194 protein-coding genes, 3 tRNA genes and 3 pseudogenes (1 of these 200 cut by a window edge) are annotated in these 230,686 nt (G+C 60.8%); 106 read left to right on the plus strand and 94 right to left on the minus strand.

Annotated elements, in window-relative coordinates; translation table 11 throughout:
* From dnaA to GH665_RS00055, 11 genes are all read left to right on the plus strand, one after another.
* Nucleotides 1–1,635 (plus strand): chromosomal replication initiator protein DnaA (gene dnaA, locus GH665_RS00005; RefSeq protein WP_153134153.1); only part of this gene is annotated, 1,635 nt, incomplete at its 5' end.
* 219 nt (nt 1,636–1,854) lie between these two features.
* Nucleotides 1,855–2,958, plus strand: a complete 1,104-nt coding sequence (gene dnaN, locus GH665_RS00010) for a DNA polymerase III subunit beta (RefSeq protein ID WP_028197661.1) — start codon at nt 1,855–1,857, stop codon at nt 2,956–2,958.
* A gap of 114 nt (nt 2,959–3,072) precedes the next feature.
* Nucleotides 3,073–5,544 carry a DNA topoisomerase (ATP-hydrolyzing) subunit B gene (gyrB, locus tag GH665_RS00015; protein WP_153134154.1) on the plus strand — a complete coding sequence of 824 codons (2,472 nt, stop codon included), beginning with the start codon at nt 3,073–3,075 and terminating at the stop codon, nt 5,542–5,544.
* 414 nt (nt 5,545–5,958) lie between these two features.
* Entirely contained in the window at nt 5,959–8,382 is a 2,424-nt protein-coding gene (locus GH665_RS00020) for a type I restriction-modification system subunit M (protein ID WP_153134155.1), read from the plus strand.
* Nucleotides 8,373–9,617 (plus strand): restriction endonuclease subunit S, encoded by a 1,245-nt coding sequence (locus tag GH665_RS00025; RefSeq protein ID WP_153134156.1) that lies wholly within the window; start codon nt 8,373–8,375, stop codon nt 9,615–9,617. The genes GH665_RS00020 and GH665_RS00025 overlap by 10 nt, the downstream gene beginning before the upstream one ends.
* 9 nt (nt 9,618–9,626) lie before the next feature.
* Nucleotides 9,627–12,713: a type I restriction endonuclease subunit R gene (locus GH665_RS00030; RefSeq protein WP_153134157.1), complete on the plus strand. Its 3,087-nt coding sequence runs from the start codon at nt 9,627–9,629 to the stop codon at nt 12,711–12,713.
* A gap of 35 nt (nt 12,714–12,748) precedes the next feature.
* Nucleotides 12,749–13,438 carry a M48 family metallopeptidase gene (locus GH665_RS00035; protein WP_167530886.1) on the plus strand — a complete coding sequence of 230 codons (690 nt, stop codon included), beginning with the start codon at nt 12,749–12,751 and terminating at the stop codon, nt 13,436–13,438.
* 353 nt (nt 13,439–13,791) lie between these two features.
* On the plus strand, nt 13,792–15,129 hold the full coding sequence (locus tag GH665_RS00040) for a hypothetical protein (RefSeq protein WP_153134159.1): 1,338 nt from the start codon (nt 13,792–13,794) through the stop codon (nt 15,127–15,129).
* A 611-nt stretch (nt 15,130–15,740) separates the two neighbouring features.
* Complete coding sequence (locus GH665_RS00045) at nt 15,741–16,208, plus strand: hypothetical protein (RefSeq protein ID WP_153134160.1); 468 nt, start codon at nt 15,741–15,743, stop codon at nt 16,206–16,208.
* Entirely contained in the window at nt 16,209–16,862 is a 654-nt protein-coding gene (locus tag GH665_RS00050; protein WP_153134161.1) for a hypothetical protein, read from the plus strand. It begins immediately after the preceding gene.
* Nucleotides 16,863–17,571: 709 nt separating this feature from the next.
* Nucleotides 17,572–18,543 carry a restriction endonuclease gene (locus GH665_RS00055; RefSeq protein WP_246216116.1) on the plus strand — a complete coding sequence of 324 codons (972 nt, stop codon included), beginning with the start codon at nt 17,572–17,574 and terminating at the stop codon, nt 18,541–18,543.
* A 111-nt stretch (nt 18,544–18,654) separates the two neighbouring features.
* On the opposite strand, the gene GH665_RS00060 is transcribed toward GH665_RS00055, so the two are convergent.
* A complete protein-coding gene (locus tag GH665_RS00060) occupies nt 18,655–18,897 on the minus strand; it encodes a SymE family type I addiction module toxin (protein WP_153134162.1) in 243 nt (80 codons plus the stop codon).
* 770 nt (nt 18,898–19,667) lie between these two features.
* Between GH665_RS00060 and GH665_RS00065 the strand changes: the two genes are divergently transcribed.
* The 12 genes and pseudogenes from GH665_RS00065 (at nt 19,668) to GH665_RS00120 (ending at nt 33,120) form a co-directional block, all read left to right on the plus strand.
* Complete coding sequence (locus GH665_RS00065; RefSeq protein WP_153134163.1) at nt 19,668–22,475, plus strand: type VI secretion system Vgr family protein; 2,808 nt, start codon at nt 19,668–19,670, stop codon at nt 22,473–22,475.
* 25 nt (nt 22,476–22,500) lie between these two features.
* Nucleotides 22,501–24,690, plus strand: coding sequence for a T6SS effector phospholipase Tle3 domain-containing protein (locus tag GH665_RS00070; protein ID WP_153134164.1), 2,190 nt, complete (start codon nt 22,501–22,503; stop codon nt 24,688–24,690).
* Nucleotides 24,687–26,168 (plus strand): virulence factor, encoded by a 1,482-nt coding sequence (locus GH665_RS00075; RefSeq protein ID WP_174771694.1) that lies wholly within the window; start codon nt 24,687–24,689, stop codon nt 26,166–26,168. The genes GH665_RS00070 and GH665_RS00075 overlap by 4 nt, the downstream gene beginning before the upstream one ends.
* Before the next feature lie 11 nt (nt 26,169–26,179).
* Complete coding sequence (locus tag GH665_RS00080) at nt 26,180–26,443, plus strand: PAAR domain-containing protein (protein ID WP_153134165.1); 264 nt, start codon at nt 26,180–26,182, stop codon at nt 26,441–26,443.
* A 17-nt stretch (nt 26,444–26,460) separates the two neighbouring features.
* A pseudogene (locus GH665_RS39600) lies at nt 26,461–26,718 on the plus strand (hypothetical protein); the annotation flags it as partial.
* A 279-nt stretch (nt 26,719–26,997) separates the two neighbouring features.
* Nucleotides 26,998–28,644, plus strand: coding sequence for a tetratricopeptide repeat protein (locus tag GH665_RS00090; RefSeq protein WP_246216117.1), 1,647 nt, complete (start codon nt 26,998–27,000; stop codon nt 28,642–28,644).
* 9 nt (nt 28,645–28,653) lie between these two features.
* Entirely contained in the window at nt 28,654–28,932 is a 279-nt protein-coding gene (locus tag GH665_RS00095; RefSeq protein ID WP_030102494.1) for a hypothetical protein, read from the plus strand.
* A gap of 10 nt (nt 28,933–28,942) precedes the next feature.
* A complete protein-coding gene (locus GH665_RS00100; protein WP_153134167.1) occupies nt 28,943–29,446 on the plus strand; it encodes a pentapeptide repeat-containing protein in 504 nt (167 codons plus the stop codon).
* 130 nt (nt 29,447–29,576) lie between these two features.
* The gene (locus tag GH665_RS00105; protein ID WP_153134168.1) at nt 29,577–31,049 is read left to right on the plus strand and encodes a type VI lipase adapter Tla3 domain-containing protein; all 1,473 of its coding nucleotides are present in this window, start codon (nt 29,577–29,579) and stop codon (nt 31,047–31,049) included.
* A 14-nt stretch (nt 31,050–31,063) separates the two neighbouring features.
* On the plus strand, nt 31,064–31,324 hold the full coding sequence (locus tag GH665_RS00110; RefSeq protein ID WP_153134169.1) for a PAAR domain-containing protein: 261 nt from the start codon (nt 31,064–31,066) through the stop codon (nt 31,322–31,324).
* Between the two features lie 159 nt (nt 31,325–31,483).
* A complete protein-coding gene (locus tag GH665_RS00115; RefSeq protein ID WP_246216118.1) occupies nt 31,484–32,827 on the plus strand; it encodes a virulence factor in 1,344 nt (447 codons plus the stop codon).
* An 11-nt stretch (nt 32,828–32,838) separates the two neighbouring features.
* Entirely contained in the window at nt 32,839–33,120 is a 282-nt protein-coding gene (locus GH665_RS00120; protein ID WP_153134170.1) for a PAAR domain-containing protein, read from the plus strand.
* Nucleotides 33,121–33,296: 176 nt separating this feature from the next.
* Here GH665_RS00120 and GH665_RS00125 read toward each other — a convergent pair whose 3' ends face one another.
* The 8 genes from GH665_RS00125 to GH665_RS38615 form a co-directional block, all read right to left on the minus strand.
* Complete coding sequence (locus tag GH665_RS00125) at nt 33,297–33,653, minus strand: nucleotide pyrophosphohydrolase (protein ID WP_042275620.1); 357 nt, start codon at nt 33,651–33,653, stop codon at nt 33,297–33,299.
* A 33-nt stretch (nt 33,654–33,686) separates the two neighbouring features.
* Nucleotides 33,687–34,286: a hypothetical protein gene (locus GH665_RS00130; protein WP_153134172.1), complete on the minus strand. Its 600-nt coding sequence runs from the start codon at nt 34,284–34,286 to the stop codon at nt 33,687–33,689.
* A gap of 529 nt (nt 34,287–34,815) precedes the next feature.
* Complete coding sequence (locus GH665_RS00135) at nt 34,816–35,535, minus strand: Imm52 family immunity protein (RefSeq protein ID WP_153134173.1); 720 nt, start codon at nt 35,533–35,535, stop codon at nt 34,816–34,818.
* 28 nt (nt 35,536–35,563) lie between these two features.
* Nucleotides 35,564–35,725 carry a hypothetical protein gene (locus GH665_RS00140; protein ID WP_153134174.1) on the minus strand — a complete coding sequence of 54 codons (162 nt, stop codon included), beginning with the start codon at nt 35,723–35,725 and terminating at the stop codon, nt 35,564–35,566.
* Nucleotides 35,722–35,943, minus strand: coding sequence for a hypothetical protein (locus GH665_RS00145; RefSeq protein WP_153134175.1), 222 nt, complete (start codon nt 35,941–35,943; stop codon nt 35,722–35,724). The genes GH665_RS00140 and GH665_RS00145 overlap by 4 nt, the downstream gene beginning before the upstream one ends.
* Before the next feature lie 43 nt (nt 35,944–35,986).
* On the minus strand, nt 35,987–36,919 hold the full coding sequence (locus GH665_RS00150) for a DUF3592 domain-containing protein (RefSeq protein WP_153134176.1): 933 nt from the start codon (nt 36,917–36,919) through the stop codon (nt 35,987–35,989).
* 30 nt (nt 36,920–36,949) lie between these two features.
* Entirely contained in the window at nt 36,950–37,930 is a 981-nt protein-coding gene (locus GH665_RS00155) for a formylglycine-generating enzyme family protein (protein ID WP_167530887.1), read from the minus strand.
* Nucleotides 37,927–38,616 (minus strand): hypothetical protein, encoded by a 690-nt coding sequence (locus GH665_RS38615; RefSeq protein WP_167530880.1) that lies wholly within the window; start codon nt 38,614–38,616, stop codon nt 37,927–37,929. The genes GH665_RS00155 and GH665_RS38615 overlap by 4 nt, the downstream gene beginning before the upstream one ends.
* Before the next feature lie 43 nt (nt 38,617–38,659).
* Between GH665_RS38615 and GH665_RS00160 the strand changes: the two genes are divergently transcribed.
* From GH665_RS00160 to GH665_RS00170, 3 genes are all read left to right on the plus strand, one after another.
* Nucleotides 38,660–39,016, plus strand: coding sequence for a DUF3304 domain-containing protein (locus GH665_RS00160; protein ID WP_246216119.1), 357 nt, complete (start codon nt 38,660–38,662; stop codon nt 39,014–39,016).
* Nucleotides 39,017–39,248: 232 nt separating this feature from the next.
* Nucleotides 39,249–39,698 carry a hypothetical protein gene (locus tag GH665_RS00165; RefSeq protein ID WP_153134179.1) on the plus strand — a complete coding sequence of 150 codons (450 nt, stop codon included), beginning with the start codon at nt 39,249–39,251 and terminating at the stop codon, nt 39,696–39,698.
* Between the two features lie 169 nt (nt 39,699–39,867).
* Nucleotides 39,868–40,662: a hypothetical protein gene (locus GH665_RS00170; protein WP_246216120.1), complete on the plus strand. Its 795-nt coding sequence runs from the start codon at nt 39,868–39,870 to the stop codon at nt 40,660–40,662.
* A 138-nt stretch (nt 40,663–40,800) separates the two neighbouring features.
* On the opposite strand, the gene GH665_RS00175 is transcribed toward GH665_RS00170, so the two are convergent.
* From GH665_RS00175 to GH665_RS00210, 8 genes are all read right to left on the minus strand, one after another.
* Complete coding sequence (locus GH665_RS00175) at nt 40,801–41,517, minus strand: hypothetical protein (protein ID WP_153134180.1); 717 nt, start codon at nt 41,515–41,517, stop codon at nt 40,801–40,803.
* 110 nt (nt 41,518–41,627) lie between these two features.
* Nucleotides 41,628–42,578, minus strand: a complete 951-nt coding sequence (locus tag GH665_RS00180) for a DUF6708 domain-containing protein (protein ID WP_153134181.1) — start codon at nt 42,576–42,578, stop codon at nt 41,628–41,630.
* The gene (locus tag GH665_RS00185; protein ID WP_153134182.1) at nt 42,578–45,349 is read right to left on the minus strand and encodes a T6SS effector BTH_I2691 family protein; all 2,772 of its coding nucleotides are present in this window, start codon (nt 45,347–45,349) and stop codon (nt 42,578–42,580) included. Before GH665_RS00185 ends, GH665_RS00180 begins: the two co-directional genes overlap by 1 nt.
* Nucleotides 45,346–46,218 (minus strand): DUF4123 domain-containing protein, encoded by an 873-nt coding sequence (locus GH665_RS00190; protein WP_153134183.1) that lies wholly within the window; start codon nt 46,216–46,218, stop codon nt 45,346–45,348. The genes GH665_RS00185 and GH665_RS00190 overlap by 4 nt, the downstream gene beginning before the upstream one ends.
* Nucleotide 46,219: 1 nt before the next feature.
* A complete protein-coding gene (locus GH665_RS00195; RefSeq protein WP_153134184.1) occupies nt 46,220–49,060 on the minus strand; it encodes a type VI secretion system Vgr family protein in 2,841 nt (946 codons plus the stop codon).
* A gap of 48 nt (nt 49,061–49,108) precedes the next feature.
* Nucleotides 49,109–50,038: a hypothetical protein gene (locus GH665_RS00200; RefSeq protein ID WP_153134185.1), complete on the minus strand. Its 930-nt coding sequence runs from the start codon at nt 50,036–50,038 to the stop codon at nt 49,109–49,111.
* Complete coding sequence (locus GH665_RS00205) at nt 50,035–53,754, minus strand: type VI secretion system Vgr family protein (protein WP_153134186.1); 3,720 nt, start codon at nt 53,752–53,754, stop codon at nt 50,035–50,037. The genes GH665_RS00200 and GH665_RS00205 overlap by 4 nt, the downstream gene beginning before the upstream one ends.
* Before the next feature lie 81 nt (nt 53,755–53,835).
* Complete coding sequence (locus GH665_RS00210) at nt 53,836–56,631, minus strand: type VI secretion system Vgr family protein (RefSeq protein WP_153134187.1); 2,796 nt, start codon at nt 56,629–56,631, stop codon at nt 53,836–53,838.
* A gap of 448 nt (nt 56,632–57,079) precedes the next feature.
* Here GH665_RS00210 and GH665_RS00215 point away from each other — a divergent pair, with 448 nt between their 5' ends.
* Nucleotides 57,080–57,340, plus strand: coding sequence for a PAAR domain-containing protein (locus GH665_RS00215; RefSeq protein ID WP_074281713.1), 261 nt, complete (start codon nt 57,080–57,082; stop codon nt 57,338–57,340).
* Entirely contained in the window at nt 57,337–58,770 is a 1,434-nt protein-coding gene (locus GH665_RS00220; protein WP_246216121.1) for a hypothetical protein, read from the plus strand. The genes GH665_RS00215 and GH665_RS00220 overlap by 4 nt, the downstream gene beginning before the upstream one ends.
* Before the next feature lie 33 nt (nt 58,771–58,803).
* Here GH665_RS00220 and tssF read toward each other — a convergent pair whose 3' ends face one another.
* From tssF to GH665_RS38905, 3 genes are all read right to left on the minus strand, one after another.
* Nucleotides 58,804–60,648 carry a type VI secretion system baseplate subunit TssF gene (gene tssF, locus GH665_RS00225; RefSeq protein WP_153134188.1) on the minus strand — a complete coding sequence of 615 codons (1,845 nt, stop codon included), beginning with the start codon at nt 60,646–60,648 and terminating at the stop codon, nt 58,804–58,806.
* Nucleotides 60,649–60,749: 101 nt separating this feature from the next.
* On the minus strand, nt 60,750–62,165 hold the full coding sequence (locus GH665_RS00230; protein WP_153134189.1) for a hypothetical protein: 1,416 nt from the start codon (nt 62,163–62,165) through the stop codon (nt 60,750–60,752).
* Nucleotides 62,166–62,195: 30 nt separating this feature from the next.
* Nucleotides 62,196–62,471, minus strand: coding sequence for a hypothetical protein (locus tag GH665_RS38905; RefSeq protein WP_217361854.1), 276 nt, complete (start codon nt 62,469–62,471; stop codon nt 62,196–62,198).
* A 326-nt stretch (nt 62,472–62,797) separates the two neighbouring features.
* On the opposite strand from GH665_RS38905, the gene GH665_RS00235 reads away from it, so the two are divergent.
* The 9 genes from GH665_RS00235 (at nt 62,798) to GH665_RS00275 (ending at nt 71,290) form a co-directional block, all read left to right on the plus strand.
* A complete protein-coding gene (locus GH665_RS00235) occupies nt 62,798–63,637 on the plus strand; it encodes a DUF4123 domain-containing protein (protein WP_153134190.1) in 840 nt (279 codons plus the stop codon).
* A 38-nt stretch (nt 63,638–63,675) separates the two neighbouring features.
* On the plus strand, nt 63,676–64,245 hold the full coding sequence (locus GH665_RS00240) for a DUF3304 domain-containing protein (protein ID WP_425496041.1): 570 nt from the start codon (nt 63,676–63,678) through the stop codon (nt 64,243–64,245).
* Nucleotides 64,242–64,811: a DUF3304 domain-containing protein gene (locus GH665_RS00245; protein ID WP_153134191.1), complete on the plus strand. Its 570-nt coding sequence runs from the start codon at nt 64,242–64,244 to the stop codon at nt 64,809–64,811. Before GH665_RS00240 ends, GH665_RS00245 begins: the two co-directional genes overlap by 4 nt.
* Nucleotides 64,808–65,377 (plus strand): DUF3304 domain-containing protein, encoded by a 570-nt coding sequence (locus GH665_RS00250; RefSeq protein WP_246216123.1) that lies wholly within the window; start codon nt 64,808–64,810, stop codon nt 65,375–65,377. The genes GH665_RS00245 and GH665_RS00250 overlap by 4 nt, the downstream gene beginning before the upstream one ends.
* Nucleotides 65,374–65,961: a DUF3304 domain-containing protein gene (locus GH665_RS00255; protein ID WP_153134192.1), complete on the plus strand. Its 588-nt coding sequence runs from the start codon at nt 65,374–65,376 to the stop codon at nt 65,959–65,961. The genes GH665_RS00250 and GH665_RS00255 overlap by 4 nt, the downstream gene beginning before the upstream one ends.
* Nucleotides 65,958–68,309 carry a T6SS phospholipase effector Tle1-like catalytic domain-containing protein gene (locus GH665_RS00260; RefSeq protein WP_153134193.1) on the plus strand — a complete coding sequence of 784 codons (2,352 nt, stop codon included), beginning with the start codon at nt 65,958–65,960 and terminating at the stop codon, nt 68,307–68,309. The genes GH665_RS00255 and GH665_RS00260 overlap by 4 nt, the downstream gene beginning before the upstream one ends.
* Nucleotides 68,310–68,992: 683 nt before the next feature.
* Complete coding sequence (locus tag GH665_RS00265; protein WP_246216124.1) at nt 68,993–69,787, plus strand: hypothetical protein; 795 nt, start codon at nt 68,993–68,995, stop codon at nt 69,785–69,787.
* Between the two features lie 228 nt (nt 69,788–70,015).
* Nucleotides 70,016–70,543 carry a hypothetical protein gene (locus GH665_RS00270; RefSeq protein ID WP_153134194.1) on the plus strand — a complete coding sequence of 176 codons (528 nt, stop codon included), beginning with the start codon at nt 70,016–70,018 and terminating at the stop codon, nt 70,541–70,543.
* 78 nt (nt 70,544–70,621) lie between these two features.
* Nucleotides 70,622–71,290, plus strand: a complete 669-nt coding sequence (locus tag GH665_RS00275; protein WP_153134195.1) for a hypothetical protein — start codon at nt 70,622–70,624, stop codon at nt 71,288–71,290.
* A 73-nt stretch (nt 71,291–71,363) separates the two neighbouring features.
* Here GH665_RS00275 and GH665_RS00280 read toward each other — a convergent pair whose 3' ends face one another.
* From GH665_RS00280 to GH665_RS00300, 5 genes are all read right to left on the minus strand, one after another.
* A complete protein-coding gene (locus GH665_RS00280; protein ID WP_153134196.1) occupies nt 71,364–72,707 on the minus strand; it encodes a reverse transcriptase family protein in 1,344 nt (447 codons plus the stop codon).
* A 678-nt stretch (nt 72,708–73,385) separates the two neighbouring features.
* A complete protein-coding gene (locus tag GH665_RS00285; protein WP_153134197.1) occupies nt 73,386–74,252 on the minus strand; it encodes an AraC family transcriptional regulator in 867 nt (288 codons plus the stop codon).
* A gap of 188 nt (nt 74,253–74,440) precedes the next feature.
* Entirely contained in the window at nt 74,441–74,836 is a 396-nt protein-coding gene (locus GH665_RS00290) for a DUF779 domain-containing protein (RefSeq protein WP_153134198.1), read from the minus strand.
* A gap of 66 nt (nt 74,837–74,902) precedes the next feature.
* A complete protein-coding gene (gene adh, locus GH665_RS00295; protein ID WP_153134199.1) occupies nt 74,903–76,423 on the minus strand; it encodes an aldehyde dehydrogenase in 1,521 nt (506 codons plus the stop codon).
* Between the two features lie 277 nt (nt 76,424–76,700).
* A complete protein-coding gene (locus GH665_RS00300; RefSeq protein WP_425496025.1) occupies nt 76,701–79,199 on the minus strand; it encodes a heavy metal translocating P-type ATPase in 2,499 nt (832 codons plus the stop codon).
* Between the two features lie 81 nt (nt 79,200–79,280).
* On the opposite strand from GH665_RS00300, the gene cadR reads away from it, so the two are divergent.
* The 5 genes from cadR (at nt 79,281) to GH665_RS00325 (ending at nt 83,726) form a co-directional block, all read left to right on the plus strand.
* Complete coding sequence (cadR, locus tag GH665_RS00305) at nt 79,281–79,712, plus strand: Cd(II)/Pb(II)-responsive transcriptional regulator (protein WP_028197689.1); 432 nt, start codon at nt 79,281–79,283, stop codon at nt 79,710–79,712.
* Nucleotides 79,713–79,823: 111 nt separating this feature from the next.
* Nucleotides 79,824–80,024 carry a hypothetical protein gene (locus GH665_RS00310; protein WP_028197690.1) on the plus strand — a complete coding sequence of 67 codons (201 nt, stop codon included), beginning with the start codon at nt 79,824–79,826 and terminating at the stop codon, nt 80,022–80,024.
* A gap of 53 nt (nt 80,025–80,077) precedes the next feature.
* The gene (dbpA, locus tag GH665_RS00315; protein WP_028197691.1) at nt 80,078–81,481 is read left to right on the plus strand and encodes an ATP-dependent RNA helicase DbpA; all 1,404 of its coding nucleotides are present in this window, start codon (nt 80,078–80,080) and stop codon (nt 81,479–81,481) included.
* 270 nt (nt 81,482–81,751) lie between these two features.
* Nucleotides 81,752–82,906: a pyridoxal phosphate-dependent aminotransferase gene (locus GH665_RS00320; RefSeq protein ID WP_153134201.1), complete on the plus strand. Its 1,155-nt coding sequence runs from the start codon at nt 81,752–81,754 to the stop codon at nt 82,904–82,906.
* A gap of 25 nt (nt 82,907–82,931) precedes the next feature.
* The gene (locus GH665_RS00325) at nt 82,932–83,726 is read left to right on the plus strand and encodes an ABC transporter substrate-binding protein (protein ID WP_153134202.1); all 795 of its coding nucleotides are present in this window, start codon (nt 82,932–82,934) and stop codon (nt 83,724–83,726) included.
* Nucleotides 83,727–83,739: 13 nt separating this feature from the next.
* On the opposite strand, the gene GH665_RS00330 is transcribed toward GH665_RS00325, so the two are convergent.
* Together GH665_RS00330 and GH665_RS00335 are read right to left on the minus strand one after the other, a co-directional pair.
* Nucleotides 83,740–85,116, minus strand: coding sequence for an FAD-dependent oxidoreductase (locus tag GH665_RS00330; protein WP_153134203.1), 1,377 nt, complete (start codon nt 85,114–85,116; stop codon nt 83,740–83,742).
* The gene (locus tag GH665_RS00335; protein ID WP_153138146.1) at nt 85,113–85,772 is read right to left on the minus strand and encodes a PadR family transcriptional regulator; all 660 of its coding nucleotides are present in this window, start codon (nt 85,770–85,772) and stop codon (nt 85,113–85,115) included. Before GH665_RS00335 ends, GH665_RS00330 begins: the two co-directional genes overlap by 4 nt.
* 193 nt (nt 85,773–85,965) lie before the next feature.
* Between GH665_RS00335 and GH665_RS00340 the strand changes: the two genes are divergently transcribed.
* A complete protein-coding gene (locus GH665_RS00340) occupies nt 85,966–86,811 on the plus strand; it encodes a helix-turn-helix transcriptional regulator (protein ID WP_425496042.1) in 846 nt (281 codons plus the stop codon).
* A 21-nt stretch (nt 86,812–86,832) separates the two neighbouring features.
* Here the strand turns inward: GH665_RS00340 and GH665_RS00345 are convergent, their stop codons facing one another.
* Both GH665_RS00345 and GH665_RS00350 read right to left on the minus strand, forming a co-directional pair.
* Nucleotides 86,833–87,420 carry a LysE family translocator gene (locus tag GH665_RS00345; RefSeq protein ID WP_153134205.1) on the minus strand — a complete coding sequence of 196 codons (588 nt, stop codon included), beginning with the start codon at nt 87,418–87,420 and terminating at the stop codon, nt 86,833–86,835.
* A 256-nt stretch (nt 87,421–87,676) separates the two neighbouring features.
* A pseudogene (locus GH665_RS00350) lies at nt 87,677–88,219 on the minus strand (UPF0149 family protein); the annotation flags it as partial.
* A gap of 203 nt (nt 88,220–88,422) precedes the next feature.
* Between GH665_RS00350 and GH665_RS00355 the strand changes: the two are divergent.
* Nucleotides 88,423–89,505 (plus strand): hypothetical protein, encoded by a 1,083-nt coding sequence (locus GH665_RS00355; RefSeq protein ID WP_153134206.1) that lies wholly within the window; start codon nt 88,423–88,425, stop codon nt 89,503–89,505.
* 179 nt (nt 89,506–89,684) lie between these two features.
* Complete coding sequence (locus tag GH665_RS00360) at nt 89,685–90,635, plus strand: DUF6708 domain-containing protein (RefSeq protein WP_153134207.1); 951 nt, start codon at nt 89,685–89,687, stop codon at nt 90,633–90,635.
* Between the two features lie 360 nt (nt 90,636–90,995).
* Here GH665_RS00360 and GH665_RS39605 read toward each other — a convergent pair.
* The 3 genes and pseudogenes from GH665_RS39605 to GH665_RS00370 form a co-directional block, all read right to left on the minus strand.
* Nucleotides 90,996–91,097, minus strand: a pseudogene (locus GH665_RS39605) (hypothetical protein); the annotation flags it as partial.
* Nucleotides 91,098–91,118: 21 nt separating this feature from the next.
* Nucleotides 91,119–91,376, minus strand: a complete 258-nt coding sequence (locus GH665_RS00365) for a hypothetical protein (RefSeq protein ID WP_153134208.1) — start codon at nt 91,374–91,376, stop codon at nt 91,119–91,121.
* A 97-nt stretch (nt 91,377–91,473) separates the two neighbouring features.
* Nucleotides 91,474–91,549 (minus strand) — tRNA-Lys (locus tag GH665_RS00370).
* A gap of 201 nt (nt 91,550–91,750) precedes the next feature.
* Between GH665_RS00370 and GH665_RS00375 the strand changes: the two genes are divergently transcribed.
* Together GH665_RS00375 and GH665_RS00380 are read left to right on the plus strand one after the other, a co-directional pair.
* The gene (locus tag GH665_RS00375) at nt 91,751–92,155 is read left to right on the plus strand and encodes a PaaI family thioesterase (protein WP_028197697.1); all 405 of its coding nucleotides are present in this window, start codon (nt 91,751–91,753) and stop codon (nt 92,153–92,155) included.
* Nucleotides 92,156–92,199: 44 nt separating this feature from the next.
* A complete protein-coding gene (locus GH665_RS00380; protein ID WP_153134209.1) occupies nt 92,200–93,075 on the plus strand; it encodes a patatin-like phospholipase family protein in 876 nt (291 codons plus the stop codon).
* 54 nt (nt 93,076–93,129) lie between these two features.
* On the opposite strand, the gene GH665_RS00385 is transcribed toward GH665_RS00380, so the two are convergent.
* Nucleotides 93,130–94,143: a D-2-hydroxyacid dehydrogenase family protein gene (locus GH665_RS00385; protein WP_153134210.1), complete on the minus strand. Its 1,014-nt coding sequence runs from the start codon at nt 94,141–94,143 to the stop codon at nt 93,130–93,132.
* A gap of 389 nt (nt 94,144–94,532) precedes the next feature.
* Here GH665_RS00385 and GH665_RS00390 point away from each other — a divergent pair, with 389 nt between their 5' ends.
* Both GH665_RS00390 and GH665_RS00395 read left to right on the plus strand, forming a co-directional pair.
* On the plus strand, nt 94,533–96,401 hold the full coding sequence (locus GH665_RS00390) for a phosphoenolpyruvate carboxykinase (GTP) (RefSeq protein ID WP_153134211.1): 1,869 nt from the start codon (nt 94,533–94,535) through the stop codon (nt 96,399–96,401).
* Between the two features lie 342 nt (nt 96,402–96,743).
* Complete coding sequence (locus GH665_RS00395) at nt 96,744–97,844, plus strand: LysR family transcriptional regulator (protein ID WP_153134212.1); 1,101 nt, start codon at nt 96,744–96,746, stop codon at nt 97,842–97,844.
* A gap of 114 nt (nt 97,845–97,958) precedes the next feature.
* On the opposite strand, the gene GH665_RS00400 is transcribed toward GH665_RS00395, so the two are convergent.
* From GH665_RS00400 to dprA, 3 genes are all read right to left on the minus strand, one after another.
* Nucleotides 97,959–100,637, minus strand: coding sequence for a DNA topoisomerase III (locus tag GH665_RS00400; protein ID WP_153134213.1), 2,679 nt, complete (start codon nt 100,635–100,637; stop codon nt 97,959–97,961).
* 250 nt (nt 100,638–100,887) lie between these two features.
* A complete protein-coding gene (locus GH665_RS00405) occupies nt 100,888–101,265 on the minus strand; it encodes a thioredoxin family protein (RefSeq protein WP_028197703.1) in 378 nt (125 codons plus the stop codon).
* An 89-nt stretch (nt 101,266–101,354) separates the two neighbouring features.
* Nucleotides 101,355–102,614, minus strand: a complete 1,260-nt coding sequence (gene dprA, locus GH665_RS00410; protein WP_153134214.1) for a DNA-processing protein DprA — start codon at nt 102,612–102,614, stop codon at nt 101,355–101,357.
* A 244-nt stretch (nt 102,615–102,858) separates the two neighbouring features.
* Between dprA and def the strand changes: the two genes are divergently transcribed.
* The 14 genes from def (at nt 102,859) to GH665_RS00480 (ending at nt 115,598) form a co-directional block, all read left to right on the plus strand.
* Complete coding sequence (gene def / locus GH665_RS00415; RefSeq protein WP_153134215.1) at nt 102,859–103,362, plus strand: peptide deformylase; 504 nt, start codon at nt 102,859–102,861, stop codon at nt 103,360–103,362.
* 31 nt (nt 103,363–103,393) lie between these two features.
* On the plus strand, nt 103,394–104,380 hold the full coding sequence (fmt, locus tag GH665_RS00420; RefSeq protein WP_153134216.1) for a methionyl-tRNA formyltransferase: 987 nt from the start codon (nt 103,394–103,396) through the stop codon (nt 104,378–104,380).
* A gap of 124 nt (nt 104,381–104,504) precedes the next feature.
* Nucleotides 104,505–105,146: a LysE family translocator gene (locus GH665_RS00425; RefSeq protein WP_153134217.1), complete on the plus strand. Its 642-nt coding sequence runs from the start codon at nt 104,505–104,507 to the stop codon at nt 105,144–105,146.
* A gap of 103 nt (nt 105,147–105,249) precedes the next feature.
* Nucleotides 105,250–106,107, plus strand: coding sequence for a zinc metalloprotease HtpX (gene htpX / locus GH665_RS00430; RefSeq protein WP_074285754.1), 858 nt, complete (start codon nt 105,250–105,252; stop codon nt 106,105–106,107).
* Between the two features lie 162 nt (nt 106,108–106,269).
* Nucleotides 106,270–107,709, plus strand: a complete 1,440-nt coding sequence (rsmB, locus tag GH665_RS00435) for a 16S rRNA (cytosine(967)-C(5))-methyltransferase RsmB (protein ID WP_153134218.1) — start codon at nt 106,270–106,272, stop codon at nt 107,707–107,709.
* Complete coding sequence (locus GH665_RS00440; protein ID WP_153134219.1) at nt 107,706–108,305, plus strand: DUF4390 domain-containing protein; 600 nt, start codon at nt 107,706–107,708, stop codon at nt 108,303–108,305. Before rsmB ends, GH665_RS00440 begins: the two co-directional genes overlap by 4 nt.
* Nucleotides 108,295–110,709: a sensor histidine kinase gene (locus GH665_RS00445; protein WP_153134220.1), complete on the plus strand. Its 2,415-nt coding sequence runs from the start codon at nt 108,295–108,297 to the stop codon at nt 110,707–110,709. Before GH665_RS00440 ends, GH665_RS00445 begins: the two co-directional genes overlap by 11 nt.
* On the plus strand, nt 110,710–111,399 hold the full coding sequence (esaR, locus tag GH665_RS00450) for a response regulator transcription factor EsaR (RefSeq protein WP_153134221.1): 690 nt from the start codon (nt 110,710–110,712) through the stop codon (nt 111,397–111,399). It begins immediately after the preceding gene.
* A gap of 93 nt (nt 111,400–111,492) precedes the next feature.
* Nucleotides 111,493–111,568 (plus strand) — tRNA-Phe (locus GH665_RS00455).
* 428 nt (nt 111,569–111,996) lie between these two features.
* Nucleotides 111,997–112,728: a 7-cyano-7-deazaguanine synthase QueC gene (gene queC / locus GH665_RS00460; RefSeq protein ID WP_028197713.1), complete on the plus strand. Its 732-nt coding sequence runs from the start codon at nt 111,997–111,999 to the stop codon at nt 112,726–112,728.
* Between the two features lie 85 nt (nt 112,729–112,813).
* Nucleotides 112,814–113,446, plus strand: coding sequence for a 7-carboxy-7-deazaguanine synthase (gene queE / locus GH665_RS00465; protein ID WP_153134223.1), 633 nt, complete (start codon nt 112,814–112,816; stop codon nt 113,444–113,446).
* A gap of 9 nt (nt 113,447–113,455) precedes the next feature.
* The gene (gene queD, locus GH665_RS00470) at nt 113,456–113,899 is read left to right on the plus strand and encodes a 6-carboxytetrahydropterin synthase QueD (protein ID WP_153138148.1); all 444 of its coding nucleotides are present in this window, start codon (nt 113,456–113,458) and stop codon (nt 113,897–113,899) included.
* A gap of 215 nt (nt 113,900–114,114) precedes the next feature.
* The gene (locus tag GH665_RS00475) at nt 114,115–114,897 is read left to right on the plus strand and encodes an HpcH/HpaI aldolase family protein (protein WP_153134225.1); all 783 of its coding nucleotides are present in this window, start codon (nt 114,115–114,117) and stop codon (nt 114,895–114,897) included.
* On the plus strand, nt 114,894–115,598 hold the full coding sequence (locus GH665_RS00480; RefSeq protein WP_153134227.1) for a tetratricopeptide repeat protein: 705 nt from the start codon (nt 114,894–114,896) through the stop codon (nt 115,596–115,598). Before GH665_RS00475 ends, GH665_RS00480 begins: the two co-directional genes overlap by 4 nt.
* Before the next feature lie 141 nt (nt 115,599–115,739).
* Here GH665_RS00480 and rodA read toward each other — a convergent pair whose 3' ends face one another.
* From rodA to GH665_RS00505, 5 genes are all read right to left on the minus strand, one after another.
* On the minus strand, nt 115,740–116,888 hold the full coding sequence (rodA, locus tag GH665_RS00485) for a rod shape-determining protein RodA (protein WP_046567141.1): 1,149 nt from the start codon (nt 116,886–116,888) through the stop codon (nt 115,740–115,742).
* Nucleotides 116,889–116,898: 10 nt separating this feature from the next.
* Nucleotides 116,899–119,220, minus strand: a complete 2,322-nt coding sequence (gene mrdA, locus GH665_RS00490) for a penicillin-binding protein 2 (protein WP_153134229.1) — start codon at nt 119,218–119,220, stop codon at nt 116,899–116,901.
* Nucleotides 119,221–119,354: 134 nt separating this feature from the next.
* Entirely contained in the window at nt 119,355–119,867 is a 513-nt protein-coding gene (gene mreD, locus GH665_RS00495; protein WP_028197720.1) for a rod shape-determining protein MreD, read from the minus strand.
* Nucleotides 119,864–120,970 (minus strand): rod shape-determining protein MreC, encoded by a 1,107-nt coding sequence (gene mreC / locus GH665_RS00500; protein WP_153134231.1) that lies wholly within the window; start codon nt 120,968–120,970, stop codon nt 119,864–119,866. The genes mreD and mreC overlap by 4 nt, the downstream gene beginning before the upstream one ends.
* Nucleotides 120,971–121,120: 150 nt before the next feature.
* The gene (locus tag GH665_RS00505; protein ID WP_004189550.1) at nt 121,121–122,164 is read right to left on the minus strand and encodes a rod shape-determining protein; all 1,044 of its coding nucleotides are present in this window, start codon (nt 122,162–122,164) and stop codon (nt 121,121–121,123) included.
* Nucleotides 122,165–122,544: 380 nt separating this feature from the next.
* Here GH665_RS00505 and gatC point away from each other — a divergent pair, with 380 nt between their 5' ends.
* The 5 genes from gatC (at nt 122,545) to GH665_RS00530 (ending at nt 127,652) form a co-directional block, all read left to right on the plus strand.
* Nucleotides 122,545–122,844, plus strand: coding sequence for an Asp-tRNA(Asn)/Glu-tRNA(Gln) amidotransferase subunit GatC (gatC, locus tag GH665_RS00510; RefSeq protein WP_153134233.1), 300 nt, complete (start codon nt 122,545–122,547; stop codon nt 122,842–122,844).
* A gap of 43 nt (nt 122,845–122,887) precedes the next feature.
* Nucleotides 122,888–124,375 carry an Asp-tRNA(Asn)/Glu-tRNA(Gln) amidotransferase subunit GatA gene (gene gatA / locus GH665_RS00515; protein ID WP_153134234.1) on the plus strand — a complete coding sequence of 496 codons (1,488 nt, stop codon included), beginning with the start codon at nt 122,888–122,890 and terminating at the stop codon, nt 124,373–124,375.
* A 5-nt stretch (nt 124,376–124,380) separates the two neighbouring features.
* Nucleotides 124,381–125,856, plus strand: coding sequence for an Asp-tRNA(Asn)/Glu-tRNA(Gln) amidotransferase subunit GatB (gatB, locus tag GH665_RS00520; protein WP_153134235.1), 1,476 nt, complete (start codon nt 124,381–124,383; stop codon nt 125,854–125,856).
* Nucleotides 125,857–125,978: 122 nt separating this feature from the next.
* Nucleotides 125,979–126,818 (plus strand): PPK2 family polyphosphate kinase, encoded by an 840-nt coding sequence (locus tag GH665_RS00525; protein ID WP_153134237.1) that lies wholly within the window; start codon nt 125,979–125,981, stop codon nt 126,816–126,818.
* Between the two features lie 54 nt (nt 126,819–126,872).
* Nucleotides 126,873–127,652 carry an exodeoxyribonuclease III gene (locus GH665_RS00530; RefSeq protein WP_153134238.1) on the plus strand — a complete coding sequence of 260 codons (780 nt, stop codon included), beginning with the start codon at nt 126,873–126,875 and terminating at the stop codon, nt 127,650–127,652.
* A 59-nt stretch (nt 127,653–127,711) separates the two neighbouring features.
* On the opposite strand, the gene GH665_RS00535 is transcribed toward GH665_RS00530, so the two are convergent.
* From GH665_RS00535 to argB, 7 genes are all read right to left on the minus strand, one after another.
* Complete coding sequence (locus GH665_RS00535) at nt 127,712–128,983, minus strand: M48 family metallopeptidase (RefSeq protein ID WP_425496043.1); 1,272 nt, start codon at nt 128,981–128,983, stop codon at nt 127,712–127,714.
* A 23-nt stretch (nt 128,984–129,006) separates the two neighbouring features.
* Entirely contained in the window at nt 129,007–130,401 is a 1,395-nt protein-coding gene (locus tag GH665_RS00540; protein WP_153134239.1) for an AmpG family muropeptide MFS transporter, read from the minus strand.
* A gap of 14 nt (nt 130,402–130,415) precedes the next feature.
* Entirely contained in the window at nt 130,416–131,024 is a 609-nt protein-coding gene (gene metW, locus GH665_RS00545; protein WP_028197728.1) for a methionine biosynthesis protein MetW, read from the minus strand.
* Nucleotides 131,021–132,166, minus strand: a complete 1,146-nt coding sequence (gene metX, locus GH665_RS00550; RefSeq protein WP_153134241.1) for a homoserine O-succinyltransferase MetX — start codon at nt 132,164–132,166, stop codon at nt 131,021–131,023. Before metX ends, metW begins: the two co-directional genes overlap by 4 nt.
* A 309-nt stretch (nt 132,167–132,475) precedes the next feature.
* Nucleotides 132,476–133,174, minus strand: a complete 699-nt coding sequence (gene slmA / locus GH665_RS00555; protein ID WP_153134242.1) for a nucleoid occlusion factor SlmA — start codon at nt 133,172–133,174, stop codon at nt 132,476–132,478.
* The gene (locus tag GH665_RS00560; protein ID WP_153134244.1) at nt 133,141–133,944 is read right to left on the minus strand and encodes a pyrimidine 5'-nucleotidase; all 804 of its coding nucleotides are present in this window, start codon (nt 133,942–133,944) and stop codon (nt 133,141–133,143) included. Before GH665_RS00560 ends, slmA begins: the two co-directional genes overlap by 34 nt.
* Before the next feature lie 212 nt (nt 133,945–134,156).
* Nucleotides 134,157–135,056, minus strand: coding sequence for an acetylglutamate kinase (gene argB / locus GH665_RS00565; protein WP_028197732.1), 900 nt, complete (start codon nt 135,054–135,056; stop codon nt 134,157–134,159).
* 273 nt (nt 135,057–135,329) lie between these two features.
* Here argB and GH665_RS00570 point away from each other — a divergent pair, with 273 nt between their 5' ends.
* Nucleotides 135,330–135,554: a cysteine-rich CWC family protein gene (locus tag GH665_RS00570; RefSeq protein ID WP_153134246.1), complete on the plus strand. Its 225-nt coding sequence runs from the start codon at nt 135,330–135,332 to the stop codon at nt 135,552–135,554.
* A 35-nt stretch (nt 135,555–135,589) separates the two neighbouring features.
* Here GH665_RS00570 and GH665_RS00575 read toward each other — a convergent pair whose 3' ends face one another.
* Nucleotides 135,590–137,227 (minus strand): tetratricopeptide repeat protein, encoded by a 1,638-nt coding sequence (locus GH665_RS00575; RefSeq protein WP_153134247.1) that lies wholly within the window; start codon nt 137,225–137,227, stop codon nt 135,590–135,592.
* 131 nt (nt 137,228–137,358) lie between these two features.
* On the opposite strand from GH665_RS00575, the gene GH665_RS00580 reads away from it, so the two are divergent.
* Together GH665_RS00580 and GH665_RS00585 are read left to right on the plus strand one after the other, a co-directional pair.
* On the plus strand, nt 137,359–138,669 hold the full coding sequence (locus GH665_RS00580) for an ATP-binding protein (RefSeq protein WP_153134249.1): 1,311 nt from the start codon (nt 137,359–137,361) through the stop codon (nt 138,667–138,669).
* Entirely contained in the window at nt 138,666–139,208 is a 543-nt protein-coding gene (locus tag GH665_RS00585; RefSeq protein ID WP_028197735.1) for a response regulator transcription factor, read from the plus strand. Before GH665_RS00580 ends, GH665_RS00585 begins: the two co-directional genes overlap by 4 nt.
* A gap of 156 nt (nt 139,209–139,364) precedes the next feature.
* Here the strand turns inward: GH665_RS00585 and hslU are convergent, their stop codons facing one another.
* From hslU to GH665_RS00630, 9 genes are all read right to left on the minus strand, one after another.
* Nucleotides 139,365–140,711 carry an ATP-dependent protease ATPase subunit HslU gene (hslU, locus tag GH665_RS00590; RefSeq protein WP_153134250.1) on the minus strand — a complete coding sequence of 449 codons (1,347 nt, stop codon included), beginning with the start codon at nt 140,709–140,711 and terminating at the stop codon, nt 139,365–139,367.
* Nucleotides 140,712–140,720: 9 nt separating this feature from the next.
* On the minus strand, nt 140,721–141,257 hold the full coding sequence (hslV, locus tag GH665_RS00595; protein ID WP_028197737.1) for an ATP-dependent protease subunit HslV: 537 nt from the start codon (nt 141,255–141,257) through the stop codon (nt 140,721–140,723).
* A gap of 318 nt (nt 141,258–141,575) precedes the next feature.
* Entirely contained in the window at nt 141,576–141,995 is a 420-nt protein-coding gene (gene dksA / locus GH665_RS00600) for an RNA polymerase-binding protein DksA (RefSeq protein ID WP_012431412.1), read from the minus strand.
* Nucleotides 141,996–142,666: 671 nt separating this feature from the next.
* The gene (locus GH665_RS00605; RefSeq protein WP_153134252.1) at nt 142,667–143,770 is read right to left on the minus strand and encodes a CobW family GTP-binding protein; all 1,104 of its coding nucleotides are present in this window, start codon (nt 143,768–143,770) and stop codon (nt 142,667–142,669) included.
* A gap of 293 nt (nt 143,771–144,063) precedes the next feature.
* Nucleotides 144,064–145,266: a class I SAM-dependent rRNA methyltransferase gene (locus GH665_RS00610; RefSeq protein ID WP_153134253.1), complete on the minus strand. Its 1,203-nt coding sequence runs from the start codon at nt 145,264–145,266 to the stop codon at nt 144,064–144,066.
* Nucleotides 145,267–145,375: 109 nt separating this feature from the next.
* Nucleotides 145,376–146,299, minus strand: coding sequence for a tyrosine recombinase XerC (gene xerC / locus GH665_RS00615; protein WP_153134254.1), 924 nt, complete (start codon nt 146,297–146,299; stop codon nt 145,376–145,378).
* Nucleotides 146,300–146,323: 24 nt separating this feature from the next.
* Nucleotides 146,324–147,049 (minus strand): DUF484 family protein, encoded by a 726-nt coding sequence (locus GH665_RS00620; RefSeq protein ID WP_153134255.1) that lies wholly within the window; start codon nt 147,047–147,049, stop codon nt 146,324–146,326.
* 199 nt (nt 147,050–147,248) lie between these two features.
* A complete protein-coding gene (gene dapF / locus GH665_RS00625; RefSeq protein ID WP_153134256.1) occupies nt 147,249–148,112 on the minus strand; it encodes a diaminopimelate epimerase in 864 nt (287 codons plus the stop codon).
* A gap of 103 nt (nt 148,113–148,215) precedes the next feature.
* Nucleotides 148,216–149,100, minus strand: coding sequence for a lipid A biosynthesis lauroyl acyltransferase (locus GH665_RS00630; protein WP_153134257.1), 885 nt, complete (start codon nt 149,098–149,100; stop codon nt 148,216–148,218).
* 277 nt (nt 149,101–149,377) lie between these two features.
* Between GH665_RS00630 and metK the strand changes: the two genes are divergently transcribed.
* Nucleotides 149,378–150,565 carry a methionine adenosyltransferase gene (gene metK, locus GH665_RS00635; RefSeq protein ID WP_115781589.1) on the plus strand — a complete coding sequence of 396 codons (1,188 nt, stop codon included), beginning with the start codon at nt 149,378–149,380 and terminating at the stop codon, nt 150,563–150,565.
* Between the two features lie 108 nt (nt 150,566–150,673).
* On the opposite strand, the gene GH665_RS00640 is transcribed toward metK, so the two are convergent.
* Nucleotides 150,674–151,042, minus strand: a complete 369-nt coding sequence (locus tag GH665_RS00640; protein ID WP_153134258.1) for a hypothetical protein — start codon at nt 151,040–151,042, stop codon at nt 150,674–150,676.
* Between the two features lie 473 nt (nt 151,043–151,515).
* Here GH665_RS00640 and GH665_RS00645 point away from each other — a divergent pair, with 473 nt between their 5' ends.
* On the plus strand, nt 151,516–152,277 hold the full coding sequence (locus tag GH665_RS00645) for a phytanoyl-CoA dioxygenase family protein (protein WP_153134259.1): 762 nt from the start codon (nt 151,516–151,518) through the stop codon (nt 152,275–152,277).
* 61 nt (nt 152,278–152,338) lie between these two features.
* Here GH665_RS00645 and GH665_RS00650 read toward each other — a convergent pair whose 3' ends face one another.
* Nucleotides 152,339–152,545, minus strand: a complete 207-nt coding sequence (locus GH665_RS00650; protein ID WP_028197747.1) for a DUF3185 family protein — start codon at nt 152,543–152,545, stop codon at nt 152,339–152,341.
* Between the two features lie 223 nt (nt 152,546–152,768).
* Here GH665_RS00650 and mgrA point away from each other — a divergent pair, with 223 nt between their 5' ends.
* The gene (gene mgrA, locus GH665_RS00655) at nt 152,769–153,812 is read left to right on the plus strand and encodes an L-glyceraldehyde 3-phosphate reductase (protein ID WP_153134260.1); all 1,044 of its coding nucleotides are present in this window, start codon (nt 152,769–152,771) and stop codon (nt 153,810–153,812) included.
* 163 nt (nt 153,813–153,975) lie between these two features.
* Here mgrA and GH665_RS00660 read toward each other — a convergent pair whose 3' ends face one another.
* Complete coding sequence (locus GH665_RS00660) at nt 153,976–154,161, minus strand: hypothetical protein (RefSeq protein WP_006050504.1); 186 nt, start codon at nt 154,159–154,161, stop codon at nt 153,976–153,978.
* 361 nt (nt 154,162–154,522) lie between these two features.
* Nucleotides 154,523–155,812: an MFS transporter gene (locus GH665_RS00665; protein WP_153134261.1), complete on the minus strand. Its 1,290-nt coding sequence runs from the start codon at nt 155,810–155,812 to the stop codon at nt 154,523–154,525.
* A 428-nt stretch (nt 155,813–156,240) separates the two neighbouring features.
* On the opposite strand from GH665_RS00665, the gene GH665_RS00670 reads away from it, so the two are divergent.
* Together GH665_RS00670 and GH665_RS00675 are read left to right on the plus strand one after the other, a co-directional pair.
* Nucleotides 156,241–156,453: a hypothetical protein gene (locus tag GH665_RS00670; protein ID WP_028197750.1), complete on the plus strand. Its 213-nt coding sequence runs from the start codon at nt 156,241–156,243 to the stop codon at nt 156,451–156,453.
* 125 nt (nt 156,454–156,578) lie between these two features.
* Entirely contained in the window at nt 156,579–157,607 is a 1,029-nt protein-coding gene (locus GH665_RS00675) for a serine/threonine protein kinase (protein ID WP_028197751.1), read from the plus strand.
* Nucleotides 157,608–157,619: 12 nt separating this feature from the next.
* On the opposite strand, the gene GH665_RS00680 is transcribed toward GH665_RS00675, so the two are convergent.
* Nucleotides 157,620–159,521, minus strand: coding sequence for a DUF3857 domain-containing transglutaminase family protein (locus GH665_RS00680; protein WP_153134262.1), 1,902 nt, complete (start codon nt 159,519–159,521; stop codon nt 157,620–157,622).
* Between the two features lie 330 nt (nt 159,522–159,851).
* Between GH665_RS00680 and GH665_RS00685 the strand changes: the two genes are divergently transcribed.
* The gene (locus GH665_RS00685) at nt 159,852–160,592 is read left to right on the plus strand and encodes a PepSY-associated TM helix domain-containing protein (protein WP_153134263.1); all 741 of its coding nucleotides are present in this window, start codon (nt 159,852–159,854) and stop codon (nt 160,590–160,592) included.
* A 550-nt stretch (nt 160,593–161,142) separates the two neighbouring features.
* Here GH665_RS00685 and GH665_RS00690 read toward each other — a convergent pair.
* The 8 genes from GH665_RS00690 to GH665_RS00725 all read right to left on the minus strand — a co-directional run bounded on the left by GH665_RS00690 (nt 161,143) and on the right by GH665_RS00725 (nt 170,438).
* Nucleotides 161,143–162,689, minus strand: a protein-coding gene (locus tag GH665_RS00690; RefSeq protein WP_408279059.1) for an IS3 family transposase whose coding sequence is annotated in 2 segments (ribosomal slippage) — nt 161,143–162,224 and nt 162,224–162,689 — 1,548 coding nt in all. Because the reading frame shifts where the segments join, the coding sequence is not laid out codon by codon here.
* 189 nt (nt 162,690–162,878) lie between these two features.
* Nucleotides 162,879–163,901: an XdhC family protein gene (locus GH665_RS00695; protein ID WP_153134264.1), complete on the minus strand. Its 1,023-nt coding sequence runs from the start codon at nt 163,899–163,901 to the stop codon at nt 162,879–162,881.
* Nucleotides 163,874–164,470: an SRPBCC family protein gene (locus tag GH665_RS00700; RefSeq protein WP_153134265.1), complete on the minus strand. Its 597-nt coding sequence runs from the start codon at nt 164,468–164,470 to the stop codon at nt 163,874–163,876. The genes GH665_RS00695 and GH665_RS00700 overlap by 28 nt, the downstream gene beginning before the upstream one ends.
* The gene (locus GH665_RS00705; RefSeq protein WP_153134266.1) at nt 164,461–165,732 is read right to left on the minus strand and encodes a vWA domain-containing protein; all 1,272 of its coding nucleotides are present in this window, start codon (nt 165,730–165,732) and stop codon (nt 164,461–164,463) included. Before GH665_RS00705 ends, GH665_RS00700 begins: the two co-directional genes overlap by 10 nt.
* Nucleotides 165,733–165,737: 5 nt before the next feature.
* Entirely contained in the window at nt 165,738–166,625 is an 888-nt protein-coding gene (locus tag GH665_RS00710) for an AAA family ATPase (protein WP_153134267.1), read from the minus strand.
* 82 nt (nt 166,626–166,707) lie between these two features.
* Nucleotides 166,708–167,505: an FAD binding domain-containing protein gene (locus tag GH665_RS00715; RefSeq protein ID WP_153134268.1), complete on the minus strand. Its 798-nt coding sequence runs from the start codon at nt 167,503–167,505 to the stop codon at nt 166,708–166,710.
* Between the two features lie 22 nt (nt 167,506–167,527).
* Entirely contained in the window at nt 167,528–169,909 is a 2,382-nt protein-coding gene (locus GH665_RS00720) for a xanthine dehydrogenase family protein molybdopterin-binding subunit (RefSeq protein WP_153134269.1), read from the minus strand.
* Between the two features lie 10 nt (nt 169,910–169,919).
* Nucleotides 169,920–170,438, minus strand: coding sequence for a (2Fe-2S)-binding protein (locus GH665_RS00725; protein ID WP_153134270.1), 519 nt, complete (start codon nt 170,436–170,438; stop codon nt 169,920–169,922).
* 409 nt (nt 170,439–170,847) lie between these two features.
* On the opposite strand from GH665_RS00725, the gene GH665_RS00730 reads away from it, so the two are divergent.
* Nucleotides 170,848–172,394, plus strand: a protein-coding gene (locus tag GH665_RS00730; RefSeq protein WP_425496026.1) for an IS3 family transposase whose coding sequence is annotated in 2 segments (ribosomal slippage) — nt 170,848–171,313 and nt 171,313–172,394 — 1,548 coding nt in all. Because the reading frame shifts where the segments join, the coding sequence is not laid out codon by codon here.
* A gap of 239 nt (nt 172,395–172,633) precedes the next feature.
* Here the strand turns inward: GH665_RS00730 and bcaP are convergent.
* The 9 genes from bcaP to GH665_RS00775 form a co-directional block, all read right to left on the minus strand.
* Nucleotides 172,634–174,025, minus strand: a complete 1,392-nt coding sequence (gene bcaP, locus GH665_RS00735) for a branched-chain amino acid transporter BcaP (protein ID WP_028197763.1) — start codon at nt 174,023–174,025, stop codon at nt 172,634–172,636.
* Between the two features lie 285 nt (nt 174,026–174,310).
* Entirely contained in the window at nt 174,311–174,967 is a 657-nt protein-coding gene (gene rqpR / locus GH665_RS00740) for a response regulator transcription factor RqpR (protein ID WP_153134271.1), read from the minus strand.
* A 10-nt stretch (nt 174,968–174,977) separates the two neighbouring features.
* Nucleotides 174,978–175,826: a sensor histidine kinase gene (locus tag GH665_RS00745; RefSeq protein ID WP_153134272.1), complete on the minus strand. Its 849-nt coding sequence runs from the start codon at nt 175,824–175,826 to the stop codon at nt 174,978–174,980.
* Between the two features lie 429 nt (nt 175,827–176,255).
* Entirely contained in the window at nt 176,256–177,026 is a 771-nt protein-coding gene (locus tag GH665_RS00750; protein WP_153134273.1) for a ferredoxin--NADP reductase, read from the minus strand.
* 424 nt (nt 177,027–177,450) lie between these two features.
* Nucleotides 177,451–178,410: an ABC transporter permease gene (locus GH665_RS00755; RefSeq protein ID WP_153134274.1), complete on the minus strand. Its 960-nt coding sequence runs from the start codon at nt 178,408–178,410 to the stop codon at nt 177,451–177,453.
* 21 nt (nt 178,411–178,431) lie between these two features.
* On the minus strand, nt 178,432–179,415 hold the full coding sequence (locus GH665_RS00760) for an ABC transporter permease (RefSeq protein WP_153138152.1): 984 nt from the start codon (nt 179,413–179,415) through the stop codon (nt 178,432–178,434).
* A 49-nt stretch (nt 179,416–179,464) separates the two neighbouring features.
* Complete coding sequence (locus GH665_RS00765) at nt 179,465–181,039, minus strand: sugar ABC transporter ATP-binding protein (RefSeq protein WP_167530970.1); 1,575 nt, start codon at nt 181,037–181,039, stop codon at nt 179,465–179,467.
* Between the two features lie 418 nt (nt 181,040–181,457).
* The gene (locus GH665_RS00770; protein WP_153134276.1) at nt 181,458–182,477 is read right to left on the minus strand and encodes an ABC transporter substrate-binding protein; all 1,020 of its coding nucleotides are present in this window, start codon (nt 182,475–182,477) and stop codon (nt 181,458–181,460) included.
* A gap of 112 nt (nt 182,478–182,589) precedes the next feature.
* Nucleotides 182,590–183,642: a LacI family DNA-binding transcriptional regulator gene (locus tag GH665_RS00775; protein WP_153138154.1), complete on the minus strand. Its 1,053-nt coding sequence runs from the start codon at nt 183,640–183,642 to the stop codon at nt 182,590–182,592.
* Nucleotides 183,643–183,980: 338 nt separating this feature from the next.
* Here GH665_RS00775 and GH665_RS00780 point away from each other — a divergent pair, with 338 nt between their 5' ends.
* Nucleotides 183,981–184,970, plus strand: coding sequence for an aldose 1-epimerase (locus GH665_RS00780; protein WP_153134277.1), 990 nt, complete (start codon nt 183,981–183,983; stop codon nt 184,968–184,970).
* 37 nt (nt 184,971–185,007) lie between these two features.
* On the opposite strand, the gene GH665_RS00785 is transcribed toward GH665_RS00780, so the two are convergent.
* A complete protein-coding gene (locus GH665_RS00785; protein ID WP_153134278.1) occupies nt 185,008–185,805 on the minus strand; it encodes an endonuclease/exonuclease/phosphatase family protein in 798 nt (265 codons plus the stop codon).
* A 124-nt stretch (nt 185,806–185,929) separates the two neighbouring features.
* The gene (locus GH665_RS00790; RefSeq protein ID WP_153134279.1) at nt 185,930–186,433 is read right to left on the minus strand and encodes a hypothetical protein; all 504 of its coding nucleotides are present in this window, start codon (nt 186,431–186,433) and stop codon (nt 185,930–185,932) included.
* 268 nt (nt 186,434–186,701) lie between these two features.
* On the opposite strand from GH665_RS00790, the gene GH665_RS00795 reads away from it, so the two are divergent.
* The 3 genes from GH665_RS00795 to GH665_RS00805 all read left to right on the plus strand — a co-directional run bounded on the left by GH665_RS00795 (nt 186,702) and on the right by GH665_RS00805 (nt 189,735).
* Nucleotides 186,702–187,679, plus strand: coding sequence for an AAA family ATPase (locus GH665_RS00795; RefSeq protein WP_153134280.1), 978 nt, complete (start codon nt 186,702–186,704; stop codon nt 187,677–187,679).
* Nucleotides 187,680–188,115: 436 nt separating this feature from the next.
* Nucleotides 188,116–189,222: an NAD(P)/FAD-dependent oxidoreductase gene (locus GH665_RS00800; protein WP_153134281.1), complete on the plus strand. Its 1,107-nt coding sequence runs from the start codon at nt 188,116–188,118 to the stop codon at nt 189,220–189,222.
* Nucleotides 189,223–189,423: 201 nt separating this feature from the next.
* Nucleotides 189,424–189,735, plus strand: coding sequence for a high-potential iron-sulfur protein (locus GH665_RS00805; protein ID WP_153134282.1), 312 nt, complete (start codon nt 189,424–189,426; stop codon nt 189,733–189,735).
* Between the two features lie 199 nt (nt 189,736–189,934).
* Here GH665_RS00805 and GH665_RS00810 read toward each other — a convergent pair whose 3' ends face one another.
* Nucleotides 189,935–191,455: an amidase gene (locus GH665_RS00810; protein ID WP_153134283.1), complete on the minus strand. Its 1,521-nt coding sequence runs from the start codon at nt 191,453–191,455 to the stop codon at nt 189,935–189,937.
* An 85-nt stretch (nt 191,456–191,540) separates the two neighbouring features.
* The gene (locus tag GH665_RS00815) at nt 191,541–192,239 is read right to left on the minus strand and encodes a dienelactone hydrolase family protein (protein WP_153134284.1); all 699 of its coding nucleotides are present in this window, start codon (nt 192,237–192,239) and stop codon (nt 191,541–191,543) included.
* Between the two features lie 284 nt (nt 192,240–192,523).
* On the opposite strand from GH665_RS00815, the gene GH665_RS00820 reads away from it, so the two are divergent.
* From GH665_RS00820 to GH665_RS00830, 3 genes are all read left to right on the plus strand, one after another.
* Nucleotides 192,524–193,627, plus strand: coding sequence for an NAD(P)H-dependent flavin oxidoreductase (locus GH665_RS00820; protein WP_153134285.1), 1,104 nt, complete (start codon nt 192,524–192,526; stop codon nt 193,625–193,627).
* A 433-nt stretch (nt 193,628–194,060) separates the two neighbouring features.
* Nucleotides 194,061–195,206: a branched-chain amino acid ABC transporter substrate-binding protein gene (locus tag GH665_RS00825; protein ID WP_028197779.1), complete on the plus strand. Its 1,146-nt coding sequence runs from the start codon at nt 194,061–194,063 to the stop codon at nt 195,204–195,206.
* Between the two features lie 141 nt (nt 195,207–195,347).
* Entirely contained in the window at nt 195,348–196,364 is a 1,017-nt protein-coding gene (locus tag GH665_RS00830; protein WP_153134286.1) for a cupin-like domain-containing protein, read from the plus strand.
* A 92-nt stretch (nt 196,365–196,456) separates the two neighbouring features.
* On the opposite strand, the gene GH665_RS00835 is transcribed toward GH665_RS00830, so the two are convergent.
* Together GH665_RS00835 and GH665_RS00840 are read right to left on the minus strand one after the other, a co-directional pair.
* Nucleotides 196,457–198,097 carry a collagen-like triple helix repeat-containing protein gene (locus tag GH665_RS00835; RefSeq protein ID WP_153134287.1) on the minus strand — a complete coding sequence of 547 codons (1,641 nt, stop codon included), beginning with the start codon at nt 198,095–198,097 and terminating at the stop codon, nt 196,457–196,459.
* 257 nt (nt 198,098–198,354) lie between these two features.
* On the minus strand, nt 198,355–199,566 hold the full coding sequence (locus tag GH665_RS00840) for an MFS transporter (RefSeq protein WP_153134288.1): 1,212 nt from the start codon (nt 199,564–199,566) through the stop codon (nt 198,355–198,357).
* Nucleotides 199,567–199,689: 123 nt separating this feature from the next.
* On the opposite strand from GH665_RS00840, the gene GH665_RS00845 reads away from it, so the two are divergent.
* The 3 genes from GH665_RS00845 (at nt 199,690) to GH665_RS00855 (ending at nt 202,553) form a co-directional block, all read left to right on the plus strand.
* Nucleotides 199,690–200,352, plus strand: a complete 663-nt coding sequence (locus GH665_RS00845; protein WP_153134289.1) for a HugZ family pyridoxamine 5'-phosphate oxidase — start codon at nt 199,690–199,692, stop codon at nt 200,350–200,352.
* A gap of 397 nt (nt 200,353–200,749) precedes the next feature.
* Entirely contained in the window at nt 200,750–201,052 is a 303-nt protein-coding gene (locus tag GH665_RS00850) for an H-NS histone family protein (RefSeq protein ID WP_028197784.1), read from the plus strand.
* Between the two features lie 256 nt (nt 201,053–201,308).
* Complete coding sequence (locus tag GH665_RS00855; protein WP_153134290.1) at nt 201,309–202,553, plus strand: cation diffusion facilitator family transporter; 1,245 nt, start codon at nt 201,309–201,311, stop codon at nt 202,551–202,553.
* 57 nt (nt 202,554–202,610) lie between these two features.
* On the opposite strand, the gene GH665_RS00860 is transcribed toward GH665_RS00855, so the two are convergent.
* The 3 genes from GH665_RS00860 to GH665_RS00870 all read right to left on the minus strand — a co-directional run bounded on the left by GH665_RS00860 (nt 202,611) and on the right by GH665_RS00870 (nt 204,430).
* Nucleotides 202,611–203,069 carry an Lrp/AsnC family transcriptional regulator gene (locus GH665_RS00860; protein WP_012431468.1) on the minus strand — a complete coding sequence of 153 codons (459 nt, stop codon included), beginning with the start codon at nt 203,067–203,069 and terminating at the stop codon, nt 202,611–202,613.
* A gap of 90 nt (nt 203,070–203,159) precedes the next feature.
* Nucleotides 203,160–203,789 carry a 3'-5' exonuclease family protein gene (locus GH665_RS00865; RefSeq protein ID WP_153134291.1) on the minus strand — a complete coding sequence of 210 codons (630 nt, stop codon included), beginning with the start codon at nt 203,787–203,789 and terminating at the stop codon, nt 203,160–203,162.
* On the minus strand, nt 203,786–204,430 hold the full coding sequence (locus GH665_RS00870; protein ID WP_153134292.1) for an MBL fold metallo-hydrolase: 645 nt from the start codon (nt 204,428–204,430) through the stop codon (nt 203,786–203,788). The genes GH665_RS00865 and GH665_RS00870 overlap by 4 nt, the downstream gene beginning before the upstream one ends.
* Before the next feature lie 641 nt (nt 204,431–205,071).
* Between GH665_RS00870 and GH665_RS00875 the strand changes: the two genes are divergently transcribed.
* Complete coding sequence (locus tag GH665_RS00875) at nt 205,072–205,674, plus strand: septal ring lytic transglycosylase RlpA family protein (protein WP_408277508.1); 603 nt, start codon at nt 205,072–205,074, stop codon at nt 205,672–205,674.
* A gap of 215 nt (nt 205,675–205,889) precedes the next feature.
* On the opposite strand, the gene rsmI is transcribed toward GH665_RS00875, so the two are convergent.
* A complete protein-coding gene (gene rsmI / locus GH665_RS00880; protein WP_153134294.1) occupies nt 205,890–206,768 on the minus strand; it encodes a 16S rRNA (cytidine(1402)-2'-O)-methyltransferase in 879 nt (292 codons plus the stop codon).
* On the opposite strand from rsmI, the gene GH665_RS00885 reads away from it, so the two are divergent.
* From GH665_RS00885 to GH665_RS00905, 5 genes are all read left to right on the plus strand, one after another.
* Nucleotides 206,767–207,210 (plus strand): YraN family protein, encoded by a 444-nt coding sequence (locus GH665_RS00885; protein WP_153134295.1) that lies wholly within the window; start codon nt 206,767–206,769, stop codon nt 207,208–207,210. The genes rsmI and GH665_RS00885 overlap by 2 nt on opposite strands.
* 146 nt (nt 207,211–207,356) lie before the next feature.
* Entirely contained in the window at nt 207,357–207,944 is a 588-nt protein-coding gene (locus tag GH665_RS00890; protein WP_153134296.1) for a phosphoheptose isomerase, read from the plus strand.
* A 26-nt stretch (nt 207,945–207,970) separates the two neighbouring features.
* Nucleotides 207,971–208,762, plus strand: a complete 792-nt coding sequence (locus GH665_RS00895) for a BON domain-containing protein (protein ID WP_153134297.1) — start codon at nt 207,971–207,973, stop codon at nt 208,760–208,762.
* Nucleotides 208,763–208,788: 26 nt separating this feature from the next.
* Entirely contained in the window at nt 208,789–209,109 is a 321-nt protein-coding gene (locus GH665_RS00900) for a c-type cytochrome (RefSeq protein ID WP_425496044.1), read from the plus strand.
* 88 nt (nt 209,110–209,197) lie between these two features.
* Nucleotides 209,198–209,273 (plus strand) — tRNA-Ala (locus GH665_RS00905).
* A 145-nt stretch (nt 209,274–209,418) separates the two neighbouring features.
* Here GH665_RS00905 and GH665_RS00910 read toward each other — a convergent pair.
* The gene (locus tag GH665_RS00910) at nt 209,419–210,363 is read right to left on the minus strand and encodes an AraC family transcriptional regulator (protein ID WP_425496027.1); all 945 of its coding nucleotides are present in this window, start codon (nt 210,361–210,363) and stop codon (nt 209,419–209,421) included.
* A gap of 186 nt (nt 210,364–210,549) precedes the next feature.
* Here GH665_RS00910 and GH665_RS00915 point away from each other — a divergent pair, with 186 nt between their 5' ends.
* The gene (locus tag GH665_RS00915) at nt 210,550–211,011 is read left to right on the plus strand and encodes a (2Fe-2S)-binding protein (protein WP_028197795.1); all 462 of its coding nucleotides are present in this window, start codon (nt 210,550–210,552) and stop codon (nt 211,009–211,011) included.
* Between the two features lie 2 nt (nt 211,012–211,013).
* Nucleotides 211,014–213,224, plus strand: a complete 2,211-nt coding sequence (locus GH665_RS00920; RefSeq protein ID WP_153134300.1) for a xanthine dehydrogenase family protein molybdopterin-binding subunit — start codon at nt 211,014–211,016, stop codon at nt 213,222–213,224.
* 87 nt (nt 213,225–213,311) lie between these two features.
* Here the strand turns inward: GH665_RS00920 and GH665_RS00925 are convergent, their stop codons facing one another.
* On the minus strand, nt 213,312–215,042 hold the full coding sequence (locus GH665_RS00925; RefSeq protein WP_153134301.1) for a methyl-accepting chemotaxis protein: 1,731 nt from the start codon (nt 215,040–215,042) through the stop codon (nt 213,312–213,314).
* A gap of 463 nt (nt 215,043–215,505) precedes the next feature.
* Between GH665_RS00925 and GH665_RS00930 the strand changes: the two genes are divergently transcribed.
* The 8 genes from GH665_RS00930 (at nt 215,506) to GH665_RS00965 (ending at nt 223,950) form a co-directional block, all read left to right on the plus strand.
* On the plus strand, nt 215,506–216,078 hold the full coding sequence (locus GH665_RS00930) for a TetR/AcrR family transcriptional regulator (RefSeq protein ID WP_153134302.1): 573 nt from the start codon (nt 215,506–215,508) through the stop codon (nt 216,076–216,078).
* Nucleotides 216,079–216,144: 66 nt separating this feature from the next.
* Nucleotides 216,145–217,020: an SDR family NAD(P)-dependent oxidoreductase gene (locus GH665_RS00935; protein ID WP_153138156.1), complete on the plus strand. Its 876-nt coding sequence runs from the start codon at nt 216,145–216,147 to the stop codon at nt 217,018–217,020.
* A 46-nt stretch (nt 217,021–217,066) separates the two neighbouring features.
* On the plus strand, nt 217,067–217,237 hold the full coding sequence (locus GH665_RS00940; RefSeq protein WP_153134303.1) for a hypothetical protein: 171 nt from the start codon (nt 217,067–217,069) through the stop codon (nt 217,235–217,237).
* On the plus strand, nt 217,234–217,935 hold the full coding sequence (locus GH665_RS00945) for an NAD(P)H-binding protein (RefSeq protein WP_153134304.1): 702 nt from the start codon (nt 217,234–217,236) through the stop codon (nt 217,933–217,935). The genes GH665_RS00940 and GH665_RS00945 overlap by 4 nt, the downstream gene beginning before the upstream one ends.
* A 206-nt stretch (nt 217,936–218,141) precedes the next feature.
* Complete coding sequence (locus GH665_RS00950; RefSeq protein WP_153134305.1) at nt 218,142–219,653, plus strand: sensor domain-containing diguanylate cyclase; 1,512 nt, start codon at nt 218,142–218,144, stop codon at nt 219,651–219,653.
* Between the two features lie 181 nt (nt 219,654–219,834).
* Nucleotides 219,835–220,449, plus strand: a complete 615-nt coding sequence (locus GH665_RS00955; protein WP_153134306.1) for a DUF2239 family protein — start codon at nt 219,835–219,837, stop codon at nt 220,447–220,449.
* 420 nt (nt 220,450–220,869) lie between these two features.
* On the plus strand, nt 220,870–222,435 hold the full coding sequence (locus tag GH665_RS00960; RefSeq protein WP_153134307.1) for a methyl-accepting chemotaxis protein: 1,566 nt from the start codon (nt 220,870–220,872) through the stop codon (nt 222,433–222,435).
* A 207-nt stretch (nt 222,436–222,642) separates the two neighbouring features.
* Complete coding sequence (locus GH665_RS00965; protein ID WP_153134308.1) at nt 222,643–223,950, plus strand: solute carrier family 23 protein; 1,308 nt, start codon at nt 222,643–222,645, stop codon at nt 223,948–223,950.
* Nucleotides 223,951–224,637: 687 nt separating this feature from the next.
* Here the strand turns inward: GH665_RS00965 and GH665_RS00970 are convergent.
* Nucleotides 224,638–226,293 (minus strand): Na+/H+ antiporter, encoded by a 1,656-nt coding sequence (locus tag GH665_RS00970; RefSeq protein WP_153134309.1) that lies wholly within the window; start codon nt 226,291–226,293, stop codon nt 224,638–224,640.
* A 430-nt stretch (nt 226,294–226,723) separates the two neighbouring features.
* Between GH665_RS00970 and GH665_RS00975 the strand changes: the two genes are divergently transcribed.
* Both GH665_RS00975 and GH665_RS00980 read left to right on the plus strand, forming a co-directional pair.
* Nucleotides 226,724–227,992, plus strand: coding sequence for a sensor domain-containing phosphodiesterase (locus GH665_RS00975; protein WP_153134310.1), 1,269 nt, complete (start codon nt 226,724–226,726; stop codon nt 227,990–227,992).
* Nucleotides 227,993–228,139: 147 nt separating this feature from the next.
* Entirely contained in the window at nt 228,140–228,844 is a 705-nt protein-coding gene (locus tag GH665_RS00980) for a copper homeostasis protein CutC (RefSeq protein WP_153134311.1), read from the plus strand.
* A gap of 164 nt (nt 228,845–229,008) precedes the next feature.
* On the opposite strand, the gene GH665_RS00985 is transcribed toward GH665_RS00980, so the two are convergent.
* Nucleotides 229,009–230,686, minus strand: partial view of an indolepyruvate ferredoxin oxidoreductase family protein gene (locus tag GH665_RS00985; RefSeq protein WP_153134312.1) — the 3' end only. Its footprint extends 1,910 nt past the window's final position; 1,678 of the gene's 3,588 nt are visible here — the last part of the coding sequence; its start codon lies off the right edge, out of view; it ends in the stop codon at nt 229,009–229,011.

Raw genomic sequence — 230,686 nt, forward strand, 5'->3', positions numbered from 1 at the left:
ATGAACGATTTCTGGCAACACTGTTCCGCATTGCTGGAGCGTGAGCTTACGCCCCAGCAGTACGTGACGTGGATCAAACCGTTGGCCCCGGTCGCCTTCGACGCCGCTGCGAACACGCTTAGCATCGCCGCGCCGAATCGCTTCAAGCTCGACTGGGTCAAGAGCCAGTTCTCCGGCCGCATCGCGGATATGGCCCGCGATTTCTGGCATACCCCGGTCGACGTGCAATTTGTGCTGGACCCGAAAGCCGGCATGCGCGCCCCCGCGGCAGCGTCGTCGGCGCCGTCGCGTCCGGCTTCCGCGCCTGCTTCGATGGGCGCTGGGCATTCGTCTGGTTCGAACGGCGGCGGGGCCGCCGTGGACGCAGCCGTCGGCGCCGTGCAGGCGTCGCAGGCCGCGCGCGCCAACAGCGCGAACAGCGCCATGGCGAATCTCAACGCGAATGCTCGCGCTGCGGCTGACCACAACGCAAACGCCCGCGCGGCCGCTGACGATGCCGCCGACCTCGATCTGCCCAGCCTCGACGCGAACGAAGCCGCGGCCGCACGCCGCACATGGCGTCCGGGCCAGAGCGCCAGCTCGAACGGCAACGGCGAGAACGACTCGATGTACGAGCGCTCGAAGCTCAACCCCGTGCTGACCTTCGACAACTTCGTGACCGGTAAGGCCAACCAGTTGGCGCGCGCCGCGGCGATTCAGGTCGCGGACAACCCGGGCATCTCGTACAACCCGCTGTTTCTCTACGGCGGCGTGGGCCTGGGCAAGACCCACCTGATCCACGCGATCGGCAACCAGCTTCTGATGGACAAGGCCGGCGCGCGGATTCGCTACATCCACGCGGAACAGTATGTGTCCGACGTGGTGAAGGCCTACCAGCGCAAGGCGTTCGACGACTTCAAGCGCTACTACCACTCGCTCGACCTGCTGCTGATCGACGATATTCAATTTTTCTCAGGCAAGTCGCGCACACAAGAGGAATTCTTCTACGCGTTCGAGGCGCTGGTCGCGAACAAGGCGCAGGTGATCATCACCAGCGACACGTATCCGAAGGAAATCTCCGGCATCGACGATCGCCTGATCTCGCGCTTCGACTCTGGCCTCACGGTGGCGATCGAGCCGCCCGAGTTGGAAATGCGCGTCGCGATTCTGATGCGCAAGGCGCAATCCGAGTTCGTGAGCCTGAATGAAGACGTCGCGTTCTTCGTCGCCAAGCATCTGCGCTCGAACGTGCGTGAACTGGAAGGCGCGCTGCGCAAGATCCTCGCGTATTCGAAGTTCCACGGCCGCGAAATCACGATTGAAGTGACGAAAGAAGCGCTGAAAGACCTGCTGACGGTGCAAAACCGGCAGATTTCGGTGGAAAACATCCAGAAGACCACGGCTGACTTCTACAGCATCAAGGTCGCGGATATGTATTCGAAGAAGCGTCCGGCGAACATTGCGCGGCCGCGGCAGATCGCGATGTATCTGGCGAAGGAGCTGACCCAGAAGAGTTTGCCGGAAATCGGCGAGCTGTTTGGCGGGCGCGACCACACCACCGTGCTGCACGCGGTGCGCAAGATTGCCGCCGAGCGCGGCACGGACGCGCAGCTGAACCACGAACTGCACGTGCTGGAGCAAACGCTGAAAGGTTAAGCAGGTTGTATGGGAAATTCGACCTGTTTATTTCGGAACTCGCCCCCATTTTAGTGGAGCGGTTCCGTTTTCAGGCACAATACAGGTTTAACCGCCCGGCGGCCGCGGGCGGAATTCACGCCGTGACAGGCGCTGCGTGGCGCCGGCGGGGAGCCGCGGCTGCGCGCTGTAAGGCTGGCAAGTCAGGCGCGCAGGCCGTCATATCAACGAAGGAACTCTATGCAACTGGTCAAGACCGAACGCGATAACCTCCTCAGGCCGCTGCAAACCGTGAGCGGCATCGTCGAACGCCGCCATACGTTGCCGATCCTCGCCAATTTGCTGATTACCAAGAACGGCCCTGACGTGTCGTTCCTGTCGACCGACCTCGAGTTGCAGATCACCACGCGTGCCGATTTTGGCGTGGGCGGCGATTCGGTCGCGACCACGGTGGCAGCAAGAAAGCTCCTCGACATTTTGCGCGCGATGCCCGACGGGCAAGTTACGCTGACCTTGAACGACAAGCGTTTGACCGTGCAATCCGGCAAGAGCCGCTTTGCGCTGCAAACTCTCGCGGCCGACGAGTTCCCGACCGTCGCTCAGGCTAAAGACTACGGCGCGAACCTGGTGGTTCCCCAGAAAACGTTCCGCCAGTTGCTCGGCATGGTCCATTTTTCGATGGCCCAGCAGGACATTCGCTACTACCTGAACGGCATGCTGCTGGTGGTAGATGGCGACCAACTGATGGCAGTCGCAACCGACGGCCACCGCCTCGCGTTCTCGTCGATGAAGATCGAAGGCTCGTTCGCGCGTCAGGAAGTGATCATTCCGCGCAAGACGATTCTGGAACTGCAGCGTCTCCTGGAAGACATCGACGACACGCTGAAGATCGACATCGCGCCGACGCAGGTGAAGTTCACCTTCGGCCAGGTCGAACTGGTGTCGAAGCTGGTGGAAGGCAAATTCCCCGACTTCCAGCGCGTGATTCCGAAGTCGCACAAGAATCAGTTCGTGATCGGCCGTGAAGAACTGCAGCGTTCGCTGCAACGCGCCGCGATTCTGACGTCGGACAAATTCAAGGGCGTGCGCTGCATTATCGAGCCGGGCCAGTTGAAGATCATGTCGACCAACGCCGATCAGGAAGAGGCGCAGGAAGAACTGGAAATCGCGTACGACGGCGACAGCGTCGATATCGGGTTCAACGTCACGTATCTGCTCGACGTGCTCGCGAACCTGAAGGTCGACATGTTGCAAGTGAGCCTTGGCGACGCCAGCTCCAGCGCGTTGATCACGATTCCCGAGAACGACGAATTCAAATACGTCGTGATGCCGATGCGCATCTAACGCGTCCAAAAACCAAGAACACACCAAGGGGCGCAGCGCCCCTTTGGCGTTTTTATGGTGTTTTGAAAAGTCCCGAGCAGCAACCAAGCAGCAACGCAGAACCGGAAAAAATCCATGACTGAAACGAACAATTCGCAACCCGATAACAGCTACGGCGCCTCCTCGATTCAGATCCTCGAAGGTCTGGAGGCGGTACGCAAGCGGCCGGGGATGTACATCGGGGATACGTCAGACGGGACCGGTTTGCATCACCTCGTATTCGAAGTGCTGGACAACTCCATCGACGAAGCGTTGGCGGGGCATTGCAACGATATCCAGGTGATCATTCACGCGGACAACTCGATCTCGATCACCGACAACGGCCGCGGTGTGCCGACCGGCCTGAAGATGGACGACAAGCACGATCCGAAGCGCAGCGCCGCTGAAATCGTGATGACCGAACTGCACGCCGGCGGCAAGTTCGACCAGAACAGCTACAAGGTGTCCGGCGGCCTGCACGGCGTGGGCGTCTCGTGCGTGAACGCGCTCTCGGCGTGGCTGCGCCTGACCATTCGCCGCGACGGCAAGAAGCACTTCATGGAATTCCACCGTGGCGTGCCGCAGAACCGCGTGATCGAAGAGATCGACGGCGTGGCTGTCTCGCCGATTCAGCTGATTGGCGACACCGAAAACCGCGGCACCGAAGTGCACTTCCTGGCTGACGAGACGATCTTCGGCAATGTCGAATATCACTACGACATTCTGGCCAAGCGGATTCGCGAACTGTCGTTCCTGAATAACGGCGTGCGCATCAAGCTGACCGACCAGCGCACGGGCAAGGAAGAAGATTTCGCGTTCGTGGGCGGCGTGAAGGGTTTTGTTGAGTACATCAACAAGAACAAGGCCGTGCTGCACCCGAACATTTTCCACATCAGCGGCGAGAAAGACGGCGTGGGCGTGGAAGTGGCGATGCAGTGGAACGACAGCTACAACGAAAACGTGCTGTGCTTCACGAACAACATTCCGCAGCGCGACGGCGGCACCCACCTGACCGGGTTGCGTGCGGCGATGACGCGCGTGTTGAACAAGTACATCAACGATCACGAAGTCGCGAAGAAAGCGAAGGTCGAGACGTCCGGCGACGACATGCGCGAAGGGCTCTCGTGCGTGCTGTCGGTGAAGGTGCCGGAGCCGAAGTTCAGCGCGCAGACCAAGGACAAGCTGGTGTCGTCGGAAGTGCGCGCGCCGGTGGAGGATGTGGTCGCGAAGGCGCTCGAAGAATTCCTGCTGGAAACGCCGAACGACGCGAAGATCATTTGCGGCAAGATCGTCGACGCAGCGCGGGCGCGGGATGCGGCTCGCAAGGCGCGTGAAATGACGCGTCGTAAGGGCGTTCTGGATGGCGTGGGTCTGCCGGGCAAGCTGGCGGATTGCCAGGAGAAGGACCCGGCGAAGTCGGAAATTTATATCGTCGAGGGCGACTCGGCAGGCGGCTCGGCGAAGCAGGGGCGTGACCGGAAGTTTCAGGCGATCTTGCCGCTACGGGGCAAGGTGCTCAACGTGGAGAAGGCGCGCTATGACAAGCTGCTTTCTTCGGAGCAGATTGTGACTTTGATTACTGCCTTGGGTTGTGGGATTGGTAAGGAAGACTACAACCTGGACAAGCTGCGTTATCACCGCATCATCATCATGACCGATGCTGACGTGGACGGCGCGCACATCCGTACGCTGCTGCTGACGTTCTTCTATCGTCAGATGCCCGACATGATCGAGCGTGGGTATATCTATATCGCGCAGCCGCCGCTGTTCAAGATCAAGGCGGGTAAGGATGAGCGGTATTTGAAGGATGAGGCTGAGGTTAATGCTCACATCCTGAAGTTGGCGTTGCAGGGGTCGGAGTTGTTGGCTTCTGAGGGCGCTACGCCGATTACCGGGGATGCGTTGGGTGAGTTGGCTCGGGCTTATTTGTTGGCTCAAGCTGTGGTGAACCGACTGAGCCGGTTGTATGACGCTGGGGCGCTTGAGGCTGTGATGGATGGGGTTGTTATCGACCTCTCCAGCGAGGAAGCGGCTGCGGCGTCGGCGGCGGCGCTTGAGGCGAAGCTGCGGGATGATGCGTTGAAGCCTGAGGTTACCGTTACGACGATGTATGACCCGGTGCGTGAGCTGCGCTCGCTGCGCGTTGCGCGGACCCATCACGGTAATCAGAAGATTTCTGTGCTGGATCAGGATTTCCAACTCACTGCTGATTACCAGCAGCTGATCAATACCGCTAATACGTTTAAGGGGTTGATTGGGACTGGGGCTGTCATTAAACGTGGCGAGCGCAGTATGGCTGTTACCGACTTCAAGAGCGCTATGAAGTGGTTGCTGGCTGATGCTGAACGCAATATTTCGAAGCAGCGCTATAAGGGTCTCGGTGAGATGAACCCTGGGCAGCTTTGGGAGACGACGATGGATCCGACCGTGCGTCGCTTGCTTCGTGTGCAGATTGAGGATGCTATTGCGGCGGATGGCATCTTTACGACGCTCATGGGGGATGATGTGGAGCCGCGTCGGGCGTTTATTGAGTCGAATGCGTTGAGGGCGGGGAATATTGATGTTTGACAATGTTGTTGTCGCAAAGGGCGCCAGAGTAAATGTGACTGGCGCCAAAGGTTTGCGACGGGTACGACCGCTTAATGCGTTTGACTTCGTGTCTGCCCTTGAAACTTCCGCAGAATTCGAGGCACTTCCGAAGAAGTCCGAAAACCCCGTGTCCCGAAAGGCTCACGGGGTTTTTTGTTTCCATTTCGGGAGGATAGATCCCGTGGACAGCTGAGGACCTTTCGGAGCAGATTGGGGCATCGGGCTAATTTTCGGCTCGGCCAGAAATGTATGCCCCCATGCCCGGAGCGGTGTCCGTTGGATCTTCCGCGATGAATCTTTTTAATCGTCGTTGTGTTCATGTGTCTTAGAATTCGAAACCGTACATTGCCCGACTGATTAGGCAGAGACCGACTCCCGTTCCCATACGAGCCAATGGCAATCAAGAAATCCGAGCTTTACTCTTCCCTCTGGGAATCCTGCGACCTGTTGCGCGGAGGGATGGACGCGAGCCAGTACAAGGACTACGTGCTGGTCCTGCTGTTCATCAAGTACGTCAGCGATAAATACGCCGGGCAGCGCTATGCGCCAATCACGATTCCCGACGGTGCCAACTTCGCGGACATGGTTGCCCTGAAAGGCAAGCCGGACATTGGTGACCAGATCAACAAGAAAATCGTCGGACCGCTGGCCGCAGCTAATAAGCTGTCGGACATGCCGGACTTCAACGATACCGGCAAACTCGGCACGGACAAGGATATGGTCGCGCGCCTTACGGAACTGATTGCCGTGTTCGAGAACCCCGATCTGGATTTCTCGAAGAACCGTGCCGACGGTGACGACATTCTCGGTGACGCGTACGAATACCTGATGCGTCACTTCGCAACGGAAAGTGGCAAGAGCAAGGGGCAGTTCTATACGCCAGCCGAAGTCAGCCGTATTCTGGCCGCTGTCATCGGTATCGGCAGTGCGCAGACCAGCACAGACACCACCGTGTACGACCCGACATGCGGCTCCGGCTCCTTGCTGCTGAAAGTGGGCGATGCGGCGCACACCGCAGTCACCCTGTACGGTCAGGAAAAGGATTCGGCGACCAGTGGTCTTGCGCGCATGAACATGATCCTACACGACAACCCCACGGCGTTGATCGGCCAGGGCAACACGCTGACCGACCCAAAGTTCCGGGATGGTGCCGCCCTGAAGACCTTTGACTTCGTGGTCGCAAATCCGCCGTTCTCCGACAAGCGCTGGAGCACGGGGCTTGATCCGCTCCACGACCCGTATGGGCGTTTCGATACGTTCGGCGTGCCTCCGGCCAAGCAGGGCGACTACGCCTATTTGCTGCATATCGTGCGCAGCCTGAAATCCAACGGCAAGGGCGCGTGCATCTTGCCGCACGGCGTGCTGTTCCGTAGCAATGCGGAAAGCGAAATCCGCAAAAACCTGATTCGCCACGGCTACATCAAGGGCATCATCGGCCTGCCGGCCAACCTCTTCTACGGCACGGGCATTCCGGCCTGCATCATTGTCATCGACAAGGAAAACGCCCAGGCACGCAAGGGTATCTTCATGATCGATGCCAGCAGCGGCTTCATCAAGGATGGTCCCAAGAACCGCCTGCGCGAGCAGGATATTCATCGCATTGTGGACGTGTTCAACCGCCAGGACGAGAGCGATCCGCGCTACGCCCGCATGGTGGGTCTGGCCGAGATCGAGAAGAATGACTTCAACCTCAACCTGCCACGCTACATCGACAGCAGCGTGGTCGAGGATATTCAGGACATTCACGGCCACCTGCAGGGCGGCATCCCTCTGGCAGACGTGGAAGCCTTGAGCGACTACTGGGCGGTCTGCCCGCAGCTTAGACGCGCACTGTTCAATCCGCTGCGGGAAGGCTATGCCACGCTGGCCGTGGACAAGGCCGCCATCAAGCTCACCATCTTCCAGCACCCGCAGTTCGCTGCTTATCTCGAGAAGATGGGACAACACTTCGGTGCTTGGCGGGCGCAGGCCGTTCTCGAGCTGAAGGCGCTGGACAAGGGCTTTCACCCGAAGCAGCTCATTGTTGAGCTGGCCGATGGCCTGCTCAACCACTACGAAGGAAAGCCGCTGATCGATGCCTACGACGTGTACCAGCACCTGATGGATTACTGGGCGGAAACCATGCAGGACGATGCTTACCTGCTGGCAGCCGATGGTTGGGTGGCACAGACCTATCGTGTCATCGAGAAGACGAAGAAAGGCAAGGGCGACAACGCCAAGGTAGTCGAAAAGGACAAGGGGTGGGCGTGCGACTTGGTACCCAAGCAGTACGTCGTGGCGCGTTATTTCGCTGCGGAGCAGAAGGCGATTGATGAGGCGAGCGCCACGCTGGAAGCCGCCAGCAGCGCCCTGGCCGAGCTGGAGGAAGAACAAAGCGGCGATGAAAGCGCGTTCAGCGGCTTCGACAAAATCAACGCGGCGGCAGTGAAGGAGCGTATCAAAGAAATTGGCAAAGACGAAGATGCTTCCGAGGAACTTGCTGTGTTGAAGCAATGGCAGTCGCTGTCCGATAAGGAATCGGGGCTGAAGAAGACGCTCAAGACACTGGAAGCCGAGCTGGATGCCAAGGCTTACGCGCAATACCCCAAGCTCACTATCGAGGAAATTAAGGCGCTCGTTGTCGAGGATAAGTGGCTCGCGGCTTTGTCTGCGACCGTGTCCGGTGAACTTGAGCGTGTATCGCAAAAGCTCACCAGCCGTGTTCGCGACTTGGCCTTGCGCTATGAATCCCCATTGCCAGTGTTGGTCGATGACGTCGCCGCACTGTCTGCTCGCGTTGAGGAGCATCTACGCAAGATGGGGGCGGTGTGGAACTGAGGCCGGGATACAAGCAAACGGAAGTTGGTGTTATCCCAGAGGATTGGGATGTGACACCGCTTGGTCGATTGGTCACGTCCGTCGAATATGGTTCGTCAGCAAAGTCCAGCACGAAAGGTTTGGTGCCAGTGCTACGCATGGGCAACCTGCAAGGCGGCAAGATCGATTGGAACGACCTTGTTTACACCGCTGACGAGAGAGAAATTGCGAAGTACGCGCTTCGCTCCGGTGACGTTTTGTTCAATCGCACGAACACGATTGACCTAGTGGGCAAGACATCCATCTATCGTGGGGAGCAGCCTGCAATCTTTGCTGGCTATCTGATTCGCATAAACGCCAAGAAGGATCTCTTGGATTCGCACTTTCTCAACTACACCCTGAACACGGAACTAGCCAAGAAATACAGCTTCAAGGTTTTGAGCGTTGCTGTCGGCCAAGCGAACATCAACGGCCAAAAACTCAAGACCTATCCAATTCCGCTTCCGCCTACCACCGCCGAACAATCCGCCATCGCCACCGCCCTGAGCGACGTGGACGCCCTGCTGTCGGGCGTGGACAAACTCATCGCCAAGAAGCGCGACCTAAAGCAGGCTGCCATGCAGCAGTTGCTTACGGGTAAAACGCGGTTGCCGGGGTTTGATGGGGAGTGGGAAGTGAAGCGGCTCGATCAGCTTGCGAACATTCGCAGCGGTGGAACGCCAAGCACCAGCATTGCCCGATTCTGGGATGGCGGAATTCCGTGGTGTACGCCAACGGACATCACGCAGCTGAATGGCTCCAAGTACCTTGCGCAGACGAGCCGCACGATTACGCAGGACGGCCTGTTGAACAGTTCTGCGGAATTGATTCCGGCCAACTCCGTGGTGATGACGTCACGTGCCACCATCGGTGAGTGCGCCATCAACTCAGTTCCCGTCACAACAAATCAAGGCTTCAAGAACTTCGTGCCGTTCGAGGCTACGGACGTGGAATTTCTCTATTACTTGCTGCAAACGCAGAAGCAAGGATTCGTTCGCTTGTGCGCAGGCAGCACATTTCTTGAAATAGGCAAAACGCAGTTGGCGGCTTATGAAGTCCAGCTGCCAACAACGAAGGAAGAACAAGCCGCGATTGCAGAAGTGTTGAGCGACATGGACGCCGAACTCGCAGCGCTGGAGGCGCGGCGCGACAAGTCCCATCTGCTGAAACAGGGCATGATGCGGGAACTGCTGACCGGCAAGACACGGCTGGTGTAAGGGACTCCAATGACGGATGAGATCGGAAAATCAGAAAAAGCCACGCAGAACCGGGTCATCAAGCTGTTCACCGAGCAGCTAGGCTACGCCCCGCTCGGCGATTGGACTGATCGCGCCGGTAACAGCAACATCGAAGAAGCGTTGCTGGCGGCGTACCTGCTTGAGGCCGGTTATCGTCCTGCGCAAATCAGCCAGGCAATTTACCGGCTGAAGACCGAAGCCAACCATCCGCAGCGCAAGCTGGACGCAAACAACGAGGCGGTCTATCAGCTTCTTCGCTACGGCATCCCGGTGAAGGTCGAAGGCGACAAGGTGGCCGACACGGTCTGGCTCATCGATTGGGAACACCCGTCCCGAAACCACTTCGCGATCGCCGAGGAAGTCACCCTGGAAGGCGGGCACGAGCGCCGTCCTGACATCGTGCTCTACGTCAACGGCATCGCCATTGGCGTGCTGGAACTGAAAAACAGCCGGGTCAGTATCGGCAATGGCATCCGGCAGAACCTGTCTAACCAGCTGCCCGAGTTCAACGAATGGTTTTTCAGCACCGTGCAGTTCGTCTTTGCCGGGAACGATTCGGAAGGGTTGCAATACGGCACGACAGGCACGCAGGAAAAGTTCTTCCTCCATTGGAAAGAGGACGAAGCGGATAACAGCGGCTACAAGCTGGACAAGTATCTGCTGAAGATGTGCGAAAAGGCACGCCTCGTCGAGTTGATGCACGACTTTATCCTGTTCGACGGCGGCATCAAAAAGCTGCCGCGTGTGCACCAGTATTTCGGTATCAAAGCAGCGCAGGAGCACGTGCGCAAACGCCAGGGAGGGATCATCTGGCACACCCAGGGGGCGGGCAAGAGCATCCTGATGGTGCTGCTGGCCAAGTGGATTCTGGAAAACAACCCGCACGCTCGTGTCGTCGTGATCACGGACCGCGACGAACTGGACAAACAGATCAAGCGTGTCTTTGAGAGTAGCGGGGAAAAGATCCATCGCACCAGTAGCGGGCGTGACCTGATGACCCGGCTGAGCGACCCGACACCGCGCCTGCTGTGTTCGCTAGTGCATAAGTTCGGCGCCGGCAAGGGGCTTGGGGACGGAGATTTCGATACCTTCATCAAGGAGCTGCAATCTCAGTCGGGCAAGACGGTGGGCGATCTCTTTGTGTTCGTGGATGAATGTCACCGCACCCAGGGTGGTCGCCTCAACCGGGTGATGAAAGCGATGATGCCATCGGCCGTGTTCATCGGCTTTACCGGCACGCCGTTGCTGAAGAGGGATGCGGCAACCAGTCTCGAGGTGTTTGGTAGTTACATCCACACTTATAAATTTAGCGAGGCGGTGGAAGACGGTGTCGTGCTTGATCTGGTCTATGAGGCACGGGACATTGACCAGACGCTCGGCTCCCAGGGCAAGATCGATACTTGGTTCGAAGCCAAAACCAAGGGCTTAAACGACTGGCAGAAAAACGAACTGAAGAAGCAGTGGGGCACGATGCAGCACGTGCTCAGTTCGCGCTCGCGCATGGATCGGGTTGTCGAAGACATTATTTACGACTTCAGCACCAAGCCTCGGATATCCGACGAACGCGGCAATGCGATGCTCGTGGCATCGAGCATCTACGAGGCGTGTAAGTATTTCGCGTTGTTCCAGAAAACCCCGTTCAAGGGCAAGTGTGCGGTTGTCACGTCGTATAACCCACTGGCGAAAGATGTGACGCTCGAAGAGACCGGGGCGAATACGGAAACCGACAAGCAGTTCATCTACAACACCTACACCGAACTGTTGAAGGACGTGCAGCCGAAGGCGGGCATGTCCAAAACGGAGACGTATGAGGATCAGGCCAAGGCCAGGTTCATCAAGGAACCGGCCAACATGAAGCTGCTGATCGTCGTGGACAAGCTGCTGACCGGATTCGACGCCCCACCCTGTACATACCTCTACATCGACAAGTCCATGCAGGATCATGGCCTGTTTCAGGCCATCTGCCGCACCAACCGGCTGGATACAGACGACAAGGATTTCGGCTATATCGTCGATTACAAGGACCTGTTCAAGAAGGTAGAGAACGCCATCGCCGTGTATTCGTCCGAGCTTGACCACAGCGCGGGCGGCGTCGAACCGGAAGTCCTGCTCGAGAGTCGGATCCATAAAGGCCGGGAGCGTCTCGACGCGGCATTGGAAGCCTTGGCGCTGCTGGTAGAAAAGGTAAAACCACCCAAGGGCGAGCTGGAATACATCCACTACTTCTGTGGAAACACCGAGATCGCGGACGACTTGAAAGCCCGCGAACCGCAGCGGGTCGCCTTTTATACCGGCGCGGTCGGCTTGCTCCGCGCCTATGCCTGTATTGCCGATGAGCTCGACGAAGCCGGCTACAGTACCGCGCAACAGGCGTTGATCCGGCAGAAACTGGAGCAGTACGTGAAGCTGCGCGAGACGATCCGCCTCGCGAGCGGCGAGACGCTGGATCTCAAGCCGTATGAGGCGGACATGCGCCACCTGATTGACACGTACATCCAAGCCAGTGAGCCGCGCAAGATTTCCGAATTTGAGAATATCGGCTTGCTTGACCTGATCGTGAAGACTGGCATTGCCGATGCAATCGCGAAGAAGCTCAGTGAGATTAAAGATCGGCAGTCAGTTGCCGAGACCATTGAGAACAACGTCCGCAGCAAGATCGTCAAGGATCACCTGACCGATCCGGCGTACTTTGCAAAGATGTCCGCGCTGCTGGATGAGATCATCAAGAAGCGCAAGGAAAAGGCCGTCGACTACGAGGAATATCTGAAGCAGATGGCCGATCTGGCGACGAAGGTGCACAACGGCAAGGCTGGCGATACTCCGGCGGCATTGGATACTCCCGGCAAGCGGGCACTGTTCAATAATCTGAAAATTGCCAACGGCCGTACACCGGAACAGGCGCTGGCGCTTTCGCTCGAATTGGATGCGGCCGTCAGGCGTGTGCGTCCCGACGGCTGGCGTGGCGTGTTGCCTCGTGAGAACGTCATCAAGCAGGCGCTTTGGGACGTCTTGAAGGAAGATGGCGAGGTCGAGCGCATATTCCTGATCATCGAAACCCAGTGGCAGGAGTATTGAGCGTGGAGCTATGCAGTAGCATTGACTTGGGCGACATGCAAGTCGATGTGGTGAGGAAGGACATCAAGCATGTCCATCTGAGCGTGTATCCGCCAGATGGTCGTGTCCGTATTTCCGCCCCCCTGCACATGGCGCCCGACATCATCCGGGTGTATGCCATTACCCGGCTGGACTGGATCAGGCGACAGCAACGCAAGCTGCTTGCTCAGGAACGGGAGACGCCCCGTGAATATCTGGACCGAGAGAGCCATTACGTCTGGGGCAAGCGTTACCTGTTGCGTATAGTCGAAACCGATGCGGCACCGACGGTGAAGCTGAAGCATTCCACGCTCGAACTCGGTCTGCGTCCTAGCAGTGACGTCAACAAACGCCGTGACGCGCTTGATGCATGGTATCGGGCGCAGCTGAGGGCGGCTGTCCTGCCGCTACTGGGGAAATGGGAGCCGGTGCTGGGAGTCAAGGCCCAGCATATCCTCATCCAGCACATGAAGACGAAGTGGGGCAGCTGCAACCCGGTGTCCGGCAATATCCGCTTGAATACGGACCTGGCGCTTAAGCCGTCAGAGTGCTTGGAATACATCCTCGTGCATGAGCTGCTGCACTTGATCGAGCCAACCCACAATGCGCAGTTTCAGTCGTTGATGGATCGGTTCATGCCGCAGTGGCGGCAAGTGCGGGATCAACTGAATCGCCTGCCGGTGCGGCATGAAAAATGGGGGTATTAGTCGGTGCGTGACCGATCGCCGTGCGGTAGTTTCAGTCGCCCCACTATTCGGCGAAGAGCCGGTATCGACGCGGCTTTTGTTCCGTGGGAGACGGTAACTAGGCGAGCGAGAATAGGCATTAATCATGAGCCGTGACGAGAAAAGGCCGCGCATCTCACTGAACTACCTCTTGCCAGCAGAATTCGCCGAGAACTATCGGGCAAACGGCGGATGCTCCTGCCGCAGTTTAGGAGCGGATGAAGGGACGTTGCTAGAAGCCGGCTGAGTCCAATTGGACGGGGCGCGTCATATGGGTTTGCCAAGGTGTTGAATTCAACAATGCATCATGGCGATGCTGCTCGGGAAATCAAATTATGAAAAAGCGAGAAGAAATCTCTTTTCTGGGCTATGGGGGATTCATTCTTACGTTCGAGCCTGCGCGAACCGAGAGAGTCGCAGAGATTCTCGCGGAGTACGGGGAAGCGTCTGAGTCGTTTTCCGCAGAGGACTGGGCATTCGAGCGATGCGAATTTGTGTTTTTGATCCGTCGAAATCCGAACTTAGCGATATTCGCTGCTGCGCTAATGGCACGAATGAGGGGGAGTGGAGGTACGAGACGAGTCAAGATGCGTCTAAGCGACGCCGTGATTTTTCAAGATCCAATTTCGGTTCACGAGGCAAACAACAGCAATGGATTTGTTGAGAAGATCTCGACCGCAGAACAGCTGCAGCGCATTGACGCTCAAGCGTGGACGGCACTTATAGACTTGGTTAAGAAGCTGCGTCCATTGCGTGCGCAGGACATTGATCGACTCGTCGCAAAGCGCTTGGAAGAACGCCGACTGCTTGGAGACGACAATCGTATGAGCCGGCTTACGGAGCAGCGAGATGCGGTCGGACTTTGCCTCGACATTGCAGGTTTGGATCGTAGGGCGATTTTGCGATCTGGAAACGCGTCGCGTGCGGATAGCGCGCTCTCCGTGTTGGACCTATTGGATGCTCAACCCGTGTCTGAACGCTCCCTGATAGAGCGAGACGCAAGGGTTTTTGAAGCCGCACTGGCGATAGGGAGCGTTACAGGGGAATTTGTCGGAGCAGCTGGCCGGAGCGTTCGAACATATGTTACAGACGCGACACCGATCGAGACCGCTACTGGTGTCGACCTCCTGATTTTCCAGGAGCAATACAACAGCTTCCTGATGCTCCAATATAAAGGTATGCAGAAGGACGATGTCGTGCGAGGTTGGAGCTACCGCGTTGATGGGAGCAATCTCGATCACCAAATTTCGACGATGAAGCGAATCCGTTCAGCTTCGCCTCCACCCGCAGGACTCACCGCACTGAGAGATCTGCGGCTTAACGACGAGCCCTTCTATTTCAAGTTTTGCGAGCGTACGAGACCAGACGCAAGTGACGATAGCTTGATCGCTGGGATCACGATGAGCGCCCCCCACATCGAGCATTTTCTTTCACTTCCGGAAGCAACCCAGCAAGGCCGCGGCCGACGAATTGGTTATGAAAATTGCCCAAGGTATTTCAATAATTCAGAGTTTGTTACCTTGGCACGTTCAGGTTGGATCGGCTGTGGCGCGGCAACCACGAGCCTGATGGCAGAAATCCTTTCTGTTCGCGAAAGAGGGCGCTCGGCTATTCTGGCGGTAATCGGGGGTCCTTCGGAACTCCGGGCGTCGGATCGGGGGCGACGCGTTTGAGCTAGCGAAATTGCACGTCGCCAGCATAATGGAATTTCTGCCATTAGAGTCGACCTTTCCGTTCGGCACTTGTGTGATAGCGGCCAGCGGCTGGGAATTCGCGCGTTAACTGCGGTCCCGAGTGCTGGCGGTTACACCTAGAAACCTCATCCGACCGGCCTGGTTAGTTGCTGGAGAACAGCTATATTGAGTTTCAATGGATACTTCCGGGGCGAATGCCAGCCAGCCTGCGCGTTTGAGCAATTCGTTAAAATGCGAGCGAAACCCAAATTGCACTCCTTAACTCATCCGCGGGCCGTGTACGACTGCTTTGCGAAACTGGGGTACCCACGAATGTGGGAGGGGCGTCGCCTTGCGGCTACCTATATCACGATTTCTTTGTACCAAGTAACCGCTGCGCAGCCAAATTTCATCCGCTCCGATCAGCGTAGATGCATATCAAATTTGTGCTAACCGGAACGAGAGCGACCTGGATAACAGAGAGGGCAATTACCGGCATGGTTCGGCAAGCGTGAATGAGTTGGATGACTCACATGTGCCTGCCGACCGCCGTAGCCAGCGACTTACTCTACAGGCGAAAAGGCAAATCCCACAAATGGAGAAACTGTATCTTGACTGACTACAAGAAACTTTTCGAGGACGTTTCCGAGTTCTTAACTGCGCGTGGCTACTTGGTCGTCGTAGAGCAGGTGCGAGACGAGCTTGCAACAGGTCGACTCTCTGAAGAAAAGATTCAAACGCTCAAGGAGGTTGACGGTCGAACTATTTCGATGTTGGATGACGCGACATTTAAAAGAAGTCCGCCTGCGGAGTTTGTGCGCCGGCAAGACTACTCAGACACTGAAGCGCTAGTACTTCTTGTGGAAGCTGCAAGGCGCGCGATCGTTGATGGCTCGGCAATGGCAGCACATATCAAATCGGATCTAGAAGATTTTGGCCTTCAAGGCCTTACATTCGAATCTGATCGAGTTGATAGGCAAGGCTACGTCGTTCCGTTAGACAGCCTTGATAGCTTGATCGTTGCGAGGGAGCGAGCATTGGCGATTGATGAACTTATCCGTTCGATCCGGGAGTCCTAAATGTTGACGGAAATTTCATCTGTCCTTGGAGCGGCCATTTCCGCTTCTCCGATTGCTTCGTCTGCTTTGTCCGACATTTTCGAAGCCTATATTTTTACGCTTCTTGTCCGAGCAGCTCGCGATGAAGGCGCTACGATCAATTTCAAAAGCCGCAGCGGCGGAGCTGCAACTTCACTCATTCTCCGAACGTCTCCTGGCTGGCTTTATTCTTCAGCGCAGGATTACACGCATGCACTTCTCGAATTCCCTGGGCGACCAGCTCTGGAAGCTCACACAGGAATCAAGGTGGCGGGCAAGTCCGGTGTCCTGCATGAGTTGGATGTAGCGGTACTTGATCGAGCCGAAGCTGAGAACTGCCGCTTTAACCGTGTTTCTCCACGCTCTTCAAGGGTTCTTGTCGGGGTTGAATGTAAGTTCTACACGTCTGCATTGCAGTTGCATTTGGCTCGTGGGTTTATAGGGCTAGTCGCTGACGTGTCCTGCAAGAGTCCATTTTTTGTCACGAACACCTCATCCCCGAGTGTGGACAAGCTGCTCAGCCACAGAGCCAAGAACGGATGGGAGAGAGATATTTCGCCGACATGTAAGAACTCTGAGGTTGAAAGGCTGGTGCATGCGTTTCGAAGCACTTTTAAGAACTACAAGGCACAGTAAGCATTTCATTTTTCACTCGAATCTTGGAGCGTAGACAGTGGCTATAAGCGCTAAAGCTCATGTCGTTGTCCGCGCGCTCCGAAAGAGCTAGCTATGTAATGACCCGTACATTGACGCCCATGGTTTGCCCACGTCGTGAATGTGACTGTCCTTCACCCAGTACGGTGAAATCTGTGGGGCAAAATGTAAGCAGGCGCTGGGGGACGATGATCCACCTCTGATCGACCAGTACGTTATTGCGGAACGGGCATAACGGCCAGCGCTAGGCTGCCGGCCGTATCGCAGGCAGGGGTTTGCAGTAAGCTGGTCATGCCGTTGCGCTCGCGGTGTCTCGTACCGGAAGGGCGCGATGGGCACCAAGTGGCACTAGGTTCGATAGTAGATCAAAGCGCCCTCGCCTAAGCCTCACGTTGGGGGCACTTTCAAAGATCAAAACTCCTCTCGCCTGCCCTGCAGGCCTAAGCGAGATTGTTCGATTCTCTTCCTCGGCCGGCCGTTGCCGAGCGCTCTGTTACGCGGCCCTCATGTGCTAGCTGTAGTGAACACGACAGCAGCTCTTACGTTCATGCTGCTGCCTTAGCTAACTGCAGGACTGGCATTGGATCGCGTGAGGACCGTCATAAGCGCGCAACAGTCTTAATGATTTAAGATTGAAATTGACGAGTATGCCGATTCTGGCTCAAGCTATTTCCCAGAATGCGTGTTCATCATGCTAATGAATTCATTGTCTGCAGCAATTCTCAACTATTCCCGAGAAATTTTTCATCCCATGGCCATCCCTGACTATCAGACTTACATGCTTCCTCTCCTTCGCCACTTGGCGGACGGAAAGGAGCACTCGCTTCGAGAGACTGAAGATGCACTCGCTGAGCATTTCAAGCTCTCCGCAACCGAGCGCGCAGAACTGTTGCCAAGTGGCCAACAGGGGATCTTCAAGAACCGTGTGGGCTGGGCACGAACGTACCTAAAGAAGGCGTCTCTTCTTGACGCTCCGCGACGTGGTGTCTTCAAGATCACCGAAAGGGGAATTCAGACGCTCGCATCTAATCCGGCCCGCATTGACGTGAAATATTTGGAGCGCTGGCCTGAATTTATCGAGTTTCGCGACACGGCAAAACCGCCCGGCGAATCAGCTCCGGCTGCCGACTTACCCGCTACAAAGAATACCCCGGAGGAAGCGATTGAACTTGCCTATCAGGGACTACGGGAACAACTTGGGCTGGAACTGTTGTCTCGGATACTTTCGTGCTCACCTACATTTTTTGAGCAACTTGTCGTTGAGTTGCTCGTGGAGATGGGCTACGGTGGGTCGCGCCGCGATGCCGGGGAAAGAGTGGGCCAGACCGGTGACGGAGGTATTGACGGAATTATCAAGGAAGATCGCTTAGGACTCGACACAATTTTTATCCAAGCGAAGCGTTGGCAAGGAACAGTTGGTCGTCCTGAGATCCAGAAGTTCGTGGGGGCACTTCAGGGGCAGCGTGCCAAGAAAGGTGTTTTCATCACGACCTCGACCTATACCGCGGAGGCGACAGAATACGCTTCACGGATCGATACGAAGGTGGTTTTGATCGATGGAAAGCAGCTCACCGAGCTTATGATTGACTTTGATGTCGGGGTCTCAGGCTCCGCATCGTATATCGTCAAGCGTATCGATTCGGATTACTTTGAGGATGCCTGAGACGCTCATTATTCCCCTCTCGACTTGTGACGCAGCGAAGAGTTTGCGAAGCGGACATTTCATTCACTGATTCGGAGCTGGCAGTCTCCGCGGCTGCCAACGATGGTTTGTTTAAGTGGGCGTAATAACCAACCTGCCGTGCTGTATATCTACCCGAATCCTCCCACTAATCTCAAACCCCGCCTCCTCCAACCACCTCCCCGAAAGCCGAATCCAAGGCGCGGGCGGCAAATCTGGAAAAAATTTGACATGATCCGGCGCGAACGTTTTCATCGGCCGTGGGCGTCTTTGTGACGAAATGGTCAAGATGCGTTGGGTTACGGATGCAACTGCTTTATGATTGGCGTCAGCCATGATCAACTCCTAGTGAAGTTAGGGTTGTTTGCGGTCAGCGGGTCGTGTGGGTGGCAGCCCATGCGTCCCGCGCTTCATCTCCTTCCTCGTTCTCCTTGATGCTCGGGTCGGCGCTTTTGCGTCTCCTTCTACCTTCCAGCGAACCAATCGTTCAGTGATGCTTTATAAACTTAACGCGGCGTGATGATCGGCTATGTTGTTAGGCATCCGATACATTTTCGCGCATTGTCGAGGGTTGTGCAACAGTATCGAACGCTCGATGAACAGCAGAACAGGGCGCACATTTCATCGCCAGCTTTGAGACAGGCTCGCCCTGACAGACGTCGTATGAGGTCAAGCTGGTCGAAGCCCGACCGACGCCCCGCATCGCTCGACTTTCCGCCCTAAGCAGATCCAACCAAGCCTCAATAAAACCCACCGCAATGCCTAATGCATATTAGAGCGTCTATATAAGAGATATTTAACATTTTTCAATAATTCAATTTGCGCCACCCCGTAAATGTTTTGTAAAATCGCGCGATTAGCGAGGCGCGTGAAAAGCAAAGCGAACTAAAAAGAGGCGGCACATGTGAGCACATCACATAAGCAGTAGCGTGAGCGGCGGCGCCAAGCCCAGCGCCTCACAACAAACGCATCAACCAAATAAATCAGCCGTTTAAATCCGAGCAACAAATCCGGCAATAAGAGAAATACTCAAAACAAAAGCCCGCCAGAACCCGAGAGCCAAACAACCCATAACGCCCCCGCGACAGACACCCAAAGAGACCACCGTGAATTCCGCCGACCTGCTCCGCGCCTTTGCCTCCCCGTCCCTGACGCAAGCCAATCGCGCCTTCCGCCTGCACTGGGGCTCAGCCCAGTCGAGCCTTGAGCAAGTGCTGATCGCGCATCGCATCGACATCAGCGAGGGCCTGTGCTCAGGCATTGTGGGTCACGTGACGTGTCTGTCGACGCGCGCGGACTTGCCGCTCAATGCGTTCATCGGCTTGCCGCTGTCGGTGCAGATGGTCACCGACCGTGGCGCCTTGCACCCGATCTGCGCGATCGTCACCGACGCGCGCGCGGGCCAGTCGGACGGGTCGCTGGCGACCTACCAGTTGACCATGCGCGATGCGTTATCGGTGCTGGAGGGGCGAACCAATACGCGCATCTTCCGCACGCTGAGTGTCCCCGATGTGATTGAGAAGCTGCTGGGCGAATGGCAGAAAAAGAGTCCGGCGCTCGCGCGCGCGTTCGATTTCGACCTGTCGTCGCTGGATCGCGCGAAGTATCCGGTGCGCGAGACGCTGTTGCAGTTTCACGAGTCGGACGCGGATTTCATCCGGCGGCTGTGCCGGCGCGATGGCATCGCGTGGTTCACGGCGGCGGGCAAGCGGGGCGCGGCCCCATCGTCCGACGGCGCCGGTGAGTCGCCGGTGCACACGCTGGTGCTGCTGGACGACCCGATGAAACTGCCGAAGTCGTCGGCCGGCACGGTGCGCTATCACCGCGACGCGGCCACCGAAGCGCGCGACTCGATCACGCTGTGGTCGGCCTCGCGTCAGCTCGTACCGGGCAACGTGCAGCGCGCGAGCTGGGACTACAAGAGCGCGACGGTGGCGCAGGCGTCGGAGACGAGCATCGTCGATCAGGGCGAAGCCGGCAACGACCTCGCGCAGCTGCTGCGCGATGCGGTCATCGACGTGCCGCACGCGGGCGATTCGTGGTCGGACTATGAGCGCGTCAGCAAGGCGCGCATGCTCGCCCATGAGTTGCGCTCGGCGAATGTCGATGGCGTGAGCGGCGTGCGGGATCTGGCTGTCGGCAGATGGTTCGAGTTGACCGGGCATCCGGAGGTGGATACCCATCCGCAGGAGGAGCGGCAGTTTATTGTCACCACGCTGCATCATCGTGGAGAGAATAGTCTGCCCAAAACGCTGAATGAGCGCGCGCAGGCGTTGTTTGAGGCGAATCGGTGGAGGGTGGAGGGGCCTTCGAAGGTGGCTGCTTCTGCATCGTCGGCTGGGCAGGGAAGGGCGGCGAGTAGTGCGGATGAGGAAGAGAGCCGCTATGAGAACACCTTCAGTTGCGTGAGGCGTGGTGTGCCGCTGACGCCGGCCTATGATCCGCGGATCGATTTGCCGCGGGTTTATCCGATTACCGCGCTGGTGGTCGGGCCGCAGGGCGAGGAGGTGTATTGCGATTCGCTTGGGCGGATCAAGGTGCAGCTTCAGGGCCTGGATCCGGATGATCATGCGCACGCGCAAGGGGCGGGTACGAGCGGGACGGATAAGGACAGCGCGTTTGTGCGGGTGAGCAGTAGTTGGGCTGGGACGAACTACGGGCACGATACGTTGCCGCGCATCGGGATGGAGGTCGCGCTGGATTTCCTGAATGGGGATCCGGACAAGATGTTTGTCACCGGTGTGCTGCACAACGGGCCGAATAAGCCGGCGACGTTTAGTCATACCGGGGCGTTGCCGGGGAATCGGTTTTTGTCGGGGGTGAAGACGAAGGAGATTAAGGGTGCCCGCTATAACCAGCTCCGCTTTGACGACACGGCAGGGGAGATCAGCAGCCAACTGGCGAGCGAGCATACCTACAGTCAGTTGAACCTCGGGTATTTAACGCAACCCCGCGATAACGGTACCGGCGAAGCGCGAGGCGAAGGCGCGGAATTGCGTAGTGACGCCAACGTCGCAATTCGCAGCGGCAAGGCGATGCTGATTTCGGCGTGGCAGCGGTTGAACGCGAAGGATGGGCAACTGGCGCGCGATGAGTACCTGCAGCTGATGCAGGAATGCGTCGAACTGTTCAAGAGTCTGGGCGACTACGCCGCGCAGCATCAGGGCGTCGCGATGGACACGCAGCCGCAGACCGATCTCGCGACTGCGGTGAAGTCCTGGAGTGACGGGAAGACATCGAGCGGCAGTGGTGATGCGTCGTCACAAGCCGTTGTCGGCGTGACTGCGCCAGCAGGGATCAGCATGGCGACGCCGAAGACCGTAGCGACTTATGCCGGCGGCAACGTGGATACCGTCGCACAGAACCATCTTCAACTGACTGGCGGCCAGCGCGTCAACGTCAACGCGGGCCAAGGCGTCTCGCTGTTCGCACATCAGAACGGCGTGTCGGCGATCGCGAATCTCGGCAAGGTGCGCCTACAGAGTCAGGCCGACGATACGCAGATTGATTCTGCGAAGAACATCCTGCTCACCGCTGCGGGTGGAAAGCTGTCAGGTATGGCAAGCGATCAGGTCGTGCTGGTCACTTCCGGCGGCGCGTATCTGAAGCTGCAAGGGGCAAATATCGAACTCGGCTGCCCAGGCAGTTTCACGGTCAAGGCCGCAGGTCATACGTGGGCGGGTCCGGCCAGTATGAGTGCCGACATGCCGAAGTTCGACAACGCGCCGCTTGGACGAGTACCGAAGCTTGTACGTGCGACCGATGGGCAGGCCGTGACAGGCATTGACGCAGAGGTACAGAAAGCCGCTGGCGACGTCGTCAAAGGTCAAACCGACGCGGCCGGCAAGCTATCGCCGATCAGCAGCGACCAGTTCCAGCAACTGGCCGTGAAATTCTTCAAAAAACCTACCTAATTGAACCTCGGGGCATCACAACAACATGGCGTTCCTGAATCCAGACAATCGAGTGCAAGTAGGATCGTGCCAGGGAACCACGCTCTTCGATACCCAGAACGAACTGATCGGCGTCATGCAAATGCCGCTGCCGGGTATCGTAATCTTCGTACACGGCGTGAACTCAGATGGCGAATGGTTTAAGGCGAGCGAAGAAGGGTTGTGTGCCGGACTGAATCGCCGGATGGGCCGCTATGACGACCAGTTGTTTCACTTCGGCCCCGTTGCGGGACAAATGTCACCGGCTAGCTACATCGAAAGCTTGACCGCCGACGGCTTCATCAATCCCAATATGAAGCCGGACACCTACATCAATCCCGATCCGTCGTTTTCACCGGTGATCCATTTCAGGTGGGGGTACAAGGCGAACAAGGAGGAACTGAAGCGGTACGGCGATAAGGTTATGCTCAATGAGCAGAACTATTGGGGAGGTGGCCCCTTCGCGAACGGCTGTTCGAGCCTTCCGGATCTGTGGCACGAAGGATTGAACGATCGGCTGTTTCTCTGGATCACCGTCCAGCATTTGAACTCAGTCAATGCCCGCAAGGTGTACGCTACGCCGCCCCGCACGTACGGGGTGCTCGCGGCACTGCGGCTGGCCAAACTGATCGAATCCATCCGGAAGAAACAGGCAGACGTGCCGATCACAGTGGTGTGTCACAGCCAGGGGAACATGGTGGGAATTGCCGCCGCTTTTCTGGGCGATCGCCTACCCGAAGTAACCGATCCACTTGGGAAGAGCGGTCGCTGTGTCGCGGATAGCTATGTCCTCGCCAATCCGCCATATAGTCTTGTCGCTGAATTGGGCACAGACAACTGGGCGCAACGCGGTGTTCGCGACTCGTCTGGCAATGTGGGGCGCGAGATATTCGAGGCTCGCAAAGAGACGTTGAAGGAGTATTTCAATATTCTGCGAGCGCGGGCAGATCTGGAGATGGAGGCGGCGGAACTCGACCAGGCTATGGCGAATTCACGTCCTTCGAAAAATGGCGGCAAACCGTACGCTGCAGCGACAGATCGTGCGGCACATGGATTGAACAACAAGACCTACGGGCGGGTGACGCTCTATTGCTGTCCTCACGATCAGGTCATTTCCGCAACGACGGTACAAGGGATCGGTTGGAGAGGATTGAATCAGGACGAGATCGAGAAGACCGGAGGAGATGGTGTGTTCACGCAGCGAGTGTTCGCCTCGGGTTTCGAGGTAGGCGGCGACCAACCCTCTTATGGCTATTGGAAAGATGACTGGCGCAAGGACAAGAACCAGACACAAGGGTTTTGGTTTCCGCCATCGCCGAAAGCGCGCTTTGCGCTGGGGCGCGCGCTGCATTCGAATCAATCGACCGGGGCCAAGGTGATGACAGCTATCACCAGTCCGGTTCTCTATCTCTTCAATTTTACTAGCGTGCCCGTAAATGCTGATCCGCCAAGGGATTGGGTCGTGCCAGTAACAGCACCCAAGCTTGATGAATCGACACGGTTCAAGCCGCAGGCGATTCGGTACGGAAAAGTGTCCGAAGTGAAAGACGGCGATGATACTAGCGATTTTAACGAGGGATACGACCCGTCTGCCGCTGCACGCAACGCGGATAAAACCAACCTTCAGGACAGTGACCCCTACGACAGCTTCAAAGGAACTGGCGCGCTAGCTGCGCAAGGCAACGAGCAAACCGAAGCGGCACAGAGGTATGAGGACCACGCGGTGTTGCGGATGGAAGCTCGACGGACCAAGAACGATGGATGGCTTGACGAACAGGGCAATGTGGCGGGTGAGGATGATCCGACCAAAGCATCCGCGGACTATACAAAATGGCGAGATGAACAGATAACGGAGTTCCTTCGCGAAGGCGAGGAAAACAATCCGACTAATCACTCGACGATCATGACTAACCCGATGCATGCGGAGAAAGCACTGGCATATGATGTGGCAGTTGGTCTGTGTTATCTGTCGGACGCCGATCTACATGATCTGCGCTTAGAAGCTGACTGGCGGTTCGTCAGCGGGTTGAGCAAAGACAATCCGAGCGTGAAATTTGCTGAGTATTTCCAGTATGGGAAATATCAGAAAGTCTTTCTGTCAGACTGGGTCAAGACGGACGCTGACGCGAAGATCCCTGAGAAGATCCATGACCAACGTGATGGTGGCTTCTTCTTGAAGGTGGGAGGCTATCTATGAGCGCATTTATCGCGACTCGACCGCGCCGCTTGGGTTTGGCGATCAGCGTCATGCTGCTTGCAGCCGTGCTGTCGTTAGTATTCATGGTTCGTTCGAACGGGGTAGCCCTACAACTTTCGAGTACCGAGGAATTGATGAAACGTCTGGTCGTGTTGCCTGGCCTACTGGCCATTGCCTTCTTTGTGTTGACCACCGCGCTGGTCAGTCAACGGGCGCAAGCAAGTTCCACGGTGCCAGCTGCCACGCCAGTCGCAGCAACCGGAACTACTCGCTCTTTTACCGCGCAAGTGGTCGGAGTCGAATGGCTGAACCCGCTGCAGCGACGCGACTATCCGACCGAATGGCAATTGCTGTGGACGCTTGGGCTTGTTAAACCCAACAAGAACGACGACATGGTGAAGGCCGACGCAACGAAGTTCACCACGCTTCAAGCGGTTGCTTCTATCGCTGACGCAAGTAGCGGCCGGGAAACACTGAACGGTTACTACCAGAAATACATCGACCAATTGCTGGTACTGTTTGGCGATCCCTATGTGATGAACCCCAAGTACTTTTATACCGTCAAAGCGGAGGATCGCAGGAAGTGGCGTGAACTGGCTGGCATGCGTGTGGAGTTGGCAATACCCAGCGGACGCCTTGATCCCGAAGAGGCAAAAAAGTACTTGCGCGATCAGGTCGTGAACGCATTTGAGATCGGGAACCGTTCGGCTACCGATTTGTGGAGCCACGATACACCTCCCGACGTACACGTCACATCCGGCGGCCCCAACGCAGGTTTCACGTCCTTAAACGCTGCACTCGACTATCTTCAGACTCGTCCTCAACAGAGCGTCTGGGTAATGAACTGGGACGCCCCGAGTTACCCGCCGAAGTTCCGGCAAATCAACGAGAACCTGGTCTTGCTGATTCTGGCCGGACCTGAAATGAAGACCGAGCGCGAACCACTCGCGTGGATCGGCCGGGCGGCAACGGGCAATGTGAAGGACTTTGACGCGAAGGCAGGCACAACGCGCGCTGTACAGGCATGGAAATCGACCATCGAGGCCGCAGCGCAAAACGCCGGCAAGAATCTGCATGATATTCAGTACATCATCCACGATGCAGGGAAAGGCTCGGATGCAGCGTCTGAACGTATCGGTTCACTGTCCCGTACGCTAACGGAAAACTTGCCTGAGTTCGACTATCAGAAACAGACGTTCAATACGGCGGGATTGCTAGGCGATATGGGCGCGGGGAGCGCGCTGACAAACGTGGCGCTGGCAATTGCACGCGCAAACCATCTCGGCGGCAGCGTACTTGTTACAGGGACGGCCGATCAAGACCATCCGGTTGCCGTTGTGGTATCAGCACCGTCAAAACTCACGCCCATCGTTGCGGATCAGGACTGGTTTCGCGCCCGTGGTGAGAACAACGCCTATCTTCCGTGGTGGGGGCGTCGTCATGACACGGACTATAAACAGCAAGGCTACTCGTACTAGGAGCGGGTCAGATGCGCGGCATCATTCGTGTGGGAGACGCAACCAGTCATGGCGGCAGGGTGACGACCGGCAGCGCAGTGAGTGAGGTCATGGGCAGGCCAGTCGCACGAATCGGCGACATGTGTATATGTCCCATCGCGGGTCATCAGACCTGCGTGATTGTGGAAGGGGATCCAAACGTGAACGTCGACGGAAAACCTGCGGCCTTTGACGGACACAAGACATCGTGTGGTGCGACACTCATATCGTCGATGCCGACGTCGGGAATAGCGTAGAAACCGGACAATTCTGGGTGTCATCGTCGGCATCTCCTCCACACATCTTCCGCCTGCGCTGGGGCTCAGCCCAGTCGAGCCTTGAGCAAGTGCTGATCGCGCATCGCATCGACATCAGCGAGGGCCTGTGCTCAGGCATTGTGGGTCACGTGACGTGTCTGTCGACGCGCGCGGACTTGCCGCTCAATGCGTTCATCGGCTTGCCGCTGTCGGTGCAGATGGTCACCGACCGTGGCGCCTTGCACCCGATCTGCGCGATCGTCACCGACGCGCGCGACTCGATCACGCTGTGGTCGGCCTCGCGTCAACTCGCGCCGGGCAACGTCGATCAGGGCGAAACCGGCAACGACCTCGCGCAAGTGCTGCGCGATGCGGTCATCGACGTGCCACACGCGGGCGATTCGTGGTCGGACTATGAGCGCGTCAGCACGGCGATGCAACAGTGGGTTTCCTCATTCCTTTTCATGACACCCGCACCAGCAATATTCGTTTGAGCTGACATGTTATGCATGCCGTACGGCGTGCCAATTATTCGGATCTGCCCGCGAGGCTCCATGAATTTGACATCAATTAAGCGGAAACAGTTACGAGTCTTCGCGTTGTTGCCTCTCATATTCCTTTCTTTTGCTGCTTGCTCTATGGATGACCTGCCCCGCAACATGTCCCTGAAGGCCTTCGATCCGCATCGCGCCGATTTCGTGTGCAAGCACGAGGCAGATGCTGTTCCACCGGTCGATCCAGAGGCTGAGAAATGGTTTGAGGAAGGCCTGTCTTTAACCAGCCCACTGTTGTGGCCGGATAAGCGCGACTACAAGAAGGCTGTCGAACTTTGGACGAAGGCAGCAGATCGCCAGCACTGGAAGGCCATGATCAATTTGGCTAACGCATATGCCGAAGGTGAGGGAGTTGACCGCGACACTGAGCATGCGGTTCAGATTGTCGAAGCAGCTATGAAGTTAGGAATCCCGGCCGCCTTTGATTTGATGGGCACATATCATATGAACGGCGTGGGTGTGAAACAGGACGCGAGCCGTGCTTATGCTTTCTGGGAGTTGGCTGCTGACAAAGGCAGTCCGAGTGCGCAAGCATATATCGGTTCAAAGCTGGTAGGAACGTACGACGATCCTAAGGCCGGGTTCTGGGGGAACCGAAAAATAGCACTGAAGATGCTGGAATGCGGTGTTGCGCAAGGCAACGGTGACGCCGCGTACGCCCTCGGCGTTACCCTAAAAGGGACGCGCCGCGAATTGGACGAGGACAATCAGCGAGCAGTCAGAGTCCTTCAGGAGGGCGTCAAATTCGGTAACGCCGACAGCGCAAATTACCTGTTTTCCGTCTTTAACAACGGCGACGTCATGGTTAATCACGTGATCGACCACGCACGAGCGGAAAGATATAACGTGCTGGGCGACGTCCTTGAGCGCAATCCTGACCTCAGGTTCCCCAACCTCGATAAAGTGCTTCCTCTGCCGCCAGCGCCACTTCCTAAATGGGATGGAAATAAACAGACTCTAATTGATGCGGCTAAGGCAGTTGTGCCGAAGGTATCAGCGCTGACTGAGCCAGCATCACACTCTATCGCCCAACTGAGTGGCCGAGCTCATATTCCGGAGGGCTTCACTCTCCCCGCCAAGCCGTTGATCGCAGTCCCCGCTCAATATGAAACAACGGCCGCACCTGTGACCGGCTATTGGCTGGCGCAACTGACTCACCCTCGCAGCGAACGCCACACTCAATGGAATACCCAACAGGTTGCTTTGCGTTATGAAAAAGACGAGCTTTTCGATCGCACTCGCCCTGGACTTGTACCGGAAGACGGCCGGCTCCTGTTTCACTACGTGGGGGAACCGATACCGCAAGCGATTCCAGCGTCAGCGAACACACATCCTCGTGTGGCACAAGGATTAGCTCGCGAAGCGACATTTGCCGAACCGGCGATTCAATGTCGTGGCACGCGTGCCTGTCCGTCGACGGGTATCTGGCAAGGCACTGTTTCAGCCGATCATCCGCAAGCCGCGACCTTCAACCAATGGTATCGACAGGCTTATGTACTGCAGGGGCAGCCGTTCCCGGATCCACGCGACGTTCATCTCAGCGTTGAACCAAATCAGATCACTTGGGTTTGGTGGAACCAGGCCAACCATCTCGGCTTCGGAAAGATTCCGCAGGTGAGCGTGGGTGATCAGGTACTCGAAGCGTAAGGAGGCACGATGCGAACATCAACATTGGGGAAGCTCGTCACTCTGGCCGGTGTGGCTATAGCGGTTTGGTCAGTATTGGCCACTATGGCGGCGGTGGTCTGGACAGCATCCGGCTCGACAGAAACCAGCCCCACGGCGGATTTTGCGTCACAAAACCTCTTCGTTCCCGGCGTACTCGTGTTTGGTATCGGCGTGGTGATGTGGATTGCGGGGCGACACAACGAAAGCGAGGAACCATCGTCCGAGAACGCCGAGAGGCGAGACAGTTCTGAGTCGGCGGAACAGTGACGGACGCATCATGAGTTCTCAAGAAATAATTCTTAAGCACGATATGTGGCGCAAGGGTGTTGGCGGGGCGCCAGCCGGACTTTCTGGGCAGTCCGATAGCTCGTCCTATAGCGGCCTGGATCTGGGGCTAGCGCAGTTCGTCGGCAGTACGTTTTCGGGTAGCAGTTTCACTGGCATTTCGTTCAAGCAGGCTGTGTGGACGAATTGCCAGTTCACCAACTGCACGTTCAGCACTTGCGATTTCTCAAACATAGCGATTACTGATTGCACTTTCGACCACTGCACGTTGGAAGAAGCGCAGTTTAAGGACAGTACGCTGGGGAAGGTCCGATTCAACCAGTGCAGTTGGAACGGCATCAACTTCGATCATGGACAATGGAGCGACGTCCAAGTGCTCGGCTGCACCGGCACTACCGTAGAAGCCCACGGCTTGAAAGGCGAGCGTGTGGACTTTACAGGTAGCTATTTCGAGCATCTTGAGTTTGAAGACACGTTGCTCAACGTCGGTAACTGACGCTTGAAGAGGCACTACGACTCGAGTTGTGGATACAGGGCATAAGAAACACTCGCGGCCGACGAGGCACTTTCTCAATTCCTCTATGGCTGGACGGTCCGCCTGATGTGTCGGGGACACAGATATCGATATGAGTGAACATGTACGAGGTTGGCTGATTCCGCTGCTGATTTTGGTGGCGGTCGTTATGTTTGGACACGCCGCAATTGCGGGTACTTCAAAACAAACGCAAGGCAATGAGAAGTCACCGACTGATCCACTCGGCGCTGCGTCCGCGCTCGTGGTGACACCAACCGACGCACGCTTCACACTTGAAATTCGCGGCCTTGGCGTGGTGGTGGACAAATATCGACAAGGGGCTCTACTGAACCGCCTGGATGAAACTGGTCCTAAGGGCACGCTGCTATCACAGAATCCAAAGGACTATCCATGGCCAAGAAATGACCGCTCGTTTGCAGCCGATCAACGCGAAGGCAATGCATTGGAATATGCACTGCCGAACGGATGGGTCGAGCGCTGGCCGATCCCAACGATGGTCATCGGTCCCGCACGCAACGAACAAGACAAAGATGCGGACCGAATTGAAGGCCATGTCGTCTCCGCCCGTCAGAAAGCGGGGCTGGGAATCACGCTCTTCGTCCAGCTTGGTGCCATTCAGGCCAATGACAGCGACAGCGGTATTCGCACCTTGTTTCGAACATTTGAGCAGCACCCGGACTTGCCCGCCGTCGTCGTACTGGTAAATGATGGTGTCTGGACCCGCAACTATATGGGCACTCCCGGGACGGAGCGACCTGAGAACGGCAATTCGGTGCCTAAACAGCCAGACAGCATTGTGGCGCTGCTGGTAAGCAGGAAAGATCGCGTCGATCGCGACGTACGTCCCTACGTTATCGATGTTCCGTACAAAATCAATTTAAACGATACCAGGTACGACGTTATCAAACTGTGGAACTACTATTGGACACAGGAAAAAATCTTTGACAAGACTCATCCTGGATTCATGACATCGGACTATTGGCAAAAGCTGGTGCCCGGATTGGAGAACCAGGTGGACAACCGAGGCCCCGGCGACTTCAAACCGAATCCATGGGTACCGATCCGCTGGACCGACTGGCAGCTTAAGCAATATGACGACGCACCGCTGCTTGGCTATCTCCATCGCCCGGTTGAAGTGTCCTTCACCGACGAACAGGGCGCGCCGCTGAAGCGCCTCGCGCGCGTCGCCAAACTGAAAGAAGGCTGGACGCAGGCAATAGGCGCCCTTCCGGAGGGGCAGGCACCCTCACGTGTGTTCTTCGACCCGGGTTCATCGTCCGATTCGTGGATCGCGCTTACGCAGGCTCTGCACGGCAATGAACAACATCTGGATCTTGACGATCCGGAGGAAGGGTTCAACACGGCGCAACGCGTTGGCGATACTGGGACCGCTTCGCCGTGGGTACAGATCGGACTTGCTGTCATGCGTGGATATGCAAAGGGCGGAACGACTGCGACGGTGAATCTGCGGAACCCCAATCACGCCAGCATTGTGATGGTCAGCCCGCCTGATGACGCCTATCGCCAAAAGCATCCGCAACTGTTCGACTACGGCGTCAAGTAAGCGCGCGGATCACCATGTCTAAACCATTTATCCGTGTTGGAGACACACACAGTCATGGCGGACAGGTCGTCGCTGGCGCACCGAATTCCAACGCGAGTGGCAAAGCCATCGCTCGCGTTGGAGATCCTGCGATTTGCCAGATTCACGGGCCGACTACTATCGTGACGGGGGACAGTAACGTCAAATACGACAGCCAGTTCGTCGCCCGTGAAGGGGACAAACTGGCCTGCGGTGCGTCGTTGATTGTGAGTCAGGCTAAGACTGGCAGTCTTTGAAATCATGGGCCTTCAAGAACCCGAGGTCCTACATCGATTCGCGCAGGACTCCAGGCCGTGCCGCAGTCAGTCCGCATGACAGATGCCATACCATAACGGGATGGCACCGCGCGTGTTTTTGACAGCGTGTCCCCGCAACCGGTAAGCATTGAGGATTTAATGAAACGTCTGGACAAGTTGCCACGCCTGCTTCACTTTGTCGTGCTTGCTTTAACCGCCGTATTCTTGAATCACGAGGCGGACGCGGTGCTTCCGATGACAGACCAGACGCTAGCCAATTCAACTGGCACGGGATATCCCTTTGCTGCCCAGGTAGTCGGAGTCGAATGGCTGAATCCGCTGCAGCGACGCGACTATCCGACCGAATGGCAACTGCTATGGACGCTTGGACTTGTTAAGCCCAACAAGAACGACGACATGGTGAAGGTCGACGCAAAGAAGTTCACCACGCTCCAAGCGGTCGCTTCTATCGCTGACGCAAACGGTGGCCGGGAAACGCTGGATGGTTACTACGAGAAATACATCGATCAGTTGCTTGTGCTGTTCGGTGATCCTTACGTCATGAACGCGAAGTACTTCTATTCCGTTAAAGCGCAGGATCGGAGGAAGTGGCGTGAACTGGCCGGTATGCACGTGGAGTTTGCGATTCCGTCTGGCCGGCTCAATCCGACTGAGGCTGGGCAATATTTGCGCAAGGGCATCGTCAGCGAGTTCAATATAGGTAATGACGAATTCACTGACCTTTGGAGCCACGATACGCCTCCCGACGTACACGTCACATCCGGCGGCCCCAACGCAGGTTTCACGTCCTTAAACGCTGCACTCGACTATCTTCAGACTCGTCCTCAACAGAGCGTCTGGGTAATGAACTGGGACGCCCCGAGTTACCCGCCGAAGTTCCGGCAAATCAACGAGAACCTGGTCTTGCTGATTCTGGCCGGACCTGAAATGAAGACCGAGCGCGAACCACTCGCGTGGATCGGCCGGGCGGCAACGGGCAATGTGAAGGACTTTGACGCGAAGGCAGGCACAACGCGCGCTGTACAGGCATGGAAATCGACCATCGAGGCCGCAGCGCAAAACGCCGGCAAGAATCTGCATGATATTCAGTACATCATCCACGATGCAGGGAAAGGCTCGGATGCAGCGTCTGAACGTATCGGTTCACTGTCCCGTACGCTAACGGAAAACTTGCCTGAGTTCGACTATCAGAAACAGACGTTCAATACGGCGGGATTGCTAGGCGATATGGGCGCGGGGAGCGCGCTGACAAACGTGGCGCTGGCAATTGCACGCGCAAACCATCTCGGCGGCAGCGTACTTGTTACAGGGACGGCCGATCAAGACCATCCGGTTGCCGTTGTGGTATCAGCACCGTCAAAACTCACGCCCATCGTTGCGGATCAGGACTGGTTTCGCGCCCGTGGTGAGAACAACGCCTATCTTCCGTGGTGGGGGCGTCGTCATGACACGGACTATAAACAGCAAGGCTACTCGTACTAGGAGCGGGTCAGATGCGCGGCATCATTCGTGTGGGAGACGCAACCAGTCATGGCGGCAGGGTGACGACCGGCAGCGCAGTGAGTGAGGTCATGGGCAGGCCAGTCGCACGAATCGGCGACATGTGTATATGTCCCATCGCGGGTCATCGGACCTGCGTGATTGTGGAAGGGGATCCAAACGTGAACGTCGACGGAAAACCTGCGGCCTTTGACGGACACAAGACATCGTGTGGTGCGACACTCATATCGTCGATGCCGACGTCGGTGCTATCTCCATCAACGTCGAGAATTTAGGCTCTCGGAGCGGATCAGCCGCGTGCGAATGGTCGTTGTGTAAATAGGCGCGAGCAGCGACTTCAATCAGAGGCTCGTCCGCGTAACAAGCAGTCGATACGTTTCGAGTTCGTCGGCAGTTGAAACTCGAGCATGACGCCCTGGTTGCCTCAACCCGGCGCGCGAAAGTTTGATTCTTAGTCTTGGTAATCGGAGTACTTACGCGAATCTCCCCGGACTTTTTCGGCGGGATATTTCACCCCATTGATATCCATTTTTTCCAGGCAGGCTTGATAGAGGTCGACATCGAGCTTGTCTGCAAGTCGGACGAGGTAGAGCAATACGTCCGCCATTTCGTGACGAATGGCGGTTTGTTTGCCGTCGTCCAGTTCGCTCTTGTGTCCGGTGGTCAGCCACTGAAATGGCTCCAGTAGCTCACTCGCCTCGACGCTTAGAGCAGTCGCCAGATTCTTTGGCGTGTGAAATTTGTCCCAGTCGCGTTCATCCGCGAATTGACGAACGAGGTCACGCAAGCTAGCAAGGTCACTTTGCATTTCAAAATCTCTTCGGGGTGGTGGCTTCATCAATCAATCGGCAAACATCCCTTCCGTCAGTTTCACCGGTTCGCCATTGACAGAAAACTTGTACTGCATGATGTTCTTGTTCTCCAACGTGGAAAAGGAGATTGCCGCGCCGCTAGTCGAAAATTTCTTATTGACCTCTTCGCCTGCGATTTTTCCCGAAACAATAGCGGCAGAATACGGCGACAGAGCAGGGGGCATGCTCAAGTCTTTCACCAATTTGCGCATCTTCGGATTCTGCGCGGACTGATCGACAAGGCTCGCTTCGTAGATATATTTCCAGCCGGTGATCTTCTTGAGGTGACCCGCGATGTCGTCATCCCACCGATATTTTTTCAGCAACTCCGCCAGCGTGATAGACGAATTCCTGCTGACTTTCACGCAACAAAGCACGCTGTTCTTTGTACCGGCATCCACCAGCCCGCTGAACACCGTATCGTCGGCAATTTTTTGATCGACGAAAACAATATTGTGGCGCACCGCATTGGATCCCCCATTAGCATCGGCAACAGGAAGTTGCTCCCACACACCAACGATCGGGGCCTGTTGGGCATTCGCAAAATTGCAAATCAAAACGACAAAAACTGATACTGCGATCCTTCGCATAATTTTCCCTGTTAATGACCCGTGTCAGACCAATGCATGTTTCCATGGGAATGATAAGTTACCCCATAGCCGTCGCCAACGTGCTTCGGGTCGGCAAATGATCTGACTTCGACGTCATGACCTGCCGCATCCTTGACTCGCTTGCCCAGGTTCCGAGTGATATTCAGATGGACTGCCGCGCCATAGTTATGGCGAGGCGCTGCATTGGCGGACGAATACGGAGTTGTACTCGATTCACTATTCGCCGCGCGACCGGTGCTGGCCGTCGCCGCAACTTGCTGCGTTGACGCTGGAAGGTTATTTCCGGCAGCGCTGTTCACCGCCGTAGCCATGGCGTGCATGGCAGAGCCAGCAACGGATTTAGCGCCGGTGACTGGGATGTGTGATTGATCGGCTGGTTGAGATTGGGCATTGAGTTAGCGCCGGCGACACTGCGGATGCGCAGACATGAGCCCCTTATGCGCGATCTCGTGAGCAAGGCCTGTATTGAAGGCTAGAGTTCGCCTCGTGCGCTAAATTTCAGTCCGACCTACAGTTCGGCATACAACGGCAATAAATCCTGATCGACCAACCGCAGTTCAATCGCATTCGCGGCCGCCACATGCTCCTCCTTCGCCGCCGAAAACGGTTCATCGACGACACTGACCACAATTGTCCCTTTCTGCAACTCGCCATCCATCACAGGAATGAGGGAAGCGGCTTCCGGCACTTGCCGTGACGTGAGAACTCTCGGCAAATAAAGCATCCAACCGGCGCCGGGTCGTTTTTCGAAAGCTTGCTGCTGCGAAAAATACTTGAATGGCCCGACCTGAACGCTCGACGCGGACCAGATGCGCGCCGCTTCCGAAACAACGTCCGCGACCAGTGTTGTCTGCTGAAATCCGACAATGCCTTTCATCTGGAAGGTCACCGAGCACACACTGTCAATGCCCTGCGAGTCGGAAAAAGCAGCTTCACCGTCTCCCTCCAAGCCATTCCACACCCCGAGCGACCTGACTCTAGTGCCATTGGATAAAGCGGAACTCTTGGCCATGGCAATCGCCGCGCTGGTCGGTCCATTGGCATCGAAGGCCGCGTTTTGCAACGACGCTTTTTTCGTATCCGCCGCTGGATACCATTTGTCCACGGGGAAGCCGGCTCGCGTCAGGACGTTCGCAAACTGCCAAAGTCGATCGTACCCCGACTCGATGGTCGGCAATTGCGGGGCAGCTACGCGATAGGTGACATCAATGTTCAAATGAAAGGCCATGTTCGTCAACGTTCAGTGTTCGTACTCGTCAAAGTGGCTTCAATTCTGTGTTGACCAGCGGCGCGGTGGTGCGAAAGCTGCGGCCGAAATGCTGTTCGTACTGCAGGCCATCGACCAGCGCATACGCACGCAGCCCCGACGCATCCGCACGCAAACGCTCCAGCCGTTCAGCGAGAGTCGTTGGGATCATGAGCGCACGACAGTGGAAGCGCCCGTTTCTGCGGCATGAGCGAGGCACTCGCGACACAAGGTCGGCGCGACTGTGGACTCCGCCGCCGCGGCTGTCGTGCCCTGCATCGACGCAGGTACATTGCCGGTGGTCTCGGATTGCGCGGCGATCAACACCGCACCGCACGAAATCTTGTCGCCGTGCAACGTGCTATCGCCTTCACATGCGATCGAAGTCACAAGTCACCTGCCATCAATCTCGAATATCGAATCACGTTCAAAGCTAGGTCCGTTTGCTGTGGCGCCCACCGCTGAAGTCGACGGTGCTGACAAAGAACACACCAACGGCGAAGAACGGCAAGCCGATGACAAAGAGGATGGCAGGCAGTCCCCAGTGCTCCCAGAAGCTGTCGATCATCGCGCGATCGGGCGTATTCGCATCGTAGAGAACACTGACCTCATCACCGCTGCCGAGATCGTTATGCGATGACGACGAACCCTGCGCAAAGGTGACTTCTCTCCCCGTCGCGGTTTTGAACGCGACAATCGCCGAGTACATGTGCGAGCGCGGCTGATAAGGCCGCTCGGCTTCCTGGACTTCGACGACCTTGCCAGTCGTGCGCGTATAGCTTCCAATGATCTGCCGTTCGCGCATCGCCGAAGCGGCAGCGCCCAGCAGAAATCCCGCGCCGATGACAATCGGAATCAGGCAGATCAGTAGATTCTGTCGGCCGCGTTTGCGCCTCGCCTGCGAGTACGACGAAGGCGCGACATCTTTAACCTTGCCGCGCTCGATTACGAACATCACCACGCCAATCGCCGAAAACACCACGCTGAGCAACATCACTACGCCGACAGGAAACCAGCGCTGCCCAAAGTCGTCGATGATCGCCGAGTGTGCGGGGTCCGCAGGGTCGTAGAACACGCGCAACTTTTGGCCGATATCGTAGGCCGGCTGCGTCGACGACGTCTGGCCCGTGATCTGTTCGCGCTCGCCGCGTGCGGTCGTGAAGACAATCACGGGTTGATACGAACGCCAGCTCCGGCCGCCCTGGTCGTAACTCACCACGGTTCCTTCGGCGACCGTCATGCGATGCGTGGCGATCAGCGAAGACACGAGCCAGCACAGCGAAAAAAGCAGCGCGCCGAGACTGAGCGTCAGGATGACGAGCGTGCTTCGGCTGTGCGGCGACGGGGCGGCGGCTGAATTCATCATGAGTGGACGGTTGGAGCGTGCGTGCGCATCTCACTGACCTGTTGGCGAAGACGGGTTGAGCACGCATCGAAACCCGAGATCGGCCTTCGCGGTATCGGGCGCGAAGCCCGTGCGGTCGATGACGAGTCGCGTGCGGCTATCGGTTGCATACCGGACGCTGCGCAGGCTGCCTCGCTCCGGACCTCGCGGATCGTGCGGCGCCGCGTGGCTATAGTAGTTCTTGTCGAACCAGTCATAAGTCCATTCCTTGCCGCGGCCAAACACGTCCGACACGCCCAGCCGATTGTCGCCATACGTGCCTACCGGCCGGCTAGCCAGCGGCTCCGGGCTGGTGCCGTTCTCTTCCATTTTATCGATGATGTTGTCGAGCTGTTCGAGGTTGTATTTGCCGTCGACAACCGGCACCGCGGCGCTGGGAATCACCCACAACTCGCCGCGCGAACGTGCTGCATATTCCCACTGCGCCTCAGTCGGCAAATCGACCGGCAGACTCACGAGCTTACCGACCCATGCGCAGAAATCGCGCGACTGTTGCCACGTGATATGCGCCACGGGGTAGTCGGGGAAACGGAACTCCAGGTCTCCGTGTTTGCTGATCGCGATCGGCGGCAAGCCATTGGCGCGTGTGTAAAGGTCATAGTCGGCGTAAGTCACGCGATGCTTGAAAATCGAGTAACTGTCGAGCGTTACGTTGTGTGCGGGCGCGGCGCCGTCGTTGGCGGAGTAGGGCAGTCTTTCCTGCGACTTTTCCGGACCGAAATCGCCCATCAGGAACTGGCCGCCTTTGACGAAGACCAGTTCGCGATGCACCTTGTCCTTGAATCTGGCGAGTTCGTCATTAGAAGGCGGCGGCAACGACTTGAAGTAATCCTGCAAGATGCGGATGGTGTCGTCGTACGGCTTACCGGTTCCCCAGTTCAGCACAGTGCTGAGATGTTCCCACGTGTCCTTCTTCGGTGATGGTGTCGTAATCTCGCGGATCAATCGATCTTTGTCAGCGGGTGCGTTCACGTCGACTTTCTGTGCAAAAACGCTGCCCGACAACAGCAACGATATTCCAGCAACCAACAGCACCCGTGATTTCTCTTGAGCCAGACGAGACCGATAACCCATACAGCACCACTCCTGTATTCTCTATTGAACCGATGTCGCCGCTCAAGCCATCTGGGAGCCGTCGCCCGCGGTCGTTTTTGGATCCATCCAGGCGGGCGCGGTTCCTTGTTGCATCTGGTACGCGGCCGAATCGTTGACGACAAAGCCGAAACCCGGCGCCGGATCGACACGCATACGGCTTTCCACCATCGCCAGCTGGCCGTGCCGACGACCTGTCCGATCTCATTGCGCGCAACTTGCGCATTGCCCTTAACCGCAATTTCCGACGAGGTGAACGGGTAGACGTTCTCCAGTTCGTTCCTTATCTGGGCGGCTGCAAGAATACGGCTGATCGCATCGGTCGCTTCCAGCCGCCATTCGTCGAATCGGTCGACGATGGACTTTAACGCATAAACGATATAGCCTTTCACCTCCGCAAGACTGTTCAGCAGTGAGTCATGCGCGTTCCTGATTGCGTTGAGAAATGCCCGAGGCTGGGTACGGATAAAGTCGGTCAGCTCGGTTCTCATTTCGTCGAACGACTTGATGGTGCTTTCCGCTTTGGCGCTGGCGCGAGCGCTCGCAATAAGCACACTATGGAGCACGGGTTGCTTCTCGAGTGAACCCGGCGCCTACGGACCGTACAATGTGATTGGCTACAACTACACGGAACGAAGTATCGCCAGTTTTTGGGTCAATGGTTTCTGGGGAGCCAATTCTACGGCTCATCAGCCTGCAGGAGGCGGAAAGATAACCTGCTGCTTGAGTCTGTCAAGACGAGCAAATAATCTGCACGTCAAGATCAGATACGAACTAACGAAGGAACAGTTCGAGAACGATCTGCCGGGAGACGTCTTCAAAACAGACATTCCCATGCCTTCACTGCCAAACAAGCATGACGGATTTATCGAGTTCCACTTTCTGCCGAATCAGCGGATTGAGGCAAAGTGGGTCGACTTTCCGACAAAGCCGGAAATCCCTAATGTCGGTTCAGCAAAGCGCTAGTTGTTCATTCGGCAACATACGGGTCCTTGAGCACGCTACGGTGAAACTCGGGACCTCGTTTTTCGCGTGATCCCCAACTGAAGGCGTTCGTTGTTACGAAGCACATTTGTAAGGGAAGCGGCAGTCGCTCGCCGATCTCAAGCCAGGTAGGGCCGTAGCACTCAGTATTTCGTATCGAGCGTCGACAGGGGCAACCGTGTCGGCCGCACCTTTTGAAGTTTGGGAGTTAACGATGTTGGGCACCTTCAATTTTTTGACCGGTGAACTGGATGTCGGCACCGGGCTCGTACTCGCCCCTGGCCGCACGACCGTGCCGGATTTGATCGCAGCGGGATGGAAGGCACTGGACGCTCGCAACGGCTGGGAGTCGTTCAGCGTCGACGAGATAGTGATTTGGCGGCACTCATTTGCAGTGTCGGCCCGCTTTCGTGAGGGGACGTTCGTCGCAATCGACAGCGTTTGGAAAGACGGAAGCATTCGCAAACAGGACTGGTCGGCAACAGATGACGACCTCGTTCGTGAAAAGAAGACGTTAGCGAAACTGATCATGACAGAGGCACAAACGACGCGCGTCGCCACTTCACAAGGTGTCGATTCGTTTGTATTCAACTGGGGGACGATATCGGTACGCGCCGATCCGCGGTCAATGATGGTCATGCTCACCATCGCCTATACCGGGTAGCCAGCGAAGTCTACGGTGACGATCTTCCAAGAAGCGAGCCTCTCATCGAGAATCTCTATGAGAGACAGGCTTCTTCTCAGCGCTAATGTGTGGATCGACACGCCTGTCACCTACCTACGCCGGTGCAACGAGAAGCGCCCCCGCGGTATCGAAAACCTGACTCCTACCCATGGAAGAAGTAACACCGCTCAATACTCCGAAGCGCCGTATCGACCGGCGCTACTTTGTCCTGGCTGCTCTGGTGGTTCTTGCCGCAATAGGATTCGGATTGGATAGGAGTCGACGCGTACCGCTAATTTACGTGATTCCAGAAAGCTACGTGGGTCCGGTCGTGTCGTTGTTCGATCAACCGGATGGTGTCGAACCGACCCACACCAAGGACGGACTCGAAGTACGTGTTCCCGAGAACGGCGTTGTCAAAATCAGAACCAATCCGACACTGGGATACTCATCGGCCTTCCCGAAGAGCACGGTCGTCTTCGAACTGGAGAAGCGTGACGGTAGCCGCACGATTCTTTCCGAGGCGGTCAATCCGTGGCAGGACTACGACCAGAATGACAATCCGCATTGGAAGGTCGGTATCCGGGATGTACAAGGAAATCTGCGCATCATTCCCGTTGCCGATCAGACAGGCGGATTTGTGTTCGACGATTTCCCTGACGCCGATAAAAACCGGCCCATGATTTTCTGGCACGAGTCCTGCCAGGATCGCGTGTTTCGTCCTGACTGGAAGACATTTACGTCAGGCGAGAAGTCCGCCGAGGAACTGCACGTTCCACCGTGTGGCGAATTTGTCGTGGGCACAGTAAACCATGTACGGCAGTGGCCCGAGTGGATGTTTCTGCGCGGCAAAGGCAAACAGGAAAAACTCGGCATCAGCAATCCTGTTTATACGTCGATTCAGCAACTGGTCGACGAGGCCGACGCTCGTGTGGTCAGAAAAAATTCCGAGAACATCAACTGATTGATCCCGCATTGCTCGGCTCGAGTGCACGAGCCATTCCAGTTCGGGATGCGGTAATCGTAACGAACTGTCGGAACGTATCTGGTGTTGGCATTACCGTTTGCACCTGTCACGATGCCGCGGTCGGATAAAGCCAGGTTAAACATCACTAAACTGACGCGCGGTCAACGTCGTGCCAAAGAAGTTGGCCACGTTCGTCATGACACTAAGCAGTTCGAATGCGACTTCGGCCGTCCACTGCCCGTCGAATATGAAGCTTTCAGCTTCGACGTTTTGAAGCCACGCCTTGGACGTCTGCTCGTCGCGTAGCACGCAAACTGCCCATAACTGGAAATACCCCGAGCAGCGCGCTGGCATGGCCGTTTCGAGGGCGAAACCCAGAAGAGACGCCCTGCGAAAACGAAAGCTTTCGTCGCGCCACCGGAAGCCGATCCACTCGGCGTCACGCGAGCGAAACGCGAAGAAGTGTGCAGGGTCATCGGTTGGCGATATCGATTGCCCGGCGCCGAAAGCGGCAAACTCAGCATCGCTCGTCATCGATGCGGGCGAACCTGAGCGCCCGGCCTCGATATCGGTCATTGAGCCAAACACCTTCTTCAACCCTGCGAACATTTCGCCATTGAGACGACCACCGAAGGCGCGCCATTCATCCCTGGTGGGTACGTTGATGCGCGGACGCAGTCCGATATGCTCGAACAAGGCCTCGTTGCCTAGCAATCCATAAAGGCGGTTGTCGTCGACGGGATCGCCGGCATGGCGCTTGCCGAGCGGATAAGGCAAATCTTCGGCCGGCATGCGTTTATCGGTGATTCGGGTAGCCTGCGGATCTTGCGAGGTGATTGGCTCGGAGTTCATCGGTCAATGTTCTCGGCGATTGATTGGGTTACAGACTATGGTGTTCGCCAACGGAAACGGCACGTGACATCACCTATCCTTCTGGACCGACCTCTATCGTAACGGTCGTGTTACATCGTTTTCCAGAGGTTCGGAGGATTCGAGCGAGCATCCTTTGCACAAGGATCGCCAGGATCGACTGCGCACATTTCCTCTATGTTTTGTGGCCAGACCGGAATTCTGCAACTGCGCATCGCAAACCATCGCGCAAAGGAAAACAGCAGAAGGGCCGGCGACAACAGCAGTTGCGCAAAAGTTTGACCGGGCAAATTCAGGGCGAGTCGCAACAAACCAAACCGCCATGTCTCGCGCCGATCGGAAATGGGCAGATACGCCGGCGTGCACGGTATGATCGCCGCCGCACCGTCCTCCATATATCGCCGGACGTATTCCCAATACCGGTAAAGCTCTTCTTTTACCGGCCACGCCAGCGCAAAACAGAATGTCTCGACCACGGTCACGCCATCATCGGCGAGAACATGTCCGCGTATGTCCCATGTTTGAATGCCAAACGGTCGATTACCCCGGCCCAGGGCGAAAAAAACCTTATCCCATGGAACGGACAGCACGGTCTCATCTAACCGGAACACATGCACTACCCTACGCTCCCGGTCGAGACGAATCGGGTAGTGCGTATACCGGAAACACTCCCTGCAAATAAGCCAGAGCAGAACCGCAACCAGACAGATCCCTAGCAGCAACGGAATCGCGCCGAAGACAAGATTTCCAGACCGTTCGTCTGGATTACCCAGCAATCCATCGACAAAGAAAATGTCCGCGCCGACTCCCGCTATGAACAGGCAGATCACGGTCAGGATTCCCATCACGCATGTCAGCGCGCCTTTCCAGCCGTAATACTTATCCGCAACCTCCAGGTACCGGCTATTCACCCTGATAGTGGAGCTGAAATAATTTGGGGAAACGTCCAGGCGCTTCGCGGGATCGAGACGGTTCTGACGTTCTTCGTCCGTAAGCGGGCGATTGATTTTGTACTTATTGATGAGGCCGGTGTACTCCATCATTAACCTTTCGTTGCCACGTCCAGTTGCTGCATTTCTATCTCCATGGTCTGATACTTGCCCTGCTTTGTTTTCCCCCAATACGTCAACTCCAGCCAATCCTGGATCTTGTTGTTGACGAGCAGTGTCATCACAAACGCCCAAATTACCATCAGCCCGACGACCAGCAGACCCCAGCCAGTCCAGCCGATAAACAACAGCATCGTCGCGGCGGCGCCCAATAGCCCGGACACCCCATACGCTGCGGCAGCGCCGTTGTGACCGGCTTTATGTTCCTGGTATGCACGCCATCCGTCCCATGCGGCCATCAATATCCCGGCCGCGACGCCCACAATGCGGCCCACAACGCCGAAGATCTTGGCGCCCGCCTGCATGGTCGCCTGACCGAGCCGCACACCGGCGACCGACAATCGAGTAAGTCCGCCTTCGACGGCGTCCGCCACGGCGCCAAAAATGGCGAGGCCCTGCGTGTAGACTCGACGCAGCATCTCGTTCTTGTGTACGGTCAGCGCTTCCTCCTCGCCCTGCATGATGGAATGCATGGCCCAACCGTTAGCGAGCAGAGCCAAAACAGCGAAGGTAAAGGGAATATTCACCTTGATGCGTTCGCTCCCCCGCAGGACCGCTTCGCGATAGTTCGCCAGATTCAGTTCGTCAACTTGTTCCGGCGTCCGGATGCTCTTCGCAAGCCACTTCGCCTGATCGTCAACGCTCAGGTTTTTGGGCATGTTGCGCACTTCATCCGGGTCGATCATCAATAGCCAGGTTTTCTTGTCACTGCCTTTGGTGTCGACACCGCATATCTCCTGGCGCCGTAGTTCGTCGGCAACAGCCTTTTCCATCTTATTGTCGGGTATCGATTTCGCCTTGCCGCTCAGCTTCAGCATATTCTTGATGAGCGACGCGCGAAATGCCTTCTTCCCGCCTTCAATCGTCACCAGTACGTAGGGCTTGCGCGCCATTACCCCGAGCGCAACGAGGCCGGAGTAAATCCGCTGACTCTCGCCGACCTTCTTTAAGGTCGCGGTAATAGCGCCTGAAACCACGCTCGCAAGGCGGCCGATTTCGTCCTTTTGAGCTTCGAGCAACTGATCGAAAGTTGCCTTTCCGATGCCCATCAGTTTGTCCCATGGCAGCTCTGCCCATGCTGCAGAGTTTTGAGCGGCGCTCTGGATGGCTTTCGCCTGAGTATCCTGATTTAAGCAAAGAGCCCGCAACAGGATATTGCGCTTGTCGGTCAGATTGCCCTGAAGCCATTCGTTATAAAGATCCGCACTACATCCCTTATCCTGGGTGCCTGCAATACATTGCCCGAACACGATCGTGTAGACGACACCGCTCGCTACAACTGTGCTGTCGAAATTACAGTCGAAATAGTTATGGAATCGATCGCCTTTGATCAAGTCGCGATGGGCCAGCGCAAGCGGACCTATAACGCTCTGGTCGAAGGACTGCAAGGCGGCATTGAAACCATTCTGCCAGTCAGTGCGTTGCTTGTCGGAATACAGATCGTCATACTTCTTCCACGCGTCGTCACCGGCCTGACGCAATTGATCCGGCGTAATGGCGCGGTCCATTGCTGCCAGCGCAGCGTTACCGGGTACCTGCATCCCTCCCATTAGCCCGGCAGACATCGAGTAACCCTGCTCGTCGTGCTGAGCACGCTTTTCCCGATCGTCGACGAAATCTTGCTCAGCCTGAATCCGGATCGCGTCTCGAATCTGCTCGATAACGCCGGACAAAGCGGTCTTGCGAGGCCGGTCCTTATCGTTACGCTCGTCGCGCATAAACGCCTGCATGCGTATACGCATGAGAAGCGCCAGTTCAGCGGCAATGCCGGCGGGATCGGGGACGGCAACCATAACAGCTTCATACGGTTTGGCCACCTGCTTTCCCCATTCCATCAAACCCTTGGACTGATCGCCCAGGAAATTGAGGGGTTGCTGCGAAAAGCCCAACGCACGGTCCGACACGATAGTCACTTCCGGCAGCCACGTCCCTGCCATGTTCTGTTTCAGCTCAGCGAGGCGTGCCCGTGCCTCGGCCTCCTGCTTCTGTTCGACGCGAGCCGCAGAACCCGTCAACGGGTGCGCCGCTCGCGCCTGCTCCATTTGTTTGATCTGCTGCTCAAGCGTGGCGGCTTGTTTGGCAAGCGCATCGCGCGCGTTCGTTGCTCCGGTATCCGGCTTGAGTACCTTCGAGAATTCGGCCACATTCTTGAGCTTACTGAACGTGTCCACGTGCGCAGCCGCCTTTTGTGCACGCACGTCGGCCATGTTGATACAGCGCATGTGCCGCTTTCGATAGGCGGCTTCCGAGTGTGCAGCCAGTACATTTTCCGTCCACATCACGTCGGAAAACGCCAGCCAGATATTCCCCGCCTGGGCCGCATCCTTGACCGTGATGCAGCGCGCCAGATATGGATCGGCCTTGCGGACGCAAGCTTCGTTAAAAGTTTTGTCCGGAACCTGCGGCGGCACCTTCGCATGGATATCGAAATGGTAGAGCAGTCCCTGACCGTTCACGATATAAGCGCCCCACTCGCCTCTGACTTCGTCGAACACGTAGAGATAGCCCGGTCGCAAAATACGCAGCGTGTATTTGGCGCTTTCGCCCGGCAAAGCCACCTTGCCGGCATTGAACGGAGCGACGACGTCCGGGGCCTTCCCGCCGAGGTCGGTACGCGCCACTGCGTAGCGCAGCGGAAGAATCGGCAAGCCGCTTCTGTCGCAGAATGGACAGGTTTGGACCGGCGGGGTGGTGGCGGCAGTCATGTGCGCTCCTTCAATTGTGCTAATTCACTGCTTATGCGTTGCATGGCTGCTTCGTCCAGATGATGGCAAGCGCCAACATAAGTGAGCTCCCCGGTGAGCGCGAGAGCGAGGCAGGCTCGCATTTCCTGATGAGCGTGAATATCGGGATGAAAACGGACAGCCTGTTCCGCATAGAGCTGCCGGTCGCTGGATTCGGTCAAACGATGCACCGTCCATGCCCTGTCGAGTGCGGCGTCGATCCGCCGGGCGAGCGCTGCGTCATTCGGAAGATCAGGCGCGTTGCGCCTCAAGCGCTTGACCGTCTCGTTGATGTCGCCAAGCCTTAGCAACGTGTCCCATTGCGGCGGAGAAAAGAATAGGCGCGACTGCTCATCGCTGGTCTCCGGGGCGTGTTCGCGAGATTGCCAGGAACCGTCGAAGACCGGCCACGCCCAGCGCTGCAGAGGACCCAGCAAGCTTTCCCACTGCGAGGGCTCAAGGAGCCAGTTGAGATGCCACAGGACCCGCGGATCGTACAACCGGACGATGTCGTATGCACGGCGGGCATGATGATATTGCGCCATCTGCCTCGTCAGATGGTCGCGCACCCTGTCGGCATCGGCTTGCGCCTGCAGCAATGAGCAAAAATAGGGGGTACCGCATTCGGCTTCCCATCGTTGCGCGCGGCCTGATAAGTCAGCGCGCGCGCGGTCGTCCATGCGGTGTAACTCGACCAGCCTGGGGAAGAGTTCGGCTTGCCCTTTGAATCGCTGAGGCACAACCGGCTCAGAGGGCAGATCGCTCCACTCGGCCTCATCCACCTGCAGCGGATTGATTAGCGCGTACGGATACGTCAGCAAGGTAGCTTCGTTTAGCAACGGCGCAACCATATCAGGACGCGTTCATGGTACCGGCACCGATCGCGTCGGCACCACGGGCTTTGAATTCGCAAAGCTTGGGTTCGCTTCGCGGTAGTTCGGCTTGGGCTTGCGCGCTTTTCGGCCCGGTGAGCGTGTGGCTTGCGGCATGAAACTCGACGGTGCCAGGCGCCCCCACCTCAATGCCATTACCCTCCATTTTCAGATACGCTTTGGCGGCATTGAGCAGTACGCGCTTCGGCGCTTGCAGGCTGACTCCAGACTGCGCACTGGCCAACGTCACTGCCTTCTGCGCCGACGCACTGAGCGTCCCGCCGTTCTGCGCCTGCACGCTCACCGAACCCGTCGCGGCATGCAGCGCGATGCCTTGCCCGGAGACGGGCCGGCCCTGGCCGGCTATGCCTTGCGTATAAAGCGCGATGCCCTGATTGGCAACCACGCTGGTCTTGCCCTTTGCAGTCAGTTGCAAATCCTGTCCCGCGCTAAGTACAGTCTCCGTGCCCGACACCCACACGTGACTCTTCGCGGACACCGCAGCGACGCCTTGCTCGCCATGCGCAAGCAGATGCGGACGGCTCCATGCAATGGCGCTCCCGCTGCCGCCGCCTTCGCCCGCAGCGCCGTTTTCTCGCACACCGCCGAGAGCATCGTGACTTTGCTGAATACCCTTGGCCGCAGCCAACTGCGGCGCCTGACCGGATGCAGCGCCTTGCGCCGCGGTATCCGTTGCGCCGGGTGCCGCAGCCGAAGAGGGTGCCGCCCCCAACTCGGCTTGATCCGTGTTCGCGGTATCGGCAAGACGCTGCAATACCTGCTGACTCTGCGCGAGCACCTGGCCCGACGCCACTGCGTCCATCTGACTCACGCCTGGTGCGGAGCTGATCAGCATGCCCGATCCGCCGCGCAGCGCGCCGGCGCCGTCGGTCTTCAGTTCGGCGCCGTACCCGCGATCCGTCTGCCGCTGGTTGTCCTGTATCTGTTTGATATGGCCTAGCGTCAAGCCGCTGTTGTGATCGGTCGTGTACAGATGCGCAGCGGACTGACCTGCCGAATCGTCGAGGAGAAACTGACGATAGCCGCCCGTGCCCTGCTGGCTCAAACTCATGTTCTGCGTCTTGAAGCCTGTGAGCGCAGCCGGGTGTCCATTGCCCGCAAACCAGGCCGCGGCATTGCCCGTGCTGCTGCTCGGGCCGCCTGCCTGGGCATTGTGCTGGGCATCGGCATTACCCTGGCCGTTGTAGAGCGCCGCCACCGCCACCGGGCGATCGGGCTGGCCCTCCAGCCATTCAGTCCACACCTCTTGCCCGACGCGCGGGACATTCACCCCGCCCCAGTTGTTGCCGCCGACCGGAGTCAGCATCCGCGTCCAGGTGCCGGCCCCTTGATCGGCAGGGGCATTGGCCGCGTACGGATGATCTTCACGGCTGGCGGCGTTTTGCCCTCGCTGAGCATGGTGCTGAATCCGGATCCTGTGGTCCCGGTCAGTATGGACGGGATTGCCAGCGCCCACCGTGATCGCCGTTTGCGCGCCTTGTGCGACTGCAACGGGATGAGCGCGTGCGCCATGACCGGCATCCGCGAGTGGACGATAACTCTGAGTGGCCGGCAGAGCGAGAAAGCGGTTTCGATAAACCGAATCGCCGTCCGTCAATGGGCTGCTGTCGTGGGTGCCGGCGCCAAGCACCGCTTGCAACGCCGTCGCCATGCCTTGTCCGGTCGTATCCGCGTCGCGCATCGGCGGTATCGTGCCAAGTCGTTGCGAGATCGCGCTATGAACATCCGCGTCGATGTTCGCGCGGGCTTCGTGCTGCACACGCAGGCAGATAAACGCGTCCGATGCACTCAGCGTCGGATGCTGGCTGATTGCAAAGCGCAAGCCGGGCCGCAGGTCTCGGCGCGTGCTCGCCCCTTCGCTGCGCAACGCGGCGACCCGCTGGGCATCCAATTGCTGCTGCGCACGCTGATCGCCGATTGAACCTGTCTGAAACGCGTAGGGGCCTGAGACGTCCCGGTCCACGCCAGGGACTACGGCGCCGTTCGCACGCGCGCCGGTAGGCCGGGTCGACAGGCTCCGATGATCCCAACTTGCTCGTACGACACTGCCGATGCGCCAACGCCGCGCCGGCATGAAATGTTGAATGCTCCCTTGCGGGTCGCCGTCGCTCGTCTGGTGAAAACCAATGATCTCGGGATTGTCCGGGGTGAAGCGCTGGTTCGAATCGGCCAGAACGAGCGTGTGCTTGCCGAAGCTCGAGGAATCGGCGTCTCCCTCATGCTCGAACCAATAGAAGATGCCTTCTTCCGCCCACAGGCGCTCGAGGAAATCGAAATCGGATTCGCCGGCTTGCGCAGTGAGACTGCGCTTGCGGTATTTCGAGCGATCACCCAACGCCCAGCGCCACGCGGGGGTCACCGCGCCGCGTGTGTGGTAGCCAAAAATCTGCTCGCTGATGTCGATGACACTCGCGTCCTGATAGTTATAGCTGTCCACTCGCTGACGCAGCAGTGCGAGCCAAGGCTCCACCACCAGGCGGTAGCGGGCCAGACCACCGTTGTAGCCGACAAGCTCGGCCGCCACGACATGGCCGTGCAACGGGCGACGCGCATCGCTGCCTTCGGCCACCAGCCATTCGGCCAGCACAGGAGCGCCGACCAACTGGGCGAGAGGCAAGCCGGGACGCTCGGACAGCGCCGTCACCTGGAACCGGAAACCGCCGTGGTCGATCGCCTCCCACCCTTGCAGGCTTTCGGCCACTAGCGCCTGGACACCCAATGACGTGGTCAGCCACAAGAAGCGGTTCTGCTGTGACCAGCCGCTGAGCAGTGCCTGCCGAATATCCAGAGTCGTCACCATTTCTCTATGCCTCAAAATCGCTGCGATGGTATGAGCCGCCGCGAGATATCACTGCGCCTGTAGCTCGATCGACTGCACGTCGTTCATCGGCGTGTAGATCCTTCCCTGCATCTCAGCCGGCGCAAGAACGTCGACCGTCATCTCACCGATGAACCGATAGCTTCCTGAAGTAACCCGACGCGAGGAAGAGGTGTCGGTGAAGGTAAGAGCGGAGTAGGGAACGGAGAACGCCAGCGTGACCGGCTCGCCCGGCTTCACGGTGATCTCTTTGGCATAGCGCCGCGATGCTTCGCTCAGATACTTGCTGACAAGCCGAACATAAAAGCCGGTGCCCGCGCTGTTGATCGCGCCGATTCGCACGTTCAGCAGGTCGGGACGGGCGAGGTCAGGCGACCATGTGTCCGGTCCCGCGATGCTGATCTCCTTCTGCCCGTCATTGCGGAACGTCAGTTCGAGAACGAATCCGTCTCTGCCCGAGTGCGCAGCAAAGACCGGATGGAGATTGATCTCCGGGTGGCCGTGCTTCAAGGCCTTGTCGGCAATTTGATAAAGCGGGGAAAGCTTGTTGTTGAACGCTTCGCCCAACTGATAGTTATATTCGCCCTGATAGTGCTGACCGTTCCTCTCGAACGAAAAATCCAGCACGGGGCCGTTTCCCAAACCATGCACTGGCGCAAAGGTACGGCTACTCAAAGCCTCCTTCAACGAGTCGATCTGCTGCCCGGTATGCCTATCCACATCCAGCACATATTTGCCGATCCCCACATAAGCGGTTTCGGGTAGGGCGCTCATGCTGCGCCCGCGCGAATAGAACGCAATCTTGCCTTCCTCGACCGTGACGATCATCGGCGGGGCGGGATTGACCTCGCCTTGCCCGCTATGAATCGCGAAAGAGTCGGAGGGATTTTTACCGCTCGCCATTTCTGTCACTCCGAAAAGAAACACGGAAACCAATGCCATCAATGCAATCCGATTCATTTCAACACATCCCATTCGATGCCGGTCCTGCCTTTGAACCAGTCGCGAAAGCCGTACATGTAGTACTTCGCTATCGCCGGCGCAGCGTTATACATGCCAAGCCCCATTAAATTCGTGTTGGTGGATCGCTGCCAGTTGTCGGTCAGTTCGTTCATCGTGACATCGACAACCTTCTGAGCGTTGATGTAGCCCTTGTAGACGGCGCCTCCGTCAAGGAAGTACTCGTCCGGCCAGCCGAACAGGTGGCCTGTCTCGTGCACCACGGCGTTCTGCGTCGAGATTGGCTTGAACTGTTGCGTCAAGCCGTCCCACGCCACCTGTACTTCCCCCCAGTTTTGGGAGTTGAAGCGGGTGCTGGTCGGAAACAGGTTGATGGTCTTGTGACATCTGCCCTGCTCGACGAACTTCACTTTCAGCGCAATAGCGACCTTACATGTGCAAGCGCCAGCGCGGGGGCAGGCCTTCGGCCGCATGTAGTACTTGCTCGCATTCAACCCGTGCTCGATCCGCTTCTGAAAGCCCGCAACTTTGGCCAGCCCTCCCGGGCGATTGACGGTCTTTAACTGGATGCCTGGAGCGGGGCCACTGCTATCAAAGGGAATCGATCTGGGCTTACCGGCTGCGTCCATGACGACTTGTCCGTTGGCGCCGAGGAGGTACTGATCTTTCAATGCAACCTTGATGATGACGGTGGCAGTCAACGTCGAGGTCGAAGGCGAATATTCGATGTCGAATGTCCCGCTTTGTCCCCCAAAATTCAGGAGCACGGGTTGACCGGCGCTGTTCAGAACCTTGTGGCCCGACCCGTCCGTCTGGTAATAATCGGCACAGCCCATGCTGACGGTGTAGTCGACCTGTTTTGCAGCCTGCAGTTGCTGGGCGCATACGCTCGGCGGCGGCGCGGGCTGCTTCGAAGGCGGTCCGGCCAATTCGCTGGAAATCGGTACGTAGGGCCTCGGCCCCGACGCACCCTTAGCCTGCGTCGCAGGGCCCGGTCCTGGCGGCGCAGCTGGCGCGGACGCCGATGCTGCGGCTAGTGCCGGAGCGGCTGCAGACGCCGACGCGAATGCAGGAGCTGTTGCGGACATCGACGCCGCCGATGCCGAAGCCGATGCTGGCACCGCCGCGGACGCCGACGTCGCAGCAAGCGACGAGACGCCCCCAGCGCCGCTGCTTGTGAAGCCTCCGGCGAGAAAGTCGCAGACGTCCCCGGGTGGCGGCGTCACGGGCAGCGCGGGTAACGACACTGTCGTCGTCGCCGGCCCCGGGAAGGGATGCGAGCCCGCCTTCACGAGGAATTGCCCCGGTGTCTCGACGGTGATGTCCGCGCCCTTGAGCGTGATCCGGTTCGGTCCCTGCTGCAGCACGATGGCATCCTGCGCCAGCACGTCGAGGCGGTCTTCGGTCGACATGATGCGTACCGATTGATCCGCGAGAATCTCCATGGTGGCCGTGTGCGCCTCGATGCTCACCGGCCCCTGATTGGCGATCGCCTTGAGCCCGCCGGCGGCGCTGAACAAGCTCACGGCATCACCCGACGCACCTGCCACCGTCGCGCCGGCGGCCAGATGCGCATCACCCTGCGCAGTTAGATGCACATGCTCGGCGGCATATGAAACGGCACTGGCCGGCGTGGTGAACGCGATGTTTTCCGGCGACTCCAGCACGATGGCCGGCGTCGCGAAGCGCTCGACCGGGTCGCCGCCGTCGCGTTGCGTGCCCACTGGCCGGGTTGCGCTCTGGCCGTTGACGGCGCCCGTGTACTTACCATCCTGCTGCGGATCGATCGCCTTCAGGAAATCGGCTTGTGCGGCGTTACCCGCGAAGCCACCGGCTTTCGCGCCGGTGGCCGAGCCGTCGAGGCGTTTGGCGGTTGCGACAGCCTGTTTCAACTGGCCCACGCTTTCGGCGACATCCATCTGGGTCGAGGTCGCTTGCGCTCGCGCGGTACTCGACACGAGCACGCCCTCGCCGCCTCGCACGACGCTCCAGCCCTGCGTGGCCAGCTCGAATCCTTCACCGCGATACGCGCCACGCACGGCGCCCTGCTGAGCGATCAGATAGCCCTGCGACAGGCTGCTGTTCGCAACCGAGTTGACCAACTCATGCCGCGACTGCCCCGACGCGTCGTCCATCACCCAGCGGCTGCCGGACTGGCCGTCCAGCGTCTGCGTTTGCATGCCCGACAAGGTGCCCGGGTGATTCGCACTGCTGCCTTCACCGGCGGCGAACGGCGGCTGCACACGTCCGCCGTAAACCTGCCCGAGCACCACCGGCATATCGATGTTGCCGGAGTCAAAACCGACCACCACTTCCGCACCGATCCGCGGCGTGAAGCTGTGCCCGAAATTGGGACCGGCCGTTTGCTCGGCGAGGCGTGCCACGACGCCTGACTGATGGTTGCCCGGCGCATGCCCGGCCGGATTCGAGCGGCTCGCCGTGTCGGTGAGACCGCCGGGCAGCGGAGCTACGCCCCGCATCCACGGGAACTGGATGCGCACCTGGTGATCCCGCGTACTGCTGACCCGACTGCCGGGCTCGCCGACCACGATGGCGGTCTGCACGCCGGATACCGTCGGCCGGTCGCGATAAGGCGGCACGATCGACGCGCCCGCGGGCACCGCGATGAAGCGATTGCGATAATGCCCCTGCTCCAATTCACCGTGCTCCAGCAGTTGTGCGATCTCAGCACCGAGGTTGTTGACCGCTTCATGCTCGATCGACAGCGGGACAAACGAAATCGTCTTGTCCAGATAGCCGGTCAGCGTATGAACCTTACCGGCCTCCAAGGTGCGCGACGAACCGGCGCCGTGATGGATCAGCTTCGGCAGACGCAAGGCGTCGAAGCGTTGCTCGGCATAACGCTGAGCGCCGTCGACCGTGTCGAAACGCCCGGCGCGCTGCCCATCGAAAATCTCCCGGACGGGCATGACGGGCGCCCCGGAATCGGGTTGGCCCTGAGCGTGACCGGCGAGCGCCAGCAACTCACTGGCTTTCCAACTCGTCGCGATGACGCGGTCGGGCACGATCTGATGGCGCTCGGTGAACTGCGTCATCACGCCATCCGGATCGCCCACGTCCTGTTGATTGAACGCAATCGTGCTGCCCTTGCCGAGCTCGGCCCGGCGGTCGAACACCACAACCGTGTGGTTGCCTGACGGCGCCGTGCCACCATCCTGCGCGTGTTCGATGCGAAAGGACAAGCCGGTTTCCGATAGCTGGCGCATCACGAAAGCGAAATCGGTCTCGCGATATTGGCCCCGCAGAGCGAACGTGCGCAGCGGCTCCTTGAGCTCGTAACGCCGGCGCGACTCCGGATAATCGCCGAATACCCGTTCACAGATACCTTCCGTATCGAGATCGGCGAAGTACAGGCAATTGCGGCGCAGATGCAGGAAGGCAAGCCACGATTCCAGCGTCAGCCGGTAGCGGGTGATCTCACCATCGCTATCGGCATAGGCGGCATGGGTGATGTAGCCGTTCCAGCAGCGTTCGCCCGCGCCGGTCGCGAGACGCAAACGCGCGGCGCTGCCGAGTAGCGGCGTCAGGTCGAGGAACGGCTCGTTCGACAGCACGTCGATTTCAAAACGAAACGATTCGTTGACGGCTTCTCGACCGTGAAAGCGTTCGACCGCAAACTTGCGCGGCAATGCGGTATCGATCTGGATATGGCGAGTAGCCTGCGAATATCCTGTCAATGCGGCAACAAGATCCATGTCATTTCCCCGTGTTCTTGCGCGAGCACTGCACGCTCAAGTGCATTGCCTGCCTCGGCGATTTTGAATTGGCGATTTGCATCAGGCTGCCTTCGCGGCCAAAGCACTACCCGATTCCATTGCGTGCAACAGACACTCCACGCAAACCTTGTCGGGGAAATTGGGCATTTGCGTATCCAGCTGATCCGGCCCGTCGAACGAGTGGTCGGCTGCATGCACCACCAACGCGCCCGGGCAACCGAAGGTCACATTGCCGCCTTCGATGGTCAGATGCGCGCCACCGCTCACCGCGAGGTGCACGGTTTTCTTTGCGGCCAGCTCGACATCCGCGCCGATGGACGCCACCTTCAGCTCGTCCCGCGAACGCAGCGCCAGCGTGTCGTGCTGGGCCTGCAGGTCGAGATTGTCCTTGCCCGAGATCACGCTCAAGCCCACACCGTTCGCCGCGTTGGCGCCGGCGAGCCAGCCAATGCCCTGGCCGCTGTGCACGCGCAGTGTCTGGTTGACGGCCACGTTGGTGTCGAGGCCGCTGCCGACGGTCAGGGTTTCGCCAGCTACCCACTGCAGTGCCTGGCCGGCGAGGACACCCTGGCCGCCCTGCGCTTCGATGCCCAGCACGGCGTCGCCGGTGTGAGGCAGCGGCTTGTCCGTCGCCCGGTGCGGGGCATCGGCCACTCCTTGCTGGAAGCCGTCCGCACTTACCGTGGTCCCGAAGCTTTGTGCCAGCGCGTCGAGCGGCGCGGCCTGGCCGTTGATCGTCGACTGATTGGCGCTCGTCACGCCGCGCTGTGCTGCCAGCGGCAGGGTCTGGTGCGTGTCGGCCGTCTTGTCGAGCAGGCGGGCCAGGGTGGTTTGCTGCGCGAGCAACGACCGCAGAGGGGCAACGTCGCCCGCGGGCTGCCCCGCGCCCGCCGCGTAACTGCTGACCAGCACGCCCCGCTCGCCGCGCACGGCACCGTAAGCATCCGAGCGCAACTCGAGGCCCTGCCCACGGAAACTGCCGAGGTAGTTATCCGCCTGGTAGCGCAGATGACCCAGATTGAGCTGTGTGGCCGCATGACTCGCGCTCATCTGCAGGCGGCCCATGCCGTCGCTGTCGTCCGCCACCAGTTGATTGCTGCCCTGACCGTCAAAGCCCTGGCTCTTGAAACCCGACAGCGCGCCAGCGTGATTGTGCCGGTTCGCGCCCGCACCCGCGCCATGCCAAGCCGGACCGTGACCGCCGGAAAGATTGCCTTGAGCGCTCGCCATCTGGTCCGCCGCTTGCCGGTAGACAGATTCGTCGAGCGGCTGCCCCGGTTCGCCGCCGGGCGTCGGTGCTTCGCCGCCTTCCCCGCGGCCGTTGAACAGGCCGCCGAGCACGATCGGCCGGTCGATCAAGCCGTGGTGGAACTGCACCAGCACTTCCTGGCCGATCCGCTGGATCTGCTGCAGCCCATGCCCGTCGCTGGCAAGCCGCTGCATGGTGCGGGTCGGATAGGTGCCGTTGTCGCCCTCGGCCTGCCAGTGAAAGCGCAGCCGCAACCGGCCCTGTGCATCCATGTGAACCGGACCGGTCGCACCCGGACTGGACTCTCCCTGCGGACCGACCACGATGGCGGTCTGCGCGCCGAGCGCCGTCGACACCGGGTTCAAGCGCTGCCCCGTGCCGTCCTCCAGCGTGGGGCGCCAGGGCTGTGAGCGCGGTACTGCCTCGAAACGATTCGCGTAGCCTCCGGCCTTCGCCTGCTTGAGCACGCGCGAATCGAGATCTGCCGACGGCAATGCACCGAGACTCCGCTCAACCGTTTCCATGACGGTCTGCGGCAGATTGTTGACGCCGACATGCTGCACTGCTGTCAGCAGAAACGCATCGGGCACCTGTGCCCCGCCACGAACCTGCCCCCACGGCGCCTGCGTTGGCCGCAGCGCCCGGCCGGACGTGGCAGTGCGCAACGTGCTGCAGCCGGTCCAGAAGCGCGCGTCGGAAACGATCGCTTGCGCCTGGCGTCGCGCGGTGTCCTCGGCCTGACGAAGGCTGGCGAAGGCCTCCGGCCCGACGTCGTCGTACAGTTCGCGGGGCCCGCCGGGATTGCCGAGGCTCGCCGCCGCCGTGGTTGACTGGTTGCTGCGATAGTCGCTGCTGATCAACGTGAGACGGTCGGCCGTTAGCGACAGCGACTGCCCCATGCCGAGGATCATGTCGTCCGCCGCCGTTGCCATGTCGCTCAGGCGTTGCGGCACACCGCCGAGGCGAACGGAAGTATCGTCTTCGGGAAGCTGCGTGCTGTCGTCGAAAATCAGCAACGTATGGCCGGACGGCGCATCCGCATCTTCGACGAAGCAAAAGCCCAGGCCCGCCGCGGCAAGCAGATGGCGGACGAAATCGTAGTGGCTGTGAGTGCGGTACTGGACGATGTAATCGCTCGGGCCAAGCGTCTCGATGCGCTGATTCGCATCCGTCGTGAAGCGCCATTGGGCGATATTGGCGTAATCGCCGAAGATCGTGCCGAGTACCTCGGCCACCGTCTGGTTGACGAACGTGCGCTCGTCGCGGCCGTGGGCCAATGCCGCCAGCCAGGGCACCAATTGCAGATAGTAGCGGGCGAGGCCCGCGTCGTAGCCGATACATTCGGCCTCGGCCACGAGGCCGCTACGGGTCGCGACCGTACCGTCGCCCAACGTGGTTCGAATCGTGGCGCGCTGACCGAGCATCGCCTCCAGATCCAGGCCCGGATCGGTGGCCAACGCGTAGACATCCCATTGATAGTTGTTGCCAAGCGACTCGCGGCCAACCCAGCGCTCAATCTGCATGGCCGATAAAGGCCCGCTCCCCTCGAGCGAATAGAGACGATTAAACGTGCTGAACATCGACGTGAATTGCGCGATAACGCTCATGTAGGTCCCGCCCTCAAATTAAGACCGCTTTTTTTGAGTACATATTGCCGCGCAGGAAACTGAAAATTCATTAGTCGGGCAATATGACCGCTTTCTTGAGGCGCAGGCGGCGCCACCCACGTATTCAGATGCGTGTTGATGCGGCCCCGTTTGCGGTCAGATATTTTAAATGACAGTCCACGGCTTATGCCATAAAAACTCTGATATTTAACAAATGGCCCGACATTGGCAGCACTATGCCGAAGCAATTCAAATCCTCGATGACACCATTGCCTTATATGAAAAAGGGGAATCGCGGATACCTCAATTAAAACGCCGGATTGGAGTATCGCTTCCTATCGGCATTAGCAAGTAAAATCGGGAATCCCCGTTTCAGCCAATCGGCCGAGTGCGATCGGTCCATCCAATACACATGGCGCAAACGGATAGAACGAAAGGAAACCAGCGCATGACACGTCCATTCATTGTCCTCGGCGACAAACACAGCCACGGCGGCTCCGTTACGAGCGCGGCAACCAGCGCCAAAATCGGCGGCAAGAACATTGCCCGCCGCAACGATAAGGTAACCTGCCCGATTCACGGCCCCAACCACATCGCCGACGGCGACGACACGGCCATCATCGAAAACGAAGGCGCGGCCCGCGACGGCTACAAAACCGCCTGCGGCGCGACACTGATTGCAAGCCAATCGACCACCGGCGGCGCATGAGCACGGCACAGGGATCGGCAGGGGAAAGCGTGATTCAGCGTTCGAGATTGAGCACGGCCCTGACAGCGGTCGCGATATGCGTTTCTGTATGGATTGTCGCTGCGTTGTACTGGAAGACAACCTATCATCTGCCTACCTGGCGGGACCTGCTGCTATTCGGCGCGGCACTGCCCATGCTGTTGGTCGTGGGGCTCGCACTGGGCCGCAGGAGTATCGAGCGGATACGCCAGCCGGAGCGCGTCGTCCAACCCTCCGGTCAGGCGCCAGACACGGCCTCCAGCGACGATTCCGCACAACAGTGGACGATGGCGCTACTCGACAGCAGCGTGCGCCTGCCGTCGGGCATCACGCCCGAGGAAATCGGCGAGGCTGCGCGCGAAGCGGCCGTGGTCACACTGCACCCGGATCTGGCGCGCCACGACGGCGTGAGAATCTTTGCCAGCGGGGTCGCCGCAATCGCGCCAGATCGTTTCGACGAAAGTCTGCTGCCGCCCAATTCGGCAGAGGCGTTGAACGACGAGCACCGGCGCGCGATGCTGCTGGCTGTCGAGACGCTCGACGAGTTGATGGAGCGCCAGGCAGGCGCCGCGAGCGCTGATGCCAACATCTCGACGGAACAACCGTCGTTCAAACTGCATCTGCTATTTCCCGAACGTTGGCAGCCGGTGGCGGCAACGCTCGCCGCATGGCTCGATGCACACCTCGCCCGAGAGAAATGGATGCCGCGCATGGAGCGCGTCACCCCGGTGTGCGTGGCCGATCCGGTCGAAGCCTTGGCGATGCTGGACCGACTGAACGAGGTCCTCCATGGGCAGCCGCTCACGACACGTCACATCGTGCTGGCTCTCGACTCATCCCTCAGCAGGGCTACGGTCGATTCGCTCGACAATCTCGGCCAACTCTACGCGCAGCAGCGCCCCAACGGGCACGTGCTCGGCGAAGGCGCCTGCGCATTGCTGCTCGCACATCCCGCCGCGGTGGATGTCGTTCCGGCAGCACAGATTCATCGGCTCGCCGCAAGCCGCCTTTCTGCTCCCATCGAGCAACCCGACCAGCAGCGCGGAGACGCGGTGATGCAATTGCTCGATTCGGCACGCAAGCACACCGCGCCTGAACTGGAGATCGCGGCTTGCGCGCTGGTCAGCGATGCCGACCAACGGATCAGCCGGCGTGCGGAAATTACGGCTGTGGCCGAACTGGCGTGGCCAAACTCGGACACTAGCGGGCGCTGCCTGCATCTGGGTCTCGCAAACGGCGAGAGCAGTGCGGTGCTGGCGCTGAGCGCGATCGCGGTGGCCGGCGACCACAGCCTCAGGGAGCAACAGCCAACTTTCGTCGTCTCGACCAGCGATGCGACAGCACGAGGGGTGATGCTTGTGAGTCTCCCGCAGAAGCCGCCCGCGCCGACGAACGCTCCGGTCTCGCTGTGATGTCATGGTCGTGCGTGTGCGCGAAAGTCACGCTCACGTCAGAAACGCACTGCCGGTGCGGCGTGGGCATCTCAGCAATTCCTCACCGTCCTTGCCGGAAAGCAACACCAACTGGGTAAAACTATTGGTGGTCACATACAAGCTCATGAGTTCGTCCATCACTTTTGCGAAGACATGAACCCCCGTGCCGGCAAAGCAGTCCGGGTCGACGGTCAGGTGAATTTCAATGCCACGGACCATGCCCGCGAAGGGCTGGCTGGGCACCCATGCTGTTACAACTTTCTGCGTCAGATCCACCACGCCCTCTATCTGACGGGCGGAGATCGCGGAGCCCTGAAGGTCGTGAAGTTTAAGCAAATCCCGAATCGGTTCAGCGCCCCCAGTCAACAGCACAGGGTTGAGCGACAACTGCGAAATCAACCGCCACAGGGCATTGTGTCCGTGCCTGAAGCGGATCGCCTTGGTAGGCCGGTGTAGCAGGGAAATACGCCGGGCGAGCGTTCCGCCCTCCAGCGTCAAATCTCCGCCCGGCAAGCCATACTCGAGATGTGCGGGCAGGTCGCGATTACTACAGGTGAGCTTGCAATCCAGGGCATTCGGCGGTGGCGCGACTTCGAGATCGCCGTTCACGAAACTCAAGGCTACTTCCAGACCGGGACTATTGCGCGCGGCCAGATCGTCTCTGTGCAACTTCCAGTAGATCGTGTCGCGGGTGGGACGAAGACTGTGCCGCAATGAATAAAGCGGATCGAACACCGTGACTTTATCGCCTTGCGGGGTTTGTTTCGTCTGGACGACGGAGTCGACTGAATACACCTCGTAAGCGTGCGCAGTCTGCTCGTCCACTACCAGCGGATACGCGGCCTCGGTCGATGAGGCGCTGGCCTGATCGCCAAGTTTGCCGGACGTCTCGAACAGGTTGACGACCGGCGTGCAACCCAGCAGAACGTGCTCCGTTGCGAGACCCTGCAGAACGCGCGCCTCGGCAGAATCGGCCAGAATATCCTTCAGCAACACATGCAAGGTGAACTGTCTGCCGCCTAAACGGCCGGCCTGCCGGAGATCACAATCGAAGAAGCCGAACTTTTCCGGGTAAGCAAAATATTCGCTGAGCAGTAGATAGGCAGGATCCGACGTTTCAGGGTACGGTACCAGCGCGTCGGCACGAGCCATTCCGGCAGCGGTGAAGGGAAAGCGGTCGAGGGCAATCCAGCGGCCGCTTTGGCCGGGTTCCACATAGGCGCATAACGCGCGCATCGACAGCGCGTCGCGAAGCGCTGCCGTAAATAGCGGTTCGCCCTGCGTGTAGAGCCGCACCGAATCCAACTGCAATTCCGTTGCCGAAGCATGGCCTGACTGGATAGCGAACGTCAGCGAAATCTGCGCGCTGGCTCCCGCTGGCGCACGAGAGAGGCTTGGCACCTGCGCGATGGCGTGAAAGCGAGCTCCGGTCAATCGCAATGGTGACAACGTCACATCGTAGGCAGTCCGGAAGAATACCTTCGTTCCCCGTACGGGGCGACTGTAGAGCTCTGTACCGCGCGGGATAGTAACCGACGAGGACATTTGCGCGGCCCGGCTGCTGTCCACGTCGAAGCAGGCGATGGAGCAGGAGGGGAACGGGCGCAGGTAGTGCGGGTACAACGTCCCGATCAATGCTTTCGTGAACTCTGGATAGTCATCTTCGATGTTTTTTGCCGCGCGCGCCGCGAGCAACGCGAACGTTTCGAACAGGCGCTCGGCATGAGGATCTTCGCTCCCGCTATCGCCCCGGAGGGCGAGGCGCGTGGCGATCTTGGGGTAACGCTCCGCGAACTCGCGTGCCCGCTCGCGCAAGAGGGCAAGCTCCCGTTCGTAATAGCGTACCAGGTCGTCCATGAGTCATTCTCTCGCAGGGATATCGTTCGCACAGGATACGGGAAGCGCGCAGCCCATACGAACCCGGCTGCCACTCCGCGGCCCGGCTTGTGCGGATGCGCTCATGCGGCAGCGTCCGTTACCGCCTCGGTTTGCGCGTCCGCCGGCGCCGTCCGGGGCGCGCTGACCAGCACCACGGCGCGCGCCAGAGGGTCGGCGAGAGAAACTGCAAAAGTCGGTTGCATTTCGTTGAGGCTATGGACTGCGGCGATCGCGACCGCGCTCAGCGCCAGTACGGCACCGCTCTCCCCATTGGCGAGACCAAGGTGCTGGCACTGGCTTTGCGCATCCGAATCAGGCCAGACCGACTCGGCCACGCCGGTAATCTCGGTGCGCCGGCTGGTGCGTTGACTGGCGTCGCTGACCAGCGCGCAGGCCTTCATCTCCAGACCGGGCGCCGCCGTTTGTGCGCGCGCATTGTCGAGTAGACGCATCGTCGTGTCGTCGCGCGCTTGCGCCGGCTCGTCGGCGGAGGACAAACGCTCGGCCGCCCTCATGCGATGGACCCGCGCCACCGGTAACGCAGCGTTTTCGCCTCGAAGTGCGAGCAGCAGGGCACAAGCGCCTTCGCCAGGAACATGGCCGTCCGGGCGATCGCGGCCGTAAAGCCGGTCGGTGCGTTCGAGAACGCTCAACTCGTCCTCGCCTAGCCACGAGTCGCACGCCAGCACGATATGACGGACCGGCGATGAGTCGCGATTGAGCGACGCATTCAGATCGTCTACTACAGCCAAGGCCTGAACTGGATTGGCGACGATCGTCACGCGCGCGCGCGTCGTACCTGGCGACCATGGTTCGCGAGCCAGGTGCGCATCTAACCAGGCGGCGAGGGTCGGCGCCACGTCCTGCCAGCGCTTGGGCAGCAGCAGATGAAGTTCGAAGGGCGCGGCAGGGGGCGGCGGGTCTGCCTGAGCGGTGAGAGTCACGGCCGCGTGGCGTTGCATCAGATCGTCGAGCACCTCGCCGGCCAGCGTCAGCGCGCGCCTGTGCTGGTCGCCAAGGTCCGCGGCGGTGCCGTTGGGCAGCAGGCTTTCATCGAAATCGTCTAGCGAAACCGAGGCGACGTTGCTTGCAAAAATAGGGGTCTGGTCGGCCCGCTTCAGTTCGGCATGCAATCCGACCACCTGCTGTTGCCTTGCCAGCGCGCCAATTTCGTCGGAGGCGGTGCCAGCAGGCAGGGACAGGCTACTGTCGAGCACGGCCAGCGTCCATGTGGACGAATCGTCGTCGGCAATGGAGGGTGTGCGTGCGGCAGCCATTATCTTGTGGGCGCCGGGTGTTGGCGTCAGGGTAATGCCCTTGCGTACGCCGATAAAACTGGCGATCAACAGCACCGGCAGGGCGATGCCTACCAGCAGCAGATCTTGCCCGTCAGGTACCCGGGAGATCGACCGCCAGTAAAATAGTGCGATCCCCCACACCAGGACGAACACCGTGGCCACAGCAGCCACGTTGCGTAACGTCGAACGCTGGCTCATGCATTTTCCCCGTTCATCGTTCTTTTATTTTCAGCCTGCGCCTTCAATAACAACCGTATCGTTGCCGTCCGCAATTTGATTAGCGCTGTTAATGGGATACGGGACCCTGCCGTGGCGGCGCGCAATACCTTTGCCGGCTGTCGCCGCAATTGTCGAGGCGTTAGTAACCGCGCCGTCGCGACTGTGTTTGCCGCCTAATGCGATAAATGGACGTGTCATTACCGGTCTTCCCCGCGGGCAGCAATAGTAAATGAACCAGGCGAAACTCGACAGGCTGCGCCACCGTATTCCTATGGTAAATTCCATCGCAGATTCTACTGAGGATTAGCGTGGATTTCATCTGAATACGCTCCGATCCGGCTGAAACTGACGGCAATTGGTGAGTAAATATTTCCGCAACCGGATCATCCGTTGCCGCATCGCAGGTAAATAAAACACGCTCGAATAGGTAACGGGACCCGCATGGACGCTATTTCCCAGTTAACAGCCACGCGGCTAACAACATTAATTCAGCAAGCATTCGTCGGCACGGACCAGATGCAAACGCCCCTTCCCCAATTTCCAGAGAAAGTCCGCGTCTCGTGCCTGTTGCTCGCGATGCAGTCGGATAGCCCTCTGGTCACCAAGCTCGCGTGATCGTGGACGCTACCGATTGGATTGATCCGTATCCGGATGACGCGCTGGAGCAGCTGCGCAAAGCGTTCAACGAAGCGCCGTTGGGCAACGGGCGGTACTACGCCTTGTTCGATATGGGCTTCCTGCCGTCGTTGCGTGATGAGTTGCCGTCGCTAGGTTTGGGCAGCACTGTTGTGACGCTTTACGAGGGGACGTACGAAGGCGAAGACCTGATGCAGATATCGCCTTGCCTCATGCAGCTACCTGAGTTGGCGGAGCAACGCGATGCGGTCTGTTCGGCGTTGCTGCAGCGAACCAATGGGCGGCCGATGTTCAGTATGTTGCGCCCGACGACGTATCGGCTCGCGGAGTTGGCGTCGCATTTGCGTCGGCAACTGGAAGCGCGGACTGAAGACGGTGAGGCCTTTCTTGTGCGTTTTGCCGATACACGATGCCTGCCTGTGTGGACCAATGTGTTGACTGCGGCCCAGCGTGCGCGTTTTTTTGCTGGGATCGATGCGTGGTGGTTTTTTGATCGTAAGGGAGCACTGGTGCCGGTTGAGGCGCTGGCTTCTGTTCAAGGTGATGGGCAAGCCCATGAGTCGACTATCGCTGAAGAAAAACCCTACCAGGTGGACGCGTCGCAATTGGAGCCGCTCAAGCTGGCAGCGAAAGTCGACACGCTGATTTTTCATATTCGACAGCGACCGGAGAGTTTCGGGCAGTTCACGGCGTCACCGTCGCGAGTCCATGAGTGTGTCAGCGCGGCAATGGCGGGTGAGCTGCCATCGCCTGCGGCTGCTTCGCGGGTTGCTTTGCAGGCGCTTGAGGCGGCTGGATTGCTGGCTGAGGTTTGAACGTGGAGCACGCGCTGGGTGTGAGGCGGTTGGCGGTGGTGAGAGCGGCTGCGTCGCTGGGGTTGGTTGTGGTTTTGCTACGCGTGGTCGTGGGGTGTTCGCGGGGGACGGGATCGGATTCGGCCGCGAAATCGGATGCGGCTTCTGCGGAACACGAGTCGATGGGGCTCAAGCTTAATGGGCTGAATTACACGGAAGTTCCGATCGGGGATTTTTACGTTGACGGAACTTGGGGCGCGGCGATTCCCAGTCGCATCGGGAGTTGGGGAAGCAAGTTCATCTGTTGCGCCTCATTGCCTCACGAATGGCATCCTGGGCTGACGGTCACAGTGAAGTGGCAAGACGACAACTTGTATAAAAAGGATCCAAATGCAATGGCGAGCCGCGAGGTACCCGTCGAGAAGTATGAGTACTTTTCCGATGGATTTTTGTGGGTGCTGTTTTTTCCGAATGACAGGATCAGGGTTTATGCATCGCTATGGATGCCGGGGTTTCCTGATTTTCCGGAGGGTCTGCAAGAGCCTGGAGAATCCTGCGCCGATCACTTCACGCTGAAGAACAGTGATCCGCATTGTCCGGCACCTGATAAGAGAATGAAGCCATCATGAATCTCCGCGTGATGATGCGTGACATCGCTCGATGGCTGGTTCCGTTGATGGTTGCAACGTTGGCTATCTCGGCATGCTCGAGAACGACCGATTCGTCTGAGACGAAAGCGGAAGACGAGACGATGGACCTGAAGCTGAATGCGTTGAACTACACCGACATTCCTATAGGTGTGTTCTACGTGGATGGCAAGTCAGGTGCCAATGTTTCGAGTCGGATCGGTAGTGGCGGTGGAACCATTATCTGTTGCGTTTCTGTACCTAGAAAATGGTACCCCGGATTGACCGTCACCGTGCAATGGCAGGATGACAATTTGTACCAGAAAGACCCGAAGGCGATGGCGAGCCGCGAGGTACCCGTCGAGCGCTACGAATACTTCTCGGATGGATTTTTATGGGTACTGTTTTTTCCCGACGACAAGATCAGGATTTATGCGTCACCGTGGATGCCAGGGTTTCCTGCATTTCCTGAAGGCTTGCAAGCACCTAATGAAGCGTGTCCTGACCACTTCACCCTATTGAACAGCGATCCTCGTTGTCCGAAGCCCGATCCGAGGATCAAGTCATGAACTCTCGGTTGACGATGGCGAGTATCGCTCGATGGCTAGTGATGCTGCTGGTTGTGCCGCTAGCTGTTTCAGCATGCTCACGAGCGACGGATTCGTCTGAGACGAAAGTGGAAGACCAGACGATGGGTTTGAAGCTGGTTGGCTTGAACTACACGGAGATACCGATTGGAGATTTCTATACGGACGGCACGTGGGGAGCAGCTATTCCCAGCCGTATCGGTAGCTGGAGTGGGACGATCATCTGTTGTGTTTCGTTGCCGAAGAAGTGGCATCCAGGATTGACCGTCACCGTGCAATGGCAGGATGACAATCTGTACAAGAAAGATCCGAACGCGCTGGCAGGGCGGCAGGTGCCAGTTGAGCACTATGAATACTTTTCGGACGGATTTTTATATGTGCTCTTTTTCCCCAATGACAAGATCAAGGTATATGCATCGCCCTGGCTGCCGGGATTTCCTGATTTCCCCGAAGGATTGCAACAACCGGGAGAGTCCTGCCCTGATCACTTCACCCTGAAGAACAGCGATCCGCGCTGCCCGGCACCTGATAAGAGAATGAAGTCATGAATTTACGTTTTCCGATGGCAAAGATCTCGCGATGGCTGGCTCCACTTGTGATCGTATTGCTGGTCCTTCCGGCATGCTCGCGAGCAACAGATTCGCCCTCTTCTGACTCGCAAAATGCAGCGCAAGTAAAAGACGACACAATGGGGCTCAAGCTGGTTGGTTTGAACTACACAGAGATACCGATCGGGGATTTTTACACCAACGGTACTTGGGGGGCAGACATTCCTAGCCGCATCGGTAGCTGGAGTGGGACCATTATCTGTTGCGTTTCGTTACCGAAGAGGTGGCATCCCGGCCTGACTGTTACGGTTCAATGGCGAAACGACGAAATGTATAAGAAAGATCCTGAGTCGCTGGCAAGCCGCGTAGTACCTGTAGAACCCTATCAACCTTTTTTTGATGGTTCTCTCTGGGTAATGTTTTTTCCAGGCGACAAGATCAAGGTATATGCCTCACAGTGGTCACCAGGGTTCCCAGGCTTTCCGGAAGGCCTGCAAGAGCCGGGGGCTGCCTGTCCAAATCATTTTACTTTGAAGAACGACGATCCCCATTGTCCTTTGCCCGATAAGAGGATTAAGCCATGAGTTTCCGTTTTGCATCGGCCGAGCGGCCCGATATTGGTGTGTCGACAAAGGATGAACAGTCAGCAATTCTGCGCCGTCTAGCTGAGGACGATGGTATGAGTTGCTGCAAAACTCTGCATATCGGTTTCTTCTTTGATGGCACGCGGAACAATGCGGACAAAGATAGTGCCGGTCATAAGCATAGTAACGTAGCCCGGCTATTGGCTACCCATCCGCTTGATCAATATAATCGGCGTATCTACGTCGCGGGTGTCGGTACACCGTTCACCAGTGAGATCGGTGACTATGGTGCGGGATTGCAAGCAGCAGCCGGCGCCGCAACTGGCTGGGCCGGGGAAGGTAGAATTAATTGGGCGTTGCTACAACTACATAATACTTTGCATAATTATGTTTATGGTGCTTCGCTAAGTTCTGTCACGCAAAAAACCGACAAAGACATCGTAAAAGCCATGAGCGCCGACATGAATTTCGTCGGCATGGGCCTCGGCAATAACCCACCTACCCCCGGTTCCATTCGTGACATCAATGCTCGCGCCAGTGCCAGCTCGGGCGCTCTGACGTTGATGGTTTCCGAACACACCGGCACCGAGTTGCGCTGGGACAGGGACACGTTGTGGGCGCAACTATGGAAAGACACGGCCAATTCCGAAAATTGGAAACAGGCGCTGCAAGTATGGGATCAAAACCGGCGCAAGATATTGGCCGAGCGTCGTGCGCAACTGAACGCACGTGTCGGAAATAAATTAACCACAGGCAAACCGAAACTGCAGCGCATACGCCTGTCGGTGTTCGGATTTTCGCGCGGCTCCGCAGAGGCGCGCACGTTCTGCAACTGGCTGGTCGATGCGTTGGACGATGGCTTCACGCTGTGCGGTGTGCCCGTCACGGTCGATTTTCTCGGCCTCTTCGACACAGTAGCGTCGGTGGGCATCGCCCAAGGTGCCTCCGCCACCTTGTTCGATGGACATGGCGGCTGGGGGCGTGCCGAGAACATGGCCGTGCCGCTACATGTTCGCCGCTGCGTCCACATGGTCGCGGCGCATGAGCCGCGCGGATCATTTCCGCTGGACCTGATCGATCACGCTACGGGCGACCGCGAGGAAATCGTCTATCCCGGCGTGCACTCCGATGTCGGCGGCGGCTACGGACCTGCTGAGCAAGGGCGCGGTCAAAGTGATTCCGATAAGTTGTCGCAGGTGCCGTTGCTAGATATGTATCGTGAAGCGCGTAAGGCTGGCGTGCCGCTCGCTATCAAAGGGCCGGGTATAACCGCGGAAGCTGTTGACGCCTTCAAAATTTCGACCGGTCTGAAACAGGCTTTCTCCGCCTACGTCAACGCTAGTCCCAGCGATTCCTCCGTGATGGAAAATGGCACGCCGGGCTTGATGCGAGCACATTACGGCCTCTACCTGCGCTGGCGCAAGCAACGGCTCACAGACCTCAAAGCGCAGCCGAGTTTCAAGGCCGCACAAGCTGGCTATCCTCAGGACGCCGTGGACCTCGACAGTGCGAACGAGGAGCTTAGGGCGGAATGGCAAGATCTGCTTGAAAGCGAGAAAGAAGGCGGCCCGAGTTTGGCACGCTACGCGGTGAAAGGTGCTGACGATTTCGCTCGCAGCCACCCGAAGATCGTCGCTACGCTCGCGCCTGTCATCTTGCCCCTAACTGTCGCCGCCGGAGCATTGGCGTCTCCGTTTGAATCTACGGCGATAACAGCCGCCGAAGCCTTGCTAAACGAAAAATGGCAGCAGTGGCTGGAAGTACGTACCGATTGGAACATGGGCGCGCCGGAGAAGCCGATTAGCGCGCTTTATGACAATTACATGCACGATTCACGCGCCTGGTTCAAGCCGTTCGGCGCGGATGACGACGTATGGAATTACGAACAGATCAAGGCGCTGAAAGACAAGCAGGCCGCGTTCGAGCGCCAGCATGCCGCATGGCAGACGCAGTCTAAAGTGGTGATGCCCGCGAATTATTCAGGCTATCCGGCTGTAACGGCTGGCCCGGAACCCAAATCGCCTCTCACCGCTCAGGAAACGGACCAGTTGAAGCGCTACGATTCGGCCATGCAGTCGGCACAAACGGCGCGTCAGGCGAAAGACCCGTCGGCGCCTAATGACAGCGCCGTATTGACCGACCCCAAAGTGAGCAAAGGATTGGCCTACCAGAAAAGCGGCCGCGAGTTCTATTTCATGTGGGGCTACTTGCGTTGGCGCACGGTGTACATCAATGGCGTACGTTGGGATGCACCGCATGTGAAGACGGTAGAGGAAACGCAGGAGGATGGGCGGAGAGCTGCGCAGCAAATAGTTAACATGCAAGGCTTGAGCGCGCTCTCTCATTGAGTGGTTGGCTTTGTTTATCTGGATAGACGGCTCGGCGCCGACGCGTGCGGACGTGCCTTGCTGCCTGTCACCGTAAATGAGGCCAGTGACGGCGGTGTGGCCGAACCGGCTGCATCTACGCCTTCGGCACCGGCACCCGGCACGATCCGGATCCGGCTGCCACGAGGTGAGGTACGCGTTGAAGGGAGCGTCGATCCCGATACGCTGCGCGTGGTGATCCACTTCGCCGCGACCATCGCTCCTGTTTCAATATCAATGTAATGCTCCAGTATCCAACGCTGTGTTTCATTGAAAAGTCCCGCTGGTTCCCGGTGCGCAATGTGGATAGTTATCGACGGCTCATAACCGCTATCTATCGCAGCCTTTTCCAACTGTGGCGCAGCGAAGACCGACGCCGAATTCCTTAAGCGTTCGGACAGTGGCTATTCTGATGCGGTGTGCTCGGAGGCCAGCATGCCAGGCGCATGAGATGTGCAAATCGAACAGTGATTCTGGCTTCATCGCGAATCGATCGCCGGATGAACTCCTCAGGAACAACGGAGCATGCCACTCGAATATGGCCAAAGCGCCAGACACGTGTCGCCGGCTGATATTCTGAGGAGATCATCGCAGAGCACGGCGGCGATAAAATTGCCTCAATCGTAAACGTTAGTTTGAAACGAATGGGGTGTACAGGTGAACCCATGGAAAAAGCAGTACCGCTGAATACCCCGAAGCGCGACATCAAGAGGCGTTACCTTATCTTGCTCGCTCTCGTGCTTCTTGCCGCGATAGGGTTCGGTCTGGATCGGAGTCGGCGCATGCCGCTGATTTATGTGATTCCGGAGAGCTATGTCGGTCCGGTGGCCGCGTTGTTCGATCAACCCGATGGCATTGAACCGGTTCATACGAAGGATGGGCTGGAGGTACGTGTTCCTGAGAACGGCATTATCAAAATCAAAGGCAATCCTAAGCTTGGAAATTCTCGGACCTTTCCAAAAAGTACGGTGGTATTCGAACTGGAGAAACGTGACGGTAGCCGCGACGTTCTCTCGGAAGCGATCAACCCGTGGCAAGACTACGACCAGAATGACAATCCACACTGGAAAGTTGGCATTCGCGACGTACAGGGAAATCTGCGCACCATTGCCGTTTCCGACAAGAAAGAAGGTTTTGTATTTGACGATTTTCCTGAGGTAGACAGAAGCAGGACCATGATTTTCTGGCACGAGTCCTGTCAGGACCGCGTGTTTGGTCCGGAGTCGGAGGCTTATCTTGCAGGCGAAAAGACCGCCGAGGAGTTGCATGTCCCACCCTGCGGCGAGTTCGTCGTCGGAAGCTTCAACCATATCCGGCAATGGCCCGAATGGATGTTCTTGAGAGGAAAAGGCAAGCAGGAAAAGATGCACGTAAGAAATCCGACCTATAGCTCCATCCAGGAATTGGTCGACGAGGCCAACGCTCGCGCGGTCAAAAAGAAGGCTGACGGCATCAATTGATTGATCCTGTATCGATCTGCCCCGAGCACCGAAGAAACACAGAAAGCCGAAAGACAAGTTTCTTTGCGGGTGGCTTTTTTTCGTAACATACCGTGACTGTCTCTCAAAGCAGGTTGCCATATGAGTCGAAATAGTCCTGAAAGAAAAGCATGGCGCAAGAGCGTGATTGAAGCCAAAGCGCTCGAGGCTGCGGCTGCGCCTCCGGTAATTACAGCAAAACTAAGGGGTATGGTACGCAGTACACCCATACGGACTCTCCTTGCGTTGATCGTCACGGCGGTGTGTGCATACCTCCTGCTTAAAGCACTGGTTTGGGGAGCGAATCGCCTCGGCGTGATGACGTGGGTCCACTATGACTACCCTGTTACGCGCACTGTCTATCTGAATCACAGTCCGTACCTGACGTCCATAAGCAGCGAATACACGTTGAGCTGGCAACTGCTTGCGCTGCTGTCCCTCGTGCTGGCTTCTTTTGTGGGACGTTGCGTTTGGTACGGCGACTTTCGTGCGGCGTTCACGCGGCGCGCGCGCTGGCTCATGGTTGGCTGGATACTGGGCCTCGGCTTGCTGATCGCCGAGATGGAACTGGCGTTGAGAGGCGATATACCGCTAGCCACGCGCATCACCGGGTGGAAGATGGATGTATTCGTGGTCGCGTGGATGCTGTCCGGCAGCTATTTCTGTGGATTCTGGAGCTGGCTGATGCGCCGGTTGGGCGTTCCGAAAGAAGACGTGTTCACCAGCGATATGCGGTAAAGGGTAGTGTCATATCTCCGGTGGAAAAAACAACGGTGTTAATAGATGAATGCGTAACTAAGCTCTTTGAGCGGGAAAGTGTCCAACCTGCGATATTCGCTGGAGGAGCGCCAATCGAAGGCGCGGGAGTTCGAGCGGAAAGCCGCGCTGCTATCTCCCATCCTGCTCGCACTGAGTGGCAATGGCGGACTGGCCGTAGGCAATATGGCGGTCAACTACGGCATGTCGAATGCCAGGGGCAAGGCTTACTGGGTCGAGTTCGACGTGGACGGGAGGGCACTAAAGGGGTGGCTCGGCGGCGTCTATTTCAAAGACGGCGATGCGGTTGATGTCGTGGTGGAACGGAACGAAACTTTGTTGGCTGTGAGCAGCGCTGAAGAACGGGTCATCGCCATTTTGCCGCCGTGCGGCAGTAGCCCAAAAATGATCTATAAATACATCCGTTATACGTTCATTGGAATTTTTCTATTCCTTTTCCTGTTTCTCGGCGTAGGCTTTTTCTTTGTTGCCGCCCGAGAAGATCTCGCCGAGCTGATCTCCATTGCCTTCCCCTGCGCGATTGCTGTGGCATTGTTTGTTGCGGTCGGTGCGAACTGGCGCGAGTTGCTTCATGCCGTGCGTACAAGAAAAATTCTGACGGCGCTGGAACTGCCAGAAGCGGACTCTCTCGATTTACCGACAAGGTCCTACGAGCTTCTCGGCAAGGGCAAGGTACAGGGCAGTGTGGGCACGGTGTATCGCTATTGACGGTCCTCTTCCAAATCGAGGAGGTTCCGCTATCGAAAGTCGACCTCGCTACTAGCGACACCTTGGTCGTCGATTAAGAATCAAGATTCCACACGATCCGATCGAAGATCGCTTTTAACTTCTCTCCTCTGGCCGCATTCAGCATTGCAGCATGCGCAACGCGACCTGCCAGGTGCGCCCGAAAATCCGCATGCCTCTCGCGATTCTGCGAGCCCGGTCCGTGCCTCACGCAATTTGTGAGCACCGCTTTCAAAGTATCAAACTCCGGCCGCGCAAGATTCGGATGGCTGTTCACCACAACCCCGGCCAGATGCTGTCTTGCGCCACGCCGCATCACCCGCGTCTTTCTTAGATTGACTGCAAACCCTTCCTCAATAGCGATCGCCGCCACGCGAATCTCAACCCGCTGAGCCATCCGCGCGAGGTCATCGCCACCGGAAAACGCCAGATCATCGGCATACCGCGTATACGTCGCACCGAGAGACCGCGCCAGCCCAGCCAGCCTCAGGTCCAGTCGAAACGCACACAAATTCGCCAGCGCCGGCGAACTGGGCGCCCCTTGCGGCAAATGCCGGTTTCGATACCGCTGCCGCTCCTGCCAATCGACCCCGTCCCGCACATCCGGCGCCAGCAGGCGGCCACTCGGCACCCGATTGGTACACAGCGCAGTTAATGCCCGGGCAACTCCCAGTGGATAACCCAAAGCACGTATCGTGGAGTAAACGCGTCCTTCGTGGACAGACGCAAAGAAATCCGTCAGATCGAAGCGGATCACAACCGCTTTCCCGGCATGTGGCGCCGCGAACGTAACCGCATTCCGTCCACGTCGAAAACCGTGCACTGCATCGTGAGCAGGAACCCGATCGAGTAAGCCATGAAGCACTTTCCGCTGCAAAGCCCGCAAACGCGATTTGGGCACCTCGATAATCCGACACCGACCGTCGCGTTTCTCGATCACTTTGTACGAATAGTGATGAAGCGGCGTCCCCGCATTTCGAGCGGGTACACGCCAGCGATCGGCAAACCAGTCCAGCTCGTCCGGTGCAATTTCCAGCCACACGGCCAGATCACCGAGCGTCGGCAACTGCGGTAGCGCCACGTCATGCAACCAGGGCGGAGGTGGCCGCTGAAAAGGCGGCCGGCGCAAAACACGCAAAACCCTCGGCCGGTTGTCACCCCTCCACGCCGAGACAAACCCCGTGGTCTCAGCAATGACCTTCGACAGCTCTTTGCTTTCAACGCTGTCCCAGCGCGAGCCAAATCGCTTCGCAACCCTTCCCGCCAACCGATTCATCCAATCCGCGGGGCCGCCCAACACAAGCGTCATCCGCGCGACCATCGCCGTTGGCTCGGGCGTCCCGGCCAACATGGCATCGGCGATCGCGTAAGTGACAAACTGCAGAGAAGTTGACGGCATAGAGCAAAGAGAGGGGCGGGGCGGCCAGTCAACGCGTCTTGTGCTGCGTGAGCTCATTTGCGCAACGCGCAAGTCGGCTCATGCGACGAACTGCGGAGGTCTTTCTGATCCACGGGGTAGCCCCGTAGCGCCCGGAACGAATACTGCCTGTACCCTGGCAAGCTTGACCAGCCGTCCCGCGGATCGAAGATAAGCGACGCAGCCAAGCGTTGTCAACGCATTGGCAGTACGAAACAATCTTTCTCGACAAAGTTTCACACAAGTGTCGATCGAACGACACGTGCACAAACATCCCCTCCGTTTGTCGCCGGGTCATAACAGGCGACCCAAGCCACCGGCAAGGAGCCACCCACTTATCCACAACCCCCTCTGGACAACTTTTGTACAAGACACCGGACACGTTGTGGGCGAAACCTTGATAAATCCGCGATCTCGCCAGGTCAGTCAGAAGTTTTCCCTGGCTCCGCCTGCCTGTTCGCACGCGCTCCGCAGGGTTATCGATTTCGCAGCCCCTTGATCCGTAAACGAAGATTCAAGTTATCCACAGCCAGGCGGGGTGCTTGTTAACTATTACTACGTATACATATACAAAGACTATAAAAACCAGAGAGGCATCCGGGAAGCACGCTGCGTAAACATGCACAAAGCAGGCAGAACAAACAGGACCAGGCCAAGCCATCAAACCAGCGGCAAACAAATCTCCGTCAGCAACTCAGCAGGCGCAGTCTCCTTCGGGCTATTCAGATACTCCTCGAACACCGGCGCATCCGCAGCCTCACGCCCCGATTGCACGAGCCAAGTCCCATACAACCACTCATAAGCCGCACGCATATCGCTGTACGGTCCCTTATGCCGCAACACCGCGTACTCCCCACCCTTCACATGCGCCACCGAAACTGGCGGACTCACCGTCACCGAAGCCTGCACCGGATGCGGCAACAACACCCCAGCCTTCGAGCGCAACTCATCCTCCGCAACCACACCCGGATCGTCGTAGTAAATCCCGATCATGCGCATCTGGCCCATTAGCAAATTGTGTTTTGCCAACCAGCCGAACAAGCCGTCGAACGCCTTGCCGATCTGCATATACGACCCCACGTGATCCACCGACAAAATCTCCATCGGCTCAACGTGGCGAATTACCACTTCACGTATCGTCATTTGATCGTCTCCTGAAAGCGCCGGACGAAACCGGCTATGGGTTCCCTGCTTGCGGTACTGCGCCGGCGGAATGCCGAACACGGCGCGAAAAGTGCGGGAGAAAGACTGCAAACTGCTATAGCCCGAACGCTCGGCAATTTCCGCGATCGGCATCGAGCCATTCGCCAGATATCCCGCCGCGCGATGCAGTCGCAAGCGCCGCACGGTTGTCGCGACCGTTTCGCCATACATCGCCTGATAGATGCGATGCCAGTGATACGGCGACATGCAGGCAATCTCCGCCAACCGTTCGATATCCAGCGGTTCGTCGAGATGATCGTAAATATGGTCGAGCACGCGGCTCAACCGGGTTTCGTAGCGCGCCCGATTATCCGATGGGTTCATGAGTGAGTAGAGTGGCGTGGCTAACCACCAGAAGATTGCCGAAGGAATGCGGACAAAAGTACCACGTCCCCGTTTACCAAATCCTGCGAACTTCACATAGCGCAAGCAAATGGAGTTAAACATTCGCTGATACGCGCGCATCCCGAACTTTGCCGAGTTTCGATGACACCTCTAATAATGGCTCACGACTAAGCGTCCACTCGCTCTACCGGATGGGTGTCTAGCCACGCGTTTTCATCGTCTTCGAAGAGTCGCGAGCGCGTGAGAAAACGCAACCCGCTCGGCCGCTCCAGAGAAAACATGCCGCCATTGCCCGGCACCACGTCGATGATCAATTGCGTGTGCTGCCAGTACTCGAACTGCGATTCACTCATGTAGAACGGCACGCCGGCAATCGTGCCGAGTTTCACATCGGACGAGCCGACCATGAACTCGCTCTGCGGGAACATCATCGGCGCGCTACCGTCGCAGCATCCACCGGATTGGTGAAACAGCACGGCACCGTGTTCGGCACATAGCTTATCGATCAATTCGATCGCGGCTGGCGTGGCGATCACGCGGGCCACTTGCTTCTCGTCAGCCATCACATACCCTCGCTGAAAAAAGAGCGAGCCGCACAATGCGGCTCGCCCGGACAGGAGACGTTACGCTCAGAAGAAGCCGAGCGGCTTATCGCTATAGCTGACGAGCAGGTTCTTGGTCTGTTGATAGTGGTTGAGCATCATCTTGTGATTCTCGCGGCCGATGCCCGATTGCTTGTAGCCACCAAACGCAGCATGGGCCGGATACGCGTGATAGCAGTTGGTCCACACGCGGCCAGCCTGGATTTGCCGGCCGAAGCGATAGGCGCGCGTACCGTCGCGCGTCCACACGCCGGCGCCCAGACCATAGAGCGTATCGTTGGCGATCTCGAGCGCTTCGTCTTCGTTCCTGAAGGTGGTCACGGAAACGACCGGCCCGAAGATTTCTTCCTGGAAGATGCGCATCTTGTTGTGGCCACGGAATACGGTCGGCTTCACGTAATAGCCTTTGCTAAGTTCGCCGCCGAGCGTATTGCGCTCACCGCCGATCAGACACTCGGCGCCTTCCTGTTTGCCAAGGTCGACGTACGAGAGGATTTTTTCCAGCTGTTCCTGTGAGGCTTGCGCGCCGATCATCGTCTTCGTGTCGAGCGGATGGCCTTGCGTGATCGCGGCCACGCGTTTCAATGCGCGCTCCATGAAGCGGTCGTAAATCTTTTCGTCGATCAGCACACGCGACGGACACGTGCACACTTCGCCCTGATTCAGCGCGAACATCGTGAAGCCTTCGAGCGCCTTGTCGAAATAGCTGTCGTCTTCGTTCATCACGTCGGCGAAGAAAATGTTCGGGCTTTTGCCGCCGAGTTCGAGCGTGACCGGAATGATGTTCTGGCTTGCGTACTGCATGATCAGGCGACCGGTGGTCGTCTCACCTGTAAACGCGATCTTCGCGATGCGCTTGCTCGACGCGAGCGGCTTGCCGGCGTCGAGGCCAAACCCGTTCACCACGTTTAAGACACCCGGCGGCAGCAGATCGTGGATCAGTTCGAGCAGGACAAGAATCGACGCAGGCGTTTGCTCGGCCGGCTTCAGTACGACGCAGTTGCCGGCAGCCAATGCGGGGGCGAGTTTCCACACCGCCATCAGGATCGGGAAATTCCACGGAATGATCTGACCGACCACGCCGAGCGGTTCGTGAAAGTGATAGGCAACGGTATCGTGGTCGATCTCGGAGATCGAGCCTTCCTGCGCACGCACGGCGCCGGCGAAATAGCGGAAATGATCGATGGCGAGCGGGATATCGGCGGCCATTGTTTCGCGCAACGGCTTGCCGTTGTCGATCGTTTCAGCCACGGCGATGCGTTGCAGATTCGCTTCCATCCGGTCGGCGATGCGGTTCAGTATGTTCGCGCGTTCGGTCGTCGACGTTTTACCCCACGCTGCCTTTGCACGATGCGCGGCGTCGAGGGCGAGTTCGATGTCGGCTTCGCGTGAGCGCGGGATCGATGTAAACGGCTCACCGGTGATCGGCGACACGTTGTCGAAGTACTCGCCCCCCACCGGCTTTACCCATTCGCCGCCGATAAAATTCGCATACTGTTTTTTGTACGGAAATTCGGTAGTCAGAAACTGCATCTCTGCGTGATTCATCTGTGTGCTCCTCACATGATTGAATGGGCTATATTCGGCGCGATATTTCGCTTGGCCGCGAGAGCTTAGAGCCAGAACTGTGCCAACGCACCGCAGCCACGCCCGCGAAGCGCGAGTGCGTGGTCTGGTTCACCTTGCCGGGAATTGAACGTGGCGTTTCTGATCAGTGTGCGCAGCGCTGTTCAGGAATTGAACAATTGAACAGCGCTGGGCACCTGCGGGGAAGATCGAAGCAACGGCGGGCAGCCTGGAATGCCCACGCGCGGGTGCGGGGAGATTACTTGCGCAACAGCCTCAGACCGTTCGCCACTACCAGCAGGCTCGCGCCCACATCCGCGAACACGGCCATCCACATCGTGCCCAGACCCATCATCGTCAGCACGAGAAACACGCTCTTGATACCCAGCGCCAGCGTAATGTTCTGCACCAGCACCGAATGCGTTGCCTTCGACAGACGGATGAACTGCGGAATCTTGCGCAGATCGTCGTCCATCAAGGCGACGTCGGCGGTTTCGATCGCGGTGTCGGTGCCCATTGCGCCCATTGCGAAACCAATATCGGCACGCGCGAGAGCGGGAGCGTCGTTGATGCCGTCGCCAACCATGCCGACCGTCGCGCCGTCTTTCGACCAGCCGTCCACGGCGTTCAGCTTGTCCTCGGGCAACTGATTGCCGCGCGCTTCGTCGATGCCGACTTGCTGCGCGATCGCGGCAGCCGTGTGCGGGTTGTCACCGGTGAGCATGGCGGCATGCACACCGAGGCGCTGCAATTCGGCAATGGCGGCGCGGCTCGTGTCCTTCACCGTGTCCGCGACGGCAAACAGCGCGAGCACGCGTTCAGAGTCCACTAGCATCACGACGGTTTTGCCTTGCCCTTCGAGCGTGTCCAGCCGCGCTTCGAGCGACGCCGAACAGCGCCCGAGTTCTTCGACCAGCCGATGATTGCCGAGCCAGTACGGCAAGCCATCGATTTCGCCTCGCACGCCGCGGCCTGCCAGTGCCTCGAAGGCATCGACCGTGGCACTGGTGACGCTGTCGTTTTTTGCCGCTGCGGCGATTGCCATCGACACCGGGTGATCCGAACGACCCGCCAGGCTGGCGGCGAGTGTCCGGCAACGCACGATCTCGACGTCGGCCAGGATCTCGAACTCGGTTTGCACGGGTTTGCCGTGCGTGAGCGTGCCGGTTTTGTCGAGCGCGAGCCGGCTCAGCTTGCGGCCCTGTTCAAGGTAGGCGCCGCCTTTGATCAGGATGCCCTTACGCGCGGCAGCCGCGAGGCCGCTGACGATCGTGACCGGTGTCGAGATCACCAGCGCGCACGGACAGGCGATCACCAGCATCACGAGTGCCTTGTAGACCCATTCGTGCCACTGTCCGCCGAACAGCAGCGGCGGCAACACTGCTACCGCGAGTGCGGCCGCGAATACGATCGGCGTATAGACGCGGGCGAACTGATCGACGAAACGCTGGGTCGGCGCCTTGGTGCCTTGCGCTTCCTCGACCGCGTGAATGATGCGTGCGAGCGTCGTGTTGCTGGCGGCGGCCGTGACGCGATAGTCGAACGAGCCGGCCTGGTTGATCGTGCCGGCGAACACCGCGTCGCCCACGGTCTTGTCGACCGGCAGGCTTTCGCCGGTGATCGGCGCCTGATCGATGCTCGAACGGCCCGCGACGATTTCACCATCGAGCGCAATCCGCTCACCCGGCTTCACGCGTACCACTGCGCCGAGCGCGATCGACTTGAGGTCCGCGAGCTGCCAGCTGCCGTCGGCCTGTTGCACGCTGGCCTGTTCCGGCGTGAGTTGCATCAGCCCCTGGATGGCGTTGCGGGCGCGGTCGAGCGATTTCGCTTCGATCAGTTCGGCAATCGTGAAGAGCACCATCACCATGGCGGCTTCCGGCCATTGCTGGAGGACCAGCGCGCCGGTCACCGCAATGCTCATCAACGCGTTGATGTTCAGGTTGCCGTTGCGGATCGCAACCCAGCCCTTTCTGTACGTTGTGAGGCCGCAGGCGGCGATTGCGAGGATCGCCAGACCCGCAGCCAGCCAGGTGGAGGCGCCAAGCCAGCTGGCCGCCTCTGAGCCTACCGCGGCGACGCCGGCGAGCGCCAGTGGCCACCACGGCTTGGCCGGCGCTTCAAGGGCGGCGGCTGCCGCGTCCAGGTTCGCGTCCGCCAGTTCAGGCGTGAAGTCGAGCGAACGGATCGCGGCGAGGATCGACTCGAGCGCGTCCGGCGCGTGGACGACGGTCAACACGCGCTGCATCAGGTTGAAGTCCATGCTGCGCACCTGCGGCATGCGGCTGAATTTCTTGCGGATTAGCGCTTCTTCGGTCGGGCAATCCATCTGCATGATGCGGATCGCGGTGCGCAAGTCGTTGCCGACGGCTTCCGATTGCGGCAGCTTGACCGGCGCGGCTGCGACATGCGTCGTTCCGCAACAGCCTGCTTCGGCGTGACGGTGGGCTTGGTGGGTGTGCGCATGGCCATGGTCGTGCGCTTTGTGGTCGTGGCCGTCGCTTCCGCCTTGGGCATGATCGTCATGCTGGTCATGGTCGTGCGTTTCGTGACCGTGGCTGCAGCTTTCGCCGTGCTCATGAGCGTGTACGTGGTCCGGCTCATGTGTCCCCGTTTTGTTGCCGTGAGCGCAGTTTTCACCATGCCCGTGGCTGTGAGCATCGTCATGCGCATGCTCGTGGGCATGCCCTTCGTGCCCGTGGGCACGGGCTTTGGCTTGTTCCGGGCGATCTGCTTCGGCGAGGTCGGCGTGTGGCATGGCTGGCTTCCTGGTTCGATTTGTGGTCTAGTAAACACCTTGAAGCCACTACAAGGTCAAGGCCGCAATCCGGGAGGGTCCATGAAAATCGGCGAACTGGCGAAAATCGCCCATTGCACGACCGAAACCATCCGTTTCTACGAAAAAGAGGGCCTGTTGCCCGAAGCGGAGCGCACCGAGGCCAATTACCGCAGCTATACGGCGAAGCACGTCGAACGCCTGCGCTTCATCCGCAATTGCCGCGCGCTCGACATGACCCACGACGAAATCCGTGCATTGCTGCGTCTGACGGACGCACCGGCGGATGGCTGCGGCAGCATCAATGCCTTGATCGACGAGCACATTGCGCACGTCGACACGCGTATCGAAGAACTGAAGCAACTGAAAGTGCAACTGACCACGCTGCGCGAGCAATGCCACGGCGAACAGGCTGTTGAAGACTGCGGCATCGTCCAGGGTCTCAACGAGATGGACGTGAGCGCAACGCGGGTGCGGCATACGCATCTGGGTTGAAGCGCTCGGCCTGTACTGACGGCGGCGCCGACCATGGCAGTGACGGCATTCACGGTTGGGCCATTGATCCGGCTCGCCCAATAAACAATCGAATCCTGTTGGAGAATCAACGTGTTTACCTGTAGAAACCAGCCCTGCGGCGAGCAGTGGGAAATGTCGGACGTCGTCATCAAGAATGAAGGACAGGGACTTCTGTTCCGTTGCCCGATGTGCGGCGCGCGCAATTACGTCGAACGTTTCGACGGGGAAGATGGCTCGGTGCTGTACGAGCAGATCGAAGGCCGGCCCGCCACCGGCCCGATGGCCGAATAGTCCCTGGCCTTCGGTCCCTTCAGCCTCTTCAGTCGATAGCGAGCCCTCACCCTATGAACACTCCCACTCAAGCCGGCGCGCCGTTTAGCCAGCTACCGCTACCGCCCGCGACGCTCGCCAATCTGACGCAGCTCGGCTACGTCGAGATGACGCCGATTCAGGCCGCAAGCCTGCCGATCGCGCTGGCCGGCAACGATCTGATCGCTCAGGCGAAAACCGGCAGCGGCAAGACCGCGGCGTTTTCGCTGGCGCTGCTCAACCGCCTCGACGTGCGCAATTTCGCCGTGCAAGCGATGGTGCTGTGCCCGACACGCGAACTCGCCGATCAGGTCACGCAGGAAATCCGCCGTTTGGCGCGCGCCGAGGAAAACATCAAGGTGCTGACGCTGTGCGGCGGTACGCCGATGCGTCCGCAAACCGCCAGCCTCGAACACGGTGCGCACATCGTGGTCGGCACGCCGGGCCGGATCATGGATCACCTGGAGCGTGGCAGCCTGCCGTTGCAATCGCTCAATACGCTGGTGCTGGACGAAGCGGACCGCATGCTCGACATGGGTTTCTTCGACGATATCGCGACCGTCGTGAAGCAATGCCCGAAAGAGCGGCAAACGCTGCTGTTTTCCGCCACCTACCCCGACGGCATCGTCAAGCTGAGCCAGCAATTCCTGCGTAATCCGAAGGAAGTGAAACTCGCCGAGCGGCACGACAACACCAAGATTCGTCAGCGCTTTTATGAAGTCACTGAAGATCAGCGTCTGCATGCGGTGGGTTTGTTGCTGAACCACTATCGTCCGGTGAGCACGCTGGCGTTCTGCAATACCAAGCAGCAGTGCCGCGATCTGCTCGACGTGCTGCGTGCGCAGGGTTTTCATGCGCTCGCGCTGCACGGCGAACTCGATCAGCGTGAACGCGATCAGGTGCTGATCCAGTTCGCAAACCGCAGTTGCTCAGTGCTGGTCGCCACCGACGTCGCCTCGCGCGGCCTCGACATTGCGGAGCTCGAAGCGGTGATCAACGTCGACGTGACGCCGGACCCGGAAGTCCATGTGCACCGCATTGGCCGCACGGGGCGCGCCGATCAGGAAGGCTGGGCGCTCAGTCTCGCCAGCATGAATGAGATGGGGCGCGTGGGCAGTCTCGAACAGGCGCAAAAGCGTGAAGTCGAGTGGCACAAGCTGGCCGATCTCAAGCCTGCGAGCAATGAACGCCTGCTGCCGCCGATGGAAACGCTGCAGATTCTCGGCGGCCGCAAGGAAAAGATCCGTCCCGGCGACGTGCTCGGCGCGCTAACCGGCGAAGCCGGCTTCGCCGGTTCGCAGATCGGCAAGATCAACGTGACCGAAATGTCGACCTATGTGGCCGTGGAGCGCAGCATCGCGCGCGACGCGCTGCGCAAGCTCAGCGCCGGCAAGGTGAAGGGCAAGAAGGTCAAAGTCCGCATGATGGACGACGCCTGAGCGTCGGTTAGTCAGCTAGCCGGCTGCGATCGCCCGGTCGCAGCCGTCCCCCTCGCATCACATTACGTCATACCTCGGCTGTTTTGCGCGCTCCCTGCGCGCTGCATTTTCTTCCGCTAAACCCCCGAATTCATTGCCTTAGGCCGCCCCAGCGCGGCATTGCGCGAGCCATGACGTAAACGCATGCCGCGCATGACAAAGTTTCGATTGTGACGGTTCTTTGGCTGATGCCTAATCCATCAAACCGGATTGAGAAAGGGAGAACGCATTATGCAGAGCGCCATGCAAGCCCGCTCGAAATTGCCTGACGTAGGCACAACGATTTTTACCGTGATTGGCCAACTGGCCGCACAGCACGATGCGCTGAACCTGTCGCAAGGCGCACCGAATTTCGCGCCCGACGCAAAATTGATCGAAGGTGTCGCGCAAGCCATGCGCGCCGGTCATAACCAGTACGCGCCGATGGCCGGCATCGCCGCGTTGCGCGAAGCGCTCGCTGACAAAGTCGAGACGCTGTACGGCGTGCGCTACGACCCGTCGAGCGAAGTCACCGTGATCGCCAGCGCCAGCGAGGGCCTGTATTCCACGATCAGCGCATTGGTGCATCCCGGCGACGAAGTGATTTACTTCGAACCCTCATTCGACAGCTACGGCCCGATCGTTCGCCTGCAAGGCGCGACGCCGATTGCGATCAAACTGTCGCTCACCGATTTTCGCGTGAACTGGGACGAGGTGGCCGCCGCGATCACGCCGAAAACGCGCATGATCATCATCAACACGCCGCACAACCCGACCGCGACCGTGTTCAGCGAAGCCGACATCGCGCGCCTGAAGGCGGTGACGCGCAATACCGATATCGTGATTCTTGCCGACGAGGTCTACGAACACGTGGTGTTCGACGGCGCCAAACATCAAAGCATGGCGTGCGATGCCGAACTCGCGGAGCGCAGCGTAATCGTGTCGTCGTTCGGCAAGTCGTATCACGTGACCGGCTGGCGCGTCGGCTATTGTCTTGCCCCGGCGGCACTCATGGATGAAATTCGCAAAGTCCATCAGTTCATGGTGTTTTCTGCCGATACACCGATGCAGTACGCGTTCGTCGATGCGCTGGCCAATCGCGAGAGCTATCTCGGCCTGTCCGCGTTCTATCAGAAGAAGCGCGATCTGCTCGCCCATGCGCTGCGTGAATCGCGCTTCGAGTTGTTGCCGAGTGAAGGCAGCTTCTTCATGCTGGCGCGTTTTCGCGGCTTCTCCGACGAAAGCGATAGCGATTTCGTGCTGCGCCTGATTCGCGACGCGCGGGTCGCGACGATTCCGCTGTCGGCGTTCTATACCGACGGCACGGATTCCGGCCTGATCCGCCTGAGCTTCTCGAAAGATGACGCGACCTTGATCGAAGGCGCGCGGCGCTTGTGTGAAATCTGATCTATCGAAGAAAAAGGGAGCTGTTATGAATGTGCTCAAACCTCTATTGGCGCTGGTCTGCGTATTGACCGCGAGCGCCGCATCGTCGGCTGCTTTCGCCGCGGACACATCGACGCTGCGTTTCGGGCTCGAAGCGCAGTATCCGCCGTTCGAATCGAAAGGGCCGAATGGTGGACTGCAAGGTCTCGACATCGACGTCGGCACTGCCGTGTGCGCCGCGGCGCATATGACGTGCAAATGGGTCGAAACCTCATTCGACGGTCTGATTCCCGCGCTGCAGGGACGCAAGTTCGACGCGATCAATTCGGCGATGAACGCCACCGAGCAGCGCCGCCAGGCGATCGATTTCACCACCGTCGTGTATCGCGTGCCGACGCAACTGATCGCGAAACGCGACAGCGGTTTGCTGCCGACGCCGGCGTCGTTGAAGGGCAAACGCGTCGGCGTGTTGCAGGCGTCGATCCAGGAAACCTTCGCGAAGACACATTGGGAGCCGGCCGGCGTCACCGTCGTGCCGTATCAGGATCAGAACCAGGTGTACACGGATCTCGTGGCGGGCCGGCTCGATGCAACGCTCGTTCTCGCGCCGGCTGGACAGACGGGTTTTCTGTCGAAGCCTAATGGCAAGGACTACGCATTTGTCGGTCAACCGGTGCGCGACGACAAGATCCTCGGCAGCGGTATTGCCTACGGGATTCGCAAGGGCGACACCGCGCTGCGCGAGCAACTGAACGCGGCGATTGCGAAAGTCCAGGCCGACGGTACGGTGAAGACGCTGGCAGCGAAATATCTCGGCAATATCGACGTGAGCGCGAAGTAACAGATTGACCGTGTTACTGACCGGGCGCGGCTGCCGCCGCGTCGCGATCGTGACGATCGACGCCGCGAAATTCATTCTCGGCGTCGATCATGCGGCGCTTGAGCATCGGCACATTGTTCACCACGCGCAAGGTGGTGCGCATCGCACTCAGCGCCATTCGTCCGACCACCGGCCGATGCAGCGCGCCACTCGCGTCGAACTGCTTGCGCGATTCCGCGACCGCGTGGAAGCCGTAGCGGCGCATCTCTTCTTCGTAACCCGCGACCGCGTCGTGCCCCGACAGCTTGCCCTGTTGCGCATCGGCCAGACGTGAGGCGAGCAGCGCGGCATCGCGCAGCGCGGTGTTCGCGCCCACGCCGCGGCCCGGCGTCATCAGATGTACCGCATCGCCCAGCACGGTGACATTGGTGGTCGGCCATGCGTCCACGGGAACCGAGGTGCGCACATCGACACTGAACGCGGTAGACGGATCCGATGCGCGAATCAGCGCGCGCAGATTGGGATGCCAGCCGTCGGTGATCTGCGTCGCGAGCGCGAGTAGCGCGGCTTGTCCGAGCGATTTGGGATCGGCCGGCAAGTTGTGCAATGCGCCCCAGACCCCCCACATCAGATAATCGCGCGTGTTGTCGTAGAGCAGTCCGGGCCAACGCGAAAGCAGTTCGGCGTCGTTGCTGCCGATGCCTTCCTTCATTCCGCTGCCGTCCGCGCGCCACGGAAATTCCATCACGTGCACGATGCCGCCGTAACCCTTCGGCGCGTTGATCAGCGTAATGCCGTCGAGAACCTTGGGCGGCAGCAGCGCGCGTGACGCTTCGTCCATCGGCACCTTGGCGCCAACGCTGACGATGCCGGTGTTCTCCAGCCGCGCGTGCGGCAGTAACTGGCGGCGCACCTTCGAGCGCGCGCCGTCCGCGCCGATCAGCAGGTCTGCCGTGACGTGGGTGCCGTCCGCGAAATGCGCGGTCACGCTGCCGTCGGCATGCTGTTCGTACGACGTGAAAGTCTTGTCGAAATGCACGTGCGCTTCGAGGCCCGTGAGCAGCACTTGCCGGAGTGTCATCCGGCTGACCGATTTGCCGCCGCTCATCGACTCGTCTTCGAGCGGCACCGTGAGCAGTTCGGTCATTCGCTCGGTCAGGATGTTGAAGTGGCCGGGCGTGCGCGCGCAAGTCGCGAGGAAGGTCGCGTAAAGTTCCGGCGGCAGGCAGGCTTCCAGCGACGCCAGTCCGTGCGGATTGATGCCGACCCGATAGCCCTGCAAACCGTCCGCGCGAGTGCGATCGCGTTCGTAGACATTCACATTGATACCAGCGCGCTTCAATCCGTGTGCCAGACAGAGACCGCCCGTGCCGGCCCCGATCACGATCACTTCCATGGGTTCGCGACTCATGACTTCGTCCCCTTCTTTGCGGCAGGTTGGATCGGCCGGTACCTGGTTTCGCCGGCCGGCAGTATGAAACGTTGAGCGATCTCTTCAAGCCATTCCGGACTCCAGGTCAACGTGCCGGCTTTCAGATCGGCCACTACGCTGCGAACCCAGTCCAGTTCGACCACCAGTTGTGCGCGCATCAGTTCGCCTTCGAGCAGAAAAAGCCGCGGTACTTGTATCTCGGTGGACTGGCGCGTGGTCTCGTCGAAGCGGATCAATTCCCGTTCGAGAGCGCCGATGCGGGTAACGAGTTGACGGCACACGTCGTCGGGCGAGAGCAGCGGCAGGAAGGAGAGCGCGGCCGGAAAGGCCGGGAAATCCCGGGCCGGTTGCGCGAGCTGTTCGCGCAGCCACAGACGGCCGGTGTCGCGGCCGGCTTCGGCAATTTCATAGACGGTGCGCTCCGGGAACGCGCCGTCGCGTTCCGTTTCGCGGATGGCGATCAGATCGCCGCGCAACAGGCGATCGATCGTCTGGTACAGGCTGTTGCGCTGACCGACGTTGATGACTTCGTCCTTGCCGCGTGCCTTGATGAGCTGCTGCATCCGGTACGGATGCATCGGCGCTTCAGTCAGCATGGCGAGGACGGCGAGGGCAAGCGGAGAGTGACGGACCATTGGCGGAGTCGGCATAAACTAGTCTTTGTGTGTCTAGTCATAATATAACTATGTTATTGAGATTGGCAAGCGTGGAATGCCGAAATTTCTGTGCCCGCGGCGGATTGCACCGTTACGATGTGGTTCGCGCTAACGTGCTTAGGCACGGGCCGAAGACTGTGATGGAACAAAGCGCATGACCGAGGAGCAGGCGATGAGCGGGACGAACGACTGGAGTGAGTCAGCGGTGGCGGCTGCGGCGCCGAAGTTCTGGCGCGATGAAGCGTTGCCGTTCATCGAGGCGCGTTCCATCGAAGATGGCCGCGAGGTCTGCTATGCCAAACACTCGCACGAGACGTTCTCGATAGGCGCGGTGACCGGCGGCCATAGCGTGTATGTGAATCGCCACGCGAGTGAATGGATCGGCGCCGGCGCGGTGGTGATGATGAATCCGGACGACGTGCACGCGTGTAACCCGGTTGCCGACGAGCGCTGGTCGTATCGGATGCTGCACGTCGAAGTCGATTGGCTCACGGGGCTGCAACACGACCTGGGTTTCAGCGACAACCACGCGTTTCGCGCTTTCTCGCAGACCATGACGACGGACCCGGCGTTGTTCGATGGTTTGAACCGTCTATACGCGATCCTCGTGGACGACGATAGCGAACTCATGCGCAAGGAAAGCGCCGCCGTTACCTTCTTCTCCGAAGTGCAACAGAAGTTGAATCCGGCACCCTTGCCGGATGACGACGCGAGCGGTCAACTCGCGCGAGCTGCGGAATTCATCGCCGAAAACTGTACCCGTCCGCTGAAGCTGGAGGACGTTTGCAAGGCGGCCGGGCTTTCCGCCTCGCATCTGATCCGCGCGTTCAAACAGCGCTATGGCATGACGCCGCATGCGTATCTGATCAACCGGCGCATCCAGTTCAGCCGCGCGCAGTTGCGGCGTGGCTATCCGATAGCGGACGTGGCGCTCGATGCGGGCTTTGCCGATCAGGCGCATCTGCAGCGGACCTTCAAGCGGCTGGTTGCTGCCACGCCGGGGCAGTATCGCAGTTGAATGGCGGAGGTGTGACCCGTGTCACGCGATCAGCAGATACAGCGCGCTAGCCGCGAGCAGCGCTGCCATCGCGCGATTGAATAGCCTCACGCGCTTCGGCTCCTGCAAGTATCGACGCAGGAAGGTGCCGGCATACGCCCAACTGGCAATCGACAGATAGCAAACCACGAAGTACACGACTGTGAATTGCCAGACGAGCCGGCCGTCGCCATCTGCCGCGTAGGCGCCCATGCCGGCTAATGACGCGAGCCAGGCTTTCGGATTGAGCCACTGCATTGCGGCGCCGTAGGCGAAGGATGGTCCTCGAGTGGGCTTGTCTGCGCCGAGCTTGCCATCATCGACGGCGAGTTTGTAGGCCATGTAAAGCAGAAAGCCAATCCCGGCCCATTTGACGACGTCGATCAGATTGGGGAAATACGCGAGCAACTCATGCAGCCCCAGGCCGATGAGCAACAGCAGCAACGTGAACCCGACGGTTGCGCCGGTCACATGCCGCATGCTTGCGTTGAAGCCATGTTGCGCGCCGGCGCTGAGCGCAACGACGTTGACCGGACCGGGAGAAATCGACGAGGCCAGCGCGAACGCGGCCATGGAGAGTAAGACGGTCATCTGATGCCTCGATACGTGAGTGCGCGGGATTTGCGACGCTCAACGGTATCGGGCAGTGGGCAGAGGTGTATTGAAGGAAATTGCTTTCAGTGAAGTTCCGCCGCGGCGCCGCAGCATTTTTTGAATTTCTTGCCGCTGCCGCAAGGACATGGATCGTTGCGGCGAGCTTCCGTTCATGGACAGCCTGGCGGTGGGGGAGCCAGAAGCGATAGATCGCGGCGATGCTAGCGGGAATCTGTTTGGTGAGGGCTTCGCGCTGTTCGGCCGTGGCGATCAACTGCAACTCTTCAGGCGTCAGCCCGTCTGAACCCATCAGGTGTAGCGGATTCAGCCATGTCTGGCCCTGCTCGCTATCGAACAGCGCTTGCCAATCTGCCCGAACCAGCGCGAGGCCCTGCATGAAGCCGAAAGCCCACGCTTCGCCGTCGATGTATTCGCGTTCGCTGTCGTCGACGCGGCTGAAGCCGAACACCGGTTCGAATTCATCGGGGTTATCTTCCAGACTAATGACGATGCCGTTCATGTTCCGCAAGATCAATCCGAGAATGTGCTGCGCCTGATCCATTGTTTCGAATGCAGGAGCGTCATCCTCACTCGGCCCCCAGACTCCCGGCAGCCAGTAGCTGGGCGGTACGGTAGTCGGCCCGATGGCCATCGCGGTCAGGTATCCGTCGAGCCCCTCGATCGTTAGCGTTTCTTCCGACGTCAGATCGGAAACCAGAAATTCATCGAGTTCGTCGAATTCTTTTTCAGAAAGCGGAATGCCCAGATCGCCCGGGCTCAACTTAGACTTGGACATAGCGATGAGGCTCCGCAACTACGAATCGTGGGTCCCGATGGCATGTCGGGGGAATGAGGAGGCGGCATTTTTATACCGCGCCTGCTTTGCAACGAAGCTTATTTTACGGTAGTGAATGCTTGCCGGCTGAGATGTATTCCAGGCGTGTCTGAGAATTGGACTTGCCTTGTGTTCTTTATCCACGCTCTCATGAAAGGAGTGCCATGAGTAGAAGGCCCGCGGGTGAGCTTCGGGATAGTCAAACCGCCGTTCAGATATTCAATGTCAGGACGGAATGGTCCTCTGCGATATCACTGATGTTAGCGACGTATCAAAATCCAATATACGGAAAAGTCAGGGTAGCGGTACACGACGTTCGCCGGGCGTTAGCATTGATGGCGTTGGTTTCCATGTTGCTTTTCGGCTTGACAGAAATGGCGAGCGGTAAAAATCCCTCCGACTCTTTCGTGATTCGTAGTGGACCAGGTACGATCAACCCCGCTCCGCCGATGCTAATCAGCGTCGAGGGCGGCAAGATCTCGTACTACGCGCGCGGACGCGACGTTAGCGTCTTACCCGCAACCACATACACGGGCATCGGCAAATACGTACTGGCTGTCGACAAGGCAACCGGGCAACAGATCGACACGTTGAAGGAGGCTTTGAGCAGCCGCGTCTTTGCTCCCGTGCACGGCATGACTGGCCGTCCCGTGCTGGCCTTTTCGTTCGACAAGGACGGGCGACACTATGAGGGCGAATACGACTATAAGGTCGGCGAAGCGTTCAACACCCGGCTCGATCCGTTCTTTGAGGTTGCCGGCAAGGCCTTGAAAAACGGCCAACCGGAGATCAATCTCCATCCACTCTTCACCGCGCATTCGGGCGGCGACGGCTTCGTTCTCGAACTGACGTTCGGCAATGACGGGCAGAAGGACATCAGCATCGCGGGACCTGACACGTGGTCGCCTGACCTCGCGCGTCCCGACCTGCTGAACGTGCGAATCGGCGCGATCAATAGCGCCGGCACTGACTTCGACGTTCGACTTGTCAGCAAGTATCTGAATGAAGCTTCGCGACGCTATGCCAAAGAGATCACGGTGAAGCCCGGCGCGCCGGTCACCTTGGTATTCCGGGTTCCGTACTCCGCCGTTACTTTCAGCAACGCCTCTGCTTCGCGTCGAGTCACGCCAGGAAAGTACCGGTTCATCGGTGAGATGACAGTCGACGTTCTCGCGCCGGGTGAGATGCAAGGAAAGATCTACACCCCAATGAACGACGTGCAGTCGATTGAGCTACAGGCGCAGTGATATCTCGTGGCGAACCGTCCCATACCAGCGATTCCGATGCGTCGTGATGACGCTGCTGGTCAACAACAAGATTCAGGATTGGCTGGAGTGGACGGACTGAGGAACGCAAAGAATCGAGAACTCAAGCATCAGACTCTGGAGATAGAAATGCAGCAACCGAACGTGGCAACGAAAGGTTAATGATGGAGTACACCGGCCTCATCAATAAGTACAAAATCAATCGCCCGCTTACGGACGAAGAACGTCAGAACCGTCTCGATCCCGCGAAGCGCCTGGACGTTTCCCCAAATTATTTCAGCTCCACTATCAGGGTGAATAGCCGGTACCTGGAGGTTGCGGATAAGTATTACGGCTGGAAAGGCGCGCTGACATGCGTGATGGGAATCCTGACCGTGATCTGCCTGTTCATAGCGGGAGTCGGCGCGGACATTTTCTTTGTCGATGGATTGCTGGGTAATCCAGACGAACGGTCTGGAAATCTTGTCTTCGGCGCGATTCCGTTGCTGCTAGGGATCTGTCTGGTTGCGGTTCTGCTCTGGCTTATTTGCAGGGAGTGTTTCCGGTATACGCACTACCCGATTCGTCTCGACCGGGAGCGTAGGGTAGTGCATGTGTTCCGGTTAGATGGGACCGTGCTGTCCGTTCCATGGGATAAGGTTTTTTTCGCCCTGGGCCGGGGTAATCGACCGTTTGGCATTCAAACATGGGATGTACGCGGACATGTCCTTGCCGATGATGGCGTGACCGTGGTCGAGACATTCTGTTTTGCGCTGGCGTGGCCGGTAAAAGAAGAGCTTTACCGGTATTGGGAATACGTCCGGCGATATATGGAGGACGGTGCGGCGGCGATCATACCGTGCACGCCGGCGTATCTGCCCATTTCCGATCGGCGCGAGACATGGCGGTTTGGTTTGTTGCGACTCGCCCTGAATTTGCCCGGTCAAACTTTTGCGCAACTGCTGTTGTCGCCGGCCCTTCTGCTGTTTTCCTTTGCGCGATGGTTTGCGATGCGCAGTTGCAGAATTCCGGTCTGGCCACAAAACATAGAGGAAATGTGCGCAGTCGATCCTGGCGATCCTTGTGCAAAGGATGCTCGTTCGAATCCTCCGAACCTCTGGAAAACGATGTAACACGACCGTCATCACGCGATGCGCGTGACCAGTTGGATCGGGGAAAAAGTGCGCGTATCAACGGTTTAAAGAAATACCGCATGGCGCGCGCAGCAGCGTTTTCTTTTGTCCTGTGGTTTAGAGCTTGCGGCTGAAAGGCCAGCGGGCGTTGGCGAGGCGGAGGCCGGGAATGGATCTGAGAAACGCATAAAAGCCGCAAAGCTTTCGCTAGCGATCATGAACGGAGCCGGTTTCGTGGACAGTACCTGACGACCCATAACCTCGCTCACGGCGCTATCGCCCCTTCGCTTTGTGAGTCCTTCGCCGTGTACGGGCGATTGTCGTAGATCACTTCGTGCGCATCGATCGACGTCGTTTCGCTCATTCGGTCGACCGTCTTGGTGAGCAAGCCAGATCCATCGAAACGCTCATGTCTTCGGCGAACAAGGAGAAGATCAACCGCGCCATGAAGTGGTTCATATTGTGATGGCAGTCTTCCGAGGCTCAGTCCGGTTTTTCCGCCATCTGTTTCAGGTACAAGTTGGTCAGGCGGCCGGTGGCCTGAATGTCGATCGTACTGTCCTTGATTTCTTTGATGGGGAAATATTGGCTAAGGGCAGGAAGACGACGAAATGACCCGTGAACCTTGGAAGATTTCTCAAGGGACATGCGGGCGGGACTTAAAGTATGAGCCAGCAACCTGAAGGCTGGACGGGCTTCATGTACGCCGGGCCGTGCAGTGTTGGGAGCGTTGATCCGCATGGAAGCATGCGGACCTAAAATACCTACATGGCATCTACACGAAATCCTGAAAGCAAAAAGCCCAGTCACGAGGACTGGGCTAAGTGCCTGAATTTCTTGGTGGGGCGTGAGTGACTCGAACACTCGACCTACGGATTAAGAGTCCGCTGCTCTACCAACTGAGCTAACGCCCCCAACAGAAGCGAAATTATGCCGAAACTTTCCGAGATTGCCAAGCCCCTTTAGCAGATTTCTTAAAAAATCTGGAGTCGGGCTCCCGGTGCCCGCAGCTCGCTGCCGTCAGGCACCGGAAAGGCGCATGGATCACCGTCCCGGTATCATGTCGCGGACACCTGCCGCGCGAAGCCTCGCGCGGCGTTCGACCGGGGACCGCCATGGATGACAAAGAAATTAACGAGCTGCTCGACCGCATCCTCGCGCCCTGGGTCCGTGCGCTCACGCTGACCCCGGTAAAGGTCGACGAAGAAAGCGCGACCTTGCGCCTGCCGTTTTCCGGCGGCTTGCGTCATTCGGGCGGTGTGATCTGCGGGCAAGTCTTCATGGCGGCTGCCGATACGGCAATGATCGTCGCCATCTCGGCCGCGCTCGGCGGCTTCAAGCCGATGAGCACGGTGTCGCTCAACATCAGTTTCATGCGTGCGGTCCGCAACGGCGACGTCCTGATTACCGCGCGCGTGTTGCGCATGGGCCGCAATCTCGTGTTCGGTGAAGTCGAGTTATTCGACGAAGCCGGCAACATGGCCGTCCACGCCACCACCACTTACGCGCTGCTCGACTGAGGCCCAAAACGGGCTCGCAAGCTGTATTAGAGGAAAAAGCCAAGATGTTCGATCAGGTCGTATTCGCTGGCGGCGGCAATCGCTGCTGGTGGCAGGCGGGGTTCTGGGACGTGGTGCAGCCGAAGCTAGCGATCCGCCCGCGCGTCATCGCCGGCATTTCGGCCGGCGCGGCTACCGCGTGCATGCTCTATACGCGCGATTCCGACTGGGTTATGCGCTATTACGAAGAGGCGTTACGCCACAACACCCGCAACGCGTACTGGGGCAATCTGCTGCGCGGCCAATCGGTTTTTCCGCATTACCGGATCTACCGGCAGGCGCTACTCGACATCTACAGCGACAAATTCTCCACGCTTGCCGACGCTCCCGAAATCCGCATCGGCGTGTCGCACCTGCCTCGCTGGCTCGGCGCACGAAGCGCGGTCGCCGCGGGCCTGATTGCGTACAACATCGAGAAATACGTGCGGAAAACGCTGCATCCGACGCTGGGTCAGACGCTCGGCTTTCATCCGGAATTCGTGCGCGCGCAGGATTGCGCGACAGTCGAGGATCTCGCCGATCTGATTCTGCAATCCTCGAGTACGCCACCGTTCACGCCGGTTTTGCGACGCAATGGCCGGCCGGTGCTGGATGGCGGAATGGTCGACAACGTGCCGGTCGGCGCGCTCGACGCGGAAGCGCCCGGCAACGTACTGGTCATGGTCACGCGTCTTTACCCGCGGCCACAGATGTTCGTCGTGTCGCACGGCGTGCAGCAACGGTTGTACGTGCAGCCGTCGCGCAAGGTACCGATTTCGAGTTGGGATTACACGAGCCCGTCGCAGATGGTGCACGCGTACAACCTCGGCCGAACCGATGGCGAGACCTTTCTGGCACGCATGCCCGATCTGCTGGAAGCCGGCGCGCACGAAGCGCGCTGAGCTGAGAGGAGTTGAGTTGAGCTGAGTTGAGCAAGGGCGCCGCGGCGCTGAAAATTACCGCCGACGCCCGCCCTGCAAGGCTTCCGGATTCGCGACGCTGGACGTATCGCCGGCATCGAAAGCCAGAATGTTCTGGAATGCCGCGGTGAAATACAACTCGTAGCTCTCGCGTTCCACGTACCCAATGTGCGGTGTGCAGATCACATTTTCCATGCGCAGCAGGCTGTAGCCCTGCAGAATCGGCTCGCTTTCGTAGACATCGATCGCCACCATCCCCGGACGGTTGTGCGACAGCGCGTTCACCAGCGCGTTTTCGTCGAGTAGTTCGGCCCGGCTGGTGTTCACGAGCAATGCGGTCGGCTTCATCCGCATCAGATCTTCCTGCTTGACGATGCCGCGGGTGTCGTCGTGCAGACGCAGGTGCAGCGACAACACGTCGCTCTGCTCGAACAGCGCCTCGCGGCTCTCGGCCACGTTATATCCGTCCGCGCGCGCCGCTTCGCGCGAATGCTCGCGACCCCAGATCAGCACGTTCATACCGAATGCCTTGCCGTACCCGGCAAGCAGGCGGCCGATCTTGCCGTAACCCCAAATTCCCAGCGTCTGGCCCCGCAACACCTGGCCCAAACCGAAGTTCGGCGGCAGCGCCGACGTCTTCAAACCAGACTGCTGCCAGGCCCCTTGCTTAAGGTTTGCTACGTATTGCGGAATCCGTCGCTGAGCCGCCATGATGAGTGCCCAGGTCAACTCGGCCGGCGCGATCGGCGAGCCGCTGCCTTCCAGCACGGCGATGCCGCGCTCGGTACAGGCCGCCAGATCGATATGGCTGGAGACTTTGCCAGTCTGACTGATCATGCGCAAACGCGGCAACTTGTCGAGTAGTTGCGAGCTGATGCGTGTGCGTTCGCGAATCAGGACAAGGGCGTCGACTTCGGAAAGACGGCTCGCCAGTTGGCCCAGACCGCGGACCGTGTTGTTGAAAACCTTGACCTCATGGTCGGCCAGCAGTTGAAAGCAGTCGAGCTTGCGGACGGCGTCCTGGTAATCGTCGAGGATGGCAATCTTCATGGTATGTGTCTTGCGGCGCACCATAGCGGTGCGGAACGGAGTGTTATGCTGACTGTCCCACCATGTGACCCAGGTCACATGCCGGTCTGGCTGAATGCCTTACTGTAGAAGCTGCCGCAAAGAACGGTAGCGCCACGGCAAGGCCGATTGACATCGTTTTTAACAGTTTGTTGCGTGTTGAGGCAAGCCGCTTTACAGACGGTTGCAGACAAACCGTCGGCAAGACGGTGGATCGGCGCCTCCGCGCAACAGGTTGTGTGGCCCACGATGACCTGCACAATAACGCGTCGGTTTGTAGAAATGTCGGCGCGGTGAATTGAACGCCTCTCGCATGCAGCGTCTCTGGGCTTGTACCGTTTTTCTATTGCTTTCAAAACGGAGACAAGTCGATGAATCATCCCTCATTCGAAGGACAGCCCAACGTCGAGGTGTCCGCAGCGGCGCCCACGTGGGTCAAACACCGAAAACTGATCGAATGGGTCCAGCGCGTTGCCGCCCTGACCAGGCCCGATCGGATCGTCTGGTGCGATGGTTCACAGGAAGAATACGACCGCCTCTGTGCCCAGATGGTCGAAGCCGGCACCCTCAAGAAGCTTAATCCCGCCAAACGTCCCAACTCCTATCTGGCATGGTCCGATCCGTCGGACGTGGCGCGCGTCGAAAACCGCACGTTTATCTGCTCGAAACGCCGGGAAGATGCCGGGCCAACCAATAACTGGATCGAACCCGCGGAGATGCGCTCGACGCTCGACGGCCTCTTCGAGGGCGCCATGCGCGGCCGGACCATGTACGTGGTGCCGTTTTCGATGGGGCCGCTCGGTTCGCCGATTGCGCACATCGGCATCGAGTTGAGCGACAGCCCGTACGTGGCGACCAACATGCGCATCATGACCCGCATGGGGCGCAAAGTGTACGACGTGCTGGGCGAGGACGGCGAATTCGTGCCGTGCGTGCATTCGGTCGGCGCACCGCTCGCGGCGGGCGAAAAAGACGTGTCGTGGCCGTGCAACGACACCAAATACATCGTCCATTTCCCTGAGTCGCGCGAAATCTGGAGCTACGGCTCGGGCTACGGCGGCAATGCGCTGCTCGGCAAGAAGTGCTTCGCGCTGCGCATCGCATCCACCATGGGCCGCGCCGAAGGTTGGCTCGCCGAACACATGCTGATTCTCGGCGTGACGTCGCCGGAAGGGCGCAAACATCACGTCGCGGCGGCGTTTCCGTCGGCTTGCGGCAAGACCAACTTCGCGATGCTGATCCCGCCGGAAGGCCTGAACGGCTGGAAAATCTCCACGATCGGCGACGATATCGCGTGGATCAAGCCAGGTAAGGACGGTCGTTTGTACGCGATCAATCCGGAGGCGGGCTATTTCGGCGTCGCCCCGGGCACGAGCGAGAAAACAAACTTCAACGCGATGGCCACGCTGAAGGAAAACGTCATCTTCACGAACGTCGCGCTGACGGACGACGGCGACGTGTGGTGGGAAGGCATGACCGATGAGCCGCCCGCGCACCTGATCGACTGGCAGGGCAAGGACTGGACGCCGGCCAGCGCGAAGGAAAGCGGGCGCAAGGCCGCCCACCCGAATGCGCGCTTCACGGCGCCGGCCTCGCAGTGTCCGTCGATCGATGCCGACTGGGAGAACCCGGCGGGTGTCGCGATCGACGCGTTCATCTTCGGCGGCCGTCGCTCGACCACCGTGCCGCTCGTCACCGAAGCGCGCAACTGGGTCGAAGGCGTCTACATGGCGGCGACCATGGGCTCGGAAACCACCGCGGCGGCGGCGGGGCAGCAAGGCGTGGTGCGCCGCGACCCGTTCGCGATGCTGCCGTTCTGTGGTTACAACATGAGCGAGTACTTCGGACACTGGCTGAAAACCGGCGAGCGTCTCGAGCAACTGAACGCCAGGCTGCCGAAAATCTTCTGCGTCAACTGGTTCCGCAAGGGTCCTGACGGCAAGTTCGTCTGGCCGGGCTTCGGCGAGAACATGCGGGTGTTGAGCTGGATGGTCGGACGTATCGAAGGCAACGCGCAAGGCGAAGAACACGCGTTCGGCGTGTCGCCGCACTATGAAGACATCGACTGGAGCGGCCTGGATTTCAGCCGCGAGCAATTCCAGCAGGTGATCTCGGTCGACGACGCGGCTTGGCGCGACGAACTCGAACTGCATGCCGAACTGTTTGACACGTTGCAGCAAGGTCTGCCGCCGGCTTTGACCGAGGCAAAACGTGCGCTTGAAGGAAAACTTGCGGCTTGAATATGTGAGTATTCACTTCGCATAAGAACCGCCTTCGGGCGGTTTTTCTTTGCCGTATCGCTCCTGCATCTCGATTTTTTCTGATTTCACGATGCCGGGGTGACCTTTGCATCTGTTCGAACAAAAAAGACAGTGCAAGCTGCGGTGCAGCAGATTGTTTCCATTGTCGGAACAATCGCGACTCATGCCCCACACTGGGGAGCACAGTGGCACAAATATCGACAATATTTCCGCTTTGACGGGCAACTTCTGCACGATTTCGCGAGTCGTAGGAGAATTCCAAGTTCGCTTCACTGGTTTTCACTAATTGTCAGGAAGCTGTAACACGGCAGGAGTTGTCCCATGGATCATTTGCAGTCGATGCGAGTTTTCGTCAAAGTGGCGGATCTCGGCAGTTTTGCCCGCGCTGCGAGCGCGATGGATATTTCCAACGCAGTTGCCACCCGTCACGTTGCGGATCTCGAAGGCCGTCTTGGTACACGGCTGCTCAATCGCACAACCCGCAGCTTGTCCCTGACCGAATCCGGTCAGGTTTATCTTGAGCGTGCCCGCCAGATTCTCGACGAACTGGAAGACGTCGAGCAGATGGTCGTCGCGCGCAATCACGAACCCGTCGGCACGTTGCGAATCGTCGCTCCGGTCGTGTTCGGGTTACATAACCTTGCGCCCGTGCTGCAGACATACGCGGAGCGCTATCCGAAAGTCATTCCCGATGTCACGCTGGTCGACCGTCAGGTCGATCTGGTCGAAGAAGGTTTCGACGTGGGCGTGGTGGTCACGCGGCAGATGCGCAGCGCAAGCATTGTCACGCGGCGTTTGACCACGGGTTGTATGACGGTGTGTGCGACGCCCGCTTATCTGGAGAAGCACGGCACGCCGACGCGTCCCGAGCATCTGCTTGAGCATCCGTGCCTGAGTTTGCCGTCCGAGTATTGGGGCGACGAGCGTGTGTTCACGGGTTCGGAAGGCGAAGTGCGTGTGCGTCCGTCTAACGTGATCGTGGCGAACAACACGGAAATGCTGCGGCAGTTTGCGTTGCTCGGCATGGGGATCGCGATTTTGCCGAGCTATCTGATCGGTCGCGACATGACGCGCGGCAGGCTCGTGCGCTTGCTCGGCGATTTCCGTTTGCCGCAGGTCGAGATCAACATTGCGTATCCGAGCCGCCGTCACTTGCCGGCCAAGGTGCGTACGTTCATCGATCATCTGGTCGAGCATTTCAGCCAGACGCCGAACAGTCTGCTCGGCGAGCAGTGGATCAAGGACGGCCTTGAGAGGCCTGCCACGTCCACCGCGCTCGATGCCGCGGATCACATGCCGCCGGAAGCGTTCGACGGCGCTGAGCCGCTGTCACGGCTGCTGGATAGCGAACTGTCGCCGATGCCGAAGACGTTGGCAAAGACGACGAACCGACCACGGCCTACCGCTATATCGCCGCTGTAACTTATTTGGCCGACAAATAAAAAGGCGCAGTCACGGAAGTGACTGCGCCTTTTTTACTGGCAATTTCGGAACTGACCGGAAGCTCGGCGTGCTTCCGGTCACACACCCTAAGAATTACGACCCGGTCTTGCGGGCTGCCGTTTTCTTCGCGGGTGCTTTTTTGGCCGCTGCGGTCTTTGTAGCGGCGGTCTTGGCCGCGGGCGCTTTCTTCGCTGCTGCCTTCTTGGTGGCAGGCACAGCCTTCACTGCGACCGCTGTATCTTCGTCATCCGACTCCGGCGCCGCCTTTGCTGCTGCCTTGGCCGCTGCGGTCTTCGCAGCTGTTTTGGCCGAAGGTTCTTTCTTCTCGAATTCGAAGCCGATCTTGCCGTCGTTCTGCTTGACGAGGAATGCCTTGAAGTTACGGCCGGTGCGCGACGACTTGAAGTTCGTCAGCAGATCAGTGCGTCCTTCTTCGAGCAATTTCGCCATCTGCTCGCGCGCGATTTCCTGCTGCAGAATCACCTTGCCTGAGCGGAAGTCGCAAGTCTTCGGATTGGCAACCGAGTTCTCGCAGACATAGCTCATGCCGTGTTCGAACACGCGACCCTTGCACTTCGGGCATGCGCCGACCGCTTGCTGATCGGAGAAGTCAGGCGGTTCACCGTCCTCACCGCCCGAATCCTGACCGAAGTCGAATTCGAGCTTGTAGTTCTTGATCTCGTCGTCGAGCGAGAGCTTCAGGATCGCGGAGAACGGACGGCCCATCTTGCTGCGGAAACCCGACAGCGGTCCGATCGTCTTGTTCTGCAAAAGCTCTTCAACTTCCGGGATTTCGAACTGACGTCCGCCCGGAATCTTGGAGATTGAGAACTCGCATTTCGAGCACGCGAAGCGCCGGTAGTTTTCCTTCACCTGGCCGCCGCAATTCGGACACGGCGTCTGCAACGTCGCGTAATCGCCCGGGATCGTGTCGGAATCGTATTCCTTTGCGCGCTTGACGATGGTCTGCGTCATGCGGGCGATTTCCTGCATGAACGCGTCGCGCGGCAGGTTGCCCCGCTCCATTTGCGAGAGCTTGTATTCCCACTCGCCGGTCAATTCCGGCGCGGTCAATTCCTTCACGCCGAGGCCGCGCAACAGCGTCATCAACTGGAATGCCTTGGCGGTCGGGATCAGATCGCGGCCTTCGCGGATCAGATACTTTTCGCCGAGCAGCCCTTCGATAATGGCGGCGCGCGTGGCCGGCGTACCGAGCCCCTTGGCCGCCATGGCTTCGCGCAATTCGTCGTCTTCGACCAGCTTGCCCGCGCCTTCCATGGCCGACAGCAAGGTTGCTTCGTTGTAACGCGCGGGCGGTTTCGTCACCAGTTGCTGCGCGGCGATCTTGTCCGTCTTGACCTTCTCGTTCGCCTGCACCGGCACGAGGTTCGCATCTTCACCGCCGATTTCGCGGCCATAGATCTGCAACCAGCCCGGCTCAACCAGCACCTTGCCTTCGGTCTTGAAGTGATGGCCGACCACTTCCGTGATGCGCGTCGTCACCCGGAATTCGGCAGCAGGGAAGAATACCGACAGGAAGCGCTTCACCACCAGGTCGTAGAGCTTCTGTTCCGGTTCGGACAGATTCTTCGGCGCCTGCAGCGTGGGGATAATTGCAAAGTGGTCGCTGATCTTCGAGTTGTCGAAGATGCGCTTGTTCGGCTTCACCCAGCCCTTGTCCAACACCTGCTTCGCAAACGGCAGATAGTTGTTGCTCTCCTTGAGCATGCCGAGCGTCTGCTTGACCGTATCCATATAGTCTTCCGGCAACGCACGTGCGTCGGTCCGGGGATAGGTCAGCACCTTGTGCTTTTCGTACAGCGCCTGAGCAAGACCGAGCGTGTTCTTGGCCGAGAAGCCGAAGCGGCCGTTGGCTTCCCGCTGCAAGCTGGTCAAGTCAAAGAGAGCCGGCGACAGTTGCGTGGACGGCTTCGATTCTTCCGTCACCGTGCCGATCTGGCCACGGCAGGCCGCGACGATCGTTTCAGCCGCGGGCAGTGCCCACAGGCGCGAATCGCGTTTTTCCGGATCGAACTCGTCGCGCTTGAATTTCGGGTCGAACCAGCGGCCTTCGTAGAAACCGGCCGCGCAGACGAACTCCGCCTTCACTTCCCAGTAATCGCGCGGCACGAAGCGGCGAATCTTTTCTTCGCGCTCGACCACGATCGACAGCGTGGGGGTCTGCACCCGCCCGACCGTGGTCAGGAAGAAGCCGCCGCCCTTGCTGTTGAACGCGGTCATGGCTCGCGTGCCGTTGATGCCGACCAGCCAGTCCGCTTCGGAGCGGCAGCGTGCCGCATCGGCGAGCGGCTGCATTTCTTCGTCGCTACGCAGACGGGCAAAGCCGTCGCGGATCGCGCCCGACGTCATGGATTGCAGCCACAGGCGCTGCACCGGCTGCTTGGCTTTTGCGTGCTGCGCGATCAGACGGAAAATCAGCTCGCCCTCGCGCCCCGCGTCACATGCGTTGATCAGGCGATCGATATCTTTACGCTTGAGCAGCTTGGTCAGCACCTTCAGGCGCGACTCGCTCTTGGCGATCGGATTCAGATCGAAATGCGGCGGAATGACGGGCAGATTGGCGAAGCTCCACTTGCCGCGTTTGACTTCATAGTCTTCGGGCGCGGCGATTTCCAGCAAGTGGCCGACTGCCGAGGAAAGGACGTAGTCGTCGCTTTCGTAGTATTCGTCATGCTTGGTAAAACCGCCCAAAGCGCGCGCGATGTCGTTCGCGACGGAAGGCTTTTCGGCGATGATCAGTGCTTTGGACATGACTCGATGTGAGGTTGGTAGATCCGGGTTGATGGCCTTGAGTGCGCTTTTGCCAGCGCGACCCTCGTTTGCGACCTTTGCGACCCAATAACGACCGCTTTATAGCACACGGCGCGAGAGCGGCGTGTCAAGTGCCATAAAAAGCGCGCCATGATAATTGCGCGCTCAGTAACCGTGCAAGCTGCGGAAAACGCGCCGTGTACCGCTCGCAACGCCCGTGCCGCAAGGTTCAGCGGCCGGCGGGCCACATTCACGCGACAGTCAGCGCGGGCCGCAGTTTGGGCGCGCCGCTGATGCCCGGCACAGCCGTCAGGTCGGACAACATCCGCTCCACAATTGCCGCCTGCGGCAAAACCGTGCCAAAAAAACGTGTCGTTACTGAGTCTTCGATCAGGATGGTCGGGAAATTCTCGACGTCCAGATCGTCGAAGCGGTCCGCATGGGTTTCGATGTCGATCCATGCGAAACAGATATCCGGATGTTTATCCGCCAGGCGGTTGAAGGCTTCCCGATAGTCACGGCAGGTTCCGCACCACTCCGCGCACAGGCAGGCGACGAACAGCGTGTCGGGTTCGTTGACGCGCTCGGCAATCCGGTCTTGGTCGGTGTCGAGATTCAGCGCGGGCATGGTGGTTCCTTGCGTACTTTTATCAGGTGCTTTGGCGCGAATGTAGCATGGCCGATCCCAAATCGCGGTCAACCCTGGTCAATGCGGGGTCAGCCATGGGTTGATCGTGCAAAGCGGCCGCCGGGCAGCGCGGTTACGTGGCCGGCGAGTTCGAGTTGCAGCAGCGTGTTTTGTAATGCTGCGTCTCCCATCTCGGTGCGGGTGGCAAGAATTTCAAGCGTGGCGGGGGCGTGACCGAGTGCGTCGAGGAGTTGCAGCGCTTCGGCGCTCATAGTTGGCTGTGTCTCTACTGACGATGCGGGCGCCGTAGCTGCCCCGTGCTGGATCGCCATTGAGTGCGCCGTTGTCAAATCCTGCTGAACACCTTCCGCCGTAGGCGTTTTGGGCGATTCAGGCGTGCCCGCGCCGTTCCAGAGAGCCGTCAGCCGGCCGACGGCCTTCGCTGCCACATGCTTGCCGAAGCCCAGTTCCTCCAGCACTTCGTCCGGTGTCTCCACCAGCTTCGCGCCCTGCTTGATAATCCGATGACAACCGCGCGACAACGGCGCATGGATCGAGCCCGGCAACGCGAAGATATCGCGCCCCATTTCATTGGCGAGACGAGCTGTGATCAGCGAACCGGAGCGCATTGCGGCCTCGACGATTACAACCCCGCTGACCAGGCCAGCGATCAAGCGGTTACGTTGCGGAAAATTGGCGGCGCGCGCGGGCGTGCCGAGCGGCCACTCCGAAAGGATCGCGCCTTGCGCCGCAATCTGCCGCGCCAGCGCATGATGCGCGGCTGGATACACGAGATCCGCGCCGGTGCCGATCACGGCCACGGTGCTACCGACACCTTCGAGGCCGCCCCGGTGCGCGGCGCCGTCGATACCCAGCGCCAGCCCCGACACGATAGTGACGCCCGCTTGTGAAAGCTCACGCGCGAAGCGTTCGGCGTCTTCGGCGCCCTGTGGGGTCGCGCTGCGGCTCCCCACCAGCGCGACCGCTCTTGTGTGCAGCAGATTCAACCGGCCCTTTATATATAGTAGCGGCGGCGGATCAGGCATGGTGAGTAACGCGGGCGGGTAGGCAGGATCATCGAGGGTCACCACATGGTTGCCGGACAGCTCGCGCCACGCGATTACCGCATCGAGTTGCGCGTCGAAGTCCGGGCTGGACGGTGCCAGTACAGCACGCGCCGCAGCCTCGCCTGCAATCCCGGCAAGGGCCTCGAGCGGCTGATTAAAAATCGCTTCCGGCAGTCCAAAAGCGCTCAGCAGCAGACGCAGCGCGGCGGGTTTCAGCCCTGGCGCGAGCGAAAGCCGCAGCCAGGCGGCGAGTTCAATATGGGTTGCGGGCAAGGTACGCATTGAGAGTCGATCCTCTTACAGGGCCAGCGGGCAGGCGGGCGCCATGCTAAAATTTTCATCATCCGAAATAACTGCAGCGCCGCGCCCACCCGCGCGGGCTCGTCGTTTAGCGCACGTGGCGCGTTGAATCGAACCGGTTCGACACCATCTATCGTCTGCGTAACGCGATGCGTCCACAACCTGGCCGAATGGCCAACGCTAGCCTTCCACCGGGCAGCGGCGCCTATAAAACACACTCAAGATCATGGCTTTACTGAACATCCTCAATTACCCGGACAAGCGGCTGCACAAGATTGCGAAGCCGGTCGAAGTGGTCAACGACCGCATCCGCCGGCTCGTCGCCGACATGGCCGAAACGATGTACGCCGCGCCGGGCGTCGGCCTCGCGGCGACCCAGGTGGACGTGCATGAACGCGTGGTCGTGATCGACGTGTCGGAAACGCACGACGAACTGCTCGCCTTCATCAACCCGGAAATCATCTGGTCGAGTAACGAGAAGAAGCTCTCGGAAGAGGGCTGCCTCTCGGTGCCGGGCATTTATGACAACGTCGAGCGCGCTGAGAAAGTGCGCGTGCGGGCGCAGAACGAGAAGGGCGAAACCTTCGAGATCGATTGCGAAGGCTTGCTGGCTGTGTGTATTCAGCACGAAATGGATCACCTGATGGGCCGCGTGTTCGTCGAGTACCTGTCGTCGCTGAAGCAGACGCGCATCAAGAGCAAGATGAAGAAGCTCGCCCACGCGATGTAATGCGCGTCCACCTCGCCTACCGCACCCGTTCATGAGTCATTCGTTGCGCGTCATCTTTGCCGGCACGCCGGAGTTCGCCGCGGCCGCGCTGGCCGCGATCCACAGCGCCGGCTTTCCGGTGCCGCTCGTGCTGACCCGGCAGGATCAACCTGCGGGACGCGGGATGAAATTACAGGCGAGCCCGGTCAAACGCTACGCGCAGGAGCATGGTATTGCCGTCGCGCAGCCGCCATCGCTGCGCCGCGCCGGCAAATATCCGGCTGAAGCCACCGCTGCGATCGATCAACTGCGCGCCACGCCTCACGACGTGATGGTGGTGGCCGCCTATGGTCTGATCCTGCCGCAGGAAGTGCTCGATATTCCGCCGCTAGGCTGCATCAACATTCACGCATCGTTGTTGCCGCGTTGGCGCGGCGCCGCGCCGATCCATCGGGCGATCGAAGCGGGCGACGCCGAAACCGGCATCACCCTGATGCAGATGGACGCCGGCCTCGATACCGGCGCGATGATCTCCGAAGCGCGCACGCCGATTTCCGACAACGACACCACGGCCCTCCTGCATGACCGTCTCGCGCAAGACGGTGCCAGGCTGATCGTCGAAGCGCTGATCGAACTCGAGCGCAGCGGCAAGCTGACGGCAACGCCGCAACCGGCGGACGGCGTCACCTACGCGGAAAAGATCGGCAAGCACGAGGCTGCGCTCGACTGGCGTAAGCCGGCTGCGGTTCTCGCCCGCCAGGTGCGCGCGTTCGATCCGTTTCCCGGTGGCGTGGGTACGCTGGAAGACGGCACGTCGATCAAGATATGGGCGGCAGTCCCGGTCGAGGCGCAAGGCAGCAGCGCGCCCGGTGTGATCGTGGACGTATCTCCAGAGGGCGTCGTGGTTGCCTGTGGCGAGGGCGCACTGCGTCTCACGCAACTGCAAAAGCCCGGTGGCAAGCGCTTGCCGGTGCGCGAATTCCTGGCCGGTGCAACGCTGGCGGCCGGTCAGCGTTTCCAGCTTCCCGAAGCAAAATAACCGAGTTGAACCTACCTTGAACATCGTCCGTTCGGCCGATGTTCAGGAGTCCCGCCGGGAGCCTGTGGCGCGTTAGAATCCTCTATGCAACGGGCCGTGAACAGGCCGTGTTTAGAGGATCCCCATGTTTGGCATCACCCATTTCGAGTTTTTCGTCGTCGCGGTCTTTCTGCTGAACGTGACGCCCGGTCCCGATACGGCCTACATCGTAGGGCGCAGCGTCGCCCAAGGGCGTGGCGCAGGCTTGATGTCCGCGCTCGGCATCTCCGCCGGTTGCTGCGTTCATTCGCTGGCTTGCGCGTTTGGCTTGACGGCGCTGCTGGCCGCGTCGGCCACCGCGTTCACGGTCATCAAGTTCGTCGGCGCTATTTATCTGATCTATCTCGGCGTGCGGCTGGTTTTCGCCAAGCCGGCGGCTGACCAGGCCGTGGGCGAAGCGCGCGGGGCCGGGGCGCCGAAATCGCTGCGTCAGCTGTTCCTGCAAGGCTTCTGGACCAATGTGCTGAACCCCAAGGTCGTACTGTTCTTCGTATCGTTTTTTCCGCAATTCGTCACAACCGGCAGCGACCATAAGGCGCTGGCGTTCCTCATGCTCGGCGTGGTCTTCGTCGTGATGAGCATGATCTGGAACAGTTTTGTCGCGTGGATTGCCGGCAGCGTGACCCGTCGTTTCTCCGGCAAGCCGTCGGTGAAGAAATGGCTGGACCGCGGCGTCGGCAGCGCATTCGTTGGCTTGGGCCTCAAGCTCGCCACTGCATCAAGATGATTGAATTTTCCTCGCGCACCCATATCTAACAATTAGCTTACAATCAGTCGCCGCGATCATGCGGTGCAGATATGAACCCGTGTTAGGGCAAGGAGTTGCAGACATGTTCAATTGGGTCAAAACCGCGATGTTGATGGCCGCGATCACGGCCCTTTTCATCGTGATCGGCGGGATGATCGGCGGGTCGCGCGGCATGATGATCGCGCTCGTGATCGCCCTTGGGATGAATTTCTTTTCGTACTGGTTCTCGGACAAGATGGTCCTGCGCATGTACAACGCGCAGGAAGTGGACGAAAACAGTGCGCCGCAGTTCTACCGCATGGTGCGCGAACTCGCCACCCGCGCGAATCTGCCGATGCCGCGCGTCTACCTGATCAACGAAGACGCGCCGAACGCGTTCGCCACGGGCCGCAATCCGGAGCATGCGGCTGTTGCCGCCACTACCGGCATCTTGCGCGTGCTGTCCGAGCGCGAAATGCGCGGCGTGATGGCGCACGAACTGGCGCACGTGAAGCACCGCGACATCCTGATCTCCACGGTGTCGGCAACCATGGCGGGTGCCATTTCCGCGCTGGCGAACTTCGCGATGTTCTTTGGCAGCCGGGACGAAAACGGTCGTCCGACCAACCCGATTGCGGGCATCGCTGTTGCGTTGCTCGCGCCGATCGCCGGCGCGCTGATTCAGATGGCGATTTCGCGTGCCCGCGAATTCGAGGCGGACCGTGGCGGCGCGCAGATTTCCGGCGATCCTCAGGCGCTCGCCTCGGCACTCGACAAGATCCATCGCTACGCGAGCGGAATCCCGTTCCCCACGGCCGAGCAGCATCCGGCCACCGCGCAGATGATGATCATGAATCCGCTGGCGGGCGGCGGCATTGCAAATCTGTTCTCCACGCACCCGGCTACCGAGGAACGTATCGCACGGTTGATGGAAATGGCGCGTACGGGGCGCTTCGAGTAACGGGTTCACTGACCCGGCGTGACGAAAGGCGAGTCTGCGGGCTCGCCTTTTTGTTTGAGCCCTCACACCCCCGGTCCGCGCTCGGCGGTCCCCGTCCCGCACCACGCTACAATGTGTGCTGTTTGGGTTGCGCGCACCGCGCGGCCTGCCTTTGCCTCTTTCATGACTCCAAAGCCTTCTTCGCGTTCTGCTACTCCCTCGGCGCGTCCGCGCGAATCCCGTCTGTCGATGCTGCACCTCGCGCCCGAATCGCTCGGTTTTGCGCTCGATTGCGCGGGCCAGTCCATCGGCGCCGTGCGCCTCGGCGCGGCTTTGCCCGCCGCGCTGCAATCCGTATTCGTGTCCGCGCCTGAAGGCAGCGTTGCGGCCGCGCGCGGAGCCGTGCAGGATATCGCGTACCGCACCATGCGGCGTCTGGGGACCGCCGAGTGGCTGATCGCGAAGCTGGTGAAGAAGGCGCCGCCGCCGCACGTCGGCCATGTGCTTGCCTGTGCGCTCGCCTTGCTGATCGATGATGAAGCGAATGCCGCCTACGCGCCGTTCACTGTCGTCGATCAGGCTGTGAGCGCCATCGCCGCGCGCCGTGAGTTCTCGTTTGCGAAGGGTCTTGTCAACGCTGTGCTGCGCAGTTTCCTTCGCGAGCGCGAGACGCTGTTGAGCGCGGCGCAAGCCGACGAAGTTGCGCGCTGGAACTACCCGGTGTGGTGGATCGATGCCGTCAGAGCCGCGTGGCCCGACGCATGGCAAGCCGTGCTCGCTGCCGGCAATACGCAGGGCCCGCTGACGTTGCGCGTGAACGCACGCCGCTCGACAGTCGATGCGTATCTGCAAGTGCTGCACGACCATCATATTCCCGCGAGCCGGGCCGGTGAGTACGCCGTCAAGCTCGCCACGCCAATGCCGGTTGACCGCATTCCCGGCTTTAGCGACGGCGTGGTATCCGTGCAGGACGCCGCCGCGCAGCTCGCCGCACAACTGCTTGGCGTGCGTGACGGCATGCGCGTACTCGACGCGTGCGCGGCGCCTGGCGGCAAGACCGGCCATCTGCTCGAACTCGCCAACGTGCAACTGGTGGCGCTCGAAAGTGACGCATCGCGCGCGCGGCGGATCGGTGAAAACTTGCTGCGGCTCAAGCTCGAAGCGGAAGTGCGTATCGGCGACGCGGGCGCACCGGCAAAATGGCATGACGACATTGACCAGCCGTTCGACCGCATCCTGGCGGACGTCCCGTGTTCGGCCTCGGGCATCGTGCGGCGGCATCCGGATATTCGCTGGCTGCGCCGCGCGTCGGATATTCCCGCGCTGGTCGCCGAGCAGCGCCGCATTCTCGACGCGCTTTGGCCGCTTGTGAAGCCAGGCGGCGAGTTGCTCTATGTTACGTGTTCGATCTTCCCTGAAGAAGGCGAGTTGCAGGCACAGTGGTTTGGAAACAAGTATCAGGATGCGGTACGATTGGACGCGCCGGGGCAACTTTTACCCTCAGTTGCCCGCGCGCCCGCCGACACATCGGCCGGGTCCCATGCCGGAGATGCCGCTGAAGATAGCGCCGGCTCGAACTCAGACCACGACGGATTTTTCTACGCGCGCTTTCAGAAACGGTGACCATCAAACGCTTCTTCCCGCTTCGGCTCGCTGCCGTGCTCTGGATCGCGCTGGCCGTCTGGCTTGCCGTGCCGGGCGCGGCGTATGCCGATTCGATTGCGGTCCAGCGCGCCTCGCTGCAATCGGACAACACTGGCTGGAACCTCGACGCGCGTTTCGACTTCGACCTGAACAGCAATCTCGAAGACGCCGTCAACAAGGGGATTCCGCTGTATTTCACGACCGACTTCGAACTCAGCCGGCCACGCTGGTACTGGTTCGACGAGCAGCCAGTCAGCGTGTCGCAGAGCATTCGCCTGTCGTTCCAGCCGCTCACGCGTGAGTATCGTGTGTCGAGCGTGTCGTCGGGCGGGTTGCAACTCGGCTTCACCACGCTCAAGGATGCGCTCGCCGTGATCAAGCACATCACGTCGTGGCATGTGATCGACCGCAGTCAGGTGCGTGTCGGGGAAACCTACAACGCGTCGGTGCGCATGCAGCTCGACATCGCGCTGATGCCCAAGCCGTTCCAGATCGACGCGGTGAATAACCGCGACTGGAGCCTTTCGTCGGATTGGAAGCGCTTTACCTTCACGGTGACCGAACGTGCTAAATAGAGTGCGCCGCGCCACCAGTGTCAGCAGCATCGTCGTGCGCGTGCTGGTGTCCACGGTCGCCGTGACGGCCGTGCTGCTGCTCGTGCTGCTTGCAGCGGCGAGCGCGAATACCGAATTTTTCGACCGCTATTACCAGTGGCTGTACGCGGCCAACCTCGTGGTCGCGATGATCTTTTTGCTGGTGGTGGCGACGCTCGTCATCATCATCATTGCGCGGCTCAGGAAAGGTAAGTTCGGTACGCGGCTTTTAGCCAAACTCGCGTTTTTCATGGCGCTGGTCGGCGTGGTGCCGGGCGGCATCATTTACGTCGTCTCGTACCAGTTCGTGTCTCGCAGTATCGAGTCGTGGTTCGACGTGAACGTCGAAACCGCGTTGACCTCGGGTCTGAATCTCGGCCGCGGCATGCTCGACGCGTCGCTGTCCGATCTGCAGACCAAGGGCCGCTTGATGTCCGAGCAGTTGGCGAGCGCGGACGCCGCCGGCACGACACTCACGCTGCTGCGCCTGCGCGATCAGTTCGGCGTGCAGGACGCGACGATCGTCGAACCCACGCGCAGCATGTCGGGCGCGACGCCGGAGATGCACGTGGTCGCGCAGGCATCCGGCAATTACGCGACGCTCGTGTCGAACGACTTGCCCACGCCGCTGATGATCGATCAGGCGCGTGGCCGCGGCTATGCGGCGATCGAGGGTGAAGTCGACGGCGATCCGAACGCGCATGGCGGCAAGGGTGCGCTGCGGCTACGCGTCGTGCAGCGCATTCCCGATTCGAACGCGTCGCTGCTGCAGCCCGCCGAGCGCTTCCTGCAACTCACTCAGCCGGTGTCGCCCACGCTCGCGCGCAATGCCGACGCGGTGCAGCGGGCCTATCGCGAGTATCAGGAGAAGGCGCTGGGCCGCACCGGCTTGCGCAAGATGTATATCGGCACGCTGACGCTCGCGCTGTTCCTCGCCACCTTCATCGCGATGATGCTGGCGCTCGCGCTCGGTAATCAGCTGGCCCGGCCGTTGTTTCTGCTCGCGCAGGGCACCAAGGAAGTGACCGAAGGCGACTACACGCCAAAGCGCGAAATCAAATCGCGCGACGAACTGGGTTTTCTCACGCAGTCGTTCAATGCGATGACGCGGCAGTTGTCCGAGGCACGCGCGGCGGTCGAGAACAACCGCATCGCGCTCGAGCATTCCAAGGCCTATCTGGAAAGCATTCTCGCGAATTTGACGGCGGGCGTGTTCGTGTTCGACCGGCAGTTCCGCCTCACCACGGCGAACCGTGGCGCTGAGCGGATTTTCCGCCAGCAGTTCCAGGAAGTGCTGGGCTCGGCACTTGAACAGATCGGCGTGTTGAGCGAATTTGGCGGCATGGTGCGCAAGGCGTTTGCCGATCGTGAAGCCGCAAGCGGTGACGGTCACGACGATCGCGGCCACTGGCAGCAGCAGTTCTCGGTACAGGTGCCGGGCGAAACCGAGCCGCTCACGCTGCTTGTGCGTGGCGCGCGCCTCGTGTCCGCCACGGATCGCGACGCGGAAGACATGCAGACCTCCGGCTACGTCGTCGTGTTCGACGATATTTCGGATGTGATCTCGGCGCAGCGCTCGATCGCCTGGGGCGAAGTGGCGCGGCGTCTCGCGCACGAGATCAAGAATCCGCTCACGCCGATTCAGCTTTCCGCCGAGCGTTTGCAGATGAAGCTTGCCGACAAGCTGTCGCCGTCGGATGCCGACGTGCTGAAGCGCGGCGCCACCACGATCGTCAACCAGGTCGCGGCGATGAAGCAGATGGTCGACAATTTCCGCGACTACGCGCGTACGCCGCCGGCGGTGCTCGCCCACCTGCAGTTAAACGAACTGGTCAGCGAAGTGCTGACGTTGTACGGTATCGAAGAAGGCAAGGGCGCGATTCAGGTGGAACTCGCAGACTTGCCGGCGATTCGCGGCGACGCGACGCAATTGCGCCAGGTGATTCACAACCTGCTGCAGAATGCACAGGACGCCGTGGCCGACGCCGAACAGCCGCATGTGTTGCTCGAGACGAGGACAGTAGAATACGGAGACCCCGACGCGGAAGGCAAGGTACGCGTCGCGGTGCGTCTGACAGTGTCGGATAACGGACCGGGCTTCCCAGCGCGTATCCTCACACGTGCATTCGAACCTTACGTGACGACCAAGGCCAAAGGTACAGGTCTGGGTCTTGCGATGGTCAAGAAGATCGTCGACGAACACGGCGCGCGCATCGACATTCGCAACCGCATGAAAGCGGGCGATGTGATCGAAGGCGCGCAGATATCGATCCTCTTCCTTCAACTGGCAGACGATGCCGCGGCACCTGGAGCAGGGCTGCGGCCGGCGCATGGCAATGCGTCGCAGGGAACGACAAAAGCAACAGTGCAGACAAGGGCAGCGTAAATGGCAACCATCCTGGTGGTAGATGATGAAATGGGCATCCGGGAATTGCTCTCGGAGATCCTGAGCGACGAGGGGCATGTCGTGGAGGCCGCGGAAAACGCGCAGGAAGCGCGCGAGTTCCGCTTGCGTCAGGCGCCGGACCTGGTGCTGCTCGACATCTGGATGCCCGATACCGACGGTGTGACCTTGCTCAAAGAGTGGGCCGCGCAAGGGCAACTGACCATGCCGGTGATCATGATGTCCGGCCATGCAACCATCGATACGGCGGTTGAAGCGACCAAGATCGGCGCACTCAATTTCCTTGAGAAGCCGATTGCGTTGCAGAAGCTGCTGAAGGCGGTCGAGCAGGGCCTCGCCCGCGGCAATGCCGCAACTGCGCCGGGCGGCGCGGTCGCCAAGCAGGCGTTGCCGGTCAGCGCTTCGACCGTGGCATCGGCGGCTGCGTTGCCGATGCTGTCGTCGGATGGCATGGGCAGCGGCGCATTGGCCGCGCAAACGGCGTCGATTTCGTTCGATATCCCGTTGCGCGACGCGCGCGATGCGTTCGAGCGCGCTTACTTCGAATATCACCTCGCGCGCGAGAATGGCAGCATGACGCGCGTCGCGGAGAAGACCGGCCTCGAGCGTACGCACCTGTATCGCAAGCTCAAGCAGCTCGGTGTCGATCTCGGTAAGAACAAAGGGGAGTAACGGCTGCGCAATGCGCTGGGTCGGGCAAGCCAGATTTTTTCGAGAGGGGGCTTGCCGTGCTGCTGACCCTTTGATATCATTTCGTTCTTCGTTGGCCCGGTAGCTCAGTTGGTAGAGCAGCGGATTGAAAATCCGCGTGTCGATGGTTCGATTCCGTCCCAGGCCACCAGGATTCAGCCCCAGGAAATCGCAAGATTCCTGGGGCTTTTCCTTTTGTGGGCGTTCTCGTGGCGGCGTCGCCCGTTTGGTACTGCGATGGGGCGTGCTCGGCGGCATTGTGCGTCGCGTGATAAAATCGCGCCAGTTCAAGGACTTGCGTGCGGTCGCACGATTGGCGCGGCACTGCACCAGACATGTCTTTTCGTATCCCGAAGCTGGGCTTTTTTGTGCGCGCTGCTGCGACACGGCAACGCCGCAACAGGTGCCGAACCCTTCGCCCGACGATTAACGGTATAAGCGCCCAGCGACTCTGCATGCGGAAGGCGCGGCCTATACTGCTTTGGGCCGGCAACAGTGCCGGCACGCGTCGCGCCGCGTTGCTTGCATGGCGCACCTCGCGCAGCGCGACGTGGCACTCATCATTCACGGAGTTTCACGGTGATCCGCAAAGACGCTAAACGTAGCGCTCTGGTGCTGTTTTCCGGCGGCCAGGATTCCGCCACGTGCCTCGCCTGGGCGCTCGAACGTTATGAAACGGTCGAGACGCTGGGCTTCGATTATGGGCAGCGGCACCGAGTCGAACTCGAATGCCGCGAAGGGTTTCGCAACGCTGTGGCACGGGCCTTCCCGGCGTGGGCCGAGCGCCTCGGCGAAGATCACATGATCGACCTGTCGGTGCTCGGTTCGATCAGCGATACCGCGATGACGCGCGAGATCGAGATCCACGCCACCGCCAACGGTTTGCCGAATACGTTCGTGCCGGGCCGCAATCTGATGTTCATGACGATTGCAGGCGCCATCGCGTATCGGCGTGGTTTGCAGGTGCTGGTCGGCGGTATGTGCGAGACGGACTTCTCGGGCTACCCCGATTGCCGCGACGACACGATGAAGGCCTTGCAGGTCGCGCTGAACCTCGGCATGGACACGCGCTTCCTGCTCGAAACGCCGCTAATGTGGCTCGACAAGGCCGACACGTGGCGTCTCGCGCACGAGTTGGGCGGCGAAGAACTGGTCGAGCTGGTACGCGTCGAGACGCATACCTGTTATGTCGGCGAGCGCGCCGAATTGCATGCATGGGGCTTCGGCTGTGGCGAATGCCCGGCGTGCCGCTTGCGCAAGCGCGGTTATGAAGCATACCTGGCCGGCGAGAAGGTGACGGAGCCGGTCTGACGGTCTCACGGCAGTTCTGCGCGCGCGTTGTCGAGGCGTGCGCAGCGCAGGCAATTATTTTCAGGAACACAAGGCAGACAGCAGCATGACTTACGCGGTCAAGGAAATCTTCTACACATTGCAGGGCGAGGGCGCGAATGCCGGGCGTCCGGCCGTGTTCTGCCGGTTCGCCGGCTGCAATCTGTGGTCGGGCCGCGAAGAAGATCGTGCGGAAGCTGTGTGCCGCTTCTGCGATACGGACTTTGTCGGCACCGACGGCGAGAACGGTGGCAAGTACCGTACGCCCGAAGAACTGGTGCAGATGATTGCGTCGCAGTGGCCGGAAGGCGAGGGCGAGCGCTTCGTAGTCTGCACGGGCGGCGAACCGATGCTGCAGATCGATCAGCCGTTTGTCGATGCACTGCATGCCGCCGGCTTCGAAATCGCCATCGAAACCAACGGCTCGCTGCCGGTGCTCGAGACGATCGACTGGATCTGCGTGAGCCCGAAGGCCGACGCGCCGCTCGTCGTCACCAAGGGCAACGAACTGAAGGTCGTGATACCGCAGGACAACCAGCGTTTGTCCGAGTATGCGAAGCTCGACTTCGAGTATTTCCTCGTCCAGCCGATGGACGGCCCGTCGCGCGACCTCAATACGAAGCTCGCGATCGACTGGTGCAAACGCCATCCGCAATGGCGCCTGTCGATGCAGACCCACAAGTATCTGAACATTCCCTGATTTGCCGTGCTGACGATTACACGAAAACTCGAATTCGACGCGGGCCACCGCATCCCCGATCACCGCAGCCAGTGCCGCAATCTGCACGGCCATCGCTACGTGCTCGAAATTACGCTGCAAGGCGACCTGGTCGACACCGAAGGTGCGCCGGATCGCGGCATGGTGATGGACTTCGCCGACGTGAAGTCGCTGGCCGTCGAGCATCTGGTCGACAAATGGGACCATGCGTTCCTCGTCTACGAAGGCGATACGCAGGTGCGCGGCTTTCTGGAAACCATGGCGGGGCACAAGACGGTCGTGCTCGATCGCATCCCCACCGTTGAAAATCTCGCCGCTGTTGCGTTCGATATCCTCGCGAATGTCTACGACGCGCATTACGGCGTGAATCTGCGTCTGCACAAGGTGCGTCTGTTCGAGACGCCGAACTGCTGGGCCGACGTCGCTCGGGATTAAATCCGGGGCCGCGCGATTCAGCTTTGCGGCCCAACCCCCGCGTTATTGTCACGGTATGATCGCTCCGATAACCACACGGAGCGAGACATGCTGGTCACCGCATTGCGTCGCAGCAAGCAGTCAGGCCGTCAAGGCCCAGGCGTTGGCCGGTTCCGGCACGCCAGCATCCTCAACCGCGCTTCAGGCGATGTGTCCCTTCGCCGGGGAGCGAGGCAATGAGTACCTTCACGAATCCTCTCAAGCAACGTCTGAAAGAAGCCGATCCGCTGTTCGGCCTATGGCTTTCGCTCGGCAGCGATTCGGCCGCCGAGGCGCTCGCGCACGCCGGTTTCGACTGGCTGCTGATCGACATGGAGCACGCGCCAAACGATAGCGGCGACGTCACCTCGCAATTGCGCGCCATCGCCGCCGCGCATCTGCCGAGCGAGCCGGTCGTACGTGTGCCCGCCAGCGAGGCATGGCTCGTCAAGCGCGTACTGGACGCGGGTGCGCGCACGCTGATGTTCCCGAATATCGAAACCGCTGAAGAGGCGGCACAGGCTGTGCGTTTGACGCAGTATCCGACGGCCGCTGCGCTCGACGGTCAGCGTGGCGTCGCCGGCGTGGTGCGAGCGGCATCGTACGGCATGCGGCGCGACTACGTGCAGAGCGCCAATGCGCAGATCGCGACCATCGTGCAGATCGAGTCGGCGCGAGGTTTGCAAGAAGTCGAAAAGATCGCGGCGACGCCGGGCGTCGATTGCCTGTTCGTCGGACCGGCGGATCTGGCCGCGAGCCTCGGGCACCTCGGCGATTCGAAGCATGCCGACGTGCAGGCGGCGATGGCGCGCATTGTGAGTGCCGCCGACAAGGCCGGCATCGCCAGTGGAATTTTTGCCATGGACGCTGCGGGCGCAAAGCAGCATCGCGATGCCGGTTTTCGTTTTATCGCTCTGGCCGCCGACGTCATGTGGATGTTGCGCGCGACCCGCCAGGCGCTGCAGGAGGTGAGGACATGAAGGGGATGGTGCAGTGCGTCGCGGTACGTCTGGCGGTCGCGGCGGCGTTGACGGTGAGCGCGACGGCGTATGCGCAGGACAACCGCGTCGCGAAGTCGAACGATCCGGAGACGCAAACCGCAGTCGCCGACTACAACGCCGGCAATCTGGGCGCGGCGCTGACCGAGTTCCGTAAAGCGGCGGAGCACGGCAGCCGGCTTGCCGAGTTCAACTACGCGATGATGCTGCTCAACGGTGAAGGCGCCCCGGCCAACGTCGACGAAGGCAAGAAGTGGCTGCGCAAAGCCGCCGACGCCAACATGTCGCACGCGCAGTACGTGTACGGCAAGATGTACGACGATGGTGAGTTCGTCGAACGCGATCCGGTCGAGGCGCACCGGTGGTTCCTGAAGGCTGCGCAACAGGGGCATGTGCAGGCACAACTCGCGCTGGCCAACCAGTTCCTCGATGGCCGCGGCACGACGCGCGATAACCGGCAGGCGTTCGTCTGGTACAAGAAGGCCGCGCAAGGCGGCGACATGACCGCGCAGTATGTGACCGGTTCGTTCTACGAGCGTGGTGGCGACGGCGTGGACAAGAATCTGAACGTAGCGCGCGCGTACTACGCGGCAGCGGCCGTGCAGGGCGATCCGGCGGCGAAACTCAAGTATCAGGAACTGAGCGCGCAATTGCGGGATCAGAAGGAAGTGAAACCGCAGTAAATGGAACCGCAGTAAATGAAAAAGGGGCGCTCCTGAGTGGAGTGCCCCTTTTGTTTATCCAGGCTTCATTCCGTGGTCTGCGGTGTTTTTTCGCCCTGTGTCTGTCGGCGTTCACCTCGGCAGCCGGAGCGCCACGCCGCTCTAACTCTGCATCAAGCGCTTTTGCCGCGCGATGCTCATGATGAGCCCAATCGCGACCCCCAGCGTGGTCAGCGCGGTACCGCCGTAGCTCATGAATGGCAACGGCACGCCCACCACCGGCAAGATCCCGCTCACCATGCCGATGTTGACGAACGCATAGGTGAAGAACGCCATGGTCAGCGATCCGGCCAGCAGCCGCCCAAACAGCGTCGCCCCATTGGCCGCGATATACAGCCCGCGCGCGATCAGCAGCATATAAAGCGTGAGCAACACGATTCCGCCCGCCAGACCGAACTCTTCGGAAAACACCGCGAAGATGAAGTCAGTGTGCTTCTCAGGAATGAACTCCAGATGCGCCTGGGTACCCTTGAGCCAACCCTTGCCGAGCGGGCCGCCCGAGCCGATTGCAATCACCGCCTGAATGGTGTGAAAGCCCTTGCCGAGCGGATCGGAGGTTGGATCGAGCAGCGTACAGATACGGTGCTTCTGATAATCGTGCATCAGCGGCCATTGCACTTCCGGCTGACAGATCTTGTCCTGGAACGCCGCGATCGACCCGACCGCGATCACGCCCGCAATCAGCACCGGCACGATCAGCTTGAAACTGAGCCCCGCGAAGTAAATCACGAAGAAACCGGCCGCGAACACCAGCACGGCGGTGCCAAGGTCAGGCTGCTTGGCGATCAGACCGACCGGCACGATCAGGATCACGAAGCCGACCAGAAAGTCGTACCAGCGCATCACGCCCTCGCGGCGCTGGTAGTACCAGGCAAGCATCAGCGGTGTGGCGATCTTCAGGATTTCCGACGGCTGTATCACCACACCGACGTTGATCCAGCGCTTGGCGCCCTTGCGTGTGAGGCCGAACAGCGCCACCGCCACCAGTAACGCGATCCCGAACGTATAGAGCGGGACCGCGAAGCGCATCAGCGTGGTGGGTGGGACATTGGCCAGCGCCCACATCAGGACGAACGTCAGCAGGATGTTGCGCAACTGGTCTTCCACTCGGCCAGGCATGTCCAGCGTGGCGCTGTACAGCGTGACGATGCCGACGCACAGCAGCAGAAACACGATCAGGGCGAGCGGCCGGTCGAAACCCACAAACATCCGCTTGATGCGGTCGAGCCAGGCGCGCTTGTCGAATTGCATGCCTTTCTCCTTACTCGTCGATGCCGCCGGAAACCGGCTGGTGTGGCGACGTAGGCTGAATACTGTCGTCCCGCGACGGCGCGGCGGCGGTCGGCGTCGGCTCGCTGCCCGGACGGGGTTTATGTGGGACACCGGATTTACGCGGCGCAGGATTCTTCGCTGCGGCAGACGCGGATGCGGGCACCGGTGCGCCGGAGGTGCCGGACGCAGAAGCCGCCGCCGCTGCTGTTGACGATGCTGTCACAGGAGCCGATGCGGCCGCCGCCGCGGAAGCTGCCGCCGCGGCCGAAGCGGCGCCAGGCATCGGCAGTGCCGTGAAGCCTGCCGCGACCTTGACCGGCTGCGCCGTGTCCTGCGGCGTCGGTGCTCCACCCACTTCAGGCGCGGATGCATCCAGGGTCGCCGAGGCAGCTGCCGCGACCGCCGCCGCTTCAGCGCCGGGCTTGTTCTTGCCGACCAGGTAGTAATCGAGCACACGGCGCGCGATCGGACCGGCCGCTTCCGCACCCCAGCCGCCGTTTTCGACGATCAGCGCGACTGCGATTTTCGGTTGTTCGACCGGCGCAAAGGCGATGAACAGCGCGTGGTCGCGTAGATGTTCGGCGATCGCGTGGCCTTTGTAGTTCGCGCCTTGCAGCGAGTAGACCTGTGCCGTGCCGGTCTTGGCGGCGGCCTGATACTGCGCGCCGATGAACACCTTCGACGCCGTCCCGTTGGTCACGACGCCTTCCATCGCGTGCTTGATGAAGTCGATGTCCGATTGCTTCACGGCGATCCGGTCGCTCGGATCGCGCACGACCGGGCGCGTCTCTTTGGTGATCGGGTTTTCGATGTCGCGCACGAGGTGCGGCTTCATCACGATGCCGTTGTTCGCGAGCGTGGCCGTGGCGTGGGCGAGCTGCAGAATGGTGAACGAGTTATAGCCCTGGCCGATGCCCAGGCTGATCGTTTCGCCTTCGTACCAGCGCTGCTGTTCGGGCTTGCGGTAGGCCTTGCGCTTCCATTCCGTCGACGGCAGGATGCCGCGCGCTTCGCCCGAAATGTCGATGCCGGTGATCTGGCCGAAGCCCCACGGCTTCATGAAGTTCGCGATGTTGTTGACGCCCAGATCGTGCGCGAGCATGTAGAAATACGTGTCGTTCGACACCACGATCGCGCGGTTCATGTCGACCCAGCCCTGGCCCGAGCGCACGTCGTTGCGGAACGTATGGCCACCGAACGTGTACGAGCCCGGATCCTGGAAGCCCCAACCCGGCGTGCGCTTGTGCAGCGTCAGCGCGGCGAGGGCCATGAACGGCTTGTAGGTCGAGCCCGGCGGATAGGTGCCGTGCAGCGGGCGGTTCAGGAGCGGATGGTCGGGCGAGTTGTTGAGCTCGTCCCAGGTCTGTTGATCGATGCCGTCGACGAACGAATTCGGATCGAAGCTCGGCGCCGACACGAACGCCAGCACGTCGCCGGTTGCCGGTTCGATCGCGACCAGCGCGCCGCGGCGGCCGGCGAAGGCCTGCTCGGCAACCTGCTGCAAGCCGATATCGATCGACAGTTCCAGGTTATTGCCCGGCGTTGCCTGGGTGCGCGACAGCGTGCGCACAGGCCGGCCGCCGGCGGTTACTTCGACTTCCTCAAAACCGGTCTGGCCGTGCAGCTCCGTCTCGTAGCTCTGCTCGACGCCGATCTTGCCGATGTAGTCGGTGCCCTTGTAGTTGTTCGCGTCGAGGCGCGGATCGTAATGATCCGGATCGCTATCGTTCTGATCGCTGGCGTCGTCGATACGGTCCTGATCGCGCTGCGAAATCCGGCCGATGTAGCCGATCACGTGCGCCGCGGTGGGCCCGAGCGGGTATTGACGGAACAGGCGCGCGCGCACTTCCACGCCCGGAAAGCGGAAGCGTTGCGCGGTGAAGCGCGCGACTTCGTCGTCGGTGAGGCGGGTGCGGATCGGCAGGCTCTCGAAGTTCTTCGAGTCTTCCTGCAGCTTCTTGAAGCGGCGCCGGTCGCGCGCGTCGATCGAGACCACGGTGGCCAGGTTGTCGATCACGTTTTCGAGCGTGTCGTTCAGCTTCGACGGGGTGATTTCGAGCGTGTACGCCGAGTAGTTCTTGGCCAGCACGACCCCGTTACGGTCGGTGATGATGCCCCGGTTCGGCACGATCGGCGCGACCGAGATGCGGTTTTCGTCGGCTTGCAGCGAGTACTTGCTGTAGTGCCAGACCTGCAGGACCAGGAAACGGAAACCGATCAGCCCGAAGCAGACGAACACGAACACGCCCGCCGCCGCGACGCGCAGGCGGAACTTCGAGAGCTGTTGCTGAGTGTCCTTGAATTCGGTCATGCGATTCTGCAAAAGGCCGTGTGACGGCCATCATGAGTGTGCGCCCAAACCGGCCCGAACCGGGAGGCATGAACAGCGATGCGCGCCGGGCGGGCCGGGGTTCCATCGGAACGGCCGGCGGGCTCGATGCGTGATTAAATCGGCCGCGTATCGTCCGGATCGGCCGGGCGGCGTTGCGGCATCAGCAGCAGGACGCTGGCGATCGGCCACAGCGCCGCTTCGACGAAGCCGTCGATCAGGTAACTCCAGCCCGGAAACGCCGCGCCCGTCAGCAGACGGATCACGAACGGCACCAGTTGCGCGACGACCAGCAGCGGCATCACCGCGAAAGTCTGCACGCCGAGCGACATCCACAGCACCCGGCGATGGATCGTAATCGCGCCATACGACAACAACGTATACGCCAGCGCGTGCTCACCGAGCAGGCTGGCGTTGTGCACGTCCATCAGTAAGCCGAGAAAGAACGCGATGCCCATGCCCACTTTGCGCGGCTGGTGCACGTTCCAGAACAGCAGTACGAGCGCCACGAAGTCAGGCACGCCGGCAAGGCGCCCCCACGGCATCAGGTTCAGCAGGAATGCCGCAGCAAGGCTGAACGCGATGAAATACGGATTGACCGGCTGCAGGATGTATTGCGGACGGTTCATGGTTGTGCCCCCGGCGTGGCTGGCGGCTTCGTGTTCTTTTCAGTCTTTTCAGCGGCTGGTTTCTTTTCGGCGGCGGCTTTCTTCTCCGCGGCAGCGGTTTTGGCCGACGGCTTTTCCGCGGGTTTGGCAGGCGTGGCCGGCTTTTCCGCAGGCTTCACAGCAGATTTATCCGCCGCGGCCTTGCTGTCGGCAGGCTTGCCGCCCTTCTTCGCTTTCGCGTCTTTCGCGGTCGTGGCCGCGTCGGGCTCTTCCGCCGGACGCGGCGGCACGTTGTTCTGGTAGTGCAGCACCAGCAACTGACGCGCACCGCGCACGGGCGCAACCGGCAAGCAGATCACGCGCGCGAACGCCGTATCGGCCTGTTTGTCGACCCGCACGACCTTGGCGACCGGCAGCCCCGGCGGATAAACGCCGTCGAGCCCGCTGGTGACGAGTTCGTCGCCGGTTTGCACGTCGGCGCTGATCGGTACGAAGCGCAGATCGAGCGTATCGCCCTTCGGTGTGCCGTAAATCACGCTGCGCAAGCCGGTGCGCACGATCTGCACGGGCACGGCCTGGTCCTTGTCGGTGAGCAGCGTTACCTCGGCTTGCAGCGGGAATACGCGCGTCACCTGCCCGATCACGCCGTCTTCGTTGACGACCGGCGAACCGTCCTGGACACCTTGCTGGGCGCCGCGGCCGATCACGACTTTCTGCGTGAACGGATCGCGCGTGTCGTACTGGATTTCAGCCGGTAGCGATTGGGTGGTCGAGCGCTGCGAGAGTTGCAGCAGCGCGCGCAAATGGGTGTTCTCGGCGGCCAGTTCGGCGGCCGTATTGGCTTGCTGCGCGAGCTGAAGATCTTTGGCGCGCAGCTTGTCGTTCTCGCTGCGCAACGTGGCGCTGGTCACCGCCAGGTCGGCCGCGCCCATGAAAACGTCGCGCGGCACGAGGGCTGCGCGTTGCAACGGATAAAGACCCGCGCCGAGCACGCCGCGAACGATTTCGAGCGTTTTGAAGCGTGCATCGGAGATCAGCAGGGCCAGCGCGAGCACGACGAAAAACATCAGCCGTGCGAGGGCGGAAGGGCCTTGCTTGAACAGGGGCGGCGGACTGTATTCCATGGTCGCCGGGGGCGTGAGCGGTTGGGTGAGACGGCGGCGCGCTAGGGATGCGCGTTCAGCACGCGGAGGCTGGCAGGCCCAGCCAACGGCAAACCGGCCCACATGGGGCCGTTTGCCTGATCCGCGCTACTGACATGGAGACGGGCTCGCTTACTCGTACGAGAAGATGCTGCCCAGCTTGTCCATGCGTTCGAGCGCCATGCCCGAGCCGCGCACAACGCAGGTCAGCGGGTCTTCGGCGACGAGCACCGGCAGGCCGGTTTCTTCGGCGAGCAGGCGGTCCAGATCGCGCAGCAATGCGCCACCGCCTGTAAGCATCATGCCGCGCTCGGCGATGTCGGCGCCCAGTTCCGGCGGCGTTTGTTCGAGCGCGATCTTCACCGACGACACGATCTGGTTCAGCGGATCGGTGAGGGCTTCGAGAATTTCGTTGCTGGAGATCGTGAAGCTGCGCGGAATGCCTTCCGACAGATTGCGGCCCTTCACTTCCATTTCCTTGACTTCGGAACCCGGGAACGCGGAGCCGATTTCCTTCTTGATCGCCTCGGCGGTTTGTTCGCCGATCAGCATGCCGTAGTTGCGGCGGATATAGTTGACGATAGCTTCGTCGAACTTGTCGCCACCTACGCGCACCGAACCCTTGTACACGATGCCGCCGAGCGAGATCACGCCGACTTCGGTCGTGCCGCCGCCAATGTCGACAACCATCGAGCCGGTTGCTTCCGACACCGGCAGGCCGGCGCCGATTGCCGCAGCCATCGGCTCTTCAATAAGGTAGACCTGCGAAGCGCCCGCACCGTGTGCGGCTTCTTTAATGGCGCGGCGCTCGACCTGGGTCGAACCGCACGGCACGCAGATGATGATGCGCGGCGACGGCGAGAACATGCGCGATTCGTGAGCAGTTTTGATGAACTGCTTGATCATCTGTTCGGTGACGGTGAAGTCGGCGATCACGCCGTCTTTCATCGGGCGGATCGCCTCGATATTGCCTGGCACCTTGCCAAGCATCTGCTTGGCTTCCTTGCCGACGGCCTGAATGGTCTTTTTACCGTTGGGACCGCCTTCCTGGCGGATCGAGACCACCGACGGTTCGTCAAGAACGATACCCTTGCCACGCATGTAGATCAGCGTGTTGGCAGTGCCAAGGTCAATCGCCAGGTCGTTGGAGAAGTAGCTGCGCAAAAAACCGAACATTCAAAATCCTGTCTCGCTTGGGGCCGGCCCTCACAACGTATGCGCAGGGCGGCAGCGGAAAAAATAACAGCTTCAACCGGGCGGAAGCGGCGCCACAGGAACTTGAAGCTGCGAGGGAGTCTACCGGAGGCCGGTGCAAGGCCAAGACAGAAAAATCCGAACGATCTTTGGGAATTGTTCAGAAAGGCCTTGGTAAGTCGGTCCGGGTTTGGGTCGAACGCGTAATGATACCTTATAATTTTGGATGTTTTGAAGGAAACGGACGGCACTTTTTGCCGCCGCTGGCCCCTTTTTTGAGGTCTTCCTCCAGTGTCGTAACCCGCTGTCGCAGCATTGTTTTTCCCGCGCTGCGGCGGTCCACCACATTTTCCGGTGACAGCATGGCTCTGACCCTGACCGATGTTAAACGCATCGCGCATCTCGCGCGGCTCGAACTGGCTGATGCTGAAGCCGAGCACACGCTTGCCCAGCTCAATGATTTCTTCGGCCTCGTCGAGCAAATGCAGGCGGTCGATACCACCGGCATCGCCCCGCTGGCCCATCCGATCGAGCAGATCGAAGACGTCGCGCTGCGTCTGCGTAACGACGCGGTGACCGAAGCCGTCGACCGTGAAGCTTTCCAGCGCCCGGCGCCCGCCGTGCAAGACGGTCTGTACCTCGTGCCGAAGGTGATCGAGTAAGTGATCGACCAAGACTCGCGAATCAAGCCCAGGATAAAACGCAATGCATGAAAAAAGCTTGACCGAACTGCGTGCCGCCCTAGCGGCCAAGGAATGCTCCGCAGTGGAATTGGCGCAGCTCTATCTGAAGCGGATCGACGCGGCCAATAGCCTGAACGCCTTCATCCAGGTCGACGCCGACCTGACGCTCGCGCAGGCGAAAGCGGCCGACGCGCTGCTTCACACCGGCCACGCGGGCCCGCTGGTCGGCCTGCCGATCGCGCACAAAGACGTGTTCGTCACCAAAGGCTGGCGCTCCACGGCCGGCTCGAAGATGCTGTCGAACTACGAGAGCCCGTTCGACGCGACGGTGGTCGCGCGTCTGCAGAACGCCGGCATGGTGTGCGTGGGCAAGACCAACATGGACGAGTTCGCGATGGGCTCGTCCAACGAGAATTCGTACTTTGGCCCCGTGCAGAATCCGTGGGATCGTCAGGCTGTGCCGGGCGGTTCGTCGGGCGGCTCGGCGGCGGCCGTAGCAGCGCGCCTCGCGCCCGCTGCCACCGGCACGGATACCGGCGGCTCGATTCGCCAGCCGGCTTCGTTCTCGGGCATTACCGGCATCAAGCCGACGTATGGCCGTGTGTCGCGCTACGGCATGATCGCGTTTGCCTCGTCGCTGGATCAGGGCGGCCCGATGGCCCAAACCGCCGCGGATTGTGCGACGCTGCTCAACGCCATGGCCGGTTTCGACGAGCGCGATTCGACCAGCCTCACGCGCGAAGATGAAGACTTCACGCGCTACATCGGCAAGACGTGGAAAGAAGACGGCGCGGACAAACCGCTCGCCGGCCTGCGCATCGGCCTGCCGAAAGAGTATTTCGGCGAAGGTTTGGCTGACGACGTGCGCGCTTCGATCGACGCTGCATTGAAGCAATATGAAGCGTTGGGCGCGACGCTGGTGGAAGTCTCGCTGCCGAAAACCGAGTTGTCGATCCCGGTGTACTACGTGATCGCACCGGCGGAAGCTTCGTCGAACCTGTCGCGTTTCGACGGTGTGCGCTTCGGCCATCGTGCCGCGGAGTATCGCGATCTGCTCGATATGTACAAGAAGTCGCGGGCCGAAGGCTTCGGTCCGGAAGTGAAGCGCCGCATTCTGGTGGGCGCCTATGTGCTGTCGCATGGCTATTACGACGCGTACTACCTGCAAGCGCAGAAGATCCGCCGCATCATTGCGCAGGACTTCCAGGAAGCGTTCAAGCAGTGCGACGTGATCATGGGGCCGGTCGCGCCGTCGGTGGCGTGGGACCTCGGCGCGAAGGGCGACGATCCGGTGCAGATGTATCTGGCCGACATCTACACGCTGTCGGTGAGCCTTGCCGGTTTGCCGGGCATGAGCGTGCCGTGCGGCTTTGGCGCGGGCGCGAATGCACAGCGGCCGGTGGGTCTGCAGATCATCGGCAACTATTTCAATGAAGCCCGGATGCTGCAAGTGGCCGACGCGTTCCAGCGCGCGACCGACTGGCACCGCAAAGCACCGGCAGGAGTGTGAGCACCATGGCCAAGCAATGGGAAGTCGTGATCGGTCTGGAGACCCACGCGCAACTGTCGACCCAATCGAAGATTTTCTCGGGCACCGCCACGCAATTCGGCGCCGCGCCGAACACGCAGGCCAGCCCCGTCGATCTGGCATTGCCGGGCACGCTGCCGGTGATGAACCGCGGCGCCGTGGAGCGTGCGATCCAGTTCGGTCTCGCGATCGGCTCGACGATTGCGCCGCGCAGCATTTTCGCGCGCAAGAATTACTTTTACCCTGATCTGCCGAAGGGCTATCAGATCAGCCAGTACGAAATCCCCGTGGTGCAGGGCGGCCAGGTGACGATTCAGGTCCCGGCTAACGAAAAGGCGGGTAAGGAAGCGTACGAAAAGGTCGTCAACCTGACGCGCGCTCACCTTGAAGAAGATGCGGGCAAGTCGTTGCACGAAGACTTCGCGGGCATGACCGGCATCGACCTGAATCGCGCCGGCACGCCGCTGCTCGAAATCGTCACCGAGCCGGAAATGCGCAGCGCGGCTGAGGCGGTCGCGTATGCGAAGACGCTGCACACGCTGGTCACCTGGCTCGGCATCTGCGACGGCAACATGCAGGAAGGCTCGTTCCGTTGCGACGCGAACGTGTCGGTGCGCCCGGTCGGTCAGGCGGAATTCGGCACGCGTGCCGAGATCAAGAACCTGAACTCGTTCCGCTTCCTCGAAGAAGCGATCCAGTACGAAGTGCGCCGTCAGATCGAATTGATCGAAGACGGCGGCACGGTGGTGCAGGAAACGCGTCTGTACGATCCGGACAAGCGCGAAACGCGCTCGATGCGCAGCAAGGAAGACGCGCACGATTACCGCTATTTCCCCGATCCCGACCTGATGCCGCTCGTGATCGATGCAGCGTGGGTCGAACGCGTGAAGGGTGAAATGCCGGAACTGCCGGTCGCGATTCAACAGCGCTTCGTCACGCAATACGGCCTGACGCCGTATGACGCAAACGTGCTGACGTCGAGCAAGGCGATGGCCGCGTACTACGAGGCGGTTGTGCTCAAGGTCGGTCCGGCGAATGCCAAGGTCGCGGCTAACTGGCTGATGGGCGAAGTGTCGTCGCAATTGAATCGCGAGGGCCTGGACATTGCTGACAGCCCGGTTTCGTCGGCGCAACTCGCGTTGTTGTTGCAACGTATCGCCGACGGCACGATCTCGAACAAGATCGCGAAGGAAATTTTTGTCGCGATCTGGGAAGAGAAGGCCACCGACGAAGCCGCTGCCGATCGCATCATCGAAGCGAAGGGTTTGAAGCAGATTTCAGACACCGGCGCGCTCGAAGCGATTATCGACGAAGTGCTCGCCGCGAATGCGAAGTCGGTCGAGGAATTCCGCGCCGGCAAGGAAAAGGCGTTCAACGCACTGATCGGTCAGGCGATGAAAGCCACCAAGGGCAAGGCCAATCCGGCGCAGGTCAACGAACTGCTGAAGAAGAAGCTGTCCTGAGTCGAAGCAATGTGGCCGGTGCGGATGCGCCGGTCATCGCGGGCTGTTGCCGGAAACGAAAGTGGGGCAACGGCCCGTTTCATTTGCGGGCGATGTTTTAACGCAGATCACGGAGTGTGTGAATGGCGAAGCAACCCGAACTCGACGATTTCCGCGTGCCGTATTTCGACGACGGCAAGAAGAACAACAAATTCTCACTCGACGCTTTCGACCCGTCCGCAAAACCTTTTTCGTCCGGTTCGAAAGATGCCGACCGGGCGCGTTTGTCGGAGATCGGCGCGATCCTCGACACGCAGCAGGAGTGCCTGCACGCGCAGCGGACGCGCCGGGTGTTGCTGGTGTTGCAAGGCATGGACACGAGCGGCAAGGACGGCACGATCCGCGCGGTGTTTCATGAAGTCGATCCGCTTGGTTTGCGCATCGTGCCGTTCAAGGCGCCGACGCCTGTGGAACTGGCGCACGATTTTCTATGGCGCGTGCATGCGCAGGCACCCGCTGCCGGCGAGTTGACGATTTTCAACCGTAGCCACTACGAAGATTTGCTGGTGCCGAGCGTGCTTGGCAGTCTGGACGCCGAAGCATTCGAGCAACGCTGTTGCCACATTCGCCAGTTCGAGAAACTGTTGGCCGACAGTGGGACGGCTATCGTCAAGTGCATGCTGCACATTTCGAAAGACGAGCAGCGCGCGCGTTTGCAGGCTCGTATCGACGATCCGAACAAGCACTGGAAATTCGACGTCTCCGATCTCGAAGCACGCAAGCAGTGGGACCAGTATCAGGCGGCGTACTGCGATATGCTGGCCGTGACGTCGACCGAATACGCGCCGTGGTACGTGGTGCCTGCCGATTCGAAGACGCATCGCAATGTGATGGTCGCCGAGTTGTTGCTGCGCACGTTCGAAGCGTTAAAGCTCGAATATCCACCGGCCAAAGAATCGCTGAAGGGCGTCAAGGTCGAATGATCCTGTGCCTTCGGTACTCTGCTCCACAAACGAATTGAACATAAAGGGAACGACATGTTGCGTGTGATTACCGCCAACCTGAACGGCATCCGCTCAGCGGCAAAGAAGGGTTTTTTTGACTGGTTCGGCGAACAGAAAGCCGACGTGCTGTGCGTGCAGGAAATCAAATGTTCGCAAGACGATCTGACACCGGAGTTCATGTCGCCACACGGTTTCACCGGCTATTTCCAGCACGCGGTGAAGAAAGGTTATAGCGGCGCGGGCGTGTACACGCGACATGAGCCGGATGAAGTGGTGATCGGCTTCGGCAGCGAGGAATTCGATCCGGAAGGGCGCTATGTCGAATTGCGTTTCGGCAAACTGTCGGTGATCTCGGTGTACGTGCCGTCGGGATCGAGCGGTGACGAACGTCAGCAGGCCAAGTTCCGTTTCATGGACGAGTTCATGCCGCATCTCGCCGAGTTGGCCCAGGAACGGGAAGTGATCGTGTGCGGCGACGTGAACATCGTCCACAAAGAGATCGACATCAAGAACTGGAAGAGCAACCAGAAGAATTCAGGTTGCCTGCCGGAAGAGCGCGAGTGGCTCACCAAGCTGTTTGATGAAGTGGGTTACGTCGACGTATTTCGCACGCTCGATCAGCGGCCCGAGCAATACACGTGGTGGAGTAACCGCGGTCAGGCGTATGCGAAGAACGTGGGGTGGCGGATCGATTATCAGATCGCCACGGCGGGCATTGCCGGCAAGGCGAAACGCACCGACGTGTTCCGCGATATCAAGTTCAGCGACCATGCGCCGCTGACCGTCGATTACGATCACAAGGTCAAGAAGTAAGGACGGCTAGCCGAGCCGCAAGGAACCGTGCAAGCCGCAAGCGCCGCGGCTTGCACGCCTCACTCGCTACTGATGGGTTTGCGGCGCGGGCGGCCCATGCCGGCATAGTCCGGCAGTGCATCGACGCTCTTGCCGATTGCCTTCGCATAGAGCGGCAGCATATCCGGCAAGCGCTTGATGATGTCCTGGCGCCGCGCCGGTGTGTACGGATGCACGTAGATAAAGCCCTGATCGCGGTTGCTGCGCGTTGCCGTGGCCAGCTTGTCCCATAGCGTGACCGCGGCGCGCGGATCGAAACCGGCGCGCGAGGCAATATCGCTACCGATCACGTCGGCCTCGGTTTCGTCGGTGCTCTCGTACTTCATCTCCAGCAGGCGCGAACCGATGCCGAGCGGCGCCGCGCCCAGATCGGCGAGCCCGAATAGCTGCGGGATCGTACCGGATGAGTCGAGCTGGCTGGCCTGCAGTTCACCGAGCCGCTCGCGCGCATGCTCGCGCAGCGCGTGGGCGATCTCGTGACCGATCAGCATGCCAAGTTCGTTGTCGTTCAGACGCACGCGATCGAGCAGGCCGCTGTACACAACGATCTTGCCGCCCGGCAGGCAGTACATGCGGATATCGGGCGAGCGTACTACCGCCAGATCCCACTTCCAGTTCTTTGCCCGCTCGTTCCATTTCAGCGAGTAGGGAATCATTTTGTCGATGATCGAACGCACCCGTGTGACGTGGGCGTCGGTGTCACCGTACAGACTGTTCGCGTGCTCGGCGCCGTAGACGATCTCGTTGAACTCCTGAGCGGCTTGCGCCTCGAGCATCGGCGACGGGATCAGGTTGCGAAACACGAGGTAGCCGCCATAGCGCAACTGTGTGTTCGGCGCGCTGTATGTCGGCGGCGTGGGAACGCTGGAGGTCGCGGCGGGCGCTGACGTGGGAGCGGGTGCCTTCGCGGCAGTGGCCGGTGTCGAGGTCGCCGCGGGCGTCCTTGCCGTAACCGGTGCGGTAGGCTGCTGCGTGGAAGCTGGCGGCGTGGTGGCTGCGGGCGTGCTGCCGGCGTTTGTAGCGCTGTTCGCGCTGGGTGCCGTCGATGTCGCGTTTTCGGGGCCTGCCGTGCCCACTGCGGCCTTTGCCGCTGGCGTCGCCGCGGGTGCCGGCGTAGGCGACGACGTTGGCGACGGCGCGCTGGTGCCGGCCGCCGTCGTGGCGGTGGCGTAGGCGTTCAACGGTGCACCGACTGTGAGGCTCGTCGCGCAACCCAGCGCCAACGCCGCGCGCAGCAGCGCGTGGCCAGGCTTGGGCGAAGCAATTCCCGAGGCATCCGATTCCGGGCGCACGACGCGCTTTGACTGAAGCACCGTCACGACCGGGTTCTCCACGGAGCGATACGCAGCAGAAGCAGCATGCCGGGCAGCGCCAGCGCGGTACACACGATGAAGTAGTCGAACCAGCCGATCCGCGCGACCACATAGCCGCTTGCCGCCGATGCCAACGTGCGTGGCACCGAAGCCAGGCTCGTAAAGAGCGCGAACTGCGTGGCGGTGTAGCGCGGGTCGGTGGTGCTGGCAATGTAAGCGGTGAAGGCCGCCATCGTCAGACCCGTCGCGAAGGTTTCGAGACCGTAGACCAGCGCCAGCGCGACCGAGCGCGGATCGAGCTGCACTGTCCAGTCGATGCCGACTAGCGCGAGCAGCTTCGACGTACCCTGGCTCAGCCAGACAGCGATGTCATAGATCACGGCAAGACCCGGCGACGCCGGACCAAGATGCGCAAGCCATGCAAAGCCGAGCGTGGACACCATCTGCAGGATGCCGAAGATCCACAGCCCGCGGCCGATGCCGATTTTCATCAGCCAGATTCCGCCGACAATCCCGCCCGCCAGACTCGCGCCGAACGCGGTGGTCTTGGCGATCACGCCGATCTGCGTGCGCGAATAGCCGATGTCGAGAAAGAACGACGTGGACAGCGTGGTCGCCATCGTGTCGCCGAGCTTATAAAGAAAGATGAAGCCGAGCACGAACAGCGCACCGCGCCAGCCGTCGCGTTGAATGAACTCGTGGAATGGCTCGATGATCGCGTCGCGCAGATTCTTCGGCGGCGTGCCGTGCACTTCGGGCTCGCGCACTACCAGCGTCATAACCATGCCCGGCAGCATGAATGCAGCGGTGACAATGAAAACGGTGGTCCACGGCAGATGGTCGGACAAAATCAGCGCCAGCGAACCCGGCACCAGCGCGGCGATCTTGTACGCGTTCACGTGCACCGCATTGCCAAGACCCTGCTGGGTGTCGCTCAGCAATTCGCGCCGGTAGGCGTCGATCGAGATATCCTGGCTCGCGCCGAAGAACGCGACCAGCGCGGTCAAGGCCGCCACCGTCCAGATCGAGTCGCGCGGCGACACGAAACCTAGCGTCGCAATCGCGCCCGCGACCAGAATCTGCGTGACCAGCATCCAGCCGCGCCGTCTGCCCGGACGCCAGCCCGGCAAACGCGGCACGTAGCGGTCCATCAGCGGCGCCCAGACGAATTTCCAGGTGTACGGGAACTGGATCAGCGCAAACAGGCCGATTTCCTTCAGATTGACGCCTTCAGAGCGTAGCCAGGCCTGCACCAGATAGACGAGCGTGAACAGCGGCAGTCCCGACGTAAAGCCGAGAAAGACGCAGATCAGCATGCGCGTATTCAGAAACGCGCGCCAGCCGGGATGTTCTTCGTGAGCGGTAAGTGCAGGCGCCTCGTGCGGCGGGTTCGACATGTGGATAAGTGGTGTTAGCTTTTCTTGACGCGATAGACCGCAAGACTACCACGCCAGTTCACCCCCCATCGCACCACCTGGCCGTCGTGAAGCACCACGCGGTCGAGAATCTCGATGCCGACTTCCGGCGCAAGCGCCTCGAAATCCTTGATTGTCAGCACTCGCACGTTCGGCGTGTTGTGCCACTGGTAAGGCAGCGACTTCGATACCGGCATGCGGCCTTTCAGCACCGACAGCCGGTGCGCCCAGTAACCGAAATTCGGGAACGAGACGATGCACTCCTTGCCCACCCGGACCGTCTCGCGCAGGATCGCAGCCGTTTGATGGATGGTTTGCAGCGTTTGCGACAAAACCGCGAAATCGAAGCTGCGATCTTCGAACAGGCGCAAGCCGTCTTCCAGATTCTGCTGGATCACGTTGACGCCGTTTTGCGTCGACGCCAGCACCCCGGCGTCGTTGATTTCGATGCCGTAGCCCTGCACGTCCAGTTCTTCGGTCAGGAGCGACAGCAAGGAGCCGTCGCCGCAACCCAGATCGAGCACGGTGGCGCGCGGTTCGACCCAGCGGGCGATTGCGCGGAAGTCCGGGCGCAACGCCAGATAATCGAGTGCTCGCTGGTTCATGCGTTCACCTCGTTTGCAATGCGTTCGTAGTAGGCGCGCATCAGGTTGTGATAGCGCGCGTCGTCTAGCAGGAAGGCGTCGTGGCCGTGTGGGGCGTCGATTTCCGCGTAGGTCACGGTGCGCTTGTGGTCGAGCAGTGCCTTCACCAGTTCGCGCGAGCGGGCCGGCGCGAAACGCCAGTCGGTCGAGAAACTGGCGATCAGGTATTTCGCGGTGGTGTGCGCGACGGCGGCGGTTAAGTCGCCGTCGAAGGCTTTGGCCGGATCGAAATAGTCGAGCGCGCGGGTGATCAGCAAGTAGGTGTTCGCATCGAAGTAATCGGCGAATTTGTCGCCCTGATAGCGCAGGTACGACTCCACTTCGAACTCGACGTCGAAGTTGAAGTTGTACGCGTCCACCGCGCCTTCCGCGCGACGCAGCGAACGGCCGAATTTCTCGGCCATGTCGTCGTCCGACAAATACGTGATGTGGCCGATCATGCGCGCGACGCGCAAGCCGCGCTTCGGTTTCACGTTGTGCGCGTAGTAGTTGCCGCCATGGAAGTCGGGGTCCGAGAGGATCGCCGAGCGCGCCACTTCGTTGAACGCGATGTTTTGCGCGGACAGCTTCGGAGTGGACGCCACGACGATGCAATGGCCCACGCGTTCCGGATACATCATGCTCCACGCGAGCGCCTGCATGCCGCCGAGGCTGCCGCCCATCACCGCCGCGAAGCGCGCGATGCCGAATTCATCGGCGACGCGCGCCTGGGCGTTCACCCAATCTTCCACCGTCACGACGGGGAAAGTCGCGCCGTACGGATTGCCGGTGGCCGGATCGATGCTCATCGGCCCGGTCGAGCCGAAGCACGAGCCCAGGTTGTTCACGCCGATCACGAAGAATCTGTTGGTGTCGAGCGGCTTGCCCGGGCCGACCATGTTGTCCCACCAGCCGATGTCCTTCGGATTGTCCGCGTACACGCCCGCCACGTGGTGCGACGCGTTGAGCGCGTGGCACACCAGCACGGCATTGCTGCGCGCGGCGTTGAGCGTGCCGTAGGTCTCGACCATCAGGTCGTAACCGGCCAGCGAGCTGCCGTTCTGCATGAGCAGCGGCTCGGTGAAATGCATTTTTTGGGGAGCGACGATACCGATCGATTCCATTCATCCCGCCATTTAACAGATACAGGGCGGCTAGATTGGCGTCGGCGAGGCACGGAGGAAAAACGATGTGCGCAGCTGACGACCTCTTTAGCCGCATTTATAGTGAACCGCGGGAAAGACGTTCCCGGCAGTTCGCGCGCCCGCAATCGAGTCAGCAAATCGGCGCGTGATACTACGTGTTCAGGTGTTCAAGGTGCTCTGGACAGAGGTCTCGGGTACTTCGGCGAGCCGCGGTCAGGCGCAAAGTATAGCGGAAAATTCCGTGCGGCAGCGTCGCGGGCGCCGCTGTGAGTTCGCGTACCGCGCGGACTACTGAAGAATCAGCAGCAGTTGCGCATCGGCGTGTTCGGCGGGCTGCCGCGCAAAGCCACTGCGCACATAGCGATGCCAGCGGCCGATGATGTAGCTCAGCAGCAGGCTCGCCCGGATCGCCGGATCGTAGCCTGGCGGCAGCGGGGCCGCCTGCGCATTGGCGTTCGGGCTTGCGTTTTCAGCTGCGCTTGCGTTCGCTTCCAGTTGGGCCACGCGCAAACACTGCTTCAACGACGCCTCGACCCGTTCCAGCATCTGATTGACCCGCTCGGTCAGCCGTTCGTGTTCGCCGACCAGCGCTTCGCAGGTCAACACGCGTGTCATGCCGGGATTCTTCGCAGGGAAGTTGAGCAACATCAGCGCAATCGCGCGGGCCTGCAGCACGCCGTTGTTTTCCTTGTCGGCGATCTGGTTGATCAGGCCGAAGATGGTTTGCTCGATGAACTCGATAAGTCCTTCGAACATTTGCGCTTTGCTGGCGAAATGGCGGTACAGCGCGGCCTCCGAGACGCCGAGCCGGGCGGCGAGGGCCGCTGTGGTGATCTTTTCGCTCTTCGGTGCCTCCAGCATCGCGGCAAGCGTCTGCAGGATGTGCACGCGGCGCTCGCCCGGCTTCAGGCGCGGCGCGCGCGGGGCGGCCGGCTGGGTGGGTTCGTCTTCGGCTACGGCTTCGTCAGGCTTGTCGATCGGCTGCATGGCTGTCGTCCCGTCTGCTGTCCCTTCAATCGAACCGAGCGGGTGCCCAGTCTTAGCGATTTTAACGAACGAATGCATCGGTCGACATAGTGCGGCCGGCCGGTGCCCGGCAGACGCGTCGGGATGCCGTCCGCGTGCGGTTTGCGCGGCAGATGACCGGTGATCCACACCGTGCGGATGCCGAGTTGCCGGTAGTTCTTCAGATGCGAACGCGTGTCTTCCACGAGGATCACGTCTTTGAGCGAGACGTGCGCGTCGCGCATCGCCTTACGCAGCATCGCATGGTCAGGTTTGGCGCGCCAGCTGCGGCGATCGCGCATATGTTCGATGGCAATCACCTGTTCGAACAGGCGCTCGATGCGCAGTTTCGCCAGTACCGCACGCGCGTAGGCCTCAGGGGCATTGGTCAGCACGATCTTGCGCCCGGGCAGCGCCGCGACTAGCCGCGCCACACCGCGTTCGTGACGGATCATCGAACCGAGATCGGGGAACGTGTGGACGACTTTCAGAAAATCGTTCGGGTCGAGCGGATGATGACGGGCCAGGCCGAGCAGCGTCGCGCCGTAGCGTTGCGTGTAGCCGGTGCGTAGGCGGTTGGCTTCGTCGATGTCGACCTGCAACGCGTCGATGATGTACTGCGTCATGCCCTGATTGATCGCCGGGAAGATCGCGTGCGAGGCGTGATGCAGCGTGTTGTCGAGATCGAACAGCCAGACCGGACTGCCACCTGCGATGTGCGGACGACGGCGTCGGGAAGTGGGGGTGCGCATGATGGAGGACGCCGTTCAGGCGCAGGCAGCCGCTTCGCGTGGCGAACGCTGACGACGGCTCGCGACGCGCAGGGCGATAGAAAAGGGAGGCGTGTCGTTGCGCCGGAGGGTGGCGCGTTGTGCGTCACAGTTGGGCGCGGCGGCGGTGCAACTGCACGACCCACGCGGCACGCCTGACTGGCGTACCGCGTGGGCCGGGTTTGAGGCAGGAATCAATGCGAGCGGATCATCGTGCCGAACGGCTGTTCGGTGAGAATTTCCAGCAGCACCGAGTGCTCGATGCGCCCGTCGATGATGTGCACCGAACGCACGCCACTCTTCGCCGCATCCAGCGCCGACGAGATTTTCGGCAGCATGCCGCCGGAGATCGTGCCGTCTGCGAACAGGCCGTCGATTTCGCGTGCCGACAGATCGGTCAGCAGATTGCCTTCCTTATCCATCACGCCCGGGATGTTGGTCATGATCACGAGCTTTTCGGCGTTCAGCACGACCGCCAGTTTGCCCGCAACCAGATCCGCATTAATGTTGTATGACAGGCCGTCTTCGCCGAAGCCGATCGGCGAGATCACCGGAATGAACGCGTCGTCCTGCAGCGCTTTCACGACTGCGGGATTGATCGCCTCGACTTCGCCCACTTGGCCGATATCGACGTACTGGCCCGGATTGTCGCGATCCGGCATCTGCATCTTGCGCGCGTGGATCAGGCCGCCGTCTTTGCCGGTCAGACCGACCGCGTGGCCGCCGAAGTGGTTGATCAGCGTGACGATGTCCTGCTGCACTTCGCCGCCGAGCACCCATTCGACGACTTCCATCGTCTCTTCGTCGGTGACGCGCATGCCCTGAATGAACGTACCCTGCTTGCCGATTTTCTTCAGCGCCTGGTCGATTTGCGGACCGCCGCCGTGCACGATGACCGGATTGATACCGACCAGCTTCAGCAGAATCACGTCGCGCGCGAAGCCTTGCTTCAGGCGCTCTTCCGTCATGGCGTTGCCGCCGTATTTAATGACCACGGTCTTACCGTGATACTGGCGAATGTAGGGCAGCGCCTCGGCCAGGATTTCAGCCTTCAGGGTGGGCGCGATCTGCGAAAGGTCAGGAAGCTCGGACATGGCGGCAGGCTCTGGCACGGAACAGTTAAAACAGGGCGAATTGTACAGGACTGGCGCGCTGCAACAGGGTTTTCGATACGGTCCCCGGTGACGGGCGGCGCGGGCTTTGCGCACTGCGCAACGGACGGCCTGAAGCTGCGACCGGCAAGCAAGCTTACCGCCGTTCGGGTGGCCCCGTGAATTGGCCGAATGGCCAACTGACGGGGGGCCGCGAGTCGTGGCATTATTTCCTGTGTTTCCTGATCCAGGCTGAAGCGAGATCATCCGGCCCTTATGAAATCGTCAGCGTCCCGCTCTGAAAGCAGCGCGCTTTGTCCGCGCTGCGGTCATGCTTTCGATTGCGCCATGCACGGGGTGCCGTTCGACTGCTGGTGCCGTGAGATGCCGGCTCTGCCGTTAGACCGGCTCGAGCCGTCCGGCCGCTGCCTGTGCCCTGAATGTCTCGCCGCAGAACTTGCGAGGTCCGTGCACCCGGCGCCGGGTGCCGGTTTGCCTTGAAGGCGGCGCGGCTCTGGTAGTCGCGTTGTACGGATCTATGTCGCGTGATGCCGGGCCGCGAGCACCTCAAGATCGCGTGCAATGGTCTTCAGTGCCGGGTCCCACTGGCCGAACTGTGGTTGCCGGTAGAGCGTTGCGTCGGGATACCAGGGGCTGTCGGAACGGTCGAGCAACCAGACCCAATGTGGATTGACGTCCAGCAGGACCCAGGTGCGCTGGCCGAGCGCGCCGCTCAGATGCGCCACGGACGTGCAAACCGTAATGACCAGATCGAGCGCGCTGACAAACGCCGCCGTGTCGTCGAAGTTGGCGAATTCGGCGCTGTAGTCCGACATCGGCAGACCCGCTGCCCGGGCGGCCGCGACGTCTGCGTCGGCACCCGGTTGCAGCGAATAGAACGCCACGTTTTGCATGTGGCTGAAATATTCCGCATAGCGCTCCCAGCCAACTCGCCGGAATGGATTGCGCTGATGGCCGGCGCTGCCGGTCCACACCAATCCGACCTTGAGTCTCGTTTCTTCACCAAGCCTCTTTTGCCACGATTTGCTGGCTGCGATGTCCGCATGCAAGTACGGAATTTCAGCGGGGATGGTCTCTTCGCTTGTGCCGAATATCAAAGGCAAGCTGAGCAGCGGAATTTCGTAGTCGAACGGCGGCAAAGCGTCGACGCCGCCGCCAGCCGAATAACCGTCCACCTGATTGCCGAGGCTGCGAGCGAGCAGCGCACCCATTTGCGGAAATGAATTCCAGACGAGACGGCCGCCTTCGTGATGAACACGTGCGGCCAGCAGAGGGATATAGCGGCTGAATTGCAAGACGTCGCCCATGCCTTGTTCGCCCCACACCAGCAGTGTTTTGCCGACGAGCGACTCACCCTGCCAGGTCGGCGCGGGCATGACTGGGCGGAGGCCGCCCAATTCAAGCGAGCCATCCCAGCGCGCTTCATGGGACTGCCAGCCGTGCGTGTAATCGCCGCGCACGAGTTGCAGCATGCCGAGATTGGAGCGCATGGCGGCATTGTTGGGTGCTAAGGCACTGGCAGTTTTTGCGGCTTGCTCCGCCTCGTCCCAGCGTTGCGCTTCACGCAGCGCCAGCGCATAGTTGTTGTGCGCCAGCGGGCTATGCGGCGCGCATTGCACGGCTCGTGCGCCGGCTTCGAGTGCGCGCGGCAGATTCAAATTGACGCGATGTGCCTGAGTCAGATTGATCCATGCGTCGCCCTGGTTGGGATCGTCATGAACAGCACTTTCCAGTAGAGCGAGTTGCTCGTTGAGATCGCCGTCCGTGAGTGCGAGGGCGCCAGCGAGATTGTTGCGCAACTGCGGGAATGCTGGATTGATGGCGAGTGCGCGACGATAGGGGGCGATTGCGTCGCCATGCCGGTTTGCCATCTGCAGCGCGTAGCCGACACGGAAGTGTGCAAGAGCGCGATGGGGATCGAGTTGGGCAATAATGGCGGCGAGTTCGATCGCGTCATTTTGACGATGTTGCTCGAGCAGCGTAGCGATGAGCGTTGCGATCGATGCATCGTCGAGCGGATGAAGCTGTGCGGCGCTATCGAGCCACGTGGCCTCTGCTTGTGCGGTGCCGTTTTGTCTGGCTGCGGCAGCATGTCGCAGAAAAGTCAGGAAAGCTGATGAGATGGGCGTCGCGCTGTCAGAGGTAGGTAGCATGGAAGGGTTGAGGCGGTGCACGAACCGGTGATCACTGATCGGCGGCCGTGCAGCGCTATCGCAAAAATTCCATGTTAGCGGCGTGAGTTCGCGAGGTCAGTCGGACGAGTCCGAACAGGTAAACTAAAGTCATGCATCGTATAACCAACACCGGCCGCGTCAACCTCGGCCATCTGTTCTGGCTGCGCAGCCTCGCCATCATCGGCCAACTGGTGACGATCGCGGTCGTGCAGATCTTCTTCGGCGTGCACCTGCCGCTGCCCGCCATGCTGCTCGTGATCGCCCTCGAAGTGATCTTCAACGGACTCACGTGGTGGCGTGTTTCGCAACAGCGGCCCGAGTCAAATCTCGAACTGTTCGGCCAGATCTGGGTCGATCTCGGCGCGCTGTCGGCGCTGCTGTTCCTCTCGGGCGGTACTACCAACCCATTCGTTTCGCTGTACCTGCCATCGCTCGCGATCGCCGCGGCCGTGTTGCCATGGCAACTGATGGCGTGGCTCGCCGCGTTCGCCGTAGCCTGCTACGCAGTGTTGGGCTTCGATTCCGTACCGCTCAATCTCGACAATCCGGCGAATCTGTTCGACTACTATCGCGCCGGCATGTGGGTGAACTTCATGGTCAGCGTTGGCCTGATTGCATGGTTCGTCGCGCGCATGTCACGCGCTCTGCGACTACGTGACGCAGCGCTCGGGGACGCGCAGCAGCGCTTGCTTCACGATGAACGTGCCGTCGCGCTCGGCGTGCAGGCAGCCACGGTCGCGCACGAAATCGGTACGCCGCTGTCTACAATTGCGATGTTGTCCGAAGAATTGCGCGACGCCGCGCGAACCGATCAAGGCCTCGCGCCGTACAGCGCCGATCTGGAGTTGCTTGAACAGCAAATGACGCTCTGTACGTCTGCGCTTGCGCGGCTGCGTAGCCGTGCATCGACAACGACCAACCGGCAAGCGGTCGGCGAATGGCTCGAGTCGTTTGCCGAGCAGTGGCGCTTGCGCCATCCGCATGTGAAGTTCGAGCGGATCGGTGTGCCGCCCGAGGGTGTCAGTCTTGACGATACGGTTGCCGTCAGTCAGATTCTCACAATTCTGCTCGACAACGCCGCGCGTGCGAGCCGCGATCACGTCACGCTGTCGTGCAAGCTCGCAGAGCGCGTGGATCAGATCGTATTCGAGGTATGCGACGCCGGTCCCGGCATTCCAGCCGCTTTGCGCGGATCGCTCGGCACGATGCCGGTCGACAGCACACAGGGTGGACATGGCGTGGGCCTGTATCTGGCGTTTTCAGCGGCGGCACGTCTGAAGGGATCGATCGAACTGGCCGACGTCAGTGAGATCAAGCCGCGTGGCACGCGTGCAGTATTGAGACTGCCGCTTGCCGCGCGCAAGTTATCAGGGGCGGGCCGTCAAGGCACTACGCCATCCAACACGGAGAAACAGGCATGAGCGATATGAATTTTCTGGTGATCGACGACGATGAAGTGTTCTCCGGCATCCTCGCCCGTGGTTTGACGCGGCGCGGTTATACGGTGGCCGAAGCGCACAACGCGGATGAAGCGATCAAGTTGGCGAACCAGCAGAAGTTCAGCCAGATCACAGTAGATCTGCATCTCGGCAACGATTCCGGCCTGACGCTCGTCGCGCCGTTGCGCGATTTGCAGCCGGACGCGCGCATGCTGGTGCTGACCGGTTATGCGAGCATTGCCACGGCGGTACAGGCAGTGAAAGACGGCGCCGATAACTACCTGGCGAAGCCTGCCAATGTCGAGACGATCCTGTCTGCGCTGCAAAGCGAAGCGAGCGCTTTGCAAGCTGAAGAAGCAATCGAGCATCCCACACCGCTGTCGGTCGCTCGTCTGGAGTGGGAGCATATTCAACGTGTGCTCGCGGAACACGGCGGCAATATTTCGGCTACGGCACGTGCGCTCAACATGCATCGTCGAACGCTGCAACGCAAACTGGCAAAGCGGCCGGTCAAGCAGTAAGCGCTGAGACCCGCCCGCGCTTGTGGGCCGTGAAGCATCAAGCAAAACGGGCCGTCTTTTTCAAGACGGCCCGTTTTTTTACGTCTCACACATGATCGGATCACGTGCGAGGCGCGTGGCTGTGACATGGCGTCCACATCGACGCCGGTTTCGGTATTACAGCACGTAGCGCGACAGATCCTCGTCTTCCGCCACTTCGTTCAGCGCGCGATCCACATACGCCGCGTCGATCTGTACTGCCTTGCCCGAATGATTGCCGGCCGCGAACGACACTTCCTCGAGCAGCTTTTCGATCACCGTGTACAGACGGCGTGCGCCGATGTTTTCGGTCTTCTCGTTCACCGAATACGCGATCTCGGCGAGACGGCGAATACCGTCGTCGGCGAATTCCAGGTGCACGTCTTCCGTAGCCAGCAGCGCCTGGTATTGCTTGACGAGGCTCGCGTCGGTCGACACCAGAATCGATTCGAAATCTTTCACTGACAGCGAATCCAGTTCGACCCGAATCGGGAAGCGGCCCTGCAGTTCCGGAATCAGATCGCTCGGCTTGGCCAGATGAAACGCGCCACTCGCGATGAACAGAATGTGGTCGGTCTTCACCATGCCGTACTTGGTATTGATCGTGGTGCCTTCGACCAGTGGCAACAGATCGCGCTGTACGCCCTGACGGGACACTTCACCGCCGCCGGCTTCATTACGCGACGCGATCTTGTCGATTTCGTCGAGAAACACAATGCCGTTCTGCTCGACGTTCTGCACCGCCTTGGTTTTCACCTCTTCGTCGTTGAGCATCTTGCCGGCTTCTTCGTCGGTGAGGACTTTGAGCGCTTCCTTCACTTTCAGCTTGCGGCGCGTTTTCTTGCCGCCGCCGATGTTCGCGAACATTGAACGGATCTGCTCGGTCATGTCTTCCATGCCCGGCGGCCCCATGATGTCCATGCCCACTTGCGGCTGTTCGACGTCGAGTTCGATTTCCTTGTCGTCGAGCAGGCCTTCACGCAGACGCTTGCGGAAGGTCTGGCGCGTGGTGCTGCCTTCGTCGGCAGTATCCGTCGCGCTCGAACTTGCGCCGAAACCTACCGGCCGGGCGCTCGGCAACAGGATGTCGAGGATGCGGTCTTCGGCCTGATCTTCCGCCTTGGTCCGCACTTTGCGCATTTCCGTTTCGCGCGTCTGTTTGACCGAGATTTCGATCAGATCGCGCACGATGCTGTCGACGTCGCGGCCTACATAGCCGACTTCGGTGAATTTGGTGGCTTCGATCTTGATGAACGGTGCGTCGGCCAGTTTCGCCAGACGCCGCGCGATTTCGGTTTTACCGACGCCGGTCGGTCCGATCATCAAGATGTTCTTCGGCGTGATTTCCTGACGCAGCGGGTCGGCAACCTGCTGACGGCGCCAGCGGTTGCGCAGCGCCACGGCAACCGCTTTCTTCGCACGGCCTTGGCCGATGATGTGCTTGTCGAGTTCCGAGACGATCTCGGCAGGGGTCATGGTGCTCATCGTAGGTCCTTACTCGATCGTCTCGATGACGCGGTTATGGTTCGTATAGATGCACATGTCGCCGGCAATCTCCAGCGACTTCTCCACGATCTCGCGCGGCGACAACTCGGTGTTGTCGACGAGCGCCTTCGCGGCGGCTTGCGCGTAAGCGCCGCCCGAACCGATCGCGCAGATGCCGCCTTCCGGATCGAGCACGTCGCCGTTACCGGTAATGACGAGGGTGGTGGTGGCATCCGCTGCGATCAGCATCGCTTCGAGGCGGCGCAGCATGCGGTCGGTGCGCCAGTCTTTGGCGAGTTCGACGGCGGCGCGGGTCAGATTGCCCTGATGTTTTTCCAGCTTCGCTTCGAAGCGGTCGAGCAGCGAGAACGCGTCGGCCGTGCCGCCGGCGAAGCCAACCATCACCTTGCCGTTATAGATGCGCCGGACTTTCTTCGCCCCGCCTTTCATGACGATGTTGCCCAGTGTGACCTGACCGTCGCCGCCAAGCGCGACCTTGTCGCCGCGGCGTACGGAGACGATCGTCGTGCCGTGAAATTGCTCCATATGCGTTCCTCTTTGCAAAACGGGTAGGACGCGGTGGCGCAGCACCACCGCACGAATCCTGTGAATCCTGGAAGCGGACGGCGCGCAACGCTGAACCGATCAACCGGTTGGCGCGCGCTCGTGCAACGCATGTCCGACCTATTTAAGGGCGTGCACGGTCATATCAAGAGCCGGCAAATGTCATAAGACAAAAACACGGGATTCAGGGCGGGGAATTGTGCGGAGGAGCACACAAAAGAAAAAAGGCGCACAGATCACCGTGCGCCTCTCGACGAAGCAGCTTAAAAGGGCGCGGAGCCGAAGCCGCGCCGCAGGCGTTCAGTCGCCGAACAGCTTCTGGCGCAGTTCGCGGCGTTCCTGCGCTTCGAGCGACAGGGTGGCCGTGGGCCGTGCGAGCAGACGCGGAATGCCAATCGGCTCGCCGGTTTCTTCGCACCAGCCGTAATCGCCCGAATCGATGCGCGCGATCGATTGCTGCACCTTCTTCAGCAGCTTGCGCTCGCGGTCGCGCGTGCGCAGTTCGAGCGCATGCTCTTCCTCGATCGTTGCGCGGTCGGCCGGATCCGGCACGATTACTGTTTCGCGCAGGTTCTCGGTCGTCTGGCCGGCATTGCGGAGAATGTCCGCTTGCAGCTGTTCGAGCTTGTTCTTGAAGAAAGCGAGCTGATCCTCATTCATGTAATCCTTGTCGCTCATCTTCAGGATTTCGGCTTCAGTCAAGAGTCGTTTCGTCGTCATCTGGCTTGCTTCTTCAATGTGAGGCAAAACTCATACATAGTGCCCGCACTTTCGTATTGCCCGCAAAGGCGCCACGGGGGACGCTGAGCGCTGGGCGGGCACGGACGGTGGACTGTCGGTGACGCCGAGGCGCCTTGCGCCCACGCGCCGGGCGTCGTTACGCCGGGCGTCGTTACGCCAATGCGGGGCCGAACTCCTCTGGAAACCGTTTCTCAATTGCTCCTGAGGCATTGCTTGCCGGCAGCGCGCCTTATCAGCTGTGCCAGCCGGCATTGTCGGCGTGATATCCGGACAAGGTTTTCCGGCGCCGTTTCAGGCCCGGCGCGGACTACGCGCAGACCGGGCAATTCGTTGTCATTCTCCAGTGGGCACGTATTGTAACTGAATCACAATCCAGCACCGCAACTGGTGAAAATCCCCCGGCGGCGCATTGATATCCCGAAAATATAACGCGCGCACGACCAAAAAGCGATGGTCGTGCACGGTTTAATACAGCAGGGTTTTCACGTGTTTTTCACACAGCCGACATTTCGGCGGGCTTTCGGGCACTTTTTTCTGCGTATTCCGCAGACAATTGTTTGTTGTTCGCAGGGCGTACGCTCGCCATCCGCGTACGCCGACACGCCTGCCATGCCGAGCCACCTCGGCTTGGCACGGTCAAAGCGTGAGGTTTATGCCAGACAGGCGTCCAGGCCGTCGGTGATCAGGTCCTGCGGCAGTTCGATGCCAATGAACACCATTTTGTTGGTCTTCTTTTCGATCGGCTGCCATTTCGCGGCCAGATCGCTGCCCATCATCTGGTGGACGCCCTGGAACACTACCTTGCGGTCAACCCCCTTCATATAGAGCACGCCCTTATAACGCAGCAGGCGCTCGCCATAAATTTGCAGAATGCCGCCGAGGAAGTCTTCGAGTTTGTTCGGATCGAACGGACGGTCGCTGCGGTAGACGAACGATTTGATCTTGTCGTCGTGGTGCGCGTGATGGTGATGCGCGTGGTCGTGGCCTTCGTGGTCGCACTTGCCGTGGTCGTGATCGCAGTTTTCGTGATCGTGATCGTCGTGGTCGGCATGGGTGTGGCCGTGCTCGTCATGCGCGTGAGCGTGGCTGTGCGCATGTTCGTCTTCAGCGAGGAAGTCCGGGTCGATTTCGAGCTTCGAATTCAGATTGAAGCCGCGCAGATCGAAGATTTCCTTGATGTCCGCTTCGCCGAAATTGACGACCTTGATCGCCGCCCGCGGGTTCATGTGCAGCAGGCGATGGCGCAGATCGTCCAGGTGTTTTTCGTCGACCAGATCCGACTTGGTGATGAACAGGCGATCGGCGAAGCCGACCTGGCGCTGCACCACTTCATGCTCGTCCAGTTGGTGGTTCGCGTGCTTCGCGTCGACCAGCGTGATGATCGCGTCGAGCAGGAATTCATTGGCGATCTGGTCGTCCATGAAGAACGTCTGCGCGACCGGGCCCGGATTGGCGAGGCCGGTGGTTTCGATCACGACACGGTCGAAATCCAGTTCGCCGGACTGCTTCTTCGCCGCCAGGTCGCCCAGCACGCGCGACAGGTCGCCGCGAATCGTGCAGCAGATGCAGCCGTTGCTCATCTGGATGATCTGCTCGCTCGTGTCCTGCACGAGGATTTCGTTATCGATGTTCTCTTCGCCGAACTCGTTCTCGATCACGGCGATCTTCATGCCGTGCTTTTCGTTCAGGATGCGCTTGAGCAGGGTGGTTTTGCCGCTGCCGAGAAAGCCGGTCAGGATGGTGACTGGGATCATGGTGGTCGCCTGTATGTACGTGAGTCTGTGCGTAATCGAATTACTGCGCGAATTACCGCGCGAATTTACCGAGCAAATTTACCGAGCAAATTTACCGAGCAAACTTGCCGCGCGAAATCTGCGGCGCGGGATTTGCAGCGAACGCGCCTGCGAATCCGGTTTGCCGGGCGCGGCAGCCTGATGGCGCGCGACCCGATCTAGCCGGATATTGAAACATATCTGTCAAGCCGGCGCTGGCGGCGGGGCGAATCCCTTTCGCCGCGCACGGGAAATAACCGTCAAGCTATGGGCAATCAGGCAATTTGCAACAGCAAACCCTTCAGATATTCGCCTTCAGGGAAGGCGGTGAGCAACGGGTGGTCGACTCCCGCGCCGAGGCGCTTGAGAATCCGCGCATCGACGCGTGCATCGGCCGCCGCGCCGGAGACGATTTTCTGGAACAGTTCCGAGTCGATCGCGCCGGAGCAGGAGTAGGTGAACAGCAGGCCGCCCGGGCGCAGCAGCTTCAGGCCGGTCAGGTTGATGTCCTTGTAGGCGCGCGCGGCGCGGTCCACGTGTTCACGCGAAGGCGCGAATTTCGGCGGATCCAGCACGACCAGGTCGAAGCGCTCGCCTTCGTCGTGGAGGCGGCGCAGGGTTTTGAACGCGTCGGCGTCGAGCCAGGTGGCGCGCCCGGCGTCGAAACCGTTGGCGGCCATGTTCTGTTGCGCGATCGCCAGTGCGTCGCCCGACGAATCGATCGATACCACGCGCTTCGCCCCGCCTTTCAATGCCGCCAGTGAGAAGCCACCGGTGTAGCAGAAGCAGTTCAACACGTCGCGATCTTTCGCCAGTTCCTGCACCAGCAAGCGGTTGTCGCGCTGGTCGACGTAGAAGCCGGTTTTGTGGCCGTTGCGCACGTCGACGTGGTAGCGCACGCCGTTTTCGCTCGCAATCAGCGCTTCCGACGGTGCTTCGCCCGCCAGCACGCCGGTAATCTGCTCGAGCCCTTCCTTCTGGCGGATCGATACGTCCGAACGCTCGTAGACATTCGGGCAACCGGTCGCGTCGACCAGCGCGGCGACGATCGCTTCCTTCCATGCTTCGACGCCTGTCGCCATGAACTGGCATACCAACTGGCTGCGCTGGCCTTCGTCCTCAGCGATGTAATGGTCGACGATCAACCCCGGCAGGCCGTCTGCTTCGCCGAAAATCAGCCGGACCGCGCCGGTGTTATGCACCATCGTTTGACGATGCGCGAGCGCGCGCTGCACACGGCGCTTGAAGAACGCGTGATCGATCGGCTCCATCTCGTCGAAGCTCCACACGCGCGCGCGAATCTGCGAATGCGGGCTGTAGGCCGCGCGCGCGAGGAACCGGCCGTCGTGCGCGCGTACCAGCACGGTCGCGCCAGGAGCGGGATTGCCGTCGACGCGATCGATCACGTTGGCATAAACCCACGGATGGCGGCGCAGCAGCGATTTTTCTTTCGACGGTTTGAGCGTAACGGTATTCATCAGGGTGTCAGCAGGAGCAGTAGGCCGCGTGGACAAAGACGCACACGGCAGGTGAAGCAAAGAGGGAGACCGCAAGCCGCAAGTAGCAAACAACAGGCAAAGAGCGGAATCAGTCGCGTTTTTTGGCGCGCGGATGCGCCTGATCGTAGACGTGCGCGAGATGCTGGAAATCGAGCGCGGTGTAGACCTGCGTGGCGGTGATGCTGGCGTGCCCGAGCAGTTCCTGCACGGCCCGCAGATCGCCGCTCGACTGCAGCACGTGCGTGGCGAACGAATGCCGCAACACGTGCGGATGCACGTTGGCCGGAATGCCGGCGACCAGCGCCGCGCGCTTCACACGATCACGCACGACATTGGGCGACAGCCGATTGCCGCGCGCCGATAGAAACAGCGGATGCGGATCGTGTTTGATCATCTGGTCACGCACCGCGAGCCACGCGTTCAAGGCTCCGAGCGCTTTGCTGCCGACCGGCACGATGCGGCGCCGGTTGCCTTTGCCGAGCACTTCGACTTCGGCGGAGTCGAGCTTGAGCCAGCCCGCGGAGCGGTAGCCGTCGGCATCGGCAAAACGGGCGTCGAGGCCGACCAGTTCGGACAGCCGCAGGCCTGACGAGTAGAACAGTTCGAGCATTGCGTGGTCGCGCAAACCTTCGGGCGTCGCGGCGGGCGGGCTTTCCATCAGGCGCGTGGCGTCGTCGACGGAAAGCGCCTTGGGCAGCGACTTGGCCTGCTTCGGCGCGCGCACGGTGGCGACCGGGTTGGCCGGCAGATCGACGCGGCCCGCGAACCAGCGGTAAAACGCGCGCCAGCACGACAGCCGATGGCTGATCGAACGGGCGGTCAGTCCGCCGGCATGAGCCCGCGAAACCGCGCCGCGAATATCGACGGCGGTGAGGCTTTCGAGCGGCCGGCCTTTGGCCAGCAGCTTGAGCTCCTCGAGTTCGTGGGTGTAGCCGCGCAACGTATGCGCCGACAGCCGCCGCTCATGTTCGAGATTCGACAGATAGGCGGCGATCGGGTCGGCGTCGGTCACGATGGCCTTTGCGGGATTGGCGGCTCAGCGCGGCAGCAGGCGGCTCAGCGCCGCGCTCGCCAACGCACCGATCTGCGTCAGGAAATCGGTGGCCATGCCGTCGTGAAAGCGGCGTGCGTCGGCCGAACCCATGACCAGCAGGCCGAAGGTGGGCGCTTCTTCCTTGCCTTCGGGGTCGCGCAGCGCGAGCAGCGCAATCGACTCGGTAGCGTGCGCGGACTCGCCTGTACCTGTACCGTCTGCGGATGCGTCGTCGTTCACCGCCGAGACCGCCGGCGTCAGCCACTGCGCTGCTTCGAAGCCGGTGTTCGCGCCACAGTACGGCGTGGTGAGACTGTTCGCGAAGATGCGCACTTCTTCACCGACATGGCGTGCGAAATCGGCCTGTGCATACGGCTCGGAGACGTCCCATACGCGCAGCGCCGCTTGCGGCACATCGAAAATATCGCGCAAGCCAGTGGAAATCGTGCGCGGCAGCGCGTACGGATCACGCTCGGCCATCACACGGATGGTCCAGCGATTGAATTTCGAGGCAATGCTGTCGTTTTCGTGACCGTAGCGCAGCAACTCGGCCAAACGCCGTTCGAGATGCTTGTTCTTGTCGCGCAGCATTTCCATCTGCCGTTCCTGCAGCGACACCGCGGCTTTGCCGTGTGGGTTCGCAAGCCGGATCGTCGCGAGCATTTCCGCGTGTTCGGCGAAGAATTCGGGGTTGGCGAGCAGATATTCGGCGACTTCGCGATCGTTCATGGTTTCGGCTAAAGGACTACGGGACGACGCCTTCGGGCGGCGCATCGGTCATGAGTTCAGTCGGCCGGTGAAAGAGCCGCTCGGTCCGGCTCTTCATCGGCCTGTTCAGCGGCCCGTTCCAGGCCGCGTGTCGGGTATTGCCTTGGCCGATCGCTCGGCCGTTCAATCAGGTAATGCGTCGGTACTTTGCCGGCGCGGCTCAATCGGCCAGTTCGATCTCGCCTTCGAAAACGGTTGCCGCAGGGCCGGCCATGAACAGCGGCGCGCCTTCTTGCGTGCTATCCCAGCTGATGGTCAGCTTGCCGCCGTGCGTGTGCACCAGCACAGGCGCGTCCAGCAGCCCGCGGCGAATGCCGGCAGCGACGGCAGCGCACGCGCCCGTGCCGCACGCCAGCGTTTCGCCGGCGCCGCGCTCGTAGACGCGCAGCTTGATCTCGCTGCGGCCGACGATCTGCATGAAGCCCGCGTTCACCCGCTGCGGAAAGCGTGCATGCCGCTCGATCACCGGGCCTTCGACGAGCACCGGAAAATCTTCGACGTCGTCGACCACTTGCACCGCGTGCGGATTGCCCATGGACACCACCGAAATCCAGCGCGTCACGCCGTTCACGTCGAGTGGCCAGAGCGTATCGGCGCCCTCGCTGCGGCCTTCGATGCCCTTGGTGGCGAACGGTACGCGCGCCGGTTCGAACACGGGCGCGCCCATATCGACCAGCACTTCGCCGTTTTCCTGCATGGTCAGCAGGAGTGTGCTGTTCTGCACTTGCACACGCACGCTGCGCTTGTCGGTCAGGCCGTTGTCACGTACGAACTTGACGAAGCAGCGCGCGCCGTTGCCGCAGTGCTCGACCTCGCCGCCGTCGCAATTGAAGATGCGATATCTGAAATCGAAGCCTTCCGCGGTGGGCTTTTCGACCAGCAGCAACTGGTCGGCGCCGACGCCGAAATGCCGGTCCGCGAGCGCGCGCACCTGCGCCGGCGTCAGGTTGACCGGTTGGGTGTAGCCGTCGAGCACGACGAAGTCGTTACCCGCGCCGTGCATCTTGGTGAATTTCAGTTTCATCACGCTATTGTAAGTGACGCGCCTGCAGGTGGGCCGCACAGCGCTTTATTTGCCACCTTATTTGTCATTTTATTTCCGTGTTCTGACGCTTTTTGAGAGCCGCTCAGTACACGCTCGGCTCGCCCGGCGGACGGGTCTTGAAGCGCTTGTGCACCCAGTAGTACTGCTCGGGCATCAGCGGGATCTGCTCTTCGAGGAAGGCATTCATGCGGCGCGCGTCGGCGTCGTCGTCGCCGGTGGGGTAGTTTTCCCACGGCTTGAACACCCTCAGCCGATAACCCTTGTAGTTCGGCAGTACCTCGCCGATGAACGGCACCACCTGCGCATGCCCGACCTTCGCCAGACGGCCGACCGCGGTCAGCGTGCAGGCGGGCACGCCGAAAAACGGCACGAACGTGGAATTACGCGCGCCGTAGTCCATATCCGCGCCGAGCATCACCGGTTTGCGGTCGCGCAGCCAGCGCAGCACGATGCGCGCGCTGTCGGCACGGCTCGCCATATCGGCGCCGAAGCGTGCCCGCGCTGCTTTGGCAACTTCTTCGAGCTCGGGGTTCGACATTGGCTGATACAGCGAGCCGCATTGGCGCTTGAGCGAGTAGTTCAGAAAGATCGAACCCGCTTCGATCCCGACGAAGTGAAAGCCGAGGAACAGCGTGGGCGGCAGATCCGGGTCGGTGAGGTCGATTTCGCTGTCGAGCTGGATCAGCTTTTCGAGCTTTTCCGCCGAGCCGAACCATTGCACGCTGCGCTCGACGTAACTGCGGATCGCATGCCGGAAATGCTTCTGGGCGACCTCTTCGCGGCGCGCGCGATCCCATTCGGGGAAGCACAGTTCCAGATTGATATGGACAATGCGCTTGCGCCGGCTCGGGACCTGGTAAAGCAGCCAGCCGAGTCCGTCGCCCAGGCGGGCGACGAAACCATACGGCAACAATGCAAATAATTTCAGCAGCCCGATTGCGAGCTTCGCGCCATAGCGGCTCAGCATGCGGCACCCCGCAACGGGGCGCCTTGCAGGGCAGTCTTCAGGAAAGCGGAAAGATGGACGTAATACCGCACGCGTGGACACTCTGTGACAATCAAAGGAAGTCGCTATAATAAGGGCTTCGCCGAGTTAATAGACAACTTGCGGGGCGAAGCTGGCGGGTGCGATCCATGGGATATGCGTCTGCCGGTAAGGTAATCCGCTAAAGCGTCGCCGCTTCAAGGCTCCCGAAGCTGGCTACGTGAAACTCAACCGTAACCACACAACAGGAGTCTGCAACGTGGCAAACGACTATCTCTTCACCTCCGAATCCGTTTCCGAAGGCCATCCCGACAAAGTCGCGGATCAGATTTCGGACGCCATTCTCGACGCTATCCTGACGCAGGACAAATATTCGCGTGTTGCAGCCGAAACGCTGTGCAACACGGGTCTCGTCGTGCTGGCCGGCGAAATCACCACGACGGCGAACGTCGACTACATCCAGGTCGCGCGCAACACGATCAAGCGCATCGGCTACGACAACACCGACTACGGTATCGACTACCGCGGCTGTGCCGTGCTGGTGGCGTACGACAAGCAATCGCCGGACATCGCCCAGGGCGTGGACCGCGCGCACGACAACAACCTCGATCAAGGCGCTGGCGACCAGGGCCTGATGTTCGGTTACGCGTGCGAAGAAACGCCGGAACTGATGCCGCTGCCGATCCATCTGTCGCATCGTCTGGTGGAGCGTCAGGCGAATCTGCGCCGCGACGGCCGTCTGCCCTGGCTGCGTCCGGATGCGAAGTCGCAGGTCACCGTGCGCTATGTCGACGGCAAGCCGCATGCGATCGACACCGTGGTGCTGTCCACGCAGCATTCGCCGGATATCGATCTGGCCACGCTGCGCGAAGCCGTGATCGAAGAAGTCATCAAGCCGACGCTGCCGGCTGATCTGATCAAGGGCGACATCAAGTTCCTGGTGAACCCGACTGGCCGGTTCGTGATCGGCGGCCCGCAAGGCGATTGCGGTCTGACGGGCCGCAAGATCATCGTCGATACGTACGGCGGTGCTGCGCCGCACGGCGGCGGCGCGTTCTCGGGCAAGGATCCGTCGAAGGTCGACCGTTCGGCGGCGTATGCAGGCCGTTATGTCGCGAAGAACATCGTGGCGGCCGGTTTGGCGTCGCGCTGCCTGATCCAGGTGTCGTACGCAATCGGCGTGGCTCAGCCGACGTCGGTGATGGTCAATACCTTCGGCACGGGCCGCGTGTCGGATGCAACGATCACGAAGCTTGTGCAGGAGCATTTCGACCTGCGTCCGAAGGGCATCATCCAGATGCTCGACCTGCTGCGCCCGATCTACGAGAAGAGCGCGGCTTATGGTCACTTCGGCCGCGAAGAGCCGGAATTCACGTGGGAAGCCACGGACAAGGCTTTGGCGCTGGCTGAAGCAGCCGGTACCGAACCGGTCGCCGCGCTCGCCTGATAAGCACAAGAGCGATCCGCTTCAGTAAAAAACCCCGCCGGCGCAAGCCGTGCGGGGTTTTTTTTATTGCATCTTCAGCGGCTCATTCGGCCTTGATTCGGCCTTGATTCACCGGCTCGCAAACGCGAACGCAAACCAGCCGGAACTGCCGCTCGTCGACATGCGGCGCGGTCGGCGGCTCGTGTTTTGCGGCGCTGCGACCGGTGCGCGGCGCGGCGCGGCGAGGCGCAGCGGCGTCGGTTTGCGCAGCAGCGTGCGCAGCGAGAAGCGCCGCGAACCGCCTTGCAGGCGCAACGCCGAGAAGAACGTATGGAACCACGTGCGAATGCCGTCGACTGCTTTGGCTTCACGCCATTGTTCGCCTAAAGCGCGAGTCCGGGTGGCATGGTGACGCAGCGCGCGCACCACATGGCGGCGTGCGGGACGCGCCGCTTTCAACGCGGCGCGGGTAAGACGGGTGCTCAGAAGAGTATGCATGGCTTCACAAGTAGGCAACGTGTCGCGCGAAAGAGCGTACGCCAGAAAGAGCACCAAATGTGCCAATGGCGGTGTCGCGATGAACGGCGCGAAAGCCTGGAATTCGGGGGAAAAGGGCACGGATGACGGCGGAGCCGGTCAGAACGGCGCTTGCGCGCCGCGAAAGTGCGGGAGTAGCGATCAACATACGTGCAGGCTACACGTGATTCGTGACGTCAGAAAGTCGGTTTTTACCCTGCGAATGCGGGTTTTTACGGGTAAGAGCAATGTGCGCGCTGACAGGGTCGCGCCCCGTTGCGGTCGGTTTTCGTGCATGCCTGCCCTGACAGGGTGCCGTGCAAACCGCCAGTGCGCGTGAAAGTAGTGCGTAAGGCATGCCCGAAACTCTGGCTTTTCGAAAGGCGAAACAGCGCGCAGTCCGATCGCGCCCGTTTTACAATCGAGCATCAGCCAGTCGAAAGTAACGGAACACCATGTCACTTCATTCGAAGAAAGAGCAGATTCAAACGTTGCGGGAGCAAGGATTTGTCGTTGTGCCTGGATTGGTGTCGCCGGAGCGCTGTGGCGAACTGAAGCAGATTGCGGAGCGACAATTGCAGGAAGCGGCGGTGCCGATCGAATTCGAGGCGGATCTTCGCTATCCGGGCGCACCGGAATCAAAACATGCGCCGGGCGGCCATACGGTTCGCCGGCTGCTGGATGCGTACGGGCGCCATCCGCAATTTGCGCAATGGGCAACCGCGCCGGAAATTCGCGGCTGGATGGAGTTGTACTTCGGTGAGGAGCCGCGCTTATCGCGGGCGCATCACAATTGCATGATGACCAAGCATCCGGCCTATGGCAGCTTGACCGGCTGGCATCGTGACGTGCGGTACTGGTCGTTCGAGCGTGACGATCTAGTGTCGGTGTGGCTCGCGGTCGGGTCGGAGACGGTCGATAACGGCGCATTGTGGCTGGTGCCGAAGTCGCATAGCGTCGCGTTCACGTCCGAGCGCTTCGACGAAGCCAAGTTTTTCCGCTCCGATCTGGAGGAGAATCAGGCGTTGATTCGCACCGCGGTTTCGCCCGAACTCAAGGCCGGAGACGTGGTGTTCTTCCATTGCAACACGCTGCACTCGGCTGGCAAGAACATCAGCGATCAGGTGAAGTTCTCTTTGGTGTTTACCTATCACGGGGCGAGCAATGTGCCGCTTCCGGGGTCCCGTTCGGCGGCCAAGCCTGAAATTGCCTTTTAGGTTTCTTGCCCTGCGCGGCGCGGAGGTTCGCTGATTCCGCACCGCGCAGGCAATTAACGCTTTACCGCTTGCGGCCCGAAACAGCCACGCCGGTCAGGCCGGCGATGGTAGCGATAACGCCCCCCACAATCAGCATGATCGCCTTATTGGTCGGCGACCCGGTAAACACGCGAGACACCTCGCTGCTGACCGAATTGAATGCCTGCCCGCCGAAATACAACAACACGACACCGCCGACTATCAGCGCGATTGAAATCGCCTTCACCATGAACCCGCCCCTATCGATAAACTTTGACCGGCCAAAGTGTAGGGGAGCCGCAAGCCGTCGTCCATCTCGCATAGTGGGTGTGTGCAGGCTGCACGGCGATTGGCTACCATAGCGCTCTGGCTTCACCCATATCAGAACATAAAACCCGCACGCCTCTCGCAGTACGTGATGATTTCCTCACGCCCGTGATCGCCGGGCGACCTCAACATCAAGGACACTAGCAATGGCTTACGAAGCAGCTTCAGAACGCTATTCGGACATGCAATACCGCGTCTGCGGCAAGTCGGGTCTCAAACTGCCGGCGCTGTCGCTGGGCTTGTGGCACAACTTCGGCGATACCACGCCGATCTCCACGCAGCGCGATATCCTGCGCACGGCCTTCGACCTGGGTATCACGCACTTCGATCTTGCCAACAACTATGGCCCCCCGTACGGAAGCGCCGAAACCAATTTCGGCCGGCTCTTCAAAGACGACTTCAAGCCGTATCGCGATGAACTTCTGATCTCGTCGAAAGCGGGCTGGGACATGTGGCCGGGTCCGTACGGCCAGGGCGGCGGCTCGCGCAAATATGTGCTGGCGAGTCTCGATCAAAGCCTGCAGCGCATGGGTCTCGACTACGTCGATATCTTCTATTCGCATCGTTTCGATGCCGATACGCCGCTCGAGGAAACCGCCGGTGCATTGGCGAGCGCGGTGCAGCAGGGCAAGGCGCTGTACATCGGTATTTCGTCATACTCGGCAACCAAGACGCTCGAAATGGCAAAGCTGCTTGCCGAGTACAAGGTGCCGCTGCTGATCCATCAGCCGGCGTACAACATGCTCAACCGCTGGATCGAACGCGAGCTGCTGGACACGCTCGAGAAAGTCGGTGCGGGCGCTATCGCGTTCACGCCGCTCGCGCAGGGCTTGCTCACGGGCAAGTATCTGAACGGCGTGCCCGAAGACGCGCGCGTCAACAAGCCGGGCGGCGGCTCGTTGAAGCAGGAGCATCTGAGCCCGCAAAATATCGAGCACGTGCGCAAGCTCAACGACATCGCGCAGCGTCGCGGACAAAGCCTCGCGCAGATGGCGCTTGCCTGGGCGCTGCGCGATCCGCGCGTGACGTCCGTGCTGATCGGTGCAAGCCGCGCGGAGCAGGTGCGCGAGAACGTCGGTGCGTTGAAGAATCTCGCGTTCTCGAAGGACGAGTTGGCGGAGATCGATCGCTACGCGACTGAGGGCGGCATTAACCTGTGGGAAAAGCCGTCGACGGATCAGGCGATCTGATCGCACAGTGTCCGATGTCGTAGAAACAGAAAAGCCGCCTATCAGGCGGCTTTTTTTTGTCGATACGCTCAAGCACACGCGTTTCCCGCGCAGTGGCCGAAACGACTGCGTTCAGTCGACCGAACCGTCGGCGAAGCGTAGAGGCCGTCTTCGCCGGTCCGCGCTAAACCAGCGCAGGCAAGCCCTCAACCAGCACGACCGCGAACACCACGCCGAGCAGCGCGCCTAGCACCCGCAGCGCGTTGTGACGCAACTCCGTTTTGCAAGGAAGCGCGCCGACAAATAACGCGCCGGCAAGCGCCATCGGAATGACCAGGATGAAATCGCCAATCGTGAAGTAGGTCGTCATACCCGTCTCCTTATTTAGTACTGGCGCGGGCAGTGGCTCTATTTGCTGGAGTCATGGCACTGCCAACGCTCGATTTGAGTATAGGTGACGGTTAGATCAACATAACAACGCTTGCGGCGCTGCAACGCAGTTTTCGCAGGCTGCAGAACCCAGCGCGGCAAGGGGTGGCACGATTGGCGCGGCGCAGCAAAAACGCCGCAAAAAATGAAGTATTTGCTTACACGAACCTTACTTTTTAAGCCGATTCGATGCACACCGGATGGCTTTCGCATGGCTCGGGTCTACTTCACGCAAGCTCTTTAAGCGTGGTTCCATGCTGCGTCCGGGTCGGTTTTTCATAGGGGCGATCAGCAGCGCTTTCTCACGCGGCGGTTCGTTCGCGTTGACGCAAACGCGTGGCGGCAACGATGCCGATAACGAGCAGCGCTCCCACCAATCCAGCGACACCGTTCCAGCCATAACCGGTCCACACATGGCCGCCATAAGAGCCGACGACGCTCGAACCGATGTAGTACGCAAGCAGATATAGCGCCGCTGCTTGCCCCTTCGCTTCCTTCGCGAGACGTCCGACCCAGCCACTCGCCACCGAATGTCCGGCGAAGAAACCGAACGTCACGCAGGCGATCCCGATTGCAATCGCCGTGATCGGATGGAGCATGGTGAGGGCGAGTCCGAACGCCATCAGCAGCAAACTGGCGGTCAGCACGCGCGCCCGGCCGAACATGTCGGCCATGCGTCCCGACCACGGCGAGGCCACCACGCCCGTCAGATACACGACGAAAATCGCGCCGATCTCCGTCTGACTCAACAGATAGGGCGGTGCGAGCAGCCGGTAGCCGATGTAGTTGTACAGCGTGACGAAGCTGCCCATCAGCACAAAGCCGAGCAGAAACAGCAGAGGCAGACCAGGCCGCGTGAATTGCTTGAGCAGGGCGGTGCGATGATGAGCAAAGCCGAGCCCACGACGCGGCACAAAATGGCGCGACGGCGGCAGCAGCGCGCGAAACGCGAGCATGGAGAGAATGCCGAGCACGCCAATCGTGCCGATCGCCACGCGCCACGAAAACAGATCCGCGACAACGCCGGTAATCACGCGCCCGGCCATCCCGCCGATCGCGGTGCCGCCGACGTACAGCCCCATTGCAAGACCGAGTCCGTCGGGGTGCACTTCTTCTGCGAGGTAGGCCATCGCAACGGCGGGCACGCCGCCGAGCGCGAGGCCTTCGAGCGCGCGCAACACGAGCAGTTGATGCCAATGCGGTGCGATCGACACAGCAATCGTCAATAGCGCGGACAGCGTGAGCGACGCGGTCATCAGCTTGTGACGGCTCCAGCCTTCCGAAACGAAACCGGCCACGAATATCGCGAGCGCGAGCGCGGCTGTGGTCAGCGAGAGCGAGAGACTGCTCTGTGCCGGCGTCACGCCGAATGCGCTCGAGAACGCGGGCAGCAAGGGTTGCACGCAATACAGCAGCGAGAAGGTGGCGTAACCGGCGAACAGCAGCGCGATGCTGGCGCGCCAATAGGCACGCGTGCCGCGTTCGAGATAAGGCGTGTTGGAGGGCTCAGGCACGGCGGTGGAGCTGGAAGAAGCAGATGAAACAGGAACAGCCGAAGTAGCAGTCCGGTTGAATTCCGGCGATGCGGTCACGAAACAATCTCCTCGGGGAACGCAAAGTACACAAAGGAGTTAAGGATACGCTGAAAAAGCTGTGCGGGTGTGCGCCGTGCGACGACCCTGCACGTGAATATTCGCGCTTCGCGATGACGACATCAGTGACGGCATGATTTTGAAATATCGCCCCGGCAGGGTTTATGATGGCCTCATTACGACGCGTGACACCCAGAGCATCGGTCCGGCGCGCCGTAATGGGAATAGGGCGAAACGACGGGTAAACAGCCTCGAGTTCGCGCTTTCCATGGCCCCGCAAAACGGGAACAATGACTCAAACCTCTCACGCGTCTTACGCGCAGCAGATTGGGTGCGTACGCAACGTTATTGGCGAAGCGGCGCTTTTATCATCACCTTGACCGGCGAGGAAACCATAAAGCCGGCTATGGGAGAAACGGGGAAACATCATGCAAATCGGTTCCATTGTCCGATCGGTGCATATCGCCGTGCCGCAAGGCGCACGCGGGATCGTCATGCGCATTCTCGGCGACATGGCAATGGTGGCCTGGTATGCCGGCGAGCCCGGCACGTCAGAGCATCTGAATACTGAACCCTTTTTCCTCGAAGACTTGATCGATACGGGCGAGCAGGTGCGTCCGGCGAGCGCGCAGGTGCATTGAGACTGGTTGGTTTGAGTTCGATTCATATCGTTGCCATGCCGTAGTCATGTCGTTGCAGCAGGCAGTCAACCGCAAGGTGCGCCGACACCCTCGTCTTTGACGGCGGCGCGGCGCACAATGCGGAGATGAACGACGACAATCTCGACTCGCAGGACGGCGCCGATAGCGCCGTCCCTTTCGCCCGGCTCAAGCCGGAAATCGTGCTCGACGCGCTCGACAGCGTGCTCAGCAGCGTCGGTGTGTACACCGACGGCCGCATGCTCCCGCTCAACAGCTACGAAAACCGCGTGTACCAGGTGGGCGTGGAAGACGGTCCGCCGGTGGTCGCCAAGTTCTATCGTCCCGAGCGTTGGACTGACGCCGCCATTCTCGAAGAGCACGCTTTTGTCGCCGATCTCGCCGCGCGCGAGATTCCGGCGGTGCCCGCGCGTGTTTTCGAAGGCCGTACGTTGCATACCTTCGACGGTTTCCGGTTCTCGATCTTCGAACGCCGTGGCGGCCGCGCGCCCGATCTGGACCGGCGCGACACGCTCGAGTGGTTAGGGCGTTTTATCGGCCGCATTCATGCGGTCGGGCAGACACAGAACTACACTGAACGTCCCACGCTCGACATCAACACGTTCGGCTACGAGCCGCGCGATTTCCTGCTGTCGCACCGCTTCGTGCCTGACGATGTGCGGCCCGCTTGGGAAACCGTGGTGAATCTCGCGCTTGAAGGCGTTGAACGCGCCTTCGAACGTGCTGGCGATATTCGCATGTTGCGAATGCACGGCGATTGTCATCCGAGCAATGTATTGTGGACCGACGCGGGCCCGCATTTCGTCGACTTCGACGACAGCCGCATGGGTCCGGCGGTGCAGGATTTGTGGCTGCTGCTGCCGGGTGAACGTGTCGAGGCTTCGCGGGCGTTGGCGGATCTGCTCGCCGGCTACGAAGACTTCTGCGATTTTGAGCCGCGCGAACTCTATCTTGTCGAAGCATTGCGCACGCTGCGGCTGATTCATTATCAGGCGTGGCTCGCGCGCCGCTGGGACGACCCGGCCTTTCCGGCGGCGTTTCCGTGGTTCAACACGCAGCGGTATTGGGAAGACCGCATTCTCGAACTGCGCGAGCAGCTCGGCGCGATGCAGGAAGGGCCGCTCTGGCCGGTTTGAGCGTTGGCGTTTCTACGGCGCCTGTGACGCCACGCTCGACGATTCCACTAGCGTCGATTTGACGATCACTTCGGCGCGCACGTCGCGCCCGATTGCTTCGATCGCGGGGCGCATCTTCGCGAAGTCGTCGGGCGTGCAGACGTCGCTGTCGAAATGCGTGGTGCCGTCGCGCGCCATCGTCACCACGTTGCTCAGCGGATCGAACGTGTACTGCGATTGAAAATCGACGTAGCGGTCTTGAGTTCGTTTTGCTTCCGGCATGTCGAGCACGTGGAAATTCGCCGGCAATTCAATGCGCGCGCGTTCATGCAACGCCAGGTTATGACAGACGAACGGCTGGGTGCGCTGCCGTTCGCCAAGCCAGTAGCGCGTATCCGCGTCCAGGCCGCCGGCCAGACTCGTCAGCGCCGGAATCGATGCCGCCGCGCCCGGCACCACGAGACTTTCGAGCGTGCCTTTCATCGTGATCGTCAACGGGCCGTCGGCTACGCTGAGATCGTTGGTGGTCAGCGTAGCCGTGCCGCGCAGGTTCGCGCTGCGCAGTTCCGCCTGGATCGATTCCTCACGTTGCGCGGGCGTCTGCGCGCGCAACATCGCGCGTGCCTGTTCGGCGGTGGCGCCCGATGCCTCCAGCCGGTACGTGAAGCTTGCCGAGCCATCGGGCTCGACCTTGATCGACAGGTCGGTGCTGCGCGTTGTCAATTCGGTGGCCGGCGTTTGCGCAACGACTCCCTGATTGACGAGGACGGTAGGCCGGTTCATATCGGACCACGGCAGAAAACCGAATTCGACATTCGACGCCGTCGAGTCGGCGTATTGCTGCAGATCGGGCAGCCATGTGATGGCGTGATTAATGACGCCGTAGCCCGGCACGCTGGGCAGCGTATAGATCGAACCGCTGCTGATCAGCGCCGGCTCGTTGTGAACGCCGACTGCGTCGAGCAGCGCGCCGTATAACGCCACATGATCCTTGCAGTCGCCATAGCGGTTCGCGAGGATCGCGCTTGCGCTGTGCGGCACCACTGAACCGCGTCCGACATAGATCGCCACGTAGCGGACGTTGCGGCGCACCCAGTCGTACAGTGTCTTGGCTTTGTCGCGCGGGGTGTGGTCGTGCGCGGTGAGGTTTTGCGCGAGACGCGTGACGGTGACGTCGGCCGTGGTTGGGTCGGCGGAGGACGCCTTGTAGCTGGCGGCGAACGTGGCGTAGTCCGGAAAGGTCGAGACCATCAACCGGTCGCCATACGATACGTACGCGATCGAGCCGCGCTCGAGCCGGCTGAAATGCGCCTTGTCGTAACGATATTCGTAGCGTGTACGGCCCTCGCGCGTGACCGGCTGCAGAACCGTGAAGCCACGCGCATCGGCATAAAGCGGCTTGTTGGCGGGCAGGTCGTAGATGAGGCGGAAGTTCCGCGTCGGCACGAGATCGGGCGGCGTGAAGTCGCTGAACTCGCCTGGCACGAGTGGCTGCTTCTGCGTTTTGCGATAGGTGAGGTGCACGCGCGCGCCGGGTTCGACGGCGGGGAACACGATCACCTTTTCCTGGATGTCCTGAAACATCGGCGCATTGAATGAACGCGCTTCCTGCACGTCGCGAATCTGGTCGGGTTGCACGTCGTGACGCACGCCGTCGGCGGTGATCGTGTACGCCTCGAGGATCTGCACGTCGGCCATATTCCGGTTGAACCAGACGTACTGCTGCGCCACCCGCGCGACACCTGCTTCGCTGTTCACGCGCAGCGTCATCGAATCGAGCTTGGAGAAGGAGCCGTCGGCGTTGACCGTGAAGGTCTGCGTTTCGCCCTCGTTGGTGTAGGGATCGTCCAGCCTGGCAGTGATGCTCGCGTTCGCGGCGTGAGCGCACGCAAGCCAGCCGAGAGACGCAAGATAGACCCAGGAGACGAGGCGCATGGCAGGCAGGTATCCGGACGGTGACGGGATCGCTGCCTAGAGTCGGGTTGCGAGGCCCGGATGTCAAGCGGATGCCGCGCATTGCGATTGAGCAAATGCTCCAATTATGTAATGATATCCATTCTCAATTGAAAGGCGTCGCCAGCTTTCTGTCACATTTCTCCTCCTCTGTGACTGCCAGCCAGCCTCTCAGCCGGACGACCTGGACCGCAAGCCGGGTTTGTCCGGCCCCTCCTTTCAAACTTTTCTTTACCGCTGATGTGAGTGAGCGCCTTGTCGTTGCGCGTCGCCGTCGGTGAGGGTTTAACTTGCTGCGCCTGGAGCCTGGATGTGAACGCGCCTGATTCGATCGATATGAAACCTGCTGTTGGCGGGGGCACGCAATACACGGCTCATAAGCCGGAGCGGGGTCATCATCTGATGGACGATGCCGAGCAGGCGGCGCGGCGTCAGCGTTCGCGGCGGGCGAATTTCATCAAGTGGTTGCGCAAGGTGCACGGCTGGGTGGGTTTGTGGGGTGCGGTGTTGGGGTTGTTGTTTGGGGCTACGGGTTTTTTGCTGAACCATCGGGCGGGGCCGTTGAAGGTGTCGTCGGGTGAGCCGCAGGTTGAGGAGATGCAGATTCCTGTGCCGCAGAAAAAGCTGGGTTCGCCGATGGAGATGGCGAAGTGGCTCAAGGGCGAGTTGAAAATCGACGGTAAGCCGGGGCGGATGAAGCGTGAGCCGGCGCATCCGGTGGCGTGGGGCGATCGCAGCACGATGCAGCCCGAGTTCTGGCAGGTCGGGATTTTTGGGCCTACTCAGAATGTGCAGGCCGAGTATTGGGTGGGGAATGGGTTTGTTGCGGTGAAACGTACGCAGAACTCGTTTCTCACTACGATGAATAATTTGCACCGTGGCGTGGGGTTGAGTGTTGGGTGGGTTTTGTTGATCGACACGATCGCGGGTGGGATGATTTTGCTTTCTTTGACTGGCGTTTTGTTGTGGACTGAATTGAATAAGCGGCGTGTTGTGGGGGTGGTGTTGGTGGGTGGGTCGGTGGTTGCTGCTGTGGTTTGCGGATTGCTATAAGGGTTGTTTTTTTGCCTGTTCGGCGGTTTTGTTTGGTTGTGCTTGTGTGGTTTTTGGCCTTTCCTTGAATTGTTAGTGGTCTATTAGCGTTGCCCCTGTGCGGGGCGGCACCTACTTCTCTTTGCCGCCGCAAAGAGAAGTAGGCAAGAGAAAGCGGCTCAAACCGCTAATTCTTAAGCGGGTCCCCCGCACAGTAGCGGTAGTGGTGCATCTGGAATCCGTCGCCTCGCGCATTCGGCGCTCGTGACAAGGCAGTCATACCTCCGGCGGTGCTATGCGCGCCGATACCCGGTTCCAAAAAACCATCAGTTATGCAAAGCGTCGGCCAGGTTTACCAAGCAGACCCGTCCGCGACGCACGTAGTGCGGAGTGGGAGCTGATGAGCGCTTTGTCGCTAACGCGGAGTGTGCGGGAACACAGATTCCAGATGCACCACTACCCCCTCCAAGCCAGGGGACCCGCTTAAGAATTAGCGGTTTGAGCCGCTTTCTTTTGCCTACTTTTCTTTGCGGCAGGCCGGTGTGTGTCAAGGTAGTTGTCGCGTGAACCGTTACGCTGCCTGCCTGTACATTTGGGCCGAGGCCGAGGTTCGTTCCGGATTCAGATAGACCGCGTCTGCCAGATGCCAGTTCCGGATAGCTCCTGACCAGCGCGCCGGGTTTCGCATGCGTGCGCTCCGGTACAGCGCTCGCCGTCGGGCCAGCAGGTCACTGGCTTCGCCCCGGTGACGTTGGCCCGGGCTGACATACTTCAGACCGCTGTGACAGTGCTCTTCGTTGTACCACTGCACGAAGCGCTGCACCCATTGCCGAGCCGCCTCCAGCGTGTCGAACGGCTGCTCTGGCCACAACGGACAGTACTTCGCCGTTCGGAACAGCGATTCGGCAAAAGCGTTGTCGTTGCTCACACGCGGCCGGCTGAACGAAGGCTGCACACCCAGATCGATCATCGCCGCGCGCATGGTGGCGCCTTTCATTGCACTGCCGTTATCAGAGTGCAGCACCAGCGGACGCCCGGCGACGCCTTCACGCAGACACCCCTTGGCCAGCAGCACGCTCGCGTGCTCGGCCGACTCCTGCTCCCAGACCTCGTTCATCACCAGCTTGCGGCTGTAGATGTCCTTCATCATGTACCAGTAGAAGTACCGGCCCCTTACCGTGGTCGGCATCCAGGTGATATCCCAGCACCACACCTGATTCGGACCATCGGCACAATGCGTCGTGAGCGTGCGTCGTTGCGGGGCACGCGCGCGGCCCCGGCGCTGGCCCTGTCCTGCCGCTTTCAGCACCCGGTAGAACGTCGATTCGGAAGCCAGATAAACCCCCTCATCGGCCAGTTTCGGCACGATCTGGTGCGGCGTCAGGCTCGCGTAGCCCGGGCGGTTGGCCGCATCGAGTACGGCCTGCCGCTCGGCTTCACTCAGCCTGTTGGGCGGCGCTGCACGCTTCACCTGAGTGCGCCCGTCATGCGGCAACAGGCGCCAGCGCTGGACACTGCGTATGCTGAGCCCCAACTGCTCGCATGCTCGCGAGCGGCATGCCCCTTGCCGTACGGCTTCATCGATCAACTGCATGGCTTCATCGCGATCCGGGCTGCTGATCAGTCTTCCTCTTCCTTGCCCCAGATCGCGTCGGCTTTTTTTCGCAGGTTCAGCAACGCCGCCGCCTCCGCACGGGCCGCATCGCTGCGCTTGAGCTGGCGCTCCAGTTCACGGATGCGCTTCTGGTGAGCCTTCACTTCCTTGCGCTGGGCAGCCGTGAGTTTCGCCTCCGGCACGTTGGCCTGCTCGCACGCCTGACGCCACTGCCGGATCTGCTCCGGATAAATGCCCTTGCTACGGCAGTATTCTGAGGTCTCCACCTCGTTCAGCGATGCCGTCTCCAGCACCACCCTGAACTTGTCGGCGCTCGACCATTGATCGCTTGTCTTGCCATTGCCCGGCATGAATCCCCCAGCCTGTCTCGCGCTCTGCCGCCAGGCACGCAGTGTCACCGTCGTGATGCCCGTCGCCCCTGCCAGCTCGATGACCGCACGATTGAACGGCGGCATCATCTGTTTGACTACCCATTCCCGCGTCTCTGCTGAATAGCGTCTCATATTCCATTCGCTGTCCGCCCTCCATCTTTACATCAATCGTTCGAGTGAGGCGACAACTAGCCTGACATGGAGGGCGGCAAAGAAAAGTAGGTGCCGCCCCGCACAGGGGCAACGCTAATAGACCACTAACACAACAAGGAAAGGCCAAAGAGCCAGACCAACAACAAAACCGCTTAACAGGCCAAAACCTTAAACACTACAAGCAGCACCCCCCGAAGCCGCTATCTCCCGCGCGGCCTTAGCGCCCTCAACCTGCAATAAAGTCGGCAACGAAACCCCATTCTTGGCCGCTGTGACTTCGGCAAGAATAGAAACCGCAATTTCAGGCGGCGTCCGGCTGCCGATATAAATCCCCACCGGCCCATGCAACCGGGCCAACTCAGCCTCATTCAGATCGAACTCTTTCAGCCGCTCGCGCCGCGCCTGATTGTTCCTTCTCGACCCCAAAGCCCCCACATAAAAAGCCGGCGTCTTCAACGCTTCCATCAAAGCAAGATCATCCAGCTTCGGATCATGCGTCAACGCAATCATCGCACACCGCTCATCGAGCTTCATCTCGATCACCGTATCATCCGGCATCGTCCGCACGATCTTCGTGCCGGGAATATTCCACTCCTCGGTGTACTCCTCGCGTGGATCGCACACGGTGACCTGATAGTCGAGCCCAACCGCGATATTGCACAGATAGCGCGACAACTGCCCCGCGCCGATCACCAGCATCCGGTACCGCGGGCCGTGAATCGTCAACAGACGCTCACCGTCGAAATGCACGCCGTCCGTTGCCTGCGCCGCATCGAGCCGCACCGCGCCCGTCACCATGTCGACTTCGCGTGCCACCAGACGGCCGTCCTCCACCGCATCGCACAGCTCGGCAATCCCGCTTTGCGGCGTCAAAGGCTCCAGCACCAATTGGATCGTTCCTCCGCATGGCAAGCCGAAGCGATGCGCTTCCTCAGCCGTGATGCCGTACTTCACCGCCTCCGGGCGGGTCTGCTCAATACCCCTTTGCCGCACGCGGTCGATCAGGTCGTCTTCGATACAGCCGCCCGATACCGATCCCACCACAAGTCCGTCGTCTCGCACCGCGAGCATCGCGCCCTCAGGACGCGGCGACGAGCCCCACGTTTTCACCACCGTTACCAGTAGCGCGCGATGTCCTTCCTCCAGCCAACGGGCGCTGGACTTCAGAACTTCGAGATCCACGCTTTCCATGATTTCTTCCCTTTTGTTTCGTCGCCGCCAGACTCAGTGTCCGCAGCCTCGTTCGATTCCGTATTCTGCGCCGTCGTGTCAGCAACTGCAGGGTCGCCGTCTTCCGGAGTCGTTGCGCTATCCGTGTCGCCGCCGACCTGCGCGCCGAAGCGCTTGAAAAATTCGCCCGCGATTTTACGCGCCGCGCCGTCGACCAGCCTGGAACCGATCTGCGCGAGCTTGCCGCCGACCTGAGCCGTTGCCGTGTAGGTGAGCTTCGTGGCGTCATCGCCTTCGGATTCGAGCGTGACATGCGCATTGCCTTTGCCGAAGCCCGCCGCGCCACCCTGGCCTTCGAAAACGATGGTGTAAGTGTTCGGCGCCTCGATGTCGGTCAGCAGCATACGCCCTTTGAAGCGAGCCTTCACCGGACCGACCGATGCGCTCATCACCACCGCGTACGCATTGTCGCCATCGGGGTCGATGCTCTCGCAGCCGGGAATGCAAGCGCGCAGGATTTCAGTGTCGTTCAGCGCATCCCAGGCGCGCTGCTGGGAAACCGGCAGCGTATGGGTTTCACTCAATTCCATGGCGTTGCTCCTGCAATTGTCGTGGCGGATACGGCGAAACGAGCCACACGTGGCGCTCGCGTGAGTTGCGAGAGATCGCGGCCGAACGCCGTCAGACTGTCCAGGTTATGGACGGAACGATGTGCGTCGACGTACGGCAGGATCGCCTGCACGCCGCGCGCTTTCGGTGAGAAACCGCTGAACCGCAACAGCGGATTGAGCCACACGATACGGTGTGCGAAGCGGCGCAGGCGGGCCATCTCGGCGTCGAGCACGTCGATCGCTTCGTGGTCGAGGCCATCGGTGACGAGCAGCACGGTGGCTCGGCCAGTCAACACGCGGCGAGCCCAGCGCCGGTTGAATTCGGCGAGCGCGGCGCCGATCCGTGTGCCGCCCGACCAGTCGACCACCTGATCGGTGAGCGTCGCGATTGCCACGTCGGGATCGCGTTCGCGCAGCGCGCGCGTCGCATTGGTCAGGCGCGTGCCGAAGAGGAACACCTGCAGGCGCTCACGCGATTGCAGCAGCGCGTGGCAGAAGTACAGCACCGCGCGCGAGTAGTTGCTCATCGATCCGGAGATATCGAGCAGCAGGACCAGCGGCGGTTTGCGTTCCACCACCGCGCGATATTTCCACACCGTCCAGTCGCCCCCCGCGCGCACCGCGTGCCAGGCGCTCGCGCGCAAGTCCGCGTGAGTGCCGTGCGAGGCGGCTTTCAGACGGCGCGTCGGTTCGGTGGCGAGCGGCAGACGCTGGCCACGGATCAGGTGACGCAAGGTGCGCCATTCGTCTGCGGAAAGCGTGTCGAAATCGCGATGACGCAGCCGCTCTTCGGCACTGAAGGTGACGTGCGCGTGCAGTTCGTGCTGTTCGGTTTCCTGCGGCGGGGGGCGGTGCGGTGAGGGTGGCGTGCGCACGGCCAGTGCATCGGCGAGGCGGTTGTTGCGTTTGGGCGGCGGCAGACCATCGCGGACTTTGGGCAGCAGCAGCGCGCGCAGCTTGCCTTCCCAATCCGGATCGCGCCAGAACAGATCGAAAGCGGCGTTGAAGAGGTCGCGTTCGTCCGGCGCACGGACCAATAGCGTGGCGAGCGCGGCACGGACATCGTCGCGCCGGCCGAGGTCGATCCAGTGCAACGCGGCAAGAGCATCGACGGCCTGGGCCGGTGACATCGGCAAACCCGCACTGCGCAGCACGCGCACAAAGTGCACGACGTTGCGCGCCAAGGTGGGCGTATCGAGCGGCGCGGGTGGCGTGGCCGGCGATCCGGCGGAGGCGGTCATCGCCGCTACCCTGGCGTCGCGAGACATTGCGCGATCTGCGCGGCATCCACGCGCGCCAGATCGTCCTGATACTTGAGTAGCACCCCCAGGGTGTTCTGCACCGATTGCGGGTCGAGTTCCGTCACTGACAGTGCTTCCAATGCACGGCACCAGTCGATCGTTTCGGCGATGCCGGGCGCCTTGAACAGATCCATGCCACGCAGCCGGTGCACGAAATCGACGGCACGCCGTTGCAATTCCGCCGACGTCTGCGGTGCACGCGCGGCGACGATTTCAAGTTCACGGTCGCGCTCGGGATAGCCGATCCATTGATACAGGCAACGGCGCTTCAAGGCGTCGTGCACTTCGCGTGTCCGGTTCGACGTCATTACGACAAGCGGCCGCTGCGCCGCGCGCACCGTGCCGTACTCGGGAATCGATATCTGGAAGTCCGAAAGCAGTTCCAGCAGGAAGGCTTCGAACGGCTCGTCGGCACGGTCGATTTCGTCGATCAGCAGCACGCGCCGCGCGCCCGGGTGATTTTCGTCGGGCATCAGTGCTTGCAGCAGGGGCCGCTTCAGCAGGAATTCGCTGCGATACAGCGTGTCGTTGCCGGGCCGCTCACCGGCGGCTTCGGCGAGACGTAGCGCCATGATCTGGCGCGGATAGTCCCACTCGTACAACGCGCTGGCGGTGTCGAGGCCTTCGTAGCATTGCAGCCGCAGCATCGAGGTGCCGAGCATCCCCGCCGCGGCTTTGGCGAGTTCGGTCTTGCCGACACCCGGCTCACCTTCGACGAACAGCGGCCGTTCCATGCGCAGCGCGAGATACAACGCGGTCGCGAGTTCACGGCTCGCGAAGTAATTCTGGGCGGCGAGCTGCGCGAGGGTGTCGTCGATTGAAGCCGGTTGCATGATGTTCCTGAGTCTGCAGGGTGAAACGCGGCTAACGCGCCATGCCGGGGCACGCCACGTTAGTCGCTGACCAGAAGGATCGCTAACCGTTTGCCTTCGTCACCGCGCGCGCGGCCAGCACCGGAATCAGATGCGCGCGATATTCGGCGCTCGCGTGCATGTCGGTGTTCAGGTCGGCGTCGGAGACGCTCACCGCTCGCGCGGCGTCGGGTGTGAAATTCGCCGATAGCGCGCTTTCCAGTTCCGGCACGCGAAATACCGAAGCCGCTGCGCCCGTTACCGCGACCCGCACACCGCTCGCGAACTTGGCGACGAATACACCGACCAACGCAAAATGCGAAGCTGGATTGCGGAATTTCTCGTAGGCCGCGCGTTCGGGCACGGGAAACTCAACGGCGACGATCAACTCATCGGGCGCCAATGCGGTCTCATACATGCCGACGAAGAAGTCGCTCGATGAAATCCTTCGCCGATCGGTGATGATGGTTGCATCCAGGGCCATCGCCGCCGCCGGATAGCAGGCGGCCGGATCGTTGTTGGCGAGCGAACCACCGATCGTGCCAAGCGCGCGCACCTGACGATCGCCGATGTGTCCAGCGAGGTCTGCTAGCGCCGGCAGTCCGCGCCGAAGCTCGGCGTGATCCGCGACATCCGCGTGGCAGACGGCTGCGCCGACAGTCACCTTGCCGGCATCGACGCTGATCGATTTAAGTGCCGGAATCCGCGTCACGTCGATCAGTTGCGAGGGCTGCGCGAGACGCAGGCGCATGGTCGGCAACAGGCTTTGCCCGCCAGCGAGAAACTTTGCGTCGCTGTCGGCGTTCATGGCTGCAACGGCCGCTTTCGGATCCGTCGCGCGTTGATACTCGAATGAATACATGTCGAATGCTCCGCTCAGGATCTTAGTGGGGTTGCTTGGCAGCGTGAATCGCGGACCACACGCGATGCGGTGTGGCCGGCATTTGCAGGTCGGTCACGCCGAGCGGCGCGAGGGCGTCGAGGATCGCGTTGATCACCGCCGGCGGCGAGCCGATTGCGCCTGCCTCGCCGCAGCCTTTCACACCGAGCGGATTGTGCGTGCATGGCGTGCCCTTCGCGGTTTCGACGGTGAAGTTCGGCAGATCGGACGCGTGCGGCATCGCGTAGTCCATGTAGGAACCGGACAGCAACTGGCCGCTCTCGTTGTCGTACACGCAGCGCTCCAGCATCGCCTGGCCGATGCCTTGGGCGAGGCCGCCGTGCACCTGGCCTTCGACAATCATCGGATTGATCACGTTGCCGAAATCGTCGACCGCGGTGAACTGCTGAATGCGGCATACGCCGGTCTGCGGATCGACCTCGATTTCGCAGACGTAGGAACCCGCCGGATACGTGAAGTTGCTCGGATCGTAGAACGCGCACTCGTCGAGACCCGGTTCGAGTACGTCGAGCGGATAGTTGTGCGGCACGTAGGCGGCGAGCGAAATCTCGGCGAATGCCTTGGTCCGATCGGTGCCCGCGACGCGGAACACGCCGTCCTTGAACTCGATATCTTCCGCTGCGGCTTCCAGCAAATGCGCGGCAATCTTCTTCGCCTTGATTTCGATCTTGTCGAGCGCCTTCATGATCGCCGAGCCGCCGACCGCGATCGAGCGCGAGCCGTAGGTGCCCATGCCGAACGGAATGCGCCCGGTGTCGCCGTGCACGATCTCGACGCTTTCCAGTGCAATGCCGAGCCGGTCCGCGACCACTTGCGCGAAGGTCGTCTCATGCCCCTGGCCGTGACTGTGGGAGCCGGTGAAGACGGTGACCGAACCCGTCGGATGCACGCGAATCTGGCCGACCTCGAATAGCCCGGCGCGTGCGCCGAGTGCCCCGGCGATGTTCGACGGCGCCAGCCCGCAGGCTTCGATGTAGCACGAGTAACCGAGGCCACGCAGCTTGCCGTTCTTTTCGGATTCCTGCTTGCGCGCCGGGAAGCCTTTCACGTCCGCGAGTTCGAGGGCACGGTTCAGCGTGGCGTCGTAGTCGCCGGTATCGTAGGTGAGGCCGACCGGCGTCGCGTACGGAAATGAACGGATGAAGTTGCGGCGGCGGATTTCCGCGGGATCGAGCTTCATCTCGCGTGCTGCGGTTTCGACCAGACGCTCGACCACGTACGTCGCTTCCGGACGGCCTGCGCCGCGGTAGGCGTCGACTGGAACGGTGTTGGTGAAAACCGCTTTCACCTCGGCGTAGATGGCGGGCGTGGTGTACTGCCCGGCGAGCAGCGTGGCGTACAGGATGGTCGGCACGCTCGACGCGAAGGTCGACAGATACGCGCCCATGTTGGCGGTCGTATGAATGCGCATGCCGAGGAACTTGCCGTCGGCGTCCATCGCCAGTTCGGCTTTGGTCACGTGATCGCGGCCGTGCGCGTCGGAGACGAACGCTTCCGAGCGCTCCGCTGTCCATTTGATCGGACGGCGAATCTTCTTCGATGCCCACGTTAGCGCGACATCTTCGGCGTAGAGGAAAATCTTCGATCCGAAGCCGCCGCCGACATCCGGCGCGATGATACGCAGTTTCGATTCCGGCAACGACAGCACGAAAGCGGCCATCAACAGGCGTTCCACGTGCGGATTCTGGTTCGCGACGTAGACCGTGTAGCTGTCGTCCTGCGCCGAGTAGCTGGCGTTGACCGCGCGCGGCTCGATCGCATTCGGGATCAGGCGGTTATTGACGATGTCGAGTGTGGTGACGTGCGCGGCTTTGGCGAAGGCGGCGTCGGTCGCGGCTTTGTCGCCGTGACCCCAGTTGTAGCAGACGTTATCCGGCACTTCGTCGTGAACCGCGGCCTGGCCCGGATCGGCTGCGTGCGCGGTGTCGACTACCGCCGGCAGCACGTCGTAATCGACCTCGATCAGTTCGGCGGCGTCTTTCGCGGCCTTGATCGAATCGGCGACGACGAGCGCGACCTGGTCGCCGACGTGGCGCGCTTTCGTATGCGCAATGATCGGATGCGGCGGCTCGTTCATCGGCTTGCCGTCGGTGCTGTGGATCAGCCAGCCGCACGGCAGTCCGCCGACGTTGTCCGCGGCCATATCCGCGCCCGTGAAGATCGCGACGACGCCGGGTGACTGTTTGGCGGCGGTGAGGTCGATGCTATTGATTTTTGCGTGTGCGTGCGGCGAGCGCAGGAACACCGCGTAGGTTTGCTGCGGCAGGACGATGTCGTCGGTGTACTGACCGTTGCCGGTGAGGAACCGATAGTCTTCCTTACGTTCGACGGAGGTGCCGATGAAATGGGTGTCGGGTGCGTTCATCGTCGTCTCCTCAGGCGGTGACGGGCGCAGTGGCCGCCGCGGTAGCGTTGGCCGTGCCGGCGGACTTCATGCCGTTGGCGCCTTCGAGCACTGCTTTGACGATGTTGTGATATCCCGTACAGCGGCAGAGATTGCCGTCGAGTTGGGCCCGGACGTCGTCGCCCGTGAGATTGGGCTGGCGCTCGACGAGCGAGACCGCGCTCATCACCATGCCGGGCGTACAGAAACCGCACTGCAGGCCATGGCAGTGTTTGAAGGCGGCTTGCATCGGATGCAGCGCGCCGTCTTTGCTGAGACCTTCGATGGTGGTCACGTCCGCGCCTTCGGCCTGGACCGCGAGGATATTGCAGGATTTGATGGCGCGGCCGTTCAGGTGGACCGTGCATGCGCCGCACTGGGCGGTGTCGCAGCCGATGTGCGTTCCTGTTAGGCGAAGTTGATCGCGCAGGAATTGGACAAGCAGGGTGTTAGGGTCGATTGAGGCGCTGATGGGCGCGCCGTTCACCGTCAGACTGATGCTGATCGCCATGAAGTTGTCTCCTTATGGGGTGAGACCGGACCGTTGTTTTTCCTGCCTTCAGCTGCCTGTTCCGTAGGGTCCGATGAGGGGACTGCAAGCTTGGCCGCTTTCGCGGTTGGGGTTTTTTATGGGTCTGCCGAAAAGTAAAGCACAAATTGGGTGGGGGCGCTATTGGGTTGTGTGCCTGCGGCGGGTTTGTTGTTGGTCTGGCTCGTTGGGCCTTTTCTTGCTGTGCTCGTGGTCTGTTCTGGTGTTGGTCTTTTGGTCTTTGGGCCTTTCCTTGCTGTGTTAGTGGTGTATTAGCGTTGCCCCTGTGCGGGGCGGCACCTACTTTTCTTTGCCCGCCCTCCATGTCAGGCTAGTTGTCGCCTCACTCGAACGATTGATGTAAAGATGGAGGGCGGACAGCGAATGGAATATGAGACGCTATTCAGCAGAGACGCGGGAATGGGTAGTCAAACAGATGATGCCGCCGTTCAATCGTGCGGTCATCGAGCTGGCAGGGGCGACGGGCATCACGACGGTGACACTGCGTGCCTGGCGGCAGAGCGCGAGACAGGCTGGGGGATTCATGCCGGGCAATGGCAAGACAAGCGATCAATGGTCGAGCGCCGACAAGTTCAGGGTGGTGCTGGAGACGGCATCGCTGAACGAGGTGGAGACCTCAGAATACTGCCGTAGCAAGGGCATTTATCCGGAGCAGATCCGGCAGTGGCGTCAGGCGTGCGAGCAGGCCAACGTGCCGGAGGCGAAACTCACGGCTGCCCAGCGCAAGGAAGTGAAGGCTCACCAGAAGCGCATCCGTGAACTGGAGCGCCAGCTCAAGCGCAGCGATGCGGCCCGTGCGGAGGCGGCGGCGTTGCTGAACCTGCGAAAAAAAGCCGACGCGATCTGGGGCAAGGAAGAGGAAGACTGATCAGCAGCCCGGATCGCGATGAAGCCATGCAGTTGATCGATGAAGCCGTACGGCAAGGGGCATGCCGCTCGCGAGCATGCGAGCAGTTGGGGCTCAGCATACGCAGTGTCCAGCGCTGGCGCCTGTTGCCGCATGACGGGCGCACTCAGGTGAAGCGTGCAGCGCCGCCCAACAGGCTGAGTGAAGCCGAGCGGCAGGCCGTACTCGATGCGGCCAACCGCCCGGGCTACGCGAGCCTGACGCCGCACCAGATCGTGCCGAAACTGGCCGATGAGGGGGTTTATCTGGCTTCCGAATCGACGTTCTACCGGGTGCTGAAAGCGGCAGGACAGGGCCAGCGCCGGGGCCGCGCGCGTGCCCCGCAACGACGCACGCTCACGACGCATTGTGCCGATGGTCCGAATCAGGTGTGGTGCTGGGATATCACCTGGATGCCGACCACGGTAAGGGGCCGGTACTTCTACTGGTACATGATGAAGGACATCTACAGCCGCAAGCTGGTGATGAACGAGGTCTGGGAGCAGGAGTCGGCCGAGCACGCGAGCGTGCTGCTGGCCAAGGGGTGTCTGCGTGAAGGCGTCGCCGGGCGTCCGCTGGTGCTGCACTCTGATAACGGCAGTGCAATGAAAGGCGCCACCATGCGCGCGGCGATGATCGATCTGGGTGTGCAGCCTTCGTTCAGCCGGCCGCGTGTGAGCAACGACAACGCTTTTGCCGAATCGCTGTTCCGAACGGCGAAGTACTGTCCGTTGTGGCCAGAGCAGCCGTTCGACACGCTGGAGGCGGTTCGGCAATGGGTGCAGCGCTTCGTGCAGTGGTACAACGAAGAGCACTGTCACAGCGGTCTGAAGTATGTCAGCCCGGGCCAACGTCACCGGGGCGAAGCCAGTGACCTGCTGGCCCGACGGCGAGCGCTGTACCGGAGCGCACGCATGCGAAACCCGGCGCGCTGGTCAGGAGCTATCCGGAACTGGCATCTGGCAGACGCGGTCTATCTGAATCCGGAACGAACCTCGGCCTCGGCCCAAATGTACAGGCAGGCAGCGTAACGGTTCACGCGACAACTACCTTGACACACACCGCAGGCAAAGAAAAGTAGGTGCCGCCCCGCACAGGGGCAACGCTAATAGACCACTAACAAAGCAAGGAAAGGCCAAATGACCAAAAAGGGGCAACCCCAAACAGACCACGAACACAGCAAAAAAAGGCCAAAAGCGCACCACCAACAACCGACTACCCGGCAACGCCAAAAACACCCCCCCAGCCGCCCAGGCTAACCCCTCACTCTTCACTTAGCCAACTTGGAATGCCGCCGCGAATACCCAAAGTAAATCACCATCCCAATGAGTAACCAAACCACAAACGCGATCCAGGTCACAGCCTGAAGATTAACCATCAAGAACAGGCAAGAGGCGACAGCCAACACCGGCACAACCGGCACACCCGGACACCGGAACGCCCGCGGCAACTCAGGATGCGTCTTACGCAAAACCAGAACCGCAATCGACACCATCGAAAACGCGGCCAACGTGCCGATATTGATCAACTCAGCCAGCACATTCAACGGCACCAGCGCGCCAATCAACCCGAAGAAAATCCCCACCAGCCATGTCGTAAAGAACGGCGTAGCAAACTTCGGATGCACCTTCGAAAGCTTCGCAGGCAACAAGCCATCCCGCGACATCGCGAAAATGACCCGCGTCTGGCCATACGCCATCACCAGAATCACCGTCAGCATGCCCAGCACGGCGCCAAGGTCGATAAATCCCGCGACCCACTTCTCACCCACGACCTGCAACGCATACGACACCGGATGCGAAATGTTCGCGAATTGCGCCGACGGCACAATGCCGGTCACCACAGCCGCCACAGCGACGTACAGCACCGCGCACACCCCCAGCGAGGCAATAATCCCGATCGGCAAATCACGCTTCGGATTCTTCACTTCTTCCGCCGCGGACGACACGGAATCGAACCCGATAAACGCAAAGAACATCACCGCCGCCGCGCCGAACACGCCGTTCCAGCCGTTCGGCATGAACGGATGCCAGTTCGCCGGCGTCACGTGGAAAACGCCCACGCCGATCACCAGCAGCACCACGGTCACCTTGATCGCCACCATGATGTTGTTGATTCGCGCAGACTCACGCACGCCAATCGACAACAACGCCGTAATCGCCATCATCACGAGAAAAGCCGGCAGGTTGAACAATGTCTCGTGCCCCGGCAAGGCGCCCGGCGCCGCAGTCAGTGCAACGGGCAGGCTCACACCGAAACCCGACAGCAGCGATTGCAGATAACCCGACCAGCCGACCGATACCGCCGACGTCGCCAGTCCGTACTCGAGCATCAAGTCCCAGCCAATGATCCACGCAGCCAGTTCGCCAAGCGTGGCGTACGAATACGTGTAGATGGACCCCGCGACCGGAATGGTCGACGCAAACTCGGCATAGGCGAGCGCAGCGAAACCGCAGGCAACCGCCGCGATCAGGAACGACACCATCAGCGCCGGGCCGGCCTGAACGGCGCCCGTGCCGGTCAGCACGAAAATGCCGGTGCCGATAATCGCGCCGACGCCAAGGAAAGTCAGATCGAGCGCGCCAAGCGCTTTTTTCAGGCCGGCGTTCTGAACGCTCGCGGCGATCATGTGCTCGACGTTCTTCTTGCGGAACAGGGACATTGGCGGTGGGTCTCCAGTAGTGCACGCATCTTGCGCGCCGAATGTCGGGAAACCTTCGATTTTAGCGGATACGCGCTCACGCACCATTTTGGGACGGTGTTTCTGGCGGGGATGCGGCGGGCGGAAAATACTTGAGGGACGGGTGCCGGGCGAGGCATTTGTCTGAAGAATCCGCGCAGGGGAAAGATTTTCGCCCGCTGCGCCGCCAATCAGGATGGGAATCGCTCTCTTGCCGTTCTGCCCGTAGCGCTCGCGTGCTCTGCAGCGAGCGCCGAAGAAGAAACCTCAGCCGGCCATCGCCGGATTCAGATCGACGAGACGATTGCTCATCACATAAAAGGTCAGTTCGGCGTTATTGCGCAGCTTCATCTTCTCGAGCAGCCGCGTGCGGTACACGCTGACCGTCTTCACCGACAGCGATAACGTCGTGGCGATGTCCGTCAGCCGCTTGCCGGACGCCAGCATGCACAGCGTCTGGTATTCGCGGTCCGAGAGCTTTTCGTGGGGCAATTGTTCGCCGTCGAAAGAGACATAGTCCGCCAGCGCTTCGGCCATGGCCGGGCTGACGTACTTGCGGCCCGCCGCGACCTGCTGGATTGCGCCGATCATCTGCGCGGCGTCGACGGTTTTCGACAGGTAGCCGGCGGCGCCGGCTTTCAACGCGCGCACGGCGTACTGGTCCTCGCGGTACATCGAGAACATCAGCACGGCCACGCGCGGCGCCTTGCGTTTCAGGCGCTTGAGCACTTCGACGCCGTTCATGTCGGGCAGCGAAATGTCGAGCAGCACCACGTCGTAGCTGTGCTGGGCGACGGCGTCGAGCGCCTCGACGCCGCTTTGCGCCTCGGTGACTTCGCGCGCGATGCCGCGGTCGAGCAGCAACTGGCGGACGCCCTGGCGAACCACGGCATGGTCGTCGGCGAGCAGGATGCGCAGGCTCATGATGGCGTGCTCACGATTGCAGCGCGCGGCGCGTGGCGCCCGGTGCGCCCGCCAGCATCGCATCCCACGCAAAGCGTGCGCGTACCAGCGTGCCGCGCAACGTTTCACCGCTGTCGTTGCGGCGCGACGCAACCCGCCGGGCGCTAATGCGCAGGGTGCCGTCGAAAGCGGCGCAGCGCGCCTGCATGCCGCTCAGGCCGAAGTGGCCGCGACGGCTGCGCGCGTTGCGCGTCACGCCGATGCCGTCGTCGCTGACGATCAGCGTCAGATGACGGCGGCCGGTTTCGATCCGCACGTCGGCGGATTCGGCGCGCGCATGCTTTGCGATGTTGTTCAATGCTTCCTGGGCGACCCGGAACACGGCCAGCGCAGCGTCGGTGGGCAGGCGCGTGAGCCGTACGTCGGCGGCGCAGACGAAGCTCGTGCGCAGGTTGGTGCGTGCGGCGAAGTCGCGAGTCCATTGCGACAGCGAGCCGACGATCCCCGCTTCGAGCGACGGCGCATGCAGTTCCGCGACGGCCTGGCGGCTGGCGGCGCACACGGCGTCGAGCGAACGATTCGCGACGGCAAGCGCGGCGGCGCATTGCTGCGGCGCATCGGCGGGCAGCCAGGTTTCGACGCCGGCAAGGGCGAAACGCGTCGCGGTGAGCTCGGCGCCCACGCCGTCGTGCAGTTCGCGCGCTACATGGCGGCAAGCCGCTTCCTGCGCCTGAACGAGTTCGGCCGACAGTTCGCGCACGCGCGCGCGCAGCAGCGCGAGTTCGCGCTCAGCAGCGGATTGCGGCGCGGCGTGAGCAAGTGAGGGCGCAATGTGAGTGCCAAACGGGACGACAACCGGGGCGACAACCGACGTATCCATGACTTTCCCTCTCAGGAAGCAGTGTGGCCGGCGAAGCGGGTGCGCATCGGCGCGAAGACAAAAGAACGCATGCGAGTCTCTGGCCTCCAGTGATGTCTTTGAAGCGTTGTGCGCGACGGACAAATTGCTACGCTGTGGCGTAACGAAATTTACATTCTGTAACATGCGGCTCATGCCATTGGATGGCATGTAAATCGACCGATCGTGCGCCGCGATGATATCTTAAAAAAAGAAAAAATGCAGGTGCACCAAGGGTTAGCGCGTATATTTCACGCAATGGTTGATGTTCTGCAACATTTGATCTGTAGGAATAATACCGACGTCAAATGTTAAAACAATGGCATTAATTTGTAACTGCGCAACAAAAAAGGAGCCCGGAGGCTCCTTTTTGCTGATGCGCGGCGCTGACCGCTCAATCCAGGTGTCCGCTCAACCCACGAACGCCTTTTCGACCACGTAGTGACCCGGCGCATTGTTGCTGCCTTCCTGGAAACCCAGGTCGTCGAGCAGCTTGCGCGTGTCGCGCAGCATGTGCGGGCTGCCGCACAGCATCACGCGGTCGTCTTCGAGCGAGAAGCCCGGCACGCCGAGGTCGGCGAACAGTTTTTCGGTTTCGATCAGCTCGGTGATGCGGCCGCGGTTCTGGAACGCTTCGCGCGTCACGGTCGGGTAGTACAGCAGCTTTTCCTGCACCAGTTCGCCCAGATGCTCGTGCGCCGGCAGGTGGTCCGTGATGTATTCCTTGTACGCCAGTTCGTCGACGAAACGGCAGGTATGGGTCAGGACCACGCGCTCATAGCGATCGTAAATGTCCGGATCCTTGATGATCGACATGAATGGCGCGAGGCCGGTGCCGGTGGACAGCAGCCACAGCGTCTTGCCCGGCAGCAGGTTGTCGGCCATCAGCGTGCCGACCGGCTTCTTGCCGATCAGGACTTCGTCGCCGACCTTCAAATGCTGCAAACGCGACGTGAGCGGGCCGTCCTGCACCTTGATGCTCAGGAATTCGAGGTGCTCTTCATAGTTCGCACTCGCGAGGCTGTAGGCGCGGATCAGCGGCTTGCCTTCCACTTCGAGACCCACCATCGTGAACTGGCCGTTTTCGAAACGGAACGACGGATCGCGCGTGCAGGTGAAGCTGAAAAGCGTATCAGTCCAGTGATGGACGCTCAGGACGGTTTGTGAATTCAGGTTGCTCATGGCTTCTTGGATAGTGCGAAAAAGGCGGCCAGTCGTTGGAGCCGGCCGGCACGGCAAGGGCGATGCTGCGCTAACCCGAGCTCGGGAATCACGCGCAATCTGCTATTTTACCGCGCTCGCTGCCAGAGGGCTGCGGCGCGGCGGTTTAGCGCGGTAAAGCGGATTACCGGACCTGGAAGCGGCGGCGCCAGCAGTTGTCACGATTGGCGCCGCGAAGTACGTTGGCGTGGCGATATCCGCGCTTCAGCAGGGGTACGGCGACGGGCGCAAACCGCGCTGGGCGGCTGCCACCGGCTGTCCGGCATGCGCCGGATAGGCGCGCCGCGCCGGCAACATTTTCAGGATGATACCGAAACCTGCCGTGCACCGCAGCATTGACCCTGCTGATAAAACTGGCAAAGCATCGCGTGCGGCGCGTTGCCGGTCAGGCCGGGGCCGTCACACGCTTCTTGCCGCGCTGCTTCAGGACCCTTGCCTGCAGCACGATCACCAGCAGCAGGAAAACCCCGCGAATCACCGATTGCCAGTACGCCGAGAGGCTGATGAACCCAAGCCCATTCTCGAAATTCAGCAGATTGAACACCAGTCCGAGCAGTAGCACACCGGCGATCGTCATCGCAATCGAGCCTTCGCCACCGGTGAGCAAAGTGCCGCCGAGCACCACCGCCGAGATCGCGAACAACTCCCAGCCGACGCCTTCGTTCGGCTGTCCCGCGCCGAACTGCGCGGCGAGGATGACGCCCGCCATGCCGGCGAGCAGGCCGCTTACCGCGTAAGCCATCACCAGCGTGCGGTCGACGTTCAGGCCCATCAGCCGCGCCGCTTCGTCGCTGCCGCCGATGGCCAGCGAATGCCGCCCGAAGCGCGTGCTGCGCAGCGCGAGCCAGCCGGCCACGGCGGCCACCACCGCGACGATCCCCGGGATCGGCAGGCCGAACAGATCGCCTTGACCGAAGTTGCCGAAGTTCGAGTCGGCGGCAATCGACACCGCATCGTTCTTGCCGAGCAGCAGCGCGACGCCGTGCGCGCCGAGACTGGTGGCGAGCGTCACGATGAAGGGCAGGATTTTCAGTCGCGTGATGATCAGACCGTTGAGCACGCCGACGGCCATGCCCGCCGCACAACCGGCCAGAACGGCGACCCAGCCGCCGTACACGCTGGTCAACGCGGCGACGACGCTGGCCAGAGCGGCCACCGTGCCGACCGACAAATCGATCCCGCCCGTGATGATGACGAAGGCCATGCCGATCGAGATCAGCGCGAACATCGAGTTGTAGCGCCAGAACGAGGTGATGTTGTAGGCCGAGCCGAAATGGTCGTAACGCACGAGGCCGAGCACGACGAGCGCGACGAGGGCGATCAGGATGGGGAGGTTCTTTTTCATCGCATCGAATCCGGGAGTGTCTTACCGTGAGCGCCGCTGCACATAAACTGCCGCGATGATGATGCCGGCTTTCACTACCAGGGCCGCCGCGTCGGGAATGCCGTGCGCGAGCAGCGTATAGCGCAGCATCTGGATGATCAGCGCGCCGATCAGCGTGCCGCCGATATACGCCTTGCCACCCGTCAGCGCCGTGCCGCCGACCGCCACTGCGGCGATCGCGTCGAGTTCGACGCCGAGTCCCACCACATTCGCATCCGACGACGAATTCACCGAGATCGAGATCAGTCCGGCCAGTCCCGCGAGCGCGGCGCATACCGTGTAGGCGATGAGCTTCACGGTGGCCGTCGGCACGCCGCAGAGATAGGCGGCCTTTTCGTTGCCGCCGGTGATCAGCAGATACTGGCCGAACAGCGTTTTGCGCACGATCCACGCGAACAGCACGACCAGCGCAAGCATCAGCAATACCTGAAACGGCACGCCGGCGACCTTGCCCAAGGCGATCCACTGGAAGGCGGGCGTGTTGAACGCCTGCAAGCTGCCGTCGGTGACGACCTGGGCGATGCCGCGCCCGGCGATGAACAGCACCAGCGTCGCGACAATCGGCTGGACGGATAGCCTCGTCACCAGCAAGCCGTTGAAGACGCCGCAGGCGGCCGCCGCCAGCACCGGCAGCACGAACGCGAGCGCAATGCCGCCGGGTCCCGGAATGTTCAGGAACAGCATCGGCGCGAGCGCGCCCGAGATCGCCATCGACGCGCCCACCGACAGATCGATGCCGCCGGTCGCCACCACCAGCGTCATGCCGATGCCGACGATCACGATCGTCACCACCTGCGTCATGTTGACGTTGAAGGTTTGCAGCGACCAGAAGTGCGGGGTGAAGATCAGGTTGAACAGCACCATCGCGAGCAGCACGATCACTTCGCGTTGCATGGCGAGGTGCCGCCATTTCTTCACCGTCGAGGCCGCCGTGGCGCGCGGCGCGGCGTTGTCCGGCAGCGGCATCGGCTGCGTGGCTTGGGTGGGCTGCGTATGCAACGACTCGGTGTGCAACTTAAGCGCCATGACGGTCGCCCTCCAACGCGTCTTCGATATGTGCGGCGTTTGCCGTTTGCGCGGCTTCGACCAGTTGCGACTGGCCGTCGCTGCCGTAGGCGATAGCGTCCATGATCGCGGTCTCGCTCATGTCCGCACCGTTCAGTTCGGCGACCGTGCGGCCGTCGCGGATCACCACCGCGCGGTCGGCTACGGCGGTCAGTTCTTCGAGCTCGGAAGCGGACAGCAGCACGGCAAGGCCCGCATCGCGCAGTTCGCGCACGATCTTCGCGACATCGGCTTTCGCGCCGACGTCGATGCCGCGCGTCGGCTCGTCGAGCAGCAGGAGCGAAGGCTCAGCGGCAAGCCAGCGGGCGAGCAGCACCTTCTGCTGATTGCCGCCGGACAATTCGCGAATCGGCTGATCGGCCGAGCGCAGCTTGATGCCGAGCGACGCAATGAAACGCTCGACAATCGCCTGCTGTTTCTTCACGTCCACCACGCCGTTCTTCGCCAGCGTGCGCAAGCAGACGAGCGTGAGGTTGTCGCGCACCGAGAGTTCGGGGACGATGCCTTCGGCCTTGCGGTCCTCGGTGAGGTAAGCGAGGCCGCGCGCGATGGCATCCTGTGGCGACTTCAACGTCACCGCCTCGCCGCCAATCGACAACGAGCCTTGTTCAAGCGGATCGGCGCCGAACATCAGGCGCATGGTTTCGGTGCGGCCCGAGCCGAGCAGGCCCGCGAGACCGACCGCTTCGCCCGCATGCACTTCGAGCGACACATCGCTCACTTTCGGATGTGTGCCCAGATGCATCGCGGCGATCGCCTGCTTGCCGCGCCGCGCGAGATTCGCCTCGCGCGCGGCGGCATCTTCCTGCACGACGGCGGCGAGGGTGCGGCCGAGCATCGTCGTGACGAGTTGCAGCTTGTCCATCTCCGCCATCGTGCTTTGCGCGACCGTCTGGCCGTCGCGCATCACGGTGACGCGGTCGCATAGCGCATACAGTTCGTCGAGCCGGTGCGAGACGAAGATCACCGCGCGGCCGTCGTCGCGCAGCTTGCGCACCACGGTGAAGAGCAGTTCCACTTCGCGTTCGTCGAGCGACGAGGTGGACTCGTCCATGATGACCATCTTCGCATCCGACGAGACGGCGCGCGCCAGCGCCACCATCTGCTGGATCGCAGTCGAATAGCGGCCGACCGGTTTCTTCACATCGATCTGCAAGCCGAACGATTCGAGCAGGGCGGCGGCGCGCGTCTGCACCGCACGCCAGTCGATCAGACCGAAACGGCGTGGCTCACGGCCGAGGAAAATGTTCTCTGCCACGGAGCGGAACGGCACCAGGTTGATCTCCTGATAGATCGTGCTGATGCCCGCTTCGCGCGCCTGTTTCGGGGTGCGGAAATCGACTTCGCGGCCTTCGAAGCGCACGCTGCCCGAGCCGCGCCGATAAGCGCCGGTCAGGATCTTGATCATGGTCGATTTGCCGGCGCCGTTCTGGCCGATCAGCGCGTGCACTTCGCCGGCCGCCACGCTCAGATTGGCGCTGCGCAGCGCGGGTACGCCGCCGAAGCTGATGCCGATATCCTGCATCTCCAGCAGCGGCGTGCGGATGTGGGGGGCGTGTGGTGTCTGCGTGCCGGATTCCGTCACGGGTGTCCTCCTGATGCGTGTGCTGCTTCACGTGCCGGCTGAGCTTGCAGCATGAGACGCACGTGCGAGCCGCTGTGACCATTCGTTCGGGTGCTATGCCGACGGTGCCGCCGAACCATATTACGCCGCACCAAAGCAAAGCGACGGCTCATGAAAAGCGAAGCGACGGCCCGTGCTGCCACGAACGCGTCGCTCCGAACCCTTCTCGCCACCCGCCCCCGAGGAGACTGATTCGGGGCGGGGACGTCCTGCGGGCACTGCCCTGAAGAGGCTTGCCGCGCGGTACGGAGCGCGTGGACCACGCCGTTCAGGCATGGTCCTCAAGCTGCATAACCGCGTGTACGACGGCGCCTGTCGATCAATAGCCGTACTGCATGTTCTGCTGCACGTTGCTCTTGTCGTAGAAGCGGTCCGACACCTTGACCCACGTCGGGATCTTCTCGCCCTTCGCGTAACGCTGGGCGACGTCACAGGCGAGCGGGCCGAAGAACGGGCTCGATTGCACGCTTGCGCCGAGTTCACCGGCGGCGATTGCATCCATGCCGCCCTTGGTGCCGTCGATCGTGACGATCTGGATGTCCTTGCCCGGCTGCTTGCCGGCTGCCTTGATCGCGGCGATCGCGCCGAGCGCCATTTCATCGTTATGCGCATAGACGGCGGTCACGTCAGGATGCGCCTGCAACAGCGTTTCCATGACCTGGCGACCCTTGTCGCGCGCGAAGTCGCCGCTTTGCGAGGCGATGAGCGTCATGCCCGGATTCTTCGCGATGACTTCGTCGAAGCCCTTCTTGCGATCGTTCGCAGCCGACGCGCCGGTGGTGCCTTCGAGTTCGATGATCTTCGCCTTGCCGCCGGTCGCCTTGACCAGCCAGTCGGCGGCGCGATGGCCCTGATCGATGAAGTCGGAGCCGATGAAGGTGATGTAGTCGCGGCCCGCCTTGGCGACCGACTGATCGACGTCGCGGTCGACCAGGATTACCGGAATGCCGGCCTTCTTGGCCTGCAGCACGACCGGCGCGAGCGGCTTTTCTTCGCGCGGCGGGAACACCAGCAGATCGACGTGCTGCGCGATCATGTTCTGGATATCCGATACCTGTTTCGCGTTCGAACTGTTGGCGTCGGTCATGACCAGCTGCCAGCCGCACTTCGCGGCGATGTCCTTGAAGCTCTTGGTCTCCGCGAGACGCCACGGATTGTTGCTTTCGGTCTGCGCGAAGCCGACTTTCAGCGGGGTCTTGTTGGGCAACTTCGGCAACGCGTCGTCGGCGTGCGCAGTGGCGACGCCGAACCCGATTGCCAGAGCCAGCAGCGAACCTGCCAGCGGACGAATCTGTTGCTTGCGCACGTGCTTGCGCGACTGCGTGTTGAGCGACGCCATTGTCTTCCTCCAGTACCGGTGAGATGTATTTGCTTTTTAGTGTTTCTCCTGTCGGCGAGGTTGCTTCACCCCGACCGCACGTGCCGATTATTTCACCGAGAATTATTATCGGTCAATCACTAATAATATTAATTGCTGGCTTTTTTGCCTCGGTAATTACCCTCACCGAGCCGCGTTCGACGAGCGGTCCGTCGAGTTTTACCAGCCGGTGCCGCACCGGTGCGCCGGCCGCGCGGTTGTGTTCTTCCTGCAGCAAGGTTTCGACGGCCCAGCGCCCCAGTTCATAGTTCGGCAGCACCACCGTCGACAGCGGCGGATGCGTGTGACGGGCAATTTCCTGGTCGTCGTAGCCGAGTACGGAAATGTCTTCGGGCACACGCAGGCCGAGTTGCTTCAACGCCTCGATCGCACCCAGCGCGGTCAGGTCGTTGGCGCAGAAGATGGCGGTCGGCGGATGGGCTTCGCGCATCAGGGAGAGTGTCATTTCGAAGCCGACCCCCGAACTCCAGTCGCCGTCGCGCACCAGTTCCGGCGCGAACGGCAGATCGGCGGTGGCGAGTGCGGTGCGATAGCCCTTGAGGCGGTCTTTCGAGGCGTCCTGCCACGGCTCGCCGTTGATATAGCCGATCCGCCGATGTCCCGCCTGCAGCAGATAGTCGGTTGCCAGATGGCCGCCCGCGACCTCGGCGGGCACCACCGACGACACCGCGCTTTCGCTCGTGTAGCAGTTCAGCAGCACGGTGGGCACCTGCGAGAGCGCCGTTGGCAGGGTGACCTTGCGGGTGTAGACGGTCGCGTAGATCACACCGAATACGTGCGGGTTCGACAGCGTGGCGTCGAGCACCTGCTTTTCGATGTCGGCATTGCCGTGGGTCGAGTAGACGGCGAGCATCTTGCCGTTTGCATAGGCCGCATCGCGTGCGCCGTCGACGTTGACGACCGGGTGGGGGCTGGTGGAAATCTCGTCCGCCAGGTAGACGATCAGGTTGCGCTCGTCGTTCGAAGCCGACACCGGCTCGCGTAGCGAAAGCCGGTAGCCGAGGTCGTGCGCGGCCTTCAGCACCTTGTTGCGGGTGGTCTCGGAGAATTTTGCGCCGGTCGCGTTGTTCAGGACCAGCGAGACCGTGGATTGCGACACGCCGGTGAGCTTGGCGATGTCGGTCATGGTCGGACGGCGTTGAGTCGATTTTTTCATTGTGCGGGCCGCGTTACAGCGGCGCGAAAACAAGGGCATGCCGGTGGCATTCGTGGTGCGACGGTACCACTAATAATATGCGCGCAGCAACGCGCGCTAACCCGCCATTTGGGAGCTTCTAACAGCACGCGAATGGGTCAAATCAGACAAATTTATGACTAATAATATTGACCGATGTGCTTTGGCGTGCGATTCTCGGTCGCGCGGACCCTGGCGGTCCGCCGGCCGCGCGCTGTGTGCGGCATGTCATAGGAGACATTGATGGGCGTTCATGCCGCCATCCGCCTGAGGCCCGGCCTTTTCTGACCATGCGCGACGTTTCCTTGAATCCGGTCCGGCCCTTCGGCCATGAACTCACCGAGCTCGCGTGGCTTGACGACCCCGCGATCGCGCCGACGCTTGTCATGCTGACTTCAGGCGCCACACGCGTGGTGGTCGCGCCTGAAATCGGCGGCGCGCTGGCGGCTTACTACGAGTCGACGCCCGCAGGCCCGCTGCACTGGCTGCGGCCAGCCACGCAGGGAGCGTTCGAAGAACGCGATCCGCTGCGCATGGCGAGCTTCCCGCTTTTTCCCTACTGCAACCGGATTCGCGACGCACGCTTTCAGTTCGACGGCGGCATGGTCGATCTGAACGGCAATGACGTGCGTTTTGCGCACGCGCTGCACGGCAACGCGTGGCGGAGTCCCTGGCAGGTGGGGACGCGCACGGAGCGCTCGGTGGAGTTGCACTTTGAACACGAACCGGATTCGCAGCGGCCAGGTGACTGGCCATTCCGTTATCGCGCGAGGCAACGCATCGAGTTGATTGGCGGCGCGCTGCGTATCGCGATGTCCGCGCAGAATCTGAGTGAACGGCCAATGCCCTTTGGCATGGGCCATCATCCGTACTATCCGCGCACTGCGCAGACCCGTGTCTTTGCCAATGTGCAAGGCATGTGGCACGCCGACGCGGACGTGCTGCCCACGCATCTCGGTCCGCACCCGGCGGTCGAGGCGCTGCGTCACGGCATGTCGCCGGATGCGTTCGCGCTCGACAACAACTTCGCCAACTGGTCGCGCGAGGCGACGATTGCGTGGCCCGACGAACACCGTCAATTGACGATGACCGCCGATGCGCCCTTCGATCATATGGTGGTATTCGCGCCCGCCAACGATACGCAGCTATGCGTGGAACCGGTGACCAACACCACCGATTGTTTCAACGCGGTCGGCATGCGGGAGCAGGTGGGCGGCTGCGTGTTGCAGCCAGGCGAGGAGATTGCCGCGGCGCTGAACTGGACACCGCGCAGGGGCTAGCTCAGGGACTAGCTTAGAGACTAGCTCAGGGGCGGGTTCACTCCACCCGCAACCGCGCCATGTACGGCAGGTGATCCGACAGCCACGCGGTTTCCTGCGTCGGCTGGATCCATTCGATCGGTTTCATTCCGCGCACGAACATCTTGTCGAGCGCGAGCGCCGGCGAGAAGGCCGGGAACGTGCGGGCGGATTCGCCGAGCAATGTGGCCACTTCCTGCAGACCGTGTTCGGCAAAGAGCGGCACGGAGTCGTTGCGCCAGTCGTTGAAGTCGCCGGCCAGCACCAGCGGACCGTCCGGTGCTTCTTTCGCGATCCAGTGCGCGATCCAGTTCATCTGCCGCAAGCGCGCCGAGCGCGTGAGCGCGAGATGCGCGCACAGCAGCGTGACCGAATGACCGCCGAAGGTGGCTCGCGCTACCAGCAACCCGCGCCTTTCGAAGCGATGCGCGGAGATATCCCAGCGTCCGCCGAGGTCGAGCGGATGTGGCGACAGAATCGCATTGCCATGCCGCCACGACGGCTTGAACACGTTTGGTCCAAGCGCGATTTCGAGTTCGGCCGCGCGTGCGATCTCAGTGGCCTGACAATGCCAGACATCGCTTAACGGATCGGCGAGCGGCGAGCCGAAACTGCTCGCCAGCATCGGCGAGGGCATGCGTCGCGCCATCGCTTCCTGTAAAAAATACGCGTCCGCGTGGGTCGACTGAACCCAGCGCTGCATGGCCTGCCACGCCTGAAAACCGAGCGGTGTGCGGCCTTTGTGCAGATTCCAGCTCACCGCAATGAAATCCTTCGGCGCTACGCTCTCGCGGATCAATTCTTCTGGGTTTCGCATGCCGCGTTGTCCACGTGTTCTGTTGAGGCTTCGGTTGTTCGCTTGAGTTTGCTCGAGTTTGCCTGGACCTGCGCTGGTTTGCGGCTGCTTCAGCTCCAGCTCCAGCTCCAGCTCCAGCTCCGGCCTAATCCGGACTGCTTGCGAGGCTTGCACGCACGCGGTAGACCAGCTTCGGATCCTTGTCGACGATTGTCCAGCTGGCCCATTGGCCGGCCGGCACTGTCAGACCGGGATGGCTCGCGCTCACCTGACGCGGTTGCGGCGGCAGCTTGCAGCCGGTGTCGGTTTGCTGCGGGGCGTCTTCCTCGAAGGTTTCCTGCGCGTCGATCGACAACGTGACCGCGTTCGCATCCGCCCGCAGCGGCGAGACCGTCAGCGTGCGCGCCAGATCGATGCTGCCGCCAGGCTGGTCTTTACAGCCGACGTTGTGCTGCACCACCTTGTGATGCGTGTCCGTGCGCGCCTGGCCGACGGTCGTGGTGCCGTCGAACGAATCGATCTGCTGGCCGTCGCGCATGACCTGCAACTGCCATTGCACGACCTGCTGCGCCGACCCTTGCGCGTTGGCAAGCAGTGAGGTGCCGAACAGCGCGGCGGTCAGCACCGCGGCGATACTGGTTTTCCACATAAACAAAGTCTCCGGTCACTGCATCCGGCAGGGTAGACAGAAGGCCATCTTACGCCTGATGCGCTGAACGCCTTTCTGACATTTCAAACAGGGCCGGGTTCAGCAATACAGTATTTCAGGTGGGGTGGGGTATCACCGAAAACAAGCCGTTGTTAGCAGCAGAGCCGCACGACTGCTGGCTTGCACACGAAAATGTCATCGTTACACTGGACTTGAAACGGCGCCCATCAGGCGCCGCAGCAGCAAGGCCAGCCAGACGGGGTGAGCGATGACAACAGCCATGGTCAAACAGGAAATCGCCGTAGCATCTTTCAGCCGGGTGTACGACCTCGATCAGGTCGAGCACGCACTGAACGATCTCGGTGAAGGCGCGAACGAAGCACTGCGCGCCACATACGAAAAGATGCTGAAAACCGGCAATCTGCGCTTCTGCGTCAAGCCGAACCGGATGCCCTCGATCGACGATCTGATCGACGCGCTGCCCAACTTTTCAGCACCGCTCGACGACATCCGCAAGCAGGTCGCCTTGTGTCTCGAGACCGAGGACCGTCTCGAACTCATGCCGATCCTGCTGCTGGGCGACCCGGGTATCGGCAAGACTCACTTTGCCAAGCAGTTGGCGCGCCTGCTCGGTACCGCCTACCAGTACGTGGCGATGAGTTCGTTGACCGCGGGGTGGATCTTGTCGGGTGCCTCGTCGCAGTGGAAGAACGCCAAGCCGGGCAAGGTGTTCGATGCGCTCGTGAACGGCAGTTACGCGAATCCCGTGATCACGGTCGACGAAATCGACAAGGCCACCGGCGATTCGCAATACGATCCGCTCGGCGCGCTTTATGCGCTGCTGGAACACGACACGGCACAGGCTTTTATCGACGAATTCGCCGAGATCCCGATCAATGCCGGCCACGTGATCTGGATTGCGACGGCAAACGACGAGCGCTCGATCCCGGAGCCGATTCTGAACCGGATGAACGTGTACGAGATTCCGCCGCCGGATCACGACGGCGCGCGCCGTATCGCCCAATCGATCTATCACGAGATTCGCTCGGCGCATAACTGGGGGCTGCGCTTTCCGGAAACACTCGGCGACGCCGCGCTCGATGCGCTGAAGCTGGCATCACCCCGTGAAATGCGGCGGGCGATTCTGAATGGCTTCGGCGCGGCGCGCATTGACGGGCGCGATGGGATCGAAGCCGGGGATATCAGGCTGGATTACGGAAATCGCCGAAAACCGATCGGTTTTTGAGGTTTTTTACGCCGTTTTTGTGCGAAAACCGCCTTCAGAGGGGTTTATTGAGGTTGCAAATCGGGTATCCATACCGAAAATAAGATGAATGCTTCGGCAATTGTTGCTAATTACGAGGTGCGATTGCGTCGTGGTACATGCCATCTGCGCCGCCGTCGTGCATCCGGCCCGCATGAAGAGTCGAGCGCGGCGGCCGTCGGCGGCGTACACTAATCCTGTCCGAAGCATGCGTTTTAGACCTGTTCAAGACCGAATGCCCGCAGTTCCGACTGCGGGCATTTGTGTCTGTGCAGCGTCGTGCAATTTTTCCAGACGGTTGCGGAAGGCCAGGAGCGTTCGACAGCGAGCGGTGTGCGGTTCTCGATAGCCGCACCCTGTCTTCATGGTTATCGGGTGAACGAGGCAGCGCGCGGCAAGGTTGGCCGCGTCAAGGGACATGGATCAAATCGAATGTGTAGTGATCGGCGCAGGCGTGATTGGCCTCGCCGTGGCGCGCGCCCTCGCGGCGCGCGGGCGCGAAGTGATCGTGCTGGAAGCGGCCGAGGCGATCGGTGTGGGCACCAGTTCGCGCAATAGCGAAGTGATTCACGCGGGGATCTACTACCCACGCGGCTCGCTAAAAGCGGCGCTCTGTGTGCGCGGCCGCGAGATGCTCTACGAGTACTGCGCCGAGCACAACGTGCCGCATTCGCGCTGCGGCAAACTGCTGGTGGCCACCTCGCGCAATCAGATTCCTCAGCTCGAAAGCATTATGGCGAAAGGGCGCGAGAACGGCGTGCTCGACCTGATGCGGATCAACGGCGATCAGGCGCAAGCGCTCGAACCCGCGCTCGAATGTGTGGAGGCCGTGTTTTCGCCGCAGACAGGCATTGTCGATAGTCACCAGTTGATGCTGGCGATTCAGGGCGACGCCGAGCGCGACGGCGCGGTGTGTGCGTTCCACGCGCCGGTCGAGGCGATCGAGGCGAGCAACGGCCGCTTCATCATCAAGGTGGGCGGCAGCGCGCCGACCACGATCAGCGCCGCCTGCGTGATCAACAGCGCCGGCTTGCAGGCGAACGCGCTGGCCCGCACGATTCGCGGCCTCGATGCGCGCCATGTGCCGCCGCTTTATCTCGCACGCGGCAACTACTTCAGCATCTCTGGGCGCGCACCGTTCAGCAGACTGATTTATCCAATGCCGAACGAAGCCGGCCTTGGCGTGCATCTGACTATCGATCTCGGCGGCCAGGCGCGCTTCGGTCCGGACGTCGAATGGGTCGATGCGATCAATTACGACGTCGACCCGCATCGCGCGGATGCCTTTTACGCGGCGATTCGCGCGTACTGGCCCGCGCTTCCCGACCATGCGCTGCAGCCCGCTTATGCGGGAATTCGTCCGAAGCTTTCCGGTCCGGGCGAACCCGCCGCCGATTTCGTGATTCAGGGGCCGGCCGCGCATGGCGTGCGCGGGCTCGTCAATCTGTTCGGTATCGAGTCACCAGGATTGACAGCCTCGCTGGCGATTGCGCAGCGCGTCTGCGAATTGAGCGGGCGCGCCTAATCGTCGCACCGCGGGTTTTCACTCAGATTCTCACACTCATGCGATTAACCGGCACACCGCGCTCGATATTCAGGCGCGGTGTCGTACCAATTCGCTTATCTCTATCATTTGGGTCGTCACGCGTAACGGCTTCATTGCTATCCTTGGGGACCGCTGTCACCAGAACGGCGATCAGTTCAATATAAATGGAGTGAGTCTCCCATGAAATCTTCCCGTCGTACGTTTTTGATCACCAGCATTGGCGTGGCATCGACTTTCGCGCTGTCGCGCCAGGCTTTCGCCGACGCGCCGCAGGTTGCCGAAACCGATCCGACCGCTCAGGCGCTCGGCTACAAGGCTGACGCAAGCAAAGTCGACAAGGCGAAGTTCGCGAAGTACGCAGCCGGCCAGGATTGCGGCAACTGCAGCTTCTATCAAGGCAAGCCGACCGACCCGTACGCGGGCTGCCCGATGTTCGCGGGCAAGCAGGTCGCGAGCAAGGGTTGGTGCAGCGCATATAACAAGAAGGCCTGATTTCGTTTCAGCCGCGCGCACGTTCAGTGGCGCGGCCAATGCGCTGCAACATGGCAGCGCCGGACTACCGTCCGATCATCGAGGCGTCTGCCGCTCTGCGCGGCAGACGCTTTTTTGTTGGTGAGCGATCTGCCGACCTTCGCGGTCAGGCAAATGAAGTGGCCCGACTGAGCCGATACGCCATGAGGCGCCTCTTCGTCTAGCTGCGTGCCTGCATCAACGGCGGCCGTTTGTCGAACCATGGCCGAGCCGTTTCGAGTTGCGCGGCTAGCCGCAACAGCGTTGCTTCACCGCCGTTGCGTGCGGCGAACTGCACGCCGATAGGCAGCCCGCGCGCGTTCCAGTAGAGCGGCACCGACATCGCCGGTTGTCCGCTCAGATTGAACAGCTCCGTGCATCCCGCCCACGCGAACGCCTTGTTCGACGCTTCGGTCAACAGCTTCTTCATCAGCGGTTCGAGCGGCATGGCCGTGACGGCGCGCATCTGCATGCGTTCCGCTGAGGTAGGGTGCATTTCGCCGATCTTGATCGGCGCGCCCGCAAGCGTCGCACACAGAAGCACGTCGTAGCGGTTCAGCAAATCGGTAAGGCGGTCAGTGATGCGGCGTTGTTCTTCCAGTGCGCTCGGCAGGCCACGTTCGCCAAGCTTGCGGCCGACATGCGCCATGGCCCATGTCGAGATCTCGAATTCGTCGCGCAGCGGTTTGCGGCCCGTGATGCGGTCGGCGTTCAGCACCATTTCTTCCGCCGTCACCGACCAGAGCATCAGGAACGCATGGCGGACCGCCGCGAAATCGATCCCGAGCGATACCGGCTCGATGTTGTGCCCAAGCGAACTGGCGAGTTGCGCGGCATCTTCGAGCGCGGTGCGCGAGTCGGTGGAGAGCGAAGGCGCCAGCATCGAATCGGTGACGTAGGCAATGTTCAGCGGCTTGCATGGTTCGCGGGTCGCGCCAAGGAAAGTGCCCGGCGCGCCGAGCGGTCTATCCGCGTTGCCCGCCAGCAGATCGAGCAGCAATGCGCTATCGCGCACGCTGCGCGATACCGCGTGATCGACACCGAGTTCGCCGACCGCCGCAGTCGGCGCCGCGCGCGGCACACGTCCGCGGGAAGGCTTGAGACCGAATAGTCCGCAACATGACGCGGGAATGCGGATCGAGCCGCCGCCGTCCGAGGCATGTGCAAGCGGCACAATGCCTGCGGCGACAGCCGCGGCCGCACCGCCGCTCGAACCACCCGGCGTGTGGTCGAGACTCCATGGATTACGGCACGGGCCGAACAGTTCGGGCTCCGTATAAGGCATCTGGCCGAGTTCGGAAGTGCTGGTCTTGGCGAAAATATTGAGGCCCGCCGCCTTCGCCAGTGCGACAACCGGGGCGTCCTCGGTGGGGATGAAGTGGCGATAGTGGCGGCTGCCCATCGACATGCGCAAGCCGGCCACCGCCGCACCCAGATCCTTGATCAGAAAGGGCACGCCCGCGAGCGCTGCCTGCGCGCTTTCACGGTCCGAATGGTTTGCGCGATTCGTTCTGCTCTCGTCATCGCGCGAGGCACGCTGACGCGCGGCGTCGTAGTCCTTCAGAACGATCGCATTGATCGCGGGATTGACGGCCTCCGTACGGGAGATCGCGATGTCCAGCAATTCGCGTGCGCTTGCTGCGCGGTTTCGAACCAGTTCGGCGAGGCCGATGGCGTCATGGGCGAGATAGTCTGATTGCACGACGCTAGGGCCCTCTCTATTTTGAATGTTGGGTTTGCCGGTTGCAGCCTCGGGCTACAAGCGGGCGTTCCGGCCATGCCATGAGTTACAGGCGCTCGCCGAGGAAGGTCAGCGTGCGGCCATGCGCGAGCGCCGCGGCGCGCTGGTTGTACGACGCGCGGTCCGAGCAGTTGAAGCCATGATCGGCGTTCGGATAGATGTTGAATTCCGCGTCGGTGCGCCCGGCGAAGCGCTCCTGAATCTGGCCGACGGCCGACAGCGGGATATGCGCGTCGAGTTCGCCGTAGTGGAATTGCATCGGCACCTTGATCTTCGCAGCCTCATCGAGCTTGTTCTGGATGCCGCCGCCGTAGTACGCAACCGCGCCGTCGAGCGAACCTTGCGCGGCCGCCAGATACGCGAGCTGGCCACCGAAGCAGAAGCCGATCGCCGCAATCTTGCCGGTCACTTCCGGCATGGCGCGCAAGGCCGCAGCCGCTGCGCCGATGTCGGCCACGGCCTGGTCGACGTTGGTCTTCTGCATCAGCTCGATGCCCTTCGTGCGATCCGCGCCGTCGTATGTCAATTCGACGCGCGGCTGGACACGCCAGAACACATCCGGTGCGAGCGCGATGTAGCCGTCTTGCGCGTATTGATCCGCGACCGAGCGAATATGGCTGTTCACGCCGAAGATTTCCTGGATGATGATGACGGCCGGTCCCTTGCCGCCTTTGGGCAGCGCCAGATAGCCGCCGAAACTATCGTTGCCGGCGGGAATGTCGATCCAGCGGGAAGTCGTGCTCATGTTGCTCTCCATTTACCAGTGCGTTGATGCGTGAGGTCGGTCTGAATGAATGCCAGAGGCGTGAATGCCTGAAGCGGGCCGGTCAGTTTGCCATCAAAAGAAACGCCTTGCAGCGAGCCCGAGTGTGGCCCGGCGACGCTTGCAGCGCCCATAGTGCGCTACTGATCTCGTAAGGCGATTGAAACATTCTCGATAATTCATTTTCCCGCGCATGCCCGGCTCGGTACAGTCGAACGTATCGGCTCGCGCGTGCCGCGCGGGTCCTGGTAAAGGAGGAATCGATTATGAGCAAGCGCAGTTTTGCGACGCCATTTGCCGAACGTTTCGGCATGCGGGTGCCGATTGTGCAGGCGCCGATGGTCGGCGGCGCGACCACGCCGGCGATGGTCGCGGCAGCTTCGAACGCGGGCGCATTCGGTTGTCTTGCCGGCGCGGCGCTGGCGCCGGAGAAGATCGCGAGCGAAGTCGCGGCGATCCGCGCGCTGACTGATCGTCCGTTCGGCATCAATCTGTTTGTGCTGCCGCCCGTTACGCCTGATGAGATGACCGTGCGCTGCGCGCTCGAAGCGATCGATCCGATCCGCGCGGAACTCGGCTTGCCGCCGGGCAGCCCGCTCGAACGCTATGCGCCCGACTTCCGCGCGCAACTGGACATGCTGATCGAATTGCGCGTGCCGGTGGTCAGCTTCACGTTTGGGCTGCTTTCCAAAGACGACGTCGCCCGTTTGCACGCGGCGGGTTCATATGTCATAGGCACCGCGACCCATGTCGCAGAAGGACTGGCGTGGCGCGAAGCGGGGGCTGACGCGCTTGTGGCGCAAGGGGCGGAAGCCGGCGGTCATCGCGGCACGTTCATCGGCGCTTTCGAAGACGCGCTGATTGGCACCATGGCGCTGGTGCCGCAACTCGTCGACGCGACCGGCCTGCCGGTGCTCGCGGCGGGTGGCATCATGGACGGACGCGGTATCGCCGCAGCACTGGCGCTGGGCGCACAGGCGGCGATGATGGGGAGTGCATTCATCACCTGCGCCGAGAGCGCGATCTCCCCGGCATGGAAAGCGCGTTTGCGCTCAATGTCCGATACCTCGACTGCCGTAACGCGCGCGATCACCGGGCGCCATGCGCGCGGCATACGCAATCCGTTGATGCTGCGCTTGAGCGAGTCGATGAATAAGGTCGCGCCTTATCCGGTGCAAAACGCCTTGACGCAGGAACTACGACAAATCGCGAGCCGTGCGGAGAAAAGCGACTATCTGTCTCTATGGTCAGGCCAGGGCGCGCCGCTTGGCCAGAAGCGTCGCGAAGGCCTCGGCGTCGCGGAACTGGTCGGGCAACTCGAAGAGGAATGGCACGCCGCGGCCACACGGATCGCGGCGTTCGAAGCTTGATTCAAGCAGGTTCAGGGGCGTCTCGCAGCAAACTGCGGAGCGCCTCGTTTTTAAGCACAAAGCCTATTCGAAACATCAACGGTTTAACACGCTAAAAGCTTTAGGGCGTGTTGTCAGACGCACGGCTCACCTGGCGGAAACCCGCATGGGCTGGTGCTTTCCAGCCTATCCTTCCGATTTGAATCGCCTCCTGGTGGATAAACGCTATTAGTGTTCATCCCACTTCCTCAAAAAAGTCCCACAATTTAATTTGTTGGCCTACACTTGCGCGCAAGTACGGTTTGCCGCCTGTCACAAACAGTCCGGTGAACGTGCTGGCCAAGTGCATGAACGATGCAACCGGCGTGGTCGTCCACGGGACTGAGCGACACGTGTAGGGAAGCGGGGGCACAGGGCGATTACGTTGTTTTTGGGACCGAAACTGGAGACTTACATGAACATCAAGATTCAAAAGCTGTTGCCGATCAGCGCTGCGGCCATGTTGTTTGCGTCGTTGGCAACCGGCGCGGTAGCGGACGAGGTCGTCAAGATCGGCCACGTTGCACCGTTGACCGGCGGTATCGCTCACCTGGGTAAAGACAACGAAAACGGCGCGCGCCTGGCAGTTGAGGAAATCAACGCCAAGGGCCTGACGATCGGCGGCCAGAAGATCACGCTGCAACTCGACGCACAAGACGACGCAGCTGACCCGCGTACGGCTACGCAAGTCGCGCAGAAGCTGGTTGACGATAAGGTCGTCGCAGTGGTCGGCCACCTGAACTCGGGCACTTCGATCCCGGCTTCGAAGATCTATAGCGATGCAGGCATCGTGCAGATCTCGCCGTCGGCAACGAACCCGGCTTACACGCAACAGGGTTTCAAGACGACGTACCGCGTCGTGGCGACCGATGCGCAACAAGGTCCGGCACTGGCTAACTACGCAGCCAAGACCATGAAGATGAAGAGCGTCGCGATCGTCGACGACTCGACCGCTTACGGCCAGGGTCTCGCCAACGAATTCGAAAAGACCGCCAAGTCGCTGGGCCTGAACGTGATGTCGCATGACGCGACGAACGACAAGGCTGTCGACTTCCGCGCGATTCTGACGAAGATCAAGGGCGAAAATCCGGACGCGATCATGTACGGCGGTATGGATGCAACCGGCGGCCCGTTCGCCAAGCAAGCCAAGCAACTTGGCCTGCGCGCGAAGGTTCTGGCTGGCGACGGCGTGTGTACCGACAAGCTGTCGGACCTGGCTGGCGACGCAACCGACAACATCGTCTGCTCGGAAGCCGGTATGGCGCTCGAGAAGATGGCTGGCGGCCCGGCGTTCCTCGCCAAGTATCAGAAGCGTTTCGGTCAGCCGATCCAGATCTACGCTCCGTTCACGTATGACGCTGTGTACATCATCGTCGACGCTATGAAGCGTGCGAACTCGACCGATCCGGCGAAAATCCTGGCAGCGATGCCGTCGACCGACTACAAGGGTGTGATCGGCGAAACCACGTTCGACTCGAAGGGCGACCTGCAACACGGCGTGATCTCGCTGTACAACTACAAGGCAGGCAAGAAGACGCTGCTCGACGTAGTCAAGATGTAAGAACCGCATGACCGAAGACAGCTTTGTTGGTCTTCGGTCAAGCAGTTAAAAGGCACGCGCGCCGCATGGCTCGCGTGCCTTTTCTTTTTGGGTGCGGGCTGCGAAGCTGGCGGGTATGGGAACATTGTTTGGGAGAATGCCGTGACCACTGCGATCCATTCGATCGATAACAGCTGGCGCCGCTGGATTGCTGAGAATCTGCTGCTCGATGCACCGCCGCCTGCTGTGCACGGTGCGCTGGTCGGGCATGGTTTCGATCCGGCCGAAGCCGCCCACGAAATCGAGGCAGCGCTCGCGAGTCCTTACTTTGAGGGTGCCGCGCGTTTGCGCAATCGTTTGCGTAAGCGCGAATGGATATTGTCGGTGTACGGCGCGCTCAATCGCATGCGTGCCGGAAGCGGCGAAATCGAAAGGCGCGAGCGCTTATCGCGTGACGAATTCTTTGAGCAGTACTACTTTCAGAACCGGCCGGTGATCATCACCGGCGCTTTCGATTTCTGGCCGGCGCGCACGCAGTGGAGCTTCGATTACTTTCGCGAGCGCTGTGGGGATTGCGAAGTCGAGGTGCAGTTCGGGCGCGAGTCGGACGCGGATTATGAAATAAATCAGCCGAAGCTCAAGCGCATGATGCGCTTCGCCGATTATGCCGATCTCGTCGAGCGCAGCGGCCCGACTAACGATTTCTACATGACCGCCAATAACACCTCGCACAATCGCGCGGCACTCGCGGCGTTATGGTCCGACGTGCCGGCTATCGGCGAATATCTCGATGCCGGGTCGCCCGATACCGGCTTCTTCTGGATGGGGCCGGCGGGAACGAAGACGCCGTTTCACCATGATCTGACCAATAACTTCATGGCGCAGGTGATTGGCCGCAAACGGATCAAGCTGGTTCCGTTGTCCGATACGCCGCATATGGCGAATATGCTGCATTGCTTCTCGCAGGTGGACGGCAGTGCGATCGACTACGAGCGTTTCCCGTCGATGCGCAATGCTCATTTGATCGACTGCACGCTCGAACCCGGCGAATTGCTGTTTCTGCCGATCGGCTGGTGGCATTACGTAGAAGGACTGGATGCAACGGTGACGATGACCTTCACCAATTTTCTGCAAGGTAACGACTTCTCGCGCGATTACGTGACGTACCACCAGGTGTGATGGAGCGATAAAAAACAGCGAGCCGGTTGACCCGGCTCGCTGCCCCCCTTCAACGCTTGTTTTGCCGCGTCGTTATTTGCTGTCGTTATTCGTCACTTCTTCGGCGCCAGAGTGCCCAGACCGCCGAGCAAACCACCCCCTGTCGTGCCGCCCGCCGAGCCCGCCGTACCGGTCAATGCGCCGGTCACGGTGTTCAGCAGACCGGTGATCGGTGCCAGCGGATTGCTGGCGCCCCCGCTTCCACCGGTACCGCCGGAGCCGCCCGAACCTGCCGCCGATCCAAGCGCGCCTGTCAGCGACGACACCGCCGACGTCACCGTTGCCAGCGGGTTGCCGCTGCTGCCGGCCGCGCCGGTCAGGACGCCGGTGACCGAGCTGACCACACCGGTTAGCGGTGCAAGCGGACTGCCGGAGCCGCCGGTGCCGCCGGAGAGTCCGCCGAGACTGCCGGTCACTGTATTGAGGGCATTGGTTAGCGGTGCAAGCGGACTGCTCGAGCTGCCGCCGGCGCCGCCGAGACTACCGAGACTGCCGGTCACCGTGCTGAGGATGTTGGTCAGCGGCGCAAGCGGACTGCTCGAGCCGCTGCCGCCGGTCAGGCCGCCGCTCAAGGTGCCGGGCAGCGCGGTGAGAATACTCGTCAAAGGCGCGAGCGGATTGCCGCTCGTGCCGCCGCTGCCGCCCGGATTCAGAATCCCGGTGAGACCGCCGAGCGGGTTGCCGCTGCTCGAGCCACCTGCCGTCAGCAGGCCGCCAGCGGATGTGACGGTGTCGCCGAGCTTGCTCACGACATTGCCGAGGTTCTGACCGATCGGATTGTTCGTCGCGCTGCTCACCTGGCTGCCCGCGCTGTCGAGGCCATGACCGATGGTCGATAGCAGACCGTTCAGCGGCGCGCCGAGACCCGTCGTATCGCCGACCGTTTGAGTCGTCTGCGCCAGCGTAGTGGTGATCGGCGTGATCGCGGTGCTGACGGTTTGCGTCACTTGCTGGATCGGGCCGTTCGTCAACTGCGAGGTCAGTTGCGTGCCGAGGCCGCTGACGGCATTGCCGAGCGTCGAGACCGTGGCGCCGAGCGGCGTGGTCAACGGACTGAGCGGCGCGGTGGGGCCGGTGCCGAGACTCGTCACGAGCTGGCCGGCGCTGTTGACAGCCTGGCCTGCGTCATAAACCAGATTGCCGCTGCTCGCCAGCGTCGTGCCAAGCGGATCCTTGGCGTTGCCGAGCTGGCCGAGGCCGTTCGCCGTGCCCGTGCCGACCGCTGTGACGCCTGCACCGAGATTCGAGACGACGTTGCCGAGCGCGGTCGTGGTGGCCGGGTTCGCGCCGGGGATCGGCGTGAGGCCGATCTGGTTGCCGATCGCGGAGACGGTCTGGCCGGTCGTGCTGATTACATTGCCGGTGTTCTGGACGACGACCCCGATCGGATTGGCGCTTGTTGGCGTCGGGGTTGGCGTTGGCGTTGGCGTTGGCGTTGGCGTAGGTGTTGGAGTCGGCGTCGGTGTCGGTGTCGGAGTAGGCGTCGGCGTCGGCGTCGGAGTAGGCGTCGGAGTAGGCGTAGGCGTAGGTGTTGGCGTTCCACCACCGCCTCCGCCGCCTGCACCGCCGCCTGCACCGGCACCCGCCCCTCCGCCCGAAAGGCCTGGATTGATCGACGTGGTTCCGCATCCGGTCAGTAAGATCATCGACGTCACGCACATGGCGATCGCCGACAGTTTGAAATTGCGATTCATGGTCTGCTCCCCCGTAATTTGGAAACTGCTGGGGAGCTAACTGCAAGGCTTATGCCATTCGCGCTAGGAAGACCGGATCGTCGGATAAACTCAAACAAATCAACGATTTGACGGAGTTCGAGAGAGGCGGCGAGCGCATTGAGGCCGCCGATGTGGTGGGGAACACGTCAGTGTGCAGGCCTCGCGTAACGTAACGTAAGGTCGCGCGTTTTCATATGGCGCGAGCTCGGCCGATGTAGCCGCAATGCACGTCTGCGTCAGATCTTCAAACGCCGCAGCACCTTTGGACCGGTGATCGCAATCAGCGCCGAACACACGGCTACCACGGACAACCCGATCGGCAGACTGGTTACCTGTGTCACCGCGCCGATCATGACCGGCCCGAACAACAGTCCGAAGTAGGCCAGTCCGGCAACATGCGCGAGTCCTTCGGCCGCGTGAATGCCTTTGACGCTCGCCGCTGCAGCGAACAGCACGGGCATCATGTTCGCGAGCCCAAGACCCATTAGCGTGAAGCCAATCAGCGCGGCAACCGGATTTGGCAACAATAGCGCGCCGACCATCCCGGCGCAGGCAAGCGACGCGCTCGCCATCACCAGTTGCGGTGCGCCGAAGCGGGCACGCACGGCGTCACCGGCGAAACGCGCCGCAGCCATGCCGCCGGAAAACGCCGCGTACGCCGCGCTCGCGAGAGCCGGTGTGGACAGCACGACGTCGCGCATGTACACGGTCGCCCAGTCGTACATCGCGCCTTCGGCGATTAGCGCGACCAGCGCAATCGCTCCGAGCGCCCACAAGGCTGGCGATCGCCAGCGGTTGGCGCGCGGCGTGGCTGCGTCGGGATGATCGGCGTGCGGTACATGTGGCAGCACGGATGGGCACGCTGCTATCAGCACCAGCGTGCTGACCGCGGCAGCCAGCGCGAGATGTACAGCCGGCGCCATGCCGCGCGCCAGCAAGGCGCCGCCCGCTGCCGCGCCAAACATCCCACCGAGGCTGAACATACCGTGCAGCGCCGACATGATCGGCTTGCCGAGCGCTTTCTCGACAGCGCTGGCTTCCGCGTTCATCGCGACGTCGAGCGTGGCCATGCCGGCGCCGAACACGGCCAGCACGATCAGCAGCATCCAGTAAGCCGGCACGATCAGGATCAGCGCCGCACACGCGGTCATCACACAGCCGCCGGTCAGACAGGCGCGGCGCGTCCCGACCCGGGCGATCCACGGAGCATTCGCCGCCATCGCGACGATCGAGCCTCCGGCCACGGCCAGCAGCGCGAACGAGAGCATCGCCGGATTCAGATGGAAGCGGTCGCGCACGGTTGGCACATGCACTCCCCAAGACGCGTACATCATGCCGGCAATGAAGAACACCGCCATCGTGGCAATCCGGGCGCGCTGGCGTGCGGTGTCGGAGAGATCGCGATGAGCGGCGGGAAGGGAGGCGAATTCGGACGAGCGGTCGGACACTGAAATCTCGTGGAAGAGACGCGTGAGAAAGCGCCTTGTAAGCGAATTTCCGATTCTAACGAAGCTCGCTACCTTATGCTTGAAGCGAAGTGATCCAACACCTATCTATTGAGGACCGCGCACGTGAACATTCCCGCTCACGCTCCGCTACATCTGCTGCATAAGGCTGCTATCGGTACGCTCGCCACCCACGCGCGTCAGCCGGAAGGTTTTCCTTATCCTTCAGTGCTGCCGTTCGCGCCGGACCCGCAACACCGCCCGACAATTCTCGTAAGCCGGCTCGCCGAGCATACGCACAATCTGCACGCCGACCCGCGCGCGGGCTTTCTGGTAGTCGACGCGCCTGACGACGACGTGCTGAGCGGCGAGCGCGTCACTTTGCTCGGTACGTTCGAACCGGTCGACTCGACTCCCGACGTCGTGCAACGCTATCTGCGCTATCACGCAGACGCGGAGCGGTACCTGCTTCTCGGCGATTTCACTTTCTGGGCGATGCGGCTCGAACGGTTGCGCTACATTGGCGGTTTTGGCGCGATGGGCTGGCTGGCCGGCGCCGAACTCGATCCCCTGCCGCCACTCGGCTTCGACGAAGAAAATGCGCTGATCGAACACTTCACCGCTCGTTCTTCAGGCACCCGGGGACCTCAGCTGCTCGGCGTCGATCGATATGGCGCCGATCTGAAACGGGACGGCGTGCGCACCCGCTTTGCCTTTGACGATGCGAAACGCAATACCGAAACCTTGCATGCGGCGCTCGAAGATTGCATCCAGCGCCACGCTAATTAAGCCTTGATTGCTGTTTTGGGGAAAACACGCATGCTGCAATAACAGTACAGCGTTGACACCGCAATATGTTCCGATGTTTCATGTAAAAGCTTTCATGGCATGAAATGTTGACGTGATTTTTTTATCTTAAATTTCATTTTTTGATAGTTAATTCGGCCATTACTGATGTGTGGCTGCTGTTTTCAGCAAAATGCGAAAATTAGCTATTTGAAAGGCGCCGCGTAACGTCGCCGCCGCTTGAAATTTTTTGAAACGAATTCGGATTAATTTTTCGACGGTGCTTTTGCAGTCTTTCTATTTTGTGTTAATCTCGCCATCAAATTCCGAGGCATGATCACCTTCAAAGGGCAAGCTGGCTTAAGACTGGCAGTCATTTATCCAAACCACAAGGGAACCTATGTCGTCATACAAGGAACTACTCGCCCAGCGCGAGAAGCTCGAAAAGCAGATCGAAGAAGCAAAGTCACGTGAATACGCTGAAGTGCTGAATGAGATCAAGCAGAAAATGGCCGATTACGGCATTACTCTGGCTGAACTCGGCGGTGGCCGTGGTGCCAAGGCTGCTAAAGCCGGTCGTCCGCGCGCAGGTGTCGCACCGAAGTATCGCGACCCGGATAGCGGCAGCACGTGGTCGGGCCGTGGCAAGCCGCCGCGCTGGATCGCAGGTCTGGATCGCGAGAAGTTTTTGATCCAGAAGTAATATCAGTAGGGTCAATCAGCCGCGCTTATAGCGTCTGCTGTTTGCCAGAAAAAACCGCGTACCGTTCAGGGCGCGGTTTTTTTTCGCCCTGAAAACTGTTGTGGCTCTTTGTCACAGGTACTCCATGAAACTGGAACGCGAATGCTTTTCGTTTAGATAAACAACTGATTTAAAAGGATTTTTTTGTCTCTCTCCAGCGCATATCGAGGTGCCCCGGGTAGAATGCAGGCATTGAACTTTTTCATTCGATTCAAAGATGCCCTCCATCGCCGCCGTTCAGTCCGCCGAGAAACATCGCGTCGCGCGTAAAAGTACTTTTGTCAGTATTGCGCTCAATACGGTGCTGATGGCGCTGCAAATCGTCATCGGGGTGTTTGCCCATTCCCAGGCGCTGGTGGCTGACGGTATCCATTCGTTAGCCGATTTGATTTCCGATTTTGTCGTGCTAATCGCCAATCGGCACAGTGGCGCCAAGCCTGACGCGGATCACAATTACGGACACAGCCGCTATGAAACGGTTGCGTCATTGTTTTTGGGCGCGCTGCTGATTGTGGTCGGCGTCGGTATGTTGTGGCGCGCCGGAACGCGTCTCGCCGATTTGCAAAACATTCCCGCCGTGCATATGAGCGCGCTCGCGGTCGCGGTGCTGGTGCTGATTTCCAAAGAGAGCCTGTTTCGCTACATGCTGCGCGAAGCGCAACGCGTGCGTTCAGCCATGTTGATTGCCAACGCGTGGCACGCTCGCTCAGACGCTGCTTCGTCGTTGGTCGTCGCGCTCGGCATTGTCGGGAGTCTTGCGGGCGTGCGCCTGCTCGATCCGATAGCCGCGGCCATTGTCGGCTTTATGGTGGCTCGCATGGGCTGGACGTTCGGCTGGGACGCGCTGCAGGATCTGTCCGACCGGGCGCTCGACGAAGCCGCCTCCGCCGACATGCGCGCGCTGTTGCTGGCTACGCCCGGCGTGCGCGACGTGCACGAAATGCGTACCCGCAAGATGGGCGACTTCGCGCTTGTCGACGCGCATATTCTGGTGGACCCGCTGATCTCGGTCTCGGAAGGGCACTACATCGCCGAATCAGCGCGCTTGCGCGTGCTGGCCGACAACCGCGTGCTCGACGCGCTGATCCATGTCGACCCGGAGAATGACGCGATCGCCCGCCCGCCTGTCAATCTGCCGGCGCGTGAGCGGATCGTCGCCGAAGTCAACGCGGCGCTGGCCGCGGGCGGCGTGAAGGCCGCGTCGGTCAATCTGCACTACTTGAGCACAGGGCTCGATGTCGAAGTGGTTTTGCCGGCGTCGGGTTCGCGCGCTGCCCAGCGGGATGCACCTGCCCTTGCCGGTGTCGATCTGGACGCGCTCAGACGCAGTCTGGGTGCCCGCAAGCTGGAGGTGCGGCAAGGATTGGACCTATTAGCGGACGAGGACGACGCCTCGACGGAAGCAAGGCTGGCTCAGGCCACGGCCCGCGTCAAGGCCGCGGAACCGCACGGCAACGCCTGATCGGCGTCGCGCGAATCGAAAAACCGTTCGGAACGCCTGAACCGCCGCTTTACCGCTTCACAGTGGCAACTGCGTATCGAATTTGATTTCGCGTAGCACGACGCTCGTGCGCACCTGAGCGACGGCGGGAATCTTGAAGATGCGTTCGTGCAGAAAGCTGTCGTACGCCTTGATGTCCGGCGCGACGATCTTGAGGATGTAGTCGGATTCGCCGGTCGTGCTGTAGCACTCGGTGACTTCCGGGCAGGTAGCGATTTCCCGCTCGAACTGCTCGACCCCGCCTTCGGTATGGCGCGTGAGATGGATATGGGCGAGCGCGCAGACGTGCAGGCCCAGCTTTTCGCGATCGAGCAAGGCCGTGTAGCGCTGGATCACCCCAGATTGCTCCATGTCCTTGATACGGCGCCAACATGGAGTGCTCGAGAGGCCGACCTGGTCAGAAATCTCTTGCACGGACCGGCGTGCGTCGAGCTGCAGCAGGCGCAGGATTTTTTGTGAGAACGTATCGAGTGTCAACTGCGCCTCCGTTGGCGTCGCCCTATCAACGCATGGTAGAGGTCTCGAAAACGAAACGCAATGTAAAACGGCTTCGAGGAGGGAGATTACCTAATTTGCCGGTTCCTCAGCGGGGTTTTGTCCTGTGCCGTCCCCATCTTGACCCGCCGCCAGCGTGGCTGCCTGAATTGCGCGCAGATCCTTGAGCATGTTGCAGAACAAGGCGCCCTGTTCGATCGCATCGTCCAACGCGACGTGCGTATGCGGGTGTTCATCGAACCAGTGCTTCGGGAAGCGTGGCTTGATGTTCTTGCGGTACGGCAGGCCGGTCAGCGCGAAGGCCAGCGTCTTGATGTCGAGTGCCGACCACGAAAACGGGCAGCGGCCGACAAAGCGCATCATGTACCAGAACATATAGGTGAAGTCGAAACCCGCCGGCATCGCCACGAACACCGGTTTGCCCGGCAACGCCTCGACCCATTCGACGTAGGCTGTGAGGGCGGCCTGCGGATCCTGCAAATCCTTGCGGCAGGCCTCCCACGCTTCCGGCTGCGTCTTCCACCATGCTTCCTGCACCGGATGCGGCGTGGCGCCCTCGAGCAGCTCCAGATTCGCCGAGAAGGTGGCGATCAACTGTTTGTCTTCCGTGTACGCGGCGGAGGCGAAACTAAGCATCGAATGCGGACCGGGAATTGGACCGTCCGCTTCGACATCTGTGCTCACATAGATTTCGCCGCTCATGCCTCAACTCCGTCGGCCACGTATGGATTGGTGCGGCGCTCGGCGCCGAACGTGGAGGTGGGGCCGTGGCCCGGCACGAAGGTGACGTCGTCGCCGAGCGGCCAGAGCTTTTCGCGGATCGCGCGTATCAGGTCGGCGTGATTGCCGCGCGGAAAATCCGTGCGGCCGATCGACCCGGCGAACAGCACGTCGCCCACCAGCGCGAGTCGATGTGCGCGGCTGAAGAACACCACGTGGCCCGGTGTGTGGCCGGGGCAATGATAGACCTCCAGGGTTTCGTTGCCGAATTGCACGGTCTCGCCGTCTTGCAGCCAGCGATCCGGTTCGAACGCCTCGGCAGCGGGAAAACCGAAGCGCGTGCTTTGATCCGGCAGCTTGTCGAGCCAGAAGCTTTCGTCGGGATGTGGGCCTTCGATCGGCACGCCGTAATGCGTGGCCAGCGTCTTTGCGCCGGCGCAGTGGTCGATGTGGCCGTGCGTGAGGAACACTTTTTCGACCGTCACGTTCTGGCGCGCGATTTCCCCCTGGATGACATCCAGGTCGCCGCCCGGATCGACGACGGCCGCGCGTCCGGTTGCCTCGCAAACGAGCAGCGAGCTGTTCTGCTGGAATGGCGTGACGGGGATCAAGGTGACTTTCATGGGTGACGGCGCCGCTGGAAAAACGTTGATTGTACCGGCGTCTCGTCGATACTCGCCGAGGGCGCTGAAGCCCCGCCACAGCAGGCTTTCGGGTGCCCATTTTTGCAGCACGAGTGAAAATTCTTCAAGGTTTTCAGTCGCTTGTCATCCCAAAAATTTCTTTTGGGTATAATGCAGCCCATGCACAAGGAATTGTGCATGCCACAAGGCGATGCGTCCCCATCAAAAATGGGCACGCGGATTGCCACTCAAGTATGGGCTACCGGTGTTTTGCCGGTGGCCATCAGGTATCGATGCTTTCGATGCACACGTCTTACCCAGCCAGGCGCCGCGCGCCTGCAACGGACTTAAATGCCGTGACGCTGGGTGGGGCCTACGCCGCTGTTCCTGTGCGCTGAGTTACGCGCGCAAGAACGTGTTTGCCACGTTCGATGGCGGCATGTGGGGTCTGGTCAGGCTGCCGGGGACAGGTTGCGCCAGACGTGAAAATTAACCGTGCGGTAGCGGCTGTATGAGCCGCATCCGGGCTTTGACGTACTGCGCTTTTCCGCGCGGCGCGTTGTCGTCCATTGCCGCCGGAGTCGCAGGCAACACGCTCAACTTTTCGCGTGATGCGGCTCGACAATTTGATTGCACGTCTTATGAAAACTCGGTTATCCCGTGGTCTGGGGACTATTTTTGCCTTTTTTGTGCTGGCCGGTTGTGCTACGCCTCCGGGCGCGAACACCACGGCTGACAGCGGCGCTCCGCTGAGCACGAAGAAAGTGCAAGCAGGCTCCTTCGGCCCACAAGCTTTTGGCAGCGCGCCGGCCTCCGATGCCGCCGCCAAAAGCCCGTCACTGGCCGATGCCAAGCCGCTAACGGACGAAGGTTCGGACATTTCGGACTTTGAGCAAACCGGGCGCGCCTCGTGGTACGGCCGCGGCTTCCATGGCCGCCGCACCGCCAACGGTGAACGCTACGACATGCACGCGCTTACGGCCGCGCATCGTACGTTGCCGCTTGGCTCGTATGTTCGCGTGACCAATCCGGCCACTTCGCGCTCGGTCGTCGTTCGTATCAACGACCGTGGCCCGTATGCGCGCGGCCGGGTGATCGACCTGTCGATGGCCGCCGCAACCGCGCTCGATATGCGCCATGCCGGTACGGCGCGCGTCAAGATTGAAGGATTGACGCGGCAGGAAGCTCGCGCTGAGATGAATGAAACGCTGGCGTCGAACTCGGGTTCGAACGCGGACAAGTAATTTAGTGGCTGCGCACGCGCCGCAAGCGCATTCGTAACGGCTGGCTGCACGGCGGCAGCGCATGTTGTGTCAGCCGAAAGATGAAGGGCCGCATCGCGCGGCCCTTTTCTTTTGCTCATCGACGGCAGTTGAATGCATGCAGCCGTGGGAGCCCTGCGATCATGGTTCGCGCTGCGAGCCCGATTTGCCAGCGGACATTCCTTCCTTCTCCCGCCTTATCCCTCGTCTTTCTTCAGCGCTAACGCGCGCGTGTAGAGCGCGTTGCGCGACGCTCCGGTGAGGGTCGCTGCGATTTTTGCCGCGCTGCTCACCGTCAATTCTTCCAGCAGGATGCCCAGCAACGCGTCGTGATCGTGTTCGCCGACGGCTTCCGGCTGTGCGCCTTCCACCACCAGAACGAACTCACCGCGTTGCCGGTTCGGATCGGCGGCGAGCCACGCTGGCCCTTCGGCCAGGGTGCCGCGGTGCAGCGCTTCATGTAACTTCGTCAATTCGCGTGCGATCAGCAGCTTGCGTTCGCCGCCGAATGCGTCGGCCAATGCCTGCACCGTTTCGACGATCCGATGCGGCGCCTCGTAGAACACCATTGCATGAGGATGGTTCGCGAGCGGTTGCAGTGCGGCGGCGCGGGCTTTGGCCTTCGGCGGCAGGAAGCCGAGGAACGAGAACGTCGCGACCCAGTCGCCGGCCGCGCTCAAGGCGGTGGCGAGCGCGCTTGCGCCGGGCAGCGGAATCACCGGGAAACCGGCTTCGCGCACCGCGTCGACGAGTTTCGCGCCGGGGTCCGAGATGCCCGGCGTGCCCGCATCGGATACGTAGGCCACCCGTTCGCCCGCTTGCAGATGCTCGATCAGGCGCAGCGCCGCGGTCCGCTCGTTGTGCTGATGAACCGCGACGAGTGGTTTCGAGATGCCGTAGCGCGCGAGTAGCTGGCCTGTGTTGCGGGTGTCTTCGGCGGCGATGCGATCCACCAGTCCGAGTACATGCAACGCACGCAGCGTCACGTCGGCGATGTTGCCGATCGGCGTGGCCACCACATAAAGCGCGGCGGCAGGGTACTGCTGCCCTTGCGCGAGTTCGGAGAGAGGAGTCATGAGGCAGAAAACGCAGACAGACGGAACGAGGCCGCCATTGTGCCACCCAATCCAGCCGCACAACTTTTCGAGACCAACGGGGTCCAAACTCGTCGGCGCAGCTTTCGAAGCGCGTGCGATGGAGTTTTTGCAACGGCAGCGTTTGCGCTTCGTCGCGCGCAATGTGCTGTGCCGGGGCGGTGAGATCGATCTGGTGATGCGCGATCGTGACGGTGTGCTGGTGTTCGTCGAAGTTCGCGCGCGTGCGCAGCGGCATTACGGCGGTGCGGCCGCAAGCATCGGGTGGCAGAAGAAGCAGCGTATCGTGCGTGCTGCGCGGCATTATCTGGCTACCCGCTGCAGGCATTCGCACGATGAGCCTGCCTGCCGTTTCGACGTGATTGCGTTCGAAGCCGGCCGGCTCGTGTGGCTGCGCGATGCTTTTCGCGCGGACGAAGTCTGACGCAGTGCGCTGAGAATGCACGTGAGTGCGATAAACTTGCGCTCGCGTACGGGCCTGGCCGGTACGGCTCGCAATACGACTTCATAACACGACTTCACAACACGATCGCGCATTGCGGTCCATTCGCGGTAGAAAACAGAGACTCGATGTCAGTCGAACGCATTCAACAACACTTCCGCGACAGTGCGGCGGTCAAACTCGAAGCCCTCGAAACCCTGTCGATGCCGATTGCCGCTGCGATCGACACGCTGTTCGCCGCGTTGGCCAACGGCAGCCGCATTCTTGCGTGCGGCAACGGTGGCTCGGCGGCCGGCGCGCAACAATTCGCCGCCGAACTGATCGGCCGCTTCGAGCGCGAGCGCCCGGGCTTGCCCGCGATCGCGCTGAGTACCGATACGTCGGTGCTCACCGCCATCGCCAACGACTACTCATTCGAGCAGATTTTTTCGAAGCAGGTGTGGGCCCTTGGCCAGCCCGGCGATGCGCTGCTGGCGATCACCACGTCCGGTAGTTCCGCCAATGTGCTGGCTGCGATCGAGGCCGCGCACGAGCGTGAAATGATCGTGGTGGCGCTGACTGGCAAGGGCGGCGGCCGCATGCAGGAAGTGCTGGGCGATACCGATATCCATATTTGTGTGCCGTCCGATCGCACCGCGCGTATTCAGGAAGTGCATTTGCTGACCATCCATTGTCTGTGCGACGGCATCGATGCCATGTTGCTGGGCGAAGACTGAGATTGATTCCGAAGGAGAGCTAGTTGATGAGCGTATTCCGCGTCAAGAAGACACTGGTGAGAACCGTGCTGGTGGTTGGGTTCGCGGCGGGATTGTCCGCGACGTTGCAGGGTTGCTTTCTGGCCGTCGCCGGGGCGGCGGGCGGCGGCGCGCTGGTGGCAACCGACCGGCGCACGCTCGGCGCGCAGACCGAGGATCGTGAATTGCAGGTGAAGGCGCTGTCGCAGATCAGCCAGAACTTGCCCGACAACGCGCACGTCAACGTGACGGTGTTCAATCGCCGTGTGCTGCTGACGGGTGAGGTGGCCGGGGACGTGTCGAAGCAGCGGGCGGAGACCATCGTGCGTGGCTTGAATAACGTCAACACGATCGTTAACGAACTGGCGATCATGCCGGCCAGCTCGTTCTCGTCGCGTACCAATGACACGTACCTGGAAACGCGCGTCAAGACTGCGCTGATCGCCGAGAAGAACATTTCGGCGAACAACTTCAAGGTCGTGGCCGAGCGCGGCTCGGTGTATCTGATGGGCCTCGTCACCATGGACGAAGGCAATCGCGGCGCCGACGTTGCGAGCCGCGTGCCAGGCGTGGTGCAGGTTGTGAAGGTGTTCCAGTACATCCAGCCGCAGGAAGCGGCCGCGGCTGCCGCGGCGGCCAGCACGCCGGCAGTTGCTGCGCAGCCGGACGCGAATGCGCCGACCGTCGGTGCGATTCCTGACTCATCGGTGAGCGCGCGTCCGCTCGAGCAGCAGGCGCCGGCGCCGGTCAGCAATTCGAACTCGGTGCATCCGGGTAATCCGGCGGCGACGACACCATGAAGCGGCGCATTGCTTTCATTGCCGCGATGTTGACGGTTAGCGCATTGGGCAGCGCGCTTGCGTCTTCAGCGCATGCAGCCGATGCGCCGCGCGGTCAGATCGTTGCGAACTCGAATGCCTGCATGGGATGTCACGCGGTGGACCGCAAGCTGGTCGGCCCGTCGTTCCAGCAGATCGCTGCAAAGTACAAGGGTGATGCGCAGGCGCCGGCGAAATTGGCGCGCAAGGTGAAAGATGGCGGCTCCGGCGTGTGGGGCATGATTCCGATGCCCGCGCATCAATCGATGAGCGATGCGGATATCCGCACGGTAGTGGATTGGGTGCTGGCTGGCGCACCGTCCAAGTGATGTTTTGCCACGCGTTTTGCCGCCGGGTTTTACCCCCGCGGGGGCTTGGCAAAACGCAAAATGCCTGTGCTAGAATTGTTTGCACGTTGGGGGGGTAGCTCAGCTGGGAGAGCGTCGCGTTCGCAATGCGAAGGTCGGGAGTTCGATCCTCCTCCTCTCCACCAAAGATCACATCCAAGGTTGTCTACGAAAGTCCGGAAACCCCGCAGCCGAAAGGCTCGCGGGGTTTTTTATTTCCAGCGAAGCGCAAACGCATCCATCACCCCCGGAAGAGATGTCGTGAATGGATGTCGTGAACGCGACCCACCTCTACTCCCGAAACTCCACCCCATCCAAGCGCCTCAACTGCGCAATGTCGCGAAGCGGCGGCGCACCGAAGTGCCGGCTATATTCGCGACTGAACTGCGAGGGGCTGTCATACCCGACCCGGATCGCCACCGACCCGACATCTCCAGTCTGCCGGAGCAGCAATCTGCGGGCTTCGTGTAGCCGCAACTGCTTCTGATACTGCAGCGGAGTCAGCGTCGTGACGTTCTTGAAGTGATGATGGAGCGACGACACGCTCATGTTCACCGCCTGTGCCAGCGTCTCCATTCGCAAAAGCTCGGTGTAGTGCGTCTGGATCCACTCGATCGCCCGCGCGATCCGGTAGGTCTGACTCCCGTTCACCGCAACGTGCCGCAGCCGTTTTCCCTGCTCGCTCGTCATCAGCCGGTAGAGCAATTCCTTTTCGATGAGCGGTGCGAGTACGGGAATGTCACCCGGAGTATCGAGCAATCGTACTAGCCGCAATGCCGCGTCGAAAACCGGTGCCGACAACGAGCCCACGGCGATGCCTTCGCCTGCCGATGCGGCATCCGGTTCGGGCAGACGTAACTGCGTTGCCAGTTCGACGATGCGCTGTGGATCGAGTGTGAACTTCACGCACAGATAAGGCGCGTCGGGCGACGCCCGCGTCACCTGCGACATCACCGGCAGATCGACCGACGTCACGAGGCAATGCAGATGATCGTAGACGTACGCCTGCCCCGCGACCATGACCCGCTTGGCGCCCTGCGCCGCGAACACGAATGCGGAGCTCGTCACGCCGCAGCCGAGATCCACAGGCTGTGAGTAGCGATAGAACGTCAGCGACGGAATCGCCGTCTGGTGGGTGCCGTCGGTTGGCGCGAAGCGGCTGATGAGCGCGGCGAGTTCGCAGCGCGCCGCTTCGCGTGCTGCCGAAGGATCGAGCCGGGAAGAGTGCTGTTTCATGCGCATGGAAATCCGTGGACGGAATCGAGCATACCCAACTGCTGCCAGGCAAGCGCGGCCTGCCTGTTGGATTTGCAGCATTGTTCAATAAATTTGCAGGATTGTGTAAGCGCAACGGCAGGCGCCGGGTACACACTGCCGCGTACACCCGGCGCCAAGTCCGGGCTTTCCCCACGGAGAGGTTCCATGTCTACATCGTTTGTCCTCAACGGCAAGAACGTTACGGTCGATGCCGATCCCACCACGCCGCTCCTTTGGGCAATCCGCGAGGACGCGGGCCTGCACGGCACCAAGTTCGGCTGCGGCATGGCGCAATGCGGCGCCTGCACGGTTCATCTGGAAGGCGAGGCCACCCGTTCGTGCGTGCTGCCGATCGCGGCGATTGCCGGCAAGCGCATCACGACCATCGAAGGCATCGAAAGCCGGCCCGCCAAAGCTATCCAGGCCGCCTGGGTCAAGCTGCAGGTGCCGCAGTGCGGGTACTGTCAGTCCGGACAGATCATGTCCGCGACAGCCTTGCTCGAACATAATGCCACGCCCACTGACGCCGACATCGACGCCGCGATGAACGGCAACATCTGCCGCTGTGCTACCTATACCCGCATCCGCGCGGCCATCCACGAAGCCGCTGCCACCCTGAAGGCCTGACCATGACGACCGATCTCGATCTCAAGGATGCGGTACGCCCGTCGCGCCGGACCTTCCTGAAAGCAGCCGGCGCCGTCGCGGCAGTCGGTCTTACCATCGGCTTCGAATGGGCGGGCACGGGCCGCCGCGCGCTCGCCGCCACCATGCCCGACGCGACGTTCGCGCCCAATGCGTTCCTGCGCGTTGCGCCGGACAACAGCGTCACGGTCATCGCGAAGCACGTCGAGATGGGCCAGGGCGCGTACACCGGTATCGCAACGATCGTCGCGGAAGAGCTGGATGCGAACTGGCAGGACGTGCGTGTCGAAAGCGCGCCCGCCGATGCGAAGCGCTACGCGAATCTGGCGTTCGGCACGATCCAGGGTACGGGCGGCAGCTCGGCGATGGCCAACTCGTGGATGCAATTGCGCGAAGCCGGCGCGAAAGCGCGCGCGATGCTGGTCTCCGCCGCCGCCGCGCAGTGGCAGGTGCCCGCGTCCGAGCTGACAACGCGCGACGGCAGCGTTCATCACGCGGCCACTGACCGGACCGCGACCTACGGCTCGCTCGCGTCGGCCGCGGCCCGCTTGCCGGTGCCGGACACGGTCACGCTCAAGTCGCCGAAAGATTTTCGTTTGATCGGCCAGCAGTTGCCGCGCGTCGATGTGCCAGCGAAAACCAACGGCACCGCGCAGTTCACGCTCGACGTGACGTTCCCCGGCATGCTGGTGGCGCTGCTGCAGCGTCCGCCGCTCTTCGGTGCGACGGTCAAGTCATTCGATGCATCAGCCGCGAAAGCGGTGCCCGGCGTCGTCTCGGTCGTGCAGGTGCCGGGTGGCGTCGCGGTGGCCGCGAAGGGCTTCTGGGCGGCGAAGCAGGGCCGCGACGCGCTGAAGATCGAATGGGACGATTCGGCGGCCGAAAAGCGCAGCTCGGACGCGATCATGGCCGAATACCGGAAGCTCGCCGAGCAGCCCGGCGCATCCGCCCGCAAGGACGGCGATGCGACGCACGCAATCGCGGGCGCGGCGAAGAAAATCTCGGCCACGTATACGTTCCCGTACCTCGCTCACGCACCGATGGAGCCGCTCGACGCCGTCGTCAAGCTCACCGCCGACAGTTGCGAGATCTGGGCCGGCGACCAGTTTCAGACCGTCGACCAGGGCAACGCCGCGCGCACGGCCGGGCTCGATCCGCAGCAGGTGAAGATTCACACGCTGTATGCGGGCGGCAGCTTCGGGCGGCGCGCGAACACACGCTCGGACTATATCGTCGAGGCCGTGTCGATCGCGAAGGCGCTGGGTGCGAACGGCACGCCGGTCAAACTGCAGTGGACCCGTGAGGACGACATCCACGGTGGTCTCTACCGGCCGATGTACTTCCACAAGCTCGACGCGGGCCTCACCGCCGACGGCAAGCTGGTGGGCTGGCGGCACCGGATTGTCGGTCAGTCGATCCTCGCCGGCACGCCGTTCGCCAGCGTGATGGTCAAGAACGGGATCGACTCGACGTCTGTCGAAGGGGCCGCTAACGTTGCCTACGCGATTCCGAACATCTCGGTCGAACTGACGACTACGCAGACCGGTGTGCCCGTGTTGTGGTGGCGGGTGGTCGGCAGCTCGCACACGGCATTTGCGGTCGAGGCGTTCATCGACGAAGCCGCGCACGCGGCAGGCAAGGATCCGTTCGCTTTCCGCCGCGATCTGCTCGCGCATGAACCGCGCATGCGGGGCGTGCTCGAACTCGCCGCGCAGAAAGCGGGCTGGGACCCGGCCAAACCGTTGCCGAAAGGCCGCGGGCGCGGCATCGCGGTGGCCGAGGCGTTCAACACGTTTGTTGCGCAAGTCGCGGAGGTTTCCGTCGACAAGGACGGTAACGTGAAGGTGGAGCGCGTCGTCTGTGCGGTGGATTGCGGCACGCCGATCAATCCGGATGTTATCGCGGCACAGATGGAAGGCGGCATCGGCTTCGGCTTAGGCGCGGTGTTACACAGCGCGATTACGCTGAAGGACGGCAAGGTCGAGCAGAACAACTTCGACGGCTATCAGGTGCTGCGGTTCGCCGAGATGCCCAAGGTTGAGGTGCATATCGTGCAGTCTGGCGAAGCACCGACGGGTGTCGGCGAGCCGGGTGTCGCCCCGGTCGGGCCGGCGGTGGCGAACGCGATCTTCGCCGCCACCGGCAGGCGGATTCAGTCGCTGCCGTTTCCTGCCGCTGCAGAAAAAAGCGCCTGACCGGCCGGCGCGAAGACGACGCGCCGAGTCGTGATGAACTGCGCTTCCCGCGTGCTTGTCATGCGGGAAGCGCGGTACTTTCATGAATCAGAACTTATCCCACCCGTCATCCGCACCCACAGTAGCAAGCGCGGCAACCGGTGCAATCGGTGCAACTGACGCAGCCCGCACAACGCGCTTAGGGGCAACCGCAACCTCGCGCCGCGGCGCTTCCCGCCGAACCGGCGCAGCCGCTGCAGTCGCTACCGTGTGCGGCGCGTCCTTCACCTGAAAAAACGCCACGGCTTCATTCAATTGCTGCCCCTGGTCTTCCATCGACCGCGAAGCCGCCGCGGCCTCTTCCACCAGCGCTGCATTCTGCTGCGTGACGTTGTCCATCTGGGTAATCGCGAGATTGACCTGTTCGATCCCACGGCTCTGTTCAACGGATGCCGCTGCAATCTCCGACATGATGTCGGTCACGCGCGCCACCGCCTGAGTCACTTCGGCCATCGTCTTGCCCGCTTCGCCGGCAAGCGCCGAGCCATCGCGGATCCTGTCCACCGAGGTGGCGATCAGATCCTTGATCTCCTTTGCCGCGCTCGATGAACGTTGCGCGAGGCTTCTGACTTCGCTTGCGACCACCGCGAAACCCCGCCCTTGTTCGCCCGCCCGCGCGGCTTCGACGGCCGCGTTCAGCGCGAGGATGTTCGTCTGGAACGCAATGCCTTCGATGATGCCCGTGATGTCCGCGATCTTGGTCGAGCTGTCGCTGATCTCGTGCATCGTGCTCACCACCTGACCGACCACCTCGCTACCCTTTTGCGCCACCGACGATGCATTCGCCGCCAGCGTGCTGCCTTGCTGCGCGTTGTCGGCATTCTGCTTAACGGTGGAGGTGAGTTCCTCCATGCTCGAAGCGGTCTCCTGCAACGACGCGGCCTGCTGCTCGGTACGCTGACTCAGATCCATATTGCCCGCCGCAATCTGGCGCGCCGCGCCGGCGATGCTGGTGCTGCTGTCACGCACGCGTCCGACGATCGCCGTCAGCCGTTCGTTCATCTCGCGCAGGGCGCTCAGCAGCTTGCTGGTTTCGTCGCGGCCGTCGACGGTGATCTGCGTGCGCAGATCGCCTTCCGATACGGTGCGCGCGACATCGATCGCAAAACGCAGCGGTCCGGTCACGGCGCGCGTGATCATCACGCACGAGCCGACGGCGAGCCCCAGCGCGATGAGGCAGATCGCGATCAGCATGTTGCGCTGGCTTTCGTAGTGCGCCGTGTATTCGTTGACCAGTTGTTCCTGGCGTGAACGTGTGTAGTCGGCATACGCATCGGTCGCGCGAATCAGCTTGGCGAGCAGCGGGCGGCAATGCGTATCCATCTCGACGATCGCCTCGTCTTTCTTGTTGGTGAGCGCAAGATTGACGATGTTGAGGGCCACCGGACCATAATCCGCTTCGACCCGGCTGATCTCCGCGACGAGGCTGCGTGCTTTATCCGACGTATCGGTCGCGTTCGCGGTCATGTCGTTGAGCTTTTTCAGGTCGGCTGCCACGTCTTCGTGCGCGCGTGTCACATCGGCTTTTTCTATTTCGAGGTCCTGAGGGGTGGTGACAAGCACAAGGTTGCGTGCCGCGATCGCCCTGCGGTCGACGGCGGTTCGAACCTGCACGACCATGTCGGCGCGTGCGTTGATGCCATGTACAAAGTTGGTAAACCCATCGGTCGAATCGCTTAGCGCTTTCAGGGAAAGGCCGGAAACCGCGACGACAATGAGCGACAGCATGCCGAAGCCGCCGATGAGTTTGGTCTTGATGGTGAGGTTTTTTAATGACACGTTTTTTCTCCAATAACGAAACGTTGAAGTGTTCGTAATGGACTCTCAGGTCCGAGCATGGGAGCGTCTATCTGACTGCCGTTCATGCCGGCAGCCCCGCGCGGTTTCTCCTTTGTGCCTCCCATAAGACGCCTCACGAAAGCGCGTCGAACGTCGGGCAACAAATGGGTATCCCATTTACCGGTTATCGGACCGGATTCTCATGACCTGAAGGAATTGCGGGTATTCCTCTACTAAATTTGCATGCGATGCACGAAGAACGGGCCTTCTTGCATGGTTTTAAGTGTATTTAGGCATGTGATGAAAACATTAATCTTTCATTATCATTTCATTTGCAGACGTATCCCATTGAAGCAATGGAGGTCTGGTCAGCAGCAAGCAACAAAAATAACTTGAACCGGCGAGCTGCCCTGGATATGATTGAGCAATCACTCATTTATTATTTGTAGCCAGAACAGCCCGTATGGCCCGTCCGAAAAGCGAAGACAAACGCAACGCCATCCTTGCCGCCGCCACGGAGATTGTTGCCGAGCAGGGCCCGGGCGCGCCCACTGCGCGCATTGCGAAACTCGCGGGCGTGGCGGAAGGCACGTTGTTCACTTACTTCGACAACAAGGATGAGTTGCTGAACGAGCTCTACCTGGACATCAAGGCGGACCTGCGCGACGTGATGATGACGACTTACCCGAAGCAAGCCAGCGTGCACGATCGCATGCAGCATGTGTGGAACAAGTTTGTCGACTGGGGCGTGGCCCAGCCACAAAAGCGCCGGGCCATGGCGCAACTGACCGTGTCGGAGCGGTTGAGCGATTGCACGCGTGCAACGGGTATGGAGTCCTTCGCGGACATCAATGCAATGATTCAGGCAAGCGTGACGAGCGGCGCTTTGCGTGATCATCCGCCGGCTTTCCTGTCGGCGATCATGGGGGCGTTGGCCGAAACCACCATGGATTTCATCGCTCGCGAACCGGCTGACGCTGACCGTTATCGCAAGGCCGGCTTTGAAGCGTTCTGGCACGCGATTGCCCAAGACTAAATTTTTCTGATTTTTTTGTCTAATTAATGAGTGATTGCTTGCTCATTTAAATTCAAGGAGCACATGATGTCGAAGGTCTGGTTGGTTACTGGAAGTGCCCGTGGGCTTGGGCGTGAAATTGTCGAGGCAGCGTTGCGCGCCGGTGAGCGCGTCGTGGCGACAGCGCGCGATCCGCGTCAGTTGGCGGAGTTGCTGACGCGCTATGGCGAACAGGTTCGAGCCGTTGCGCTAGACGTGACGGATCCGGCGGCGGCCCGCCACGCGGTGCAAGCCGCTATCGATGCATTCGGCCGGCTCGACGTGGTCGTGAATAATGCGGGCTTCGGCCACCTGTCGCCGTTCGAGCAAACCACCGAGGACGATTTCCGCGCGCAGATCGACACCAACTTCTATGGTGTGGTGAACGTCACGCGTGCGGCTTTGCCGGTGATGCGGGAACAGCGAGCCGGCCACATCATCCAGATTTCGTCGGTGGGCGGCCGGGTGGGCATTGCCGGATTGAGTGCGTATCAGGCTGCCAAATGGGCGGTCGGCGGGTTCACCGAGGTGATCAGTCAGGAGCTTGCGCCGTTCGGTGTCCACGTGACGGCTCTCGAACCCGGTGGCATGAAAACCGACTGGGGCACGGAGGCGAGCGGTGCGATGCCGACCTTGCTGCCGGACTATGTGCTGTCGATCGGCGCGGTGGTGGAGATGTTGTCCCAGCATATTGGTCATGAAGCCGGCGATCCCGCGAAGGTTGCACAAGTCGTGCTGAAGCTCGCGTATCACGATTCATTGCCGGCGCATCTCCTGCTCGGTACCGACGCGTTGCATTACGCAGGCGAAGGCGACAAGGCGCGCGCCGCGAGCGGCGAAGCCTGGCGAGCGGTCAGCGCCGCGACCGATTTTTCCGCACCGTCGCCGCTGCCGCCGTTTCCCGCTGCGCCGGCGAAAGCCTGAACACTGAGCGGGCAGCTCAGCTCAAGGTCACCTGAGGACGAACGACATGGCAAACTGGACCACGCGGGACATTGCGCGTCAGATCGGCCGGCCGCCGGGTGACGCTCAACTCGCCCGCAACGCGCAGGACAAAGCAGTCGCCGCGCGCTTGCGGGATATCTCCGAAGGACGTTTCAACGTGCGCTGGCCGAGCGCGATCATGGAGCACGCATCATGAAGGTTCTGATATTCGGCGCGACCGGCATGGTCGGGCAGGGCGTCTTGCGCGAATGCCTGCGCGCACAAGACGTCGAGGTGGTTCAGACGGTTGGCCGCACCGGCACCGGCCAGCTCGACCCGCGCCTCGTCGAACTGATTCAGCCGGACCTGATGGACTACCGGGCAGTTGAGGGCGCGTTGACGGGCTTCGACGCGTGCTTTTTCTGTTTGGGTGTATCGTCCGCGGGCATGCAGGAGGCCGACTATGCACGGCTCACTTATGACCTGACGCTGGCCGCCGCGCAAACCCTGGCCCGCCTCAATCCGCAGATGACCTTTGTCTATGTGTCCGGTGCGGGCACCGACAGCACTGAACGCGGCCGCAGCATGTGGGCGCGGGTCAAGGGAAAAACCGAGAACGCGCTGCAGCGACTGCCGTTCAAAGGGGTCTACCTGTTTCGCCCCGGCGTGATCGAACCGCTGAACGGCGCCCGTTCGAAGACCCGCTCGTACCGGCTGTTCTACGCAGCAGCCAGGTTTGTCCTGCCGATCCTGCGCGCGCTTTTCCCCAACCATATTCTGAGTACTGTAGACATTGGCCAGGCGATGCTGGAGGTTGCCCGTCGTGGCGCGCCCAAAGCGGTGCTCGAGGTCGCCGACATCCGTGCACTCAGCCGCGCGGCATCCCAGCCTGAGCTCGATTTACGTGCGGGATGAGCGTTGGGGTGACGTAGACGCGTTAATTCCGGCGGCTTGTCAGGGCCGTTCTCGTCAGAAGCCCTTGCCTAGCCTGCCAAAAACCCCCCTTTTCCCTCATTTGACGCGCCTCAGCCTCTGGTAGGCTACTGTTTCAGAGGACGCGCCTTCCTGGCGCGGCCAATTTCTCACGCGCGTAGGCCAGCGCAGGCTCGAACGAAAAGCTCATGGTGACGCGCCGACCCAACATCGTGATTGCTATCAGCATCGTGCTGGCCAGCGCGATTCTCGCGATTGCGGTGTGGGTATTGGCGCAGATGCGCGATGACGCATTGCGCCGCGCGCAGGATTCCGTCTTCAATGTTTCGCTGCTGGTCGAACGCGACGTGTCGCGCAATCTCGAGATCTACGACCTGTCGCTGCGGGCCGTCATCGACGGCCTGAAACAGCCCGGCGTGCTGGAATTGCCGCCGAAGATCCGCCAGATGGTGCTGTTCGACGGCGCTGCCAGCGCAAAAGACCTCGGTTCGCTTCTCGTCCTCGACCCCGCTGGCAACATCATCTTCGATTCGCAATCCACGCCTCCGCGTCGAATCAATCTTGCCGAGCGCGACTATTTTCAGGTTCAGCGCGATTCGCCCAATGTCGGGCTGTATGTCAGCCATCCGTTTGTGCCCAAGGTGACCGGCAAGGACGTGAGTATCGCGCTGAGCCGTCGCATCACGCGGCCGGACGGCAGCTTTGGCGGCGTAGTGGTCGGCACGATGCGGCTAACGTACTTCAGGCACCTGTTCGCCGGCATGAATCTCGGCCCGGGCGGTTCGATGGCGCTAATGCTGAGCGACGGCACGATGCTGATGCGGCGCCCATACGATCCCAACATCATTGGCCGGGGGCTGGTCGGCACCTCGAACTATTCGCGCTTTCTCCAGGAGCCGAGCGGCGATTTCTTCGGCACGGCGGCGATCGACGGTGTCGAGCGCTGGTACGCGTTCCGCCATATCGATATGTACCCGCTGATTCTCGACGTGGCGCTCTCCACGCACGATATCTACGTGGAGTGGCGGCGGCGCGCGTGGATCATCGGCACGCTGATCGCGGCGCTCGACGTGGCGATCATTGCGCTCGCCATCCTGTTCTCGCAGCAACTGCGGCAGCGCCGCGCGGCCGAAGAAGAACTGCGCGTGCTGGCGCGCACCGACGGGCTGACCGGTCTGAACAATCGCCGCACTTTCGAGGAACACGCAGAGGAGGAGTGGCGGCGCGCGCAACGTAACGGCTGGCCGTTGTCGATGCTGCTGATCGACGTCGACACGTTCAAAGGCTTCAACGATCTATACGGTCACTCGGCCGGCGATGACGCGCTCACTGCCGTGGCACGCTGCATCGGGCAGAACGTGCGGCGCCCGGGCGATACTGCGGCGCGCTACGGCGGTGAAGAGTTTGCTGTGCTGCTGCCTGATACAAACGAAGCCGCAGCGGCGGGTATCGCCGAGAAAATTCGCGCCGCGGTTCAGGCGCTCGAGCTTCGCCATGTCGCGAGTTCGCACCATGTGTTGACCATCAGCGTCGGCATTGCGTGCAGCAGCAACCAGGTATTCGCGACGAGCCGCGCGCTCGTCGATGCCGCGGACGAGGCGCTCTACGAGGCCAAGGACGCCGGCCGTAACCGCGTGCTGTGCTATCCGGTTCCGGCGCGGGCGGATCGGCACAGCGACGTGATGTCACCGGCGCGGTGAGGCAGCGTCATTTCACCGGTGTGCCGGTCGACGGAGCACGTCGAGTTCGAGCGGCAGGCCGGCGCTGACTAGCGCATGCCAAATCGCGCGCGCGATTTGGAGTGATTTTACCCGGGTAAATTATTGCGTTTAATTTATACCCGGGTATAATTCGACAAATTCATTTTTCCTGGAGTTTGTCATGACCCCCCATCCTGCTATCTGCATCGCCTTCGAGGGGCACCGCCGTATCGCCTCGGGCACACCGCCCGAGGTGGCGCTTGCTGTGCGAGAGGTGCTGGCGCGCGGCGAACAGGCGCCTGTGCTGATTTTCGACACCGTCACGAGTCGCCCGGTCGAATTTGATTTGCGCGGCACGCCTGAGGAGATTCTTGCCCGGCTGGCAAGCCAGGCGCCCATCGGGCAGTCCGCGCCAACCGCCGACGCGGGAGAAGACGACACCCCGCGTGGCCGTGGCCGGCCCAAGCTTGGTGTGGTGGCGAGGGAGGTCACGCTGCTGCCGCGTCATTGGGACTGGCTCAACGGGCAATCGGGGGGCGCTTCGGTTGCGTTGCGCAAACTGGTTGAAGCGGCGCGGCTGGCGGGCGAAGACAAGGACCGCAAACGTGCGGCGCAAGAAGCGGTGTATCGCTTCATGACCGCGCTCGCCGGCAATCTGCCTGCTTACGAAGATGCCACGCGCGCACTCTACGCCGACGATCAGGTGCGTTTTGACGATATCGTCGCCGCGTGGCCAGAGGATGTGCGTGACCACACACTCTGTCTTGCCGCTGATGCATTCGTCAGGCATCCGTAGATTCGAACGCGCACGGATGGGTGCATGGCTAACGATACGTGCAGACGAAATGCAGGCAAAAAAAAGCCGCTCACGCTGGGGAGCGTGAGCGGAAAGTCGGAGAGTTACAACAACATCGCGTGCGCTCATGGGGGCGAACGCAGCAAAGAAAGTCTAAGGGTTGAGCCCCCTTCCATATATCAGACAAATCCCAATCGCGAGCCCGCTGCGCGATGCGCATGGCGCAGCGATCCGGCCCCGTGCGCCGGTCATTGCTTACATCATCCTGTCTCGGTTATTCCCGCCATTTATCGTGTCAAGTCTCTGTTATGGGCGCCGTAAAAGAGGTGAGAGCGTCGCCACGTATCCGGAAAAACGCGAAATGTTTCGCGGTGGCATGAAGGCGCGAATGTCCCCCAAGGACTTATGAAGGATGGTGAGATGAAGTGGTTCGACCGCATGACCGTATTCAGGAAACTGCTGTTGGCGTTTGCCGTTGTGATCGGGTTTTGTCTCGTGATCGGCGGGACTTCGCTGAAGACGCTGTCGTCGATGCATGACATTACCAAGGCCATCTGCGACCAGCATATGAATGGCCTCTACTGGATGGAAGAGGCGAACCGCCACAAGATCGATTCCGATCTTGCCGCCGCGAACCTCGGCTATGCAGCCGACGATGCCGGTCGTCAAAAGTTGAAGGACGGCATCGTCGCATCGCTCAGGGAGATGCACGCGGCCTATGACCAGTATCGCCCTACGATCGCGACCAGCAAGGGCCAGGAAATGTTCGACGACGTGTTGCGCAAGTCGGCCGTCTGGGAAGGCATCGTGCATCAGCAGATCGGGCTTGAACCGATTCCGGCCGGCGTCGACAGCAACGAACTCGTGCGTCGCGCGATTGCGTCGAGCGAGGCGCTGCGCGATCGCATTACAGCGCTGATCGACTATCGCCGTCAGCAAGCCACCGAAGCTCAACAGGAGGCGAGTGCGGATTATCGGCACATGCGCATCGTGATGCTTGCGCTGGTGCTGAGCGCGATCGCGGCGGGCGCCTTGCTCGCGACGGTGATCGCGCGGCGGCTCGCGCGTCAACTCGGCGGCGAACCCGACTACGCGATGCACATCGCCAATCGTATCGCCGATGGCGACCTGAGCGTGCGCGTCGACACGCGTGCGGGCGACACCGACAGCATGCTGTTCGCACTGCGCAACATGCGCGAGCGGCTGGCGGGCATCGTCTCGGGTATCAGCGAATCGAGCGAGTCGATCCTGATGGCCTCGGGCGAGATCGCGCAGGGCAACACCGACCTGTCGCAACGCACCGAAGAGCAGGCGGCCGCCTTGCAGCAAACCGCGTCGAGCATGCAGGAACTGACGTCGACGGTGAAGATGAATGCCGAGAACGCGCAGCAGGCGGGGGGCGTCGCGCATGGTGCTTCGGAAGTGGCGGCGCGTGGCAGCAGCCTGGTCGGCGACGTGGTCGAAACGATGCGCGAGTTGGCGGCGGGTTCGAAGCGCATGACCGACATCATTGCGGTGATCGAAGGCATCGCGTTCCAGACCAATATTCTCGCGCTGAACGCGGCGGTCGAAGCGGCGCGCGCGGGCGAACAGGGCCGTGGTTTTGCGGTGGTGGCGGGGGAAGTGCGGTCATTGGCGCAACGCAGCGCGGTGTCGGCCAAAGAGATCAAGGAACTGATCGAAAGCTCGACGGCGCGCGTGGGCAGCGGCGCCGAACTGGCCGAGCGGGCCGGTCGAACGATGGCCGAAGTCACGCATGCGGTGCAGCGCGTGACTGACATCATGGGCGAGATTTCGTCGGCGTCGCAGGAGCAGAGTACCGGCATCGAGGAAGTGAATCGCGCCGTCGCGCAGATGGACGACGTGACCCAGCAGAACGCTGCGCTGGTCGAACAGGCCGCGGCCGCGGCGGCGTCGATGGCGGATCAGGCGAGGCAGTTGCAGGCGGCGGTCACGGTGTTCTCGCTGGACGCGCGGCACGGCTGATTCACGTGATGATTTTCTGAGGCGCGGTCTTCATGCCGTGTCCGTCACGCGCGATCGTGGCGTTCGTCATGCCCATGCGCGCGCCGGACTGGCCTATTTTGCCGCCCTTGCCAGGCCTGATTGCTCTCCGTACACTCGCGCGTAATTCACCGACGGCGCATATCCCGGCGCCGTCCACCATAACGCCGACAGAGGAGAACCCCCACCATGGCCGATTCTTACTTCCCACGCTGGCGTGTCCAGCCGAACGCGGCCGAGGGCCGCATTGTCGGCACTGACGAGCGGCTCGCGTGGCCGCAGATGTTGGCGATGGGCATTCAGCACGTTGTCGCGATGTTCGGTTCGACCGTGCTTGCGCCGTTGCTGATGGGCTTCGATCCGAATCTGTGCATCTTCATGTCGGGGATCGGCACGTTGCTGTTCTTCGTGCTGGTGGGTGGGCGCATACCGAGCTATCTCGGTTCGAGTTTCGCGTTCATCGGTCTGGTGATCGCCGTGACGGGGTATGGCGGGCACGGTCCGAACCTGAACATTCCGGTCGCGTTGGGCGGGATCATTGCGTGCGGGGCCGTGTACGCGGTCATTGGTCTGATCGTGTCGGCGATCGGCACGAAGTGGATTGAAACGTTGATGCCGCCGGTCGTGACTGGGGCGATCGTCTGCGTGATCGGGTTGAATCTTGCGCCGATCGCGGTGCATGGCGTGAGCGGCAGCAACTTCGATTCGTGGATGGCGCTGGTGACGGTGCTGTGCGTTGGCGCGGTTGCGGTGTTTGCGCGTGGCATGCTGCAGCGATTGTTGATTCTGGTGGGATTGCTGATGGCGTATGTGATTTACGCGATCGTCACGAATGGCCTCGGCATGGGTAAGCCGATCGACTTCGCGATTGTGGCGAACGCAGCGTGGTTTGGGATGCCGCACTTTACTGCGCCGGTTTTCGACATGCGGGCGATGACTTTGCTTGCACCGATTGCGGTGATTCTTGTTGCTGAGAATCTTGGGCACATCAAGGCGGTGAGCGCGATGACGGGGCAGAACCTCGATCGTTATGTCGGCCGCGCATTTCTCGGCGACGGACTGGCGACGATGCTGTCGGGTTTTGCCGGCGGCACTGGGGTGACGACGTATGCCGAGAATATTGGCGTGATGGCCGTGACCAAGATTTATTCGACGCTGGTGTTTGTGATTGCTGCGGTGATTGCTCTTGTGCTTGGGTTCTCGCCGAAGTTTGGCGCGGTGATCCAGACCATTCCCGGACCTGTTCTGGGTGGAGTGTCGATTGTTGTGTTTGGGTTGATTGCCGTGACCGGTGCACGGATCTGGGTCGTCAATAAGGTGGATTTTTCCGACAATCGGAATCTGATTGTCGCGGCGGTGACGCTTGTGCTTGGGGCTGGGGATTTTTCTTTGAAGCTTGGCGGTTTTGGGTTGGGGGGGATTGGGACTGCGACCTTTGGGGCGATTATTCTTTACGCTCTTTTGAGGAGGAAGCCGGCGCAAGGGCCGGTGGCTTGAAGGTTTTGGGTTTTGGTTTTGGCCGTTCGGCGGTTTTTGTTTGGTTGTGCTTGTGTGGCCTTTGGCCTTTCCTTGCTGTGTTAGTGGTCTATTAGCGTTGCCCCTGTGCGGGGCGGCACCTACTTCTCTTTGCCGCCGCAAAGAGAAGTAGGCAAGAGAAAGCGGCTCAAACCGCTAATTCTTAAGCGGGTCCCCCGCACAGTAGCGGTAGTGGTGCATCTGGAATCTGTCTCCTCGCACATTCGGCCTCAGTGACAAAGGAGTCATACCTCCGGCGGCGCTGCGCGCGCCGATACCCTGTTCATAAAACCACTCTCCAACTTTTTTGCTCCCGCTGCGCGAGCAGAGCCCTTGGTTTCCCTGCCATACCCGTCCGCGACGCACGCAGTGCGGAGTGGGAGCTGATGAGCCCTTTGTCAACGGCGCGGAGTGTGCGGGGGCACGGATTCCAGATGCACCACTACCGCTACTGCGCGGGGGACCCGCTTAAGAATTAGCGGTTTGGGCCGCTTTCTCTTGCCTACTTCTCTTTGCGGCGGCAAAGAGAAGTAGGTGCCGCCCCGCACAGGGGCAACGCTAATAGACCACTAACAAAGCAAGGAAAGGCCAAAAGCCCAACAACAGACCCAAAGACCAAACCACGAACACAGCAAGAAAAGGCCAAAGGCCAAAACCAAACCTAAACCCTCATTTCCTCCGCACAGTAAGTGCGGTCTCAGCAAGATCCACCTCCCGCATGAGCTTATTCAAAGTCTCATCATTAATCTCCTGAGAACTCCGCAGCGCAAGCAGCGCCTTCCTCTCCGCCCGCATAGCCGCCAACTTCATCCGGAACTCCAGCGCATCGGCGCGGCGCGCCATCTCCCGTGGCTCCTGCTCCTCGTCGAGCGTCGCAAGCCGCCGTCGATACACATCCATCACCCTCGCGGTGACATCCGCGGCATACGCGGATGCCGACTCATCGAGATCCGCGCACTCGGTATCGTGCACCTCATCGACAGCACGGATCGCCGCCTGTGCCGCCGTCGTGCGTGCCATCGCCTCCTCCGCAGCGTGCGGATCCTTGCCGCGCCGCCAACCTCGCAACAACAGCGGCAACGCCACCACCGCCACCAGCAGCGATAAAAGTATCACCCCCGACGCAATGAAAATCGCCAGATCCCGCCCCGGCAGCGGCGCGCCGCCAGGCAACACCTCAGGCAGCGACAACACGCCCGCCAGCGTCACCGCGCCACGTACGCCGGCCACCGTCGTCACGGTCACCGTGCGCAAACCAGGCACGGCGTTCGCCACGCCGTGCCTGGCCGCGCCGCGGCTCGCGAACCAGCGCAACAGCCATACCCACACGAAGCGCATCGCGTACAGCGCCGCCGCCACCGCAGCAATGTAGCCAATCAGCAAACCCACCTGCGCGTCGCTGGTCTCGTGCGCGTCGAGCAGCGCACGGCCAAGAATGTGCGGGAACTGCAGCCCCAGCAGAATGAACACCATGCCGTTGAAGACGAACTCGATCATCGTCCACGTACTGCTCGCCCGCACGCGCGACGACACCGGCCCGACGTTCACTATGCTCGCGTAATTCATCATCATGCCGGCCGCGACCGCAGCTAGAATGCCCGACAATTCGAAACGCTCGGCAATCAGATACGCAGCAAACGGAATCAGCAGTGTCATCACGACGCCCGGCGCCGGATCGCCCTCTTCGTTAAGACTCAGAAAGCGCGCCGATACAAAGCTGAACGCCCAACTCACCGCGGCTCCCGTCGCCAGCCCCCCCACCGCGATGATCACGAAGCTGATCGACGCGTCGCGCAACGAAAACACACCGGTCAGCGCCGCGGCAATCGCGAACTTCAACGCGACCAGGCCCGACGCGTCGTTCATCAACGCCTCGCCTTCAAGGATATGCATCAGCCGCCCGGGAATCCTGCCCTTGCCGGCGATACCGCTGAGCGCCACCGCATCGGTCGGCGACAGCACCGCAGCAAGCGCGAAGGCGACCGGCAGCGAGATCGACGGCACCAGCGCATGCACGAAGTAGCCGACGGCCAGCACCGTCATGAAAACCAGGCCGAGTGCCAGCATCAGAATCGAACGGCGCGCCATGAATAATTCGCGCTTGGGAATGCGCCATCCATCCGCGAACAGCAGCGGCGGAATAAACAGCATCATGAAAATTTCCGGATCGAAGGTGACGTGCAGTCCGAGCCTCGGCCACGCGAGCAAAGCGCCGATCGCGATCTGAACGAGCGGCAATGGCAACGCAATCGGCAGCATCCGGATAACGACGCCGGATGCGGAGACGGCGAGCAAAAGAATCAGTACGGTAAAGACAATATCCATCGGTCTATTTCTGGAGATATAGCGGTGCTGCCCCGGCGAATCCTGGCGATGTCGCCGCAACCCGGCCACGAGGCGTGCGTAAGGCGTAAGGCCGAAGTTTAGCCCGACGATGCGACACGCCCTCGTCAACCCTGCAAGCCCCCGTGCACTCATCGTGCAAATCCCGGGCGCACTCGTCCTGCAAGTCCCCGTGCGCGTTGGCGGCGAGCATCTCATCAACGCAATGCACCTAAACGGTGCGCACCACGCCCGTGAGCGGCGCATCGTCCCTTGCGCCGGTGCAGCCGACTATGCAAATTTCGTTCGAATGTGCGCCAGCGTGCGCATGGAGCTTGCTTAAGGAATATCGATGACGCACATTTTGGGAATCGGTGCCGAGGTTGTTCGCTTCCGCGTCCGGACCGGCCCGGCTCTCGCATGAGAGGATTGCATGACGATTGCGCAACAGGAAAGGACGGCCGCGGCGCCGCATGGTTTCGATGTCGAGGTGACATCGGGGCTCGAACGTTTTTCGGCGCAGCATGGCGAGCTGACGCTGACCAGCGTGTTTCAACCGATTTTCAGCCTCTCGCATATGCGGGCGGTTGGCTACGAAGGTTTGCTGCGTGCGCACGATGCGCTCGACCGGCCGGTGTCGCCGCTTGACGTGTTCGGCGAGGCAGCGCGTCTGGGCGACGTGTTGCAAGTCGACCGGCTCGCTCAGACGCTGCATCTGGAGAACTTCAAGGTGCTCGGCGCCGAGCGCGAATGGCTGTTCCTGAACATTCATCCCGGCGCGCTCACCGATCCGTATCTCGCCGCCGCGTTGCTGGCCAACCTCCGGCGCCTCGATCTGTCGCCGCGGCGGATCGTGCTCGAAGTGCTCGAACAGCAGGCGGAAGATCTCGAGCGTCTCGTCGACGCAGTGCGCCAGTTCCGTGAGCGCGGCTTCCTGATCGCACTCGACGATTTCGGTGCGGGGCACTCGAATGTCGAACGGATCTGGCAATTGAATCCCGATATCGTCAAGCTGGACCGCATCATGCTGTCGCATGCCGCGCATCGTGCAGATATGGCGACCATCCTGCCAGGGCTGGTGGCGCTGCTGCACGAAGCCGGCAAGCTGGTGCTGATCGAAGGCGTGGAAACGGAACATGAAGCGCAGATGGCGCTCGCCTGCGACGCCGACTTTGTGCAGGGTTTTTTCTTCGGCCGGCCGAATCCTGGCGCGGCCGACGCGGCGCACGCCGCGACTTGCATCAGCGAAGTCACCGATCGCTATCGCGATCAGGCCGAAGCGCGCGAGCGCCGCAATGCGAGCCGTCTTACCCCGTACCTGCGGGCCTTCGAGCGCGCCGCGGAACGGCTTGCCGCCGGCGAACCGCTCGAGGAAGTGTGCTGGAATTTCCTTGCGCTCGACCATGCGGCACGCTGTTTTCTGCTCGACGCGAAGGGCAAGCAGGCGGGCCGCAATGTCGTGTTGCGCGCCGATCGCGCGGCGCATGAAACGCGCTTTCTGCCGCTGGCCGACGCGCAAGGGGCGAACTGGCTGCGTCGTCCGTATTTCCGTGCGGCGATCAATGCGCCGGAACGCGTGCATGTGACGCGTCCGTATCTGTCGATCAATGAGGCCTTGCCATGCGTGACGCTTTCGATGGCCACGCGCGTTGGCGATCAGACCTGCGTGCTATGTGGCGATATCGATTGGATCGAAGAATAGCGGTTCTGATCGGGCGCTCGGGAGGGCGAGCGAAGGGAGACTGGCAGTTCAGAGTGGAACGGTGAGTAGCGGCGCTCGTGGTTCAGATTGGCAGGGCGAGCGGCGGTTCTGCGATCATGTCGTTTTTAACGACCCTCAGCCACGCTTATGTCTGTTCTACTCGAAGTCATCGCCACGACCGTTGCCGACGCCCGGCTTGGCCTTCAGGCGGGAGCGGACCGGCTTGAACTCGTCACCGCGATGGGCGAGGGCGGTTTGACACCGAGTCTTGGCCTGATCGAAGCGGTGGTTGCCGTGTCGGCACCCGCGCCGGTCAACGTGATCGTACGTCCGCATAGCCGCTCGTTCGTGTACGACGCCGACGACTACGCCGTCATGCTGCGCGACGTGCGTGCGGTCAAAGCGGCCGGCGCGAACGGTGTGGTGATCGGCATGCTGACGGCAGACGGTGAGGTCGACCGTGAAGGTCTCGCGCGCGCAATCGATGCGGCAGATGGCCTGGCGATCACGTTCCACCGCGCGTTCGACGAAACGCGTGATCTGCAAAAAGCGCTCGACGTGCTGCTCGGTTTCGATGCCGTGACGAATGTGCTGACCTCGGGCGGCAAACCTTCGGTATTGCAAGCGGAGTCGATCGTGCGTGAGTTGGTGCGGCAAGCGGCCGGCTCACATTGCACGGTGCTGGCGGGCGCGGGTTTGACCATCGACGCGGTTGCAGGTTTCGTGAGCGCGACGCAAGTTCAGGCGGTGCACTTCGGTTCGGGGGTGCGAGTTGGCGGCAACGGTCTTGCACCCGTCGATGCGGAGAAAGTCGCGCAGGTGAGAGCGCTACTAGACGCAAAGCAGAGCTGATTCGTCAGGAAGATAGCCAGCGCTCTGGGACGCAGCGCGTAGCAAAACGATCCGGCAGACAATCAACGCTACGAGATGCGACGCGTCACCAATCCAGCAAGCAAAAAAATGCCGCTTCGAGGTTCAACTCGAAGCGGCATTTTTCATCGTACAGAGCGAAAGAACTACTTCGCGACAACCACCGGAATGCCGCGCAACTGACCGGCACCCTTTACCTCGTCCAACGACTTCTTCACCGACGCGCTGGTCGCCGCTTCGATCTGCAAGCGCGCCGCGAGATCGCGCTCGCCGCGCTTCACGCCCGCCAGATTTGCCAGCTTCACGTGACCGTAACCCCGTACACGCGCATGCAGATCAGCGAGCTTTGCAACGTCTTCGAGATTGTTCGCGTTGAGCTTCGAGAGCGCGCGTTGCAACGTGGTTTCATAGTCGTCGGCAAGTTCGCGTTCCATCTTGCGCTCCAGCGTACGGCCGAACGGATCGAGCATTGTGCCGCGCAAACTGCTGAATTTCGCCATCACGCCGAGCACCGGCCACATCCATTGACCGAAGGTCTTCTTGGTCGGATTGACGCCTGGCTGTGCACGCGTGAGCGTCGGCGGCGCGAGGTTGAACTTGATGCCGAAGTCCTTGCCCGCCACGCCTTCGAATTGCGCTTCCAGTGCTTCACGGAAAGCCGCATCCGTATGCAGACGCGCGACTTCGTATTCGTCCTTAACCGCAAGCAGGCGATAGAACGTTGTCGCCACAGCACGCGCGAGGCGCTCGCTCTTTGCATCGACAGCGGTTTCGGCACGGCGCGCGGCATCGACCAGCGCGCGATAGCGCTTCACATAGCTCGCGCCACCGTACGTTTGCAGACGGCTCTCGCGATGCGCGATCAGTTCGTCGAGCGTATCGACGCGTACCGCATGCTTCGCCAGGTGCCGTGCTTGCCACAGCGATTCCAGCGCAGCCGGATCTTCCGCAGCCACACGCCCGATCGAAAACGCCAGTTGATTCATCTGCACCGCGACGTTGTTCAATTCGATCGCGCGCATCATCGCGGCGAACGACACCGGCACTAAACCGAGTTGCCAGGCATAACCGAGCATCAGAATGTTCGCGCCAATCGTGTCGCCGAGGAAACGCGTGGCGAGCGCCTGAGCGTCGCACGCCGACATGCGCTCTTCACCCGCGGCGTGGTGCATCTTGTCGATCAATGCATCGGCATGCAGTGTCGCGTCCGGGTTCTGCACGAAGGTCGCATTCGGAATGGCGTGCGTGTTGACGACGATGCGCGTGCGGCCATGACGCACCGTTTGCAGGGCATCCGCGCTCGCGCCCACCACCATGTCGCAGGCGAGCAGCACGTCGGCCTGTTGCGTGTCGATACGCACCTGGTTGAGCCACTCGTCGCGTGCGGCGAAGCGCACGAACGACAGCACCGAGCCGCCCTTTTGCGCGAAGCCCATGAAGTCGAGCACCGACGCGCTCTTGCCTTCCAGATGCGCAGCCATGCTGATCAATGCGCCGACCGTCACGACGCCGGTGCCGCCAACGCCCGTCACCAGGATGTCGTACGGCGCGGCATCGAGATGCGTCGCGGGAATCGGCAACGCGTCGACGCGTGCAGCGAGCGCGACCGGATCGAACGCGGCGCCCGCGGCTTTCTTCAACTTGCCGCCTTCCACCGTGACGAAGCTCGGGCAGAAACCGTTCACGCAGGAATAGTCCTTGTTGCACGACGATTGATCGATGCGGCGCTTGCGTCCCAACGCGGTCTCAACCGGTTCGACCGACAGACAGTTCGATTGCACGCCGCAATCGCCGCAGCCTTCGCAGACTTCCTCGTTGATGAAA

The sequence above is a fragment of the Paraburkholderia agricolaris genome (assembly GCF_009455635.1).
In the GTDB taxonomy this organism is placed as follows: domain Bacteria; phylum Pseudomonadota; class Gammaproteobacteria; order Burkholderiales; family Burkholderiaceae; genus Paraburkholderia; species Paraburkholderia agricolaris.

What these genes read in the sequence shown, in the direction of transcription:
- GH665_RS00700 (WP_153134265.1), bottom strand. Translation starts at nt 164,470, where the DNA reads ATGGAATTGAGTGAAACCCATACGCTGCCGGTTTCCCAGCAGCGCGCC.
- argB (WP_028197732.1), bottom strand. Translation starts at nt 135,056, where the DNA reads ATGTCCGAGCTTCCTGACCTTTCGCAGATCGCGCCCACCCTGAAGGCT.
- GH665_RS00525 (WP_153134237.1), top strand. Translation starts at nt 125,979, where the DNA reads ATGGCGAAGCAACCCGAACTCGACGATTTCCGCGTGCCGTATTTCGAC.
- GH665_RS00800 (WP_153134281.1), top strand. Translation starts at nt 188,116, where the DNA reads ATGGATCAAATCGAATGTGTAGTGATCGGCGCAGGCGTGATTGGCCTC.
- GH665_RS00120 (WP_153134170.1), top strand. Translation starts at nt 32,839, where the DNA reads ATGCGCGGCATCATTCGTGTGGGAGACGCAACCAGTCATGGCGGCAGG.
- GH665_RS00705 (WP_153134266.1), bottom strand. Translation starts at nt 165,732, where the DNA reads ATGACCGCCTCCGCCGGATCGCCGGCCACGCCACCCGCGCCGCTCGAT.
- GH665_RS00080 (WP_153134165.1), top strand. Translation starts at nt 26,180, where the DNA reads ATGCGCGGCATCATTCGTGTGGGAGACGCAACCAGTCATGGCGGCAGG.
- GH665_RS00190 (WP_153134183.1), bottom strand. Translation starts at nt 46,218, where the DNA reads ATGGTTGCGCCGTTGCTAAACGAAGCTACCTTGCTGACGTATCCGTAC.
- GH665_RS00425 (WP_153134217.1), top strand. Translation starts at nt 104,505, where the DNA reads ATGTTTGGCATCACCCATTTCGAGTTTTTCGTCGTCGCGGTCTTTCTG.
- GH665_RS00020 (WP_153134155.1), top strand. Translation starts at nt 5,959, where the DNA reads ATGGCAATCAAGAAATCCGAGCTTTACTCTTCCCTCTGGGAATCCTGC.
- GH665_RS00975 (WP_153134310.1), top strand. Translation starts at nt 226,724, where the DNA reads ATGACGATTGCGCAACAGGAAAGGACGGCCGCGGCGCCGCATGGTTTC.
- GH665_RS00750 (WP_153134273.1), bottom strand. Translation starts at nt 177,026, where the DNA reads ATGAGCAACCTGAATTCACAAACCGTCCTGAGCGTCCATCACTGGACT.
- hslV (WP_028197737.1), bottom strand. Translation starts at nt 141,257, where the DNA reads ATGGAGCAATTTCACGGCACGACGATCGTCTCCGTACGCCGCGGCGAC.
- esaR (WP_153134221.1), top strand. Translation starts at nt 110,710, where the DNA reads ATGGCAACCATCCTGGTGGTAGATGATGAAATGGGCATCCGGGAATTG.
- GH665_RS00720 (WP_153134269.1), bottom strand. Translation starts at nt 169,909, where the DNA reads ATGAACGCACCCGACACCCATTTCATCGGCACCTCCGTCGAACGTAAG.
- GH665_RS00940 (WP_153134303.1), top strand. Translation starts at nt 217,067, where the DNA reads ATGGCAAACTGGACCACGCGGGACATTGCGCGTCAGATCGGCCGGCCG.
- GH665_RS00205 (WP_153134186.1), bottom strand. Translation starts at nt 53,754, where the DNA reads ATGGATCTTGTTGCCGCATTGACAGGATATTCGCAGGCTACTCGCCAT.
- GH665_RS00715 (WP_153134268.1), bottom strand. Translation starts at nt 167,505, where the DNA reads ATGTATTCATTCGAGTATCAACGCGCGACGGATCCGAAAGCGGCCGTT.
- GH665_RS00805 (WP_153134282.1), top strand. Translation starts at nt 189,424, where the DNA reads ATGAAATCTTCCCGTCGTACGTTTTTGATCACCAGCATTGGCGTGGCA.
- GH665_RS00780 (WP_153134277.1), top strand. Translation starts at nt 183,981, where the DNA reads ATGCGCGACGTTTCCTTGAATCCGGTCCGGCCCTTCGGCCATGAACTC.
- GH665_RS00365 (WP_153134208.1), bottom strand. Translation starts at nt 91,376, where the DNA reads ATGCGGATCAACGCTCCCAACACTGCACGGCCCGGCGTACATGAAGCC.
- GH665_RS00280 (WP_153134196.1), bottom strand. Translation starts at nt 72,707, where the DNA reads ATGCCGTCAACTTCTCTGCAGTTTGTCACTTACGCGATCGCCGATGCC.
- GH665_RS00960 (WP_153134307.1), top strand. Translation starts at nt 220,870, where the DNA reads ATGAAGTGGTTCGACCGCATGACCGTATTCAGGAAACTGCTGTTGGCG.
- GH665_RS00620 (WP_153134255.1), bottom strand. Translation starts at nt 147,049, where the DNA reads ATGAACGATCGCGAAGTCGCCGAATATCTGCTCGCCAACCCCGAATTC.
- GH665_RS00260 (WP_153134193.1), top strand. Translation starts at nt 65,958, where the DNA reads ATGAGTTTCCGTTTTGCATCGGCCGAGCGGCCCGATATTGGTGTGTCG.
- GH665_RS00915 (WP_028197795.1), top strand. Translation starts at nt 210,550, where the DNA reads ATGTCTACATCGTTTGTCCTCAACGGCAAGAACGTTACGGTCGATGCC.
- GH665_RS00885 (WP_153134295.1), top strand. Translation starts at nt 206,767, where the DNA reads ATGAGGCAGAAAACGCAGACAGACGGAACGAGGCCGCCATTGTGCCAC.
- GH665_RS00890 (WP_153134296.1), top strand. Translation starts at nt 207,357, where the DNA reads ATGTCAGTCGAACGCATTCAACAACACTTCCGCGACAGTGCGGCGGTC.
- GH665_RS00540 (WP_153134239.1), bottom strand. Translation starts at nt 130,401, where the DNA reads ATGTCGAACCCGCCGCACGAGGCGCCTGCACTTACCGCTCACGAAGAA.
- dksA (WP_012431412.1), bottom strand. Translation starts at nt 141,995, where the DNA reads ATGACGACGAAACGACTCTTGACTGAAGCCGAAATCCTGAAGATGAGC.
- GH665_RS00695 (WP_153134264.1), bottom strand. Translation starts at nt 163,901, where the DNA reads ATGGAAAGCGTGGATCTCGAAGTTCTGAAGTCCAGCGCCCGTTGGCTG.
- GH665_RS00640 (WP_153134258.1), bottom strand. Translation starts at nt 151,042, where the DNA reads ATGCATACTCTTCTGAGCACCCGTCTTACCCGCGCCGCGTTGAAAGCG.
- GH665_RS00610 (WP_153134253.1), bottom strand. Translation starts at nt 145,266, where the DNA reads ATGAATACCGTTACGCTCAAACCGTCGAAAGAAAAATCGCTGCTGCGC.
- GH665_RS00105 (WP_153134168.1), top strand. Translation starts at nt 29,577, where the DNA reads ATGAGTGAACATGTACGAGGTTGGCTGATTCCGCTGCTGATTTTGGTG.
- htpX (WP_074285754.1), top strand. Translation starts at nt 105,250, where the DNA reads ATGTTCAATTGGGTCAAAACCGCGATGTTGATGGCCGCGATCACGGCC.
- GH665_RS00135 (WP_153134173.1), bottom strand. Translation starts at nt 35,535, where the DNA reads ATGGCCTTTCATTTGAACATTGATGTCACCTATCGCGTAGCTGCCCCG.
- GH665_RS00850 (WP_028197784.1), top strand. Translation starts at nt 200,750, where the DNA reads ATGTCGTCATACAAGGAACTACTCGCCCAGCGCGAGAAGCTCGAAAAG.
- rqpR (WP_153134271.1), bottom strand. Translation starts at nt 174,967, where the DNA reads ATGAGCCTGCGCATCCTGCTCGCCGACGACCATGCCGTGGTTCGCCAG.
- GH665_RS00605 (WP_153134252.1), bottom strand. Translation starts at nt 143,770, where the DNA reads ATGATCCCAGTCACCATCCTGACCGGCTTTCTCGGCAGCGGCAAAACC.
- GH665_RS00650 (WP_028197747.1), bottom strand. Translation starts at nt 152,545, where the DNA reads ATGGTGAAGGCGATTTCAATCGCGCTGATAGTCGGCGGTGTCGTGTTG.
- GH665_RS00230 (WP_153134189.1), bottom strand. Translation starts at nt 62,165, where the DNA reads ATGAGCCAGCGTTCGACGTTACGCAACGTGGCTGCTGTGGCCACGGTG.
- dapF (WP_153134256.1), bottom strand. Translation starts at nt 148,112, where the DNA reads ATGAAACTGAAATTCACCAAGATGCACGGCGCGGGTAACGACTTCGTC.
- GH665_RS00265 (WP_246216124.1), top strand. Translation starts at nt 68,993, where the DNA reads ATGGAAAAAGCAGTACCGCTGAATACCCCGAAGCGCGACATCAAGAGG.
- GH665_RS00035 (WP_167530886.1), top strand. Translation starts at nt 12,749, where the DNA reads ATGCAAGTCGATGTGGTGAGGAAGGACATCAAGCATGTCCATCTGAGC.
- GH665_RS00790 (WP_153134279.1), bottom strand. Translation starts at nt 186,433, where the DNA reads ATGTGGAAAACCAGTATCGCCGCGGTGCTGACCGCCGCGCTGTTCGGC.
- GH665_RS00340 (WP_425496042.1), top strand. Translation starts at nt 85,966, where the DNA reads ATGAGCGGGACGAACGACTGGAGTGAGTCAGCGGTGGCGGCTGCGGCG.
- GH665_RS00660 (WP_006050504.1), bottom strand. Translation starts at nt 154,161, where the DNA reads ATGACGACCTACTTCACGATTGGCGATTTCATCCTGGTCATTCCGATG.
- GH665_RS00560 (WP_153134244.1), bottom strand. Translation starts at nt 133,944, where the DNA reads ATGCGCACCCCCACTTCCCGACGCCGTCGTCCGCACATCGCAGGTGGC.
- GH665_RS00825 (WP_028197779.1), top strand. Translation starts at nt 194,061, where the DNA reads ATGAACATCAAGATTCAAAAGCTGTTGCCGATCAGCGCTGCGGCCATG.
- GH665_RS00245 (WP_153134191.1), top strand. Translation starts at nt 64,242, where the DNA reads ATGAATCTCCGCGTGATGATGCGTGACATCGCTCGATGGCTGGTTCCG.
- adh (WP_153134199.1), bottom strand. Translation starts at nt 76,423, where the DNA reads ATGAATCACGCAGAGATGCAGTTTCTGACTACCGAATTTCCGTACAAA.
- GH665_RS00395 (WP_153134212.1), top strand. Translation starts at nt 96,744, where the DNA reads ATGGATCATTTGCAGTCGATGCGAGTTTTCGTCAAAGTGGCGGATCTC.
- GH665_RS00630 (WP_153134257.1), bottom strand. Translation starts at nt 149,100, where the DNA reads ATGCTGAGCCGCTATGGCGCGAAGCTCGCAATCGGGCTGCTGAAATTA.
- GH665_RS00980 (WP_153134311.1), top strand. Translation starts at nt 228,140, where the DNA reads ATGTCTGTTCTACTCGAAGTCATCGCCACGACCGTTGCCGACGCCCGG.
- metW (WP_028197728.1), bottom strand. Translation starts at nt 131,024, where the DNA reads ATGAACCAGCGAGCACTCGATTATCTGGCGTTGCGCCCGGACTTCCGC.
- GH665_RS00100 (WP_153134167.1), top strand. Translation starts at nt 28,943, where the DNA reads ATGAGTTCTCAAGAAATAATTCTTAAGCACGATATGTGGCGCAAGGGT.
- GH665_RS00180 (WP_153134181.1), bottom strand. Translation starts at nt 42,578, where the DNA reads ATGATGGAGTACACCGGCCTCATCAATAAGTACAAAATCAATCGCCCG.
- GH665_RS00585 (WP_028197735.1), top strand. Translation starts at nt 138,666, where the DNA reads ATGAGCGATATGAATTTTCTGGTGATCGACGACGATGAAGTGTTCTCC.
- GH665_RS00330 (WP_153134203.1), bottom strand. Translation starts at nt 85,116, where the DNA reads ATGAGTCGCGAACCCATGGAAGTGATCGTGATCGGGGCCGGCACGGGC.
- mreD (WP_028197720.1), bottom strand. Translation starts at nt 119,867, where the DNA reads ATGAACCGTCCGCAATACATCCTGCAGCCGGTCAATCCGTATTTCATC.
- GH665_RS00965 (WP_153134308.1), top strand. Translation starts at nt 222,643, where the DNA reads ATGGCCGATTCTTACTTCCCACGCTGGCGTGTCCAGCCGAACGCGGCC.
- GH665_RS00040 (WP_153134159.1), top strand. Translation starts at nt 13,792, where the DNA reads ATGAAAAAGCGAGAAGAAATCTCTTTTCTGGGCTATGGGGGATTCATT.
- GH665_RS00580 (WP_153134249.1), top strand. Translation starts at nt 137,359, where the DNA reads ATGCATCGTATAACCAACACCGGCCGCGTCAACCTCGGCCATCTGTTC.
- GH665_RS00900 (WP_425496044.1), top strand. Translation starts at nt 208,789, where the DNA reads ATGTTGACGGTTAGCGCATTGGGCAGCGCGCTTGCGTCTTCAGCGCAT.
- GH665_RS00125 (WP_042275620.1), bottom strand. Translation starts at nt 33,653, where the DNA reads ATGCAAAGTGACCTTGCTAGCTTGCGTGACCTCGTTCGTCAATTCGCG.
- GH665_RS00345 (WP_153134205.1), bottom strand. Translation starts at nt 87,420, where the DNA reads ATGACCGTCTTACTCTCCATGGCCGCGTTCGCGCTGGCCTCGTCGATT.
- GH665_RS00765 (WP_167530970.1), bottom strand. Translation starts at nt 181,039, where the DNA reads ATGCAGGATATCGGCATCAGCTTCGGCGGCGTACCCGCGCTGCGCAGC.
- GH665_RS00185 (WP_153134182.1), bottom strand. Translation starts at nt 45,349, where the DNA reads ATGACTGCCGCCACCACCCCGCCGGTCCAAACCTGTCCATTCTGCGAC.
- GH665_RS00375 (WP_028197697.1), top strand. Translation starts at nt 91,751, where the DNA reads ATGGATGACAAAGAAATTAACGAGCTGCTCGACCGCATCCTCGCGCCC.
- gatB (WP_153134235.1), top strand. Translation starts at nt 124,381, where the DNA reads ATGGCCAAGCAATGGGAAGTCGTGATCGGTCTGGAGACCCACGCGCAA.
- GH665_RS00530 (WP_153134238.1), top strand. Translation starts at nt 126,873, where the DNA reads ATGTTGCGTGTGATTACCGCCAACCTGAACGGCATCCGCTCAGCGGCA.
- GH665_RS00955 (WP_153134306.1), top strand. Translation starts at nt 219,835, where the DNA reads ATGACCCCCCATCCTGCTATCTGCATCGCCTTCGAGGGGCACCGCCGT.
- GH665_RS00060 (WP_153134162.1), bottom strand. Translation starts at nt 18,897, where the DNA reads ATGGCTGACGCCAATCATAAAGCAGTTGCATCCGTAACCCAACGCATC.
- GH665_RS00785 (WP_153134278.1), bottom strand. Translation starts at nt 185,805, where the DNA reads ATGCGAAACCCAGAAGAATTGATCCGCGAGAGCGTAGCGCCGAAGGAT.
- GH665_RS00270 (WP_153134194.1), top strand. Translation starts at nt 70,016, where the DNA reads ATGGTACGCAGTACACCCATACGGACTCTCCTTGCGTTGATCGTCACG.
- GH665_RS00170 (WP_246216120.1), top strand. Translation starts at nt 39,868, where the DNA reads ATGGAAGAAGTAACACCGCTCAATACTCCGAAGCGCCGTATCGACCGG.
- GH665_RS00165 (WP_153134179.1), top strand. Translation starts at nt 39,249, where the DNA reads ATGTTGGGCACCTTCAATTTTTTGACCGGTGAACTGGATGTCGGCACC.
- mgrA (WP_153134260.1), top strand. Translation starts at nt 152,769, where the DNA reads ATGGCTTACGAAGCAGCTTCAGAACGCTATTCGGACATGCAATACCGC.
- GH665_RS00575 (WP_153134247.1), bottom strand. Translation starts at nt 137,227, where the DNA reads ATGCTACCTACCTCTGACAGCGCGACGCCCATCTCATCAGCTTTCCTG.
- GH665_RS00835 (WP_153134287.1), bottom strand. Translation starts at nt 198,097, where the DNA reads ATGAATCGCAATTTCAAACTGTCGGCGATCGCCATGTGCGTGACGTCG.
- GH665_RS00775 (WP_153138154.1), bottom strand. Translation starts at nt 183,642, where the DNA reads ATGACCGACATCGCCAAGCTCACCGGCGTGTCGCAATCCACGGTCTCG.
- metX (WP_153134241.1), bottom strand. Translation starts at nt 132,166, where the DNA reads ATGGAATCGATCGGTATCGTCGCTCCCCAAAAAATGCATTTCACCGAG.
- GH665_RS00970 (WP_153134309.1), bottom strand. Translation starts at nt 226,293, where the DNA reads ATGGATATTGTCTTTACCGTACTGATTCTTTTGCTCGCCGTCTCCGCA.
- GH665_RS00570 (WP_153134246.1), top strand. Translation starts at nt 135,330, where the DNA reads ATGAAATCGTCAGCGTCCCGCTCTGAAAGCAGCGCGCTTTGTCCGCGC.
- GH665_RS00200 (WP_153134185.1), bottom strand. Translation starts at nt 50,038, where the DNA reads ATGAATCGGATTGCATTGATGGCATTGGTTTCCGTGTTTCTTTTCGGA.
- slmA (WP_153134242.1), bottom strand. Translation starts at nt 133,174, where the DNA reads ATGCAGCCGATCGACAAGCCTGACGAAGCCGTAGCCGAAGACGAACCC.
- def (WP_153134215.1), top strand. Translation starts at nt 102,859, where the DNA reads ATGGCTTTACTGAACATCCTCAATTACCCGGACAAGCGGCTGCACAAG.
- GH665_RS00950 (WP_153134305.1), top strand. Translation starts at nt 218,142, where the DNA reads ATGGTGACGCGCCGACCCAACATCGTGATTGCTATCAGCATCGTGCTG.
- GH665_RS00215 (WP_074281713.1), top strand. Translation starts at nt 57,080, where the DNA reads ATGACACGTCCATTCATTGTCCTCGGCGACAAACACAGCCACGGCGGC.
- GH665_RS00400 (WP_153134213.1), bottom strand. Translation starts at nt 100,637, where the DNA reads ATGTCCAAAGCACTGATCATCGCCGAAAAGCCTTCCGTCGCGAACGAC.
- GH665_RS00360 (WP_153134207.1), top strand. Translation starts at nt 89,685, where the DNA reads ATGATGGAGTACACCGGCCTCATCAATAAGTACAAAATCAATCGCCCG.
- gyrB (WP_153134154.1), top strand. Translation starts at nt 3,073, where the DNA reads ATGACTGAAACGAACAATTCGCAACCCGATAACAGCTACGGCGCCTCC.
- hslU (WP_153134250.1), bottom strand. Translation starts at nt 140,711, where the DNA reads ATGAGCACCATGACCCCTGCCGAGATCGTCTCGGAACTCGACAAGCAC.
- GH665_RS00130 (WP_153134172.1), bottom strand. Translation starts at nt 34,286, where the DNA reads ATGCGAAGGATCGCAGTATCAGTTTTTGTCGTTTTGATTTGCAATTTT.
- GH665_RS00285 (WP_153134197.1), bottom strand. Translation starts at nt 74,252, where the DNA reads ATGAACCCATCGGATAATCGGGCGCGCTACGAAACCCGGTTGAGCCGC.
- GH665_RS00760 (WP_153138152.1), bottom strand. Translation starts at nt 179,415, where the DNA reads ATGCCGCTGCCGGACAACGCCGCGCCGCGCGCCACGGCGGCCTCGACG.
- dbpA (WP_028197691.1), top strand. Translation starts at nt 80,078, where the DNA reads ATGAACACTCCCACTCAAGCCGGCGCGCCGTTTAGCCAGCTACCGCTA.
- GH665_RS00055 (WP_246216116.1), top strand. Translation starts at nt 17,572, where the DNA reads ATGCTAATGAATTCATTGTCTGCAGCAATTCTCAACTATTCCCGAGAA.
- GH665_RS00385 (WP_153134210.1), bottom strand. Translation starts at nt 94,143, where the DNA reads ATGAAGATTGCCATCCTCGACGATTACCAGGACGCCGTCCGCAAGCTC.
- GH665_RS00935 (WP_153138156.1), top strand. Translation starts at nt 216,145, where the DNA reads ATGTCGAAGGTCTGGTTGGTTACTGGAAGTGCCCGTGGGCTTGGGCGT.
- GH665_RS00255 (WP_153134192.1), top strand. Translation starts at nt 65,374, where the DNA reads ATGAATTTACGTTTTCCGATGGCAAAGATCTCGCGATGGCTGGCTCCA.
- GH665_RS00865 (WP_153134291.1), bottom strand. Translation starts at nt 203,789, where the DNA reads ATGAGCGGCGAAATCTATGTGAGCACAGATGTCGAAGCGGACGGTCCA.
- GH665_RS00115 (WP_246216118.1), top strand. Translation starts at nt 31,484, where the DNA reads ATGAAACGTCTGGACAAGTTGCCACGCCTGCTTCACTTTGTCGTGCTT.
- GH665_RS00355 (WP_153134206.1), top strand. Translation starts at nt 88,423, where the DNA reads ATGAGTAGAAGGCCCGCGGGTGAGCTTCGGGATAGTCAAACCGCCGTT.
- GH665_RS00505 (WP_004189550.1), bottom strand. Translation starts at nt 122,164, where the DNA reads ATGTTCGGTTTTTTGCGCAGCTACTTCTCCAACGACCTGGCGATTGAC.
- GH665_RS00945 (WP_153134304.1), top strand. Translation starts at nt 217,234, where the DNA reads ATGAAGGTTCTGATATTCGGCGCGACCGGCATGGTCGGGCAGGGCGTC.
- GH665_RS00770 (WP_153134276.1), bottom strand. Translation starts at nt 182,477, where the DNA reads ATGGCGTCGCTCAACACGCAGTCGCGCAAGCACGTGCGCAAGCAACAG.
- GH665_RS00920 (WP_153134300.1), top strand. Translation starts at nt 211,014, where the DNA reads ATGACGACCGATCTCGATCTCAAGGATGCGGTACGCCCGTCGCGCCGG.
- GH665_RS00895 (WP_153134297.1), top strand. Translation starts at nt 207,971, where the DNA reads ATGAGCGTATTCCGCGTCAAGAAGACACTGGTGAGAACCGTGCTGGTG.
- GH665_RS00320 (WP_153134201.1), top strand. Translation starts at nt 81,752, where the DNA reads ATGCAGAGCGCCATGCAAGCCCGCTCGAAATTGCCTGACGTAGGCACA.
- GH665_RS00870 (WP_153134292.1), bottom strand. Translation starts at nt 204,430, where the DNA reads ATGAAAGTCACCTTGATCCCCGTCACGCCATTCCAGCAGAACAGCTCG.
- rsmB (WP_153134218.1), top strand. Translation starts at nt 106,270, where the DNA reads ATGACTCCAAAGCCTTCTTCGCGTTCTGCTACTCCCTCGGCGCGTCCG.
- GH665_RS00195 (WP_153134184.1), bottom strand. Translation starts at nt 49,060, where the DNA reads ATGGTGACGACTCTGGATATTCGGCAGGCACTGCTCAGCGGCTGGTCA.
- GH665_RS00335 (WP_153138146.1), bottom strand. Translation starts at nt 85,772, where the DNA reads ATGGTCCGTCACTCTCCGCTTGCCCTCGCCGTCCTCGCCATGCTGACT.
- GH665_RS00480 (WP_153134227.1), top strand. Translation starts at nt 114,894, where the DNA reads ATGAAGGGGATGGTGCAGTGCGTCGCGGTACGTCTGGCGGTCGCGGCG.
- GH665_RS00725 (WP_153134270.1), bottom strand. Translation starts at nt 170,438, where the DNA reads ATGGCGATCAGCATCAGTCTGACGGTGAACGGCGCGCCCATCAGCGCC.
- GH665_RS00250 (WP_246216123.1), top strand. Translation starts at nt 64,808, where the DNA reads ATGAACTCTCGGTTGACGATGGCGAGTATCGCTCGATGGCTAGTGATG.
- GH665_RS00300 (WP_425496025.1), bottom strand. Translation starts at nt 79,199, where the DNA reads ATGCCACACGCCGACCTCGCCGAAGCAGATCGCCCGGAACAAGCCAAA.
- dprA (WP_153134214.1), bottom strand. Translation starts at nt 102,614, where the DNA reads ATGCGTACCTTGCCCGCAACCCATATTGAACTCGCCGCCTGGCTGCGG.
- GH665_RS00210 (WP_153134187.1), bottom strand. Translation starts at nt 56,631, where the DNA reads ATGAGCGTTATCGCGCAATTCACGTCGATGTTCAGCACGTTTAATCGT.
- GH665_RS00095 (WP_030102494.1), top strand. Translation starts at nt 28,654, where the DNA reads ATGCGAACATCAACATTGGGGAAGCTCGTCACTCTGGCCGGTGTGGCT.
- queE (WP_153134223.1), top strand. Translation starts at nt 112,814, where the DNA reads ATGACTTACGCGGTCAAGGAAATCTTCTACACATTGCAGGGCGAGGGC.
- GH665_RS00745 (WP_153134272.1), bottom strand. Translation starts at nt 175,826, where the DNA reads ATGGATACGTCGGTTGTCGCCCCGGTTGTCGTCCCGTTTGGCACTCAC.
- GH665_RS00070 (WP_153134164.1), top strand. Translation starts at nt 22,501, where the DNA reads ATGGCGTTCCTGAATCCAGACAATCGAGTGCAAGTAGGATCGTGCCAG.
- fmt (WP_153134216.1), top strand. Translation starts at nt 103,394, where the DNA reads ATGAGTCATTCGTTGCGCGTCATCTTTGCCGGCACGCCGGAGTTCGCC.
- GH665_RS00675 (WP_028197751.1), top strand. Translation starts at nt 156,579, where the DNA reads ATGAACGACGACAATCTCGACTCGCAGGACGGCGCCGATAGCGCCGTC.
- GH665_RS00325 (WP_153134202.1), top strand. Translation starts at nt 82,932, where the DNA reads ATGAATGTGCTCAAACCTCTATTGGCGCTGGTCTGCGTATTGACCGCG.
- dnaN (WP_028197661.1), top strand. Translation starts at nt 1,855, where the DNA reads ATGCAACTGGTCAAGACCGAACGCGATAACCTCCTCAGGCCGCTGCAA.
- GH665_RS00405 (WP_028197703.1), bottom strand. Translation starts at nt 101,265, where the DNA reads ATGCCCGCGCTGAATCTCGACACCGACCAAGACCGGATTGCCGAGCGC.
- rodA (WP_046567141.1), bottom strand. Translation starts at nt 116,888, where the DNA reads ATGCAATTCGACAAGCGCGCCTGGCTCGACCGCATCAAGCGGATGTTT.
- GH665_RS00815 (WP_153134284.1), bottom strand. Translation starts at nt 192,239, where the DNA reads ATGAGCACGACTTCCCGCTGGATCGACATTCCCGCCGGCAACGATAGT.
- GH665_RS00220 (WP_246216121.1), top strand. Translation starts at nt 57,337, where the DNA reads ATGAGCACGGCACAGGGATCGGCAGGGGAAAGCGTGATTCAGCGTTCG.
- GH665_RS00645 (WP_153134259.1), top strand. Translation starts at nt 151,516, where the DNA reads ATGTCACTTCATTCGAAGAAAGAGCAGATTCAAACGTTGCGGGAGCAA.
- rsmI (WP_153134294.1), bottom strand. Translation starts at nt 206,768, where the DNA reads ATGACTCCTCTCTCCGAACTCGCGCAAGGGCAGCAGTACCCTGCCGCC.
- GH665_RS00030 (WP_153134157.1), top strand. Translation starts at nt 9,627, where the DNA reads ATGACGGATGAGATCGGAAAATCAGAAAAAGCCACGCAGAACCGGGTC.
- tssF (WP_153134188.1), bottom strand. Translation starts at nt 60,648, where the DNA reads ATGGACGACCTGGTACGCTATTACGAACGGGAGCTTGCCCTCTTGCGC.
- GH665_RS00670 (WP_028197750.1), top strand. Translation starts at nt 156,241, where the DNA reads ATGCAAATCGGTTCCATTGTCCGATCGGTGCATATCGCCGTGCCGCAA.
- GH665_RS00755 (WP_153134274.1), bottom strand. Translation starts at nt 178,410, where the DNA reads ATGAAAAAGAACCTCCCCATCCTGATCGCCCTCGTCGCGCTCGTCGTG.
- GH665_RS00820 (WP_153134285.1), top strand. Translation starts at nt 192,524, where the DNA reads ATGAGCAAGCGCAGTTTTGCGACGCCATTTGCCGAACGTTTCGGCATG.
- GH665_RS38905 (WP_217361854.1), bottom strand. Translation starts at nt 62,471, where the DNA reads ATGGAATTTACCATAGGAATACGGTGGCGCAGCCTGTCGAGTTTCGCC.
- GH665_RS00075 (WP_174771694.1), top strand. Translation starts at nt 24,687, where the DNA reads ATGAGCGCATTTATCGCGACTCGACCGCGCCGCTTGGGTTTGGCGATC.
- GH665_RS00910 (WP_425496027.1), bottom strand. Translation starts at nt 210,363, where the DNA reads ATGAAACAGCACTCTTCCCGGCTCGATCCTTCGGCAGCACGCGAAGCG.
- GH665_RS00380 (WP_153134209.1), top strand. Translation starts at nt 92,200, where the DNA reads ATGTTCGATCAGGTCGTATTCGCTGGCGGCGGCAATCGCTGCTGGTGG.
- GH665_RS00475 (WP_153134225.1), top strand. Translation starts at nt 114,115, where the DNA reads ATGAGTACCTTCACGAATCCTCTCAAGCAACGTCTGAAAGAAGCCGAT.
- GH665_RS00855 (WP_153134290.1), top strand. Translation starts at nt 201,309, where the DNA reads ATGCCCTCCATCGCCGCCGTTCAGTCCGCCGAGAAACATCGCGTCGCG.
- GH665_RS00710 (WP_153134267.1), bottom strand. Translation starts at nt 166,625, where the DNA reads ATGCAACCGGCTTCAATCGACGACACCCTCGCGCAGCTCGCCGCCCAG.
- GH665_RS00110 (WP_153134169.1), top strand. Translation starts at nt 31,064, where the DNA reads ATGTCTAAACCATTTATCCGTGTTGGAGACACACACAGTCATGGCGGA.
- GH665_RS00140 (WP_153134174.1), bottom strand. Translation starts at nt 35,725, where the DNA reads ATGATCCCAACGACTCTCGCTGAACGGCTGGAGCGTTTGCGTGCGGAT.
- GH665_RS00290 (WP_153134198.1), bottom strand. Translation starts at nt 74,836, where the DNA reads ATGGCTGACGAGAAGCAAGTGGCCCGCGTGATCGCCACGCCAGCCGCG.
- mreC (WP_153134231.1), bottom strand. Translation starts at nt 120,970, where the DNA reads ATGGAATACAGTCCGCCGCCCCTGTTCAAGCAAGGCCCTTCCGCCCTC.
- GH665_RS00175 (WP_153134180.1), bottom strand. Translation starts at nt 41,517, where the DNA reads ATGAACTCCGAGCCAATCACCTCGCAAGATCCGCAGGCTACCCGAATC.
- GH665_RS00930 (WP_153134302.1), top strand. Translation starts at nt 215,506, where the DNA reads ATGGCCCGTCCGAAAAGCGAAGACAAACGCAACGCCATCCTTGCCGCC.
- cadR (WP_028197689.1), top strand. Translation starts at nt 79,281, where the DNA reads ATGAAAATCGGCGAACTGGCGAAAATCGCCCATTGCACGACCGAAACC.
- mrdA (WP_153134229.1), bottom strand. Translation starts at nt 119,220, where the DNA reads ATGACCGAATTCAAGGACACTCAGCAACAGCTCTCGAAGTTCCGCCTG.
- gatC (WP_153134233.1), top strand. Translation starts at nt 122,545, where the DNA reads ATGGCTCTGACCCTGACCGATGTTAAACGCATCGCGCATCTCGCGCGG.
- GH665_RS00795 (WP_153134280.1), top strand. Translation starts at nt 186,702, where the DNA reads ATGACAACAGCCATGGTCAAACAGGAAATCGCCGTAGCATCTTTCAGC.
- GH665_RS00050 (WP_153134161.1), top strand. Translation starts at nt 16,209, where the DNA reads ATGTTGACGGAAATTTCATCTGTCCTTGGAGCGGCCATTTCCGCTTCT.
- GH665_RS00090 (WP_246216117.1), top strand. Translation starts at nt 26,998, where the DNA reads ATGAATTTGACATCAATTAAGCGGAAACAGTTACGAGTCTTCGCGTTG.
- GH665_RS00390 (WP_153134211.1), top strand. Translation starts at nt 94,533, where the DNA reads ATGAATCATCCCTCATTCGAAGGACAGCCCAACGTCGAGGTGTCCGCA.
- GH665_RS00875 (WP_408277508.1), top strand. Translation starts at nt 205,072, where the DNA reads ATGAAAACTCGGTTATCCCGTGGTCTGGGGACTATTTTTGCCTTTTTT.
- gatA (WP_153134234.1), top strand. Translation starts at nt 122,888, where the DNA reads ATGCATGAAAAAAGCTTGACCGAACTGCGTGCCGCCCTAGCGGCCAAG.
- GH665_RS00680 (WP_153134262.1), bottom strand. Translation starts at nt 159,521, where the DNA reads ATGCGCCTCGTCTCCTGGGTCTATCTTGCGTCTCTCGGCTGGCTTGCG.
- GH665_RS00150 (WP_153134176.1), bottom strand. Translation starts at nt 36,919, where the DNA reads ATGATGAATTCAGCCGCCGCCCCGTCGCCGCACAGCCGAAGCACGCTC.
- bcaP (WP_028197763.1), bottom strand. Translation starts at nt 174,025, where the DNA reads ATGTCCCTGTTCCGCAAGAAGAACGTCGAGCACATGATCGCCGCGAGC.